The following is a 230,686-nucleotide window of genomic DNA, read 5'->3' as shown; positions in this document are numbered from 1 at the left end:
TGCGCTGCGTCTGGGCGCGGGCGTCGCGCAGTTCGCGTTCGGCGTCGGTGCGCAGCTGGTCGGCCTGGATCTGCGCGTTGCGGAGCATCTGCTCGGCCTGATAGCCGATGTCGGCGTTGTCGTAGGAGGGCCGGGACGCCAGGTTGCGGCGCGCCTCGTGCAGTTTCGCGCGCAGTACTTCGACCTGGTAACCGAGGTCCTCGGCGTGCTGGACGGCCTTCTCCCGCGCGGTCTTCAGCCGATCCATCTCGGCTTCGAACCGCGAAAGGTGGTCGTCGTCAGCTCGGTGGCTCTCCTGGCGTTCGTAGCCCCGCACTGCGCGGTCCCATCCGTCCCCTGGTCGCAACTCTGCAATCGGTACCGCCCGACGGGCGAACGGCCCCCCGGGGAATGGTGACAGATCATCGGCCGAGGCGCCGCCCCGACCCGGCCCCGGCCCGGAGCGGCCCACTCTACCGGGCCGGGAATCGTTCGGGTCAGTGCTCTTGGGGCTTCGCGGCCGAGGTGACCAGTTCGGTCAGGACGCCGTGACAGTCCTTGGGGTGCAGAAACGTGATGCGGGAGCCCATCGATCCGTTGCGCGGCTCCTCGTACAGAACCCGCACACCCTTCTCCCGGATGGCTTCCGAGTCACCGTCGACATCCGCGGTGCCGAAGGCGATGTGGTGGACGCCCTCGCCGTTCTTGGCCAGCCATTTGCCCACGGCCGAGTCCTCGCGGACCGGTTCGAGCAGCTGGAGGTACGAGGCGCCGCCGTCGGACGTCTCGTTGATCTTGAGCATGGCCTCCCGTACGCCCTGCTCCTCGTTGATCTCGGTGTGGAACACCTCGAAGCCGTAGGTGGCCCGGTAGAACTCGACGGTCGCGTCGAGGTCGTGGCAGGCGATTCCGATGTGGTCGATACGCGTCAGCATGCGCACAGTGCAGCGCCAACCGAGCGGTTACGCAACGTGCGCGCTGTCACACTCTCGGCCGGGTGACCCGGGACCTGTGCGCTCAGTACATTTGGTGAACCCTCGTTAACCCTCAATCGTCAGGCAAAGGGGTCGCATCTCATGCCGGATCCGAACACCACCACTTCCGTCGTCGTCGCCGGCGCGCGTACGCCCATGGGCAGGCTGCTGGGGTCGCTGAAGTCCTTCTCCGGCGCCGATCTCGGCGCCTTCGCCATCAAGGCCGCGCTGGAGCGGGCCGGCGTCACCGGCGAGCAGGTGCAGTACGTGATCATGGGACAGGTGCTCCAGGCCGGGGCGGGGCAGATCCCGGCGCGGCAGGCGGCGGTCAAGGCGGGCATCCCCATGAGCGTCCCCGCGCTCACGATCAACAAGGTCTGCCTCTCCGGCCTCGACGCGATCGCCCTGGCGGACCAGTTGATCCGCGCGGGCGAGTTCGACATCGTGGTCGCGGGCGGGCAGGAGTCCATGACCAACGCCCCGCATCTGCTGCCGAAGTCCCGCGAGGGCTACAAGTACGGCGCGATCGAGATGCTGGACGCGATGGCCCACGACGGGCTGACCGACCCGTTCGAGTCCATCGCGATGGGCGCCTCCACGGAGAAGCACAACACCCGGCTCGCCATCGCCAGGGCCGAGCAGGACGAGGTCGCCGCGGCCTCCCACCAGCGGGCCGCCGCCGCGCAGAAGAACGGTGTCTTCGAGGCCGAGATCACCCCCGTCGAGATCCCGCAGCGCAAGGGCGACCCGGTCGTCTTCGACCGGGACGAGGGCATCCGCCCGGACACGACCGCCGAGTCCCTGGCCAAGCTGCGGCCCGCGTTCTCCAAGGACGGCACGATCACGGCCGGTTCCTCCTCGCAGATCTCCGACGGCGCGGCCGCCGTCGTGGTCATGAGCAAGGCCAAGGCGGTCGAGCTGGGCCTGGAGTGGATCGCGGAGATCGGCGCGCACGGGAACGTGGCGGGACCGGACAACTCGCTCCAGTCGCAGCCCGCGAACGCGATCAGGCACGCCCTGAAGAAGGAGGGCATCGCCGTCGAGGACCTGGACCTCATCGAGATGAACGAGGCCTTCGCCGCGGTCGCCGTCCAGTCGACCAAGGAGCTGGGTGTGTCCCCCGAAAGGGTGAACGTGAACGGCGGAGCCATCGCGCTCGGCCACCCGATCGGTATGTCCGGCGCCCGGCTGGTGCTGCACCTGGCGCTCGAACTGAAGCGGCGCGGCGGCGGCGTGGGCGCGGCGGCGCTGTGCGGCGGCGGAGGCCAGGGTGACGCGCTGATCGTGCGCGTGCCGAAGGCGTAGGCGTAGGCGCGGGCGTACGCGCGGGCGCTCCGGCGCCGGCAGGCACGGAACCCCTCAGCGAGCAGGAACGGAGCGCGGTACGGATGACGGTGGACGTCCCCCAGCTGGTGGCCCAGGCGCGGGAGGGCCGGCCCAGGGCGGTGGCCCGGCTGATCTCACTGGTCGAAGGGGCGTCGCCGCAACTGCGCGAGGTGATGGCGGCGCTGGCCCCGCTCGCCGGGGGTGCCTACGTCGTGGGCCTCACCGGGTCGCCCGGTGTCGGCAAGTCGACATCGACCTCCGCGCTGGTGGCCGCGTACCGGAAGGCGGGCAAGCGCGTCGCCGTCCTGGCCGTCGACCCGTCGTCCCCCTTCTCCGGGGGAGCGCTGCTGGGGGACCGGGTCCGGATGTCCGACCACGCGTCGGACCCCGGCGTCTACATCCGCTCGATGGCGACCCGCGGCCATCTCGGCGGGCTCGCCTGGTCGGCGCCGCAGGCGATCCGGGTGCTCGACGCGGCCGGCTGCGACGTGATCCTGGTGGAGACCGTGGGGGTCGGGCAGTCCGAGGTGGAGATCGCCTCGCAGGCCGACACCTCGGTGGTGCTGCTCGCGCCCGGTATGGGCGACGGCATCCAGGCGGCCAAGGCCGGAATCCTGGAGATCGGTGACATCTACGTCGTCAACAAGGCGGACCGGGACGGCGCCGACGCGACTGTCCGCGAGCTGAACCACATGCTCGGCCTCGGTGAGGCCCGCGCGCCGGGCGACTGGCGTCCGCCCATCGTGAAGACCGTCGCCGCGCGGGGCGAGGGCATCGACGAGGTCGTCGAGGCGCTGGACAAGCACCGCACCTGGCTGGAGAAGAACGACGTCCTGACCGAACGGCGGGCGCGGCGCGCGGCCCGCGAGGTGGAGACCATCGCCGTCACGGCGCTCCGCGAACGCATCGGCGACCTGCGCGGCGACCGGCGCCTGGGGGCGCTGGCACGGCGGATCGTCGCGGGCGAAGTGGACCCGTACGCGGCGGCGGACGAACTGGTGGCGGGGCTGACGGGCGGCTGACGGGACAGCCCCCAGCGAACCGCGCGCCGAACGCGGAAGGGCCGGTGACGGAGGAGGGGGTTGTCCTCTGCCACCGGCCTGCTTCGGCCGCCCCGCCGTGCGAAGGCGTCAGACGTGCGAGACGTCAGGTGCGCCGCGTGAGACGTCAGTCGTCGTCGCCGTCATCGCCGTCGTCGTCACCACCGCGGTCGTCGTCGTGGCCGTCGTCGTCCCGGCCGTCGTCGTCACCCCGGTCGTCGTCCTTGTCGTCCGCGCGGTCGTCCCGGCGGTCGTCGTCCCTGTCGTCCCGGTCGTCGCCCCGGCCAGCCGCCACGGCGCCTGAGGACATGTCGACCGTCACCGCGTGCGTACGGCCGTCGTCACCGCGCACCGTCACCTCCCAGTGGCCGGCCCCGCGGTCGTCGTCGTCCGCGTCGACCGCTGTGACGGCGCCGGGGTGCTTGTTGAGGGCGGCCGCAGCCGCTCCCGAGGCGTCCACCTTCGCGCCGTTCACCGCGGCGCGCTCGTGGCGGTCGTCGTCGCTGTCGTCATCGTCGTCGTTGTCCGCGCGGACCGAGCCGGTCGCGGCGTCGACCCGCAGGTCGTACCACTTGCCGTCCTGGCCGATGATGTCGACCTCCCAGTGCCGGCCACGGGACGAGCCGTCGTCGTCATCGTCGTCGTCCAGGTCGACGGACTCCACCTTGCCCGGGTGCTGCTTCAGCGCCGCCGCGGCGGCCTGCTGCGCGGTGAGCCTCGACTTCGTGGCCGAGGTGTCGTCCTTGCCGCTGCCGCCGTCGTTCCCGCGGTCGTCGTTCCCGCGGACGTCGTTCCCGCCGTCGTCCCGGTTGTCGTCACCGCTGCCCGCGCCGTTCACCAGTGACGCCGAGGAGACCGACTCCGGCACGGGGCCGCCGCCGGAGCCGGTGACGCCCCCGGCGACCGCGGTGTACGTACCGCCGCCGATCAGGGCCGCGCCGGCGATGCCGGCGATGACAAGATTGCGCTTCATGAGGGTTCCTCCCCGTCGGGCTGTTTCGCTTGACCTCAATCTGGCTGAGGGAAGCTGAAGGCAGCCTGAAGCCACCTGAAGGCTTCTTCAGGTTCGGTTTGGGAGGCTGTGCGCATGCGCCTGTTGATTGTCGAGGACGAGAAGCGGCTCGCGGTGTCGCTGGCCAAGGGCCTGCGGGCCGAGGGCTTCGCCGTGGACGTCGTGCACGACGGTTTGGAAGGGCTGCATCTGGCCGGTGAGGGCACGTACGACCTGATAGTGCTCGACATCATGCTGCCCGGTATGAACGGCTACCGCGTCTGCGCGGGCCTGCGCGCCGCCGGCAACGACGTACCGATCCTGATGCTGACGGCCAAGGACGGCGAGTACGACGAGGCCGAGGGCCTGGACACCGGAGCCGACGACTATCTGACGAAGCCGTTCTCGTACGTCGTGCTCGTCGCCCGGGTCAAGGCCCTGCTGCGCCGCAGGGGTTCGGCCGGTGCCTCGCCGGTGCTGCGTATCGGCACCCTCACCGTGGACACCGCGACCCGCCGCGTCCACCGGGCGGACACCGAAGTCGCCCTGACCGCAAAGGAGTTCGCGGTCCTCGAACAGCTCGCGGTGCGGGCGGGGCAGATCGTGGGCAAGCCCGAGATCCTGGAGCACGTCTGGGACTTCGCGTACGACGGCGATCCCAACATCATCGAGGTCTACATCAGCGCGCTGCGCCGCAAGCTGGGCGCCACGACGATCCAGACGGTGCGCGGCGCCGGCTACCGGCTGGTGGCCGTATGAGGCGCCCGTTCTCCTCCGTACGGTCCCGGGCCGCGCTCGCCGCGACCGCCGTGGTGGCGGTGGCGCTGGTGGCCGCCGCGTTCGCCCTGCTGTTCGCGCTGCGCTCCAACCTGACCGGCCAGGCGGCGGGGGAGGCCGACCAGTCCTCGAACGAGGTCGCCCAGCAGATCGCGAACCGGGAGCCCCTCGGCGCCCTGGACATACCCGAGAGCAAGGACCACCCGACCCAGGTGCTCGACGCGAAGGGCCGGCTGGTCGTCGCGAGCGAGGACATGGAGAAGATCACCGGTACGGGGGTGTCCGCCGTGAGCCCCGCGTCGGCCCCGCCCACGACGGATCCCGCCCCCGCGTCCAGTCCCGCGCCGACGCCGACCGGCGACGACGACGATGACGACGACAGCGGCGGTGACGACGACAGCGGGGACGACCACGACGACGACAACGCGGTCCCCGAGACCCCGGCCGACGGAACGGTCTCCCTGCCTCTGGAGCCCCGCACCGGGACCGTGACCGTCGACGGCGAGTCCGTGGACTACCTGTTCTCCGAGCGCCGGGTCACCGACCTCGCGGGCGGCCCCTACACCGTCCTCTCGGGCGCCTCGCTCGGCCCGCAGCAGAGCGCCGTCCGCGCGGTCACGATCGCGATGACCGTCGGCGTGCCCGCCCTGCTGGTCGTCGTCGGCGGAGTGACCTGGCTGGTCACACGGCGCGCGCTGAGGCCCGTGGAGGGCATCCGGCGCGAGATGGCCGCGATCACCGCCTCCGAGGACCTGACGAGGCGGGTGCCGGAGCCGGGGACCCACGACGAGGTCGCCAAGCTGGCCCGTACGACCAACGAGACGCTCACCGCGCTCGAAGCCTCCGTCGACCGTCAGCGGCGCTTCGTCGCGGACGCCTCGCACGAGTTGCGCAGCCCGATCGCCTCGCTCCGTACCCAGCTCGAAGTGGGTCAGGCGCACCCGGAGTTGCTGGATGTGCCGGGCGCGGTGGCCGACACCGTACGGCTCCAGCAACTCGCCGCCGACCTGCTGCTGCTCGCCCGTCTGGACGCGGGGGAGCACGCCGGGAGTACGCGGCTGGATCTGGCCGCGCTGGTGCGTGAGGAGGTCTCGCAGCGCTCGACCGACCGGATCCCGGTGACGCCGGACGTCCGGGGCAGCGCCGAAGTGGCGGGCTCGCGCGGGCAGTTGGCGCGAGTGCTGGGCAATCTGCTGGACAACGCGCAGCGCCACGCGGTGGGTGAGGTGTCGGCGGCGGTGCGCCGGGACGGCGGCCAGGTGGTGCTCGCGGTCTCCGACGACGGGTCCGGGGTGCCGGAGGCGGAGCGGGAGCGGATCTTCGAGCGGTTCGTACGGCTCGACGACGCCCGCAGCAGGGACGACGGCGGCGCGGGGCTCGGCCTCGCGATCGCCCGCGACGTGGCGCACCGGCACGGCGGCACGCTGGACGTCGGACGCGCCGAGGCCGGCGGCGCCCGGTTCGAGCTGCGCCTGCCCGCCGCGGGGCGGGAACCGGCCCGGCCGGTGCCCGCCCCCGCGTCAGCTCTTGCCGCGCCGCCCGCGCAGATGCTCGGCGACCGGCGCGAGTGACGTGCTCAGCGCTTCGAGCGCCTCGGGCGGCAGCAGGTCGATGAAGTGCGCCCGTACGGAGGCGACATGGTGCGGGGCGACCTCCTGCATCGTCTCCATGCCCTTGTCGGTGAGCACGGCGAAGAGGCCGCGGCGGTCGGACTCGCAGTTCTCACGGCGCACCAGGCCCGCGGTCTCCAGCCGGGTGATCTGGTGCGAGAGACGGCTCTTGGACTGGAGGGTGGCGGCGGCGAGGTCGCTCATCCGCAGCCGCCTGTCCTCGGCCTCGGAGAGGTTGACCAGGATCTCGTAGTCGTTGTTCGTCAGTCCGAATGGTTGGAGGTCCTTCTCCAGCTGGTGCATCAGCAGTCTGCTGACATCCAGATGGGTGCGCCAGGTGCACTGCTCCGCGTCACTCAGCCAGCGGGTGGCCGTCTCGGTCTCCATATATGAATTCTACCTAAGATGTTGAAAATTGGACGAAGTCGACGACTGTGACCCCGGGCACAGGAAAGGCGCACACGTTCGAGGTCACACTCCGCAGACTACCGCTCACAGCCCGAAGCGTCGCTGGAGGTCGCCCAGCTGTCCCGGCATGCGCGGTACGCCCCCGGGCTGTCCGGCGGGCTGTCCACCGCCGCCGCCCGGTACCCCCGGCTCGTTCGGCACCACACCGCGCGCCGTCTCGGCCATCAGGGCTTCGCTCGACTGGAGGAGCACCGTACCCGCCCCGACGAACTCGAACTGGTGCTCCTCGCCCGACGACCCGCCGAGCCCGCTCATCGCGCGCAGTCCGCCCATCACCCCGGTCATATAGGCGTGGTCGTAGTGGTGGCACGGCGAGGGGCAGTCGGCCCAGCCCACCAGTGCCTGTGGATCCACCCGGATCGGCGGCTCCATGAAGACCACCGGACCGTTCGAGGCGGCCACGAACTTCCCCGTACCGATGAGGGTCAGGAAGCCCGGCACGATCGACTGCTTGAGCGCCAGCGACGGCTCGTACGCCAGGAGATTCCCGGACCGCACGGTCAGATTGCCGTTCTCCAGGTCGAAGGAGTTGACGTCGAAGGCCCGGTCGGCCAGCAGCATCTTGCCGCTGCCCTCCGCCACCACCCAGTCGCTCGCGTGCAGCGGCGAGTGGAAGCTGCTGCGCACCAGCCGGTCGAGCCGGCCGTGCCCGATCCCGTTGAAGTCGATCCGCCCGTAGTAGGCGATCATCTTGCCCTTCTGGAGGAACCACTGGCTCCCTTTGAGTTCCACACAGAAGGTGTACGGGTTGACGTTGTCGTCGCTCGGCAGCGTCGTCGGGTCATGGATCACGACCGTACTCACAGCTTCTCCTCCGACGCCTGGACGTACACCGCACCGTTGCCGCTCAGCTCCAGCTGGAAGGCCTCGCCCGAGCCCCGGCCCACCATGTCGCGCCAGCCGACGGCGGTCGAGAGTTTGTTGCGGACGTCGCCGTGGTGGGCGACGTAGGCCTGCGGGTCGACATGGACCGTACGGCCCTGGCCGATCGGGAGCTCGATGATCCCGCCGTGCGCCATCACGGCGACCGAGCCATGGCCCTTGAGTGTCGTGGTGAACAGGCCCTGGCCCGTCACCTGGCCGCGCACCATGCCCATGACGCCTCCCTGCGAGCCCATGAACATCGTGCCCTGCTCCAGCGTCCCGTCGAAGGCGAGCAGCCGGTCGGCCTCCACGTACAGGGTGTCGCCGGTCAGTCCGATCACCTGGATGTGATGGCCGCCGTGGCCGAACATCACCGTGCCGCTGCCTTCGACCGTCATCAGCGGGGTGGCCTCGCCCGCCACGCGCCGGCCGATCATCGACATCAGACCGCCCTGGCCGCCCGCCATGTTGGGCGTGAAGGTGACATCGCCCCGGTAGGCGAGCATCGCGCCCCGCTGGCTGAACATCTTCTGGCCGGGCGCCACCGTCGCCTCGACCATCTTCGAGTTGATCTCCCGGAACGGCATCAGACATCGCCCCCGACGGTGTTGCGCTCGCTCGGCTGTACGTAGACGAGGCCGTCGCCCTCGAAGCGCATCTGGAAGGCCTCGCCGCCGCCCTCGCCCATGATGGTCCGGAAGTTCACACCGGACTGGAGATTCTGCTGGAGGTTGCCCTGGTGCGCCACGTAAGCGCCCGGGTCGACCGAGAGCGGGTACTGGGGTGTCACGCGCAGCACCACGGCCGCGCCGTCCGACATGATCGCCGCCATGCCCGTGCCCTCGACGGTCGTCGTGAAGAGACCGTTGCCGCTCGCGCCGCCGCGCAGGCCCGTGAAGCTGGTGCCGGTGCGCAGTCCGCCGTCCGTGCACAGGAGGTTGCTCGCCTCCACGTACAGCTTGTCGCCGTGCAGCGAGACGAGACTGATCTCGCTCGCGCGGTCCGCGAAGAAGCAGGTGCCCTCGCCCTTCACCTCCATCATGACCATCTGTTCGCCGGTGAGGCGCCGGGTCACCATGCCCCGTATGCCCTCACCGCCACCGGACAACTTCTTGAACGCCATCCGGCCGTCGTAGGCGACCATCGAGCCGTTCTTCGCCCGCACGGAGTCGCCTGCCATGTCGACGGCGAGCACCTTGCTGCCTTGGAGTCGGAACTGAGCCACGGGTCGACGGTATCCGGGCCCGGATAAAAAGCGGGCAAAGCCCGGTGTCACAATGGGACGTCGCTTGTGCGCGCGTTCACAAGATGATCACGCGCGCGGGCGACCCGCGGTGATCCCGCGCGCGGCGATCACGGTGATCACCCGGCGACGACCGCGCCGCCCCCCGACGACAAAGGTGCCTGCCCCGTGGACATCAAGACCGCCTCATCCCTCCACCGTCTCCGCCTGGTATCGGCGCCGGAGGCCGTGTCCTTCCTGCTGCTGCTCGTCTGCTCCGTGCTCAAGCGCACGACGGACTTCGACGCCGTCTTCCCGATGGGCCTGATCCACGGACTGCTCTTCGTCCTCTACGTGATCTTCTGGCTGGACGCCTGGAAGCGCGTCCGCTGGCCGCTCGGGACCGCCGCCCTCTACTTCGTCCTGTCGGTCCTGCCGACCGGCGGCTTCTTCGCGGAGCGCAAGCTCAAGCGTGAGGCCGAGGACGAGGTCATCGCCTCCCGCGCCCGCCGCGAGGGTACGGTCAGCGCATGATCGCCGCCTTTTCCATCACGCCGCTCGGTGTGGGCGAGGATGTCGCCGAGTACGTCGCGGACGCCGTCCGCGTCGTACGCGAGTCCGGACTGCCGAACCACACCGACGCCATGTTCACCTCCGTCGAGGGCGAGTGGGACGAGGTGATGGACGTGGTCAAGCGGGCGGTCGCCGCCGTCGAGGCGCGGGCCCCGCGTGTGTCCCTCGTCCTGAAGGCCGACGTACGGCCCGGGGTCACCGACGCCCTCAACTCGAAGGTCGAGTCCCTGGAGCGGCACCTCGCCGGCTGACGGCGCCCGCCGGCCGCGCTTCTCACCTCACGTCACCCCATCGGGTCAAGCACCACCGGATCCGGCGGTCAGGGGCACGCCCCCGGCCGCCGGATCCGTCGTCAGATCCGTGATCTCCAATGCCGCTTCGGCTCCCCCTACCGCCACTCGCACGGACGACCCCAGTCGACACGCCGAGGTATATCCACTTTTCTGAGGATATCGACCTCGCTCACGCGCTGGAGTTGACTGGAGGCACCGTGCGGCCGGAGGGCTACGACTACGACACCTACAGCTGTCTCGCCGGCCCGCTGACGGAGCCGGACCGGACGGCCGCGTACCAGGTGGAGTACCGGAGTCTTCTCGCGCGGGAGCCCCACCGCGTGCGCGCCGTCCTGCTGATGGTCATGGCCCCCCTCCTCTCCGGAGTGCTGCTGGTCTATCTCGTCTGGCCCACCCACTGGACCGAACGCGAGGGCGCCGCCCGCTGGCTCGTCGCCTTCGACACCGTGATGCTCGTGTCGATCGGGCTCATCGCCCTCTTCATGCTGGTCAACGTCGCCTCCATCGCACACGCGACGCTCGTCGCCAGGGACCCCGTCCCCGTCGTCCCCGAGGTGGGCACCCGCGTCGCCTTCGTCACCACGTACGTCCCCGGCAAGGAACCGCTCTCCATGCTGCGGGCCACCCTCGAAGGAGCCGTACGGCTGCGCCACCGCGGCCCCCTCGACGTCTGGCTCCTCGACGAGGGCGACGATCCGTCCGCCCGGCTGCTCTGCCGGGAGCTGGGGGTCTGTCACTTCAGCCGCCTCGGCGTACCGGAGTGGAACAGGAAGGAAGGCGTCCACAAGGCCCGCACCAAACACGGCAACTACAACGCCTGGCTCGCGATGTACGGCGACGACTACGACTTCTTCGCCTCCGTCGACACCGACCACGTCCCGCTGCCCAACTTCCTGGAGAGGATGCTGGGCTTCTTCCGTGACCCGGACGTCGCCTTCGTCGTCGGACCGCAGGTCTACGGCAACTACGACGCGGCCGTCACCAAGGCGGCCGAGTCCCAGCAGTTCCTCTTCCACGCGCTGATCCAGCGGGCCGGCAACCGCTACCACGCGCCCATGTTCGTCGGCACCAACAACGCCGTACGGGTCACCGCGCTCAAGCAGGTCGGCGGCCTCTACGACTCCATCACCGAGGACATGGCCACCGGCTTCGAACTGCACCGCAGGAGGAACCCGCAGACCGGGCGGTTCTGGCGGTCCGTCTACACGCCCGACGTCCTCGCCGTCGGGGAGGGCCCCGCCTCCTGGACCGACTTCTTCACCCAGCAGCTGCGCTGGTCGCGGGGGACCTACGAGACCATCCTCCGGCAGTACGGCAAGGCGGTGTTCCGGGTGCCGCCCGGCCGGCTCATCAGCTACACGCTGATGCTCGTCTACTACCCGATGACCGCCGTCAACTGGCTGCTCGGCATCCTCAGCTGCGTCCTGTTCCTCTGGCTCGGCGCCTCCGGCACACAGGTGTCGTCCTCGCTCTGGCTGATGCTCTACAGCGACGCGGCCGCCTGCCAGATCGGGCTCTACCTCTGGAACCGGCGCCACAACGTCTCGCCGCACGAGCCCAGCGGCTCCGGCGGGATCGCCGGAATGGCCATGTCGGCGCTGTGCGCGCCCATCTATCTCAAGTCGCTGGGCTCGGCGGTGCTGCGTACCCAGGGCCGGTTCGTGGTCACCCCGAAGGGCGGCGAGACCAGTGCCGACCGGCCCATGACCTTCCGGCTGCATCTGTTCTGGGCCGCCGTGCTCTCCAGCTCACTCGCGGCGTCCGTCCACTTCGGCAACACCCACGCCGCCATGCGCACCTGGGCCGTACTGGCCCTGGTCGTCTCGCTCGCCCCGGTCGCCGTCTGGGGCTGGACCACCCTGCGCGCTCGCCGCGTCGCGGCGCGCGTCCCGGTGCCGGCCGTCGAGGACGGGCCGGAGCAGCCGGAGCCGGCTCTCGCCACGACGACAGGAGGGAACTGACCCATGGCCTACCGGCCCTCGCACAAGTTCAAGAAGACGCTGCTCGGCGGTGGGGCGGTGGTGCTGCTGATGTCGCTCAACGCGCCGGCGGCCATCTCCTTCGCGGAGGACAAGTACCACGCGTACAAGATCGCGCAGCCCGGGTACAAGGCGCGGTACGGCTCCTGGGAGGTGCTCAACGTACCCGAGGAGTACCGCACCAACGCCATCCACGCCGCGCTGCTGCGCACCGGCAAGGTGCTGCTCATCGCCGGCTCCGGCAACAGCCAGCAGAAGTTCGACGCGGGCACCTTCGACACCGTCTTGTGGGACCCGGCGGACAACTCGTACCGCAAGATCCCCACCCCCGAGGACTTCTTCTGCTCGGGCCACTCCCAACTCGCCGACGGGCGGCTGCTGGTGGCGGGCGGCACCGCCCGCTACGAGGTCCTGGACGGGGAGGTCGACCGGGCGGGCGGCGGGATGCGGGTCAAGAACGAGAGCCCGGACAGGGCGCGGACCTTCAAGAAGGGCACCCGCTTCCGGTCCCCGTCGGGGGTCGAGTACGTGAGCAAGTTCGACGTCACGGTGCCCAGGGCGAAGCGGGACTTCAAGATCACATACGCCAAGGGCGGCCGGATGCTGCCCTGGAAGACCAAGGTCACCGCGGGCGAGGCGCGGGTCTTCGTGGAGGCCGTCGACAAGGGGCCGCGGGCGCTGACGACGGAGGCCGCGCAGTACCGGATCGTCGGACTCAAGGGCAGGGACGCGGGCAACTTCTACGGCCTGGCGCAGAAGCTGACCACCGAGAAGCAGGATTTCCAGGGCATCAAGGCGGCGTACGAGTTCGACCCGGTGGCGGAGAGGTACATCCGGGTGGACCCGATGAAGGAGGCCCGCTGGTACCCGACGCTGGTCACCCTCCAGGACGGCCGGGTGCTCGCCGTCTCGGGCCTGGACGACGTCGGCGCCGTACTGACGGGAGACAACGAGATCTACGACCCCAAGTCCAAGAAGTGGTCCAAGGGACCGACGCGCTACTTCCCGACGTATCCCGCGCTCTTCCTCACCAAGGGCGGCAAGATCTTCTACTCCGGGTCGAACGCGGGGTACGGCCCCGCCACGGCGGGCCGTCAGCCCGGTCTGTGGGACCTGCGGAGGAACATCTTCACGAAGGTCGACGGGCTCAGCCGGCTCGACCAGACGGAGACCTCCGCCTCACTGGTGCTGCCGCCCGCGCAGGACCAGAAGGTGATGGTCCTCGGCGGGGGCGGGGTCGGCGAGTCGTCGAAGGCCACGTCCCGTACGGCGATCGTGGACCTGAAGGAGGACAGTCCGGCCTTCCGGGCCGGGCCGGATCTGCCGCAGGGGACGCGCTACCTGAGCAGCGTGATCATGCCGGACGACACGGTCTTCACCAGCGGCGGCTCGTCCGACTACCGGGGGCGGGGCGCCAGCGACATCCTCAAGGCGCAGTTCTACGACCCGGAGACCAACACCTTCACCAGGGCGGCCGACCCGACGGTGGGCCGCAACTACCACTCCGAGGCGCTGCTGCTGCCCGACGGGCGGGTGGCGACCTTCGGCTCCGACCCGCTCTTCGACGACGCGGACAACACGAAACTCGGCACGTTCGAGCAGCGGGTGGAGATCTACACGCCGCCCTCCTTGGAAGGCGAGCGCGCGAAGCGGCGGCCGGTGCTGGCGGCGGGACCGGCGGAACTCGACCAGAACGGGCGGGCCACCTTCCGTACGGAGCATCCGGAGCGGATCGCGAAGGCGCGGCTGATGAGGCCGAGCGCCGTCACGCACAGCACCGACGTGGAGCAGCGCTCGATCGAGCTCGGGATGACCAAGCGGGGCGGCTCGCTGACGGTGGACGTGCCGTCGGACCCGACGCTGGTGCCGCCGGGCTGGTACATGCTGTTCGTGACGGACACGGCGGGGGTGTCGTCGGAGGCGAGGTGGATCCAGGTGCGGGGCGAGTAGCCCCGGGGCGCCGGTTCAGCCGCGCGCGCGGCGGGCGAGCCCGAGGGCGTAGTCCGGCCACCATGTACCGGCCGCCGGGCCGCCCCGGCAGGGGCCGTCCGAGTCGCCGGGCCGTTTGATCCAGAGGAACGCGTCGACCAGGGCGTCACCGGTCTCGGTGGTCGGGGGCGTACCGAGCGATCTGCCCGGTGGATTGCACCAGGCCTCGTCGGCGGCGTCCCGCTCACCCGTGAGGGGGCCGGCCCCGTTGCGGCTCGTGTCAATGGTGAAGTGCGCGCCGTCGAGGAGTCCGGAGAGCTTGGTGCCGAAGGCTTTGACCGCCTCGTCCGTCTGGAAGTTGGAGACGTTGAGCGAGAAACCGTCCGCCCTGGTGATTCCGGCCGTGCGCAGCGGCTCGGCGATCTTCGACGGCTCCTTGATCCAGGCCGGGTTGCCCGCGTCCAGATAGACCTTGGTGGCCGGTTGCCGCTTCAGCCGGTCGATCGCCCCCGAGAGCAGCTGGTTGCGCTCCCCGTGGTGCTCGGCCGGGGTGCAGCCGTCCACCAGGTGGGAGACGGCGTCCGGCTCCAGGATCACCAGGGCGCGCGCGTCGCCGATGGCGCCGGCGAAGGAGTCGATCCAGTCGAGGTAGGCCCGGCCGTCGCGGGCGCCCCCGGCGGAGTACAGGCCGCAGTCGCGGTGCGGGATGTTGTACGCGACGAGGACCACCGTGCGCTTTCCCGCGGCGCCCTTCACGGCCTTCCGGATCTCGGGCGCGGGGTCGTCACCCGCGGGCCAGTCGGCCACGGGGCGTTCGGAGATCCGCCTGAGGGCCTTGGCGTCCTCGGTACGGCCCTGCGCCTGCCACTGCTCGACCTGGCGCGCGGCGTCGCTCCGCGGGTCGACCCAGAAGGGGGAACCGGCGGTCGGGGCCGCCTCGCCCCGCACCGCCGCGGCCCCGGTCCTGTCCGGCGCGGGGGCGTCGGAGCCGGAGGAACAGCCGGCGAGGGCGAAAACGGCGAGGGCGGCGGTGGCGACGGAGACGAGGCGCGTGGTGCGGCTGGACATCCAGCCCCCTTGAACGACCGAAGCGGCACAGGACCGGGCAATCGTTACATAACGGTCACACTCTGTGGTGGTACGACACCGCCGGCGCGCTCGTACGCGAGGCCCGCCGCCCCTACTCCCGGACAATCCGGGAGTAGGGGCAGACCGCCTTATGACCACTGGGTAAGGTCGTCCGCGTGTCCAAGCCGCTCAGCCTCGCCTTCGATCCCATCGCCCGAGCCGACGAGCTCTGGCAGCAGCGCTGGGGGCCAGTGCCGTCGATGGGCGCGATCACCTCGATCATGCGGGCCCATCAGATCCTGCTCGCCGAGGTCGACGCGGTGGTCAAGCCGTACGGGCTGACCTTCGCCCGGTACGAGGCGCTCGTGCTGCTCACCTTCTCCAAGGCCGGTGAGCTGACCATGTCCAAGATCGGCGAGAGGCTGATGGTCCACCCGACCTCCGTCACGAACACGATCGACCGTCTGGTCAGGTCCGGCCTCGTCGACAAGCGCCCCAACCCCAACGACGGCCGCGGCACCCTCGCCTCCATCACTGACAAGGGCCGTGAGGTCGTCGAGGCCGCGACCCGCGATCTGATGGCGATGGAGTTCGGCCTCGGGGCGTACGACGCGGAGGAGTGCGCCGAGATCTTCGCGATGCTGCGCCCGCTGCGCGTCTCCGCCCAGGACTTCGACGACAGCTGAGAGCCGTCCGCCCCCGCCCCGCCCCCGGGCCCCGATGTCCGAGGGGATTTTTCGGGTCGTTACGCTCATGGGCATGAAACAGAGCATCCTGACCCGCTACCGGGTCATGGCGTACATCACCGCCGTCTGGCTGCTGGTCTTCACCGTCGCCATCGTCATGAAATACGGCTTCGACACCGGCGACACCATGGTGATCTCCCAGATCCACGGCGTGCTCTTCATCGTCTACGTCGTCTTCGCCTTCGACCTGGGCTCCAAGGCGAAGTGGCCCTTCGGGAAGCTCCTGTGGGTGCTGGCCGCCGGCTGCATCCCGGTCGCCTCGTTCTTCGTCGAACCGAAGATCACCAAAGAGGTCCAGCCGCTGATCACGCGGGACGAGACCGCTCCCGTCGAGGCCTGACCCCCGGCCCCTCCACCGCCACGAGGAAAACTCGTGGCGGTGTGCGTTCGACATTTACTAGGACGTCCAAGTAAATTCGAGGTATGGACCCTCACGCGCACGCCGACACCGCAGCCATCGAGGAAGGCCGCCAGCGCTGGCAGGCCCGATACGACAAGGCCCGCAAGCGGGACGCGGACTTCAGCACGCTTTCGGGTGACCCCGTCGAGCCGGTCTACGGGCCCCGTCCGGGTGACACGTACGAGGGCTTCGAGCGGATCGGCTGGCCGGGTGAGTACCCCTTCACGCGCGGCCTCCACGCGACCGGCTACCGGGGCCGTACGTGGACGATCCGCCAGTTCGCGGGCTTCGGCAACGCGCGCCAGACGAACGAGCGCTACAAGACCATCCTCGCCAACGGCGGCGGCGGTCTCTCCGTGGCCTTCGACATGCCGACCCTCATGGGCCGCGACTCCGACGACCCGCGCTCCCTCGGCGAGGTCGGCCACTGCGGCGTCGCGATCGACTCCGCCGCCGACATGGAGATCCTCTTCGGCGACCTGCCGCTCGGTGACGTCACGACGTCCATGACGATCAGCGGCCCCGCCGTCCCGGTCTTCTGCATGTATCTCGTCGCCGCCGAGCGTCAGGGCATCGATCCCGCCGTACTGAACGGCACGCTCCAGACCGACATCTTCAAGGAGTACATCGCGCAGAAGGAGTGGCTCTTCCAGCCCGAGCCCCATCTGCGGCTGATCGGCGACCTGATGGAGCACTGCGCGGCGTCCATCCCCGCGTACAAGCCGCTCTCCGTCTCCGGCTACCACATCCGCGAGGCCGGTGCCACGGCCGCGCAGGAGCTCGCGTACACCCTCGCCGACGGCTTCGGGTACGTGGAGCTGGGCCTCTCGCGCGGCATGGACGTCGACGTCTTCGCCCCCGGCCTCTCCTTCTTCTTCGACGCGCATCTCGACTTCTTCGAGGAGATCGCCAAGTTCCGCGCCGCGCGCCGGATCTGGGCGCGCTGGATGAAGGAGATGTACGGCGCGCGGACGGACAAGGCCCAGTGGCTGCGCTTCCACACCCAGACGGCGGGTGTCTCGCTCACCGCGCAGCAGCCGTACAACAACGTCGTACGGACCGCCGTCGAGGCGCTGTCCGCGGTCCTCGGCGGCACCAACTCGCTGCACACCAACGCCCTGGACGAGACCCTGGCGCTGCCCAGCGAGCAGGCCGCCGAGATCGCCCTCCGTACCCAGCAGGTGCTGATGGAGGAGACGGGCGTCGCCAACGTCGCCGACCCGCTGGGCGGTTCCTGGTACGTCGAGCAGCTCACGGACCGCATCGAGGCCGACGCCGAGAAGATCTTCGAGCAGATCAAGGAGCGCGGCCTGCGGGCGCACCCCGACGGGCGGCACCCCATCGGCCCGATGACGTCCGGCATTCTGCGGGGCATCGAGGACGGCTGGTTCACCGGCGAGATCGCGGAGTCCGCCTTCCAGTACCAGCGCGCCCTGGAGAAGGGCGAGAAGAGGGTCGTCGGCGTCAACGTCCACCACGGCTCGGTCACCGGCGACCTGGAGATCCTGCGCGTCAGCCACGAGGTCGAGCGCGACCAGGTGGTGGAGCTGGCGGACCGCAAGGCCGCCCGCGACGACGCCCGGGTCCGGGCGGCGCTGGACGCGATGCTGGTCTCCGCGCGCGACGGGTCGAACATGATCGGCCCGATGCTGGAGGCCGTCCGCGCCGAGGCGACGCTGGGCGAGATCTGCGGCGTACTGCGGGACGAGTGGGGCACGTACACGGAGCCGCCCGGCTTCTGACGCCGCGCGGCGCCCGGGGATGCCGTACGGCTCGGGGACGCCGTACGCGTCAGCCGCCGGCGCGTGCGCTCGTGCGCGGCAGGCCGCTGTCGCCGCCCAGGTTGTCGATCATCCGACGCAGGACGTTCAGGGCCGCCGCGTACTCCTCCGGCGCGATGCCCCGGTGCACCCGCTCGTTGACCTTCGTCAGCCGCTCCTTGGCACGCAGCCGGCCGGCCTCCCCCGCCTCGGTGAGGACGAACGTGCCCGACTCCTCGGCCAGCCAGCCGCGGGCGATCAGATCGCCGTACACGGCGTCGAAGTCGCTGTCCTGGTCGTCGAAGGGCGTGAGCTGCTCGGTGAGCCGGGCCGGCCCCCAGGCGCCGGGCGCGCCCGCGACATGGTTGAGCGTCCACCAGTGCGGCTGGGTGAGGTCCTCGGTGGCCAGCTCCGCACGGATGCTGCCGACGACCAGGCGCATCGTCGCGCCGCTCCAGTAGCCGATGGGCTGGGTGGCCAGTTCCTCGGGGGTGTACTCCTGAACAGCCATGGCGGCGTCCTCCGTGGTGCGGGAGCTTCGGGATCGGTACGGCCCCGACGCTAGAATCCCAAGTCCACTTGAGGTCAAGGGGCTCAGGCTATGAGCCCTGGATCGCGGCGAGCCCGCCCACCAGCAGCATCGTGAAGCCCCGCGCCCAGTCCTCGTCCACCGCCTCCGCGCTCACCAGCGTCCGGTGCACCACCGCGCCCGCGATCACGTCGAAGATCAGGTCGGCGTTGCGGGCCGCCGTCCCGGGATCGCTCTCGTACGCCAACTCCCCCCGCGCCTGCGCCCGTTCACGGCCCTTGAGCACAAGTCCCTTCTGCCGGTCGACGATCGCCGTACGGATCCGGTCGCGCAGCGCGTCGTCCCGCGTCGACTCGGCGACCACCGCCATCAGCGCCGTCTTGGTCTCCGGCCGGTCCAGCAGGGCGGCGAACTGGAGCACGACGCCCTCGATGTCGGCCGTGAGGCTGCCCCGGTCGTGGATCTCGATCTCGTCGAAGATGACGGCGACCGCGTCGACCACCAGCTCGTTCTTGCTCGCCCAGCGCCGGTACAGCGTGGTCTTGGCGACGCCCGCGCGTGCGGCGACGTCCCCCATCGACAGCTTGGACCAGCCCAGCTCCACCAGCGCCGCCCGCGTCGCCAGCAGGATCGCGGTGTCGGCCGCGGCGCTGCGGGGACGGCCGGAGCGGGTGGGGTTCACATGGCGGCGGCTCAGCATGCCCGCGACCATACCCGTCGGTAGGGAATCCGCTGTGAGTCAGTTCACCGGATGAATCTCACACGGACGGGGGAGCTTGCGGTTACGCTACGATCCGTAGCGAAAGACCGTTTTCCCAGGGGCGGTTCTTGAGCGACGACCACTGGTACGGGGTGGGGACCCCGTACGAACCCATGTCCCCCACGGGGGACTTGCCCCGTACGTGTTCAGGTCATGCGCGGGGCCCGCCGAGGCCTGACCACCGTGTCCGTCCGCGCACTCCGCAGCCCGCGGGGGGGGCCGGGGACGGGCGCGGTTCTGTGTGGGCGGTACAAACTGTCCGATTGCTTTTCACTTGCGCGCGCGGAGAGGGGAGGATGTACTCATGCAGCCTAGGAACATGTCCATGAGCGGCGTCGTCGATCTCGCCGCGGTGAAGGCGGCCGGTGAGGCCAAGGCCAAGGCCGAGCAGGCCCGCGCCGAGGCGGCCCGTCGGGGCGACACCGGTGCCGTATCCCCCTCCAGTCTGGTGATCGACGTCGACGAGGCGGGCTTCGAGCGCGACGTCCTCCAGCGCTCCGCCGAGGTCCCGGTCGTCATCGACTTCTGGGCCGAGTGGTGCGAGCCGTGCAAGCAGCTCAGCCCCGTGCTGGAGCGGCTGGCCCGGGAGTACAACGGCCGGTTCGTTCTGGCCAAGGTCGACGTCGACGCGAACCAGATGTTGATGCAGCAGTTCCAGATCCAGGGCATCCCGGCGGTCTTCGCCGTGGTGGCCGGCCAGGCGCTGCCCCTCTTCCAGGGCGCGGCCCCGGAGATCCAGATCCGCGAGACGCTGGACCAGCTGATCCAGGTCGGCGAGCAGCGCTTCGGTCTCACCGGTCTCACCGTCGACGCCGAGGCCGGCCCGGCGGAGGAGGAGGCCGGGCCGGTGGAGCAGGTGGGTCCGTACGACGCGCTGCTCGAAGCCGCCGTACGCGCGCTGGACGCCAACGACTTCGGCGGCGCCGCCCAGGCGTACCGCAACGTGCTCGCCGACGACCCCGGCAACACGGAGGCGAAGCTCGGTCTCGCCCAGGCCGAACTGCTCGCGCGGGTCCAGGGGCTGGACCCGCAGCAGGTGCGCAAGGACGCGGCGGAGCGGCCCGACGACGTCACCGCCCAGATCGCCGCCGCCGACCTCGACCTGGTCGGCGGTCATGTGGAGGACTCCTTCGGCCGGTTGGTCGAGGCCGTGCGGCGCACGGCGGGCGAGGACCGGGACATGGCGCGGCTGCGGCTGCTCGAACTCTTCGAAGTGATCGGCTCGGACGATCCCCGGGTGACCGCGGCGCGGTCGGCACTCGCCAGGGTTCTTTTCTGACGCCGTACCGGCTCCGTACCGTCTTCCGGGGCCGCGCATAACGATTTGCCGACCCGACGACACCGATGACCCCGCTTTGCCAAAACTTGGCAAAGCGGGGTCGCTGTTACTGCGAGTAAATCAACCCGCTTGGTCTGTCCGGTTATTGGTGGTATTCGCGAGTTCTGTCGGGCCGGTTCGAGGCACCCTGTGTGCCCGCTCGACGGCACCCCGTCGCCCCTCGGACAGCCACCCATTACTAGCCAGTAACGACCCCCCTTGTGTCCCGAGCGCGAATACACCACGATCGTCCACGCTCGGTCCAATAGCGCACCGGCGCGGCGATCCGGCCGTGGCCACCGCACGTTGGATCCCCACCGGGCGGGCCGGCGGAGCAGTGGCGCCGACCCACGGACAGGGGGGTTCCCGCCGACCGGCGGGGCCTGTCCGGCGGCCACGCGCCAGGCGTGGTCCAGTGGTTGTCGCTCGGGGGTGATCGTCGGTGATTCTGACGCGGCCCGGTCCGCGTGAACGCACGGACGCTCTCCTTCCCGAGGACGTAGCACTTCTCCCATCCCAGGACGGGCCGAGGCCCGATCCGGAGATGTACGTCCGAGAAGGAGGAAAGTGATGGAGTCCCAAGCACGTGGCGGGACCAGATGGAAGCGGTTCGCCGTCGTCATGGTGCCGAGCGTGGCCGCGACGGCCGCGATAGGTGTCGCTCTCGCACAGGGCGCGCTCGCCGCGTCGTTCAGTGTGTCGGGGCAGAGTTTCAAGGTCTCGGCCGACCAGTTGGTGGGCCAGGACTTCGTCCAGTACGGCAGCATCGCCGACGGTACCGATCTCAAGGGCAACAAGACCGCCCATCCGGTGGCCGTTTCCGGCTTCAGCTCGGCCACGATCAGCAACATGTGCCAGTCGGTGGTCACTCCGGACGTCCCGATCTTCGGCAGTGTCAGCCTTGAGCTGCGTGCCGGCCGGGAGTCCGCGAAGCCGGTCAAGGCGACCAACCTGTATCTGGACGTCGCCCAGCTCGACGCCGACGCCAAGTTCAAGAACATCGACATCGGTGTGGCGGCCGGCGACACGAGGATCCAGCCGGGGACCGAGAAGAAGGTCAACCCGTTCGGCTTCGCACAGCGCGCGGAAGAGGCGACGCTGACCGATGTGAGGCAGACGGCTTGGGCGACCACGGCCGGCACCTTCGAGCTCAGTGGTCTGAGCCTGAAGCTGCACAAGGGCGTCAAGGAGTGCTACTAGACCCTGACCGGGTCCTGAGCAGTCCGCCCCTCGGGCGGGCGCGCCCCGTCTGACGCGGTCGCGTCCGCCCACTCCCCAAAACTCTCACAGCAACACCGGTACCAGGGAGCTGTTTTCCATGAGCGCCGAGTCTTCGGAACCCCGCGGCCGATTCACGTACTGGCGGCTGCGCTTCCGCGCCTGGCGGGGTACTCGGCCTTTCTGGGCGGGGCTTCTGACACTCCTCAGCGGAGTGCCGATCGCCTACTTCCCTTACGCCGAACTGAAGTTGGGCCATCTCACGCTGACGATGGCCACCACGGCGGGCGCGGGCTCGCTGATCATCGGCGTCCTGCTCGCCACGCTGGGTCTGACGATGTGGTTCCAGAGCATCGTCAGGGTCTTCGCCGGCGTCGCCACGATCCTGCTGGGACTCGTCTCGATCCCCGTCTCCAACATCGGCGGATTCATGATGGGCGCGACGCTGGCGCTCATCGGCGGAGGTCTCTCCATATCGTGGGCGCCGGGACGGCCGGTGGACGACGAGGAGCACGCCGACGATTCCGCCGACGGCAGGCCGGCCAAGCACGCGGCCGTACGGCGGCAGACGTTCAAGCCCGACGGCGGTGCCGTCGATCAGGGAGTCCCGGACGGGGGTGGGGACGACCCTTTTCTCCCCGGCCCGCATGACGGGGGCCTGAAGCTGACGGACACGACTGCCCATGCCAACGGCGGGAGGAACAGTGCGGGGTGAGGACACTCGGTCGGAGACGGCCGGAGGCGGGCAGGCCCGCGAGAGAAGCGGCCCGCGCCACGCCGCCCCCAGGAAGTCGCTGCTGACGAAGCTCCAGATCCCGGCCGGCAAGGCGTTCGCACTGGCCGCGATGCCGACGGCGGTGTTCGTCGGGATGGGGCTCACGCCCCGGCTCGCGCTCGCCGACGGCGACAAGGACATCCCTTTCGCACCGGGGCCGTGCGTCACGCGCTCCGACGAGCCGCAGGAGGAGTCGGCCTCTCCGTCCGAGAAGCCGTCCGGGAAGCCCTCGGACGACGCGTCAGGCGATTCGTCCGGGGATCCGTCAGGGGATTCAACGGACGGGCCGAAGCCGCCCGGCGGCGGTGACGGTGACGGGGACGGTCCCGAGCCCTCGCCCGGCGAGACGCCGCCCGCGTCCGACGCGGACAAGCCCGCCACGCCCAGGGAGCCCGCGCCGGAGCCGAGCGCGTCCAAGTCCAAGGACCCGCTGGACCCACTGGGTCTGGGGGACGCGCTGGGTGACCTTCTCGGCGTACCGGACAAGGAGACGGACAAGCCGGCCGACCCGGCGCCCGAGAAACCCGCGGACTCCGGGCCGGACGCCGGTGCCGGGACGGACGAGCCCGACAGCGACAAGCCCGATCCGGAGAAGTCCGACGACGACAGCGCCGCCGACCGGACCGAGGACGCCATCAGGGACGCCGCGGACAAGGCCGGGGCGGAGGTCGAGGAGTTGGACGACGCCGCGAAGGGTCTGGAAGCCCACAAGGACGACGACATCCCCGAGGGCGCCGACGGCAAGCCGCGCTTCCCCTGCCCGGAGGCCGACCCGGAGGCGCTGGCCGCCGCCGAACTGGAGCCCGGCATACCGCTGTTGCCGGACGACCCGTGGAAACTGGAGAGCTCCAAGCTCACGCTGCGGGGCCTGGACTACCACGGCATCGTCGAGGTGAAGACGGGCAGCGGGAAGATCAAGAAGGCGCTGAAGTTCACCGCGTCGGAGGTGGACATCAAGGACCTGCACCAGAAGGTCGTCTACCCGGAGGGGCGGACGGCGCACGTGGCGAGCAGGGAAGACTCCACGTCGACCATCCGCGACGGTCAGGTCACCATGTACACAGAGATGCTGACGGGCAATCTGTTCGGCCTGATCCCGATCGAGTTCACCCCCGACACCCCGCCTCCGCTCAACGTCCCGTTCGCCTTCTTCACGGAGGTCGAGGTCCTTCAGGCGGGCCAGTTCGGCGGCACACTCACCGTTCCCGGACTGCGGAACTACATCACCGGCTAGGGCCTGTCCGGCGGATCTCCGGGGGCCCCGGGCGCGCCGCTCCCCCTACGCATGACGGGCCGCACAGCTGACTGTGCGGCCCGCTCCGCGGTCGGTGTTCAGCCCTGGACGACGCGGGTGTCTCCCAGCCGGTGGACACGGACCATGTTCGTCGTGCCGGGGACGCCGGGCGGGGAGCCGGCCGTGATGATCATCGTGTCCGCCTCGCTGTAGCGCTGGAGCTTCAGCAGCTCCGCGTCCACGAGGTCGACCATCGCGTCCGTGGTGTTCACGTGCGGTACGACGAAGGACTCCACGCCCCAGCTCAGCGAGAGCTGGTTGCGCGTCGCCTCGTCCGAGGTGAAGGCGAGGATCGGCTGGATGGTGCGGTAGCGCGAGAGCCGGCGGGCGGTGTCGCCGGACTGGGTGAAGGCGACCAGCGCCTTGCCGCCCAGGAAGTCCGCGATCTCGCAGGCCGCACGGGCCACCGAACCACCCTGCGTACGGGGCTTCTTGCCCGGTACGAGCGGCTGGAGGCCCTTGGACAGCAGCTCGGTCTCGGCCGCGACGACGATCTTCGACATCGTCTTGACCGTCTCGATCGGATACGCGCCGACGGACGACTCCGCCGACAGCATGACCGCGTCGGCCCCGTCCAGGATCGCGTTCGCCACGTCCGACGCCTCGGCGCGCGTCGGGCGGGAGTTGGTGATCATCGACTCCATCATCTGGGTCGCCACGATCACCGGCTTGGCGTTGCGGCGGCAGAGCTCGATGAGGCGCTTCTGCACCATCGGGACCTTTTCGAGCGGGTACTCGACCGCCAGGTCGCCACGGGCCACCATGATGCTGTCGAACGCGGCGACGACAGCCTCCATGTTGGCGACGGCCTGCGGCTTCTCGACCTTCGCGATGACGGGGACCCGGCGGCCCTCCTCATCCATGATCTTGTGCACGTCGTTGATGTCGTCCGCGTCGCGCACGAAGGACAGCGCGATCATGTCGCAGCCCATCCGCAGGGCGAAGCGCAGATCGTCGACGTCCTTCTCGGAGAGCGCCGGGACATTGACCGCCGTACCCGGCAGGTTGATGCCCTTGTGGTCGGAGATGACCCCGCCCTCGATGACGAGCGACTTGACCCGAGGGCCCTCGACATCGGTGACGCGGAGTTCGACGTTGCCGTCGTTGATCAGGATCTGGTCGCCCTTGGTGACATCACCCGGCAGGCCCTTGTAGGTGGTGCCGCAGATGCCCTTGTCACCCGGGACGTCCTCGGTCGTGATGATGAACTCGTCACCGCGCATCAGCTCGACGGGGCCCTCGGCGAAGGTCTCCAGACGGATCTTCGGGCCCTGGAGGTCGACGAGCACGCCCACGGCCCGGCCGGTGGCCTCGGCCGCCTTCCGGACGCGGTGGTACCGCTCCTCGTGCTCGGGATGGGACCCGTGGCTCATATTCAGTCGGGCCACGTTCATACCGGCCTCGATGAGCGCTTTCAACTGCTCGTACGAGTCGACGGCGGGGCCAAGTGTGCAGACAATTTTGGAACGGCGCATAAGGCGGATCCTATCGGTTTGTTTCGGCACGGAATATTCCGTCTGGCGGAAAGTACAAATGGGCGGGGTGGCGCTCAGGCGTCGACCAATGCGAAGGTCCCGCGGGCGATCTCCATTTCCTCATCCGTCGGCACCACGGCGACGGCGACGCGCGCGTGTCCCGGCGATACGAGGCGCGGCTCGCCGGACCGTACGGCGTTCAGCTCCGCGTCCACGACCAGCCCCAACCCGCCCAGTCCGGCGATCGCGGCCGCCCGCACCGGCGCCGCGTTCTCACCGACCCCCGCGGTGAACACGACCGCGTCCACCCGGCCGAGTACCGCGTAATAGGCGCCGATGTACTTCTTCAGCCGGTGGATGTAAATGCCGAACGCGAGCGTCGCCGCGGCGTCACCCCCGTCGACCCGGCGGAGGATCTCCCGCATGTCGTTGTCGCCGCACAGCCCCATCAGACCGCTCTTCTTGTTGAGCAGTTCGTCGATCTCGTCGGTGCCCATTCCCGCGACCCGCTCCAGATGGAAGACCACCGCCGGATCGATGTCTCCCGAGCGCGTACCCATCACCAGCCCCTCCAAGGGGGTCAGCCCCATGGAGGTGTCCACACAGCGCCCGCCCGCGACGGCCGACGCCGACGCCCCGTTGCCCAGATGCAGCACGATCAGGTTCAGCTCCTCCGGCGGGCGGCCCAGCAGCTCCGCCGCCCGGCGGGAGACGTACGCGTGCGACGTGCCGTGGAAGCCGTAGCGCCGGATCCGGTGCGCGTCGGCCGTCCCGGTGTCGATCGCGTACCGCGCCGCGTCCTCCGGCATCGTCGAGTGGAACGCGGTGTCGAAGACCGCGACCTGCGGCAGATCGGGACGCAGCGCCCGGGCCGTCCTGATGCCGGTGATGTTCGCCGGGTTGTGCAGCGGGGCCAGCGGCACCAGCCGCTCGATCTCCGCGAGTACGGCGTCGTCGATCAGTGTCGGGGCGCTGAACTCCGGCCCGCCGTGCACCACCCGGTGACCGATCGCGGCCAGCTCGGGGGAGTCGAGACCGATGCCGTCCCGGGCCAGCTCACCGGCGACGGCCTTCAGCGCCTGCTCGTGGTCGGCGATCCGCTCCGTACGCTCGCGCTTCTCCGCGCCCCCGCCCGACGGGGTGTGCACCAGCCGCGACGCCCTCTCGCCGATGCGCTCGACGAGACCGACGGCGAGACGGGTGCCGTCACGCATGTCCAGCAGCTGGTACTTCACCGACGAGGAGCCGGAGTTGAGCACGAGGACTCGGGTGGCCTGCGAGGTCACGGGCGGGATGCCTTTCGGAGAGGGGGCGAGGTGCGGGAACGGCGCGGGCGCGCGCTCACGCGTCGTCGCCCTGCGCCTGGACGGCCGTGATGGCCACCGTGTTCACAATGTCCTGGACGAGAGCGCCGCGGGACAGGTCGTTCACCGGCTTGCGCAGCCCCTGCATCACCGGGCCCACCGCCACCGCGCCCGCCGAACGCTGCACGGCCTTGTACGTGTTGTTGCCGGTGTTCAGGTCCGGGAAGATCAGCACCGTCGCGCGTCCCGCCACCTCCGACTCCGGCAGCTTCGTCGCGGCGACGCTGGGCTCCACGGCGGCGTCGTACTGGATCGGCCCCTCGATCTTCAGCTCGGGCCGCGCCGCGCGCACCAGCTTCGTCGCCTCGCGCACCTTGTCGACGTCGGCGCCGGAGCCGGAGGTCCCCGTCGAGTACGACAGCATCGCGATCCGCGGCTCGACCCCGAAGCGGGACGCGGTCGCGGCGGCCTGCACCGCGATGTCCGCGAGCTGCCGGGCGTCCGGGTCCGGGATGACCGCGCAGTCGCCGTACACCAGCACCTTGTCGGCCAGGCACATGAAGAAGACGGAGGAGACGCTGGACGACTCGGACTTCGTTTTGATGATCTCGAACGCCGGGCGGATCGTGGCCGCCGTCGAGTGGACCGAGCCCGAGACCATGCCGTCGGCCAGGCCCGCGTCGACCATCAGGGTGCCGAAGTAGTTGACGTCGGCCACCACGTCGTACGCCAGCTCCACCGACACGCCCCGGTGGGCGCGCAGCTCGGAGTACCGCGTGGCGAACCGCTGTCGCAGCTCGTCCTTCGCCGGGTCGATGAGCTGGGTGCCCGCCAGGTCGATACCGAGATCGGCGGCCTTCTTGTTGATGGTGTCGACGTCCCCGAGGAGCGTCAGGTCGCACACGTCGCGGCGCATCAGCACATCGGCCGCGCGCAGCACCCGCTCCTCCGTGCCCTCGGGCAGGACGACCCGGCGGCGTACGGCACGGGCCTGCTCCAGCAGGTCGTGCTCGAACATCATCGGCGTCACCCGGCCGCTGCGGACCACCGACATCCGCGCGAGCAGATCGCCGGTGTCCACGTACCGCTCGAAGAGCCCCAGCGCGGTCTCCGCCTTACGAGGCGTGTCGGCGTTCAACTTCCCTTCCAGCGCGAAGAGTTCACCCGCCGTCGGGAAGGATCCCGCGACCACCGAGACGACCGGTGTACCCGGCGCCAGCCGGGAGGCGAGCGTGAGGACCGAGTCGGCCGGCCGCTCGTCCAGGGTCAGCAGAACGCCCGCGATGGGCGGGGTCCCCGCGGAGTGCGCGGCGAGCGCGCCCACCACCAGGTCCGCGCGGTCGCCCGGCGTCACCAGCAGACAGCCGGGCGTCAGCGCGTTCAGCATGTTCGGCAGCATCGCGCCGCCGAAGACGAAGTCGAGCGCGTCGCGCGCCAGCCCCGCCTCGTCCCCGAGCAGCACGGTGCCGCCCAGGGCGCGGGTGATCTGCGCGACGGTCGGGGCGGCCAGCGCCGCCTCGTCGGGGAGCGTGTAGCAGGGCACCGGCAGCTGCTGCCCGAGCTGCGCGTCGATCGCGTCGCGGTCCTCGGGGGCGACCCGGTTCACGACCATCGCGAGGATGTCGCAGCCGAGCACCGCGTACGCCCGGTGGGCGTTGCGCGCCTCGGCCTGTACGGACTCGGCCTCCTGGCCCTTGCCGCCGACCACCGGGATGACCGAGGCGCCGAACTCGTTGGCGAGGCGCGCGTTGAGCGCCAGCTCGTCGGGCAGCTGGGTGTCGGCGAAGTCGGTGCCGAGGACGAGCACCACCTCGTAGTCCCTGGCGACCTCGTGGAAGCGCCGCACGAGCCGCTGGACCAGCTCGTCCGTACCGCCGTCGGCCTGGATCACGGAGGCCTCGGCGTAACCGAGGCCGTAGCCGGACGCCGGGTCCTGCGAGAGGCGGTAGCGGGTACGCAGCAGATCGAAGAGGCGGTCGGGGCCGCCTCCGTGGAGCAGCGGGCGGAAGACACCCACCCGGTCCACCTGGCGGGTCAGGACCTCCATCACCCCCAGCTCGACGACCTGCCGGCCGTCCCCGCGGGCGATCCCGGTCACGTACACGCTGCGTGTCACGCGCGCTCTCCTGTTCGACGAAGATGGTGGAGGTGGTGCGGACCGGCAGCGGTGGGGCGCGAAGAAATTCCTGTTTCTGCCGTTAGGCCCGTTAGGGTGGCACAGCCCTCTTGACAATACCTGTGGGGGTGGGTACGGCGCCCTCCGAGACAGGACCTGGGTACGGCCCTGGCACGGCCCGCACCAGACCACATCCTTAGCGAGCAGGAGACACAGCGCGATGCGTATCGGAGTTCTCACCGCAGGCGGCGACTGTCCCGGCCTGAACGCCGTGATCCGTTCGGTCGTCCACCGCGCCGTGACCGGGCACGGGGACGAGGTCATCGGCTTCGAGGACGGGTTCAAGGGCCTGCTCGACGGCCACTACCGTCCTCTCGACCTCGACTCCGTCAGCGGCATCCTGGCGCGCGGCGGCACGATCCTCGGCTCGGCCCGGCTGGAGCGGGGGCGGCTGCGGGAAGCCGCCGAGAGCGCGGACGAGTTGGGCCGTAAGTACGGCATCGACGCGCTCATCCCGATCGGCGGCGAGGGGACCCTCACGGCGGCCCGGATGCTCGCCGACGCGGGGATGCCCGTGGTGGGCGTACCGAAGACGATCGACAACGACATCTCCTCCACCGACCGCACCTTCGGCTTCGACACGGCCGTGATGGTCGCCACCGAGGCCATCGACCGGCTGAAGACCACGGCCGAGTCGCACCAGCGCGTGATGGTCGTCGAGGTCATGGGCCGGCACGCCGGCTGGATCGCCCTGGAGTCGGGCATGGCGGGCGGGGCGCACGGCATCTGTCTGCCGGAGCGGCCCTTCGAGGTCGACAGCATCGTGAAGATGGTCGAGGAGCGCTTCGCGCGCGGCAAGAAGTTCGCGGTCATCTGCGTCGCAGAGGGCGCGCACCCGGCGGAGGGCTCGATGCACTACGTGAAGGGCGAGATCGACCAGTTCGGCCACGAACGCTTCCAGGGCATCGGCAACCGCCTCGCGGGCGAACTGGAGCGGCGCATGGGCAAGGAGGCCAGGCCGGTCATCCTCGGGCATGTGCAGCGCGGGGGCACGCCGACGGCGTACGACCGGGTGCTGGCGACGCGCTTCGGCTGGCACGCGGTGGAGGCGGTGCACAACGGCGACTTCGGCAAGATGACGGCCCTGCGCGGAACGTCGGTGGCGATGGTCCCCCTGGCGGAGGCGGTCACCCGCCTGAAGACGGTCCCGGAGAACCGCATGTTCGAGGCGGAGTCGGTCTTCTAGGAGGGGGCGCCGCGAAGCGTCCCGGTTCGCGGCGGGTCTTGTGCCGTGCGACTACGCAGTCGGTGCGGTCCCGCGCCGGGCGGCGTTCGCCGCGATACGTGCGTCGGCCCCCGGCCCGTGCGGGCAGAACGGCGCTCCCGCCCCCGGTCGGGGGGCGCGCGGTGGTCCTGCCCGCAGTGCGACCTCTCGGCGTTGGTCCTGCCCTGCGGGCGGACGGAGGACGCCGCGACACGTGCCTGCGGTGCGCCGGCCTCCGGCGGGCGCTGCGGCTTCGGGCCGTCGGTCCGGCCCGGCGGGCAGTGGCCCTCCGGGCCAGGGCGTCGGGTGTCAGGCCGCCGGGGGGAGGGTGTCCAGCGAGGCGGTGAGGCGGGTGTGGAGATCCGCCGGGTCCGAGCCCGTGGCGCGGAGCAGTTGGGCCGCGGGGGACTCGGGGGCGGCGAGCAGGGACGACAGGACGTGCGCCGTCCCGACCGTCTCGTCCTTCCGTTCCGCCGCCAGCAGGCGCGCGGCGGCCATCACCTTGTCCGTCTCCACGGACCGCCGCACCGAGTACGGCGCGATGATCTCCGGCGCCGGATCCGCCGCGGCCGTCGCCGCGCGGACCAGGTCCACCTCCCGCACCCCGGCCGAACGCAGCGTCTCCGCGGCGGAGTTGACGACCAGCAGTTCCCCGGGCAGCGACAGTCCGGCGACCGTGAGTCCCCGGTCCAGCGCCATGACGGCGAGCAGCAGATCCACCGGCTCCGTCTCGCTCCGGCCGTACCGTACGGCCTGGCGCTGGGCCTCGCTGGAGAGCAGCATCACGATCGCGGATCCGTCACCCGAGCTGCGGCCCATCCACGACATCATGCCCCGCATCCACCACACGCCGCGCTCACCCAGCAGCCCGGCGTTCCGCAGCGCCTTGACGCTGCCGCGGACCCCCGCCGCCTCGGCGGGCCAGGGGGCCCCGCCCGCGCGTACCGCGTCGGCCTGCGCGTCCAGCGCGCCGGCCGCGGCCGTCGTATCCACCCGGCGCAGCGCCAGGGCCTCCAGCGCCCGGCTCTCGGGCGTCTCCAGCAGCGCCCGCGCCAGATGCCGCTCGTGCGCGTCGGGCGCGCCCTCCTCGCGGGCCAGCCGCAGGGCACCGAGGAGCGCGTGCCGCAGGGCCGGGGTGGGCCGGGGCGGCTTCGCGCCCTCCTCGCGCAGGGGCTTCGACGCACGGGCCGCCTCGCACAGCGCCTCCCGCCATGCCGCCGCCACCTCGATGGCGTCGTCGGACGCGTGGACGTCGTCGGAAGCGTCGCTCTCCCCGCTCACGCCGCTGTCGTCGCGCGCCCAGTTCTGTTCCTCGCGCCCCCGGATCTGCCCGCGTACGGTGCCGGAGTCCCGGCCGCGCGGGACGAGCGCCGCCCCGGGCTCCTCCGTGTCGTCGAGCAGGGCGTAGAGAAGGTGCTCGGTGCCCACGGCGGGGGCGCGGCCGACCGCGTGCCGCACCGTCTTCGACAGCAACTCGACGGCGTCCGAGGCGAACTCGGTCGTCGTGACGGCGGTCAGGTCGGCGGTCTGGCGCTGCTCCATGGTGCGTCTCCCGGTCTCGACTACGGCGGACTACGCTGGTGGAGACGGATTTCCGGCACCCGCTGGTTCAGTCCCGCACGAAATCGTTGACGGACACGCCCTAGCCAGCCGCCGCGGGCCCCGCCCTGCGGGCGGACGGCGCTACTTCGAAGACACGCCCTAGCCCTTCACCGCGCCGCCGAGTGCGAAGCCCCCTCCCAGCCGGCGCGAGATGAGGATGTAGAGCAGCAGAACCGGCGTGGAGTAGAGAATCGAGAACGCCGCGAGCTGCCCGTAGATCACCGAGCCGTAGTTGCCGAAGAACGTGAAGATCGAGACGGACGCGGGCAGTTGGTCGGGGGAGAGAAGCAGCATGAAGGGGACGAAGAAGTTCCCCCAGAGCTGGATGAACGTGTAGATCATCACGACCGTCATGCCCGGCCCCATGAGCGGCAGCACGATCCGGGTCAGCGTCTGGAGCATCGACGCCCCGTCCGTCCACGCCGCCTCCTCCAGGACGGTCGGCACCCCGTCCATGAAGTTCTTCATCAGCCAGATGGAGAAGGGCAGTTGGGAGGTGGCGAGGAACAGCGACGTGCCGTACATCGTGTCGACCAGATTGACCTGCACGAACAGCCCGTACACCGGGACCATGATCGCGGTGATCGGCAGACACGTCGTGAACAGGATGGTCAGCAGATACGGGCGGCTGAACCGCGAGCGGTAGCGGGACAGCGGATACGCCGCCAGCGCCGCGCACGCCACCGTCAGCAGCGTCGCACTCCCGCACAGCAGCAGGCTGTTGAGCATCGGCGTGAACGTGATCTCGTCGGTGAGGACCGCTTGGAAGTTCTCCGTGGTCGGCGACGACGGCAGCCGTACCCGCAGGTCCGCCTCGGCGTCGAGCGAGGACAGCACCAGCCACAGCAGCGGAAGCAGGAAGGCCGCGGCCACCACGGCCAGGGCGGCGTCCGAGGCGAGCCGGACGCGCGTGGCGCGCTTCATCACACCTCCACCTTGAGCAGGCGCACATAGACGATCGAGAACAGCGCGCCCACGAGAAGCAGCAGCAGCGCCACGGCCGTGCCGTAACCGATCAGGCTCTTCAGGAAGGCCTGGTCGTACATGAACACCGGCAGGGTCTGGCTCCGGTTGCCCGGCCCGCCCCGTGTCATCGCCCAGATCAGTCCGAAGACGGACAGCGTGGAGAGCGTGTTGAGCATCAGATTGGTGCCGATGGAACGCCGGATCATCGGGAGGGTGATGAACCACAGCCGCCGTACCCCGTTCGCGCCGTCGACCTCCGCCGCCTCCGTGATCTCCTTCGGGATCTCGGACAGCGCGGCGGAGTAGATGAGCATGGAGAACGCCGTGCCGCGCCACACGTTGGCGAACGACACCGCCAGGATCGGCAGCGTGAACAGCCAGTTCTGGGACGGCAGATGGAGCCAGTCCAGAATGGCGTTCAGTGTTCCCTCGCGGCGGAAGAACGCGTACAGCAGGAACGCCGCGACGATCTCCGGCAGCACCCACGCCGCGATCACGACGGCGCCCGTGGCGGTGCGCACCGGCCGGGACGCGGTGCGCATCAGACCGGCCAGCGCCAGCCCGATCGTGTTCTGGCCGACGATCGACGACACGAACGTGAAGACGAGCGTCAGCCAGACCGCGTTACGGAAGTTGTCGTCCGCGAAGGCCCGCCGGAAGTTGTCCAGGCCGACGAAGTCCGACGTGGACGAGCCGGTCAACTGCGTGTTGGTGAAGGCGATCCAGACGCAGTAGCCGATCGGCCCGGCGAGGAACAGGAGCAGCAGCACCGTCGCCGGGGCGAGCGGCAGCCAGCGCAACGGCCGCGCCTTGCGGACGCCGCGCCCGTCGTCGCCCTTGCCGCCACCGGCCGGCACCGCGGGCCCGCCCTTGCTCACCGGACCGCTCGCGGTGCTCACCGTGCTCACGGCGCCGCCTCCGTCACCGCCGCCTCGACCGCCGTGCGTGCCGTGCTCACTTCTCGACCACCGCGCCGTCGGCGATGGTCTTCAACTGCTCGTCGTACGCCTTCGCCGCCTCGGCCGCGGACGCGTCCCCCGTCGTCACCGACTCCATCGCCTCGCCGATGGCGGACGACACCTGCGGGTAAACGGGCAGAGCGGGGCGGTAGTTGGTCACCTCGACGAGCTTGGTGAAGAAGTCGATACCGGGCATCGACTTCAGATACCTCGGATCGGCCGCCACATCCTTACGGACGGCGATCTGCGCGCCGACGACGTCCCACTCGACCGCGTTCTCCTTGGTCTGCTGCGTCTTGATGAACTCGAAGGCGAGGTCCGGGTTCTGGGCCTTCTGCGGGATCGACCACGCCCAGCCGCCGGACATCGACACGCTGCCGGGCGCCTGCCCGTTCTGCGTGGGCATCGGTGCCTGGGCCAACTCCGTCGACCACTCGGGCCACTCCTTGGGGCCCTTGTTGATCCAGTTCTGCCCCATCCAGGACCCGTCGAGGGAGATCGCCAGCTTGCCCTCGGGGAAGAACTCGGTCGCCACGCGCGTACCGATGTTGGGATCGAGCGCGTCCGAGACATCGGGCCCGAGCTTCTCCGAGTACACGGTCCGTACGAAGTCGAGCGCGTCCACGAAGCCCTTGTTGCCGGCGACCCACTTCTTCGCCGCCGGGTCGTAGAGCGGGTCCGCGCCCGTGCCGTACAGCAGCATCTCGAAGCCCTGCATCACCGCGGCCTCGCCGGGGCCCTTGCCGGTGTAGACGTTGAGCGGGATCGCGTCCGGGACCTCGCGCTTGACGGTGCGCGCCGCGTCCAGGACCTCCGCCCAGTTCTTGGGCTGCCAGTCGGCGGGCAGCCCCGCCTCGGCGAAGATCTTCTTGTTGAACCAGAGGCCGCGGGTGTCGGTGCCGTCCGGTACGCCGTACGTCTTGCCGTCCTCCGCCTTGGCGGCCGACTTCGCCGTGTCGACGAACTGGTCCCAGGCGTCCCACTTGTCCAGATACTCGTCCAGCGGGCGCAGATAGCCGGCCTTGATGTCCGAGTTGATACGGAAGGTGTCCTCGTAGACCAGGTCCGGCGCGGTCTTCGGGGAGCGCATCATCTGCTGCGCCTTGGTGGCGTAGTCGTTGTCCGGGGCCTGGATCGGTATCAGTTCGACCTTCTTGCCGGGATTGGCCTTCTCGAACTGTTTCTTCACGGACTCCAGATAGTTGTCCTTGAAGCGGATCTTGTTGTCGGTGGATCTGTTGTAGGCCACCTTGACGGTGTCCGGATCGCTGCCGGACCCGCCGCCGCACGCCGTGAGCGCACCGGCGGCCAGGACCGTGACGAGGATCAGTGGGGCGGTGGGGCGCACGGGCACGACCTCCTCTTTTAGCCACGAAGGGCTGCCCGGCGACCGTAGGACCGTGTCAATCTCAAGGTCAATCCCCGTGCACCGCTCACTCCGTACGCGGCACCAGCGGGCGGACCTCGGCGGCGGTGAAACGGACGAAGCCCTCCGGGTCGGGTTCGTCGGGCGTCGGCTGGAGCACGACCGTGTCCGCGCCGGCCTCCGCCAGCTCCCGAACCGCGTCGGCGACGGCGCCGGCGGGGCCCGCGACTCCGTACGGTCCGTCCGGCCCCCAGGCGTCGCCCACGGTGTCCAGCTCGGCCCGCAGCCGCGCGTCGGCGTCCGGGCCGGTCGCCGTGTGGAGGTAGACGACCACCGGGTGACGGCCGGGGCGCCCGGCCGACTCCCGCCCCTCCGTGATGAGTTGGCGGGCGAGGCGTACCGCGTCGGGGGAGGTGCCGCCGGTCAGGATCGTGCCGTCGGCGGCCTCGCCCGTCAGCCGCATCGTGCGCGGTCCGGTGGCGCCGGCGTACACGGCGGGCGGTGCGGGGGTGGTGGACGGCGGCCAGTCGAGTGCGACGGCGTCCAGCTTCACGTAACGCCCGTCCGTGGTCACCCGCTCGCCGGCCAGCAGCGCGCGCAGCGCCACCAGATGCTCGCGCAGCAGGGTCACGGGCGACTCGACGCGCGTACCGGTCTGCCCCATCCAGTCCTGCACACCGTGGCCGACCCCGAGCAGGGCCCGTCCCGGGAAGAGGCGGTGCAGGGTGGCGGCCTCCATGGCCGTCAGCGCGACGTTGCGCAGGGGTACGGGGAGCAGGCCGACGCCGACACGCAGCCGCTCCGTCCAGGCGAGGGCGGCGGAGATGCTGGCGATCCCGCTCTCCAGGAAGCAGTCCTCCCAGAGCCACAGCTCCTCCAGGCCGGCGTCGTCCGCGGCGCGGGCGATGTCGCGGAGTCGTTCGGGGGGCAGTTGGGGGCGGAACACGGCGCCGAGAACAGTCATGACCGCATTCTTCACCGGAGCGTACGGCCACGACCAGCGGGTTGACGGGTCCCCGCAGGTGACGGTCCGACCTCGCGCGGGACGCCTCGACCGCGCGCGCTACCGGGCGGAGACGATCCAGCGGTACTGGAGCTCCGGACGCCCGATCTGGCCGTACTGGGGGCTGCGGTCCGCCTGCCCGGCCACGACCAGATGCTCCAGATAGCGGCGCGCGGTGATACGTGAGATGCCGAGGGTGGCCGCGGCCTCCGTGGCGGTCAGGCCCTCCCGCGCGTCGCGCAGCGCACGCGTCACCGCCTCCAGCGTCGGCCCGCTGAGCCCCTTGGGCAGCGACGCGGGCTGCGGCGCCCGCAGCGCGCCGAGTGCCCGGTCCACCTCGTCCTGACCGCTGGCCTCACCGGCGGCGGCCCGGAACTCGGCGTAACGGCTCAGCCGGTCGCGGAGGGTGGCGAAGGCGAAGGGCTTCAGTACGTACTGCACGACGCCCAGCGAAACCCCTTCGCGTACGACCGCGAGATCGCGCGCCGACGTGACGGCGATGACGTCCGCGTGGTGCCCGACCGCCCGCAGACTGCGCAGCAGTTGGAGTCCGTGCCCGTCCGGAAGGTACAGGTCGAGCAGGATCAGATCCACGTCCGTACGCTCCAGGGCGCGCCCCGCCTCGACCCGGGAGTGGGCCACCCCCGCCACCTCGAAGCCGGGCACCCGGCCCACGTACAGCTGATGGGCGTCGGCGGCGACGGGGTCGTCCTCCACGACGAGCACGCGAATGGGGCGGGAGGCGCCGTCCGTGGTCCCGGTCATGATCCGCCCTTCTTCCCGCCGTCGGCCATGGCACCGGCCGGCGGCTCCGTCGCACCCGCGTCCCTCGCGGTGTGCGCGTCCGGGCCCCTACGCGGCTGCGGAACCGCCCCGTCGCGCGCGCCCAGCGGCAGCCGTACCGTGAACTCGGCCCCGCCGTCCCGCCCCGGCGAAAGCTCCACCGTGCCGTGCGCCCGGTGCACCGCCTGCCGTACGAGTGCCAGCCCGAGCCCGCGTCCGGCGCCCCTGGTCGACCAGCCGCGCCGGAACACCTCCTCGATGTCACCGGGCGCGACGCCCGGCCCCGTGTCCCGTACCCGCAGCAACAGCTCACCGCTGTCCACCAGCGCGGTGACGGTGACCCGCGCGCCGTCCGTGCCCTGGGCGGCGTCCACCCCGTTGTCGATCAGATTGCCGAGCATGGTGACCAGGTCCCGGGCGGCCAGCGACGGCGGCAGCACCCCGTCGTCTATGCGGCTGTCCTCGGCGAGCACCAGCTCCACGCCCCGTTCGTTCGCCTGCGCCGCCTTTCCCAGCAGCAGCGCCGCCAGCACCGGTTCGGCCACCGCGCCCACCACCCGGTCGGTGAGCACCTGCGCCAGCTCCAGCTCCGCCGTGGCGAACTCCACCGCCTCGTCCACCCGCCCCATCTCGATCAGCGACACGACCGTGTGCAGCCGGTTCGCCGCCTCGTGCGCCTGTGAGCGAAGGGCGTGGGTGAAACCGCGCTCGGAGTCCAACTCGCCCGACAGTGCCTGGATTTCGGTGTGGTCGCGGAGCGTGGCGACCGTACCGCGCCGCTCGCCGCCGATCACCGGACGGGTACTGACGACCACGATCCGGTCGGCCGTCATATGGACCTCGTCCACGCGCGGCTCCGACGCGAGGAGCGCCCCGACGAGCGGGGCGGGCAGCCCGAGTTCGTCGACGTTGCGGCCCACGGCGCTGTCGTCCAGACCGAGGAGCTCCTGCCCGCCGTCGTTGATCAGCGCGATCCTGCGCCGTCCGTCCAGCATGAGCAGCCCCTCGCGCACGGCGTGCAGCGCGGCCTCGTGGTAGTCGTGCATCCGGCTCAGCTCGGCCGCGTTCATCCCGTGGGTGTGCCGGCGCAGCCGCGCGTTGATGACGTAGGTGCCCACACCGCCCAGCGCGAGGGCGCCCCCGGCCGCCAGCGCCAGGACCTGCACCTGCTCCTCCAGCTGGCTGGAGATCCGGTCGACGGTGATGCCGACGCTGATCAGTCCGGTGATCCGCCCGTCGTCCTTGACCGGGGTCACGGCCCGGGTCGAGGGGCCGAGGGTCCCCGTATAGGTCTCGGTGAAGGTCTTGCCGAGCAGCGCGGGCCCGGTGGTGCCGATGAAGGGCAGCCCGATCAGCTGGGGATCCGGATGTGTCCAGCGCGTCCCGTCCGGCTTCATGATCGTGACGAAGTCCACGCCCGTGTCGACCCGCACGCGCTCCGCGTAGGGCTGGAGCGTGGCCGAGGGGTCGTCGGACCTGATGGCCTCCCGTACGGACGGGGAGTCCGCCATCGCCCGCGCCGTGGCGGTCACCTGGCGCTTCGCTGTCTCCTCGGCCTGCGCCCGGTCGGTGAAGTACGCGAACAGCGCGCATCCGGCCACGACAGCCGCGACCAGCACGACCTGCATCGCGAAGAGCTGGCCCGCGAGGCTGCGGGGACGGGGTAGCTGCATGACGCAAGTCTGCCTGGCCGAAATCGTATGAACGAAATGCACGTAAGGGTGACCGGGGTCACAGCCTGGTGGATAGTCGCCGGGACCCCCTCGGGACGGGTGGGTCGCGCAGGGACAACGAGTCAAGGAGGACCCGTGGCCGCTACTCGGGACCGTACCCATTATCTGTATCTGGCAGTGATCGTCGCAGTGGTTCTCGGAATCACGGTCGGTTTCGCCGCCCCGGGGGTGGCCGTCGAGCTGAAGCCCATCGGGACCGGCTTCGTCAACCTCATCAAGATGATGATTTCCCCGATCATCTTCTGCACCATCGTTCTCGGTGTCGGATCCGTCCGCAAGGCCGCCAAGGTCGGCGCCGTCGGCGGTCTCGCCCTCGGCTACTTCATGGTCATGTCGACCGTGGCGCTGGCCATCGGCCTCGTCGTCGGCAACATCCTGGAGCCGGGCGCCGGACTGCACATCACGGACGCGACGGCCGACGCCGGCGCGGCACAGGTGGACGGCGACGCCGAGACCACCGCCGAATTCCTGGTCGGCATCATCCCCACCACGCTGGTCTCCGCCTTCACCGAGGGCGAAGTGCTCCAGACGCTGCTCGTGGCGCTCCTGGCGGGCTTCGCGCTCCAGGCGATGGGCTCCACCGGTGAGCCGATCCTGCGCGGCATCGGGCACATCCAGCGCCTGGTCTTCCGGATCCTCGCCATGATCATGTGGGCGGCTCCCGTCGGCGCCTTCGGCGCGATCGCGGCGGTGGTCGGCGAGACCGGCATGGACGCGCTGAAATCGCTCGCGGTGATCATGATCGGCTTCTACATCACCTGCGCGCTCTTCGTCTTCGTCATCCTCGGCGTGCTGCTCAAGGTCATCACGGGCATCAACCTCCTCTCGCTGCTGAAGTACCTGGCGCGTGAGTTCCTGCTGATCCTCTCCACCTCGTCGTCGGAGTCGGCGCTGCCGCGGCTCATCGCGAAGATGGAGCACCTGGGTGTCAGCAAGCCCGTCGTCGGTATCACCGTGCCGACCGGCTACTCCTTCAACCTCGACGGCACGGCCATCTACCTCACGATGGCGTCGCTCTTCATCGCCGAGGCGATGGGCGACCCGCTCTCCATCGGTGAGCAGATCGGCCTCCTGGTCTTCATGATCATCGCCTCGAAGGGCGCGGCGGGCGTCACCGGCGCCGGCCTCGCGACCCTGGCGGGCGGCCTTCAGTCGCACCGTCCCGAACTGGTCGACGGCGTCGGCCTGATCGTCGGCATCGACCGCTTCATGAGCGAGGCGCGCGCCCTGACGAACTTCGCGGGCAACGCCGTCGCCACGGTCCTCGTCGGTACGTGGACGAAGGAGATCGACCGGGCCCGGGTGGACGAGGTCCTGTCCGGCCGGCTCCCGTTCGACGAGAAGATGCTGGTCGACGACCACGCGCCGCACGGCGGCGACGGCGAGGGGCCGAGCCTCACGAAGGAGTCCGACGGACCGGCCGACGGTTCCACCGGCGGCTCCTCCGGCGTACCGGAGGCGCGCGACGCCGACGGGACGCCGGCGAAGGTCTGACCCGAGATCCCGGCCGGAGGAGATCCCCCTCCTTCCGGCCCTGCGAAAGACCGGCCCGTACGGAGACGTCCGTACGGGCCGGTCATTTTTCTGTTTGCGGACCGGCTTTCGTGGGGTTCCGCGCGTGTTGCGGTGTCAAAAGGGGTGGCGGGGAATTCCGTGGTGGAGAATCCCGCACCGAAGAGTCTCTTTGTCAGCCGTATTCGGGGGTGGGCGGTCGGCTGCGGGTCTTTCTTCCAGGTCAACTGCCACACACAGGGAAGGCTGACAGCTGTGATCGGACCGGCGCGTGCCCCGGTGTCCATGAGAGTCAACGGTGAGATTCACGAGATCGAACTGGAACCCCGTGTCAGTCTTCTGGACGCCCTGCGGGACCATCTGAGCCTCACCGGTTCCAAGAAGGGGTGCGACCAGGGAACCTGTGGCGCCTGCACGGTCTGGGTCGACGACCGGCGGGTGCTCGCCTGTCTGACGCTGGCGGTGGCCTGCGAGGGACACGAGATCAGCACGATCGAAGGGCTCGCCACGGGCGGCGATCTGCACCCCGTACAGAGCGCGTTCATCGAGCGGGACGCTTTCCAGTGCGGCTACTGCACATCCGGACAGATCATGTCGGCGGTGGCTCTGCTCAAAGAGGGAAACGCGGCGACGGACGAGGAAATCGCCGAACACATGAGTGGCAACCTCTGCCGCTGCGCCGCTTATCCGCATATCCGGGCGGCGATTCGCGATGTCCGTGACGCGGACACCACGACGAGTGGGCGGGCCTGACATGCGACCTCTCAGCTATACGCGTGCGAGCACCGTCGACGAGGCCATCGCCACCGTCGGCGGGGATTCCCGCAGCGCGTTCCTCGCCGGCGGAACCACGGAGATCGACCTCATCCGGCTCGGGGTGACCCGCCCCGATGTGCTCGTGGACATCAACTCCCTTCCGCTGAAGGAGATCGAATCCACGCCCGACGCCGGTCTGCGGATCGGGGCCCTCGCGAGGATGACGGACGTCGCGCGCTCCGCCGACGTCGTCCGGCGGTTCCCGGTGATCTCGCAGGCGCTTCTCCTGGGCGCGTCGGAGCAGTTGCGCAACATGGCCTCCATGGGGGGAAACCTCTGCCAGCGCACCCGCTGTCCGTACTTCCGCGACGGTGTCTCCCCCTGCAACAAACGCGAACCCGGTACGGGCTGCTCGGCCGTCGACGGCCTCAACCGCGGGCACGCCGTGCTGGGCACCAGCGACGACTGCATCGCCGCCCACCCCTCCGACGTCGGCGTCGCGCTCGTCGCACTCGACGCGGTCGTCCACACCCTCGGACCGTCCGGCGCGCGGAGCATCCCCATCGACGACTTCTACCTGCTCCCGGGCAGTTCGCCCGAGGTGGAACACCCGCTGGAACGCGGCGAACTCATCGTGGCGATCGAGGTACCGCCGACACCGCTGGCCGAGCGTTCGCTGTATCTGAAGTTCCGTGACCGGCAGTCCTACGAGTTCGCCCTGGTCTCCGTCGCGGCGGCCGTCGACGTACGCGACGGGCGGGTCGCCGACGTACGCCTCGCCCTCGGCGGCGTGGGAACGAAACCGTGGCGGGCCCGTCGCGCCGAAGCCGCCCTGACCGGGGGCCCGGCGACCCGTGAGGCGTTCGCGGAGGCGGCCGCCGCCGAGCTGGAACCCGCGATCGCGCACAAGGACAACGCGTTCAAAATCCCCATGGCGCGGCGGGCGATGGTACGCGCGCTGGACCAGGTCGTGAACGGAGACGCACGATGAGCAACGCGATCGGCAAGCCCATCAGCCGGGTCGACGGCCGGCGCAAGGTCACCGGAGCGGCCCGGTACACCGCCGAGATCGAACTGCCGAACCTGGCGCACTGCGCCGTCGTCGGCGCGGCCGTGCCCAGCGGGCGGATCCTGGCGATCGACGAGAAGCGGGTGCACGACGCGGAAGGCGTCCTGGCCGTTCTCACCCACGACAACCTGACGAAGATCGCCTCGCAGCCACCCCTCCTTCCCTCGCTCGCGGGCGGCCCGGCACCCGGTGAGACGTTCTTCCCCATGCAGGACGACACCGTCCACTACGCCGGGCAGCCGGTGGCCATGGTCGTCGCCGACAGCCATGAACGCGCCCAGTACGCCGCGTCGCTGCTGGACATCACCTACGAGCGCGCCGACTCCATCACCACGATCGAGGAGGGACGCGCCACGGCGTACGAGGCGGAGACCCTCTTCGGCGGGCTGATGCCCGCCCGCAACGAACGGGGCGATGTCGAGACCGCGCTGGCCCAGGCGCCGGTACGGGTCGACGTGGACCACCACTACGCGGCGAACCACCACAACACACTGGAACCCTCCGCCACCACGGCCGTCTGGGACGGCGAGCGCCTGACGCTCTACGACTCGACCATGGGGGTCCGGGCCACCCAGCTCACCGTCGCCCAGCTCCTCGGCATCCCGATCGCCCACATCCGCGTCATCACCGAATTCGTCGGCGGCGGCTTCGGCGGCAAGGCGATGACCTGGCCGCACGTCACACTCGCCGCGATGGCGGCCCGCCATGTCCGGCGCCCCGTGCGGCTCTCCCTGACCCGGCCCCAGACCTACACCTCCCACGGACACCGGGAGGAGCAGGAGCAGCGGCTGTCGATCGGGGCGACGAAGGACGGACTGCTCACCGCCGTACGCCACGAGAAACTGTCGGTCACCTCGCCGTTCGACGACTGGGCCGAGCCCGCGACCGGCGTCACCTCGCAGCTCTACCGCTGCGAGAACTACCTCGGGCTGCACCGGATGATCCGCGGCAACGTCATGACGCCCACCTTCATGCGCGCGCCGGGCGAGTCGCTGGGGGTGTCCACCCTGGAAGTGGCGATGGACAGACTCGCCTACGCGACCGGGGTCGACCCCGTCGAACTGCGCCTGCGCAACCGCGCGTCCGTGGACGAGCACGGCAACCCCTGGTCCAGCGACGGCCTGGAGGAATGTCTGCGTACCGGCGCGCGCCTCTTCGGCTGGGACCGGCGCGACCCCGAACCGCGCTCGCGGCGCGAAGGCGACTGGCTCATCGGTTCCGGCATGGCCGTGGCCGCCTACCCCATGGCGTTCATGATGCCTCCCCAGCAGGCGCGGGTGAGGGTCTACGCCGACGGCAGCGCCGTCATGCAGTGCGGCACCCAGGAGTTCGGCACCGGCGCCACCACGGCGATGGCGCAGGTCGCCGCCGACGGGCTGGGCATGGACATGAACGACGTCACGTTCGAGGCGGGCGACAGCGACCTGCCCAACGCCAGCGCGTCGGTGGGCTCCATGGGCGCCTCCATGGTCAGCGCCGCGGTGCACAACGCGGCGATCGAGCTGCGCCGCCAACTGGTCGCCATGGCGGTCGCGGACACCGGCTCGCCGCTGCACGGCGCGGACGCCTCGGCCGTGGTGGTCGAGGACGGCCGCATGAGCCTCGGCGACGGATCGGCGGGCGCCGGCGAGACGTACGCCGAGATGATGCGGCGCAACCGGCTGAGCATGAAAGACGCGCTCGGCGACTGGACGCCCCCGCCGATGGACGCACCGCACGGGATGATGACCTTCGGGGCCCAGTTCGCCGAGGTGGCCGTCGACCCGGACATCGGTCTCGTACGCGTACGCCGGATGGTCGGCGTGTTCGCCCCGGGGCGGGTGCTCAACCCCAAGCTCGCGCGCAGCCAGCTCATGGGCGGCATGCTCTGGGGGATGAGCCAGGCGCTGCTCGAAGGCAACCAGATGGATCCGCGGTCCGGACGGTGGGGTGCGAGCAACCTGGGTGAGTACCTCGTTCCCGTCAACGCCGACGCCCCCGACGTCACCGTCGAATTCGTCGATGTCACCGACGAGGTCGCGGGCCCGCTCGGCGTCAAGGGCGTCGGTGAGATCGGCCAGGTCGCCATGGCGGGCGCGCTCATGAACGCCGTCTTCCACGCGACCGGACGCCGGTTGGAGGCCCTGCCGATGGCCGCGGAGCTGGTGATGGACCCCCCTGGCACATCCGCATGACGAAACCTCCGCCCCCGGGGGCCGGGGGAGCGGGCGGCGACGTGCTGCCCGACAGACCGGTCATCAGCACCCCGGCCCGGCTGCACGGCGCCGGATTCCGCGAGGCCGAGCGGCAACGCCTCGCGCGGCAGCCGGGTCTGGGGCTGGCCGGTCTGCTCTGCGTCGTCCCCGTCGCGGCGCTTTTCGCGTTCGGCGGGGGCGGGGCGGCGGACTCGGTGTCCCTCTTCGGGCCGCTGATCACCTTCGCCCTTCCCGCGGTGGCCATGGTGGCGTTCTGGTGGGAGGACTGGCCCGGCTCACGCCTGCGTCCCGGCTGGTCGGGACTGACCGACACCGTCTTCATCGCAGCGGCCGCCATCCTCCTGGCCATGGCGGGGCAGGCGTTCATCGGCCATCTCGACTTCGACGGGATCTTCGACCCGACTCCCGGGCCGGGCCACGCGGCGCTGTTCCCGGCGGCCCTGCCGCTCGCCGGCGGCGCGTTCGTGGCGATGCTCCAGCTCACCCTTGTCTGCGAAGGCCGGCCGCTGCGCCGGCTGCCCCGTATCTGGGCGGGGCTCGCCGCCCTGGTGGTGTCCTGGGGGGCGGCGATCACCCTGTACGCCGTGGCCGTGGACTTCCGGGCACCCCCGGGATCGGGCCTCAGCAGCGAGAGCGGTCCGGTGCCCGGCCAGGAACTCGGCGCGGTACTGGTGCTGATCGGCGCCTGGCAGGTCTGGCTCTTCGTCGTCTGGAAAGGGTGGCCCTTCGCGGAGTCCCGGAAGAGCTGGCTGCGGATCGTCCCGGCGAACCTCGTCGTGATCGGCGGGGGCCTGCTGACGTACGTACTGGTCCATGGTCCGGGCGACGTCAGCCCGGACGCCGTCAACGCGGCCGCCGGGTGCTTCGTCGCCGCGGGGCTGACCGTAGGCATGCTCTTCGAAGGGGTGTTCAGCCCGCATCTGGGCCCCGCGCGGGAGCGCGTCGCGACGCTGGCCGCGTCGCTGATCCTGGGGGCCGCCCTGTACGCGGCGCTGACGGCCTACGCCGACACCCTCGACTGGACGAAGCCCACCAGCCAGGACTGGGTGGGGCACACGGCACTCAACGCGATCGGCCTGTCGATCATCCTGCATGTCGCCGTGGGCCGCCGCTGGCCGTTCGGGGAGAACTGACTGCGGGCCCCACACGGCTGCTGTGGGGCCCGAGTCGGGCACGAGCGGCTGGTGCCGCCCTCGGTCAGCCGTACGGGATGCGGACCACCGACTGGTTGCCGATGCCCAGCGTGCTGGCCCCGTTGCCGATGGCGTTCCAGACCTCGATCCGCACCTTGCCGTTGACCAGGTCACCGTGCGAACCGGTCGACGCCTTCAGGCCCCTGGCCTGTGTGTAGTGCTCGAAGCCGGACACCGGGTCCGTCGCGAAGTAGAGATAGGTCTCCGTACGGTCCCAGGCGCCGTCGCCGGTACGGTCGTAACTCACCCTCACCTGCTGGCCGTTGCCCACCGCCGTACCGGCGTCGACGAGGAGATCGAACTGGGTCGCCCCGCCGTTGTAGGCGCGGGTGATCCCGCCGGAGGTGAAGACCTGCGGGTTGGTCGGTGTGCCGTCCCGGTTGGCGCCGCCCGCCGAGGTCAGGGTGGCGTTCGCGCCGGACCCCGCCGCGTCACCGAGGCCGCCGCCGGTGCGGGCGTAGAGCTGCGAGGAGCCGGAGGGCGGATCGGTCGGCGGATCCGTCGGGCCGGAGCCGCCACGGGTCCAGACGCCGACGTAGTCGACCAGCATCGGCCGCCCCGGCACGGTGGCCGGTGTCGGCGTGGGTCCGCCGAGCGCGTCGGGGAACGCGCCGCCGATCGCGACGTTGAGCAGGATGAAGTACCCCGCGTGCTCGGTCATGTTGGCCCACGTCGTCGCGTCCAGCTGGTTCTGGGTGACCGTGTGGTAGAGCTGGTCGTCCACGTACCAGCGCAGCGCGTTGGGCGAGCTGGAGCGGTCCCACTCGAAGCGGTAGGTGTGGAAGGCGGACTGGCAACTCGCGCCGGGGCAGGGGCGGTTGGCGCCGAGTCCGGTGGTCTCGTTGCAGGGGCCGCCCGGGTTGACGCCGCAGTGCAGCACCGCCCACACGGAGTTGATCCCGTTGACGTTCTCCATGATGTCGAACTCGCCGATGGCGGGCCAGTTCCAGTAGTTGCCCCGGTAGGGCGCGCCGAGCGCCCAGAAGGCGGGCCAGTAACCGGCCGCGGCGGCGCCGGTCACGTTCGGCATCTGAATCCGGCCCTCGATACGCAGGGTGCCGCCGGCCGGCGCCTTGAAGTCGGCGCGCTTCGTCTCGACGCGTGCGGACGTCCAGTTGCCCGCGCCGTCCCTGAGCGGGGTGATCTTCAGGTTCCCGTTGCCGTCGAGGCTCAGATTCTGGGCGTTGGCGGTGTAGTTCTGGATCTCGCCGGTGCCCCAGTTGCCCGGACCACCGGGATAACCGTGTCCGGTGTCGATCTGCCAGTTGGCGGCGGACGGCGGCGCGCCGTTCCCGCCGTTGAAGTCGTCGCTCCACTGGAGATTCCAGCCGGGAGCGGGCGGTACGTCGCCCCGCGCGGTGCCGGCACTCGTCAGGCCGACGAATCCGGCGACGGCGACGGTCATCGCCAGGAAGGCGGCGAGGAGCGGGGTGCGGGGTGCGCGGCGTCTGCGGGGCGAGCGGGGTGTGTCTCCGGTGCGGCTCGTTCTCAAGGAACACCTCCGGTGCGGATGGTGCCGAGATATGTCCGGCTGATTCTGCGAGGCGTTGAGAGCGTGGACTGAGAGCGCTCTCACCACTGTTGTCTAGATGAACCCCGAGGGCCCGTCAATGACCCCGGCGCGTTGAATTCCTGAAGCGTCGGGTCAGCGCTCGTCGCGTCGCCGACGGGCGTAGAGCGCGGCGACGGAGTGGGTGACGGTGGCGAGCGTGCGCATGTACTCGTAGGCGTGCAGCGGTGGTGTGCCGGCGTCCGGCCGCCCGTGCCGGTCGAGCAGCCGGTACGCGATCCGGTGCAGGTCCCGGACGGGCGCGGGGTCCGTGTCGCCGAGATCCTCCAGCAGCAACAGGCCCAACTGCCCGAGGAGTTGACCCGTCGTCGCGTCCACCCAGGACCTCTCCGGGAGATCCGGTCCGGGAGCGAGCGCCTGCTCGACGGTGCGGGAGATGGTCACGAGGTCGACGGGCAGCGCCACGTCTCCGGTCTCGTTCATCGGGGCCTCCCGTCTGTGGGGAGTGGTACGGCTCCGAGGCCATCCTCACTCAACTCGCCGCGCCGCGAGTGGCGGCCGGAGAAGTCAACGGCGGACTACGCTGCCGCCATGAGCGTGCTGAGCTACGACCGTCACCGCGCCGAACTCGCCACGCAGACAGCCCTGTTGCGGTCCCGCGTCGCGGGCGCGGACCTGACGGTCCCCGTACCCACCTGCCCCGGCTGGACACTCGGCCAACTGCTGCGCCACGTCGGCGGTACCCACCACTGGGCCCAGACGGTCGTACGCACCCGGGCCACCGCCCCCGTACCCGAAGACCTGGTCAACGACGTCTCCGGGTACGCCGACCCCGACCCCCGCGCGATGGACGCGTGGGTCGCCGAGGGTGCGGCGGGCCTCACCGACGCGCTGCGCGCGGCCGGCCCGGCGGAGCGGGTGTGGACGCCGGGGCCGGGCGGGACGACGGCGTTCTGGGCGCGCCGCATGCTCTTCGAGGCGGTGGTCCACCGCGCGGACGCGACGTGGGCGGTCGGGGCGGAGTTCACGGTCGGGGACGACGTGGCGATCGACGGCATCGACGAGTGGATGGGCTTCGGCACCGTCCCGGAGGTCGTCGAGCCCCACCCCGGAGTCCCCCCACTGCTGGGCCCCGGCCGCACCCTGCACCTCCGCGGGCCCGGCACGGCGCCGGGCTGGCTGGTCGACCTCACGGGGGACAAGGTCCTCTGCCGGCGCACGGCCGGCCCGCCCCCCGAGAACACGACGGTCACGGTCCGCGCCCCCCTCCCGGACCTCCTCCTTCTCCTCTACGCCCGGCGCCCCGAGAAGCCGGCGCCTGCCGAGATCACCGGCGACGCCCGCCTGCTGGACCTGTGGGTGGAACGGTCAGGATTCTGGCTCCGCGAATGACCTCACCCCCGCCCAGGCGCGGCCCCGACCCGCTCGCGCAGCGCGACGGCTGGGGGAGCACGACGGAGGCCGGGCGGTCCCACCGGTTCGTGGCCTCCGGTACGGGCCGTCGGTGGCCGTTGCCTTGACGTCCGCGTCAAGGATTACCGTCGGGACATGCGCATCGGCGAGCTGGCGGAGCGGGCGGGGACCAGTACCCGCGCTCTGCGTTACTACGAGTCCCGCGGGCTGCTGCCCGCACGGCGTGCGGGGAACGGCTACCGCACGTACGACGAGGACGATCTGCGGCTGATCCAGCAGATCCGGACCCTGCAGGACTTCGGGTTCGATCTGGAGGAGACGCGGCCGTTCGTCGAGTGTCTGCGGGCCGGGCATCCGGCCGGGGACTCCTGTCCCGCCTCGCTCGATGTGTACCGCGGCAAGCTCGCCGAGCTGGACGAGCTGATCGGGCGGCTCGGTTCGATACGCGCCCAGGTCGGCGAACAACTCGCGCAGGCCGAGGCGGCCGTCCGGGCCGCCGGGCCGCCGGAGCCGCTGTGTGAACTCACCAGCCACCAGCCTCACGAGGGAGAAGACACATGATCCAGGCCGAGGGCGTCGACGTGGTGACGGACGAGAGCTTCGAACGCGAGGTGCTGAACGCCGGTCTTCCCGTGCTGGTGGAGTTCACCGCGGACTGGTGCCCGCCGTGCCGCCAGCTCGCGCCGGTGCTCAGCGCCGTGGCCCGGGAGGAGGCCGCGCGGCTCAAGGTGGTCCAGCTGGACGTGGACACGAACCCGGAGACGATGAATCGGTACGGCGTCCTCGCGATGCCGACCCTGCTGGTGTTCCGCGCCGGCGAGCCGGTGAAGTCGATGGTCGGCGCCCGCCCCAAGCGCCGGCTGCTCCAGGAGCTGGAGGACATCCTCTAGGGCGCCGCCGGCCCCCGACGCCGCGCACAAAAATACCCCGGCACCGAATTGACGGCCGGGGTATTGCTCTGCGTATATTGGGTGTTTCGACTTTCCTGCTTCTTCGTCTTCAAGGAAAGCCGAAATCAACTTACCGGGCAAAGCGTATCGGACAGGGGCTGAATTGTCAACCGAGGAATTGCAGAGCGAACAGCAATTCGTCTCGCTCCTCCATGAGCGTCTCGATGCGCTCAGGGCGCACGCCGAAGCCGCCGTGCACACGTCGATCAGGCAGGTCAGCACCGGTCGGCAGGCCATGGTGGAGCGGGACATCCGGGTCTTTGAGCACTCCACCACCGTCACCACACTGAATGCCGTGGAGACCGGACTCTGTTTCGGCCGTATCGATCTCATGGACGGCGTCACCCATCACATCGGGCGCATCGGAATGCGGCTGGACGACGTCGAACGCACCCCGCTGCTCATCGACTGGCGCGCTCCCGTGGCCCGTCCTTTCTATCTCGCCACCGGTTATTCGACGATGGGTCTGCGCCGCCGCCGGCACATCACCACCGTGGGCCGGCGGGTCACCGCGCTCCACGACGAGATCATGGACCTGAGCGACACCACCCGCACCGGGTACGAGGACCCGGACGGCGACGCCGTGCTGCTCGCCGCGCTCGACTCGGCCCGTACCGGGCGCATGACCGACATCGTGCGGACCATCCAGGCCGAGCAGGACCGCATCATCCGCGCCCCGCACCGGGGCGTCCTCGTCGTCGAAGGCGGGCCCGGGACCGGGAAGACCGCCGTCGCGCTGCACCGCGCCGCGTATCTGCTGTACGCGCACCGCGAGCAACTGGCCCGGCGTGCCGTGCTGATCGTCGGGCCCAACCCCGCCTTCCTCGGGTACATCGGCGAGGTGCTGCCCTCCCTCGGCGAGACCGGGGTGCTGCTGGCCACGACCGGTGAACTCTTCCCCGGCGTACGCGCGACCGCGACCGACACCCCGGCGGCCGCCGCGGTGAAGGGCCGCGCCGGGATGGCGGACGCGCTGGCCGGCGCGCTGCGCGACCGGCAGCGGGTGCCCGATCCGCACATCGAGATCGAGCACGACGACGGAACGCTGTACCTGGACCGGGCGATGGCGGAGGACGCGCGCGCCGGCGCCCGCAACGCCGGCCTCCCGCACAATCTCGCCCGGCCCCACTTCGCCTTCTCCGTCATCGACTCGCTCACCGAGCAGCTCACCGAGCGCCTCGGGGCCGACCCGTACGGCGGCCCGAACCTCCTCGACGCCACCGACATCGCGCAGTTGGGCAAGGCGATCGCCATCAGTCCGGCGGTGCAGGCGGCCATCGACGAGCTGTGGCCCACCCTCACCCCGCAGGGCCTCGTCGCCGACTACCTCGCCGAACCCACCCATCTGCCCGACGGCGACGGGGAGTTGATCAGACGTCGGGTCAGCGGTCCGGACGACTGGACGCCCGCCGACGTCCCCCTCCTGGACGAGGCCGCGGAGCTGCTCGGCGAGGACGACACCGCCGCGCGCGCCGCCGCCGAGGCCGAGCGGCGCGAGCGGATCGCGTACGCGCAGGGGGTGCTGGAGCTGAGTTACGGCTCCCGTACCTACGAGTTCGAGGACAAGGACGAGGAGGAGTCGGAGGTACTGCTCGCGCACGACCTCATCGACGCCGAGCGTCTCGCCGAGCGCCAGGAGGAGACCGACACGCGCAGCGCCGCCGAGCGCGCGGCCGCCGACCGCACCTGGGCCTTCGGCCACATCGTGGTGGACGAGGCGCAGGAACTGTCCGCGATGGCCTGGCGGCTGCTGATGCGGCGCTGCCCGGCCCGCTCCATGACACTGGTCGGCGACCCGGCGCAGACCGGCGACGTGGCCGGCTGCGACTCCTGGCAGCAGATCCTGCGGCCGTACGTCGGTGAGAGCTGGGAGCATGTACGGCTCGGCGTCAACTACCGTACGCCCGCGGAGATCATGGCCGTCGCCGCCGGGGTCAGACGGCTGGAGGACCCGTCCTTCGAGCCGCCGAGCTCGGTCCGCTCGACGGGGGTGGGGCCCTGGGTGCGCGAGGTGAAGCCGGACGATCTCGTGCGTACGGCCGCCGCGAGCGCTGTCGAACACGCCGCCTCGCACGCGGCGGAACACGGTGGCGAAGGGCGGCTCGCGGTGATCGCCCCCGGCGCGCTGCTGCCCGCTCTCGCGGCGGAACTCCCCGACTCCTCCTGGGGAGTCGAGCCCGACCTCACCCGGCCGGTGGTACTGCTCGATCCCCGGCAGGCGAAGGGGCTGGAGTTCGACACGGTGATCGTCGTCGATCCGGAGGCCGTCCTTGACGGTTCGCCGCGCGGCACCAACGACCTGTACGTGGCGCTGACCCGTGCGACGCAGCGGCTCGGCATCGTAAGGAATGTCACCGTCCCGCCCCGGCTCGCCTACGAGAGCGCCACCGGAGGGCCGACCCGGTCGTGAACCTCGCCCCCGGACAGGCACGGTCGTCATGTCCACAACGGGGGAGACATGCGTCGTACGGGAGGCCGCAGGAGACGCGGGCGGGGCGGGCGGGGCGTACGCGGACGCGTCCCCGCCGCGGTGGCGGGGACGCTCGCCGTGGCGGCGACGCTCGTGGCACTCGTGCTGTCCGCGCGGTCCGTGCCGGGGTGCGACAACGTCCCGGCCGTCCGGCTGAGTTCACACTGCTGAGGGATGTCCCGGCCGCGACGTCACGCCCTTGACCTTCATACCGGTGTGAAGCCTTAGCTTCTCGTCCGTCCGGCGGCGCGGGCCGTCGGCGGGAGCGAAAAGAGGCAGCGGTGTCCGGAGCGGTGATCATCGGGGCGGGGCCGGGCATCGGTCGGGCGGTGGCCCGGCGGTTCGCCCGCGAAGGGCTGTCCCTCGGGCTTCTCGCGCGGCGCGAGGAGACGCTGCGCGCGGCGGCCGACGCGGTCACGGACAGCGGCGTACGGGTTCTCACCCAGGCCGCCGACAGCACGGACGAGACCGCCCTGCGTGCGGCCCTCGACAGGACGGCCGAAGAACTCGGCCCGCCGGACGTCGTCGTCTACAACGCGGCGCTCATCCGCGCCGACGCGCCCGGAGAGCTCTCCCTCCGCGACCAGTTCGACGCCTGGGCGGTCAACGTCGGGGGCGCGCTCACGGCCGCCGCCCACGTCGCGCCCCGGATGGCGCGACGCGGCGGCGGCACGTTCCTGATCACCGGGGGCATGCCCGAGCCGAAGCCGGAGTACGTGAGCCTCTCGCTCGGCAAGGCGGGCGTACGGACGCTGGTCACCCTGCTCGACCGGACGTACGGCACAGCCGGCGTACATGTCGCGAGCGTCACCGTCCACGGTCCCGTCGCCCCCGGCACGGACTTCGACCCGGACGACATCGCGGCGCACTACTGGCGGCTGCACACCCAGCCGCGCGCCGACTGGGAGCACGAGACCCACCACACCGGCCGCACCGGACGGGTCCCTAGACCGGCTTCAGCCACAGCGTCGCCAGCGGCGGCAGCGTCAGCCGGACGCTCGCCGGGCGGCCGTGCGCCGGGACCGCCTCCGGTTTGAGGGCGTCCAGGTTGAACACGTCCCCGCCGCCGTAGCGCCCCGCGTCGGTGTTGATGACCTCCGTCCAGCCCGAGATCCCCTCCGGGACGCCGATGCGGTACTCATGCCGCACCACCGGCGAGAAGTTGGAGACCGCGAGCAGTGGCGCGCCCTCCGCGTCGAAGCGCAGGAACGCGAACACGTTGTCCTCCCCGGCGTCCCCCTCCACCCAGGAGAAGCCCTCCGGGACGGTGTCCCGCTGCCAGAGCGCCGGGGTCCGGCCGTAGACCGCGTTCAGGTCGCGCACCAGGTCCCGTACGCCCCGGTGGTCGGCCTCCGCCGTGTACGACGGGTCCAGCAGCCACCAGTCCGGGCCGTGGCCCTCCGACCACTCGGCGCCCTGGGCGAACTCCTGTCCCATGAAGAGGAGTTGCTTGCCCGGGTGCGCCCACATGTAGCCGAGGTAGGCCCGGTGGTTGGCCCGCTGCTGCCACCAGTCGCCGGGCATCTTGGAGACCAGCGACCGCTTGCCGTGGACCACTTCGTCGTGCGAGATCGGCAGGACGTAGTTCTCGCTGTACGCGTAGACCATCGAGAAGGTCATCTCGCCGTGGTGGTACTTGCGGTGCACCGGCTCCTTGGAGACGTAGTCCAGGGAGTCGTGCATCCAGCCCATGTTCCACTTCAGTCCGAAGCCGAGACCGCCGAAGCCGCCGGGCCCGGCATGGTGCGTGGCGCGGGTGACGCCGTCCCACGCCGTGGACTCCTCGGCGATCGTGACGACACCGGGGCAGCGGCGGTAGACGGTCGCGTTCATCTCCTGGAGGAAGGCGACCGCGTCCAGATTCTCCCGGCCGCCGTACTCGTTCGGTGTCCACTCCCCGGCCTCGCGCGAGTAGTCCAGGTAGAGCATGGAGGCCACCGCGTCGACCCGCAGGCCGTCGATGTGGAACTCCTCGCACCAGTACACGGCGTTGGCGACAAGGAAGTTGCGCACCTCGGTACGGCCGAAGTCGAACTCCAGCGTGCCCCAGTCGGGATGCTCCGCGCGCGAGGGGTCCGAGTGCTCGTACAGCGGCCTGCCGTCGAACTGGGCCAGCGCCCACTCGTCCTTCGGGAAGTGTGCCGGCACCCAGTCCACGATCACACCGATGCCCGCGCGGTGCAGCGCGTCGACCAGGAAGCGGAAGTCGTCCGGCGTGCCCATCCGGGAGGTCGGGGCGTAGAAGCCGGTGACCTGATAACCCCAGGAACCGCCGAAGGGATGCTCGGCGACCGGCATCAGCTCGACATGCGTGAAGCCGAGATCCTTGACGTACGCGGGGAGCTGGAGGGCGAGTTGACGGTACGTCAATCCTGGCCGCCAGGAGGCGAGATGGACCTCGTACACGGAGAACGGCGCCTCGTGCATGGGCACTTCGCCCCGGTGCGCCATCCATTCCTCGTCGTGCCACACATGGTGTGCCTCGGTGACGATCGACGCGGTCGACGGCGGCACCTCGGTGCGGCGGGCCATCGGGTCGGCGCGCAGCGTGTGCGAGCCGTCGGGCCGGGTGATGTCGAACTTGTAGAGCGCGCCCTCGCCGACGCCGGGCACGAACAGCTCCCAGACGCCGGTCGAGCCGAGCGAGCGCATCGGGAAGACCGTGCCGTCCCAGTAGTTGAAGTCACCGGAGATCCGCACGCCCCGCGCGTTCGGCGCCCAGACGGTGAAGCGGGTGCCCGTGACGCCCTCGTGCACCATCGGCTGGGCGCCGAGCGCCCGCCACAGCTCCTCGTGCCTGCCCTCGCCGATGAGATGCAGATCGAGATCGCCGAGGGTGGGCAGGAAGCGGTACGGATCCCGCACCTCCACCTCGTCGGTCTCGTCGGCCGTCGCCCCGTACCTCACCAGCAGCGAGTACTCGGGGACCTTGCGCCACGGCAGCACGCCGGAGAAGAAACCGTCACCGTCGTCGTGCAGTTGGGCCCGCAGGTCCTTGGCGACGACGGTCACGGCCCTCGCGTACGGCCGCAGGGCGCGGACGACGACGCCGGCCTTGCCGGGGCGGGCGCCGAGCACGGCGTGCGGGTCGTGGTGCGAGCCGTCGAGCAGCCGGTGCCGGTCGGAGTCCGCGAGCGGCGGCGCGGGCCGTACGACATGACCGCCGGCCTCCCTGGCCGGCTCCGGGTGTGTACCGGCGTCCTCGGCCGGATTGGCCGGATTGGCCGACTTGGCGGACCTGGCCGGCTTCGGCGCCTTCCCGGACTTGCCCGCCTTCTCGGCCTTGCCGGACTTTCCTGCCTTCCCTTCCTTCGCGGCCTTTGCCTCCTTCCCTTCCTTCGCGGCGGACGCGGCGGACGCGGCGGACGCGGCGGACGCGGTGGGCGCCGCGCGTTCGGCCTCGTCGGCGGGGGCCGGGACGCCGTTGGCGGGGAGCGGGGGCTGCGGCTCTGACGGGTTCTCGGACGGCGGGCGGGCGGTCACGGGGGCTGCCTCCTCGGCGGGGACGACGGGGTCTCGGGGGCCGGTGGGCCGACGGATCGGCCCACCGGCTTCGGTGTCGGACGTGTCGGCGGTGGGTCTCAGGGCTGGTGGCCGGCCAGGCGGTGGATCGCCGCCATCGGGACGGGCAGCCAGTCGGGACGGTTCCTGGCCTCGTACAGCACCTCGTACACCGCCTTGTCCGTCTCGTACGCCCGCAGCAGCGCGGCGTCCTCGCGCGGGTCACTGCCCGTCGCCTCGCCGTAGCCGTCGCAGTACGCCGACCGGCAGCGCTCCGCCCAGTCGGGGTGCCACGGCTCGTGGGAGCGGGCGGCGTAGTCGAACGAGCGGAGCATGCCCGCCACGTCGCGCACCGCGGGCTGCGGGCGGCGGCGTTCGGTGAGGGGCCGGGCGGGCTCCCCCTCGAAGTCGATCAGGGACCACTCGCCGTCCGGTGTCCGCAGTGTCTGGCCGAGATGCAGATCGCCGTGCACGCGCTGCGCCCGCGTGACCGGGCCGCCCCCGGCGGCCTCACCGCTCCCGTGTGCGCCCTGCCCATGCCCGTTCCCGGACCGGGTGAGCGCGTCGAAGGCGGTACGGAGCCCGGTGACGTACGGCATCAGCGCGGGCACCGCCTGTGCGGTGGCGTCGAGCCGGGCGGACATGGCGTCGGCCAGATTCGCCGTCTGCCGCGGTCCCAGCGACACCGTGGGCAGCGCGGCGGCGAGCGCGAGATGCACCTCGGCGGTGGCACGTCCCAGCGCGCGCGCCTCGCCGGTGAAGGCGTCGCCGTCCGCCAGCGCGCGCAGCGCCAGCTGCCAGCCGTCCTCGGAGTCCTTGAGGAACGGCTGGAGCACGCCCAGTGTCAGCGGCTCCTGCCCGGCCCCGCCGTCCACGGCCTGGAACCAGGCGACGGGTGAGGGCACCCGCCGGGACCCCTGGCGGGCGAGGGCGAGCGGCAGTTCCAGATCGGGGTTGGCGCCGGGGAAGACCCGGCGGAGGATCTTGAGGATGTACTCCTCGCCGTACACGAGCGAGGAGTTCGACTGCTCGGCGCCGAGCAGTCGCGGCACGAGCCCGGCCGGGATCTCGACCGACCGGTCGAAGCGCAGTGGCCCCAGGGCGCCGGGGGAGCGCAGCCGCTCCAGCAGCAGATCGGCGAGGCGCGGGTCGTGCAGCGCCTCGTAGACGACCCGGCCGGCCAGCGGCCCGGTGTCGACGACGCCGATGCGGGCGGCGGCGAGTTCGGGCGGCAGGGCGGACCGTACGCCCAGCAGCAGTTGGTAGCAGTCGTCGGTGGGAGGGACGGGGACGGGCGGCGCGTCCAGGTCGGGGGTGGCGCGCTGTTCGACGCGCACCAGCAGATGGAGCAGGCCGGGTGTGGGGCCCGAGCCGGCCGGGGGCATCAGCTCGGTGGCGGCGACCGCCGAGAAGCCGGTGATGGGCCGGCCCTTGCCGGCGAACCAGCGCTGTCGTGGCAGCCACTCGTGGAGCAGCGGGGTGAGCGAGTCGACCAGTCTCCCGGCTCCGGCGGGCGGGAGCGCCGCGCCGGGGCCTGGTGAGCTCCGGGCGGATGCAGCCTTCGACATGGCATCGCGTCCTTTCCCCGGGCACACCACAGGATGCGCAGAGTGTCCCGGATTGCGGCAACGGAGTCCGGCTGTGCGGGACGTGTCGGGTGAGGATGGCCCGTACGGACCGATAGTCCGCCCGGCGTGGAAGGACTCTCGTACGGACCACTCGATGTCGTGGATGGTGCCCCGTGCGGGGCGGCGGTAACCGACCGCCCCGCACTTGTTCTTCCCGGCGCCCGTCAGGCCGCCGTGGGGTCCTGCCTGAGCCGGAACCAGTAGAAGCCGTGACCTGCCAGCGTCAGCAGATAGGGCCAGTCGCCGATCGCCGGGAAGCGCACCCCGCCGATCAGCTCCACCGGGTTGCGCCCGCTGAACGCCTGCAGATCAAGCTCCGTGGGCTGTGCGAAGCGTGAGAAGTTGTGCACGCAGAGCACCAGGTCGTCGCCGTTGCCGTCCTGCGACGGTGCCTCGCGCAGGAACGCGAGCACCGCCGGATTCGTCGACGGCAGTTCCGTGTACGAGCCGAGCCCGAAGGCCGGGTTCTGCTTACGGATCTCGATCATGCGGCGCGTCCAGTGCAGCAGCGACGACGGCGACGCCATCGCGGCCTCGACGTTGGTGACCTGGTAGCCGTAGACCGGGTCCATGATCGTCGGCAGATAGAGCCGGCCGGGATCGCAGGACGAGAAGCCCGCGTTCCGGTCGGGGGTCCACTGCATCGGGGTGCGTACGGCGTCGCGGTCGCCGAGCCAGATGTTGTCGCCCATCCCGATCTCGTCCCCGTAGTAGAGGATCGGGGAGCCGGGCAGCGACAGCAGCAGAGCGGTGAACAGCTCGATCTGGTTGCGGTCGTTGTCCAGCAGCGAGGCAAGCCGGCGCCGGATGCCGATGTTGGCGCGCATCCGTGGATCCTTGGCGTACTCCGCGTACATGTAGTCGCGTTCTTCGTCCGTGACCATTTCGAGCGTCAACTCGTCGTGGTTGCGCAGGAAGATGCCCCACTGGCAGCCGGTCGGGATCGCCGGGGTCTTGGAGAGGATCTCCGAGACCGGGTAGCGGGACTCGCGCCGTACCGCCATGAAGATCCGCGGCATCACCGGGAAATGGAACGCCATGTGGCACTCGTCGCCGCCCTTGGCGTAGTCGCCGAAGTAGTCGACGACGTCCTCCGGCCACTGGTTGGCCTCGGCGAGCAGCACGGTGTCCGGGTAGTGCGTGTCGATGATCTCGCGGACCTCGCGCAGCAGGGCGTGGGTGGCCGGCAGGTTCTCGCAGTCGGTGCCCTCCTCCTGGTAGAGGTACGGCACGGCGTCGAGCCGGAAGCCGTCGATGCCCAGGTCCAGCCAGAAGCGCAGCGCCGAGACGATCTCCTCGCGGACCGCCGGGTTCTCGTAGTTGAGGTCCGGCTGGTGCGAGAAGAAGCGGTGCCAGTAGTACTGCTTGCGGACCGGGTCGAAGGTCCAGTTGGACGTCTCGGTGTCGACGAAGATGATCCGCGCTTCCGGGAACTGCTTGTCGTCGTCGGCCCAGACGTAGTAGTCGCCGTACGGTCCGTCGGGGTCCTTGCGGGACTCCTGGAACCAGTCGTGCTGGTCGCTGGTGTGATTCATGACGAAGTCGATGATCACGCGCATGCCACGCTGGTGGGCGGCGTCCACGAACTCCACGAAGTCGGCGAGGTCGCCGAACTCGGGCAGTACAGCTGTGTAGTCGGAGACGTCGTAACCGCCGTCGCGCAGCGGTGACTTGAAGAACGGCGGCAGCCAGAGACAGTCGACACCGAGCCACTGGAGATAGTCCAGTTTGGCGGTGATGCCCTTGAGGTCTCCGACGCCGTCGCCGTTGCTGTCCTGGAACGAGCGCACCAGGACTTCGTAGAAGACGGCTCTCTTGAACCAGTCGGGGTCACGGTCCTTCGCGGGAGTGTCCTCGAACTTGTCGTGGACAGGCTCATTGATGATCATTATGTGGGTGACCCTCCGATCGGCGGGGACGGTCGCAGAACGACGATGTGCGCGGGTGTCACACCCGGCTCCAGGCGCACGTAGTTGGCCCTGCCCCAGTGGTAGATCTCTCCGGTGAGCTCGTCGCGCACCGGGGCGGTCTCGTGCCAGTCGAGGCCGAGCCGCGGCATGTCCAACGAGACCGTTGCCTCCTGGGTGTGGTGAGGGTCGAGGTTCACGACGATCAGCACGACGTCCGGGCCCGAGCGCTTGCTGTACGCGATGACCGCGTCGTTGTCGGCATGGTGGAAGTGGATGTCACGCAGCTGCTGCAGCGCCGGGTGCCGGCGCCTGATCCGGTTGAGCGCGGTGATGAGCGGGGCGATGGTGCGCCCCTCCCGCTCCGCCGATTCCCAGTTCCGGGGGCGCAGCTCGTACTTCTCCGAATGCAGATACTCCTCGCTCCCGGGCTTGGCCGGGGCGTTCTCCATGAGTTCATACCCTGCGTAGACGCCCCAGGACGGCACCATCGTCGCGGCGAGTACCGCGCGTACCTCGAATGCCGGACGGCCGCCCTCCTGAAGATAGGCGTGCAGGATGTCCGGCGTGTTGACGAAGAAGTTCGGGCGCATGTACGAGGCCGAGTCGCCCGAAAGGTCTGTCAGATAGTCCGTCAGCTCCTGCTTGGTGTTACGCCAGGTGAAGTACGTGTACGACTGCTGGAACCCGATCATGCCGAGCGTGTGCATCATGGCCGGCCGGGTGAACGCCTCGGCCAGGAAGATCACATCGGGGTCCGTGGAGTTGATGTCGGCGATCACCCGCTCCCAGAAGACCACCGGCTTCGTGTGCGGATTGTCGACGCGGAAGATCCGGACGCCGTGGTCCATCCAGTGCCGCAGCACCCGCAGCGTCTCCGCGACCAGTCCGTCCATGTCGCGGTCGAAGGCGATCGGGTAGATGTCCTGGTACTTCTTGGGCGGATTCTCGGCGTACGCGATCGTGCCGTCCGCGCGGTGGTGGAACCACTCGGGGTGTTCCTTCACCCAGGGATGGTCGGGCGAGCACTGGAGGGCGAAGTCCAGCGCGATCTCCATGCGCAGCGACGCGGCCTTCTCCACGAAGGCGTCGAAGTCCTCGATCGTGCCGAGGTCGGGGTGGATCGCGTCGTGGCCGCCGTCGGCCGAGCCGATCGCCCAGGGGACGCCCACATCGTCCGGTCCGGGGGTGAGCGTGTTGTTCGGGCCCTTGCGGTGGGTGGTGCCGATGGGGTGGACCGGCGGCAGATAGACGACGTCGAAGCCCATCGCGGCGACGGCCGGCAGCCGTTCGGCGGCCGTCCTGAAGGTGCCGCTGACCGAGGGCTCGCCCGGGGTGAGGACCGCCCCTTCGGAGCGGGGGAACAGCTCGTACCAGGAGCCGTACAGCGCTCTCTCCCGCTCCACCAGCAGTTTGACCGGCTTCGACGCGGTGACCAGCTCGCGCAGCGGGTGGCGCGACAGGGCCTCCTCGGCCTCCGGGGTGAAGGCGGCGGCGAGCCGGGCGGCGGCGGGGCGGCGCTCGTCGCGCAGTCCGTCCACGGCGGCCAGGACCGCCTCGCGGCCGTCCCGCTTGGGGACACCGGCGGCGGCCCGCTCGAAGAGCGCGGCGCCCTCGGTCAGGACGAGGTCGGTGTCGATCCCGGCGGGGATCTTGATCTCGGCGGCGTGGCGCCAGGTGGCGAGCGGATCGCTCCACGCCTCCACCTTGAAGGTCCACCGGCCTTCGGACGTCGGCGTGACGTCGGCGCCCCAGCGGTCGGTGCCGGGGGCCAGCTCGCGCATGGGGGTCCAGGGGCCGGGCCGGCCGTCCGGGCCCCGCAGAGCGACATTGGCGCCGACGGCGTCGTGGCCCTCGCGGAAGACGGTCGCGGTGACCTGGAACGTCTCTCCGCTCACCGCCTTGGCGGGGCGTTTGCCGCAGTTGACGAGAGGGCGGACGTCCAGGACAGGAATGCGACCGATCATGAAATCACCTGAGGGCTGAGCGGGCGTGGCAGGCATGGCAGGTCGAACGGATGAGACTTTTTTGCCTGAGTTTGGTGTTATTTGTAGCTGCTCGGGTGGTGACTGGCGGGTTGCGGGCATGGCCGCTCCTGTCCGCGTTCACTCCAACAGCGGTGGAATCGGGTGAAACCGGCGTGCTGCGATGCGTACTGGATGAGCCTTCCCACGAATTTCGGGTACACAATCCGCCGCCCCGTTAAGAGCTGGGCAACTCTGATGGCGTGGCCGAAACATGTCGGATAACACAGGAAGAAGGGCGCCCCGTTCTCGCGGCCGCACGGGCGGCTTCCGCGAGAACGGGGCGGGAACGGGGGCGGGCCGACCGGAGTCGGGGGCGTGCGCCGGAGCCCGGACCCGGAGGGCGTCAGCTCGCTTCCGTCGACCAGACCTGCCACGGCTGGCGCGTCACCCACTCGTCCACCGGCGCCGGCTTCACGGCGAGCGCGTCCGCCGACCGCCCGCCGTCGCCGGCCATCAGCAGCGGGTCGGTGCCCGTCGCCATGTAGTGGTAGATACCGGCGACCCCGGCAGCCGCCTCCGGGCCCGCGACCTGCGACAGGGCCTGCTCGAACACCGTCGGGGGCAGCGACAGGTAGCGCACGTCGCGGCCCAGGCCCGTGGCGAACGCGGAGGCCAGCTCGTCACCGGTCAGCGACTCGCCGCCGCCGATGTCGAACGTCTCGCCCTCCACGCCGTCCACGGTGAGCGCCGCGAAGACCGCCTCCGCGAGGTCCCGGTGGGAGATCCAGGCGGCGGAGGTGTCACCGGGCAGCGGATAGGCGAGCACTCCCTCACTGACCAGCGCCGGCCCGTTCCACGGACTGAACAGGTTGTCCAGGTAGACCGGCGGCCTCAGGACCACCAACGGCACACCGCTCGCCCGCAGTTCCTCCTCGGCGATCCGGCGTGTCTCGAAAGCGGCGACATTCGTGGACCGTTCGGGAATCCGGGTGTTGGAGTTGTAGACCAGGCGCTGGATTCCGGCCTCGCGTGCCGCGTCGGCGACATTACGGGCGTACCGCCGGACCTGCTCCGTCCCGTACACCAGCGGCATCACCACGCAGGCGTGCGTCGCGCCCCGCATCAACTGCCGTACGGCGGGGAGATCTGCCAGGTCACCGCCTACGAACGAGGTTCCGGGGAGCGGCGGCCGGTCCGCCTCGGCGGTGCGCGTGAGTGTACGCACCCGCTGTCCGCGCTCGGCCAGCAGACGGGCCACGGCACCGCCCTGGAACCCCGTCGCCCCCACTACCGCGACGCGCATCGGAATCTGATCGGACATGTGTCTGAAGGCCCTTCGATAGGGTGTGTCTGCTGTCGATGACGGCTCTTTCACAAGGCTGGCGGCGGCGGGTTCGGCCGATCAATTAACAAACCGGGGCGGGGGTTGAAGGATCGTCCATGGAACCGATGGAGCCCATCAAGACCGAAGGTGACGATCTCCTGAGCGAGCTGCTGAAGCCGCTCCGGCTCACGGGGGTCTTCGACAGTCGTTGGCACGTCAGCGCGCCGTGGGCCATCGAGGGCGACGCCGAGCAGAGCTGCGCGATCCTCCACTACATCGTCCAGGGCGGCTGCTGGGTCACCGGCGAGGGCCAGACGCCGCTGGAGCTTCGCGAGGGCGACCTCGCGGTCTTCCCCACCGGCACCGCGCACCGCATCTCCGACCGGCCCGACCGGACCGGCGGGCTGCGGCTCGGGGCCGTACTCCCCGAACGGCTGCCCGGCACCTCGGGCGAGCTGAGGATCGAGGGCGGCGGGCCGGAGAGCCGGCTGCTCTGCGCCGGACTGCACTACGACGCGAGCGCGGCCACCGGCCTGTACACGGCGCTGCCGTGGGCGCTGGTCCTCGACCGCACCCAGGTGGACAACGAACCACTGCTCCGCGACACGTTGCGGCTGCTCGCGTCGCCGCACCGGCCCGTCGAACCGGGCGACCGTCTCATCACGCTGCGCGCGTTCGAGATGGCGCTCGTCCTGGCGCTGCGGCCGCTGCTGCGGGAGATCGCCGACAATCCGTCCTCGCTGCCGGTCCTGAGCCATCCGGGGATCAGCAGGGCGATGGTGATCATCGCGACGCGGTTCGCCGAGCCGTGGACGATCGAGTCCCTGGCGCGGGAGGTCGGCATGTCCAGGTCGGCGTTCACCGCGGCCTTCCGGGAACTGGTGGGGGAGGCACCGGCACGGCATCTGACGGGCCGTCGGATGCAGGAGGCGGCGCGGCTGCTGGGGGAGACGTCGCTGCCGCAGTCGGCGGTGCCGCAGCGGGTGGGGTACCGCAGCGCGGTCGGTTTCCATCTTGCGTTTCGCAAGTGGTTCGAGAAGACGCCGGGCGAGTACCGCAGCGGTACGGTGCCCGCCGCGTAGGGGTCGCCGATGTCGCGGTCTGGCCGGTTATTAAGGACCGCTGGACGGTCGTTCATTGCTGTCGGCACTTGCGGCAGGGAAGGCTCTCGGGGAGCGGGAGCAGCGTTCCGCGCGTGCCCGGTGTGCCGGGTGCGCGAGATGTGCCGGATGTGTCGCGCGTGCCGCAAGATTCGTTTTGATCCGTATGAGGAGAAGGTGTGACCAGATCGGGTCAGGAGTATCTGGAGTCGCTGCGCGACGGCCGTTCGGTCTGGCTGGACGGCGAGCGGGTCCGGGACGTCACACGGCATCCCGCGTTCCGTAACACCGCGGGGTCGATCGCCCGCCTCTACGACCTGGCACACGACTCCGCGCATACGCCGGTGCTCACCCGGGACGGGGTGCACCGGGCGTTCGCGGTGCCGCGCGACTACGGGGACCTGGTGGCACGCCGGCAGGCGTACAAGGTCTGGGCCGAGTCGAGCTTCGGCTTCCTGGGGCGTACGCCGGACTACATGGCGGGTGGCGCCGCCGGGTTCGCGGCGGCGCCCGGGGTGTTCACCACCGAGGGCTTCGACGGCGCGGCGAACGCGCTCGCGTATCACCGGAGGCTGGCGGAGGGCGATCTGTATCCGACCTTCACCATCACCAACCCGCAGGCGGCGCCGACCCCGTTCGACGCCGCGGGCGGGACGGCGGCGGACGACCCCGTGGTGCGGGTCGTCGCCGAGAAGGACGGCGGGATCGTCGTGAGCGGCGCGAAGATGATCGGCACGGCGGCCGTCTTCGGCAACGAGGTCGTCGTCGGGACGATCGAGCCGCTCGCGCCGCGGGACGTGGACCGCGCGGTGTGCTTCTCGATACCCGTGGACACACCCGGCCTCACCTTCGTCTCCCGCGTCTCCTACGAGGGGCGGGCGCGGAGCGTCTTCGACAACCCGCTGTCGTCGCGGTTCGACGAGAACGACGCGCTGCTCGTCTGCGACGAGGTGTTCGTGCCGTGGGAGTCCGTGCTCACGTACCGGAACGTCGACGCGAGCTTCGGGATGTGGTGGCGGACACCGGCGTACGTGAACTTCGTTCACCAGGCGGCGACGCGCTTCTGGACCAAGCTCGAATTCCTCGCCGGGCTGGCGATCCTGCTGACGAGATCCAACGGCACGTACGAACTGCCGCCCGTCACCCAGGCGATCGGCCGGCTGCTGGGGAAGGTGGCCCAGGCGAAGGCGTTCGTGCTGGCCGCGGAGGCGTCATACGAGGAGGTCGACGGCGGGCGCGGCGGGGTGATGCCCGGCAAGGACATCTCGTACGCACAGCGCATCATGGCGGGCGAGCTGTACCCGGCGGCCGTCCAGGAGATCAAACTCCTCGCGGGCGGCGGGGTGATCCAACTGCCCGCGTCCGGCGAGGACTTGCTCCATCCGGAACTGGGCCCGGTGGTGGCCCGCTATCTGCGGGCGCCGGGCCAGTCGTCCGAGGAACGGATCAAACTGCTCAAACTGGCCTGGGACGCGCTGGGTTCGGAGTTCGCCTCCCGCCACGAGCAGTACGAACGCTTCTACCACGGGGCGCCGCACGTCTATCTGATGCAGCAGGCATGGGAGGGCGACACGGCGTCGTGCGAACGGCTGGCCCGGGCCTGCCTCGACGGCTACGCGCTCGGCGGTGAGCCCGAGGGACCGGACTCCCGGTGAACGGCACACGGGGAATCGAACCCCCGGAGCCGCCGCCGGGCGGCGCCCCCGGGACGGCTCCTGCCGCCCCGGGCCCCGGCTCCACCGGCCGCGCGGGCCCCGCCGAACCGGCGGACGGCCCCGGCAAGGCCGGATCGTCGGGCCGTGGCGGCTCCGCCGAAGCGGCGGGTGGCCCCGGCGAGGTCGGGGTGTCGGGTCGGGGCGGTTCGTTGTCGGCCGGTGGTCGGGCGCAGTCGCCTGGCTCTGTCGGATCCGAAGGTCCTGGCGTATCCGGCCCGGTCGGGCGTGGCGGCTCCGCCCAAGTGCCGGGTGGTCCCGGCGAGGTCGGTCCGTCGGGTCGGGGTGGTTCGTCGTCGGCCGGGGGGCAGGGGAAGTCCCTCGGGTCGCCCGGTACATCCGGTTCGGTCGGGGGCCGCGGGCCCCGGGCCGGCGGGTCATCATCTTCCGGCGTCCCGGGGTTTCGCGCCCCCGGCCCCGTGGCGCCGGGATCGCCGCGGCGCGGGGGGCGGAGCCCCAAGGCCGCCCTCGCTCTGCTCGCGTCCACGCAGTTGCTGCTCATCATGGACACCGCGATCATCAACGTCGCCCTGCCGTCCGTGGGCGACGACCTCGGATCCGGGTCCGCCGGGCTGTCCTGGGTCGCCAACGCCTTTCTGATCACCTTCGGCGGGCTGCTGCTCCTCGGCGGGCGCGCCGCCGATCTGCTCGGACACCGGCGGGTGTTCCTCGGCGGGCTCGGGGTGCTCGGCGTCGCCTCCGCCGTCGGCGGGGCGGCGGGGACCGTGGGGGTGCTCGTCGGGGCCCGCGCCGTCCAGGGCGTCGGGGCCGCGCTCGCCGCCGCCGCGGCGTTCGCCCTGCTGCTCAACCTCTTCCCCGACGGCCCCGACCGGCACAAGGCGCTCGGCGCCTTCGCCGCGATGGGCGGCCTCGGCGGCGTCCTGGGCACCGTCCTCGGAGGCGTACTCACCGACCTGCTCGGCTGGCGCTCCACCCTCTGGCTCAACGTCATCGGCGTACTCGTCCTCGCCGTCCTCGCGCCGCGCCTCCTCGACGGCGGCACCCGCAGCGCCGAACGCGGCTTCGACATCGGGGGCGCGCTCACCGCGACCGCCGGTCTCGGGCTCCTCGCGTACGGCCTCGTCGGCGCCGGTGAGGCCGGCTGGACCAGCGCGCGGACACTGGGCGCGTTCGCCGGCGGGCTCGTACTCCTCGCGGCCTTCGCCGTCCTGGAGAAACGAATCGCCCGCCCGCTCGTGCCGCCCGCCGTCCTCCGGCGGCCCACCCTGCGGCTCGCCAACTGCCTCAGCGCACTGGCCCAGATGGCGCTCTTCCCGATGTTCTTCCTGGTCAGCCTCTACCTCCAGAGCGTCCTCGACCAGACCCCCCTCTACGGCGGACTCGGCCTGCTGCCGCTCTCCCTCGTCGTCGTCGCCACCGCCCCCCGGACGGGGCAGCTCATCGACCGCCTCGGCCTGCGCGCCACGATGACCCTCGGATTCACCCTGCTCTTCCTCGGCATGCTCTGGCTGGCGCTCGCGCTCGCCGCCGAAGGCACTTTCGTCTCCACCGTCCTCGCTCCCAGTCTCGTGCTGGGCGTCGCCCTGCCGCTCGTCATGGTCACCACCAACGTCGCCGCGACCGCCGACGCGGCGCCCGGTGAGACCGGGCTGGCCTCCGGACTCGTCAACACGAGCCAGCAGTTCGGCTCCGTACTCGGCCTCGCCGTACTCGTCGCCGTCGCCACCGCCCGTACCGACGCGCTCGGCGCGACCGGCGCCGCCGACGAGACCGCGGGCTTCAAGGCCGCGCTCCTTGTGGGCGCGGTCTTCGCCGCCTCGGCCGCGCTGCTCTCCTTCCGGCTGCGGCTCCCCGCGTCCGTGTCCGCGCACCCGCACCAGGACCGGGTCGGCGGCGCCCCGGAGTAGACCCAGGAGGAGGAGCGAGTGCGCAGGCGGGGCGGGGCCCGGTCGACGGTCCAAGGGGGGATCGCCGCGGCGGGGCGAAGACGCAGCCGGCCGGTCGGGCCGCGCGAGGGAGCGCGACCAGGGCCGCGACGGCATGACGCCGCCCGTCCCGTGTCCCACCACCCACCCGACCCACGCCCGAGGGGGGCACTTCCATGACGTTGTACGACCTTGTCGCGCCCGCGATCGAGGCGCGCAGCGAGCCGCGCTACCGGATAGCCGGCATACGCGCGGCCGATCCGCTGGGCGCCGACGCGATACTCGCCGCCGTCCCCGCGATGAACCGGGACGCCGACGTCCCCGCGCTGACCGTCGCCCTGCGCACGCTCGTCCCCGATCCCGACCGCACCGCCTCGTTGGGCGTGGTCGACGCGCTCGCCGCCGTACGCGACCTCGGTCTGCTCCTCGGCTCGCTCAAGCGGCACGGAGTCGAACCGCTCGCCGCCGTCCCCGACGCCCTGCCCGTACTGGAGGAGCTGGGCCGCCGCACCGACATGGTGCCCCGCGACACCGTGCACCACTACACGACGTGGAACCCGCTGGGGGACCGTCAGCGCATGTACACCGGCGACAAGATGGAGGGGCATCTCCAGAACGCCGTACGGATGGTCTTCCCCGCGCTCGTCGCGGCGCTCGACACCTGCTCGGAGCTGGCGGGACTCGCACCGTACGATCCGCGCTTCGCCGCCGCGCTCGACCGTACGGCGCAGCACGTCCAGGCCATGGTCGACTCCATCGACTTCACCGTCGCGCAGGTCACGCCCGACTTCTTCGCACGCGGGCTGCGCCCGTACTTCGAGGAGGTCGACGTCGCCGGCCACGACTATCTGGGCCCGGCGGCGGCGCAGGTGCCGCTGTGGCTGGTCGATCTGACGCTGTGGCAGAGCGACCGGAGCAGCCCGGAGTACGACGCGTTCCTCGACGAGTCGGTGCGCTACAGCCTGCCGTCGTGGCGGGCCTTCCAGGCGGCGCACCGGGGCTCGACCTCCGCCGTCAGCAAGCTGTCCGCCGCGATCAGCTGGGAGTCGACGCCGCGGCTGCCGCCGGGGCTGGCCGCGTCGGCGGTGTCGCTGGCGCGGGTGCTGCGCATCCTCAAGACGTTCCGGGCCAGACATATCGGCATGGCGCGCAAGGCGTACAGCGACGACCTGCGGCTGTACGACGAGGGGAGCGGGGGCGCGCCGATCGCGCTGCTGCGGACGGTGCTGGATCTGACGCGGGACAACGAGACGCTGGTGCGGCAGGCGAACGTGGGCGCGCACGCGCCGAGAACGACCCCGGGGGCCGCCGCGGCCGGGCCCGTGCCCGTACCCGTACCCGTACCCGTACCCACGGTCTCCGCGTCCGCCGCCGGGCCGGCCCTTCGTGAGAAGAGATTCACGGCATGACCCACATCATGATCGCGGGCGGCGGAATCGCCGGCCTCACCGCGGCACTCTCCCTGCATGCCGCCGGTTTCGAACGGATCACCGTCGTCGAGGCCGCCCGGGAGATCCAGCCGCTCGGGGCGGGGCTGAACATCATGCCCAACGCGGTACGCGAACTCGACGCGCTCGGGCTGCTCGGCCGACTGGACGAGTGCGCCGTACGCACCGGTGAACTGCGCTACTACCACCGTGGCGGCGGGCTGATCTCCCGCGAGCCGCGCGGTCTGGCGGCCGGCTATCTGTGGCCGCAGCTGTCCATCCACCGGGGCGATCTGCAACGGGTGCTGGCTGACGCGGTACGGGACCGGCTCGGCAGCGACGCGGTGGTCGCCGGGGTCCGGGTCGCGGGCCTGGAGACCTCGCCGGACGGCCGCCCGCGGGTGCTGCTCGCGCACCGCGAGGGACGCGGCGCGGCGGGTGCCTTTCTGGGGCCGGACGTGCTGATCGGCGCGGACGGCATCCGTTCGGCGGTGCGGGCCGCGCTGAACCCCGGGGAGGGCGAGCCGCCGTGGAACGGCATGCTCGTCTGGCGGGGTGTCTCGCGGGTCCCGGCGCACCGTGCGGGCACGTTCATGTTCATCGCGGGCGACGACCGGCAGAAGGCGGTGGTCTACCCGATGACGCACGCGAGCGGCCCCGACCGGCACGTGCTGGTCAACTGGGCGCTGGCGATGCCCGCGACGGATGTCGCCGGAGCGGCGCGCGGCGACTGGAACAGGCCGGTGCCGGTCGCGAAGTTCGCGCACCACTACGCGGGCTGGGAGTTCGACGGCGTCGGCGTCCCCGAGGTGCTGGCCGCGGCGGAGCGCGCCTTCGAGTACCCGATGGTGGACCGTGAGCCCCTCGCGCGCTGGACCCATGGCCGTACGACCCTGATCGGCGACGCGGCCCACGCGATGTACCCGATCGGTTCGAACGGAGCGACGCAGTCGATCGTCGACGCGCGTGCGCTGGCGCACGCCTTGGCGACGCACCCCGACCGCGCGGAGGCCCTGGCGGCGTACGAGAGGGACCGCCGCCCCGCGATGACGGAGCTGCAACTCGCCAACCGCCGGCAGGGCCCGGAGGTGGTCATCGCCCTGGCCCACACCCGCGCCCCGGACGGCTTCACGGACGTCGCGGACGTGATCCCGCCGTCGGAACTGGCGGAGATCGCCTCGCGGTACGCGACGACGGGGGCGTTCGACCCGGCCACGGTGAACGCGGGCTCCCCGTACGAACTCCCCCAACCGGCCCGGAGCTGAGGGGCCGGGCGCCGACGTCCCCCCCCGGGGGCCCGCGACGCGTCCCACCCTGCCGGAAGCCGACCTCCGCGCCCGCCACGGACCGGGCCCCCTCCGTCCGGTGCGGTACGGGGCGCGTTCGGCGCCGGCCCGCGCCGTCCCTGACGGCGCGGCAGGGCCGGGCCGCTGCCCGGACTCGCCCACCCCCGCGTCCGCCCGCACCTGGACTTCGTCCGGTGCGGTACGGGGCGCCGGGCGCCGGCCCCGCGGCGTCAGGGCCGGCGTGAGCAGCGGGGGGCCGGGTGCCGGCCGGACCCTGCGGGGCGTGTTCGGTGTCGGTCCGCGCCGTGCGGGGCGGCGTGGCAGGGGGCCCGCCCCAACCCCCTCGGCCGGAGGCCGGCCCGCGCAGTCGGGCGGGGGCGTGTGCGCTTGTGCGCCGTCGATGGGGTGGGGGGTCGGGGGATACCGTCGGAGTGATGGCGGGGTGCACAGCGTGGTGTGGTCCGTCGGTCCGGATGTCCCCTGCGAAGGTGGAACACGTGAAGGCAATCCGTCGATTCACCGTGCGCCCCGTCCTGCCCGAACCTCTGCGACCACTCAGCGACCTCGCGCGCAATCTGCGCTGGTCCTGGCACTCCGAGACCCGTGAACTCTTCGAGGCCGTCGATCCCGACGGCTGGGCCGCCGCCGGGCGTGATCCCGTGCGGCTGCTCGGCGCGGTGTCCGCCACACGGCTGGTGGAACTGGCCGGCGACCAGCCGTTCCTCGACCGGCTGACCACCGTCGCCGGCGGGCTCGACGAGTATCTGCGCGGCAGCCGCTGGTACCAGGAACAGCGAGGCCAAGGCGCCGAGCTGCCCGAGGCCGTCGCCTACTTCTCGCCCGAATTCGGCGTCACCGCCGCCCTGCCCCAGTACTCCGGCGGTCTCGGCATCCTCGCCGGAGACCATCTCAAGGCCGCCAGCGACCTCGGCGTCCCGCTCATCGGTGTCGGGCTGCTCTACCGGCACGGCTACTTCCGCCAGTCGCTCTCGCGTGACGGCTGGCAGCAGGAGCACTACCCCGTCCTCGATCCGAACGAGCTGCCGCTCAGCCTCCTGCGGGAGGAGGACGGCACGCCCAGCCGGGTCGCGCTCTCGCTGCCCGGCGGCCGGTCGCTGCGCGCGTGCGTCTGGCAGGCGCGCGTCGGCCGCGTACCGCTCCTGCTGCTCGACTCGGACATAGAGGACAACGGCCCGACCGAGCGGGAGGTGACCGACCGTCTCTACGGAGGCGGCAGCGAGCACCGGCTCCTCCAGGAGATGCTGCTCGGCATCGGCGGAGTCCGCGCCGTCCGCGCGTACTGCCGTATCTCCGGCCATCCCGAGCCCGAGGTCTTCCACACCAACGAGGGGCACGCGGGCTTCCAGGGCCTCGAACGCATCCGTGAACTGGCCGACACGGGGCTCGGGTTCGACACCGCGCTGGAGGCCGTCCGGGGCGGCACCGTGTTCACCACCCACACCCCCGTGCCCGCCGGCATCGACCGGTTCGACCGCGAACTCGTCGCCCGCCACTTCGGCGACGACGGCGAACTGGCCGGCGTCTCCACCGATCAGGTGCTGCGCCTCGGCAGGGAGAGCTTCCCCGGCGGCGAGCCGAACCTCTTCAACATGGCCGCCATGGGCCTGCGGCTGGCCCAGCGCGCCAACGGTGTCTCCACCCTGCACGGCGCCGTCAGCCGGCGGATGTTCGCCGGGCTCTGGCCGGGCTTCGACCCGCAGGACGTACCGATCACCTCGGTGACCAACGGCGTCCACGCACCCACCTGGGTCGCACCCGAGATCGCCGCGCTCGGTGACGAGATCACCGGCGTCCCCGACCCCGACCTGTGGGCCGTACGGCGCACCCTGCGCGAGCAGTTGGTGCACGAGGTACGCGACCGGCTGCGCGCCTCCTGGCACCAGCGCGGCGCGGCCGACGCCGAACTGGGCTGGATCGACGGGGTCCTCGACCCCGACGTCCTGACCATCGGCTTCGCCCGCCGCGTCCCCTCGTACAAACGCCTCACCCTGATGCTCCGCGACCGCGAACGGCTGACGGACCTGCTGCTCAACCCCGAGCGGCCGATCCAGATCGTCGTCGCGGGCAAGGCGCACCCGGCGGACGACGGCGGCAAGCGGCTCGTGCAGGAGCTGGTGAAGTTCGCCGACGACCCGCGCGTACGCCACCGCATCGTCTTCCTGCCCGACTACGGGATGGCGATGGCGCAGCGGCTCTACCCGGGCTGCGACGTCTGGCTGAACAATCCGCTGCGCCCGCTGGAGGCGTGCGGCACCAGCGGGATGAAGGCGGCGCTCAACGGGTGCCTCAACCTATCCGTGCTGGACGGCTGGTGGGACGAGTGGTTCGAGCCGGACTTCGGCTGGGCCATCCCGACGGCCGACGGTTCGGCGGCCGACGAGGACCGGCGCGACACGCTGGAGGCGAACGCCCTCTACGCGCTGATCGAGGACCGGGTCGCGCCGCGCTTCTACGACCGTACGGATCCGGGCGCCGCGAGCGGCCCCGCGGCCGCGCCCGCGCTGCCCGGCCGCTGGATCGAGATGGTCCGCCGCACCATGACCACCCTCGGCCCGAAGCTGCTTGCGGACCGCATGGTGCGTGAGTACGTGGAGCGGCTGTACGCCCCGGCCGCCCACGCCCACCGGGAGCTGGACGCCACGACGGCGGGGGAGCTGGCCGACTGGAAGAACCAGGTCAGGGCGGCCTGGCCGGGTGTGGCCGTCGACCATGTGGAGGCCGTGTCGGCGACCACGGCGGGCGGCAGCGCGGAGCTGGGCTCGACCCTCGCGCTGAAGGTGCGCGTCACCCTCGGCCGACTCGTCCCCGACGACGTGGAGGTCCAGGCCGTCGCGGGCCGGGTGGGCGCCGACGACACCATCGCCGACGCCCAGGTCTTCCCGCTGAAACCGGCGGGCGGACCCGACCAGGCGGGCCGCTGGGTGTACGAGGGGCCGCTGGCCCTGGACCGTACGGGGCCGTTCGGCTACACCGTCCGGGTCCTGCCCACGCATCCCATGCTCGGAGCCGCCGATCTCGGCCTGGTCGCGCTGCCGACCGAGGCGACGGGGGAGGGCGCGGGCGTACTGATGCGCTGAGCACGCACACTTCCCGGGGCCCGGCGGACACCTGTCCGCCGGGCCCTTCGAATCATTGGTCCATACCTTGACGTGTCCATGGGATGGCCTTAAGTTCCTCACTCAATACGGATTCACAACTCCGCTCGTTGTTCATGTCAGTGAACAGCCGCTGTGGAGAGTGGAGTTGAGGAGCACCCCCCGACCGGAAGGCACCCCATGCGCCCCGGAGTCATTCCCAGAGTCCTCGGCCTGTCCGCCGCGCTCGGCGGCCTGATCGCCGCGGCCTTCATGGCCCCGGCCTCGGCCGGCGAGCAAGCGGCGGACAAACCGCCCGCCGCCAAGACCCTCTCGGCGAAGGCCGTCGCCGCCCCGGCGACCTTCACCCACCCCGGTGTCGGCGTCAGCCGCCCCCAGCTCGACTTCGTCCGCGGCAAGGTGCAGGCGGGCGCGCAGCCGTGGAAGGCCGCGTACGACCAGATGATGGGGAGCAAGTACGCCTCCCTGTCCCGGGTCCCCAAGCCCCGCGCGGTCGTGGAGTGCGGCTCGTACTCCAACCCCAACAACGGCTGTACGGACGAGCGTGAGGACGCGATAGCCGCGTACACCACCGCGCTGGCCTGGTACATCAACCGGGACGACCGCTACGCCAAGAAGTCCATCGAGCTGATGGACGCGTGGTCGAACACCATCCGCGACCACACCAACAGCAACGCGCCGCTCCAGACCGCGTGGGCCGGTTCGTCGTGGCCCAAGGCCGCCGAGATCATCAAGTACACGTACTCCAGCTGGCCGAACTCCGGCCGCTTCTCGACGATGCTGCGCAACGTGTACCTGCCGGAGATCATCAACGGCTCGGGCTCCAACGGCAACTGGGAGCTCAGCATGAACGAGGCCGCGATCGGTATCGCGGTCCATCTGGAGGACCGGGGAGCCTACGACAAGACGGTCGGCATCTTCCGCAACCGTGTCCCCGCGTTCATCTATCTGCCTTCCGACGGCGCGCTGCCGAGGACGGTGCCCGGCAGTGGGCTCGACACCCGTGACGAGATCGTCCGCTACTGGCACAACCAGTCCACCTTCATGCAGGGTCTCGCGCAGGAGACCTGCCGCGACCTGACCCACACCGGTTACGGCCTCTCCGCCATCTCGCACGTCGCGGAGACCAGCCGCATCCAGGGCCAGGACCTGTACCCGGAGGTCGGTGACCGGCTGCGGCACGCGTTCGGGCTGCACACGAAGTACCAGAACGGCGAGCCCGTCCCCGGCAACCTCTGCGGCGGCAGCCTGAAGGACAACCTCGGACCGATCAGCGAGGTCGCCTTCAACGCGCTGGGCAACCGGCTGGGCAACGCCATGAGCAACACCCAGCAGTACACGGAGCGGATGCGCCCGCAGGGCACGAACAACCTGTTCGTCGCCTGGGAGACGCTGACGCACGCCAACAACCCGGCGTGACCGCCTGACGCCTCGTGCCCGGTGAGTGCCGGTGGGACCCTGACGATCCGTCAGGGTCCCATCCATTTCCCGGACTCGTAGTCGTGCCCGTACACCGCGCCGGCCGCCGCGCTCGTACGGAACGGCCGGCCGCCGTCGTCGATGCGCGCCACGCCCGTACGGTCCCCGGCCGTCCAGCGCACCTCCAGATACCAGTCGCAGTCGCAGCGGTCGGTGCTCGCCTCGACCTTCAGGATGAGCGGTTCCTTCGCCGTCACCTGATAGGGAAGACGGGGCGCGGGCAGCGGCCCCTCCTCGTTCGCGCCGTCGACCGGGCGCACGATCGGCCGCGACGCGTCCAGGTCGACGGCGAACACGGCGGGGGTGACAGCGCCGCCGCAGCCGTTGCTCATCTCGTACGCGTTCCACTTGAGCGGCGCCCGCCGGCCCACCACCCGGACGAACACCTCCTGGACGACGACCGGCCCCGCGCCCGCCGCCGCGTTGAGCGTGGCCTGCGTGATCGACGAGTCGCCGTGCACCGCGCCGAGCGCGGTCGCCCACTGCCGCGCGTCCTGCGAGTTGGGCGGCGGCGGTACGGCGGAGGGGGCGCGGTTGATCAGATACGTATGGGAGCACTCCGACTGCCACTTGTGGCTGTCCGCGGTCCACACCAGCGGCTTGGCCGTGCCCGTCCCGGCTCCGGGCTTCTTCCCGCCCGGCCCCCCGCCGTCCCCTCCGGCGCCGCCCGCCTCAGTCTTTCCGGCGCCGACGGAACTGGACGGTGATGCCTTCCGGTCGGCGCCGGACTTCGGCGAACTCGCCTTCGCGGACGGGGCGCTCGACCGGGCGGACGGTGACGGCGGGTCGACGGGTCCGTCCGGGCCGGGATCGGAGAGACGCGGCCCGCTCCTGTCGCTCCGCGAGTCGGGCTTCCCGAGGTCGGCCGCGACGATGACGGTGCCGCCGAGGACGGTGACGACGGCGAGCGCGGCACCGACTATCTGACGGCGGCGCAGCCGTGAGGCGCGTGGGCGTGACATGGGCGGGGTCGTGGCGGCGGGTGGTGGCGGATCGGGATCGCCGGCGGCGGAGTCGAAGTCGTCGGCGGCTCCTACCGGTTCGGCCGCGGCGACGGGTTCGGCAGTGCCGGCGCCGGCGGCGGGGGCCGGGTCCCGGTCCGGTTCCGGCTCACCGTCGGGTTCCGGTTCCGGCTCACGTACGGCCTCCGGCTCGGCGGCCGGGACCACGACCGTTTCGGCGAGGGCGACTCCGTCCCCCTCTTCCTCCGTACGCGCCGAGTGCGCCCGCAGCCACAGGCGGTGCAGCTCCACGCGCTCGGCCGCCGTCGCGCCGACCACCTTGGCCAGCCGCTCCACCGGGGCGTAGTCGACGGGCAGCGCGTGCCCGTGGCAGTAGCGGTGCAACGTCGAGGCGCCCAGGTGGAGTTGGGTGGCGAGCGAACCGTAACTGCGGTCCGTTCTCTCCTTCAGGGCACGCAGCCGCTTCGCGAACTCCGCCGTCTGCGCCGGGATCTTCTCCGAACGGCCCATTTCACGTCCCCCTACCGCCCGCGACCCCGTTCCGCGGTCATTCCAGGCACTTGTCATTTCCCCAGGCCAGGGTACGCGCACGCGTTCCATGCGTTCCGCACTTCACGAGGGTTGTTGCCGACCCGTCGATCACCGCTTCAATCTGGGATCACCGGCCGATCAAGCCGGTGCGAACAGCGGGACCGGAGCACGACCAGGGGGATCCATCCAGTGACCACAGGTTGGAAGACGACAAGACGCACGACCCGCCGGGCACTGACCACGGCGGCGACCGCGACACTCGCCGGCGCCCTCGCGCTGTCGGTGTCCGGGAGTGTCCAGGCCGCGCCGAAGGCGACCACACCAGGCTTCCTCACGGCGAAGGACATGCCGCAGGCCCAGGGCAACTTCTGGACCGCGGGCGCGGTGACGGGCGGCGCTCCGGAGACGGACCCGTTCTGCCTCGAAAACGTACTGCCGGCGAAGGGCACCACCTGGCACCGGCAGTTCGTCACCGACCTCGACACGACGGGCGCGCAGGTGAGCGTCCGGGCGCCGAGCACCGCCGCGGCCAAGAAGCTGGCGACGTCGGCCGAGGCGGCGGTGGCGGCCTGCGCCGCCGACTGGCTGCGTGACACCCCCGGTGGCACGGCCTCGTGGGACGACTACGGCAGGATCGCCGTAGAGGAGGGCGCCCGGGTCATCGGAGTCGGCGTAGCGATCCCGGAGGCAGGGCCCGGTGTCCATCTGCTGGGCATCGGCCGGGACGGCGACACCGTCACGTTCGTCACCTGGGGCCAGTTGGGGGATCTGAGCCAGGCGCCGGTCGCGGCGTTCAAGAAGACCACCACCACGGCGGTGAACAAGCTCCGCTAGGAGCTCACTTCCGGGGTGGAGAGCGCGGGCGACGGGGGAAGCGGCGCTCGGGCCGGAGGATTGGTGGCGGTAGAGGGGCGGGGGAGTCGTCGCGGCGTGGTCAGCGACGGCGGTCACCTCACCGCCACATGGACCACGATCCTCCGGTCCGGGAGCCGGTCGTCTGTGACTCACAGCCGGTGGACGGACGGCGCGGCGTACTCCTTGACCGGGAGTACGTGCGTGAGATCCACACCGGTCGGTTCCCGGCCCGCCCCTTCGGGCGCGCCTTCGAGTGGGTGGGCCGGGACATCGCACGCGCGCGTCGCGGGTGCGGAACGACGGAGCCGCCCGGGTCTCAGGACCCGGGCGGCCTTCGTCATGTCACCGTGCCGACGCGGGGAGGCGCGGTCGGAGTGATGCTCAGGGGAACGTGAGCTTTACGCTGTTGATACGCCCCGTGTCCTGCGAAGCGACGTCCTGCACCCGCAGCTTCCAGGCGCCGTTGGCCGCCTCCGACGAGGCGTTCACGTTGTACGTCTCCGTGATGTCGTCGGCCGAGTCACCGCTGCTGGCGCTCTTCAGCGGGTAGACCGTCCCGTCCGGGGCGACCAGGTCGACGACCAGGTCACCGCGCCAGGTGTGGGTGATGTCCACGCCGACCGGGAGGGCGGCGGGCGCGTTGCCCGTACGGCCGGTGACGTTGACGGTCGAGGTGACCGCCGCGCCGTTGTCCGGGATCGCGACGGCCCCGGTGCTCTCGAAGACCGTGCCGCCACCGCCGCCGGGGCGGCTGCCGACGCTGATACCGGCCCACGCGTCGGCGACCGACTTGTACTCGGCGCTCGTCGTGCCGTACAGCTCACCGGCGACCGCGAGCGTGCCGGTACGGGCCGCCGCGTAGTTCGTCGTGGAGGTGAACTTCGTGGTGAGGGCCTTGAACCAGATCTGCTCGGCCTTGTCCCGGCCGATGCCGGTCACCGGCAGTCCGTCGGACGTCGCCGAGTCGTAGTTGACACCGTTGATGGTCTTGGTGCCGCTTCCCTCCGAGAGGAGGTAGAAGAAGTGGTTCGCCGGGCCCGACGAGTAGTGGACGTCGACACCGCCGATGCCCGAGTACCAGTAGTCCTTGGACGCCCCGTCCTTGCTCGGCTTGTCCATGTAGCGCAGCGGGGTGCCGTTGCCGTTGATGTCGATCTTCTCGCCGACCAGGTAGTCACCCACGTCCTGGGCGTTGGCGGCCTTGAACTCGACGGCGGCGGCGAAGATGTCGGAGGTCGCCTCGTTGAGGCCACCGGACTCACCGCTGTAGATGAGGCCCGCGGTGTTCGAGGTGACGCCGTGCGACATCTCGTGCGCGGCCACGTCGATGGAGGTCAGCGGCTTCGCGTTGCCCGCGCCGTCGCCGTACGTCATGCAGAAGCAGCTGTCCTGCCAGAAGGCGTTGACGTAGTTGTTGCCGTAGTGCACGCGCGAGTACGCGCCGACGCCGTCGCCCCTGATGCCGGTGCGGCCGTGCACGTTCTTGAAGTAGTCCCAGGTGAGCGCCGCACCGTAGTGCGCGTCGGCGCCGGCGGTCTCCGCGTTGGAGGAGGAGCCGTTGCCCCAGACGTCGTCCGGGCCGGAGAAGAGGGTGCCGGTGCCCGAGGAGCCGCGGTTCAGGTTGTACGTCTTGTGGTTGCCCCGGCCCGTGTCGGTCAGCGTGAACGAGGGGGCGGTGCCCAGGGTGACCTGGCCGCTGTACTGGGTGTTGCCCGTGCCCTCGTGGACCGCCTGCCACTCGAAGAGCTTCTCGCCGGTGGCGGCGTCGGTCACGACGTGCAGCTCGTTCGGGGTACCGCCCTTCTGGACGCCGCCGACGACCGTCTCGTACGCGAGGGTCGGCTTGCTGTCGGCGAGCCAGACGACCTTGCGCGGCGCGCGGTCGGCCGCGGCCTTGGTCGAGCCCTCGGCCTTCGCGGCGGACAGCGCCTGCTTCTCGGCGGCGGCGGCCGGTACGTCGGCGTTGGTGTCGACGGACTTGAGAGCCGCCTTGGACGCCTTGGTGACCGCCTGGGTGGCGCCCGCCCTCGTGGTGGCGACGACGAGGTCACCGCCGAGGACGGGGAGGCCGGCGTAGGTGCGCTCGTAGCGGGTGTGCGTGGTGCCGTCCTGGTCCTGGACGACGTCGCGTACGACGAGCTTCTCCTCGGCGCCGAGGCCGAGTTCGCCGGCCGTCGCCGCCTTGGTGGCGTTGGCCTCGCGTATCAGCTCGGCGCGCTGGGCGGGGGAGAGTGCCTTGGGGAGCGCGCCGGGGTCGGCCTTGCCGGCGACCGGTGCCGAGGGGGCGCTGTCGGGGGCCGCGGCGGCGGTGCCGGCCTGGACTCCGACGGCGAGAAGGGCTGTGACAGCGATCAGAGCGCCGGTCGCGGTGATACGACGGCTGGGCGTGGGTCTCACGCGAACTCCTTCTGCGAGGGGGGTACCGGACCGCGCTCGGGTGGGCGGCCCGGACAGTGCAGGAGAGCAAGGTGGAGCACGAGCTGTGGAGCACTGGCTGCGGAGCATGAGCTGCGGAGCGGGTGGTGCTCAGAACGGACGAAGAGTCCCAGGAATCCGGTCTACCTGTCAGGAGCGCGTCAACAAGTTGGCCGGAAATCGTCCGCTGCGCGAAGTGCCGTGTTCGTTAAGCGAAATCCGCGATGGTGTTGCGGCGGTGTTACGCGGGCGTACGCCGGGCGATCGTGATGATCTCCGGAGTCGGGTCGGACGGCGGGGCGCGGTCCGGGTCGCCCTGTCGCTCCTCGAGTTGCTCCGGACAGCGACGGCTCTCCCCGTCCACGGCACGGACGTGGCCCGTCCGGAGCGTCGATCAGAGATCACCGGGAATTCACTCGATGTCCGATTCCGGCCGTCGGCGGGCCGACCGGGCGGCCTGTCACCGGATGTGGGCTCCCGTACAGTCCGTCGCGGCGCTGCTCCGTCAGCGCCGAGCACAGCGGTTGACCAGGAGAGGAACCATGGAGCCCGACACCACTGCCGCCCCCCTCACGCACGCTCCCGGGCCGGCACGACCCGTGCCCGAGGCCGAGCCTGAACTCGTGCGCCGGTGGCGGTCAGGGGGAGGCGAGCTGGTCGAGCTGCTCTCCCAGGTGCGCGAACGGTTCGGCGGCGTCGCCGCGTTCCGCCTCGGACCGGACCCGACCGTTCTCGTCACCGACCCGGGGGCCGTACAGCATGTGCTCGCCCGCCACCCGGACCGGTACGTCAAGCGCTCGCACCGTGCCCGTCTGCTGATCGGCGACGGAGTCCTCGCCGCCACCGGTGCCGCGTGGAAGTCCCAACGCCGCCTGCTGCAGTCCCAGTTCACCGGCCCCGGCATGCGCCGCTACGAACACCGGATCACCGGGGCCGCCCGGACCACCGCCGGCCGCTGGGACGGATACGCCCGTACCGGGGAGACCTTCGACGTCGGGCGGGAGATGCGCCGCTTCGCCCTGGACGCGATCTGGCGCTCACTCACCGGGCACCCCCTCGACGACGGGACCGAGCGCGAACTGGACGCCGTGGCCGCCGTGGCGACCGCCCTCCCCACGCTGCCCGCCGACGCCGGCGACGCCCATGACGCGGTCGCCGCCGATCTCGCCCGCATCGACACGGTCGCCCGGCACGCCATCGAGGCCGCCCGTGCCGGAGCGGCCGGCCCCGACGGCCCCGGCCTGCTCCATGTGCTGACCGACGCCGCCGCCGAGCGTCCCGAGTACACCGACCGGCTGATCCGCGACGAGATGGTCACGCTGCTCGTGGCCGGGCACGAGACCACGGCCACCACCCTGACCTGGCTCTATCTGCTCCTCGACCGGCACCCCGCCGCGCGCGCAGAAGCCCTCGCCGCCGGTGGCGAGGGCTCGGAGCAGCGCCGTGAGGCCCTTCAGGCGCTGGTCCACGAGACGCTGCGGCTCTACCCGTCCGCCTGGATCCTGCCCCGCCACGCCACCGAGGACGACACCCTCGCCGGTCACACGGTCAAGGCGGGCACCGACCTCCTGGTCTGCCCGTACCTCACGCACCGCGACCCCGAACTGTGGCCGGACCCCGAGCACTTCGACCCCCGGCGGTTCACCGCGCCCGACGGCCGGCCCACCCACCCGGGCGCCTACTTCCCCTTCGGGATCGGTGCCCGCGCCTGCCTCGGTCTGCAGTTCGCGCTCCGCGAATCGTCGGTCCTTCTCGAACACCTGCTGCCGGCGCACACAGTGGCCTTCTCCGCCACTCCGGCGAAGGCGGCGTACGGCATCACGGTCCGCCCCGACGGCCCCACTCCCGCGACCTTGGTGCGCCAACCCGGCTGAAGGCGGCCTGTTCCTGTGCGGACGCCGATTGACCCGCCGCCGACGCCCGGTACTGCCCCGGGGTGGTACCGAATTCCCGGCTGAAGGCATGGGAGAGGGCGTACGGGGTGCTGTAGCCGACGCGGCGGGCGATGGCGGCCAGAGGATCCGGAGTGTCGCGGAGCAGGGTGGCGGCGAACGTCAGGCGCCACCAGGTGAGGTAGGCCATCGGGGGGCGGCCGACCAGGGCGGTGAAGCGGCGGGCCAGGGTGGCGCGGGACACGCCCGCCTCGACGGCCAGACGGTCGTTGGTCCACGGGGCCGCCAGGTCCGAATGCAGTGCTCGTAGGGCGGCGGCCGTCACCGGGTCGCCCAGTACAGCCGGCCAGCCGCCGCTCCCGCCGACCGTCCAGGAGCGGATCATGTAGACGAGGAGGAGGTCCAGCAGGCTGGGCACCGCGATGCAGGCGCCGGGTCCCTTTGTGCCGAGCTCGTGGCCCAGCAGGTCGACGGCTGCGCGCAGTTCGGCATGGGCGCCCACCCGGTTCGGCAGGTGGACCACCTTCGGCAGTTCCGCCATGAGCGGGTGCATGCGGCTGCGGTCGAGCCGGTACTTGCCGCACAGCATCTCCACCGCGCCGGAGGTGGCTGGGGGCCGACGGGGCCCATTCCCGGCGAGCCACCGCTCGAACGACACCGCCCGCTCCACGGTTGCCGCGTCGGCGGGGGAGTCGGCGATCACATGTCCCGTGCCGTGCGGCAGCAGAACCACGTCACCCGTGCCGAGCGAGACCGGAGGGCCGTCGTCGGGCAGCAGCCAGCAACTGCCCTCCAGCACCACATGGAAGCCCGCACCGTCGTACGGGGCGAGCCGCGCGCACCAGCTCCCGCTCACCCGCACCCGGTTCGAGGAAGGACGCCCGACGCGTATCGCCGAGACCGCGTCACTCACCACATCCATCGGGCCAGGGTATCCGTCGCGTCAGCGGTGAGACGAGCGCGTATCGGAGTGAGCCGGACAGGCATTGAGCGACTCATCCGCCCTTCCTAGGGTCGAGGCATGAAGAGCGAGAGCGGGCAGAGCATCGTGCTCGGCGATGTCGAGGTGATCCGAGTCGTCGAGTGGCAGGGGGCGTTCGCGCCCGCACGCGGCCTGGTTCCGGAGTCCGGCGCCGAGGTGTGGAAGGTCAACGAGGACTGGCTGGCGCCGGATCACTGGGAACCGGACGGCGACAGGGCGGTGATGGCGCTGCAGACCTGGGTGCTGCGCAGCGGCGGGCGGACCGTTCTGGTCGACACAGGGGTGGGGAACGGTCGCGAGCGGCCCGGCTCGGCGCGGTTCCACCACTGGCAGGGCGATTTCCTGGGTGGGCTCGCGCGGGCCGGAGTCCGGCCGGAGGATGTCGACATCGTCGTCAACACCCACGTCCACGGTGATCACGTCGGTTGGAACACCGTCGGTGCGGACGGAGGGTGGGAGCCCACGTTCCCCAACGCGCGATATCTCGTCCCGGCCGTGGACGACTTCTACTTCGGCCCGGACAACGCGTACGGGAACGGCCGTAACGAGGACGACCGGCTGATCTACGAGGACAGCATCGCGCCGGTCCACCGGGCCGGGCAGACCGTCCTGTGGCACGGCACCCACCGCGTCGACGAACACCTCACCCTGGAGTCGGCCCCCGGCCACACGCCCGGCTCGTCCGTACTGCGGCTCGCATCCGGAAGCGACCGCGCGGTCTTCGTCGGCGACCTTCTGCACAGCCCGGTGCAGATCCTCACACCCTCCTGCAACAGCTGCTTCTGTCTGGACGTGGAACAGGCCGTGGCGAGCCGCCGTCGGATTCTCGAACGAGCCGCCGTCGAGAGGGAGTTGCTCGTCCCGGCGCATTTCGGCGGAGCGGGTGCCGTGGAAGTGAGGCAACAGGGCGGCGGGTTCACCCTCGGACGGTGGGCGGCCTACGGCGCGGAGTAGGCCGCGGCGGTCACAGCCGCGGTGCGCACCGAAACGCGGAACCCGGGCGGCCCGGCGTCAGGCCAGGCTGTCCCGCCACGCGCGGTGCAGGCCTGCGAACCGGCCCACGCCGCCGATCAGTTCGGCCGGGGAGCCGTCCTCGACGATGCGGCCCTGTTCCATCACGAGCACCCGGTCGGCGATCTCCACCGTCGACAGGCGGTGCGCGATGACCACCGCCGTACGGCCGTGCAGCACCGTGTCCATCGCGCGCTGCACAGCACGCTCGCCGGGGATGTCGAGGGAGCTCGTCGCCTCGTCCAGGATCAGTACGGAGGGGTCGGCGAGCAGTGCGCGCGCGAAGGCCACCAACTGGCGCTGGCCGGCCGAGATCCGGCCGCCCCGCTTCCGTACGTCCGTGTCGTACCCCTCGGGCAGACCGCTGATGAAGTCGTGCGCGCCGATGGCCTTCGCTGCGTGCACGATCTCGTCGCGCGAGGCGTCGGGGCGGCCGATCGCGATGTTCTCGGCGACCGTGCCGGAGAAGAGGAACGCCTCCTGGGTCACCATCACGACACCGCGCCGCAGTTCGGGTGTGTCCAGATCCCGCAGGTCGGTGCCGTCGAGCAGGACGCGGCCCGCGGTGGGGTCGTAGAACCGGGCCAGCAGCTTGGCCAGCGTCGACTTGCCCGCGCCGGTCGAGCCGACGACGGCGACGGTCTGGCCGGCCGGGATCGTGAGGTCGAAGCGGGGCAGGACCTCACCGCCCGTGCGGTACGAGAAGCTCACCGAGTCGAACACGACCCGCCGGCCCGGATGCCCGCCCGTCGGCTCCGGCAGCGGGCGCGGGTCCGCCGCCTCCGGCACGGACGGTGTCTGGGCCAGCAGACCGGCGATCTTCTCCAGGGAGGCGGCGGCCGACTGGTAGGAGTTGAGGAACATCCCGAGCCGGTCGATCGGGTCGTACAGCCTGCGCAGGAACAGCACGGACGCGGCGAGGACGCCGAGGGCAAGCGTGCCGTCGGCCACCCGGTAGGCGCCCCACAGCACGATCCCGGCGACGGCCATGTTCGCGACGAGCCGTGAACCCACCACGTAGCGCGCCATTTCGAGGAGCGCGTCGCCGTTGGTGCGCTCGTGGTGGTGGTTGAGCAGGTGGAAGTCTGCGTCGTTGGCTCCCTCGCGGCGGAACGCCTGCACGGGACGGATGCCGTTCATCGTCTCCGCGAACTTCACGATGACCGCCGCGATGGCGGTGGAGCGCTTGCCGAAGATGGCACCGGCCCGGCGCTGGTACAGCCGCACCAGCGCGTACAGCGGTACGAAGGAGAGAACGGCCAGTCCACCGATGCCGAGGTCGAGGTAGAGCAGCATCGCCGAGATGTAGACGAAGGCCAGGATGACGCCGATGAGCTCCTGGAGCCCCTCGGCGAGCAGTTCGCGCAGCGACTCGACGTCCGTGGTGGAACGGGAGATGAGCCGCCCCGAGGTGTAGCGCTCGTGGAAGTCCACGCTCAGCGCCTGGGCATGACGGAAGATCCGGCCGCGCAGATCGAGCAGCACGTCCTGGTTCACCCGGGCGGAGGCCCGGATGAAGGCGTACTGGAAGATCCCGGCTCCGGCGGCACAGAGCAGATAGCCGACGCCGACGGCGATCAGCGGGCCGTTGTCGTCGGCACGGAAGGCGGGCACGCCGCGGTCGATGGCGTACGCGACGAGCAGCGGCCCCGCCTGCACGGCGGCCTGCTGAAGCAGCAGAAACAGCGCGGCGACGACGACCCTGCCCCGCCGGGCACGCAACAACGACCGCAGCAGCGCACCCGTGGCCCCGGGGGGGGCCGGCAACGCGTCCTGCGCGAAGGGGTCCCCGTCCGGGGCGGCGGGCGGGTGCTCGACGGGGGCGACGGGCCCACCGACGCCGGGGCCGGGAGCGAGGACCGGAACGGTGACGGTACGAGTGTCCGCGTCCGCGCCCTCCCGCTCCCCGCCCGGCCGCCCGTCGCTCGCGGTTGTCGGCGACGACGTCATCGCATGCTCCCCTCGACGGCTTCCGCCCCCGTGTCGCTCCCGGCTCCCGGGGCGGCTTCGCCCTCCGCGTCCGCTCCCGACATCAGCCACGCGTACTCCGCGTTGCTCCGCAGCAGTTCCTGGTGCGTCCCCACAGCCGTGATCCGTCCGTTTGAGATCAGTGCCACCCGGTCCGCCAGCATCACCGTCGACGGGCGGTGCGCCACGACCAGCGCCGTCGTCTCCTCCAGCACCCGCCGCAGCGCGGCCTCAACCAGCGCCTCCGTGTGGACGTCGAGCGCCGACAGCGGGTCGTCCAGCACCAGGAAGCGCGGTCTGCCCACCACCGCCCGTGCCAGAGCCAGCCGTTGCCGCTGGCCGCCGGAGAGACTGAGACCCTGCTCGCCGACCTCCGTGTGCACACCCCGGGGCAGGTCCTGGACGAAGTCGGCCTGTGCCACGTCCAGCGCCCGCAGCAGAGCCGCGTCGTCGGCGCTCTCCGCGCCCATCCGGACGTTCTCGCCGACCGTCGCCGAGAAGAGCGTCGGCTCCTCGAAGGCCACCGACACCAGCTCCCGCAGCCGCTGCCGCGGCATCAGCGTGATGTCTTCGCCGTCGAGCGTGATCCGCCCGTCCGTCACCTCGTGCAGCCGCGGCACCAGCGCGGTCAGTGTCGTCTTCCCGGAGCCCGTCGCGCCGACGAGGGCCATCGTCTCGCCGGACCTGATGTGCAGGTCCACCTCGGCCAGTACGGGCACGGACCCGGCCTTCGCGTCGGGATACCGGAACGAGACCCCCTCGAAGCGCAGCCCGTCGGACCCCCCGCCCGTCGCCGCGCCTTTGCCCGCCGGCGCCTCGGTGTCCGCCGTCTCCTCCTTGGTGTCCATCACCTCGAAGTACCGCTCCGTCGCGGTCGCCGACTCCTGGCTCATCGCCAGCAGGAAGCCGATCGACTCCACCGGCCAGCGCAGCGCCAGCGCCGTCGACAGGAAGGCGACCAGCGTGCCCGTCGAGAGATGCCCGTCGGCGACCTGGACCGTGCCCAGCACCAGCGCCGCGCCGATCGCCACCTCGGGGATGACCATGATCAGCGCCCAGATGCCCGCCAGCAGCCGGGCCTTGCCCAGCTCCGTACCGCGCAGCCGCTGCGCGAGCGCCCGGAAGGCGAGGGCCTGGCTGCGGTGCCTGCCGAAGCCCTTCACGATCCGAATGCCGAGAACGCTCTCCTCGACCACCGTCGTCAGATCGCCCACCTGGTCCTGCGCTGTGCGCGCGACCAGTGAGTACTTCGCCTCGAAGACCGAACAGAGGATGACCAGCGGCACCACGGGCGCCAGCAGCACCAGCCCCAGCGTCCACTCCTGCATCAGCAGAATCAGGAATCCGACGAGGATCGTCGTCCCGTTCACCAGCAGGAAGGTCAGCGGAAAGGCCAGAAACATCCGCAGCAGCATCAGGTCCGTCGTACCGCGCGACAGCAGCTGGCCCGAGGGCCACCGGTCGTGGAAGGCGATCGGCAGTCTCTGGAGATGCCGGTAGAGATCGGCCCGCATGGCCGCCTCGACCCCCGCCAGCGGTCTCGCCACCAGCCACCGCCGGAAGCCGAAGAGACCGGCCTCGAAGATCCCGAGCAGCAGCAGATACAGCGCGCCGAGCCAGATGCCGCCCTTGTCGCCGTCCGCGATCGGGCCGTCGACCATCCACTTCAGTACGAGGGGGATCACCAGCCCCAGGCACGAGGCCACCACCGCGACCAACGCCGCGCTGAACAGGCGCACGCGTACCGGCCGCACGTACGGCCACAGCCTGAGCAGCGAGCGCACGGCGGAGCGGTTCCGGACGGCGGAGTGGTCCTTGGTAGATACATCTTCGGAGGTCGGCATCAGGTGCGAGCCTACGTATCACCACTGACACTGCCCACCGATTTCCGGCTGACGTCGGCATCATCCGATCGGTTGATACGAGGTCGAGCGCGATGGCCGATGCCGCTCCCGTTCGTCCGGAGGCATCCTTCCGGCATGGCGATCATAGAAGTCAGGGGCCTGCGCAAGGCCTACGGGGGAAAGCCCGCGGTCGACGGTGTCGACTTCAGCGTCGAGGAGGGCGAGATCTTCGGGATTCTCGGCCCCAACGGCGCGGGCAAGACGACGACCGTCGAATGCGTCGAGGGCCTCAGAATCCCCGACGCCGGCACGGTCCGGGTGGCGGGACTCGATCCGGTCGGCGACCACCTGGAAGTCACCCAGCTGCTCGGCGCACAGCTCCAGGAGAGCGAACTCCAGGCGAAGCTGACGGTGCGCGAGGCACTTGAGCTGTACTCCGCGTTCTATCCGAAGCCCGTCGACTGGCGCCCGCTGGCCGGCCGCCTCGGGCTTGAGGAGAAACTCTCGACGCGCTTCGCGAAGCTCTCCGGCGGCCAGAAACAACGCCTGTTCATCGCGCTGTCCCTGATCGGCGGCCCGCGCGTCGTCGTACTCGACGAACTGACCACCGGCCTCGACCCGCGCGCCCGCCGCGACACCTGGCGCCTGATCGAGGAGATCAGGGACTCGGGGGTGACCGTGCTGCTGGTCACCCACTTCATGGAGGAGGCCCAGCGGCTCTGCGACCGGATCGCCGTGATCGACCGGGGGAAGGTCGCCGCGCTCGACACCCCGTCCGGGCTGATCGCGCGCTCGACGGCGTCCACCGTCATCTCCTTCACACCGTCGGAGCCCCTGGGGGACGAGGAACTGGCCGCGCTGCCCAAGGCGGCGTCGGTGGGGACGCAGGGCGGCCGGATCGTCATCAACGGGACGGACGAGACCGTCAACGCGGTCATCACCCTGCTCGCCCGCCACCGCGTCACCGCCCACCAGCTCCGGGTCACCGAGGCGACGCTGGACGACGCGTTCCTGGACCTGACCGAGAACGACATCGACACGACCGCCACCGCCGGGCAGCCCGACGAGGCCGCCGCGCAGCCCGAAGAGAGGGTCTGACATGGCCTCCGCCTCCGCCGCCGTCCTCAAGACCGAAGCACGCCTGATGACCCGCGAGCCGGGGGTGCTCTTCTGGATCATCGCCTTCCCGACCCTGCTGATGGTGATTCTCGGGCTCATCCCCGGCTTCGACGACGCCGACCCCGACCTCGGCGGCCGACGGGTCATCGACCTGTACGTCCCCGTCGCCGCCCTGCTCGCCGTGATCATGGCCGGACTCCAGGCCATGCCGCCGATCCTGATCGGCTACCGCGAGCGCGGCATCCTGCGCCGTATGTCCACGACGCCCGTGCGGCCCGCCACCCTGCTCACCTCGCAGATCATCCTGCTCGGCGGCGGCGCGTTCGCCTCGGCCGCGCTGGTGATCGCCGTCGGCAGGATCGCCTTCGGGGTGGAGCTGCCGGGGAACGTCGTCGGTTATCTGCTGGCGCTGGTCCTCGCGACGGCGGGCGCCCTGGCCATGGGCGGGCTGGTCTGCGCGATCGCCCCGACACAGAGGGCCGGCCAGGCCATCGGCTCGGCGCTGTTCTTCCCGTCGATGTTCACGGCCGGTGTCTGGCTGCCCGTCCAGACGATGCCCGACCTGCTGCGGGACATCGTCGGCTACTCGCCGATGGGCGCCTCGTCCGAGGCGCTGGACGCCGCGATGCGCGGCGGCTGGCCGCACTGGGTCGACCTGGCGGTCATGGCCCTGTGGGCGGCTCTGTTGACCGCGGGCGCCGCCCGCTGGTTCCGGTGGGAATGACCACCACGAGCGGGCGGGCGGCGGGTGCGGGCCACGGGGGTGTCCGCAGCCGCCGCACGCCGCTCCGGGCCCGGCCCCCCGGACCACGGGGCACACTGTGACGATGGGGATGAAGAAAGCCGAAGCGGCGGGCACGCCCGTCTCCGTGGAGGAGCGGTGGGAGCAGTTCTACCGGCGGGGCCCGTACGCCCTGCTGGCGCTCTCCACCCTGATCTCGGCCCTCAGCGTGAACGCCTTCGGCATGACCGGCACCGAGACGTACGCCGCCGGGGCCCTGGTCGTGGCCGCCCTCGTCCTCCAGCTCTGGTGGGACCGGATCGGCGGCGGCCAGCCGCTGCGCGAGCGTGAGCAGTCGGCCGCGAGCTGCGCCTACTACGTGGTGCGCACCGTCGTCGCCTTCGTGCTGACCTGGATCAACCCGCTGTTCGCGGTCTACGCGGTCATCGGCTACTTCGACGGCAGTTATCTCCTTCCGAAACGGGCCGTCCGTCCCGGGCTGCTCGTCAGCTCCGTCACCATGGCCGGCTCACAGTCGGGCGGGCTGCCGCCCGGCAGCACCCTCCAGTGGGTCCTGTTCGGCGGTCTCCTGCTGCTCAACGGCTCGCTCACCATGGTCTTCGCCAACCTCGGAATCCGCGAGGCCGAGATCGCGGCCGAACGCACCGCGACCATCACCGAGCTCGAAGAGGCCAACGCCCGTCTCGAACAGGCCCTCGCGGAGAACGCCGGGCTGCACGCCCAGCTTCTCGTCCAGGCCCGGGAGGCGGGCGTGGCCGACGAGCGGCGCAGGCTCGCCGCCGAGATCCACGACACCATCGCCCAGGGGCTCACCGGGATCATCGCCCAGCTCCAGGTGGTCTCCGGCACCACCGACCCGGAACGGGCCCGTGAGCATCTGACCCGGGCCGCCGCCCTCGCCCGCCACAGCCTCGGCGAGGCGCGCCGCTCGGTGCACAACCTCGGCCCGGCCGAACTGGACCACGACTCCCTCGCCGACGCCCTTGAGAAGGCCGTCGCCGACTGGGGCGAGCGGACCGGGGTGGAGGCCCGGTTCACCGTCACCGGCACCGAGGAGGTTCTGCACGACGAGGTCGCCGCCACCCTGCTGCGCATCGCCCAGGAAGCCCTCACGAACACCGCCAAGCACGCGGGCGCCCACCGGGCCGGCGTGACCCTCTCGTACATGGGCGACGAGGTCACCCTCGACGTACGGGACGACGGCCGCGGCTTCGACCCGCTCCTGCCGCGCCCGCGCTCCGGCTCGAACGGCTTCGGACTCGGCGGCATGCGGGCCCGCGCGGAGCGCATCGCGGGCACCGTCACCGTCGAGTCGGAGAAGGGCGGGGGCACGGCGGTCTCGGCTCGCGTACCTTTGGTCCGTCATGCAGGAGCGGAGCATCACCCTGATCGTCGTCGATGACCATCCCGTCGTACGGGACGGTCTGCGCGGCATGTTCGAATCGGCCGCCGGCTTCGAGGTGCTGGGCGAGGCGTCGGGCGGCGTCGAGGGCGTCGAGCTGGCCCTCCGGCTTGACCCGGACGTGGTCCTGATGGACCTTCGGATGCCGGACGGCGGCGGCGTCGACGCCATCGCCGCGCTCACCGCGCGCGGCGCCCGCTCCAGGGTCCTCGTCCTCACCACGTACGACACGGACTCCGACACCATCCCCGCGATCGAGGCGGGCGCCACCGGCTATCTCCTCAAGGACGCCCCGCGCGAGGAACTGTTCACGGCGGTACGGGCGGCGGCCGAGGGACGTACGGTCCTCTCGCCCGCCGTCGCGTCCCGGCTCGTCTCCCGGGTCCGTACGCCGGTCACGGGGAAAGAACCGCTCTCGGCGCGCGAGCGCGAGGTCCTCGAACTCGTCGCGCGGGGCACGTCGAACCGGGAGATCGCCGCCGAGCTGTTCATCAGCGAGGCGACGGTGAAGACCCATCTCACCCACATCTACGCCAAGTTGGGGGTCAAGGACCGGGCGGCGGCGGTCGCGGTGGGATACGACCGCAAGATCCTCGGCTGACGTGCTCCCCGGACTCCACCCCAGACTTGACCCCGGCGCATCCTCCTGAGGAGGGGCCCGCTCACCCCCGCACCCGAAGCAGCAGCACCGACCGCGCGGGCACCGTCGTGACCGTCCCCCCGTCGAGCACCGTCCCCGGCTCCTCCTCCTGGTCCTCCGACGAGGTGTCGACCACCAGCTCGTACGACCGGGCCCAGGGCTCGCCAGGCAGCGCGAAGTCCAGCGGCTCGGCGCCCGAGTGCAGGACCGCCAGGAAGCTGTCGTCGGTGATCTTCTGCCCGCGCGCGTCCCGCCCCGGGATGTCGCGCCCGGACAGGAACAGCGCGAGCGTCGACGCGGGCGCGTACCAGTCCCGCTCGGTCATCTCCTTGCCGTCGGGCCGGAACCACGCCAGGTCGCGCAGCCCGTCCGGCGCCTGCGCGCGGCCGGAGAAGAACGCGCGGCGGCGCAGCACCGGATGGGCGTTGCGCAGCGCCAGCAGCCGTCTGGTGAGCCGGTAGAGGCCGTAGGAACCGGGCTGGTCGAGCAGTGACCAGTCGAGCCAGCTGGTCTCGTTGTCCTGGCAGTACGCGTTGTTGCTGCCGCCCTGCGTACGGCCCATCTCGTCGCCCGCGACGATCATCGGCACACCCGTCGACAGCAGCAGTGTGGTGAGCAGATTGCGCAGCTGGCGCCGCCGCAGCGTGTTGATCCCGGGGTCGTCGGTCTCGCCCTCCACGCCACAGTTCCACGCGCGGTTGTCGTCCGTGCCGTCCCTGTTGCCCTCGCCGTTGGCCTCGTTGTGCTTGCGCTCATAACTGACGAGGTCGCGCAGGGTGAAGCCGTCGTGCGCGGTGACGAAGTTGACGGAGGCGTACGGCCGCCGGCCGCCCCATGCGTACAGGTCGCTCGACCCGGACAGCCGGTATCCCAGATCCCGTACGTCGGGCGTGGCGCCGCGCCAGAAGTCGCGTACGGCGTCGCGGTAGCGGTCGTTCCACTCCGTCCAGAGCGGCGGGAACGCCCCGACCTGGTAGCCGCCGGCGCCGACGTCCCACGGCTCGGCGATGAGCTTCACCCGCCGCAGCACCGGATCCTGCGCGATCACCGCCAGGAAGGGCGACAGCATGTCGACGTCGTGCATGGAGCGGGCGAGCGCCGCCGCCAGGTCGAAGCGGAAACCGTCGACGCCCATCTCGGTCACCCAGTACCGCAGCGAGTCCGTGATCAGCCGCAGGACCTGCGGCTGGACGACGTCGAGGGTGTTGCCGCAGCCCGTGTAGTCGGCGTACCGGCGGGCGTCGGGCTGGAGGCGGTAGTAGCCGCGGTTGTCTATGCCGCGCAGCGACAGCGTCGGGCCGAGCTCGCCCGCCTCCGCCGTGTGGTTGTAGACGACGTCGAGGATGACCTCGATCCCGGCGTCGTGCAGGGCGCGCACCATCTGCTTGAACTCGTCGACCTGCCGGCCGCGGGTGCCGCCCGCGGCGTAGCCGGCGTGCGGGGCGAAGTAGCCGATGGAGTTGTATCCCCAGTAGTTGCGCAGTCCGCGCCGCAGCAGATGGTCCTCGTGCGCGAACTGGTGCACCGGCAGCAGCTCGACGGCGGTCACCCCGAGGCTCACGAGATGCTCGACCGCCGCCGGGTGGGCGAGGCCCGCGTACGTCCCGCGCAGCTCCTCGGGTATGCCCGGATGGCGCATGGTGAAGCCGCGTACGTGCAGCTCGTAGATGACCGTGTCCGCCCAGGGCGTCTTGGGACGCCGGTCGTCGGTCCACTCGTCGTCCGGGGAGTCGTCGTGGACGACGACGCCCTTGGGGACGAACGGCGCCGAGTCGTGCTCGTCGCGCACCGTGTCGGCGACCTGCTGCTGCGGCCAGTCGCGCACATGGCCGTACACCTCGGGCGGCAGCGCGAAGTCACCGTCGACGGCGCGCGCGTACGGGTCGAGCAGCAGCTTCGCCGGATTCCAGCGGGCGCCCGTCCAGGGATCCCAGCGGCCGTGCACCCGGAAGCCGTACCGCTGTCCGGGGCGTACACCGGGCACGAAGCCGTGCCAGATCTCGTGCGTCAGCTCACTCAGAGCCAGGCGGGTCTCCACGACGGCGTCTCCTACGGAGGCCGCGTCGGCGCCGTCGTCGAAGAGGCAGAGCTCCACAGCCTCGGCGCCCGCCGCCCAGAGGGCGAAGTTCGTCCCCGCGACCCCGTCGGGACCGACCCTGAAGCGCGCCCCCAGCGGCGTCGGCGCGCCCGGCCACACCTCGGGCGGGGGAGCGGCGGAGGCCGCCTCCCCGACGGCCTCCGCCCCGCTCCCCGCTCGCCTCTCGCCCTCTTCGACCGGATCTCTCACGTGATCCATCATCGGATCCGGGACCGGTTCCCGCACTGTCTCCTGCTCGGCTGCGCTCGCCACCTGTCAGGCCTCCCGGCTCTCCGGCCCCGCGCGTCCGGCGGCCACGGCGTCCCGGCCGTGACCACCCACCGCGCGGTCCTCCCAGGTGTTCTGCCCGCCGGAAGGCCCGCACTCACGTTTCCCCCCGAGGGGGGTCGTCGTTGGGCGGGTCGTGACACACGTACTGAAGCGGACAGGGACCGGCGTGGCCGCCGTCCTGACATGGGCAGGACTGATCGCGGTGCTGGCCGGGCTGACGGGCTGCACCGTCGGCGAGACCTTCACCGAAAGCAAGTCCCGGGCGCCTGGGGACACGATCCGGATCAGCCCCGATGACGGGGCCAAGGACATCAAGCGCGGCGACCGGATCGAGGTGAAAGTCCCGGACGGACGGCTGGAACGGGTCGAGGTCGCGCGGGTCGGGAACGCGCAGCGCACCGAGCTGCCGGGCAGGATCTCCGAGGACGGGCTCGTGTGGACGCCCAAGGCGGACGCGAACCTCGTGCTCGCCGCGAAGTACAGCGTCGACGTGGTCGCCGTGGACGGCGAGGGCCGCCGCTCGGCCCGGCACTCGACCTTCACGACCGCCGTGCCGAAGCACCGTTTCATCGGCTACTTCAAACCCGAGAACCGCTCGACCGTCGGCACCGGCATGATCGTCTCCTTCGACTTCAACCGGAAGATCGAGAACCGCGCCGCCGTCCAGCGCGCCATCCGCGTCACCTCCGACCCCCCGGTCGAGATCGTCGGCCACTGGTTCGGCGGACAGCGCCTGGACTTCCGGCCGCGCGAGTACTGGAAGCCGGGCACCGAGGTCACCGTGGACCTGCGGCTGCGCGACGTGCAGGCGGCCCCGGGGGTCTTCGGCATCCAGGAGAAGACCGTCGGCTTCACCGTCGGCCGCTCCCAGGTGTCCCTGGTCGACGCGGCGAAGCACACCATGGAGGTACGGCGCGACGGCGCGCTCGTCTCGACCGTGCCGATCACGGCCGGGGCGCCCAAGACCACCACGTACAACGGGAAGATGGTCGTCACCGAGCTGTACGACGTGACGCGGATGAACGGCGCCACGGTGGGCTTCGGCGGTGAGTACGACATCAAGGACGTGCCGCACGCGCTGCGGCTGACGACCTCGGGGACGTTCCTGCACGGCAACTACTGGGCCAGTCCCGACACGTTCGGCGCACGGAACGTCAGTCACGGCTGTGTCGGGCTGCGCGACGTCAAGGGCGGCAGCGCGGACACCCCGGCGGGCTGGTTCTTCGACAGGACGCTCGTCGGCGATGTCGTGGAAGTGGTCAACTCACCCGACAGGACCGTCGATCCGGACAACGGACTCAGCGGCTGGAACCTCGACTGGCGGAAGTGGAAGGCCGGTTCGGCGCTCGCCCGCTGACCGGAACGGACCGTACGTCTCCTCCGTACCCGTCCTCACCTGCGTGACCGTCCTTGACTCCAGGGAACGTTGGAACGGAACAGTGACATTCCCGGGGAGTCCGGGACGGCTCGCGGTGTGATTATCTAGCGCCGTGCGCGCGAGCAAACCGCGCGGGGGTGTGGAGCCCGGTCGTGCGTCGTTCGCACCCGGCTCCGAGGCCGTGGCGGGGCCCGGCCGTGTGAGGGGAGACAACCATTGAACGGGCAGCCGATTTCGGGGGCATCGGCGACAGCCGGCCGGCGACGGGCCAGAGGGCTGACGGCGTTCGCGCTGGGAAGCCTGCTGCTGTTCGTGACGGCGTGCGGTGGCGGCGGCGGTTCCGACGAGGGCGATGACGGCAAGAACGACAAGGACGGCGGGAAGGTCAAGAACGCCGCCTCGCAGGCGGTCGTGACGGTCGCTCCCAAGGACGGGGCGAAGTCGGTCGCGACGAGCGGCGCGCTCAGGATAACGGCGAGCAAGGGCAAGCTGACGACCGTCACCGTCGAGGACAGCAAGGGCAACGCGGTCGAGGGCAAGATAGCCGCCGGCGGGACGGCCTGGGAGCCGGCCCGTCATCTGGCCGCCTCCACCAAGTACTCGGTGCACGCGATCGCCAAGGACGCCGAGGGCCGGGTCTCGGCGAAGGACACCACGTTCACCACCCTCGTACCGAAGAACACCTTCATCGGTCACTACACCCCCGAGGACGGCTCGACGGTCGGTGTCGGTATGCCGGTCTCGCTCAACTTCACGCGCGGGATCACCGATCCCGAGGCCGTGGAGAAGGCCATCAAGGTGACCGCCGAGCCGTCTGTCCCCATCGAGGGCCACTGGTTCGGCAACGACCGTCTCGACTTCCGCCCCGAGAAGTACTGGGCCGCGGGCACGAAGGTGACCGTGGAGCTGGGCCTCGACGGTGTCGAGGGACGGCCCGGGGTGTACGGCGAGCAGTCCAAGACGGTGAGGTTCACCATCGGCCGTTCCATGGTCTCCACGGTCGACGCCAAGGCCAAGACGATGAAGGTCGTCAAGGACGGCAAGCAGATCAAGAAGGTCGCGATCACCGCCGGCGCGCCGTCGACCACGACGTACAACGGCCAGATGGTCATCAGCGAGAAGCACAAGGTGACGCGGATGAACGGCGCCACGGTGGGCTTCGGCGGCGAGTACGACATCAAGGACGTGCCGCACGCGATGCGGCTGTCCACGTCGGGCACCTTCATCCACGGCAACTACTGGGCGTCCGCGGGGACGTTCGGGTCGGCCAACGTCAGTCACGGCTGTGTCGGTCTGCGCGACGTGCGGGGCGGTTACGACAAGAACATGCCGTCCGCGTGGTTCTACGACCGGTCGATCATCGGTGACGTGGTGATCGTGAAGAACTCCAACGACAAGGACATCGCCCCGGACAACGGCCTCAACGGCTGGAACATGTCCTGGGCCGAGTGGACGAAGTAGTCCCGCCGCAGGACCCGAGGGCCCGCCGCACCCCGACCAGGTGCGGCGGGCCCTTCCGCGGTGTCAGGGGGCTGGGGCCTGATTTCGGGCAGGCCCTAATGTGCCTCGTATGTCATCTGTGAATCTCGAAGTCTCCGGCGGCGTCGGCACCATCCGGCTGGACCGCCCGCCCATGAACGCGCTGAACATCGCGATCCAGGACCGGCTGCGTGAACTGGCGGCGGAGGCCGGCGCGCGCGACGACGTGCGGGCCGTGATCCTCTACGGCGGCGAGAAGGTGTTCGCCGCCGGCGCGGACATCAAGGAGATGCGCGACATGGACCACGCGGCGATGGTCGTACGCTCCCGGGCCCTCCAGGAGTCGTTCACGGCCGTGGCGCGCATCCCCAAGCCCGTGGTCGCCGCCGTCACCGGCTACGCGCTGGGCGGCGGCTGCGAGTTGGCGCTCTGCGCCGACTTCCGGATCGCCGCGGACAACGCGAAGCTCGGCCAGCCCGAGATCCTGCTCGGCCTGATCCCGGGCGCGGGCGGCACCCAGCGCCTCGCCCGGCTGATCGGCCCGTCCAAGGCCAAGGACCTCATCTTCACGGGCCGTCAGGTGAAGGCGTCCGAGGCGCTCACGCTGGGGCTCGTCGACCGCGTCGTACCGGCGGACGAGGTGTACGAGCAGGCGCACGCGTGGGCCGCCAAGCTCGCCCAGGGGCCGGCGCTCGCACTGCGGGCGGCCAAGGAGACCGTGGACGCGGGTCTGGAGACGGATCTGGAGACGGGTCTCGCGCTCGAACGCAACTGGTTCGCGGGCCTGTTCGCCACCGAGGACCGGGAGCGCGGCATGCGCAGCTTCGTGGAGGACGGGCCGGGCAAGGCCAACTTCCTCTGACTCCGACCCCGTTGGACAGCGGAAGGGCGTGCGTCAACCTGGTGCCAGGCTCAGCTCCGCCTTAAGGCAACCTTAGGGCGGAGCTGTCGATCACTTCCGGTGATCACCCGTGCGTGACGTGTTATCGCAGATCAGGGTAGGTAATGGGGGTGGCTTCCTGCCATGGTCATATGCCAAACCCAATAGTCCGGGTGGGCCGTTCGGGGGCGCGGATTCCCCCGGAACGGCCCCGGGAGCCCGTCTGGGCAGCCATGATGGACACATGGCGGGCCTTGAAGGTGTGGAACAACCGCGGCACGGCGGCGACCGGACCGCCACGCGCCTGACGCCGGCCGTCGAGGACGAACAGGCGCGCGGAGTGCTCGAACTGTTCGGCAACCCGACGGAGGGGGAGGTCCGCCTGCCCTCCCGCCCCGAGTCCGCCCTCGCGGCCCGCAGACTCACTCACATCGTGGTACTGCGCCAGTGGGCGTTGACCCCGCTGATGGCCGAACAGTCGGTGCTGCTCGTCTCCGAACTCGTCGGCAACGCCGTACGGCACACCGGCGCGCGCGTCTTCGGCCTGCGGATGCTGCGCCGCCGCGGCTGGATCCGTATCGAGGTGCGGGACCCCTCGCGCGGACTGCCGTGTCTGCTGCCGGTGCGTGACCTGGACACCAGCGGGCGGGGGCTGTTCCTGGTGGACAAACTCTCCGACCGGTGGGGCGTGGATCTGCTGCCGCGCGGCAAGACGACCTGGTTCGAGATGCGGGTCTCCGACCGCCACCCCTGAGGGCGCCCGGAGAACGAGGACCGTCCCCGCGCGGACTTCGCCGGGCCCCCGCCGAAGTGGCGGAGGTGTGCCGATAATCTGACCTCTGTCAGTAGGGCACGAGAAGGGGCGGAAGCAGTGGCGGACATCGAAGAGGCGCGCAACGCGTTCGACCGTTTCGACGCGGACAACGACGGGCTGATCACGGCAGCCGAGTACAAGAGCGCGATGGCCCAGCTCGGCGACTTCCATGTCACGGAGACCGTCGCGCAGGCCGTGATCAACGCCCACGACTCCAACAACGACGGACTCCTCACCTTCGAGGAATTCCTGGCGTCCCGCGCCAAGGGCTAGACCGATTGCCCGTCCAGAGCCGGGCGGGGTGAGGTCGGCGAGACGGGGCGGCGCGGCCGTCGTCGTCGGCGCCGTGGTGGCGCTGTTCGTCGTGCTGTACGGCGCGGGCCTCGCCTCGCGCGGCACCGGTGAGCTGCGGATCCCCGCCGCCGGCACCACCTCCTTCCTGCGCGCCGCCGTCTTCGCGGCGCTCGCCCTGCATCTGGGCGAACTGGCGGGCGCCGCGCTCGCCCGCGGCGGTCCACTGCCGCGCACCCTGGCACTTCCCGCCGCGCTCGCCGGAGCCGCGGCCTCGGCCGGGCAGATCGTGGTCCTCGCGGTGGTGAGCGACCTCGACATCCCCGCGACGTACGGCACCCGCGAGGGCGGTCTGCTGCTCGTCATGGCCAACGGCCTCCTGCTCGCCGCCGGTTGCGCCGGCACCGGGCGCCCGCGCTGGGCGCTCCTCCCGCTCGCCGGGGTGATCCTCGCGGAGGCGCTGCGCGCCCACCCGGAGCCGTACTCGCCGGAGTGGGGCACCGCCCTCACGGTCGTCCACCTGACCGCCGCCTCCCTGTGGGCCGGCGGCCTCTGCCATGTCCTGCGCACCATGTGGCTGCGGCGCGCCACCCCGGCGGACGCCCGCGCCCTCCTGGGCCGTTACGCGCGCGGCGCCCTCTGGCCGCTGGTCGTGCTGGCCGCCACCGGCACGCTGTCCACGCTGCGCCGGCTGCCCGCCGACGTGGTGCTGACGTCGGCGTACGGGCGCGTCCTCATCGCGAAACTCGTACTCGTCGCGGTGGCGACTGCGCTCGCCCTGGCGGCGCGCGGACGCCTCCGCCGCGGCCGGGACGCGCATGCCGCGGCCCGCGTCGAACTGGCCGTCCTCGCGACCGTGGTGCTGGTCTCCGCGGTCCTCACGGTGGTCCCCGACCCGCACTGGCTCAGTACGCGCTGAGCCGGGGCGTATGCCTGTCGACGATCCGGCGATTCGTTCGCTTTCTCCGCCCTTTCGCCCCGCACCGGTCGCGGTGGCGGTCCGGCCGACACTTCGGTGGGGCATCCTCTGTTGGAGGACATGAACCGGTGCGGATACGAGCACGGATACGAGTACATGTGATGAGCGGAACAGCACGGCGAGGGATCCGGAAGTGAAAGCAGACAACACGAACATGCTGGCCTTTGTGCGGGCACGCCTGGACGAGGAGGAGCAGGTGGCGAGGGCGGCCGGCGGCGAATCCTGGCGGTGCCCGCCCGAGGCACCGGGCGAGGTCCACGACCGCTCGGGCGGGATCTCGTTCAGCGTGCGGACGCAGGGGTACGACCGCCACATCGCCCTCCAGGACCCCGCCCGCACACTGCGCCGTATCGAGACGAGCAGAGTGCTTCTGGGCGAGTACGCGGAGATCGCGCATCTGGACGTGGACCGGCCGCAGCACGACTTCCCCTCCGGCCGCGCGGTGGGGATGGGCTTCGTCGTGCGGCAGATGGCGGCCGAGTACGCGGGGCACCCCGAGTACCAGGCGAAGTGGCTGCCGCGTTTCATGCAGTAGCGGGGAGGAACCGGGGGCGCCCCGGGGGTTGGAGCGGCTGCCCGTTCGGGCGCGTGGCGGCACGTTCACGGTGCGGAGCGGGCAGGTCACCGCCCGTGTGCGAGAAGTGACCGTTCCATATGCCGATCGGATATACGATCACTCAACCATGTCTGGTTCGGGGGTGGTTGGCGAGTCACCCGCACGCGCACCCACGCACGAACCGCCGCGGACGACTCACCGACCGGACATCGACCGCAGTCAACTCGAAGGTTCTCCCATGGTCCGATCCCCCAGAACTCCCCCCGCGTTACCTCCGGCCGCCGGTGGGACACGGCTCCTGTGGCCGGTCACGCGGCTTCTGGCGCCGCTCGCCTTCGCCGCGGGCGTGGTGCCTCTGGCGGACGTGCACATCGGGGCGGCGGTGGCCTACGGCGCGGTCGCCCTGCTGGTCGTCGCCGCCATGGAATCCCTGCGCGGACAGCACCGTGCGGCGGTGTCCGACGCCGCGCGGTGGCGGGCGGAGGCCGAACGCGTACGGGCGGAGTCGGAAGACGTTCGGGCGGAGGCGGAAGTCGTTCGGGCAGAGGCCGAACGCGTACGGGCGGAGGCCAAGGACGTACGGGCCGAGCTGGACAGCCGCGAGGCCCACTGGCAGGGCCATGTCCGGGACCGGGCCGAACTGGTCCGCGCGGAAGTCGAGTTCACCGTCATGAAGCGTCTGCCCGCCGCGCTCTCCAGGACCGAGGAGATCCCGAAGCCGCTGCACGGCGAGGACGAGTTGGGCCCGGGCGTCGCCGAGTGGCTCGACCGGATGCTGACCGCCGTCACCGATGCCGCCGACGACCGCGAGGAGTCGCAGCGGCTCTCACTGGTCGAGCTGGCCAGCCGGGTGCAGACCTCCGCGCACCGCATCCAGGCGACCGTGACAGGTCTGGCCGACCGCTACCCGGGCGACGCGGACCTGCTGGAGACCACGATGCTGGTGGACCACGCGGCGACCCAGCAGGCCCGGCACGCGCAGAGCCTCAAGGTGCTGTGCGGCGAGTGGCCCGGCCAGCAGTGGCAGCGGCCGCTCGCACTCGTGGACGTCGTACGCGCCGCGTCCGGACGCATCGTCGCCTTCAAGCGCGTCGAGGTCAGCGGCGACCCGGACGTGGGCGTCACCCCCTCCGTCGTGGAACCGCTGATCCATCTCATCGCCGAACTCCTCGCCAACGCCACCGAGTACTCGCCGCCGAAGACCGGCGTGCCCGTGACGGTGCGTACGGTGCAGCGCGGTGCGGTCATCGAGGTGGACGACGGCGGGCTCGGCCTGGACGAGTACCGGCTGGACGGGGCGCGCGAGATCGTCTCGGGCCGCCGGCTCCTCGGTGTCGGCGACGTCGGCGAGATACCGCGCACCGGATTCGCGGTCGTCGGCCGCTTCGCCGAACGGCACGGCTTCCAGGTCGAGCTCGGGCCCTCGCCGTACGGCGGTGTCCGGGCCGTGGTCCTGGTACCGGTGGACGTACTCCAGACGCTCGCACCCGCCGGTACGCCGGCCGGGCGGGTCCTGCCATCCACGCAGCCGGTCCCGGAGGTCCCGACGCGCGCGCCGGCCGCGGAAACGCCGCCGGAGGCCACGGCCGCGCCCGCCGGGACGGCCCCCGCCGCCGGCCCGGCGATCCCTCCGGCCGCCGTTCCCGCCCCGCCGCGCACCGGCCGCCGGCTCCCGCAGCGCCGTTCACGGCGCGACGAGTTCGAGCCCGGCGCCCCCACGGCGCCCCCCGCACCCACCGCCGTCACCCCGCCCGGCTCGCCGGAAGAGGCAGGCGACTGGATGGAGCAGTTCTTCGAGGGCGGCCGCACCTTGCCGCCCTCCGGCGAGTCCGCCGCCACGGACTCCGCCACCGACGAGGGTCCGCACGACCCGCCCTCGTCAGCCACCCCCCTCCCCCCAGAAGGACAGACGTGACTATGAGCTACGTGGAGAACCCGGAGCAGCGCAGCTGGATGATCGCCGAGGTCGCCGTCGTACCCGGGGTCGAGCGCGTGATCGTCTTCAGCGCCGACGGGCTCCTGCTGGCCAGCTCCGAGGGCATGGACCGGGACTCCGCCGAGCGCCTGTCGGCCAGTTGCTCCGGACTCCAGTCCCTCGGCCGCAGTCTCGGCCGCGAGTTCGGCGAGGACGGCGGAGCCGTGCACCAGCAGATGGTGGAGTTCAACGGCGGTTTCCTCTTCATGCGCAGCGCCAACGGGGCCCATCTCGCCGTCGTGACGGGCCCCGTGGTGGACCCGAAGCTCGTCGCCAAGCAGATGCAGGCGCAGGTGATCAAGATCGGCGCGGGCAACCTGAGCAGCCCGCCGCGCCAGGACCCCGTATGAGTGGTCCGGGAGAGGAGGCGTACGCGGACAGCGCGTTACGTCCCTACGTGATCACCAAAGGGCGCTCCCGGCCGACCCGCAACACCATCAGTATCGAGACCCTCCTCGTGGCGATCAGTCCTCCACGCGCCCTGCCGGTCTCGGCGACCAGGGAAGAACGCGCCCTGGTGCGGATGTGCGAGCGGCTGCTCTCCGTCGTGGAGGCGGCCGCCCATCTCGAACTGCCGGTCAGCCTGGTGAAGGTGCTGGCGTCCGATCTCGTCGACAGCGGCCATCTGGCCGCCCGTTCGGGTGTGCCCCAGGCCGCCGTGCCCGACCCGCAACTCCTCCAGGAGGTACTGGATGGTCTCCGTCGGCTCCGCTGACCGCTACTTGCCCGACACTGTCCAGCAGGCCGTCAAGATCCTCGTCGTGGGCGCCTTCGGCGTCGGCAAGACCACGCTGGTCGGCTCGGTCAGCGAGATCGAACCGCTGCGCACGGAGGAGGTCATGACGCAGGCGAGTATCGGCGTGGACGACCTGGCCGGCATGAGTACGAAGACCACGACCACCGTCGCCATGGACTTCGGCCGCATCACCCTCAACTCCCGCCTCGTCCTCTACCTGTTCGGGACCCCCGGCCAGCGCCGCTTCTGGGACCTCTGGGAGGGGCTGGCGGAGGGCGCGCTCGGCGTCCTGGTCATCGTCGACACCCGAAGACTGGAGGACAGCTTCGACGTCGTCGAACAACTGGAGCTGCGGGGGCTGCCGTTCGCGGTCGCCGTCAACCAGTTCCCGGACAGCGAGTGGTACGGCGCGGACGAACTGCGCGGCGCGCTCGACCTGTTGCCAGCGACGCCTGTGGTGGTGTGCGACGCGCGCGAGCACGCGTCGTCCGTCGACGCCCTGATCAGCCTTGTCGAGTATGTGTCGGCGAGCTCGTTACGCACCCCGGAGACCACCTCATGAGTTCCGCCCCGAAGCAGCCCCCCGCGTCGCCGTCCGCCGACGCCTCCGCCGACGGATCCGGGCCGGCGACGCCGTCTCCGCCGGGGTGCCCGGCGCACCGCTCCAACTCCGGCGGCGGTACGGGGCTGCTCCCGCTGTCCGCCGCCGTCGGCGCGCCCGATCCGCGCGCCGTCTACCGGCGACTGCGCGCCGAGTGGGGCAACGTGGCCAAGGTGGAGCTCGAACCGGGCGTCCCCGCCTGGCTCGTGATGGGCTACCGGGAACTGCTGACCATCACCCGGCAGGAGCAGATCTACTCCCGCGACGGCCGCAAGTGGCGCCATATGTACGACGGCGTCGTCGCGCCCGACTCCGGCCTGCTGCCGATGATGGGCTGGCGCGCCAGCGTCATCGGCTCGGACGGCGCCGAGCACCGGCGGCTGCGCAAGCCGCTCGACGACGGCATCGCGCGGATCGACCAGCGCAAGGTGCGCCGCCATGTCGAGCGGATCTGCACCGACCTGATCGCGGAGTTCTCCGAGCGCGGCAGCGCGGATCTGGTGAACGAGTACGCCACGATCGTGCCGATGCTCTCCCTCGCCTCGCTCTTCGGTCTGGACGCCATCGAGGGGCGGGAGTTGCTGGACGCGCTCATCGCCCTGTTCGGCAGCGCGGACGACTCCCAGGCCGGTAACCGGCACTTCGAGGAGATCCTGCTCGACACGGTGCGCGAGCGGCGGCGCAATCCGACCGACGACATGACGACGGTCTTCATCAACCACCCGAATCTCCGCAACGAGGCCGAGCGCCTCCAGTCGATCGTGGTGATGATCTCCGCCGGAAACGAGACGGTCACCGCCTGGATCGCGCACACGCTGCGCCTGATGCTCACCGACCCCCGCTTCGCCGCGCGGCTGCACGGTGGCCGGCTCGGGGTCGACGACGCACTCGACCAGGCGCTGTGGCGCGACCCGCCCATGAACAACATGCCGGCCCGCTACGCCCTGCACGACACCGAGCTGGGCGGCCGGTTCATCCAGCGCGGCGACTGCCTCATCCTCGGGCACGCCGCCGCCAACGACGACCCGGCGATCCGCCCCGACGAGGGTGACGAGGAGCCGGGCAACCGCGCCCACCTCGCCTTCTCGGCCGGACCGCACGTCTGCCCGGCGCAGGTACCGGCGCGGCTCATCACCCGTACGGCCGTGAACACCGCGCTCAACCTGCTGCCCGACATGGAACTCACCGTTCCCGCCGAGGAGCTGACCTGGCGCCCCTCACCGTGGACACGGGTCCCCGTCGCCCTCCCGGCACGGTTCTCGGCGGCGCGAATTCCGCTCCGTACCGGCCGGGGATAGTTCCGCACACACCAGCCCGAGTTCTGGAGAAGCACCATGACCTTGCGAGCCACAGCCTCCTCCGAGTCGGAGATACCGGTCGTCACCCTCGACCCGCACGGCAGGGATCACCACGGCGAAGCGGCCAGACTCCGTGAACTGGGCCCGGTGGTCCGTATCAAGCTGCCCGGAGACGTCATGGCGTGGTCGGTGACCGACCACGCCCTGCTGAACGACATGATCGCCGACCCGCGCTTCAGCAAGGACTGGCGCAACTGGAACGCGGTCCTGCGCGGCGAGATATCCGACGGCTGGCCGCTCATAGGCATGGTGAAGGTCACCAACATGGTCACCTCGGACGGCCAGGAGCACCGCAGGCTGCGGAAACTGGTCACCCAGACCTTCACGCCCCGCCGGGTCCAGGAGCTGCGGCCGCGTATCGAGCAGATCGTCGACGAACTCCTGGAGGCGCTGCCGTCGCACACCGACGCCGACGGCAGCGTCGACCTCCGCCGCCACTTCGCCCACCCGGTGCCGATGCGGGTGATCTGCGAGCTCTTCGGCGTGCCCGAGCACGAGAGGCCCCGGCTGAAGGAGCTGATGGACAACATCTTCCGCTCCGACCTGGGTCCCGAAGAGGTGACGGCGAGTCAGATCGAGCAGTACGAGCTCCTCGCCCGGGTCGTCGACAACTGCCGCCGAAACCCGGGCGCCGACCTGACCAGCGCGCTCATCGCCGCCCGCGACGAGGACCCCGACTCGCTCAGCGAGGAGGAACTGGTCGGCACGCTGCTGCTGATGCTCTCCGCCGGCCAGGAGACGACGCTGAGCCTCATCACCAACGCCGTACGCGCCCTGCTCACCCACCCGGACCAGCGCACCGTGGCCGAACAGGGCGACGAGGCGGTCTGGGCGGACGTGGTCGAGGAGACCCTGCGCTGGGACGCCCCCATCGGCAACTTCCCCTTCCGCTACCCCCTGGAGGACGTCGAGATCGCGGGCGTCCGCATCCCCAAGGGCGAGGCGATCATGGCCCCGTACAGCGCGGTCGGCCGCGACAAGGCCCAACACGGCGACGCGGCGGACGAGTTCGACATCACCAGGGACCAGCGCAAACACCTGGCCTTCAGCCATGGCCCCCACTTCTGCCTGGGCGCCCCGCTGGCGAGGCTGGAAGCGGCGCTCGCGATCCCGGCTGTCTTCAAGAGGTACCCCCGGCTGAGCCTGGCGATCGACCCGTCGGACCTGATCCCGGTCCCGTCCCTCTTCTCCAACAGCTCGACCACCCTCCCGGTCCGCCTGGACGCCTGACCAGCGGGCTGTTGAAGGCGCCGGGACCGGGCCAGGTCGCTGAAGAAAGAACAATATGCGCACCTGGTCGACGTGAGCACCGGCATGCCCCACGAACGTGTGAAACCCAGCCTGATCGCCCCTTCCGGGCAAGTCCGGACAACCGGCATGGAATACATTGCGGGCGTAATCATCCTTTTTTCGCTGGGTTTGCCCTGCCGGCATGTGCGAGTTCACGTCGGTGGTCGGTGAGTGAACTGGAGTTGGTGTGGCAGCACAGCCCGGATTTGGAGTCGACGCCCCGCTGGAGAGTGAGGACGACTCGTACCAGGACGAGCTGCCGGTGCGGCGCAAGCGGCCCGGCAGTGTCGTCATCAGCTGGCTGACCACCACCGATCACAAGACGATCGGCACGCTCTACCTGACCACGTCCTTCGGCTTTTTCGTGTTGGGCGGGATCATGGCGCTGGTCATGCGCGCCGAGCTGGCCCGGCCCGGTATCCAGATCGTGTCGCACGAGCAGTACAACCAGGCGTTCACGATGCACGGCACGATCATGCTGCTGTTGTTCGCGACGCCGCTGTTCGCCGGATTCACCAACTGGATCATGCCGCTCCAGATCGGCGCTCCCGATGTGGCGTTCCCGCGGCTGAACATGTTCGCCTACTGGCTCTACCTGTTCGGTTCGGCCATCGCGGTGTCGGGCTTCATCACCCCGCAGGGCACCCCCGACTTCGGCTGGACCGCCTATACGCCACTGTCGGATTCGGTGCGCTCGCCCGGCATCGGCGGGGACCTGTGGGTCATGGGTCTGGCCTTCAACGGTTTCGGCACGATTCTCGGCGCGGTCAACTTCATCACCACGATCGTCTGTATGCGGGCACCCGGCATGACGATGTTCCGGATGCCGATCTTCTGCTGGAACGTGCTGCTGACGTCGGTGCTGGTGCTGCTCGCCTTCCCCGTCCTCGCCGGTGCGCTCCTCGCCCTGGAGGCCGACCGGAAATTCGGTGCGCACATCTTCGACGCCGCGAACGGCGGCCCATTGCTGTGGCAGCACCTCTTCTGGTTCTTCGGGCATCCAGAGGTGTACATCATCGCCTTGCCCTTCTTCGGGATCGTCACCGAGATCATTCCGGTCTTCAGCCGCAAGCCGGTCTTCGGCTACATCGGTCTGGTCGGCGCGACGATCGCCATCGCCGGCCTCTCCGCGACCGTCTGGGCCCATCACATGTTCGTCACCGGCGCTGTGCTGCTGCCGTTCTTCTCCTTCATGACGTTCTTGATCGCGGTACCGACCGGGGTGAAGTTCTTCAACTGGATCGGCACGATGTGGAAAGGATCGTTGTCCTTCGAGACACCGATGCTCTGGTCGATCGGCTTTCTCGTCACGTTCCTTTTCGGTGGTCTGACGGGGGTCATCCTGGCCTCGCCGCCGATGGACTTCCATGTCTCCGACTCGTACTTCGTCGTCGCGCACTTCCATTACGTCGTCTTCGGCACGGTGGTCTTCGCGATGTTCGCCGGCTTCCATTTCTGGTGGCCCAAGATGACGGGCAAGATGCTGGACGAACGGCTCGGGAAGATGACCTTCTGGACGCTGTTCATCGGATTCCACGGCACGTTCCTGGTCCAGCACTGGCTGGGCGCGGAAGGCATGCCACGGCGGTACGCGGACTATCTCGCCGCCGACGGTTTCACCGCCCTGAACACCACATCCTCCATCAGCGCGTTCTTGCTCGGCCTCTCGTTGCTGCCCTTCTTCTACAACGTCTGGAAGACCTCCAAGTACGGGAAGAAGATCGAGGAGGACGACCCGTGGGGCTACGGCCGTTCACTCGAATGGGCGACTTCCTGCCCGCCGCCGCGGCACAACTTCCTCACGCTGCCCCGTATCCGCTCCGAATCCCCGGCGTTCGACCTGCACCACCCTGAGGTCACCGCACTGGAGGACGCGCACAACGAGGGCCGCAGGGACATCGTGGAACCCGAGGCGGACGTCAGCGGTCCATCGGGAGACGACAAGGGCCGGCCGTGATCCGCAAGTCCTCACCGTCGTCGAACGAGGCCGCCGCGGGCATCCAGCAACTGGAGGGCTACCTCCTGGCCCAGAGCCGGGTACGGGAGGCCCGCGCGCACGCCGTGCTCTTCGCCGACCGCATGCCGTGGCTGACCACCGCACAGCACGAAGAGGTCGTCAGCCTCTACACCCAGGACCACATCGCCATGTCCCGGCGGGCGCTGGAACTGGTGGTGGCGCGCGCCGCCGAACTGCGGAAGGAGTACAGCGCGCGCTACGAGCTGCTGAGGCGGCGCCTGGTGTGCGCGAGCCTCACGTCGGTGATCGGCGCCGGCTGCGTCATCCTGTGGCAGCACGTCCCACGCTGACGGCCATCAGGCCTACAGCGAGCCTTCGGGCGCCGACCTGAGCGGGTCGTGACCGAGCCTCATCAGCTGGTCACGGCTCGGCCGGCCGTCCGCACCGGGCGCGAAGTCCTCGACGCGCTCCACCACGTCGTACATGACCCGGGTGTCCTCCTCGGTCAGCTCGCTCCGCCGCTTCTGCAGGATCTCCAGCACCCGCAGCCCGGTACTGGTCCACTCGGACTCGCCGTCCCCGTCGGCCTGGAGGACCACGCCGATCTCCTGCGAGGTCATGTTGACCACGCCATGGAATTCGGTCCAGAGCGTTTCGAGTTCGAGTGCGGACATACCGGCCATGTCATTCGCTCCTGAAATCCTCGCGCACTTCCCTGGAGTGAGTCTGCTGCCCGCTCAGCACTCGATGATGTTCACCGCGAGCCCGCCCCGGGCGGTCTCCTTGTACTTGACCGACATGTCCGCGCCGGTCTCTTTCATCGTCTTTATGACCTTGTCCAGCGACACCTTGTGGCTGCCGTCGCCGCGCAGCGCCATCTTCGCCGCCGTCACCGCCTTGACCGCCGCCATGCCGTTGCGCTCGATGCACGGGATCTGTACGAGGCCGCCGACCGGGTCACAGGTCAGGCCGAGGTTGTGCTCCATGCCGATCTCGGCGGCGTTCTCGACCTGTTCGGGGCTGCCGCCCAGGACCTCCGCCAAAGCGCCCGCCGCCATCGAGCAGGCGGAGCCGACCTCGCCCTGGCAGCCGACCTCGGCGCCCGAGATGGACGCGTTCTCCTTGAAGAGCATGCCGATCGCGCCGGCGGCGAGCAGGAAGCGGACGATGTCGTCATCCTTCTCGGCGTCCGTGTGGCCGGCCGCGGCGAAGTTCAGGTAGTAGTGCAGCACCGCCGGGATGATGCCCGCCGCGCCGTTCGTGGGAGCGGTCACCACGCGGCCGCCCGCCGCGTTCTCCTCGTTGACCGCCATCGCGTAGAGGGTGATCCACTCCATCGCGCGGGCCGCCGGATCGCCCTCGGCGCGCAGCTGCCGGGCGGAGTTCGCCGCGCGGCGGCGGACCTTGAGGCCGCCGGGCAGGAGGCCCTCGCGGGTCATGCCGCGCGACACGCACTCCCGCATGGCCCCCCAGATCTCCAGCAGCCCCTCGCGGATCTCGCTCTCCGTGCGCCACGCCTTCTCGTTCTCCAGCATCAGCGCGGAGATCGAGAGCCCGGTCTCGCCGGCCAGCCGCAGCAGCTCGTCACCGCTGCGGAAGCGGTACGTCAGCACCGTGTCGTCCAGTTTGATGCGGTCCTCGCCCACGGCGTCCTCGTCCACGACGAAGCCGCCGCCGACCGAGTAGTACGTCTTCTCCAGGAGGGTGCCGCCGGCGGAGTCGTACGCGAAGACCGTCATGCCGTTCGCGTGGTACGGCAGCGCCTTGCGCCGGTGCAGGATCAGGTCCGCGTCGAAGTCGAAGGGGATCTCGTGCATCCCGAGCAGACTGATCCGGCCACTGGCACGGATGGCCTCCACCCGCGCGTCGGCGGACTCGACGTCGACCGTACGGGGGGACTCGCCCGCCAGGCCCAGCAGGACGGCCTTGGGTGTCCCGTGGCCGTGGCCGGTGGCGCCGAGCGAGCCGAAGAGCTCCGCCCGTACCGAGGCCGTGTGGGCCATCAGGCCCTCGTTCTTCAGCCGCCGCGCGAAGAGGCCGGCCGCGCGCATGGGGCCGACCGTGTGGGAGCTGGACGGGCCGATGCCGATCGAGAACAGGTCGAAGACCGAGATGGCCACGGTGGGACTCCTTGCGGACTGGTAGACGCCGTTGTCTGCCGGGGGTGGTGCAGAAAACGTACCTACAGGTGCGACGGTACGGCGCGCCGCGCGCGCCGGTCGGGTGCGCGCGGCGGCCGTGGGCCCCGGTCGCGGGTGCGACCAGGGACCGGGGTGGAGCGGGTGCGACTAGAGACCGGGGTAGAGCGGGTGCTTCGTCGCCAGCGCCGTCACGCGCGCGGCCAGGGCCTCGCGGTCGAACTCCGGCTTCAGGGCCGCGGCGATGACGTCCGCGACCTCGGTGAAGTCCTCGGTCGTGAAACCGCGGGTGGCCAGCGCCGGGGTGCCGATCCGCAGGCCCGAGGTGACCATCGGGGGGCGCGGGTCGTTCGGGACGGCGTTGCGGTTGACCGTGATGCCGATCTCGTGGAGCCGGTCCTCCGCCTGCTGGCCGTCCAGCTCCGAGTTCCGCAGGTCGACCAGGACCAGATGCACGTCCGTGCCGCCCGACAGGACCGAGACACCGGCCTCGGTGACGTCGTCCTGGACCAGCCGCTCGGCGAGGATGCGCGCCCCGTCCAGCGTGAGCTGCTGGCGCTCCTTGAACTCCTCGGACGCCGCGATCTTGAAGGAGACCGCCTTGGCCGCGATGACGTGCTCCAGCGGACCGCCCTGCTGACCCGGGAAGACCGCGGAGTTGATCTTCTTCGCCAGCTCCTGCGTGGAGAGGATCACGCCGCCGCGCGGGCCGCCCAGGGTCTTGTGCGTGGTCGTGGTGACGACGTGCGCGTGCGGCACCGGGTTGGGGTGCAGCCCGGCGGCGACCAGCCCGGCGAAGTGCGCCATGTCGACCATCAGGTACGCGTCGACCTCGTCGGCGATCCGGCGGAACGCGGCGAAGTCGAGCTGACGCGGGTACGCGGACCAGCCGGCCACGATGAGCTTGGGACGCGACTCCTTCGCCAGGCGCTCGACCTCGGCCATGTCGACCTGGCCGCTCTCCTCGTCGACGTGGTACGCGACCACGTTGTAGAGCTTGCCGGAGAAGTTGATCTTCATGCCGTGCGTCAGGTGACCGCCGTGGGCCAGGTTCAGGCCCATGATCGTGTCGCCGGGCTTCAGCAGCGCGAACATCGCGGCGGCGTTGGCCTGCGCGCCGGAGTGCGGCTGCACATTGGCGTGCTCGGCGCCGAAGAGCGCCTTCACCCGGTCGATCGCGATGTTCTCGATCACGTCGACGTACTCACAGCCGCCGTAGTAGCGGCGGCCCGGGTAGCCCTCGGCGTACTTGTTGGTCAGGACGGAGCCCTGGGCCTCCATGACCGCGACCGGAGCGAAGTTCTCCGACGCGATCATTTCGAGCGTCGACTGCTGTCGGTGGAGTTCGGAGTCGACAGCGGCGGCGACGTCCGGGTCGAGCTCATGGAGTGAGGAGTTGAGGAGCGACTTCGAAGACATCACAGTCCCTGGGGTCTCAGTTGCCGGAGAATTCGGTGTACTCGTCGGCGGAGAGCAGGTCCTTCGGCTCCTCCGCGACGCGTACCTTGAACAGCCAGCCGCCCTCGAAGGGTGCGGAGTTCACCAGCGAGGGGTCGTCCACGACGTCCTGGTTCGCCTCGGTGACCTCACCCGTCACGGGGGAGTACAGGTCGCTGACCGACTTGGTCGACTCCAGCTCGCCGCAGGTCTCGCCCGCGGTCACCGTGTCACCGACCTCGGGGAGCTGGGCGTACACGACGTCGCCGAGGGCGTTCGCCGCGTACTCCGTGATGCCGACCGTCGACACGCCGTCCTCGGCGGTCGACAGCCACTCGTGCTCCTTGCTGTAGCGCAGCTGCTGGGGGTTGCTCATGGCGTGAATTCTCCTGTACGCGGGGGAGTGGTGGTGAACACGTGTCTTGCGGAGTGAGATACCGGCGCGGCGCCTCGCGGGTGGCCGGGCGCCGCTTCTGTCGTTTCGGGCGTTACTTCTGTCGCTTGTAGAAGGGCAGCGCGACGACCTCGTACGGCTCGATCGAGCCACGGATGTCGACCCCGACGCCCGCCGTGCCCGCCGCCGCGTGCGACGCGTCCACGTAGGCCATCGCGATCGGCCGGCCCAGCGTCGGCGACGGCGCGCCAGAGGTGACATGGCCCACCACCTGTCCGTCGGCCACGACCGGGTATCCGGCGCGCGGCACCCGGCGGCCCGCGGCGACGAGCCCGACCAGTTTGCGCGGCGGCGCGCTCTCGGCCCGCTCGGCAGCGGCCTCCAGCGCCGTACGGCCCACGAAGTAACCCTCCTTCTCGAACTTGACGACCCTGCCCAGGCCCGCGTCGAAGGGCGTGAGACCGGTGGTCAGCTCCTGCCCGTACAGCGGCATCCCGGCCTCCATGCGCAGGGTGTCGCGGCAGGAGAGTCCGGCCGGTACGAGTCCGGCGGACGCGCCCGCGGCGGTCAGCGCCTGCCACAGCCCTTCCGCGTGCCGGGGCTCCACGAACAGCTCGAAGCCGTCCTCACCCGTGTAGCCGGTACGGGCGATCAGCGCGGGCACGCCCGCGACGACGCCCGGCAGCCCGGCGTAGTACTTGAGCCCGCTCAGATCGGCGTCGGTGAGGGAGGCGAGGATGCCGGGCGACCGCGGGCCCTGGACGGCGAGGAGCGCGTACGCGTCGCGGTCGTCCCGCACCTCGACGTCGAAGTCCGCGGAGCGGCCCGTCAGCTCGTCGAGCACGACCTGCGCGTTGGAGGCGTTGGCGACGACCAGGAATTCGGGTGACCCGTGGGTGTCGAGGCGGTACACGATCAGGTCGTCCAGGATGCCGCCGTCCTCCTGGCAGATCATGGTGTAGCGGGCGCGGCCCACGGCGACCGAGCCGATGTTGCCGACCAGCGCGTAGTCCAGCGCCTCGACCGCCTGCGGGCCGGTGACGGTGATCTCGCCCATGTGGGAGAGGTCGAAGAGCCCGGCCCTCGTACGGACGGCGAGGTGCTCCTCCCGCTCGCTGGCGTACCGCAGCGGCATGTCCCAGCCCGCGAAGTCGGTCATGGTGGCGCCCAGGGCGCGGTGCACGGCGTCCAGCGCGGTGTGGCGCGGGCCGTCGGGACCGGCCGCTTCGGGGGCGGGGGTGTGAGACGTATTGCTCATAGGTGTGGCTCCCAGGGGCATGACAGAGAGGACAATCCTCCCCATCTGTCATCGGAACCTGAGAGGTTCACCACGACGTGTACGTACACGTACGCATACGGAGGTCGTGACTTGCACCTTGGGTGGAAGCGCCTGACGGCGATTCGCTTTTCAGATCTGCCTCGTCCGCGCGGTACTGGGCCTGAGAGATTCAAGGGAGGAACTTGCTCCTTCGGCGCCCGGCACCCACGGTGACCAGGACTCTCCCGCGCGGATTCGAACGGCCGGTATGGAGTTGGCGCGCACATCATCGCACGCGCGGGTGTCTCCGGGGAGGGTGGGCGGCGTGGGCGTCCGTCCGGCTGAAAGGACAGGGCCGACAGGGCCGTGATCAGCAAAACGCTTGTGCCGTATTACCCATTCTTTACACTTCAAGGGCAGGGAACATCGACCACGGCGATGGACCCGACAGGGGGAGGGCGATGACGTTGCAGCGGTCCCGTGCAGGCGCGTACGCGACGACCGCGGGGGTGCCCGCCCAGCCGGCAGCGGTCCCCCGCCGGACCTTGGCGGCGGTCCCGCCGGTCGTCCGGGACCTGCGCGAACGGAGCGGCCGGGGGCCCCGGCGCCTGACGTTCGGCGACGGCGACGTGGTGGTCGTCTCGGGGCTGCCGGGCAGCGGGAAGTCCACGCTGATCGGCCGTGCCGCGGCGGGCCGGGGGATCGACTCGCAGGACACCCGCGACCGCTGGGCACGCATGCTGCCCGGACGGCTGCCGTACGCGGTCTACCGGCCGCTGGTGCGCCTCGCGCACTACGCGGGGCTGCGGCGGGCGCTGCGCTCCGGCGCGAGCGTCGTGGTGCACGACTGCGGCACCCAGGCGTGGGTACGACGCTGGCTGGCCCGCGAGGCGCGGCGGCGCGACAGACGGCTCCATCTCGTCCTGCTGGACGTCACACCCAAGACGGCCCGCGCGGGCCAGCGCGAGCGCGGCCGCGGCGTCTCGGGCTACGCCTTCGCCCGCCACCGCCGCGCGGTGTCCCGTCTGGTCACGGACGCGGAGTCGGGCCGCCTCCCGGCGGGCTGCGTGTCGGCGGTCCTGCTGGACCGCGACGCGGCGGGCGCGCTGGCCGGGATCGATTTCCGGGGGGTGTGAGCGGGGCGCGTCGCGGACGGCACCGGCCACCGGGCGCGGCCAGGGGTTCTCGGGCGCGGCCACTACGGCGGCGACCCGGCGGGGTTAGGGTTTTCCGGGGCACGCGGGGGCGCGGAAGTCGTACGGGGCGATACGGGAGAGTCAGTGAACACAGCATGGCCGGGCAACGAGTTGGAAGAGGTGCTCGCCGCGTCGCTCGGGAACGCGGCGGCGGGCGGGCGGCTGGTCGAGGTCCTCGGGCGCAGCCGGCTCTGGGTGCCGCTGCCCAACGGCGGCGGACCCGACAGCCCCGGACTCGATCTGCCCACCCTGGAGATCGAGGGCGCGCCGTACGTCCCGGTCTTCAGCTCCGAGCAGCAGTACCTCCAGTGCGTCGGGGCCCATATGCCCTTCACGGTCGCCCCGGCCCGTGAGTTCGCCCGCGGCCTGCCCCCGCAGCTCGGTATAGCCGTGAACCCCGGCGGCATGGTCGGCGCGCCGCTGCCGCCGCTCGCCGTCGCGGAGCTGTGCCGGGTGGGCCGTACGCCCCTGGACGGGCCCGCGAGCGGTGGCCGGGTGCGGCTCTTCGAGCCCGACTGGCAGGAGGACCCCGTCGACTTCCTGACGGCGGCCGCCGAGGAGTTCGAGGCGTCCGGCGTCGTCCTCACGGCGCGCCGGGGCCTCGCGAGCATCGAGGGCGAGCCCCCGGTGCTCTTCGTCGGCGTCCAGCTCTCCTCCTGGGAGGCCGCCGAGCGCAACGCGCCCATGGACGCGCTCGGCAGGGCGCTCGGCCGGGCCCAGGTCGGCTGGCCGGTCAATCTCGTTCTGCTGGACGCCACCCAGGATCCGGTCGGAACGTGGATGGTGGAGCGGGTGCGGCCCTTCTACCAGCGGACGACCGTCCCACCCGGGTAACACGCCGTGCGGCCCGTGCCCCGGATCCGGCCATGACCCGCCGGACTAAGCTGGTTTGATGGCCTGGCCGGCACGGGCCCGAAGCGGGGGAGGCCGGTCCAAATGGTGGATCGACGAGGGGCGGGACCAAGAGTGAGCGCGTCAGGCACCGCGGCGGCCGGGCAGGTCGAGCACATGCTGCGCCAGGTGACGCCAGGACGCTACGACGCCTACGAGGCGCTGCTCCAGGCACTCGCGGACGGCTCGGCGGGTCAGGTGTGGATGCTGCTCTGGCACGGCCGTGCGGGCTCGCCCGACGCGCAGTACGGGAACATGGAGGTCGACGGCCTCGGCTACGCGCCCTGCGTCACCTCCGCCCAGGAGCTCTCCGTCAGTGGCTGGAACCGCGAGCACGAGGTCGTCACCGGCCGCGACATCGCCCGCGCCCTTTACCCCGAACGCTGGGGGATCTGGCTGAACCCGCACGCGCCGGGCGGCGGTGTCGGCATCCCCTGGCTCGACCTGCGCCGGATCGCCACCGGCCTCGACCGGATGCCCGCGGGCCCGCTGCGGCTCTCCGAACCGGCCGTCGAGATCCCGCAGTTCTACGCGCTGCTCACGCAGAACGCCCACCGCACGCCCGCCGTACGGTCGTTGCGCCGCGCGTGGGTCCATCCGGCACTGGGTGCCCCCTATCTCACGATCGGGCTGGATCTGTACGACACGAGCCCGGCGTCCGTCGACGCCGTGCGCGCGATGATGCAGCAGTCCGTCGGTGCGGTCCCCGAGGGGCTGCCGGTCTCCACCGTCGCGATGTCCGACGAGTACGACCCGGTCACGATGTGGCTGCGGGCCAACTCCCGGCCGTTCTACGACCGGGAGGCACACGGGGCGCCCCAGGCCGCTTCGGGCTACGGCTACCCGCCGGCCGCGCCACGCGCCTACTGACCACGGACCGGCGCCGGATCCCCCATCGGCCCGCCCCGGCCGGCCGTCGGGCCGGTAAGCCTGCGCCCCGCGACGTACCGGCCGGTACGACAGGCGTACCGTACGTACTACGGACGGCGCGAGCCGTACCGAAACACACCGAAAACGGACCGCCGTTCCGCTGAGGCGATCACAACGTCCGGATAACGGTAGCTGTCTGACTCCATCACGTTTGAGCAAACATTCCCCTTACCCCCTGGCGGGTGATCACTAACGCGATGAAGACTCCCCGCAGCGGGGACCGTCGGTCCCTTGTGCGAGCAGCCCAGCATCGCTCCACGGGAAGCCCTTGACGGGACGCTTCCGCGACACCAGCACCGATGTGTGCGCCAACTGATGCGAGACAGGCCGTTACAACGGCGGGTACGGGCCGGCGACCGCCGGCCAGGAGGGGTCGAAGACGTTGTGACCGCACCGATCGAGACCACCAAGTCGGCTGCCGAAGTGCAGCCGGAGGCAGTGCTCACGGGCGCCAAGCAGAGCCAGATAGAGGGGCGTTCGCTCGGTCGAATAGCCTGGACGCGCTTCAAGCGCGACAAGGCCGCCGTGGCCGGCGGCATCGTTGTCATCCTCCTGGTCCTGCTCGCTGTCCTTGCCAAGCCCATCCAGGCAATCTTCGATCTCGACCCGAACGCCCTGAACCAGGACCTGGTCGACCCGGAGCTGCTGGCCCCCAAGGGCGCCTGGGGCGGCATGAGCTGGGACCACCCGCTCGGTGTGGAGCCCGGCCTCGGCCGTGACCTCCTCGCCCGCATCATCGAGGGCTCCTGGGTCTCGCTCCTCGTCGCCGCCGGAGCGACGCTGCTCTCCGTGGCCATCGGCACCCTGCTCGGCGTCATCGCCGGCTACTACGGGGGCTGGGTCGACGCGGTCGTCAGCCGGCTGATGGACACCTTCCTCGCCTTCCCGCTGCTGCTCTTCGCGATCTCGATCTCGGCCGCCCTCCAGGACGGCGCCTTCGGACTCAGCGGACTGCCCCTGCGGATCGGTGTGCTGATCTTCGTGATCGGCTTCTTCAACTGGCCCTACATGGGCCGGATCGTGCGCGCGCAGACCATGAGCCTGCGACGGCGTGAGTTCGTCGACGCGTCCCGAAGTCTGGGGGCCCGAGGGCCCTTCATCCTCTTCCGGGAACTGCTGCCGAACCTCGTGGCGCCGATCCTCGTCTACTCGACGCTCCTGATCCCCACAAACATCCTCTTCGAGGCCGGTCTGAGCTTCCTCGGAGTGGGCATCGCCCCGCCGCAGGCATCGTGGGGCGGCATGCTCACCACCGCGGTGGACCTGTACGAGGTCGATCTGCACTACATGTTCGTGCCCGGCATGGCGATCTTCATCACCGTGCTGGCATTCAACCTGCTGGGCGACGGGCTGCGTGACGCACTCGACCCCCGCAGCAAGTAACCCCCCAGCACCACCCAGCACCACCCAGCACCATCCACAGCGGCCGACCTTGAGCTCCGTGCCGTATCCATCGATAGAGGGGCTTTCCTCAGGATGAAGACCAAGAAAGCGACAGCTGTCCTGGCGACAGCCATCGTGCTGGCGCTCGGCGCGTCGGCGTGCGGCGGCTCGGACAGCAAGGACAACGACAGCAAGGGCGGCGGCGCCGGCATCGACGCCGGACTGACGTCCGTCGTCAACAAGTCCGACAAGAAGGGGGGCACCGTCACCTTCGAGCACTCGGACGTGCCGGACTCCCTCGACCCGGGCAACACCTACTACGGCTGGGTGCAGAACTTCTCGCGCCTGTACGGCCGTACGCTCACCACCTTCAAGCCGGCCGCCGGCAAGGAGGGCCTGGAGGTCGTTCCCGACCTCGCGGAGTCCCTGGGCGAGCCGAGCGCGGACGCCAAGACGTGGACGTACAAGCTCCGTAAGGGCGTCAAGTTCGACGACGGCAGCCCGGTCACGTCCAAGGACGTCAAGTACGCCATCGAGCGCAGCAACTTCGCGCCCGAGGCCCTCTCGCACGGTCCCACCTACTTCAAGGCCTACCTCCTGGGCGGCGAGAAGTACAAGGGCCCGTACAAGGACAAGTCCGCCGAGGGCCTGAAGTCCATCGAGACCCCGGACGACCAGACGATCGTCTTCAAGCTCAACAAGCCGTTCGCCGACTTCGACTACCTGGCGACCTTCTCGCAGACGGCCCCCGTGCCGCAGGCGAAGGACAAGGGCGCCGAGTACGTCAAGCAGATCTCGTCGTCGGGCCCGTACAAGTTCGAGTCGTACAACGAGGGCCGCAGCGCGACCCTCGTGCGCAACCCGCACTGGGACAAGGCCACCGACCCGATCCGCCCGGCGCTCGCCGACAAGATCACCATCAAGTTCAAGGTCAACCCGACCACGGTCGACCAGCACCTGATGAGCGACAACATCACGGTGGACGCCGCCGGCACCGGTCTTCAGACGAAGACCCAGCCCAAGGTCCTCACCAAGTCGAGCGAGAAGGCGAAGACGGACAACTCGTACGCCGGCGCCACCTCGTACCTCGCGCTGTCGACGAAGGTCAAGCCCTTCGACAACGCGGACTGCCGCAAGGCCGTCCACTACGCGATCGACAAGGCGTCCGTCCAGGCCGCGCTCGGTGGCGACACCAAGGGCGACGTGGCGAGCACGCTGCTCCCGCCGACGGTCAACGGGTACCAGAAGTTCGACCTGTACCAGACCGACGGCAACAAGGGCGACGTCGCGAAGGCCAAGGCCGCGCTCGCGGACTGCGGTCAGCCGAACGGCTTCAAGACCAACCTGACGGCCCGCTCCGACCGCCCCGACGAGGTCCAGATGGCGACCGCCATCCAGGCTTCGCTGAAGAAGGTCGGCATCGAGGCCGAGATCAAGCAGTACCCGTCGGGCAAGTACTTCGGTAACTTCGCCGGTGTCCCCAGCTACGTCCACGAGCACAAGCTCGGCATGATGATGATGGCGTGGGGCGCCGACTGGCCGACCGGCTTCGGCTTCCTCGACCAGATCGTCAACGGCTCCGCCATCAAGCCCTCGGGCGGCAACAACCTGATGGAGCTGGACGACCCGGCGATCAACAAGGCGCTGTCGGACGGTATCGCGCAGACCGACGCCGCCGCCCGCACCAAGGCGTGGGGCGAGGTCGACAAGCTCGTCATGGAGAACGCCTCGGCCGTGCCGCTGATCTACCGCAAGAACCTGCTGTACCGCCCGGACTCGGCGACCAACGTCACCGTGACCCAGGCGTACCTCGGCATGTACGACTACCTGCTGATCGGCTCCACCACCTAATCCAGCGGTAGAGCTTCCCAACCCCCCGAAATGCCTGAAAGGCAGGTGAAGGCTTCGGGTCCGCCGGCCGGGTCACCCCCGGCCGGCGGACCCGGCGCCGATCGGCTGTGACTGCGTACATCATCCGACGCGTGATCGCCGCGGTAATGCTGTTGCTGGTGGTCAGCGCAGTCACCTTCGCGATCTTCTTCCTTGTTCCACGGCTCGGTGGGCAGACGATCGACCAGCTGGCAGTCCAGTACGTCGGTAAGGACGCCAACCCCGACTCGATCGCCGCCGTCAAGGCGAACCTGGGGCTCGACCAGCCCCTCTACACCCAGTACTTCGACTTCATCAAGGGCATCTTCGTCGGCGCCGAGTACAACTTCGGCCCGGACCCGTCCATGTGCAACGCGCCCTGCTTCGGCTACTCCTTCAAGACGCACGTCGAGGTGTGGCCCGAGCTGATGGACCGGGTGCCGATCACGTTCTCCCTGGCCATCGGTGCCGCGGTGATCTGGCTGCTCTCCGGTGTCGCCATCGGTGTCCTGTCGGCGCTCAAGCGGGGCTCGATCTTCGACCGCTTCGCGATGACGCTGGCCCTGGCCGGTGTCTCGCTGCCGATCTTCTTCACCGGCATGCTCGGTCTGGCCCTCTTCACCGTCCAGTGGCCACTGTGGTCGGACGGCGTCAACTACGTCCCGTTCGCGGACAATCCGGCGGACTGGGCCTGGAACCTGATCATCCCCTGGTGCAGCCTCGCCTTCCTCTACTCCGCCCTGTACGCCAGGCTCACCCGGGCCGGCATGCTGGAAGTGATGGGGGAGGACTACATCCGTACGGCGCGGGCCAAGGGTCTGCGGGAGAGCACGGTCGTCGCCAAGCACGGACTGCGGTCCGCGCTGACGCCGATCGTCACGATCTTCGGTATGGACTTCGGCCTGCTGCTCGGCGGCGCCGTCATCACCGAACAGGTCTTCTCCCTCCAGGGCATGGGCTCGTACGCGATCCAGTCAGTGAAGGACGCCGACCTGCCGATCGTGATGGGCGTGACCCTGTTCGCCGCATTCTTCATCGTCTTCTGCAATCTGCTGGTGGACCTGGTGTACGCCGCCATCGACCCCAGGGTGAGGTACTCGTGAGCGAGGTTTCGAAGGAGCAGTCCGCGGTACGGGTGCCCGGTCCCGCGTCCGCGCCGGGCGAGCCGGTGGTCTCCAAGGCCACCGGGCCCGCCGGAGCGGACGGGTCCGGCGAATCAGGGGCGCCCTTCCTCTCCGTACGCGACCTCCGTATCCACTTCAGCACCGACGACGGTCTGGTGAAGTCGGTCGACGGCGTCAGCTTCGACGTCCACGCCGGCAAGACCCTCGGCATCGTCGGTGAGTCCGGCTCCGGCAAGTCGGTCACCTCGCTCGGCGTCATGGGCCTGCACCGCTCCGCCAACGCCGCGATATCGGGCGAGGTCTGGCTGGACGGCGAGGAACTGGTCGGGGCCGACCCCGACCATGTACGGCGGCTGCGCGGCCGGAAGATGGCCATGATCTTCCAGGACCCGCTGTCCGCGATGCACCCGTACTACCGCGTCGGCTCGCAGATCGTGGAGGCGTACCGCGTCCACCACAAGGTCAGCAAGAAGGTCGCCCGCGCACGGGCGGTCGAGATGCTCGACCGGGTCGGCATCCCCGAGCCGCACAAACGCGTCGACAGCTATCCGCACGAGTTCTCCGGCGGTATGCGCCAGCGCGCGATGATCGCGATGGCCCTGGTGAACAACCCCGAACTGCTCATCGCCGACGAGCCGACGACCGCCCTGGACGTCACCGTCCAGGCGCAGATCCTCGACCTCATCAGGGATCTGCAGAAGGAGTTCGGTTCCGCGGTCATCATGATCACCCATGACCTCGGGGTGGTCGCCGAGATGGCCGACGACCTGCTGGTCATGTACGGCGGCCGGTGCATCGAGCGCGGACCGGCCGAGAAGGTGTTCTACGAGCCGCAGCACCCCTACACCTGGGGCCTGCTCGGCTCGATGCCCCGGATCGACCGTGAGCAGACGGAACGGCTCATCCCCGTCAAGGGACAGCCGCCGTCGCTCATCAACGTGCCGCAGGGCTGTGCCTTCAACCCGCGCTGCCCGTACGCCGACGTCCCCAAGGACGGCATCACGCGTACGGAGCGCCCCGAGCTGAAGCAGGTCGGCACCGGGCACCACTCCGCCTGTCATATGACGCAGGAGCAGCGGACCAAGATCTGGACCGAAGAGATTGCGCCGAAGCTGTGAGCGCCGACGCCGTGAGTAACGCAAAGGATGCCGCTGTGGCGGACAGGCCGGAAGAAGACAAGACGGGGGAGCCCCTGCTGCGGGTGGAGGGGCTGGTCAAGCACTTCCCCGTCAAGAAGGGGCTGCTCCAGCGCCAGGTCGGCGCCGTCAAGGCCGTCGACGGGCTGTCCTTCGACGTCCATCCCGGTGAGACGCTCGGCATCGTCGGTGAGTCCGGCTGCGGCAAGTCGACCATGGGCCGGCTGATCACGCGGCTGGACGAGCCGACCGACGGGCGCATCGAGTTCCAGGGTCACGACATCACGCACATGTCGGCGGGCAAGATCCGTCCGCTCCGCCGCGACGTGCAGATGATCTTCCAGGACCCGTACTCGTCGCTGAACCCGCGTCACACCATCGGCACGATCGTCGGCGCGCCCTTCAAGCTCCAGAAGGTGGAGCCCGAGGGCGGGGTCAAGAAGGAGGTCCAGCGCCTGCTGGGCCTGGTGGGTCTGAGCCCCGAGCACTACAACCGCTATCCGCACGAGTTCTCCGGCGGCCAGCGCCAGCGCATCGGTATCGCGCGGGCCCTGGCGCTGAGCCCGAAGCTGGTCGTGGCGGACGAGCCGGTCTCCGCGCTGGACGTGTCGATCCAGGCGCAGGTGGTGAACCTGCTGGACGACCTCCAGGACGAGCTGGGTCTCACGTACGTGATCATCGCGCACGACCTCTCGGTCATCCGCCATGTCTCGGACCGGATCGCCGTCATGTACCTCGGCAAGATCGTCGAGCTGTCGGACCGCAAGTCGCTGTACGAGCGGCCGATGCACCCGTACACGAAGGCCCTGCTGTCCGCGGTGCCGGTGCCCGACCCGAAGCGGCGCGGGGTCAAGAGCGAGCGCATCCTGCTCAAGGGCGACGTGCCGTCGCCGATCTCGCCGCCGAGCGGCTGCCGGTTCCACACCCGTTGCTGGAAGGCGACGGAGGTGTGCCGGACGGTGGAGCCCCCGCTGATCCAGCTGGAGCCGGGGCACGAGGCGGCCTGCCACCACCCGGAGAACGCGCCGGACCAGATCCCGGACGACACGAAGGTGCTCGCCTCGGCGCGCGAGGCGATCGCGCTCGTGGGCGACGCGGTGGCGGCCGGCGCGGATGCCGGGAAGGCGTCCGCCGGTGAGCCCGCGGTGGGTGAGCCGGCCGTGAGCGAGCCGGCGGTCGTCAAGCCGGCCGTCGGTGAGCCGGCCGAGGCTCCCGAGGAGACCTCCGAGGCGCCGAAGGGGCTCACCAAGGAGTAGCCCGCTGCCCGTACGTCACGCACGCCCCCCGTCGGCATGGTCCCACCATGCGGACGGGGGGCTTCTGCGTCGTACGGGAGATTCACCCGGTTCGCCCGCCCCAACTACGGCTCGCCTGGCCGGACTTGACTGGTTGGGGCGCGATGCCCCGGAGTCTGTCCATTTGTCGACTGTCCGGATCTCAGGTCTGCAACTCCGCATTGCGGCCTGTTCATTTGGCACTTTCTTGACTGTAATGTTCGGCCGTCAAGACCGAGTTCACGACTCGTCCGGACCCCTGGGGTGGACCATGCGAATATTCAAGTCCCGAGCCGCTGGGGCGATCGTCACGGCCTTGGCCGTCGCGCTGATCGCCACAGGCTGCTCCAGCGAGCGCGACCAGGAAGGTGACTCGGGCGGCGCGAAGGACACCTTCGTCTTCGGCGGCCCCGGTGACCCCGGTTCGCTGGACCCGGCGCTCGCGAGCGACGGCGAGACCTTCCGGGTCACCCGCCAGGCCTTCGAGGCCCTGCTGAAGCACGAGTCGGGCGGCAGCGAACTGGCCCCCGCCCTGGCCGAGAAGTGGTCGAGCAACGAGGCCGGCACGGTCTGGACGTTCAACCTCCGTAAGGACGTGACCTTCCACGACGGCGAGAAGTTCAACGCCGCCGCCGTGTGCGCCAATTACGACCACTGGTTCAACTGGAAGGGCACGTACCAGTCCAGCGCGGTCTCCTACTACTGGCAGACCGTCATGGGCGGCTTCGCGGCCAACGAGGACCCCGAGACGCCGAAGGCGAACTACAAGTCCTGCACCGCGAAGGACGACAGCACCGCCGTCATCGAGGTCAACGAGCCCTCCGCGAACCTCCCCGGCGGCTTCTCCCTCCAGGCGCTGGCGATCCACTCGCCGAAGGCCCTGGCGGAGTACGCGAAGCAGGACGCGACCGCCAAGGGTGACGCGATCACGTACCCCGAGTACAGCCAGGTGGCGGGCACCGTCGCCGGCACAGGACCGTACAAGATCACCGAGTGGAACAAGAGCAACAAGGAAGTCTCGCTGGACCGTTACGACGGCTACTGGGGCTCCAAGGCGAAGATCAAGAAGCTGGTCTTCCGCACCATCGACACCGAGGACGGCCGTCGCCAGGCCCTCCAGGCCGGTGACATCGACGGCTACGACCTGGTCGCGCCCGCGGACGTGAAGACCCTGGAGAGCGACGGCTTCCAGGTCCCCACGCGTGACGTCTTCAACATCTTCTACGTCGGCATGAGCCAGGAGAAGAACAAGGCCCTCCAGAAGCCCGAGGTCCGCCAGGCCATCGCGCACGCCATCGACCGCGAGAACCTGGTCAAGACGCAGCTGCCCGAAGGCGGCGTCGCGGCGACGCAGTTCATGCCCGACACGGTCGCCGGCTACTCGGACGCGGTGAAGAAGTACCCCTTCGACACCGCCAAGGCCAAGCAGCTCCTCGCGGGGGCCGACGAGAGCGCGCTGAAGGTCGAGTTCTGCTACCCGACCGAGGTCACCCGCCCGTACATGCCCGCTCCGCAGGACATGTTCGAGCTGATGAAGGCCGACCTGGAGAAGGCCGGGATCACCGTCACGCCCAAGCCCATGAAGTGGGCGCCGGACTACATCGACGCCACCGAGGCCGGCGGCTGCGAACTGCACATGCTGGGCTGGACCGGTGACTTCAACGACGGTTACAACTTCATCGGCACCTGGTTCGCCGAGTACGACAAGCAGTGGGGCTTCAAGGACAAGGGCGTCTTCGACGCGCTGAAGGTCGCGTCGATCGAGACCGACCCGGCCAAGCGGACGGACCTCTACAAGAAGGCCAACGAGACGATCATGGCGTACCTGCCGGGCGTGCCGATCTCCTCGTCGCCGCCCGCCATCGCGTTCGCCGACGACGTCAACCCGCCGAAGGTCTCCCCGCTGACGCAGGAGAACTTCGCCGAGACGTCCTTCAAGTAGCACGACCTGCCAGGGTCCGCCCGGCCGGCGGCACGAACCGCGGCCGGGCGGACCCGTCTGCGGGCTGTTCGTCCTTACGCACCTAGGAAAGGGGCACGCGGGGTGCTGAGACTCGTCGCACGACGACTGCTGCAGCTGATACCCACCCTGCTCGGTCTGTCGGTTCTGCTCTTCCTCTGGCTGAACCGGCTGCCCGGCGGGCCCGCGTCGGCGATCCTGGGCGAGCGGGCGACCGAGGCCGAAGTGGCGCGCATCAACCGGCTGCTGGGGCTCGACGAGCCGGTGTGGGTCCAGTACGGACGGTTCATCAAGCGGATCTTCCAGCTCGACCTCGGCACCTCCACACAGACGGGCCGGCCGGTGTGGGAGGAGTTCACCCTGCGCTTCCCCGCGACCGTCGAACTGAGCGTCGCCGCCATGGCCATCGCGATCGTGGTCGGAATCCCGCTCGGCTACTTCGCCGCCCGGCGCCGGGGCAGCTGGCTCGACGTGACCGCCGTGTCCGGTTCACTGCTCGGCATCTGCATCCCCGTCTTCTTCCTGGCCCTGCTCCTCAAGGGGCTCTTCGCGGTCAACCTCGGTATCTTCCCGAGCTACGGCCGGCTGTCCACGGGCATCGACGCCACGAAAGTCACCGGATTCGCCGTCCTGGACGGCCTGTTGACCGGTGAGTTCGACGCCTCGTGGGACGCGGTCATGCATCTGGTGCTGCCGGCCGTCGCGCTCGCCTCCATCCCGCTCGCCGTCATCGTGCGGATGACCAGGGCCAGCGTCCTCGAAGTGCTGGGCGAGGACTACGTGCGTACGGCGGAGTCCAAGGGCCTGGACAAGCGCGTCGTACGCGCCCGGCACGTCCTGCGCAACGCGCTGCTGCCGGTGATCACCGCGGTCGGTCTGCTGACCGGCAGCCTGCTGTCCGGCGCCGTCCTCACCGAGTCCGTCTTCACCTTCGGCGGGATCGGATCGTTCATCCGCACGTCGATCGACGCCCGTGACTATCCGGTGCTCGTCGGCTTCATCCTCTTCATCGCGCTGGTGTACGTCCTGATCAATCTGCTGGTCGACGTGGCGTACAGCCTCATCGACCCGAGAGTGCGGGTGCACTGACGTGAACGCCACCCCGGACAGCTCCCCGAAGCTGACGAAGAGGGCCGACAAGATCGACCGGCTCGCACAGCTCACCGAGCGGACCGAGAGCACCTCCGGCGCCGGACTGTGGCGCGAGGCGTTCCGGCGGCTGCGTACCAACAAAGCGGCGATCATCGGCGGCGCCGTGATCGGCCTGTTCGTGCTGATCGCCGTCGTCGGCCCGTGGCTCGCCCCGTACAGCCCCACGGCGCAGGACTGGCGCGGCGAGGTCTTCCCCAACCAGGGGCGCTTCGTCGGACCCCGCGGCGAGAACTGGTTCGGTCTCGACCACCTCGGCCGCGACGAGTTCTCCCGGATGCTCGTCGGGGCCCGGCAGACCCTGCTGGTGGGCGTCGTGTCGATGCTCATCGGGCTGGTGGCCGGCGCCGTCATCGGCGCCGTGTCGGGCGCGGCGGCGACGCTCGGCGGAGAGCCGGGCAGGCGTGTGGACACCGTCATCATGCGGGTCACCGACATCATGCTGGCGCTGCCCTCGCTGCTGCTGGCGGTGTCCGTCGCCGCCGTGCTCGGCCAGTCGCTGACCACCGTGATGATCGCGGTGGGTGTGGTCCAAGTGCCCGTGTTCGCGAGGCTGTTGCGCGGCTCGATGCTCGCGCAGGGCAGTTCGGACTATGTCCTGGCGGCAAAGGCGGTGGGCATCCGCAAGCGCCGAATCGTCCTCACCCAGATCATGCCGAACTCGCTCAGCCCGGTCATCGTCCAGGCGACGCTCAGCCTCGCCACCGCGATCATCGAGGCCGCCGCCCTGTCCTATCTGGGCCTCGGCAATCCGGACCCGGCGATCCCGGAGTGGGGCGTGATGCTGTCGCAGGCACAGCGCTTCTTCGACAACGCGCCGATGATGTCTGTCTATCCGGCGGTCGGGATCATCGTCACCGCTCTCGGCTTCACGCTGCTCGGTGAGGCGATGCGGGAAGCCCTCGACCCGAAGCTGCGAGGCTGAAGTCCTATGGCACTACTGTCGGTTGACGAACTGTCGGTGACCTTCGCCGGACAGGGCGGAGGACGGGGCGCGGGCTCCGGCGCGCGGCGCGACACCAAGGCCGTCGACGGAGTCTCCTTCGAGGTCGAGGAAGGCCAGGTCGTGGGCCTGGTGGGCGAGTCGGGCTGCGGCAAGTCCGTGACGGCGCTCGCCCTGATGGGGCTGCTCCCGCGCAAGGGGGTGAGCGTCGGCGGGCGAGCGGAGTTCGACGGCGCGGACCTGCTCTCCATGGGCGAGAAGAAGATCCGCGACCTGCGCGGCAGCCAGCTCGCGATGATCTTCCAGGACCCGCTCTCCTCGCTGAACCCCGTCGTCCCCATCGGGATCCAGGTCACCGAGATCCTGACCCGCCACCGCGGACTGAAGGGCGAGCCGGCCCGTAAAGAGGCCGCCTCACTGCTCGACCGGGTGGGGATCCCCGACCCGGACCGGCGGCTGAAGGAGTACCCGCACCAGCTCTCCGGCGGTATGCGCCAGCGCGCGCTCATCGCCATGGCGGTGGCGTGCGCGCCGCGCCTGCTGATCGCGGACGAGCCGACGACGGCGCTGGACGTCACCATCCAGGCCCAGATCCTCGAACTCCTCAAGGAACTGGTCGACCAGCAGGGCACGGCGCTGCTGATGATCACTCATGACCTGGGCGTCGTCGCCGGGTTGTGCGACCAGGTCAATGTGCTCTACGCGGGGCGGGCGGTGGAGACGGCGGGCCGCCGCGAACTGTTCGCGCATCCGACACATCCGTACGCGCACGGTCTGCTCGGCTCCATCCCGCGCCTCGACGCGCCGCGCGGCGATCCGCTCAGACCCATCCGCGGATCGATCAACGACAAGATCGCGTGGGCCGACGGCTGCGCGTTCGCGCCCCGGTGCGACTTCTACACGATGGAGTGCCTGACGGGCACGCCGGAACTCACCGAACCGCGCGCACGCGGCCACCAAGTGCGCTGCGTCAACCCGGTCCTCCCGGCGGAGACTTCCGCCGGCACGGCGGAGGTCTCCTCATGAGTCTGCTCGAACTGGACGGCGTGAAGGTCCACTTCCCCGTCAAGAAGGGCATCTTCTTCGACCGTACCGTCGGCCACGTCTACGCCGTCGACGGTGTCTCGCTGAAGGTGGAGGCGGGGCAGACGTACGGCCTGGTCGGGGAGTCGGGCTGCGGCAAGACCACCCTCGGCCGGGCCGTTCTGCGCCTCGTCGACATCACCGAGGGCGGGGTCCTCTTCGACGGTACGGATCTGGCGAAGCTCCCGGAGGAGGAGATGCGGCAGATCCGCCACCGCCTCCAGATGGTCTTCCAGGACCCGCTCGGCAGCCTCAACCCCCGGCAGAACATCGAGTCGATCCTCTCGGAGGGCATGGCGGCGCACGGCATCGGCGCGGACCAGGAGGAACGCCGCGAACGGATCAAGAAGATCCTCGCGGAGGTCGGCCTGCCGACGAACGCGCTCTCGCGCTATCCGCACGAGTTCTCCGGCGGCCAGCGCCAGCGCATCGGCATCGCGCGGGCGCTCGTCCTGGAACCGGACGTGATCATCTGCGACGAGCCGGTCTCCGCGCTCGACGTCTCCATCCAGGCGCAGGTGATCAACCTCCTTGAGGAGCTCCAGGAGTCCAAGGGCCTGACCTATCTCGTCATCGCCCACGACCTGGCCGTGGTCCGCCACATCTCGGATGTGATCGGAGTCATGTATCTGGGCTCGCTGGTGGAGGAGGCGCCGAGCGACGCGCTGTACGCGGAGCCGAGGCACCCGTACACGAAGGCGCTGATGTCGGCGGTGCCGGTGCCGGACCCGGACGTGGAGGACCGCCGTGAACGCATCCTGCTCCACGGTGATCTGCCCTCCCCGGCGGCCCCTCCGGCGGGGTGCCGCTTCCACACGCGCTGCCCGTGGAAGCAGGAGACGCGCTGCGCGACGGAGCGGCCGGAGCTGACGGTGGTGGGGGACGGTCACCGGGTGGCCTGCCACTTCGCGGCGGAGATCGAGGCGGGGACGGTGGAACGGACGAGGTCGACGGGGATCGCGGCGGTGACGGAGACGGAGCCGGAGACCGTGTGAGGGGGAGGCGTTCGCCGGGCCGGGGGCGTTCGCGGGGGCGGCGGGAGCGCGCCCGACCCGGCGCTTTGCCGCCGGTGTAGAACTGTCGGGTGTTCGAGGAACTGTTCACCCCCTCCGTCCAGCACTCGCTCGATCTCGCCGGCATCTTCGTCTTCGCGATATCCGGCGCACTGCTGGCAGTCCGCAAGAACTTCGACGTCTTCGGCATGGCGGTGCTCGCCGAGGTCACCGGGCTGGGCGGCGGTCTGCTCCGGGACCTGATCATCGGAGCCGTACCGCCCGCCGCCTTCACCGACCTCGGCTACTTCACCACGCCCCTGGTCGCGACGGTCCTGGTCTTCTTCCTGCACCCGCAGGTCGAACGCATCCAGGGCGCGGTCAACGTCTTCGACGCGGCGGGGCTGGGGCTGTTCTGTGTCACGGGCACGGTGAAGGCGCACGAGTACGGGCTCGGCCTCACCGCGTCCGCGGCGCTCGGCCTCGCGACGGCCGCCGGCGGTGGTGTCCTGCGCGACGTGCTCGCCAACGAGGTTCCGTCGCTGCTGCGTTGGGACCGTGACCTGTACGCGGTGCCCGCGATCGTCGGCGCGACGACCGTGGTGATCTGTATCCGGCTCGACGCGCTGAACGGGCTGACGAGCGGGCTCGCGGCCGTCACCGCGTTCGTGCTGCGACTGCTGGCGATGCGCTTCCACTGGCGGGCGCCGCGCGCGTACAACCGCCGCTCGACGGCCGCCGAGGAGCCGTCGGAGACGAAAATCTAAGCTACCGCTCAGTATTGCGTTGTTGTACCGTTCTGGACATGTCACAGGCAGCGCAGGCAATCAGCGCGGACAGCGAGTTCGACCGCGACACCTCCGTCTCCCTCCGCGCACCGGGCGTCTACGACGCCGACCTCTCCGAGGGCTGGGCGATCCTCTCCGCCGTCAACGGCGGCTATCTGCTGGCGATCGTGGCCCGCGCCCTGCGCGACGCGCTGCCGCACCCCGATCCGTTCACGGTCACCGCCCACTATCTGACCCCGTCGAAGCCCGGCCCGGCTGTCGTCCGTACCGAGACGGTGCGGACCGGCCGGAGCCTCGCCACCGGCCAGGCGTCGCTCTTCCAGTACGAGCCGGACGGCACCGAGGTCGAACGCGTCCGGGTCATGGCCGCGTACGGCTCGCTGGACTCGCTCGGCGACGACGTCCGCACCCTGGTGAAGCCGCCCGTGCTGCCGCCGCCCGAGCGGTGCCTCGGTACGGAGGACGGGCCCGCCGCCTTTCCGGACGACTCGGGCTTCTCTCGGCGGGTGACGGTCAGGCTCGACCCGGCGACCGCCGGCTGGGCGATCGGCGCCCCGTCCGGCAAGGGCGAGATGCGCGGCTGGTTCTCCCTGGCCGACGGCCGCGAGCCCGACCCGCTCTCGCTGCTGCTGACCGTGGACGCCTTCCCGCCGACCGCCTTCGACCTCGGTCTCAAGGGCTGGACCCCGACCGTCGAACTGACCACGCACATCCGCGGCCTGCCCGCGCCGGGGCCGCTGCGCGTCTTCGTCACGACGCGGAATCTGGCGGGCGGCTATCTGGAGGAGGACGCGGACGTCTGGGACAGCGCGGACCGCCTGGTCGCCCAGGCCCGCCAACTGGCCAGGGCGCCCCGGGAGACCAGGGTGCCGGGGGCCCGGTAGCGGGGGAGCCGCGGCCGCACCCGCCATGCGGCCCGCCCGCGCGGCCCGGTCAGCGAGCCGTACCGAGGGACGCGGCCGGGCGGAGGAAGTCGGCCAGCGCCACGGTGAGTTCGGCGGGAGCGTCCTCCTGTACGAGATGGCCCGCCCCCGCGACGAGACGCAGCTCGGCCCCCGGGACCAGCCCGGCGAGCTGCCGCCCCTTCTCGCGCGGGATCCACGTGTCCTCCTCGCCCCAGCAGATCAGCACCGGCAGCTCCAACTCGCCGTACCGGCCCTCGATCTCGTCGGTGAAACGCTGGTCGTTCTGGGCGATCTGCCGGTAGAACGCGGCCTGCCCGGCCTCCGTGCACCAGGGCTCCACCAGCGCCTCCAGGACGTCGGGGCTCAGCCCGGGGTGGCTGGCCGAACCGACGTACTCCCGCACGAGCGCCCGGTGCAGCCCGGGTGGCAACCGGCCGAAGACATCGCCGTGTTCGCCGAGGAGCCGGTACGTGGGCGAGCCCCACGGCGCGAGGGCCACGGGATCCACGAGCGCCAGCCGTTCGTACCGCGCGCCGTGCAGCAGTGTCGCGCGCAGGGCGACGCATCCCCCGAAGTCGTGCGCGACGACGGCGGGCCGCTCCAGCCCCCAGTGCCCGAGCAGTTCGCCGAAGACCCGCGCCTGCGCGCCGAGCGTCACATCCTGCCCCTGCCGCATCTCCGACATCCCGAACCCGGGCATGTCCCACACGTACACCCGATGACGCCCCGCGAGGGCCCGCGCGGGGCCCCGCCACACGTACGACGAGAACGGCGTCCCGTGCAGCAGCACGACGGGCGCCCCCTCGGCAGGCCCGAGGACCCCCCACCGGACGTCACCGGCCGAGCTGTCGAACGTGCGGTCGAGAGTCCATCCATCCATGCCTGTCAGGCTAATTGCCGGGTCCGACAGCGGCCCGGACCCGGAAGTCGTTCACACCCCGCGCGCGCCGTCGATCCCCTCGCGGAGCAGATCGGCGTGGCCGTTGTGGCGGGCGTACTCCTCGACCAGGTGGACCAGCACCCAGCGCAGCGAGACCGTCCCGCGCCACGCGTCCTCGCCCACGACGTCGAGGTCGGGCGCCTCCGCGACGAACCGGTCCGCGAAGGCCACCTCCTCGCGCCAGGCCGCCCAGGCGGCGGCGACCACCTCCGGATCGGGGACGGCGCCGTCGAAGTCGCCGTCCGGGTCGGCCACCGAGGAGAACCGGAGCGGTGCGTCCTGCCCGGCCAGGACGGACCGGAACCAGCGGCGCTCGACGTCGGCCAGATGCCGTACGAGGCCGAGCAGCGAGAGCGTGGAGGGCGGTACGGCGCGCCGCGACAGCCTCAGGTCCGCCAGGCCCGCGCACTTGATCTCCAGCGTGGCCCGCTGGGCCGTCAGGAAGCCGACGAGCAATGCGCGCTCGTCGCCGGTGGTACGGGTGTCGAACCGGCGATCCGGTTCGGTGGTGACGAACATCTCGGCTCTTCTGCTGCGACCGGTCATACCACCCATCATTCCGGTGGCGGGTTCCGCCTCTCGGGCCGCCCCACCGGCCCCGGAAGGGAGCGGTCGCGGGCGGGGCCGGCGCATTCCGGAACGGCCCGCGCCCCGGCCGACCCCGCCCACGGCGACCCGCGCCCGCCGCGGCTCGTAGAATCGACGACACCATGGCATATCTCGACCACGCCGCGACCACCCCGATGCTTCCCGAGGCGATCGAGGTGATGACCGCCCGGTTCGCCGACGTCGGCAACGCCTCCTCGTTGCATGCCGCCGGACGGCGGGCCCGGCGTACCGTCGAGGAGGCGCGCGAAGACCTCGCCGACTCCCTCGGCGCCCGGCCCAGCGAGGTCGTCTTCACCTCCGGCGGCACGGAGGCCGACAACCTCGCGGTCAAGGGCCTCTACTGGTCCCGCCGCGACGCCGACCCGGCCAGGACGCGCGTGCTCGCCAGCCCCGTGGAACACCACGCCGTCCTCGACGCCGTCGACTGGCTCGGCGAGCACGAGGGCGCGAACGTCGAGTATCTGGCCGTCGACGGGTACGGCAGGGTCTCGCCCGAGACCCTGCGCGCGGCCATCGAACGCAACCCCGACGACGTGGCCCTCGCCACCGTGATGTGGGCGAACAACGAGATCGGCACCATCCTCCCCGTACGCGAACTCGCCGAGGTCGCCGCCGAGTTCGGCGTGCCGCTGCACTCGGACGCCGTCCAGGCTTTCGGCCAGACCGAGGTCGACTTCGCCTCCTCCGGGCTCGCCGCGATGGCCGTCACCGGCCACAAGATCGGCGGCCCCTACGGCGTCGGCGCGCTGCTGCTCGGCCGTGAGTACACCCCCGTCCCCGTCCTGCACGGCGGCGGCCAGGAGCGCCATGTGCGCTCGGGCACCCTCGACGTCCCCGCCATCGCCGCGTTCGCCGTCGCGGGGCGGCTCGCCGCCGAACGGCGCGGCGAGTTCGCGCGCGACATCGGCGCCCTGCGCGACGAGTTGATCGCCTCCGTACAGAAGGCCGTGCCGGACGCGATCCTCGGCGGCGACCCGGTCGACCGCCTCCCCGCCAACGCGCATTTCAGCTTTCCCGGTTGCGAGGGCGACTCGCTGCTCCTGCTGCTGGACGCGCAGGGGATCGAGTGCTCGACCGGATCGGCCTGTACGGCGGGGGTCGCCCAGCCGAGCCACGTACTGCTGGCGACCGGTACCGATCCCGAACTGGCGCGCGGCACGCTGCGGTTCTCCCTCGGCCACACGTCCACGGAGGCCGACGTCAAGGCGGTCGCGTCGGCGATCGGGCCGGCGGTCCAGCGGGCGCGGAACGCGGGTCTGAGCTAGGACGGGGTCGCCGTCCGGCGCGGTTGCGGGTCTTGGTTGCTGTGTCGTTGCCGGGGGGCGGGGTTCGGGGCCTCCGGAGGGGTATGTCCGGACGGCGTGATTTACGGCGCGTGCACCGTTCGTTGGACCCGAGGAGACGTTCTTGTTCCCGCGCCACAAATCAGCCTGAGTGTCCGGACACACCCCTCCTGCGACCCCGCCCCCCTCGCGCCGGTGGGGGATCCGCACAAGCCCCGGCCCGCGGGTTGGAAGGGGGACGCGCAGGGGTCGTGTCCGGACACTTGGGCTGATTTGTGCCGCGTGGACGACCTGGTTCCCCCGGGTCCAACGAGCCCTGCACGCGGCGTAAATCACGTCGTCCGGGCATGACCCCGGAGCGGCACCCGGACGCGGCAGGGACCACCTCCAGCCCGGCCGGCGCTTGAGGCCGACCCGGCCCCCGTCAGGGCCCGCAGGCGCGAGCACGCCCTAGCTCGAACCCTCCGCCCGCGCCCCCGTTCCCGCCGCCCGTACCAGCTTCATGTACCGGTCCCAGTCCCAGTGCGGCCCCGGGTCCGTGTGGTCCGTCCCAGGCACCTCCACATGCCCGATGATGTGCTCGCGGTCGACGGGTATCCCGTACCGCTCGCAGATCCCCGCCGTCAGCCGCGCCGACGACGCGTACATCGCGTCCGTGAAGTCCTCCGGCCGGTCCACGAACCCCTCGTGCTCGATGCCGACGCCGCGTTCGTTGTACGAGCGGTTCCCCGCCTGGTACGCCACGTCCAGCTCACGGATCATCTGCGCCACATGCCCGTCCTTGCGCACCACGTAGTGCGTGGCCGCCTGGTGCGCCGGGTCCTTGAAGACCTTGAGCGCCGTCTGGTAGCTGCCCTGCACGACGTGGATGATCACCCGGTCCACGGCGTAGTCGTCGGGCCGGTCCGCCCGGCGCCAGTTCGCCGACGACGCCGCCACCCACTCGGCGCCCACGTGATCCAGCTCACCCGGCTTGCGCGGCTTCTCCACGCCCGGTACCCGATACCAGAGCCGCGTCGCCTGGTCCTGGCCCGCCACCACCGCGATCGCCCCGCCGCCCACCAGCACGGCGGCGCCGCCGATCAGAAGCGTGCGCCGGCCGATTCCCGGCCCGCCGCTCCCTTGTCCACCGCCTCCGTGCCCGTTGCCCGCCGATCCCTCGCCGGCCGGGGTCCCGCCCTCGTCCGAGCCGCCCGCGCCCGGGGTGTCACCGCTCACGGCGCCCCGCCTTCTCTTGCCCATGGACCGACAACGGATACTCGCGCGATTCTGGTTCCCCGGCACCCTTACGCTGGTGTGGCTATGACTCAGACACCCCAGCGCCCTCTCCGTGTGCTCGCCGCCATGTCCGGCGGCGTGGACTCCGCCGTCGCCGCCGCCCGCGCAGCCGAAGCCGGTCATGACGTCACCGGTGTCCACCTCGCGCTCTCCGCGAACCCGCGGTCCTTCCGTACGGGCGCGCGCGGCTGTTGCACGATCGAGGACTCCCGCGACGCACGCCGGGCCGCCGACGTCATCGGGATCCCCTTCTACGTATGGGACCTCGCCGAGCGCTTCCGTGAGGATGTCGTCGAGGACTTCATCGCCGAGTACGAGGCCGGGCGCACCCCGAACCCGTGTCTGCGCTGCAACGAGAAGATCAAGTTCGCGGCGCTGCTCGACAAGGCGATCGCGCTGGGCTTCGACGCCGTCTGCACCGGCCACTACGCGACGGTCGTCACCGGTCCCGACGGGACCCGTGAGCTGCACCGGGCGAGCGACATGGCCAAGGACCAGTCGTACGTCCTCGGAGTGCTCGACGAGCGCCAGCTCGCGCACGCCATGTTCCCGCTCGGGGACACCCTCACCACGAAGGACGAGATCCGCGCGGAGGCCGAGCGCCGCGACCTGGCCGTCGCGAAGAAGCCCGACAGCCACGACATCTGCTTCATCGCGGACGGCGACACCCAGGGCTTCCTCGCCGCCCGTCTCGGCAAGGCGGAGGGGGACATCGTCGACGAGTTGGGGTCCAAGGTCGGTACGCACGACGGCGCGCACGGGTTCACCATCGGCCAGCGCAAGGGCCTGCGGATCGGCCACCCGGCGCCGGACGGCAAGCCGCGCTACGTGCTGGACATCTCGCCCGTCGACAACACCGTGACGGTCGGCCCCGCCGCCGCCCTCGACGTCACCGCCCTGACGGCCATCAAGCCCCGCTGGTGCGGCGGCACGGCCCCGTCCGGCCCCGGCGACTACACGGCCCAGCTGCGAGCCCACGGCGACGAGACACCGGTCACGGCGGAGCTGATCGACGGCACCCTGCGCGTCGACTTCGCCGAGCCCGTACGGGGCGTGGCCCCCGGCCAGGCGATCGTGCTGTACGACGGCACGCGCGTGGTCGGCTCGGCCACGATCGCGACGACGGTCCGGCGCACGGGAGCCCTGACCGGCTGACCGATCCGTTCACCGGCCGATCGGGATCACCGGCGGCCGACCCCGTTACCCAAGCGTGATCAGACGGGCTCTTGTGGCGCGTGAGGGGCTGCTCCAGGGTGCATGTATGCGCATACAGGCAGCGCATACATGCTGCCCGCGCTGCCGAGCCGCCCCCCGTTCTGCTCTCCCCCCAGGAAGAACGACGCCATGACGCCTGCCGCCCACGCCCCACGCCGCCGCACCGTCCTGGGCGGCGCCGCCCTCGGTACGCTCGCCACCGCGGGCCTGTCCGCCCCCGATGCCCAGGCCGTCACAGAGGCAACGGCCGCGCCCGGCGACACCGCCCGGGCCGGCGCGGTCACGTACCGGAACAAGCAGATCCTCATCGGCGGCAAGCCCGTGCTCGTACTCGCCGGAGAGATCCACTACTTCCGTCTGAAGAAGGCGGACTGGCAGTCCAGGCTCGACCGCGCCAAGGCCGCCGGCCTCAACACCATCGCCTCCTACATCCCCTGGATGTGGCACGAGTTGCCCGACGGCACGGTCGACGTCACCGGCCGTACCCGCGCCGAGCGCGACCTCGGCGCGTTCATCGACCTCTGCCACCGCAACGGCTTCCTCTTCATCGCCCGCCCCGGCCCCTTCACCATGGCCGAGCTGAAGGGCGAGGGCGTGCCCGAGCGGGTGCGCAAGGACCACCCCGAGATCGTCTCCACCGGCTGGAACGGCGCTCCCGCCACCACACCCACCGTCGACTACCTCGCGCCCGCCTTCCTCAAGGAGATGCGCCACTGGTACGCGGCGGTCATGCCCGTCCTCGCCAAGCGGCTGCACGGCAGCGGCGGCCCCGTCATCTCCGTACAGCTCGACAACGAGATCGGAATGCTGGCCTGGGTCAGCAACTCGCCCGACCTCACCGACCACGTGACGGCCGACTTCGACGGCTGGCTGCGCGAGGAGTACGGGGACGGGCTCGGGGCCCGCTACCCGTTCGCGGGCGAGGACCTCGCCGGGCGGCGCAAGGCGATCCGCAACCCGAAAGACGCGTACGGCGCGGCGTTGATGCACGATCTGGGCCGCTTCATGCGGGGCCGCTTCGCGCGGTACGTCGCCGAACTGCGCTCCGCCGCCGAGGAGTACGGGGTCACCGGAGTCCCGTTCGTGATCAACATCCACGGCACCTCCGACAGCCGCGCCGAACCCTTCCCCATCGGGATCAGCCAACTGATGGAGACCTACGGGGGGATCGAGGGGACGATCTCCGGAGCGGACTTCTACCTCGGCGACCTGACCCTGCGCAATGTCACCGACCTGTATCTCATCAACGCGTTCATGGACGCGGTCAACGACGAGGACCAGCCGGTCACAGCGCTGGAGTTCGACGCGGGACACGCCGACTACGGGCAGAACATGGACAGCCAGACCAGCCCGTCGGGCGTTGATCTCAAGACCCGTCTGTGTGTCGCGCAGGGCGCGAAAATGCTCAACTACTACCTGTTCGCGGGCGGGTTCAACCCGAAGCTCGACAAGCCTACGGGCGACGGGAACGACCGGATCGGCATCACCGGCGAACGGCACGGTTTCGCGGCACCCGTCGATCCGGAGGGCCGGCCGGGCATCAGCTACGCGTCGACCCGGGAGACCGTACGCGCGATGGGCGGGCTGGCCGATGTCCTCGCACCGATGCGTACGACCTACGACGACGTGGCGCTCGGTTTCGTACCCGATCACTATCTGACCGAGTACCACCCGCCGGAGCTGGCATCCGTCCAGCGCGTGCTGGACGAAGCGGTGAACACGCGCGGCGCGGGCCCTCGCGGCTCCCTGGCCCGCGCGATGCTGCTCGGCGGCTTCCGCTACCGGAGCGTGAACCTGCAAGCGGGCGATCCGGACCCGAAGGCCGTACCGGTGATCGCGCTGGCCACCGGCGAGCATCTGGGGGCGGAACTCCAGCGGCGCCTGGTCCGCTATACGGAGGCGGGCGGAAAGCTGCTCCTGGCGGGGCGGCTGCCGGTCAAGGACATGGCCGACCAGCCCTGCACCGTGCTCGCGGACGCGCTGGGCCTCAAGGCCGGCTCCACGCTCACCGACGCGAACCGTTTCTGGCTGTCCGTCACCGCCCACGACTGGGCGGCGCCGCTCCCCGAAGTACGGCTGTCACGTGCCCAGTTGTGCGAGCCCGCGCGGGGCCGCACGGTGCTGCGCGAGCTGTCCACCGGCAAGGGCTGCGGCTTCGACATCCCGCTCGGGCGGGGGCGAGCCGTCGTGATCACCACGGACTACCAGTGCGACCTGGTCTTCTGGGGACGTGCCTTCCGCGCCCTGGACGCGGCCCCGGCCCTCCGGCACAGCGCGACCGACCCGGGGGTCTTCCTCCTGACGACGGCGGACGGTGGGCGCGGACGGCTGCTGCACGCCTTCAACGTCTCCTCGGGCTACGACCAGGACTTCACGGTCACGGAGAACGGCAAGCCTCTCTTCGGCGGCGAGAAGCTGCACCTGCCCGGCCGTACGGCGGCGATCCTGCCGCTCGGACTGGACGTGGCCGGCCTGCGCGTCGCGTACGCCACGGCGGAACTCACCGGCGCCGCCGACGGCCGGGCGACCTTCCGCGCGCTCGGCGCCACCGGCGGGGAGTCGGTGGTCGCGGTGGACGGCCCGGCACGGTGCGAGGGCGCGCGTGTCTCGACCGAGGGCGGCCGGACCGTACTGCGCGTACGCCGGGGCGAGTTCACCGTGCGCCGCGGCTGAGCCCCGCGCCGCCCGGGAGAAGGCTCCCGGGTGGCGCGGTCGCGTCCCGTGGGGCCCGCTACCGGCCCGTCCCCGGGGCGGACTACGGTGAGGGGAGCCTGGTCACCGCCGGGGCGATGCCTTACGGCGCCTCGTCCGGCGCCGCCGGCTGACCCGAGCGCCGCGCCGACCGAAGGGAAGCCCCCGTGGCCGAGCACCTCCTGGACTCCGTGCCCGGCACGGTGAGCAACGTCTTCTCGCGCGAACTGCCCCCGGTGCTGACCGTCGACCCCGGGGACACCCTCACCGTCCACACCCTCGACTGCTCGGGGCACTTGGAGCGGCGCCGTACGGCGGACGAGACCGTGCCGCGCATGTTCGGCGAGCAGCGCGGCCACTGCCTGGTGGGTCCGATCGCCGTACGGGGCGCCGAGCCGGGCATGGCCCTGTCCGTACGACTGGAGTCCCTGCGCCCCGACGAGTGGGGCTTCACCGCCGCGGCGTCGTCCGACACCCCGCTCACCCGCCGGCTGGGCATGCCCGCCGAGGACGGCGAGTGGCTGGTGTGGGACCTCGACGCGGACAAGGGCACCGGCACCGACCAGTACGGTCACACGATCTCCCTGGCGCCCTTCCTCGGCGTCATCGGCACACCACCGGTCGAACCGGGCGAGCACTCCACGACACCGCCCCGCACCCTCGGCGGCGGCAACATCGACTGTCGCGAACTGGTCGCCGGATCCACCCTGTTCCTCCCGGTCACCGTGCCGGACGCACTGCTCAGCATCGGGGACGGCCACGCCGCGCAGGGCGACGGGGAGGTCTCCGGCACGGCGGTCGAGTGCGGCATGACGACCCGGCTCACCGTGGACCTCCAGCCGTCCCCGCCCCTCCCCACGCCCCACGCGGTGACCCCGGCCGGCCGGATCACCTTCGGCTTCGACCCGGACCTCAACGAGGCGTCGGCGCAGGCTCTCGACGCGATGCTGACGTGGATGACGTCCCTGTACGGGGTGAAGCGGGCCACGGCGCTGGCTCTGGCGAGTACGACGGTCGATCTGCGGGTGACGCAGGTCGCCAACCAGGTGTGGGGCGTCCACGCGCTGCTGCCGGACGACGCGATCCGCTGAACCCCACGCGCCCGTGCCTGCACCGGGCCTGGGCGGCGAGCATGGCCTCCGTCACCGCCCCCATCGGCACAGCCGCCGCCGCATCGACCGCCACGGCTGCCCCCACCGCTTCCGCCGCTCTCATGTCGCCCACCGACCTCACGCCGCCGCGGCGAAATACTCTTCGAGGACCGGCGCCAGCACATGCGGCGCCACCTCGTGGATCTGCCCCGTCAGAGTGCGGTGCCGCCCGCGCGGCAGCGCCTCAGCCACCGCCCGCGCGGCCACCCGCGTCGGCGGCGGACTCGCGCCCCCGTCCACGACCATCACCCGCGCCGTGATCCGTGCGAGCCGTTCCGTGGGGACCGGTCCGGGACCCACCACCGCGTTGTCGTAGGCGAGGGTGTGCGCCACCGCCGTCATGCCCCGCCACATCGCGGCCCGGCGCATCCCCGCCACCACGTCGGGCGGCACCCCGACCACCGACAGGAACAACTCCACGGCCTCGTCCCGCCGCCCCCGCGACAGCAGGTCGTCGAGCCGTGCGGTGAAGGCCGACCTGTCCGCGCCGCCGGCCGCGCCCGTGTCGTACGGAGGCTCGTACACGGCGAGTTGAGTGATCGGCAGCCCTGTCGCGGCGGCCTCCAGCGCCAGCGCCGCGCCTGAGGACACCCCGTACACGGAAGCGCTGCCGCCCGCCTCCGTAAGAAGGGCGGCGATGTCCTCGACCTCGCGCTCCACCGAGTACGGCGCCGTGTCCCCGCTGCCGCCGCGCCCCCGCCGGTCGTAGGTGATCACGCTGAAGCGCGGTGCGAGGAGCGCCGCCAGCGGTGCCTGCGCCGCCGCCGTGCTGAACGCTCCCCCCACCATGATCACCGGAGGCCCGTCGAGGCCCGTCCGCCGGTACGCGATGAGGGTGCCGTCCCCCGACTTCGCCCTGCCCACTTGGTCCATACGGGTTGAGACCGGCGGACTCACCGGAACTCATCGCCGGTGAGCGGAAATTGGAGAAATTCTTTTCCGGGCCCTCCAGCGGGGACCTTGGGGCCGGGCGGTCAGCCCGCGACGACCTCGGTCTCGTAGAAGCAGAGGTGGTTCTTGATCTCGGCGACCTCGTCCTTGGGCTCGGGATACGCCCAGACCAGATCGGGCGCGTCCGGCAGCGACCAGTAGGAGGCGTCGCCCTTGAACGGGCAGTGGGTCGTGGTGTCCGACGGAGTCAGCAGCTCCGTGCGCACGTCCTCCGGCGGCAGGTAGTAACGGACGGGCAGTCCCGTCTCGTGCAGCAGCAACGGCCGGCGGCTCTCCGCGACGACCTGTCCGTCGCGCACGACCCGTACGTGCTCCGTGCCCTGCTCGACGGTGATGGTGTGGCCCTTGGCCATGGCGATTCCGCTCCTTCGGTGAACTCGGTCCCGCTTCTCGTGCTGGTCCCTTCTACCGTCAGCAACGGCCGGTCACGCCCTCTTCCCCAGGAGGTCACCCGGTTACCGTGGGGCCATGAGAATCTGTGTCTTCCTCTCCGCCGCCGACCTGGACGAGCGGTACACCCGCCCCGCCCGGGAATTCGCCGAACTCCTCGGCAAGGGCGGTCACACGCTCGTCTGGGGCGGTTCCGACGCGGGGCTGATGAAGGTCGTCGCCGACGGGGTGGAGGAGGCGGGCGGTCGGCTCGTCGGGGTCTCCGTCGGCTTCCTGAGTTCCTCCATGCGGGCACGGGCCGACGAGATGGTGATCGCCAAGGACCTCGCCGAGCGCAAGGCGTTGCTTCTCGCCAAGTCCGACGCCGTCGTGATCATGGTCGGCGGTACGGGCACGCTGGACGAGGCGACCGAGATCCTCGAACTGAAGAAGCACGGCCTGCACGACAAGCCCGTGGTGCTGCTCAACACGGCGGGCTTCTACGACGGGCTCAAGGAGCAGTTCACGCGTATGGACAGCGAGGGCTTCCTCCCGGTGCCACTGACCGAGCTGGTCTTCTTCGCGGAGGAGGCGGTGGGCGCCCTCGCCTATCTGGAGGAGTCCGCCGGCATGCCCTGAGCGGGCGCGGGCGCGAGGCGGGACCGTAGGGACTCGCCATGGGGTGATGCGAACATGACCCCATGGCTACCCATCTGATCACCGGCGCGGGCTCCGGCATCGGCGCCGCTGTCGCGCGCCGACTGCACGAGCGCGGCGACGACCTGCTGCTCTTCTCCCGCGACGCCGGCCGCGGCAAGGAAATCGCCGCGGACTTCCCCGGCGCCCGTACGCTCGTCGGCGACCTCGCGACCCCCGACCGGCTCTCCTGGGCGCTGTCGCACCAGACGCTCCCCGACCGGCTGGACTCGCTCCTGCACTTCGCGGGCGTCGTCGAGCTCGGCCAGATCGGCGAGCTGACCACCAGGACCTGGACCGGTCAGCTCAATGTGAATCTTGTCGCGCCGGCGGAGCTGACCCGTCTCTTCCTGCCCCAACTGCGCGCCGCCAAGGGCCAGGTGATCTTCGTCAACTCCGGCGCCGGCCTGAACGCCCATGCGATGTGGGGCGCGTACGCCGCGTCCAAGCACGGCCTCAAGGCGCTCGCCGACGCCCTCCGTCAGGAGGAACGGCCGAACGGTGTGCGCGTCACCTCGGTCTATCCCGGCCGTACGGCCACTCCCATGCAGGCCAAGGTGCACCGCCAGGAGGGCAAGGAGTACGACGCGCCCCGCTGGATCGACCCGGAGTCGGTCGCGACGACGATCCTCACCGCACTGGACCTGCCGCGCGACGCGGAGATTAACGACCTGACGGTGCGGCCGGGACGATGAACCAGACCGACGACAGGACCGACGGCGGGTTCGACGGCAGGTTCGACAGCGGCGGCGAGCCGGACCGGCGGACCGACGGGGCCCCGGCCGACGTCCCGGCGAAGCCCGTATGGGGCGCCGCCACCGGCGTCGGGTCCATGCCGGGCGACGACGCACGCGAGACCGCCAAGGCCGTCACGGGCACCTTCGAGGACTTCCCGCACCTCGCCGAACTGCCCGCCCGCGGCCCCGGCGCCGACATGATCGGCCGGACCGCCGGGCTGCTCGTCGAGGTCTTCGCCCGGGTGGAGCCCAGCGGCTGGCGCATCGGCGACCGCCCCGGCCGTGACACTCGGCGGTCCCGGTCCTGGCTGGGCGAGGATCTCGACGCGCTCGAAGAGTTCACGCAAGGGTACGAGGGCCCGCTCAAGATCCAGGTCGTCGGCCCGTGGACGCTCGCCGCGTCCCTGGAACTGCGCAACGGCGAGTCGGCGCTCAGCGACCCCGGAGCCTGCCGCGACCTGGCCGGATCCCTGCTGGAGGGGCTGACGGCCCATCTCGCCGACGTACGGCACAGGGTGCCCGGCGCCAGGCCGGTGCTCCAGCTCGACGAGCCGTCCCTCACCGCCGTACTGCGCGGGCAGATCAGGACGGCCAGCGGTTACCGCACCCACCGGGCGGTGGACCGGCAGGTCGTCGAGGACACCCTGCGCCAGGTGATGCGGGCGAACGACGGCCCCGCCCTCGTCCACTCCTGCGCTCCCGACGTGCCGTTCGCGCTGCTGCGACGTGCGGAGGCCGAGGCCGTGTCGTTCGACTTCTCGCTGCTCACCGAGCGTGACGACGACACGATCGGCGAGGCCGTGGAGGGCGGCGTGAAACTCCTCGCCGGGGTGGTGCCAGGCACGGACGCCCCGTTGTCGGACCCGGGGGGTAGCGTCATGGGTATCAGAACGCTGTGGCGCAGGCTGGGGCTGGATCCGGGGACTCTGGCGGAGTCCGTGGTGATCACTCCGGCATGCGGTCTCGCGGGTGCTTCGCCCGCGTACGCCCGTGCCGCCATGGAGCACTGTGTCAGGGCGGCGCGATCTCTCGCGGACAACCCTGAGTGACATCGGCGAGACATGGCTCGCGCTGATCGCGGTCATCGCGGTGAGCGGTGGAACGGGAGGATGAAACGGTGGCCGGCGAACAGCAGACGGCAGTACCCGCGGAAGCGCGTGAGCGGCACGCGCACGTCGCCGAGCAGGTCGAGGAGCACCGCTTCCGCTACTACGTGAAGGACCAGCCGGTCGTCAGCGACGGCGAGTTCGACACACTGCTGCGCGACCTGGAGGCGCTGGAGGAGCGGTATCCGCAGCTGCGTACGCCAGACTCGCCGACCCAGAAGGTCGCGGGGGCGTACGAGACGGAGTTCACCGCGGTCGAGCACCGCGAGCGCATGCTCTCGCTGGACAACGCGTTCGACGACGAGGAGCTGGCGTCCTGGGCGGAGCGCGTCGCCAGGGAGGTGGGCGCCCCGGGCTACCACCTCCTGTGCGAGCTGAAGGTGGACGGCCTCGCCGTCAATCTCACCTACGAGCAGGGCAGACTCACCCGCGCCGCGACCCGCGGCGACGGCCGCACGGGCGAGGACATCACGCCCAACGTCCGTACGATCGCGGAGATCCCGCACCGGCTGAAGGGCGACCGGGTCCCGGAGCTGGTGGAGATCCGCGGCGAGGTCTACTTCCCGATGGAGGCCTTCCAGGATCTCAACGCCCGGCTGGTCGAGGCGGGCGACAAGCCGTTCGCCAATCCCCGTAACGCGGCGGCGGGTTCGCTGCGCCAGAAGGATCCCAAGGTCACCGCGTCCCGTCCGCTGCACATGGTGGTGCACGGCATCGGCGCGCGCCAGGGCTTCGACATCGACCGTCTCTCGCACGCGTACGAACTGCTGGAGGAGTGGGGCCTGCCGACGGCCCAGCACAACAAGGTCGTCGACGACCTCGCCGGTGTACGGGAGTTCATCGCGTACTTCGGCGACAACCGCCACTCGGTGGAGCACGAGATCGACGGTGTCGTCGTCAAGCTGGACGAGATCCCCCTCCAGGGCAGGCTCGGTTCGACCTCCCGTGCCCCGCGCTGGGCCATCGCCTGGAAGTACGCGCCGGAGGAGGTCAACACCAAGCTGATCGACATCTGGGTGGGCGTCGGTCGAACCGGGCGGGTCACTCCGTACGCGGTGGTCGAGCCGGTCAAGGTCGCCGGCTCCGAGGTCGAGTTCGCCACGCTCCACAACCAGGACGTGGTGAAGGCCAAGGGCGTCCTCATCGGCGACACGGTGGTCCTGCGCAAGGCGGGCGACGTCATCCCGGAGATCCTCGGACCGGTCGCCGATCTGCGGGACGGCAGCGAGCGCGAGTTCGAGATGCCCACCGTCTGCCCCGAGTGCGGGACCGAACTGCGGGCCATGAAGGAGGGGGACATCGACCTGCGCTGCCCCAACGCCCGTTCCTGTCCCGCCCAGTTGCGCGAGCGGCTGTTCTATCTCGGCGGCCGCAAGTGCCTGGACATCGAGAACTTCGGCTATGTGGCCGCCGCCGCGCTGACGAAGCCGCTGGAGCCGCCGACGCCCCCGCTGCTCAACGAGGGCGACCTCTTCACCCTCACCGTTGACCAGCTGCTGCCCATCAAGGCGTACGTGCGCGACGCGGACACCGGTCTGCCCAAGCGGGACCCGGAGACCGGCGAGGAGAAGATCGTTACCGTCTTCGCCAACCAGAAGGGCGAGCCGAAGAAGAACGCGCTGTCGATGCTGGAGCACATCGAGGCCGCCAAGCAGCGCCCCCTGGACCGGGTCATCGCGGGGCTCTCCATCCGGCACGTGGGGCCGGTCGCCTCGGTGGCGCTCGCCCGGGAGTTCCGCTCCATCGACCGTATCGAACAGGCCACCGAGGAAGAGCTGGCCGCCGTCGAGGGAGTCGGCCCGACGATCGCCGCCTCGCTCAAGCAGTGGTTCGAGGTCGACTGGCACCGCGAGATCCTGCGCAAGTGGCGCGAGGCCGGGGTCCGGATGGAGAACGAGGGCGCCGACGAGGACCAGGGACCGCGCCCGCTGGCGGGCCTCACCGTCGTCGTCACGGGCACGCTCGAAAATCACACCAGGGATGGCGCGAAAGAGGCGCTCCAGACGCTCGGAGCGAAGGTGACCGGCGCTGTGTCGAAGAAGACGGCCTTCGTGGTGGTCGGTGAGAACCCCGGCTCCAAGTTCGACAAGGCGATGCAGCTGAAGGTGCCGGTGCTCGACGAGGCGGGGTTCGCCGTCCTGCTCGCCGAAGGCCCCGACGCGGCGCGGGAAGCCGCTGTACAGGCGCCGGAGGCCCCCGATGAGGGGGCGACGGAATCGGCCAAGAATGCCCCGAAGGCGGCTGACGAGGCGTCTGCGGAGAGTGGAAAGGAGTGACCGAACGGGCACAACGAGCCCTCGTGGGTCACCCGTTCGGCGCATACCAGATGGATACGGAAGGGCGGGTTGCATTCGGGCAACAGCGGTAGAGCGCTGCCCGCCGACGCCGTTCGCGGCCTACTGTTGAGGGGTACGCCTGTCGTGCACGGCTGCGTGTGGGAAATCAGTCGTGGTGGCATGACAACGTGCCATCGCGTGGTAACGGCACTGCCGGCTGTGAGAGGGACGGGAATGAAACCGACCGAGAGCGCCGCCCCGGTCTCACGCCCGCGCGCCTTCGCGGGAGTTGGAGGCACGTCCGCCGGAGTCGGCCTCGTCGTGGTGGGCCTCGCCGCCCTCATGCTGGCACTCGGCATATTCCTGCAGATCCGGGACGGCCGGGCGCTCTTCCCTGACGGCACCACGGGCTGGTCGCTCGCGGTCCTCACCGGCATCGTCGTCGGCCATCTCGTCGCACTCGGCCGCGACCGCTGGTGGGGCGGCACCGGCTCCGGCGCCGCCCTCACCCTCGCGGTGCTGCTCCTGTACGGCTGGGTGGCCGCCGGCCTCGTCAGCCTCGCCGTCGTGGTCCTGGTCGGCATCGCCCGCCGGCACCGCTGGCGCCAGGGCGCCCTGCACGGCGCCGTGGACATCCTCGGCATCGGGGCGGCGGCGCTGGTCCTGCTCGCCTTCGGCGACGTACCGACCGTCGAGAAGCCCTGGCAGCCCCTCCACTGGGGGATCGGCACCGTCCCGGAGATCGTGCTGGCTGCCGGGGCCTATCTGGTGGTGACCCGGCTGCTCCTGTGGTATTCGCTGACCCCGCAGGGCGGCGGCCTGCCGACCGTCGCCCGTACGGCCCTGCTTCGCCAGAGCCTGCTCGCCGTCGCACTGCTCGGAATCACTCCACTGATCTGTGTCGTCGCCGTCTCCAGACCCGTGGTGCTGCCCCTGTTCGCCGTCCCGCTGATCGCCCTCGACTCGACGCTCTGGATCGCCAGGGCACGGGCCGAGGAGCAACTGCGCGACCCCCTCACCGGGCTGCCCAACCGGCAGTGGCTCCTGGAGCGGACCTGGACGGCGCTGGAGGAGGCCAAGACCCTCGGCGCACGCTCGGCGCTGGTGCTGATCGACCTCGACCGGTTCCGCTCCGTCAACGACACACTCGGTCATCTCGCGGGCGACAGACTCCTGTTGCAGATAGCGGAGCGGCTCAAGCTGGCCCTGCCGCGTGGGGCGGAGGCCGCGCGGCTCGGCGGTGACGAGTTCGCCGTACTGCTGCCGCTGGTCGACTCCACGACCAGCGCTCAGCGCGTTGCCCGCCATCTCGCGGCCGAACTGTCCTCGCCGCTCGACCTGGACGGACTGACGCTCGTCCTGGAGGCCAGCGCCGGCGTCGCCGTCTACCCCGAGCACGCGGTGGACGCGGAAGGGCTGCTCCAGCGGGCCGACGTCGCGATGTACCAGGCCAAGCGGGACCGTACGGGCGTGGAGGTGTACGAGTCCAAGCGGGACTCCAACACCCCCGACCGGCTGGGCCTGTTGGGCGATCTTCGGCGCGCGCTCGACGCGGGCGACGTGGAGCTGCACTACCAGCCCAAGGTCCGCTTCGACGGCCAGGTCGTCGGCCTGGAGGCGCTCGTACGGTGGGTGCATCCCGACCGGGGAAGAGTGCCCCCGGACGAGTTCATCGCGATCGCCGAGTCCTCGGGCCTGATGCCCTACCTCACCGAGTACGTACTGGAATCGGCCCTCGGCCAGGTCGCCCGCTGGCGGGCCCAGGGCCTGTTCGTACCGGTGGCCGTCAACGTCTCGCCGCGCGACGTCCACACCCCCGGCTTCGCCGGCGCGGTCGCCGCCCGGCTCGCCCGGCACGGCGTCCCGGCCGGGGCGCTCCAACTGGAGATAACCGAGCACGTCCTGCTGGAGGACCCGCAGCGGGCCGCCGACACCCTGGCGGGCCTGACGGGCCACGGCGTGAAGATGTCCCTCGACGACTTCGGCACGGGCTACTCGTCGCTGGTCCATCTGCGCCGTCTCCCCGTGAGTGAACTGAAGATCGACCGTTCGTTCGTGGCCCGCCTCGCCATCGACAACGAGGACGCGGAGATCGTCCGTTGCACGATCGACCTGGCGCACTCGCTGGGCCTGGTGGTCGTCGCCGAGGGCGTCGAGGACGACGAGACCTGGGAGCGCCTGCGCGACCTGGGCTGCGACGCCGTCCAGGGCTGGCTCGTGGCCGCCGCGATGCCCCCGCACGAGGCGACGTCCTGGCTGCTGGCCCGCGGTGAGACCGGCTGGCACCGCCCGCCGCCCGCACCCGCCCTGGAGCCGCCGCGCACCGACGCGTCCGGTCCCTCCAGCCGAGTGGTCCAGTAACAGAGGCCTGTACGACGCCTCTACGCGGCCGGCGGACGCCCGTACACGGCCCGGACAGCGCGGCGGAACGGGAAACCGTTTCGTGGGCACGGTGTCGCGCCCCATAGGATTGGGTCAAAATCCCGACACTCACCCAGAGGATCGCCGCATGCCTGGCATCACGCGCGAGGAGGTCGCCCACCTCGCACGGCTGGCACGTCTGGAGCTGAAGGACGAAGAGCTCGATCACTTCGCCGGTCAGCTCGACGACATCATCGGCGCGGTCGCCCGCGTATCCGAGGTCGCCGACCAAGACGTTCCGCCGACCTCCCACCCGCTGCCGCTGACGAACGTCATGCGCGCGGACGAGGTACGCCCGTCGCTCACCCCCGAGCAGGCGCTCTCCGGCGCCCCGGCCCAGGAGCAGCAGCGTTTCAAGGTGCCGCAGATCCTGGGGGAGGACTAACAGCCATGACGGACATCAAGACCGACATCATCCGGCTCACCGCGGCCCAGATCGCCGAGAAGATCGCCTCCGGCGAGCTGACGGCCGTCGAGGTCACCGAGGCCCACCTCACCCGTATCGAGGCCGTCGACGAGAAGGTCCACGCCTTCCTGCACGTCGACCGTGAGGGCGCCCTCGCGCAGGCCCGCGCCGTCGACGAGCAGAGGGCCAGGGGCGAGAAGCTCGGTCCGCTCGCCGGTGTCCCCCTCGCGCTGAAGGACATCTTCACCACCGAGGGCATCCCCACCACCGTCGGCTCCAAGATCCTCGAAGGCTGGATCCCGCCGTACGACGCGACCGTCACCCGGCGCCTCAAGGAGGCCGGTGTCGTCATCCTCGGCAAGACCAACATGGACGAGTTCGCCATGGGGTCGTCGACCGAGAACAGCGCGTACGGGCACACGGGCAACCCCTGGGACCTCACCCGTATCCCCGGCGGCTCCGGGGGCGGCTCGTCGGCCTCCCTGGCCGCGTACGAGGCGCCGCTCGCCATCGGCACGGACACCGGCGGCTCGATCCGCCAGCCCGCGTCCGTCACCGGCACGGTCGGCGTCAAGCCCACCTACGGTGGCGTCTCCCGGTACGGCATGGTCGCCTTCTCGTCCTCGCTCGACCAGGGCGGCCCGTGCGCCCGTACGGTCCTGGACGCGGCACTCCTCCACGAGGTCATCGGCGGACACGACCCGCTCGACTCGACCTCCATCGACGCGCCCGTGCCGCCGGTGGTCGAGGCCGCCCGCAACGGCACGGTCGCCGGTATGCGCGTCGGTGTCGTCCGGCAGTTCTCCGGCGAGCACTACCAGGCCGGCGTCATGCAGCGGTTCGCCGAGTCCGTCGACCTCCTCAAGGAGCTCGGCGCGGAAGTGGTCGAGCTGGACTGCCCGTCCTTCGACCTCGGCCTCTCGGCGTACTACCTGATCGCGCCCTCCGAGTGCTCCTCCAACCTCGCGCGTTTCGACGCCATGCGCTACGGCATGCGGGTCGGCGACGACGGCACCCGTTCGGCCGAGGACGTCACCGCCCTCACCCGGGAGGCGGGCTTCGGCGACGAGGTCAAGCGGCGCATCATGCTCGGTACGTACGCGCTCAGCTCCGGCTACTACGACGCGTACTACGGCTCGGCGCAGAAGGTCCGCACCCTGATCGTGCGGGACTTCGAGAAGGCCTTCGAGCAGGTCGACGTGATCGTTTCACCCACCACGCCCACCACCGCCTTCCCCATCGGTGAACGCGCCGACGACCCGATGGCGATGTACCTTTCCGATCTGTGCACCATCCCGACCAACCTGGCCGGAAACGCCGCCATGTCGCTGCCCTGCGGACTGGCGCCGGAGGACGGTCTCCCGGTCGGGCTGCAGATCATCGCCCCCGCGATGAAGGACGACCGTCTCTACCGGGTAGGCGCGGCGGTCGAGGCGGCGTTCGTGGAACGCTGGGGACATCCGCTGTTGGAGGAGGCACCGTCGCTATGAGCGCAATGACCAAGAAGGCCAAGAGCTTCAAGAAGTCGAAGTCCGGCGTGTACCTGTCGATCGGTACGACCGCCATGGGAGCCATCAGCGTCTTCAAGCAGGCCAAGCTGGCCCGCCAGGACAACGACACGCTGCGGCTGATCGACGCCGCCGTCTCCGCCGCCGCCATCGTCACCGGCGTCGCTCTGCTCTACCGCGAGCTGAAGCGGCTGGGCGACGACGACGTCCTGCTGGGCTGAGCCCGCAGAGAGGGAAAGTTTCACCGTGACCGTCACTGAACACGTGTCGCTCGTCCCGTACGAGGACGCTCTCGCGACGTACGACCCCGTCATGGGCCTGGAGGTCCATGTCGAGCTCGGCACCAGGACGAAGATGTTCTGCGGCTGCTCCACCGAGCTGGGCGCCGACCCCAACTCACAGACCTGCCCGACCTGTCTCGGCATGCCGGGAGCGCTTCCGGTCGTCAACGCGATCGGCGTCGAGTCCGCCGTCAAGATCGGTCTCGCGCTGAACTGCGAGATCGCGGAGTGGTGCCGGTTCGCCCGGAAGAACTACTTCTACCCGGACATGCCGAAGAACTTCCAGACCTCCCAGTACGACGAGCCGATCGCCTTCAACGGCTATCTGGACGTCCAGCTGGAGGACGGCGAGGTCTTCCGGGTGGAGATCGAGCGCGCCCACATGGAGGAGGACACCGGGAAGTCGCTGCACGTCGGCGGCGCCACCGGCCGTATCCACGGCGCGTCCCACTCCCTGCTCGACTACAACCGCGCGGGCATCCCGCTCATCGAGATCGTCACCAAGCCGATCGAGGGCGCCGGGGCGCGCGCGCCGGAGGTCGCGAAGGCGTACGTCGCGGAGCTGCGCGAGCTGATCAAGGCGCTGGACGTCTCCGAGGCCCGCATGGAGCAGGGCCAGATGCGCTGCGACGTCAACCTGTCGCTGCGCCCGCACGGGCGCGAGAAGTTCGGCACCCGCTCGGAGACGAAGAACGTCAACTCGCTGCGCAGCGTGGAGCGGGCGGCGCGCTACGAGATCCAGCGGCACGCCGCTGTTCTCGACGGCGGCGGCACGATCATCCAGGAGACCCGGCACTTCCACGAGGAGGACGGTTCCACGACGTCCGGCCGTGTGAAGGAGGAGGCGGAGGACTACCGGTACTTCCCCGAGCCGGACCTCGTCCCGATCGCGCCCCCGCGCGAGTGGGTGGAGGAGCTGCGGGGCGGACTGCCGGAGCTGCCGCGGCTGCGCCGCAAGCGCCTGCGCGAGGAGTGGGGCGTCTCGGAGCACGACATGCAGTCGATGCTCAACGCGGGCGCGGTCGACCTGATCACCGCCACGATCGAGGCGGGCGCCCCGGCCGACCAGGCACGCAAGTGGTGGATGGGCGAGCTCGCGCGCAGCGCGAACGAGACGTCCACGGACCTCGCGGCGCTCCCGATCACCCCGGCGCAGGTCGCCCGAGTGGCGGAACTGGTGACCGCGGGCGAACTGAACGACAAGCTGGCCCGGCAGGTTCTGGAGGGCGTCCTCGCTGGCGAGGGCGACCCGGACACCGTCGTCGAGAAGCGCGGTCTGAAGGTCGTCTCCGACGAGGGCGCGCTGGGTACGGCGGTGGACGAGGCGATCGCCGCGAACCCGGCGATCGCGGACAAGATCCGCGCGGGCAAGATCGCGGCGGCGGGCGCACTGGTGGGAGCGGTGATGAAGGCCACCCGGGGCCAGGCGGACGCGGCACGGGTCCGCGAACTGATCCTGGAGCGCCTGGGCGCGGAGGGCTGAGGCCCGGCGGCATCGGCTGTGTCCTCAATCGCCGGACGGGCGGCGACTTCCGCCCGTCCGGCGATTGAGGACAAGCGCGGCCGCGAGCCGCGCGACCCTGCCAACGGCACCGGGCCACAGCACCGGGCCACAGCACCGGGCCCCCTGACCGGCACGGCGGGGGTGTCGCGGTCCGGACCCGGACGCGGGCCGTAGGTTTGGCGGGCGTCGCGCGTGGTGCGCGGCCCCCGTGAACCTACCGTCCGCCCACCAGCACCCAGGCGCCGCCCGTGAACAGCCTCGCCGCCGAGATCGTGTCCGTCGGGTTGCTCCTCGGCGTGCTCGCCTTCGCCGTCGCGCGGCCGAGAGGTCTGCCCGAAGCCATCGTCGCCATCCCGGCCGCCGGACTCGTCGTCGCACTCGGCGCCGTGTCGCCCGCCGACGCGTGGGACCAGACGCACAGCCTCCTGCCCGTGGTCGGGTTCCTCGCCGCCATTCTCGTACTGGCCCAACTCTGCGACGACGACGGTCTGTTCCAGGCCGCCGGCGACCTCGTCGCCCGTCTCTGCGGCGGGCATCCGCGGCGACTGCTCGGTGGCGTGTTCGGCGTCGCCGCCGTCACCACCGCCGTACTCAGCCTCGACGCCACGGTCGTCCTCCTCACGCCCGTCGTGTTCGTGACCGCGAGCCGCGTCGGGGCCCACCCCCGCCCGCACGTCTACGCCTGCACCCACCTCGCGAACTCCGCGTCGCTCCTGCTCCCCGTCTCCAACCTCACCAACCTCCTCGCCTTCACCGCCAGCGGTCTCTCCTTCACCCGGTTCGCCGTGCTCATGGCGCTCCCGTGGCTGGCCGCGATCGCCGTCGAGTACCTCGTCCTGCGCCGGTTCTTCGCGACCGACCTGGCCGCCGGGGCGCACCCTCCCAAGGAGGCCGAGTCGCGCACCGTACCGACCTTCACACTCGTCGTCCTCGGCCTGACACTCCTCGCGTTCGCCGGCACCTCACTCGTCGGCATCGAACCGCTCTGGGCGGCCTTCGCCGGTACGGCGGTGCTCGCCGCCCGCGCGCTACGGCGCGGGCGCACCACACTGCCCGCGCTCTTCCGCTCCGCGTCGCCGCTCTTCTGCCTCTTCGTGCTCGCGCTCGGCGTCGTCGTCAAGGCCGTCGTCGACAACGGCCTCGACACCGGCATCAGCCGGATCCTCCCGGCCGGCGAATCCCTCAGCACGCTCCTCGCCATCGCGGGCGTCGCCGCCCTCCTGGCCAATCTGATCAACAACCTGCCCGCGATCCTCGCCCTTCTGCCCCTCGTCGCGCCCGCGGGCCCCGGCCCCGTGCTCGCCGCGCTCATCGGGGTGAATCTGGGGCCCAACCTCACGTACGTCGGCTCCCTCGCCACCCTCCTCTGGCGCCGTGTCCTGCACGAACACGACTCGGCGCCCTCGCTCGGGCAGTTCACCCGGCTCGGTCTGCTCACCGTGCCCGCGACGCTGATCGCTTCGACCGTTGCCCTGTGGGGCACCCTGCAGTTGTGACCGACGTGAAGACAACCGCCCTCGTCTGGATCAGTCCGTCGACCTGGCCCGCCTGCGTCGACGCCGCCCGCGAACGGGCCCCCGACGACCATGTCGTCCTGCTGCACGTGGGCGACGACCGGATCGTCGAAGAGGCGCACCGCGCCTACGCGGGGCTGCTCGGCCGTGGCCACGAGCCCGAGCGCGATCCCGGCGCCCGGCTGGAGGCGCTGGCCGGAGTGGTGGGCGCCGACCTCCTTGAGAAGGCGGCGCACCGGCTCGGTCGGCCCTGCGAACTGCTCGACCGGCACGGCCGTCCTCAGGAGGAGGTCGTCCGCGCGGCGGCCGACGTGGACCTGCTGATCTGCGCGCGCGACGGAGACCCCGACAGGCCTGGCCCGCACAGCCTCGGCCCGGAGTCCCGTTTCGTGGTCGACCACGCGCCGTGCCCCGTCCTGCTGGTGTGGCCGTACCAGCGCTGAACGCCGCCGCGCGGGGACGGCAGGGCCGGGGAACCGCCCGGTCCGTGGCCGGTGCGACAATCCCCGCATGACGACTGACAGCAGGGACGACCTTCTGGCGGAAGCCGTCGACCTGCGCACACGGGGACAGGCGGAGCAGGCCAGGGAGCGCCTGGTGGCTCTCGCCGCCCGGCACCCGGACGACGCCGAGGTGGCGTATCAGACCGCCTGGACACACGACGCCCTCGGTCTGGAGGCGGAGGCCGTCGCCTACTACGAACGCGCGTTGGCCGGAACTGACCTGTCGGACGAGGACCGTCTCGGCGCGCTGGTGGGTCTCGGCAGCACGTTCCGGATCCTCGGCCGCTACGAGGAGGCCGTCGGGACGCTGCGGGGCGGGCTGGCGGAGTTCCCCGGCGACGGCGCCCTGCGGACCTTCCTCGCGATGGCGCTGTTCAACACCGGGGAGCACGACGAAGCGATGCGGATCCTGCTGGAGTTGCTCTCCACGACCAGCGAGGACTCCCGGGTGCGGACGTACCGGCGGGCGATCAGCCACTACGCCAAGGACCTGCGCGAGATCGTGGGGCAGGGGAGCTGATCGAGGGGAGCTGATCGCCCGCCGCGGGGCTACGGGTAGATGTCCCGGCCGTACGTCGCGGGGTCGTCCAGCGTGTCCAGGAGGAGGTCCGCGAGGTCCGCGTAGGTCGTACGGGGCGCGAGGCCCCGGTACGGCGTGAAGGAGCGCGGGCGGTTGCCGCGCGCGGGCCCGTGGTGCAGCACCCCGGACCGTACGACGGTCCAGTCGAGGCCGCTGGTGAGGATCACCGCGTCCTGGGCCTCCCGCTCCCGCAGGAGGGGCCGCGCCGTCGCGCGGTAGAGCGCGGCGATGGTACGGCCCGAGAGGCCCCGGACATGGGGCCCGTATCCGGCCTCCGAGACGACGATCAGCCGCCGTACGGCCAGTTTCCGCATCGCCTCCACTATCAGTTCGGTGCCACGCGAGTACAGCGGCGTCGTCCGGTTGCCCTTGAGACCGAAGGCGATCACCGCGGCGTCGGCGCCGGTGAGGGCCTCGGTCACGGCGCTCTCGTCGAAGGGGCTTCCGGTCACCACCCGGTCCACGGGGGCTGATCCGAGCCGCGCCGGCTCGCGCACCTGCGCGGTGATGCTGTGTCCGGCGCGTGCGGCGGAGGTGAGGAAGGCTTGTCCGGTACGCCCGGTGGCGCCGAACACGGAGACGTTCATGGGCAGGTTGTCCCTGTCGTTTTCATGGGTTCATCATCGTGGGTCGCACGTGTCCGGAGCCCGCGAGGTCCCGAGGGGGAGGGGGCGGGCGCCGAACCCGTTCAGCTTGGGGCACGCGGCGTCCGACCGCCACGGATCCGGCCGTACCCGTCGGACCGGCACGCATGTCGGCCCGGCACGCCCGCGGGCGCCGTCCGGACGCGGCCACTCTCGGACGTTCATCGCCGGGCCGCCCCGGGGTCTTCCCGACGCCACCTGCGGTGGCTAGCTTCCGGCCGTAGCACCTGACTCGGGAGGATCTCTTGGCCACGGACATTTCACGGCGACGGCTCTTCGCACTCGGAGGTGGCGCCGTCGGTGCCGCCGCGGCGGGATCCGTACTGCCGCCGTCCCTGCGCGCCGCCATCGCCGCCGAGGCGCCGGCCGGGGGACTGGACTCCGTGCGTCATGTCGTGGTGCTCATGCAGGAGAACCGGTCGTTCGACCACTACTTCGGCACGCTGCGCGGCGTACGGGGCTTCGGGGACCGCAACGCGGTGGAACTGCCCACCGGCCGCCCCGTGTTCGAGCAGCCGGGCACGGCCGGCACCGGCACCGTGCTGCCCTTCCCCGTGCGCGACGCCGCAGAGACGCAAGAGAAGGACCTTCAGTACATAGGCGACCTCGACCACTCCTGGAGCGGTGGCGCCAAGGCGTGGAACAACGGCTGGATGGACCGCTGGATCTCCGCCAAGACCGCGGCGACCATGGCGTACTACGACCGCGCCGACATCCCGCTGCACTACGAGCTGGCCGACACCTTCACCGTCTGCGACGCCTACCACTCGTCGGTCCACACCTCGACCAGCCCCAACCGCAACCACCTCTGGAGCGGCTGGACCGGCTTCGAGGCGGACGGGCGGCGGGCGGTCGGCAACGACGCGTACGACGAGGGCACCCATCCCGGTTACGACTGGCCGACCTACGCCGAGCGGCTGGAGAAGGCCGGGCGGAGCTGGAAGACGTACACCGAGTGGGAGAACTTCACCGACAACAACATCGAGTTCTTCACCTCCTTCAAGAAGATCGCGCGCAAGGCGCTCGCCAAGGCGCGGGAGCTGGAGGGCGGCGCGGACTTCACGTACATGGAGGCCTTCTACGCCGCGGTGCGCGACACCGACGACCCCGCCGTACGGGCCCGGCTGCTCGACGCCCTCGAAGAGGGTGTGGAGACTCTCACCGCCCACGAGCGGTCGCTCTTCGAACGCGGCCTGCGGCGCGTCGAGTCCGGCACCCTCGCCGCCGCGTTCCGCGCCGACGTGGCCGCGGGGCGGCTGCCCGAGGTGTCCTACCTGGTGCCCTCCGCCGTCGACTCCGAGCACCCCGGCGCCTCGTCGCCGGTCGCCAGCGCCGGCCTCGTCTACCAGGTGCTCGACGCCCTCGGCGCGCACCCGGACGTCTGGCGGCACACGGTCGTACTGATCAACTATGACGAGAACGACGGCTTCTTCGACCACGTACCGCCGCCCGTGCCGCCCGTGGACGATCCGGACGAGCGGTGGGAGGGGCTCCCCACGGGGCTCGGTATCCGTGTGCCGCTGCTCGTCGTCTCGCCCTGGACCGTCGGCGGCTACGTCTGCTCGCAGGTCTTCGACCACTCCTCGGTCGTCCGCTTCCTGGAGAAGTGGACGGGCGTGCGGGAGCCCAACATCACACCCTGGCGGCGCGCGGTCACCGGCGATCTGACCTCTGCCTTCGACTTCGGCCGTGGCCGGCCGCAGCCGGACGTCGAGCAGCCCGGGCCGGTCCCGCCGTTCACCGGGCGCTGGCGGCCGGTGCCGCCGGCGGTGCAGCGCATGCCGGTGCAGGAGCCCGGTACGCGCCCCGCCCGGCCGCTGCCGTACCAGCCGGACGCCCACGGCAGGCTGGCCGGCCGCGCCGGGGCACGGGTCCTCCAGCTCGAACTGCGCAACACGGGGCGGGCGAGCGCCCACTTCGCGCTTTATCCGTACGCGGGTGAGTTCGACGCCCCGCAGCACCGGGACGTCAGGGGCACGGCACAGTGGACGGTGCCCCTCACCGGTGACGACTACCGGTTCACGATCACCGGCCCCAACGGATTCCGCCGCGAGTTCGCCGGCCCCGTCTCGGGCCGCGGCGCGGAGCTCTCCTCTTCCCTCGACCACCATGACCGCGATCTGCATCTCACCCTCCGTAATGAGGGCGATCTGCCCGTCACCTTCACGGTGCGTTCGCTCGGGTACGCCGACGAGGCCGATCTCGGCGACTGGAAGCGCGAGTTCACGGTCAAGCCGGGCCGCAGCCGGCATGTCGTGCACTCGGCCGCCGACGCGCACGGGTGGTACGACATCGAGGTGATGGCGGGCCGGGGCTTCCGCCGACGGCTCATGGGTCACATCGAGAACGGGAAGCCAAGCGTCTCCGGCTGAACCGGAATTCTTGCCTCCTACTGAGAGAACGCCAGGTCACCACCGTGTGAGGAACCCCACCAAACGGTCAAACGATCACGATTTGATGTCAGAGTTGGCTCTCCGGACCACCGCAGGGGAGCAGACCGTTGGCAGCAGTCGCGCGGTGGTGCGTCAAGCACCGGCTCCTGGTCGTCCTTCTCTGGCTCCTGGCCCTGGGCTCCACCGCCACCGGCGCCGTCGTCGCCGGGACGTCGTACTCCAACGACTTCGACGCTCCCGGCACCGAGGCCGGCCACGCCGTGGACCTCCTGGAGAGCGGCTTCCCCGGGCGCGGCGGCGACAGCGACACCGTGGTCTGGCACACCGAACGGGGCTCCGTCCGCGCGGGCGACATCGAACGGCGCATGGACGTCACGCTCGGTGAGATCGCCAGGCTGCCCGGAGTGGCCTCCGTGATGAGCCCGTACGCCGTCACCGGCGGCGCCGGGACACCCGAGCGGGCACCCGGCCCGGAGGAGGGCGAGAGCGCCCGCCAGATCAGCGAGGACGGCCGCACCGCGTTCGCCGTCGTGAACTACGAGCGGCAGGTCGACGACATGCCGGCCGCCCAGGCCCAGGCCGTCGTCGACACGGCGAAGAAGGCGGCCACCGACGATCTCCAGGTGGATCTCGGCGGCAGCGGCGTCGCCCTCACCGAAGGCACCACCGCGCATGTGGCGGAGATCGTGGGCGTCGCGATAGCCGCCGTGGTCCTCTTCCTCGCCTTCGGGTCGCTCGCGGCCAGTCTGCTGCCCATCGCCACCGCGCTGGTGTCGGTCGGGACGGCGTACGCGGGCATCGCGCTCCTCGGCCACGTCATGACCGTGGCCGACTTCGCGCCCATGCTCGGCATGCTCGTCGGACTCGGCGTCGGCATCGACTACGCGCTCTTCCTCGTGACCAGACACCGCAAGGGCCTCAAACAGGGCCTGACCGTCACCGAGGCCGCGACCGAGTCCGTCGCCACGACGGGGCGCGCCGTCGTCTTCGCCGGGGCCACCGTCTGTATCGCGCTGCTCGGCATGCTGGTGCTGCGCCTCAACTTCCTCAACGGCGTCGCGGTCGCCGCCTCGCTCACCGTCGCGCTGACGGTCGCCGCCTCCGTGACGCTGCTGCCCGCGCTCCTCTCGTACACCGGCACGCGCGCGCTGAGCCGGCGCGAGCGCGCCCGGCTCGCCGAACACGGTCCCCTGCCCGACCCGCCGGCCGGCTTCGCCGCCCGCTGGTCCGTCTTCGTCGAACGCCACCCCCGGCTGCTCGGCGGCGCGGCGGTGCTCGTGATGCTGGTGCTCGCGCTGCCCACGTTCTCGCTCCATCTGGGCACCTCGGACCAGGGCAACAACCCGGTGTCCAGCACCACCCGGCAGGCGTACGACCGGCTGGCCGAGGGCTTCGGCCCCGGCGTCAACGGCCCGCTGACCCTCGTCGCCGAACTCGACGGCGCCGACGACCGCCTCGCGATGGACCAACTGCCGGACACGCTGCGCGAGTCGGCGGACGTCGCCTCCGTAGGACCGATCGTCTTCAGCGGCAGCGGCGACAGGGCCCTGCTGGCCGTGGTCCCCAAGTCGGCGCCCCAGTCGAAGCAGACCAGCGACCTTGTCGACCACCTCCGTGACGAGGTGCTGCCCCGCGCGCAGGAGGGCACCTCCCTGGACGTGTCGGTCGGCGGGGTCACCGCCGCCCACGACGACTTCGCCGCGGTCGTCGTCGGCAAACTGCCCCTGTTCGTCGGAGTCGTCGTCTCCCTCGGCTCTGTGCTGCTTCTGCTCGCCTTCCGCTCCGTCGGCATACCGCTGAAGGCGGCGGTGATGAACGTCGCCGCCGTCGCCTCGTCCTTCGGGATCGTCGTCGCGATCTTCCAGTGGGGATGGGGGAGCGAGCTCCTGGGCCTCGGCAGCTCCGGCCCGATCGAGCCGTTCCTGCCCGTGATCATGGTCTCGGTCCTCTTCGGCCTCTCCATGGACTACCAGGTCTTCCTGGTGAGCCGGATGTACGAGGAGTGGCTGGCGACCGGCGACAACAGACGGGCCGTACGGGTCGGCCTCGCCGAGACCGGCCGGGTGATCAACTCGGCCGCCGTGATCATGATTTCGGTCTTCCTCGCCTTCGTCCTCAGCGGGGACCGCGTCATCGCGATGTTCGGCGTCGGGCTGGCGGCCGCCGTCGCCCTGGACGCCTTCGTCCTCCGGACGCTCCTCGTGCCCGCCCTGATGCATCTGCTGGGCGGCGCCAACTGGTGGCTGCCCCGGCGGCTGGACCGCTGGCTGCCGCGGATCAGCATCGAGGTGCCCGCGGACCGCCGTCGTACGTCTGGGAAGATCCCCGCACGGCGCGAGGAGCCCGCGGAGCGCATGCCGCGGTGAACCGGCCGCGCGGGGAGCTGAGCCGACCGGACCGGAGGAGTGCGATGTTCGCGACATCACTGGGTGACGACGGGGCCGAACTGAGACCGCTGGAGCCGTGGCAGGCCGAGGAGTTCCTCGCGCACATGGACCGCGCCAGAGAGTTCGTGGACCGGCACGTGCGGCTCGGGGAGGTCGTGGTCGACCTCGAATCGGCGCGGGCCATGCTCGTCAGATACGCCCAGAGCCAGGCCGCCGACGGCGGACGGATCTACGGGATCTGGCTGCACGACACCCTCGTCGGCGGAGTGATGTTCCGGCTCTTCGACGCGGTGGAGGGCACCTGCGAGGTCGGCTGCTGGCTCGAACCGGCGGTGACGGGGCGCGGACTGGTGACCCGCGCGGTGCGGGTGCTCATCGACTGGGCGGTGGAACGGCGCGGCATCCACCGCGTCGAGTGGGTCGCCTCGTCGGCCAACGTGGCGAGCATCAGGACCGCCGAGCGGCTCGGCATGCGGCGCGAGGGTGTGCTGCGGGAGAGCAGCCTCCACCACGGGGTTCGGCAGGACAACGAGATCTGGTCCCTACTCGCTCCGGAGTGGTCCGGGCGCCAACGGAACACCCCTTGAGAAAACTCTCATGGATCTCTCATACGGGCCGCCTACCGTGCGGCGCATGAACCCCACGACCAAGTCAGAACATCCCGCTGAGCACAGCGGCGACAACGAGGCGGAGCGCGCCGTTCCGGCTGCTGCCGATGCTGCCGAGAAGAACGACGCGCCGGGCCCGAGCCTGGCCAAAGAGCCTGGTGAGAGCCCTCAGGGGGGCGCCGCCGATGGTGTGAAGGACAGCACGTCCGGTGACGAGGGCGGCGCCTACCGCGCCGACGGCACCACCGCGGACGACGGAGGGGACGGGGACCTCCTGGACGACGAGCTGGACGGCGAGTACACCCCGCCGCCCGCGGGCGGGCTCGCCGCGGCGTCGGCGGCGCTCATCTCCGTACTGCTGTCGCTCGTCGGCCTCATCGGCAGCTGGTCCGGCAAGGTGATCTCCGAGCGCGAGACGCTCGTCGGCCAGATCGACCTCGGCCAGACGGGCACGGCGAAGCAGCAGATCTCCGAGATCTACGGCGACGCCTGGCACGCCATCGCGCTCACCAACGGAATCTTCGCGGTACTGGCGCTCATCGTCGGTCTGGTGGCCCTCGGTCTGCCGCAGCGCAAGAGCTGGGTGCGCCCGTTCGCCGTGGCCGGTATCTCGCTCGCCGCGCTCGGCCTGCTGATCGCCATCGGCATGTACTTCGACGTCTTCGTGTCCCTGCCCGAGCCGCCCCCGGCCGCTCCGCCGGCCGTCGGCTGAGGCGACTTAGGCGGTACCGCGCCTGCCGGGCGGGGCCTTAGGCCCCGCCCGGACTCCCGGCCGGTCCGCCTAAGTCCTTCGCGCCCCGAAGATGCGGCACTCGCCCGATGCGGGCGCACCCCCTGGGAGACGAATGTTGAGGCATCGCAGGACGCCACAACACTTCGTAACAGGGGAGTCGAGATGTTCGAGTACGAGATGCACCAGATGCGGGCGGCCGAGCTGATCAGCGAGGCGGACAACCGGCGGCTGATCCGCCAGGTCCGCAAGGCCCGCAAGGAGGCGGCGCGAAACGCCCGCGACAGGGGCGAGGGGCGGGTGGACTCGCACCGCGGCCGCTTCGCACGCGCGGCGTGACGGGCGCAGGAAGATGGGCGCCCGCCCCGGCCTCCTGAAGACATCGGACCGGCGGTCGCCGCACGTGCCATCGGCACGTGCGGCGACCGCCGCGATAACGAGTGCCGCACTGTCAGACCCTTGTGCGATGCTCGGGATCGTGGAGACCAAGTCCGTCAGTCCCGTGTTCGTCGGTCGCGACGGCGAGCTGACCCTGCTGACCGAAGCGCTCGCCCGCGCCGCCGCCGGCGAGCCGCAGGCCATGCTCGTCGGCGGTGAGGCGGGGGTCGGCAAGACCAGGCTCATCGAGGAGCTGACCTCCGTGGCCTGCGACGACGGCGCCGTCGTCGCGATCGGCGGCTGCGTGGAGATCGGCGGCGACGGGCTGCCCTTCGCGCCCTTCTCCGCCGCCCTGCGCGGCCTGCGGCGCCGCCTGCCCGAGGAGATCGCCGCGGCGGCCGAGGGCCAGGAAGGCGAACTGGCAAGGATCCTGCCCGAGTTGGGCCCCTCGGAGAGCGGCGCCCTGGGCGAGCACGGCAGGGCCAGCCTCTTCGAACTCACCGTCCGGCTGCTGGAGCGCGTCGCCGCGGGCCGTACGGTCGTCCTCGTCCTGGAGGACCTGCACTGGGCGGACGCCTCCACCCGCCATCTGCTCGCCTACCTCTTCCGCACGCTGCGGCGCGGCCGGCTCCTGGTCATCGCCACCTACCGCGCCGACGACATCCACCGCCGCCACCCCCTGCGTCCGCTCCTCGCGGAGCTGGACCGGCTGCGCACGGTCAGCCGGATCGAGCTCTCCCGCTTCAGCCACGCCGAGGTCAGAGGGCAGCTGCGCGGCATCTTCGGGGACGAGCCGGCCCCCCAACTGGTCGACGAGATCTTCGGGCGCTCCGACGGCAACGCCTTCTTCGTGGAGGAACTCGCCGTCGCGATCGAGTCCGGCTGCCGTTCCGGACTCACCGACTCCCTGCGCGATCTGCTGCTCGTCCGTGTCGAGACGCTGCCGGAGAACGCCCAGCGGGTCGCCCGGATCGTCGCCGAGGGCGGCGCCACCGTCGAGTTCCCCCTGCTGCTGGCCGTCGCGCAGCTCTCCGAGGACGACCTGATCGAGGCGTTGCGCGCCGCCGTCGGCGCGAACATCCTCCTCATCACGGCGGACGGCGACGGCTACCGCTTCCGGCACTCCCTCGTCCGCGAGGCCATCAGCGACGACCTGCTCCCCGGCGAACGCTCCCGGCTCAACCGCCGCCTCGCCGAAGCCCTGGAGGCCGACCCCTCCCTCGTACGCGACGACGAACGCACCACCCGCCTCGCCAGCTACTGGTACTACGCGCACGACGCGGCGAAGGCCCTGCCCGTCGTCCTGCTCGCCTCCGTCGAGGCCCGCCGGCGCTACGCCCACGCCGAGCAACTGCGGCTGCTGGAGCGCGCCATGGAGCTGTGGGACGCGGCGCCCGAGTCCGTACGCGCGTGCCTCAGACCCCCGGACGACACCGAGGTCCACCCGCCCGCAGGGGAAGACGCGAGCGCCCCGCTGCGCTACCTCGACCTGCTGTCCGAGGCGACCGTCGCGGCACGCTCGGGCGGCGACCGGGAGCGGGCCCTGGCGCTGTCGAAGAAGGCCATGCGGGTGCTGGAGACCGTGGACGACCCGCTGCGCGCCGCGTGGTTCTGGACCCAGCGCTCCCGGCTGGTCCAGGACCTCTCACGCGGCGACGGCTGGGCCGAACTGGCCACCGCCCAGGACCTGGTGCTCGGCCTCCCGCCGTCCGCCGTGCACGCCTCGGTCCTCTCCGACGTCGCGAGCTGGGGAGCCCTGCACCGTCCCGGCGCCAACAGCCTGGCCGCCGCCGACCGCGCCGTGGAGTACGCGCGCCTGGTCGGTGCGGAGAACATCGAGCTGAACGCCAGGATCACGCGCGGCTGGCTCACCACGGAGGCGGGATCGATCGAGGAGGGACTTGCCGAGATGTACGCGGTGAGGGACCGCGTCATCGAACTGGGCAATGTCGCCGCCCTCCCGCTCCTGGGCCGCATCACGATCAACCTGCCGTCCACACTGGAGAGCGTGGGCCGCTCCGAGGAGGCGGTCGCCGCCGCCGAACTGGGCATCACCCTCTGCCATCAGCGGGGTCTGACCGACAAGGAGGCCTGGGTCCGGGCCAACCTGAGCGAATCCCTCTTCTCGCTCGGCCGCTGGACCGAGGTTCAGACCGCGATCGACGAAGCGGCCCGGATCGCACACGCCCCCAAGGCACGCGCCCTGGTGGCCGTACGGCGCGCGACGCTCGCCCTCGGGCGCGGCGACTTCGCCGAGGCGGAGAGCCAAGTGGCCTTGGCCCGCGCGGTCTTCGGGCCGCACGACCCACAGCCGCAGCATGTGATCGGCCCGACCAGACTGGCGATGGTCAGCGCCGCACGGCAGGGCCGGCTCGCCGAGGCCCGCGCCGAGTTCGAACAGGTCGTCGCGCACGGCTTCCCGCCGGGCATGCAGCGGTACGCGCTGCCGCTGCTCTGCTCCGTGGCCGGGATGGAAGCCGACGCGCGCGGACTGCCGGAAGCCGACGCGGGACGGGAGGCGATCCTGGCGACCGTCCGCGACCAGGCGAAGCGGCTGCCCGCCGTCGTCCCGGTCTGGCAGGCGTACGACCTGCTGCTCGAAGCCGAACTCGCCCGCGCCGACGGCATCGTCGCCCCGAAACTGTGGGCCCGCGCGGCTGCCGCCTTCGAGGCGCTGGCCCGGCCGCACGAGCTGGCCAACGCCCGCTATCGCTGGGCGGCGGACCTCCTCGACGCGTCCGCCGGCCGGGAGCACGCCGCCGCCCTCCTGGTCCAGGCCCACACCACGGCGAAGGCGCTCGGCGCGCGCTTCCTGGTGGAGCAGACCGAACTCCTCGCCGGCCGGGCCCGGATCAGCCTCGCCACCACCCCCCGGCTCGCCCCGGCACCCGACCCGCAGGCCGATGCCGTCAGCTCACTGGGCCTGACCCCGCGCGAAAAGGACGTCCTGCGCCGGGTCGCGGAGGGCCGCAGCAACCGCCAGATAGCCGAGGAGCTGTACATCTCGCCCAAGACGGCGAGCGTGCACGTCTCCAACATCCTGGCCAAGCTCGGCGTCTCGGGCCGTACGGAGGCGGCGGCGATGGCGCACCGGCTCCAGCTCTTCAGCGATCTGGAACCGACCCACCCCTAGGTCGTGTCTTCGAAGTCCCGCCTGGCCTGCGGGCGGACGGCGCTACTTCGAAGACACGTCCCAGGGAGTGCTGTGCTTGCCGGCGACCGCCGGCGCGGTGGCCGGCGACAGCCGCTCGGCGTCGCGCCGGGCGGCGAGGTGGCCCAGCAGCCGAAGCCGCTCGTACGAGTGCGAGCCCGGCTCTGCGTGGTACGTCACCAGCATCTGTCCCGGCGCGCCCGCTACGTGACGTCCACCCGAACGATCCTGTCGTCCCCCGACTCCGGGGTGCCCCGGCCGTCCGTGTTGCTCGTCAGCAGCCAGAGCGCCCCGTCCCCGGTCGCCACGACGGTACGCAGACGGCCGTACTCGCCCTCCAGGAAGGCCTGGGCGTCGGCCGACGGTTTCACCCCGGCCAGAGGGATCCTCCAGAGCCGCTCGCCGCGCAGGGCCGCCATCCAGATGGACCCCTTGGCGAAGGCGATACCGCTCGGTGACGCCTCGCTCGTCCTCCACTCCTCCACCGGGTCGACGAAGCCCGGCTTCCCGGCCTTGCCCTCCGCCTCCGGCCAGCCGTAGTTCTTCCCCGGCTCGATCAGATTGAGCTCGTCCCAGGTGTTCTGGCCGAACTCCGACGCCCACAGCCGCTTCTCCGAGTCCCAGGCGAGACCCTGCACATTGCGGTGCCCGTACGTGTACACGACCGAATCCGCCTCCGGATTGCCGTGCGCCGGCTCGCCCTCCGGGGTCATCCGCAGAATCTTCCCGCCCAGGGACTTCTTGTCCTGCGAGAGACCTGTCTCGCCCGACTCGCCCGTGCCCGCGTAGAGCATCTTGTCCGGGCCGAAGGCGATCCGGCCGCCGTTGTGGATGTTCCCCTTCGGGATACCCCGCAGGACCGTGTCCGGCGCGCCCAACTGCTGGCCCACCGGCCTCTTCGGGTCGTACAGCATCCGGGCGATGCGGTTGTCCGAGTCCGTCGTGAAGTACGCGTACACATAGGTGTCCGAGGCGAACGACGGGGAGATCGCGAGGCCCAGCAGACCGCCCTCACCGCCCGGGGAGACCCCGGGCACCTCGCCCACCTCCGTCTTCTTCCCATCCTCCGCGTCGACCCGGGTGATCGTCCCCTCGTCACGCGAGGAGACCAGCAGATCGCCCTCGGGCAGCGCCGCCATTCCCCACGGCGACTTCAGGCCCTCGGTCAGCGTGGACACCACCTTCGCCGAGCCCTTCGCGGGCGGGGCCGACGGCTGCGCCTCGCCGTCCGGCGGCGTCGCCCCGTCGGACACCGACGCGGACGGGGAACCCGCCGGGCCTCCCGGCTCCGACCCACCGTCGGAGGACGAGCACGCGGTCACCACGAATAGCGCCGCTGCGGCCAACATGGCGGTCACTGGAGCACGTTGCACGGTCTTGATCCCTTCGACGGCTGCGTCTCTACGTTTCATACACCGCGGGCCGCGTCCAGGTTCCCATCGACCCGGCATCGGTGCCACGAGTCCCACGCCGCCCGGCCGGGCCTGCCCACCGGCCGGCCCCCTCCGGACGCCACAAGCCCGGGCCCGCTCTTCAACGCCCCCATGGACGTCGCATAGCCTCCCGACCATGACTTCAGACGTATGGCTGCCGATCCCGGCCGACGAGATAGAAGGGCTCCCCGAGGGCCTGGACTACCGCCACTGGGACGGGGCCGAGGACTTCCCCGCGGACCCGGCCGACTGCGCGTTCTACGTGGTCCCGTACATGAAGGGCATGGACATCGCGCTCCGGCCGCTCGCCGCGATGACCTCCGTACGCGTCGTACAGACCCTCTCGGCCGGAATCGACCACGTGGCCCCCGGCCTCGGCTCGCTTCCCTCCGGCGTACGCCTCTGCAACGCCAAGGGCGTCCACGAGGCCAGCACCGCCGAACTGACCATCGGGCTCGTCCTCGCCTCCCTGCGCGGCATCCCCGGCTTCGTCCGGGGCCAGGACGCCGAGGAGTGGCGGTCCGGCTTCTACCCCGCGCTCGCCGACAAGTCCGTCCTGATCGTCGGCTACGGCTCGATAGGCGCCGCCATCGAGGACCGGCTCGCGCCCTTCGAGTGCGCGCGGGTGGCGCGGGTGGCGCGCTCCGCCCGCGCCACCGAGCGCGGTCCGGTGCACGCACTCACCGATCTGCCGGACCTTCTTCCCGAGGCCGACGTCGTGATCGTGTCGACGCCGCTCACCGAGGAGACGAAGGGCCTGGCGGGCGCCGAGTTCCTGGCCCGCATGAAGGACGGCGCGCTGTTCGTGAACGTCGCGCGCGGCCAGGTCGCCGACACCAAGGCGCTCCTCGCCGAGCTGGAAAGCGGAAGGATAAAAGCCGCTCTGGACGTCACTGATCCGGAACCCCTCCCGGCGGGCCACCCTCTCTGGCATGCTCCGGGTGTCCTCATCAGCCCTCACGTGGGCGGATCCACCTCGGCCTTCCTGCCGCGCGCCAAGCGCCTGCTCGCCGACCAACTCACCCGCTACGCCACGGGAGACGCTCTGCGCAACGAGGTGCTCACCACCGGCTGAGTCACCGCCGATCCGTACTCGGGATCGACAAGTCCCCTGCTCGTCACGGAGAGTAGAAGAACTATGTCCCTGAGTGACGAGTCTGGTGTATCGTCCCGATCTGGGGGCCGCGTCGTGCGGGCGGCGTGGCGGAGCGATCAGAATCCGAGGGGGGCGACGGGCGATGAACTGCCGATGGACGAACGATCCGACGCGGAAGGGCCGCCCACGACGGCCTTCGGACCCGCCGGGGCCACACCCGGTGACGCGCACCTCGCCAACGTGCCTGCCGCCGAGGCGCGTTCCAGGGACGCGAACGTCACCGGCGGGCATCTCGACGCCGCGGACCTCGACGCCGCGGACCTCGCCGACGCCCGTCCGGGTGACCCACACGCCAACACCGCGCGTCCCGGCGGTTCGTGTCTCGCCGGTTCGTCTCTCCCGGCCCCGTATCTCCTCGATCCGTATCTCACCGGCGCCCGCACCGAGCGCGTCGGCGGTGACGGCGACACCCTCAGAGGTGACCCCATGAGCGCCCCCGGGGCGCTCCTCGGCCGCCGCACCGCCCTGGGCGGTGGCGCCGACGGCGGCAACGACGGCGGAGGAGGAGGTGGCGGCACGGGCCTCCTCGCGCAGCTCCTGCTCGCCCTGATCTGCGGCGGTTACGCCACCGGCGCGGCCCTCGGCTGGGGCTCTCGTGAAGTGGCCCTGTTCATGGGTGACTTCGGCCTGAGCTTCGCCGCCCTCATCGCCTCGGTCTCCTGCTTCCTCTACGCCCGCGGCAACGACAGCCAGTTCCGGCCCGCCTGGCTGCTCTTCTCGCTCTCCTCAGCCATGGCCGCGGGCGGGAACGCGGTCTGGGGCTGGTACGAGGTCGTGCTCGACAAACCCGTGCCGAGCCCCTCCCTCGCCGACCTGTTCTTCCTCTGCTTCGCGCCGCCCGCCATCGTCGGGCTGCTCGTCCTGGCCAAACGCCCGGTCAGCAAGGCCGGTTGGGTCTGCCTCTGCCTCGACGCCTGGCTGATCGGCGGCTCGCTCCTCACGCTCTCCTGGAGCCTGGCCCTCGCGCACACCACGCACGTCGGCGGCGAGACGGTCGCCCACGCCGCGCTCTCCCTCGCCTATCCGCTGCTGGACATCGTCCTCGTCAGCATGGTGCTCGCGCTGCACTTCCGGCGCTCGGCCGGCAGCCGTACGGCCATCAACTCCGCCATCGCCGCCCTCGCCCTCACGGTCCTGTGCGACGCCCTGTTCACCTCCCCGCTGCTCCGGGAGACCTATCGCTCGGGCCAGCTGCTCGACGCGGGCTGGTTCGCCGGCTCCCTGCTGCTCGCCTACGCGCCCTGGGGCGTCCGCAGCACCGCCGAGACCGAGCCGGCACCGGTGCGGCCCCCTCGCCCCGCCCGGCATTCCAGCAGGCCGATCGCGGGGTCCCTGGCCGCCCTCACGCCCTATCTCGCCGCCGCCGTGTGCACCCTGGGGATCCTGTACAACGTCATCGAGGGCCGCCGGGTCGACCGCGTGGTGGTCCTCACCGGCTGCACGGTCGTCCTCGCCCTGGTCGTACGGCAGGGCATCATGCTCGTCGACAACATCGCGCTCGCCCATGAACTGGCCCAGAAGGAGAACCACTTCCGCTCCCTGGTCCAGGGGTCGAGCGACGTCATCATGATCGCCGGTCCCGAGGGCACCCTCGACTACGTCAGCCCGGCGGCGGCCGGGGTCTACGGACGCGAGGCTGACGGCCTCGTCGGCGCCGAACTGGAATCGATCATCCACCCGGACGACCGCGGCCGGGTCAAACGAGAAGTACGACGCTTCCTCGCCGCCCCTCCCACGGAAGAGCCCACCACCCGCATCGAATGCCGCTTCAAATCGGGCTCGGGCGACTGGCTGAACGTGGAATCGACCGTCAACCGGCACCAGGGCGGTCTGATCCTCAACAGCCGCGACGTCACCGAACGCGTCCGGCTCCAAGCCCAGTTGCAGCACAACGCCGAGCACGACCCGCTCACCGACCTGCCCAACCGCGCGCTGTTCACCGAGAGGGTCCGGCAGTCCCTCTCCGGGCGCCGCGCGGGCGACCCCGGTACGGCGGTGCTCTTCATCGACCTCGACGGTTTCAAGGGTGTCAACGACCGCCTCGGCCATCAGGTCGGCGACGAACTCCTGATCCACGCGGCCCGCCGTCTCCAGGACTCCGTACGGGCCGGGGACACAGCGGCCCGCCTCGGCGGGGACGAGTTCGCCGCCCTCATCCTCGGGGACGGCACCGACGACCAGACCGCCCGGGAGTACCAGGTCCACGAGATCGCCGACCGGCTGCGCCTCAGGCTCTCGCAGCCGTACCGCATCGAAGGCAACGATGTCCGCGTCGCCGCCTCCATCGGGGTCGCCTTCGCTGAACCGGGCATCAACCCCACCGACCTGATGCGCAACGCCGACCTCGCGATGTACCGCGCCAAGGCCGGCGGCAAGAACAGGGTCGAGCTGTACGCGCCCCAGATGCAGGCCGACGTCGTCCGCAGGACCGAGCTGGCCGTCAGGCTCCGCACCGCCCTGCGCGACGGCGAGTTCGCCCTCCTGCACCAGCCCGTGGTCGACCTGTCCACCGGGCAGATCTCCGCCGTCGCCGCACAGGCCCGCTGGCGCTCCGCCCAGGGCATCCTCTTCACCCCCGCCGAGTTCTTACGCGTCGCCGACGACAACGACCGTACCGCCGAATTAGGACGCTGGCTGCTCGAAGAAGCCGTCGAGCAGGCCGCCGAGCGCGGCCGGACGGGCCACCTGGTCCCGGTCACCGTCCGCCTCTCGGCCCGCAGACTGCTCGACCGTTCCATGCCGCTCGGCTCCATCGAGGCCCTCCTGACCCGCCACGGGCTCCCCTCGGGCGCCCTGCTGATCGAGCTGGCCGACAGCGACCCCCGTACGTCCATCGACGAGCTGGAGCACCGCCTTGTCGCGCTGCGCCGGCTGGGTGTACGGATCGCGCTGGACGGCTTCGGCAGTGGCTACGCCGCGATAAACGCGCTGCGCCGGCTCCCCGTCGACGTACTGAAACTGGACCGGGGGCTGGTCGAGGGCGTCGTCGAGTCCGCCAGGCTGCACAAGATCACCGCCGGGCTGCTCCGGATCGCCTGTGACCTGGGCATGGCCTCGGTGGCCGAGGGTGTCGACGTACCGGAGCAGGTGCTCGCGCTTCGTGCCATGGGCTGCACCCACGGCCAGGGCATGGCCTTCTCCGGCCCCCTCGACGAGTACCGGCTGCGCCGCGCGCTGGTCCGCGGCGAGTATCCGCTCCCCGGCACGGCCCCGCTGCCGGTGCTCACCGGCGGCTCACTGCCCGTGCGCCGTACGCGCGCGGCGACCCCCGACATGATCCCCAGGCCGATCACCCGGCCCTCCGTCTGCTCAAATGTTGAGACGCCGGTCCCACCCACTTGACAGTGGTAGCGCGTCAGAGGGAGGGTCATCACCATGCGCACTCGAATTCTCGTACTTGGACAGCGCGTCGGCTGAAGCAGTGCCCACCACCGGCCCTGCAGACCGCACCGACGCGCTCCCCTCGCCTGCCTCCCGGCACGAGGGGTTTTTTGTTGTACTGGCACAGCCCAAACCCCCGCAAAAACCCTCAGCTTCGAGAAGAGACCGACGATGACCGAGCAGGCCACCGGGGCCCACCCGACGCCGCGCGCCCGTAACGGCGGACCCACGTCCGCCACCGTTGAGCACGTCACGGGCGCGCAGTCCCTCATCCGCTCTCTTGAGGAAGTGGGGGCCGACACCGTATTCGGCATCCCCGGCGGCGCCATCCTCCCCGCCTACGACCCGATGATGGACTCCACCCGGGTCCGCCACATCCTCGTCCGCCACGAGCAGGGCGCCGGGCACGCGGCCACCGGCTACGCGCAGGCCACCGGCAAGGTCGGCGTCTGTATGGCCACCTCGGGCCCCGGCGCCACCAACCTGGTCACCCCGATCGCCGACGCGCACATGGACTCCGTGGCGCTCGTGGCGATCACCGGCCAGGTCGCGAGCAAGGCGATCGGCACGGACGCCTTCCAGGAGGCGGACATCTGCGGCATCACGATGCCGATCACCAAGCACAACTTCCTGGTCACCAAGGCCGAGGACATCCCCCGCACCATCGCCGAGGCGTTCCACATCGCCTCCACCGGCCGCCCCGGGCCCGTCCTGGTCGACATCGCCAAGGACGCGCTCCAGGCGAAGACCACCTTCAGCTGGCCGCCCACCCAGGAACTGCCGGGCTACCGCCCCGTCACCAAGCCGCACGCCAAGCAGATCCGTGAGGCCGCCAAGCTGATCACCCAGGCCAAGCGGCCGGTGCTGTACGTCGGCGGCGGCGTCATCAAGGCCGGTGCCACCGCCGAGTTGCGCGTCCTCGCCGAACTGACCAACGCCCCCGTCACCACCACCCTGATGGCGCTGGGCGCGTTCCCCGACAGCCACCCGCTGCACGTGGGAATGCCGGGCATGCACGGTGCGGTCACCGCCGTCACCGCGCTGCAGAAGGCCGACCTGATCGTCGCCCTCGGAGCCCGCTTCGACGACCGTGTCACCGGCAAGCTGGACAGCTTCGCCCCGTACGCGAAGATCGTCCACGCCGACGTGGACCCGGCCGAGATCGGCAAGAACCGTGCCGCGGACGTGCCGATCGTCGGTGACGCCCGCGAGGTCCTCGCCGACCTCGTCCAGGCGGTCCAGGCCGAGCACACCGAGGGCAACGTCGGTGACTACAGCGCCTGGTGGCGCGATCTAAGCCGATGGCGCGAGACGTACCCGCTCGGCTACGACCAGCCGGCGGACGGCAGCCTCTCGCCGCAGCAGGTCATCCAGCGCATCGGCCAACTGGCCCCCGACGACACGATCTACGCGGCGGGCGTCGGCCAGCACCAGATGTGGGCCGCCCACTTCATCGACTACGAGCAGCCCGCCACCTGGCTCAACTCCGGCGGCGCGGGCACGATGGGCTACGCGGTCCCGGCCGCGATGGGCGCCAAGGCCGGCCGGCCCGACCGCACCGTCTGGGCGATCGACGGCGACGGCTGCTTCCAGATGACCAATCAGGAACTGGTCACCTGCGCCCTCAACGGCATCCCCATCAAGGTCGCGATCATCAACAACGGGGCGCTGGGCATGGTCCGCCAGTGGCAGACCCTCTTCTACAACCAGCGTTACTCCAACACCGTCCTGCACAGCGGCCCCGACGTGGCCGCCGGCGGCTCATTCGAGGGATCGGGCCGCGCGGACGACGCGAGGCCCAACGGCGGCACCCGGATCCCGGACTTCGTGAAGCTGTCCGAGGCCATGGGCTGTGTCGCGATGCGCTGCGAGTCCCCGGGCGACCTGGACGCCGTGATCGCCAAGGCCAACTCCATCAACGACCGCCCCGTGGTGGTCGACTTCATCGTCCACGAGGACGCCCAGGTCTGGCCGATGGTCGCCGCGGGCACCTCCAACGACGAGGTCCTGGCCGCCCGGGGTGTGCGCCCCGACTTCGGCGACGGCCTGGACGACTGAGCCGGATGCCGAGAGCGAGAGAAAGAACGACGAAAATGTCTTCCAAGCACACCCTCTCCGTCCTGGTGGAGAACACCCCCGGCATCCTCGCCAGGATCGCCGCCCTGTTCTCCCGGCGCGGCTTCAACATCGACTCACTCGCGGTGGGTGTCACCGAGCACCCCGACATCTCCCGCATCACCATCGTGGTCAATGTCGAGGACCTGCCGCTCGAACAGGTCACCAAGCAGCTCAACAAGCTGATCAACGTCCTGAAGATCGTCGAACTGGAGCCCGGCGCCGCGATCCAGCGCGAGCTCGTCCTGGTGAAGGTCCGCGCCGACAACGAGACCCGCTCCCAGATCGTCGAGATCGTGCAGCTCTTCCGCGCCAAGACGGTGGACGTCTCACCCGAGGCCGTCACCATCGAGGCCACCGGATCGAGTGACAAGCTCGACGCGATGCTGAAGATGCTGGAGCAGTTCGGCATCAAGGAGCTCGTCCAGTCCGGCACGATCGCCATAGGGCGTGGCGCACGGTCCATCACGGACCGCAGCCTGCGGGCGCTCGACCGCAGCGCGTAGCCCGTTCCATCGGAGCCGTACGGCATCCCGGTTCGTATGCCGAGACCGTGAGACTCCCTTTACCCGCCCCGCCGTACGGTGGGGCCCACACAGCGACACCCAGTTTGCACACCAAGGAGAAGACCCAGTGGCCGAGCTGTTCTACGACGACGATGCCGACCTGTCCATCATCCAGAGCCGCAAGGTCGCGGTCATCGGCTACGGCAGCCAGGGCCACGCCCACGCGCTGTCGCTCCGTGACTCGGGTGTCGACGTCCGGGTCGGCCTGCACGAGGGTTCCAAGTCCAAGGTGAAGGCCGAGGAGCAGGGCCTGCGCGTGGTCACGCCCGCCGAGGCGGCCACCGAGGCCGACGTCATCATGATCCTGGTGCCGGACCCGATCCAGGCGCAGGTCTACGAGGAGTCCATCAAGGACAACCTGAAGGACGGCGACGCGCTCTTCTTCGGCCACGGCCTCAACATCCGCTTCGGCTTCATCAAGCCGCCCGCGGGTGTCGACGTCGCGATGGTCGCCCCGAAGGGCCCCGGCCACCTGGTCCGCCGTCAGTACGAGGAGGGCCGCGGCGTGCCGTGTATCGCGGCCGTCGAGCAGGACGCCACCGGCAAGGGCTTCGAGCTGGCGCTGAGCTACGCGAAGGGCATCGGCGGGACCCGCGCCGGCGTCATCAAGACGACCTTCAGCGAGGAGACCGAGACCGACCTCTTCGGTGAGCAGGTCGTCCTCTGCGGCGGTACGTCCGCGCTGGTCAAGGCGGGCTTCGAGACGCTGGTCGAGGCCGGCTACCAGCCGGAGATCGCGTACTTCGAGTGCCTCCACGAGCTCAAGCTGATCGTCGACCTGATGTACGAGGGCGGCCTGGACAAGATGCGCTGGTCGGTCTCCGAGACCGCCGAGTGGGGCGACTACGTCAGTGGCCCGCGCATCATCACGGACCAGACCAAGGCCGAGATGAAGAAGATCCTGGGCGAGATCCAGGACGGTACGTTCGCCCGGAACTGGATGGACGAGTACCACGGCGGTCTGAAGAAGTACAACGAGTACAAGAAGGCCGACAGCGACTCGCTGCTGGAGAGCACGGGCCGTGAGCTGCGCAAGCTCATGAGCTGGGTCGACAACGACGAGGCCTGAGCCGTCTCCGGTGCCCGGGCCCGTACTCCGGGTCCGGGCACCGGGCGGATCGGGGGACCGCCCGTCGCACCGGTCGTATGTACGGCCGCGGGCCGGTTGAACGAACCGCACGCCGGTCGTACGTGCCGCCCACGCCGGTCGTACGTGCCGCCCGCGCCGGTCGTACGTGCCGCCCGCGCGGGTCGTGCGGCCGGTCGCCGGACGGCCTGTGGGTAAGCGCTTGCGGCGGGTCCATCCACGTACGGGTGATCCGCCCGTCCGAGCGGGAAACCCCCGCCCAGGACACCACTACACTGCAGAACACATACGCGTCAGGCCCACAACGTCGTGCGTCTTCCACGCGATCAGGCCCGGACCAGGGCCTGGCACCCTCCGCCGCCTGCGGCCGTCGGGACGGCCGTCCGCAATGGACCTGTGAGGACCCACGTGAGCTCGCGTTCCAATCAAAAGCCGGTTGTACTCATCGCCGAAGAGCTGTCGCCCGCCACCGTCGACGCGCTCGGTCCGGACTTCGAGATCCGCCACTGCAACGGCGCCGACCGCGCCGAACTGCTGCCCGCCATCGCCGACGTGGACGCGATCCTCGTCCGCTCCGCGACCAAGGTCGACGCCGAGGCAGTGGCCGCGGCGAAGAAGCTGAAGGTCGTCGCGCGCGCCGGTGTCGGCCTCGACAACGTCGACGTCTCCGCCGCCACCAAGGCCGGCGTGATGGTCGTCAACGCGCCCACCTCGAACATCGTCACCGCCGCCGAGCTGGCCTGCGGTCTCCTGGTCGCCACGGCGCGCAACATCCCGCAGGCCAACTCCGCCCTGAAGAACGGCGAGTGGAAGCGGAGCAAGTACACGGGCGTCGAGCTGAGCGAGAAGACGCTCGGCGTCGTCGGCCTCGGCCGTATCGGTGTGCTGGTCGCGCAGCGCATGTCGGCGTTCGGGATGAAGATCGTCGCGTACGACCCGTACGTGCAGCCCGCGCGAGCCGCGCAGATGGGCGTCAAGCTCCTCTCGCTCGACGAGCTGCTCGAAGTGGCCGACTTCATCACCGTGCACCTGCCCAAGACCCCCGAGACGCTCGGGCTGATCGGCGACGAGGCGCTGCACAAGGTCAAGCCGACGGTGCGGATCGTCAACGCCGCGCGCGGCGGGATCGTGGACGAGGAGGCGCTGGCCTCCGCGCTCAAGGAGGGCCGCGTCGCGGGCGCCGGTCTGGACGTGTACGCGAAGGAGCCCTGCACGGACTCCCCGCTGTTCCAGTTCGACCAGGTCGTCTGCACCCCGCACCTTGGCGCGTCGACGGACGAGGCGCAGGAGAAGGCGGGCGTGTCGGTCGCCAGGTCGGTGCGGCTCGCACTCGCCGGTGAGCTGGTGCCCGACGCCGTCAACGTCCAGGGAGGGGTCATCGCCGAGGACGTACGGCCGGGTCTGCCGCTGGCCGAGAAGCTGGGCCGGATCTTCACGGCGCTGGCGGGCGAGGTCGCCGTACGGCTCGATGTCGAGGTCTACGGCGAGATCACGCAGCACGACGTGAAGGTGCTCGAACTGTCCGCGCTGAAGGGCGTGTTCGAGGACGTCGTCGACGAGACGGTGTCGTATGTGAACGCGCCGCTGTTCGCGCAGGAGCGCGGCGTCGAGGTGCGTCTCACGACGTCGAGCGAGTCGCCCGACCACCGCAACGTGGTCACCGTGCGGGGCACGCTCTCGGGTGGCGAGGAGGTGTCGGTCTCCGGCACGCTCGCCGGTCCGAAGCACCTGCAGAAGATCGTCGCGATCGGTGAGTACGACGTCGACGTGTCCCTGGCCGACCACATGGTCGTCATGCGGTACGAGGACCGTCCCGGCGTCGTGGGCACCGTCGGCCGGATTCTCGGCGAGGCGGGGCTGAACATCGCGGGCATGCAGGTCTCGCGCGCGGAGGAGGGCGGCGAGGCGCTGGTCGTCCTGTCCGTCGACGACAACGTACCGCCGGCGGTGCTGGCGGAGATCTCCGACGAGATCGGCGCGAACTCGGCTCGTTCGGTGGATCTGACCGACTGATCCGGCTGGACGGACCGCTGGATCGTCCGGCGCGGCGAGGGGCCCGGGATTCTCTCCCGGGCCCTTTCGCTGTCTCCGCTCACGCGTGAAGCGTTGCCGCGCGGCGCGGCGATCAGGTGATGGTGGTGACCCGTCCCGAGTCGGCGCGTCCCCCTTGGGAGAGCCGCGCTCGTGTCGGCGCATTGGCCCGGGAGCCGAGCCGGAGCTCCCGTCCCTGCCAGCGTCGGCGGAGCCAGCGGTCGTGGCTGGCCAGGACGATGGCTCCAGGGCCGGTGCCGAGGGCGTCCTCCAACTCGTCGCACAGGCTCGGGGAGAGGTGGTTGGTCGGCTCGTCGAGGAGAAGCAGCTGTGGGGGCCGGGCCACCAGCAGCGCGAGGGCGAGCCTGCGGCGTTGGCCGACGGAGAGATGGCCAATGGGTCTACCGAGGTCCGCCTCATGAAGCAGACCGAGTGAGAGCAGCGGCACCACTTCCGCTCGCTCGGCGCCCAGGGATTGGCTGTAGGTGTCGCGGACGGTGAGCTCGGGGCGGTCGAAGACGGTGTCCTGGGCGAGGAGCCCGATGGCCAGGCCGGGGCGTCTGTGGACGGCACCCTCTGCGGGAAGCCGTCCGGCGAGAACGGCCAGCAGCGTTGATTTCCCGGTGCCGTTTCCGCCGGTGAGCAGCAACCGGTCGACGGCGTCGACCCGCAGGTCCACCTTTGCCAGCCGCCCGGGAACGCCCACCTTCTTCAGGGCGAGAAGCGGTTCGTCCGTCTGCGCCGCAGCGGACGCGGCGAGGTACGGGCCGGCGAACCGCAGTGGCTGCGGCGGTTCGGCGAGCTGGGCTGCTTCCAGCTCGTGCAGCTGGCGGGCGGCGTGGCGAACCCGACGGGAGATCTGGCTCTGCACCCGGCCCGCGCGGTGGCCGTAGCCCATTTTCTCGTTGTCGTGCGGTCCCCGGTCGGGGGCCAGGCGGTGGGCGGTGACCTGGGCCTTTTCCCGCAGCAGTGTCAACTCCTGCTGTTCTTCCGTCCAGCGTCGCTCCCAACTCTCGCGCTCACGGCGCTTCTCGGCCAGGTAGGAGGTGTAGTTCCCGCCGTGGCGGACCGGGCCGTCGACGGCGGGGTCGAGGTCGATCAGGTCGGTGCAGACAGCGTCCAAGAAGGCGCGGTCGTGGCTGGCCAGGACGGTGACGCCGGGCAGGTCGCGCACCTGTTGTTCGACGAAGGCGGAGGCATCGTCGTCGAGGTGGTTGGTGGGCTCGTCCAGGAGAAGGGCGGTAGGCCGCCGGATCAGCAGGGCGGCCAGGGCCAGGCGGCCGCGCTGTCCTCCGGACAGCGAGTCAAGGCGGCGGTCGCGGCCGAAGCCGCCGAGGCCCAGGCCGTCCAGGACGAGGGCGGCACGACGGTCGGCGTCCCATGCCTCGCGGTCCTGGGCCTGCTGAAGGCGGGTGCCGTAGGCGTCGAGCAGGGCGGGATGGCCAGGGTCGTCCTCGGCCGTACGGCTGAGCAGGACGGTGAGGCGTTCCAGGTCGGCGAGGATGTCGCGTGTTTCGCGCAGGGCTTCGTCGAGGACATCGGCGACGGTCGCCTCAGTCGCGAAGGGCATCTCCTGCTGGAGAAAGCCCACGTCGGGCGGGCGGTTGACGGTGCCGGAGTCGGGCTGGTCCGTGCCGGCCAGCAGTCGCAGCAGGGTTGTCTTGCCGGTGCCGTTCTCCCCGATCAAGCCGATACGGCGGCCGGGGGAGGCGGTCAGGGAGACGCCGTCGAGGACCCGTCGGCCGTCGCGGATGCGGACGAGGTCGTGGGCGATCAGGGGCGGTGGGGTGGAGTGGCTCATGTGTGCCGTCCGGGGGATCGGGGTGCCGCGGAATTGCGGCCCCGTGCCGGGTTTTTGGCGCGGGACCGCAAGGAAGGGCGGAGGACGGGGTGCTCAGGCTGCGGGGGCGGCGACTTCCGTGAGTTGTCCGCCGTCCAGCCGCAGCCAGCGGTTCACACCGATCTCGCGAAGAAAGCGTGCGTCGTGGCTGACCACGATGAAAGCCCCTTGGTAGGAGTTGAGCGCGCCTTCGAGCTGGCCGACGCTGACCAGGTCGAGATTGTTGGTCGGCTCGTCCAGGAGTAGCAAGTGCGGGGCCGGTTCCGCGCACAGGATGCAGGCCAGGATGGCGCGCAGCCGCTCGCCACCGGAAAGCACGCCGACGGGCAGGTGGGCGCGCTGACCACGGAAGAGGAAGCGGGCGAGCAGGTTCATCCGTTCGGCCTCGGACCGCTGCGGGGCAAAGTCGGCGAAGTGCTCGGCGACGGTGCGGTCAGGGTCGAGCAGGTCGAGGCGCTGCGAGAGGTAGGCGATGCGGCCGTCGGCCCGGGTGATCTCGCCCGCGTGTGGCGCTAGTTCGCCGATGAGCAGCCGCAACAGGGTGCTCTTGCCAGCACCGTTGGGGCCGGTCAGCGCGATGCGTTCGGGGCCGCGGACAGAGAGGTTCACGCCGGGCTCGGTGAAGATCTCCTTGCCGCCGAGGCTGACGCGGAGCTGTTCACCGAGGAAGAGGTTGCGGCCCGTGGGTACGTGGGTGTCCGGCAGGTCCAGGGAGATCCGCTGCTCGGAGCGCACAGCCCGCCCGGCCTCGTCCAGCTTGGCCTTGGCCTCGCTCACCCGGGAGGCGTGCATCTGCCCGGCCTTGCCGGCCGATTCCTGGGCGCCGCGCTTCATGTTTCCGGCGAAGATGCGCGGCAGGCCGGCGTCCTTCAGGTTGCGGGCGGCGTTGCTCTGCCTGCGGTCGGCACGTTCCCTGGCCTGCTGCAGCTCCCGCTTCTCGCGCTTGAGTTCCTGTTCGGCGCTGCGGACGTTCTTCTCCGCGACCTCCTGCTCGGCCTCCACCGCCTGCTCGTAGGCGGTGAAGTTACCGCCGTAGAGGCGCAGTTCGCCGCGGTCGAGTTCGGCGATACGGTTCATCCGGTCCAGTAGGGCACGGTCGTGGCTGACCAGGAGCAGGCAGCCGGTGAAGTCCTCCAGCGTGTCGTAGAGCTTGGTGCGGGCGTCCAGGTCGAGGTTGTTGGTGGGCTCGTCGAGGAGGAGGACGTCGGGCCGCTTCAGTAGCTGGGCGGCGAGACCGAGGGAGATGATCTGCCCGCCACTGAGGGTGTTCAGGACGCGGTCCAGAGTGAGATTGTCCAGACCGAGGCGGTCAAGCTGGGCGCGGGTGCGCTCCTCGATGTCCCAGTCGTCGCCGATCGTGGTGAAGTGCTTTTCGTCGACATCGCCGGACTCGACGGCGTCGATGGCCCGGATGGTCCCGGCGATGCCGAGGACCTCGGCAACGGTGAGGTCGCCGGTCAGCGGCAGGCTCTGTGGCAGATAACCCAGGGTGCCCGCGACGGACACCGACCCGGCGGCCGGGCGCAGCTCGCCGGCGATCAGTTTGAGCAGAGTGCTCTTGCCGGTGCCGTTGGGAGCGACGAGGCCGGTCCGGCCGGTGGGGACGGTGAAGGAGAGGTCCTCGAAGACCGGGGTGTCGTCGGGCCAGGTGAAGGACAGGTTCGAGCAGACGACAGAGATGTCGGACATGCGTATGACCTTGCGCGAAGGCGGAAGCGGGCGCGACGGCACCGCTCCGAAAGGCAGACAGGGGAATGGGAGGGGGACGACAAGCGGAGCCACGGCGGCCGCGTGATCACGCGCCGTGCCATGACTCGACCGGTCCGGGCATCTCACCCGGAGATGTCGTCGTCCACCACCATGTCTGGTCTCCTCGTCCAACGATCAGAATCTCAGTCACCGTAACAGCCGGATACAGCCGACCGGAAACGCATTCCGGCCCGGAATCCCCCGACCCATTCGGGGGGACGATGCGGCCCCCTGACCCCGGGCACGCAGGTCCCTGCCCGGGACACACCGGTGCTACGGCACCGGAGCGGCAGCACCACGGCAGCGGGTCACGCGGAATCGCTCACGAAACCGCGGAACCTGGACAGGACCTGAGCCGCGCGGATTTCAGCGCCATGTGCAGCAGCAGCCGGTCCTCGCCGTCGGCCAGGTCGAGGCCCGTGAGCTTCTCGACGCGCGACAGCCGGTAGTAGAGGGTCTGACGGTGAATGCCGAGCTTCGAGGCCGTACGGCCGGCCTGGCCCGCGCAGTCGAGGTAGACCTCGGCCGTGTGCGTGAGCTCCGTGTTCGCGGGTGTCAGCAGCGGGCGAACCGCCGGGTCGATGCCCGGGGGGAGCGACGTCAGCATCCGGAACGGGCCGATCTCCGACCACTGCGCCACGGGGCCGAAGCGCGGCTGCGCGGCCGAGGCGTGGGCCGCCGAGACCGCCTCGTGCCAGGCGGCGGGCAGTTCGGCCAGGCCGCGGCGCGGCGTCGCGGCCCCGGCGGTGGCGCCGGGAGCCGCGGCGTCGCGCAGCTGGGCCGTGGCCGCGAGCGCGGGGGCCAGGGCGTCCGGCGACCGGAGCCGTACCAGCACGGCCAGCGCCCGGGGCACCGCCTCGGCGCCGCGACGCGGGGAGGCGTTGTCCGGCGGGACGGACAGCTCCGGCACCGTGCACAGGGCCGCGGTACCGGGCACGGCGCGCACCGCCGGGTCGGCGCCCGCCCACGGCGCGACGCACACCACCATGTGCGGACCGTCGGCTCCCGGCCCCAGCGCCGTACGCAGCGCCTCCACCGCCATGTCGCGCTGCCAGCCGCCCTCCGCCGTCACTACGGCGCGGAACTCACGCGCCAGGTCGGCGCCCGCCCTCACCTCCTCGGCGAGCAGCGCCCCGATCCGCGCCGTCACCTCCATGGCCGCGGCCAATCGGTCGTCCGTGGGGCCCTGGCCGGTGTCGTCGAGCAGCCATACGTAACCGAGCACCGTGCCCCGGTGCCGTACGGGCAGACAGATCCGCCCCCGGAAGACCCCGGCGTCCGGTGCGGCGGGGATCCGGACGGGGCCGGTCGCGCGGGTGATGCCGAAACCCTCGAACCAGGCGCGCACCGCGGGGGTGGACTTCCGGGTCAGGATCGAACGCGTCCTGACGGGGTCCATCACGCCCTCGTCCTCGCTGTCGTGCACGCCGAAGGCGATCAGCCCGAAGTCCCTGTTCTCCAGCGTCAGCGGCATGCCGAGCAGCGCCGAGATCTCGTCGACCAGCTCCTGGTAATCGTCCTTCACCCGGACATTCTCGCACCGCTTTCAGACATATGTCTGAGATCCCGGCCACGGATGCGTGACAGGTGTCGATGGCAGAGGATCGGACCGGTCCCTAGATTTCACAGTGGTTCTCCGTGCCGTCGCCGGGCGTTCGCGCCCCGTACGGCCTGCTCTTTCTCCCCGTGGAGGTGCCCTGTGCTGGGTCCCGTGATTCTCGCCGCGTCGCGCAGCGACCTCATGCGGCGCGTCGTCTCGGCCGCGCCCGTCACCAGGCCCGTGGTGGACCGCTTCATCGCCGGCGAGACCGTCGACGGTACGACGCCGGTCATCCAGGACATGGCCGACAGCGGCCTCGAAGTCACGATGGACGTCCTCGGAGAGGACATCACGGACCGGTCCGCGGCGCTGCACGCCCGTGACGCCTATCTGAAGCTGATCGAGGCGCTCGCCCCGCTGGGGCTCGGCGCCCGCGCGGAGATGTCGGTGAAGCTCTCCTCCTTCGGACAGGCCCTGCGCGGCGGCCACGACCTGGCGCTCAGCAACATCACCACCGTCGTCGAGGCCGCCACCGAGATCGGCACCACCGTTACGCTGGACATGGAGGATCACACCACCGTCGACTCGACGCTCGCCATCCACCGGACGCTGCGGGAGCGCTTCCCGGAGACCGGCGCCGTCGTCCAGTCGTATCTCTTCCGTACGGAGGACGACTGCCGCACTCTCGCCGCCTCGGGGGCGCGCGTACGGCTCGTCAAAGGCGCCTACAAGGAGCCCGCGCGGGTCGCGCACCAGGACAAGGGCGAGGTCGACAAGGCGTACGTGCGGTGCCTCAAGACCCTGATGGCGGGGGACGGCTACCCGATGGTCGGTTCTCACGACCCGCGCCTCATCGCGATCGCCCAGGAACTCGCCGTCCGGGCCGGACGCAAGCTCGACGCGTACGAGTTCCAGATGCTCTACGGCATCCGTGAGGAAGAGCAGCGGCGCCTGGCGGCCGAAGGCCACCGGATGCGCGTCTACATCGCGTACGGCACCGACTGGTACGGCTACTTCATGCGCCGGCTGGCCGAGCGCCCCGCCAACCTCGCGTTCTTCCTGCGTTCGCTCGCCACCCGCGGCTGACGCCGCCCCGACCGTCGACCGTAAACCGTCTACTGATCAAGGAGATGCGGCCCTCATGGACGCTGTGACCCAGGTCCCCACGCCGGTCAACGAGCCGGTGCACGGCTACGCCCCCGGCTCCCCGGAGCGCGCCCGCCTCGAAGCCAGGCTCAAGGAGCTGGCCGACCACCCTGTCGACCTGCCGATGACGATCGGCGGCGAGAAGCGGATGGGCGGCGGCGAGCGCTTCGACGTCGTGCAGCCGCACAACCACCAGGCCGTCCTCGGTACGTACGGCAACGCCACCGAGCAGGACGCGCAGGACGCCGTGGACGCCGCGCTGGCCGCCGCCCCCGGCTGGCGCGCGATGGCCTTCGACGACCGCGCCGCGATCATCCTGCGCGCCGCCGAACTGCTGTCGGGCCCCTGGCGCGAGACGCTGGCCGCCTCGACCATGCTGGGCCAGTCGAAGACCATCCAGCAGGCGGAGATCGACACCCCGTGCGAGCTGATCGACTTCTGGCGCTTCAACGTCTCGTACGCGCGCGACATCCTCGCCGAGCAGCCGCGGGCCAACTCCACCGGCGTGTGGAACCGGCTCGACCACCGGCCGCTCGAAGGCTTCGTCTACGCGATCACGCCGTTCAACTTCACCGCGATCGCCGGAAACCTGCCGACCGCGCCCGCGCTGATGGGCAACGTCGTCGTATGGAAGCCGTCGCCGACACAGACGCACGCCGCCGTGCTGCTGATGAGCCTTCTCGAAGAGGCGGGGCTGCCCAAGGGCGTCATCAACCTCGTGACCGGTGACGGCCTTGCCGTGTCCGACGTGGCGCTCAACCACCCCGAGCTGGCTGGCATCCACTTCACGGGCTCCACCAAGACCTTCCAGCATCTGTGGAAGACCGTCGGCGGCAACATCGAGAAGTACCGCTCCTACCCGCGCATCGTCGGCGAGACCGGCGGCAAGGACTTCGTCGTCGCCCACCCGAGCGCCGACCGCGGCGTCCTCAAGACGGCGCTGACCCGGGGCTCGTTCGAGTACCAGGGCCAGAAGTGCTCGGCTTCCTCGCGCGCCTACGTCCCGGCCTCGATCTGGAACGACGGCTTCAAGGAGGAGTTCGCGGCGGAGGTCGACGCCATCGCCATGGGCGACGTCACCGACCTGTCCAACTTCATCGGCGCCGTCATCGACGAGCGGGCCTTCGCGAAGAACAAGGCCGCGATCGACCGCGCCGCCGCCGACCCGACGTGCACGATCGTCGCCGGTGGCACGTACGACGACTCCGTCGGCTACTTCGTCCGCCCCACGGTCATCGCCTGCACCGACCCGGCCAACGAGGTCTTCACGACGGAGTACTTCGGCCCCATTCTCGCCGTCCACGTCTACGAGGACGCGGAGTACGAGGCCATGCTGGCGCAGATGGAGTCGGTCTCGGCGTACGCGCTGACCGGCGCCGTCATCGCCGGTGACCGCGCGGCGGCGGCCGACGCGATGGCCAAGCTCCGTTACGCGGCGGGCAACTTCTACATCAACGACAAGTCGACCGGCGCCGTGGTCGGCCAGCAGCCCTTCGGCGGCGGCCGTGCCTCCGGCACCAACGACAAGGCGGGCGCCCCGCAGAACCTCATGCGGTGGACCCTGACGCGTTCGATCAAGGAATCGCTCGTGTCGCCGACGGACTACCGCTACCCGCACATGGGCTGAGTCCTAAGCCCTGTCCCCACAACCCCCGCCCTCGTGCCGGCCCCAACCCGGTACGGGGGCGGTGTCTTTTCCCCAGCGTGATCATGCCGCCGCCCCGCCTCTTCACGGAGGCGGGGCGGCGGCATGCGGCAGTGGGCCTTGTGGCCCGGACGTCGCGGGCTCAGACCTCGCGGGCTCAGACCTTGCGGTAGCGCGCCATACCGAACGAGAACAGGCCGAAGAGCACGAGGCCCAGCGCGACCAGTGCCAGCAGCCAGGGGCCGGCGGGAGTGTCGGTGAAGGAGCGCAGCGTGTCGTCGAAGCCCTTCGCCTTGTCGGGCTCGTAGTCGACGGCCGCCTTGACCACGAACCAGCCGATCGCCGCGAACAGCAGTCCGCGCGCCAGTCCGCCGCCGACCCCGGTCACGTCCATGAACTGCCTCGCCCTGTGGGACATCTGCCCGAGCTTCAGATGCTTGTGATACGACCGCTTCGCGGCGCGCACCCCGATCCACAGACCGGCGCCCAGGATGCCGATGCCCGCGGCGCCGACCAGCCACTGGCCGGCGGGCAGCTCCAGCGCCTTGGCCGTGACGTCCTGAGACTGCTGGTCGCCCGACGAGCCGCCCTTGTCGCCGGCGGCGAAGCTCAGCACGGAGTAGGCCACGAAGCCGTAGAACACGAAACGCGCCGCGGACAACAGCCGCTTGCTCGCCTTGTGGCCGTCGGGCCCAGAGGCGCCGAACAGCGCCTCGGACAGCCGCCACAGGGACATACCGACGAGACCGATGCCCAGTGCCCACAGGACGAAGGAGCCCATCGGCTTCTCGCCGATCTCGGCCAGCGCGCCACCGCGGTCCGCCTGCTTGCCGCCACCGCCGAAGGCGATCTGGAGCGCCAGCAGCCCGATCAGCAGATAGATCACGCCGCGCGCCACGAAGCCCCAGCGCGCCGCGGCGTCCATGGCCGAACTGTTCGCGGCCTGGCGGCCCTTGCTACGACCTCTGAGTGACATCGCCTGTACGTTCATGTGGCACCCTCCCCATCGTCAGTCGGGTGCCCCCGGGCCGGACGCGGAAACGGGGCGGGCCCGCGCTCAGCTCCAGCCCGCCACGATCAGTGACAGTCCGGCGGTGAAGCCGACACCGAGCAGGACCACGTACGCGCCGTAGTGACGGCGGAAGCGGCGCAGCAGGAGACCGAGAGCGGCGAAGGCGGCGCCCACCGTCAGCGTCCGCGAGCCGCGCGCCTGCGCGGACTGCGCGAGCCAGTCGGCCGCCGGTACGCCGGCGCGGCCCGCCTCGGCGGCGTACACCTTGAACGGGATGCCGTTCCACGGCTGATGGCGCACGGCGTCGGCCGACTCGACCGCCAGCTCGTCGCGTACCTCCGCCCGCATCCGGTCCGTCGTCAGCGGTGCGGGCAACTGGAGCCCCGTGTTCGCGAGTTGGAGCGCGAGCAGCCCGCCGGCCAGACTTCCCGCGAGCGCGGCGAAGGAGAGCCGCGGCGCGGCGCGTGGGACGGCGACGCACACGACACCCAGCAGCAGTTCGGGCATCAGCGGCCAGCTCAGCGCCTCCGCGCAGGCCCAGGCGAAGGCGACCAGGAGCCCCAGGCGGGACGCGGCCACGGCCGCGACCCGGCGCCGTACGGGGGAGTCGGGCAACGGCTCCGAACCCGTACGGGCGTGCAGCGCCGCGACCGCCGCCCGCGCGTCCTCCGGCGTCGCCGACGGCGGCAGCGGCTCACCGATCCGTACCCGCACCAGCGACGAACGCAGCCGCCCGTGCTTGGGCAGCAGCCGGTCCGTGCCGCCGATCCCCACTGGTACGACGGGGACGCCCGCGCGCTCGGCGAGTACCAGGGCACCACGGTGGAAGGCGCCGACGGCGCCGTCCGCCCCGCGCGTGCCCTCGGGGAAGAGGACGACCGCGCGTCCGGCCCGCAGCCCGTCCGTCATGGACAGCAAGTCGTCCATGCCGCCGCCGGTGCGCCGTACGGGGAACCCGGCGGCGAGCACGCGGCAGACGCGGCGTCGCCACGGGGAGGCGAACCAGTAGTCGGCCGCCGCACCGATCGCGGGACGGTGCCGGGCGTCGAGCGCCGCCAGCAGCGCGGCGGTGTCCGCGTGCGAGGAGTGGTTGGCCACAACCACGCACCCACGGGGCGGCAGTTGGCCCTGCCGCCGCACACCGCCGGTGACGGTGAGCACGACCCACCAGAGGGCGCGCCGCAGCACCGCCCCGAGCCGGGAGGGCGAGACGGCGGGCGTCGTCGGCGCGGGACCGGGGCCGCCGCGCCCGCCGGAGACGGTGCGCCGCCCCCGCCCGCCCGGCACCCCGGCAGCGCGAAGCCGCCCGCCCGTCCCGCGCTCGCGGAGCTCCCCGGGCCGGCCGGCCGCGAACGCGACAGCTACCGGGCCCGCGCCCACCCCCGTACGCCCCCGCCGGTGTCCGGCGACGCGCTTCGTGCGCCCCCGCAGCCGTCGCGGCGCCGACCGCGCCGCTCCACGGGCAGAGATCCGTGCGGTCATGCCGTCACCACCATCGCGAGCAGGAGAGCCAGCAGCAGGGAGTCGATCCGGTCGAGCAGCCCGCCGAAGCCCGGCAGCCAACTGCCCGCGTCCTTCACGCCCACCTCCCGCTTGACCATGGATTCGAGCAGGTCGCCGAGCACGCAGCCGATCAGCACCGCCGCCCACAGAAGCGGGGTGAAGGCGCCTACGGCGGCCAGGGCGAGGCCGGTCGCCCCCGCGGCGCCCAGCACCCCCGCCCACGTCTTGCTGGGGGAGAGGGGTGACAACGGCCGGGCGAGCGGGCCGCGTCGCCCCAGCGCCGTACCGCCGCACCACGCCCCGACGTCGCCCAGCGCGACCGCCAGCCCGACCGCGACCGCCGTGTCCTGAAGGACCACAAGTCCGGTGAGCGGAAGGGGAATCCACAGCAGGGCGAAGACGGTGCGCGCGGAGCGGGTGAAGCCCCGTTCATGGTCCCCGGCCAGCAGCGCCGGCAGTGCCGCCGCCACCAACAGGAGGGCCACCACCCGGAGATCGACCGCCCCGGGCACCAGCCACGCGAGCGCCGGGAGTACGACGGCGGCCAGGGCCAGCACGGCGTGCTCCGCGCGCGGGAGCCCCGCCATCCGTACGTACTCGCTCACCGCCGTCACCCCGAGCGCCGCCGCCAGCGCGAACGCGCCCCCGGCTCCCAGGAACAGCGACCCGAGGAAGACAGGCGCGGCGATCGCCCACGTCCGCCACCGTTTACGCAGCTCCGCCCGCATCGCCAGACGCGCGGGCAGCGCCGCCAGCGCGATCCCGCTCGCCCCGAGGGCGCCGGCGACGAGGGGGACCGCGCGCCCCACGGCCTCGCCCGCGATCAGGACGCCGCTCATGCGAGCTTCCTCCAGACCCAGCCGAAGCGGACGACGGCGGTGAGCGCCGAGCCCGCCGCGATCACGACGAGCACCGGCACCGCCCAGCCGGTCGCGGCGGCGATGACGACGAGCAGGCAGCGTTCGGTCTTGCCGACGGGGCCGCCGTTACGGCGCGGCGCGCCCGCCGCCGTACCCGCGAGGGACACCCAGGACGGGAGCGTCGCCGCCAGCGCCGCCACCGCGACCAGCCACAGCGGCGCGAGCACGGTGAAGCCGGCAAGGACGACCAAGTCGGCGGCGCGGTCGCCGAGTTCGTTGAGCACGGCGCCGCGCCGGGTCGTCCGGCCGGTGTCCCGTGCCAGCGCCCCGTCGAGATTGGCGAAGGCCAGGCGGGCGGCGAGGAGGACGGCGACGGGGAGCGCGGCGAGCGGTCCGGCGGGCAGCCAGGCCACGGCGGCGCCCGCACCGGCCGCGCTGACGACACCCGCCGCCGTGAGCGTGTCGGGCGACACCTCACGACGGACGAGGGCGGCCCGGACTCCGGAGAGCCGGGACGCGTACCAGGGCTTGAGTGCGTAAAGGCCGTTCATGTGGCCAACTGTCGCGGCAGAAAGGGCTTTTTCGACATGGAGCAACTACTCAACCGAGCACTGAGTACATGCGCGGGCCCCTGGCCTGAAAGAGTGAGACGCATGTCAGACCCGCTGCGCACCGCGCACACCTTCGAGCTCGATCCGGCGACCCTCGGCGAGATCCGCGCCCTCCTGGACGACGCCTTCGACGGGAGTTTCAGTGAGGAGGACTGGACGCACGGGCTCGGCGGCGTCCATGTCCTCGTACGGGACGGGGCGGGCGCGCTCGTCGCGCACGGCAGCGTGATCCAGCGCCGGCTGACGCACGCGGGCCGGTCCTACCGGGTGGGTTACGTGGAGGCGGTCGCCGTCCGTCCCGACCGGCGCAGGGACGGGCTCGGCGGGCGGGTCCTGGAGGTGCTGGAGCGGGTCGTCGACCGGGCGTACGACGTCGGCGCGCTCTCCGCGTCCGAGACAGGCTCCAGGCTCTACCGGTCACGTGGCTGGCATCAGTGGGAGGGCCGCGTCGAGGTGCTGAGCCCGGACGGGGTCGTGCGGCTGCCGGAGGAGGAGGGGGCGACCTTTCTCTGGCCGGTGCCCGATCGTGAACTCCCTTCCTCCGACGACGCGTTGATCTTCGACTGGCGCGACGGGGACGTGCTGTAGACGGCGGACCCGCGCACCGCCTCACCCACCGCCGCGCCGTGCCTCCGCCCCGCCGTTCGTCCCGCCCTTCGCCTCGTCCTCCGTACCGTCGAGCAGGTCCTTCCGGACACCGGCCCAGCCCGCGATCCCCCCGGCGACGAGCACGGGGATGAGCGGGGCGGCATTGGACCCGACGGCCCCGGAGCCGTACAGGTGGTACGTCCACTGCCCGCACGGCTCCCAGCCGTCCGGCGCGAGCTCCGTCTCCACCGCGTCGCGTTCGCGGCCCACGGGCACCTCGCGCCGGTACTCCCAGCGCAATGCCGCGCCCACGGGGCGGCGGCACACGAAGCGGCCGAGGCCGTCCAGCCGTTCGACCTCCCAGCCCTGGTCGCCGTCAGCCGCGCCCGGCGGTGGACGGTTCCGGGTCGGTCATGACGCCTCCTCGGTGCGCAGTATGTTCCGCACGGTGGTGTGGAACTCCAGCCAGTTCCCGCTCTCGGTGGCGAGCCGGCGCCGGCCCTCGTCCGTCAGCCGGTAGTACCGCCTCCCGGGGCCGCGTTCGGCGGCGCGGAACTCCCCGACGACCAGTCCGGCCTCTTCGAGCCGGTTGAGCACCGGATAGAGCGTGCCGCCCTTGATGTCGCCGACGCCGGCGCCGGCGAGGGCCTTGGAGATCTCGTATCCGTAGCTCTCCCCGCCCGTGAGACAGGACAGGACGAGGAGGTCGAGGACCCCCTTGAGCCAGCTTGATCTGCGGTCCGCTGCCATGGCCTTATTCCACCACCTAGGTAGGAATCCAACCTAGATCGCTATGCCGGATCAAGGCTGCCGTCTCAGATAGTAGGAAGTCCGACTAACTGTGGAGACAGAACGGCTCAGCTCCCTTAGCTTTGTAGGAGCCGAACCACTCGCTTGATCCAGCGAACGGCGGACGTGAGCGATCGCCCTCACGCAGGCAACCCCTGCGGCGCGAGCTCCCCGCCCATCCGGCGCCTGGCAGATGCCCCGTACGGCCCCCCCAATCCGTATGCCTCAGCTGTTTCAAGGAGTCGATCACCATGGCCGAGACGACAGCCCGCCGCGTCCGTCACCACGCCCGCGGCACCGAGTCGGACCGCAAGAACGCCGCAGCGGCCCTCCAGCGCGCCCTCGACCGCCGGGACAACGGCGGCTCCACCGGGCACTGAGCCGGAGCGGACCCCGTCACCGGCGCCGTGCCCGCCAGGACCGGCCGGCGCCGGACCCGCGAGACCAGTCGGCGCCTTACCCGCGCGAACGCCCCGCGTGAAACACGCCCTGTCCGAATAATGGACCACGCGTGTCAGGCACTGGGACGCGCAGTAAGGTGCCCGTCATGTCTCGCAGCATCAATCTCGCAGTGATCCCCGGTGACGGCATCGGCCAGGAGGTCGTGGCCCAGGGACTGAAGGTCCTCGGCTCCGTACTCCCTCAGGATGTGAAGCTGGAGACCAAGGAGTACGACCTCGGTGCCCGGCGCTGGCACCGTACCGGGGAGACCCTCCCGGACACGGAGCTCGCCGCGCTCAGGACGCACGACGCGATCCTCCTCGGTGCCATCGGCGACCCCTCCGTGCCGTCCGGGGTCCTGGAGCGGGGGCTGCTGCTGAAGCTGCGGTTCGCCTTCGACCACTACGTGAACCTGCGGCCGTCGAAGCTCTTCCCGAACCAGGCCACACCGCTGTCCGGCCGCCCGGACATCGACTTCGTCGTCGTACGTGAAGGCACCGAGGGCCCGTACACGGGCAACGGTGGCTCCCTGCGCACCGGTACGCCCGCCGAGGTGGCCACCGAGGTCAGCCTCAATACGGCGTACGGCGTGGAGCGGGTCGTGCGCGACGCGTACGAGCGCGCCAACTCCCGCCCCCGCAAGAAGCTGACGCTTGTCCACAAGAACAACGTCCTCGTCTACGCGGGCCACCTCTGGAAGAGGATCTTCGACCGGGTCGGCCAGGAGTACCCCGACGTCTCCACCGACTATCTGCACGTCGACGCCGCGACGATCTTCTTCGTCACCCAGCCCGAGCGCTTCGACGTGATCGTCACCGACAACCTCTTCGGTGACATCCTCACCGACCTCGCCGCTGCCGTGACCGGCGGCATCGGCCTGGCGGCCTCCGCGAACATCAACCCCGACCGGGCGTTCCCGTCCATGTTCGAGCCCGTCCACGGCTCGGCGCCGGACATCGCGGGCCAGGGGAAGGCCGACCCCACGGCCACCATCCTCTCGGTCGCACTGCTGCTGCGGCACCTCCGCTTCGACGCCGAGGCCGCCCGTATCGAGGAGGCCGTCGCGGCCGACCTCGCGGAGCGCGGCAGTGCGCCCCGTACGACCGACGAGATCGGTGACGCGCTCGTCGTACGAGTAGCGGGCTGACCCGACGACGACTTCACAGCCGCCGGGTCACAGCACTCGGCGGCTGTGCTTTGCGGCCACCGGGTGTCACCATCATCCGTAGGGCCGCATTCACCCCGTTCCATGCCCCGGCTCAGCCACGCGCCACAATGGCGGTGGGCCGTAGCATGAGGGAAAGCTCGGACGTCCTAGTACCTGTAGCGGCGTGAGCGCGGTCCGTCATACACAACCGGTGAAGGACAAGAACTCATGACCACGCCCACGACGTCGTTGCCCACCCTGGCGCTCAAGCCCTCGTCGAATCCGTTGTCCGACGCGCAGCGCGAGGCGATCCTGGCCGCTCCCGGCTTCGGCCGCTACTTCACCGACAACATGGTGACCATCAGGTGGACGGAGGGCCGGGGCTGGCACGACGCGGAGCTGGTGCCGTACGGGCCGCTCTCGCTCGACCCGGCCAACATGACGCTGCACTACGCGCAGGAGATCTTCGAGGGGCTGAAGGCGTACCGCCGTCCCGACGGCCGCGTCGCCACCTTCCGGCCCGAGACCAACGCCCTGCGCTTCCAGGTCTCGGCACGCCGGCTGGCGATGCCCGAGCTGCCGGCCAAGACGTTCATCGAGGCGTGCGACGCGCTGGTGCGGCAGGACCAGGCGTGGGTGCCGCCGCACGGCGGGGAGGCGTCGCTCTATCTGCGGCCGTTCATGATCGCGACCGAGGTGGGCCTCGGTGTGAAGCCGTCCAACGAGTATCTGTTCCTGGTCATCGCCTCCCCCGCCGGCGCCTACTTCCCGAGCGGTGTGAAGCCCGTCTCGGTCTGGCTCTCCGAGAACTATGTGCGTGCCGTCCCCGGCGGCATGGGCTTCGCCAAGACCGGCGGCAACTACGCGGCCTCGCTGCTCGCGCAGGCCGAGGCGGCGGCGGAGGGCTGCGACCAGGTCGTCTGGCTGGACGCGCTGGAGCACCGCTGGGTCGAGGAGATGGGCGGGATGAATCTGTACTTCGTATACGGGGACAAGATCGTCACTCCCGAGCTCTCGGGCTCGCTGCTGGCCGGCATCACCCGTGACTCGCTGCTGAAGATGGCGAAGGATCTCGGCTACTCGTCCGAGGAGCGCCGTATCTCCACCGAGGAGTGGCGCCGCGACACCGAGAACGGCACCCTCACCGAGGTCTTCGCGTGCGGCACGGCGGCAGTCATCACGCCGGTCGGCGTCGTCAGGTCGGCGAGCGGTGAGTGGACGCACTCGGACGGCCGGACAGGCGAGGTCACCGGGAAACTGCGCGAGGCGCTGCTGGACATCCAGACGGGCCGCGCGGAGGACATCCACGGGTGGATGCACCACGTGTCCTGACGCACCGTCGCGGACGCGGGCGGGCGACACGGTCGCGGGACATCTCCTCGTGAAGAGATGTCCCGCGACTGGAGGAGACGGGGCGGGAGTTGGCCGGGGTGATCCGCGCGCCTGATCTCCGTGCCTGATCTCCGTGTCTGATCGGGCGGTCGAGGCCGGTGGCCACAAGCGACGGCGGCATTCGGTGTGTGACCCGACGGCAACACCGTGTGCGCGCATCAGGTACAACGTACGGGTGACACCCACCGCACGCCGCCGCAACGCGGCCCCGCCCCGTGAGGCCGTGCTCGCCGCCGCCATGGACACCATCGCCCGGCGCGGGCTCGACGGGCTGACCATGGCGGGGCTCGGACGCGATGTAGGGATGAGCAGCGGGCATCTCCTCTACTACTTCCGTACGAAGGACGAGCTGCTGCTCCAGACCCTGGAGTGGAGCGAGTCGCGGCGCGGCGCGGAGCGGCGGGGGCTGCTGTCCCGGCAGGTGGCGGTACGGGAGCGGCTGGACGCCTATGTCGACCTGTACGTCCCCGACGGCCACCGCGATCCGCACTGGACGCTGTGGCTGGAGGTCTGGAACCGCTCGCAGGGCGCCGCCGACGAGGTGCGTGACCGGCAGGCGGCGATCGAACGGGCCTGGCACCGGGACCTGGTGGCGCTGCTCGCCGAGGGGATCTCGCGCGGTGAGCTGCGGGCCGTCGACCCGGACCGGTTCGCCACCCGTCTGCGCGCGCTGCTCGACGGTTTCTGCGTCCATGTGGTGGTCGGCATACCGGGCACCGGCAGGGCCCAAGTCCTGCGACATGTTCACGAGTTCATCGAGGACGCGCTGCTCTGAGCAGGGATCCCGGAGATGCCCCCCCGGGGGGCGCGGCAACCGAAGTGCCCGGATCGCCCGCACCCGGTGTCCCCTGAGCACCGCCCGCATCGTGAGACGGGGCTTCCACCGGGGCGCGGACGTGCCAGACTGCTGTGGTGTTCTCGTTCGCCATGATTATCGGCAGCAGGCGCGCCGGTCCGCAGTGACCGCTACGTACCACCACGTACGGAGCGGGCATCGTGCCCCAGACCCGCGCGCAGACCTCTCGCACCCGCGAGGGGTTTTTTCGTTTTCCGGCCCCACCCCGGCCGAAACGGGACGCACGCGAAGACGGTGGCAGTGGAGCCAGACCCCTCCCACACTCCACGTTCCACACTCGACAGGAGCCACAGAGTCATGACCACAGAATCAACGGTCACCGACGACAGTTTCCATGTGTTCGACACCACGCTGCGCGACGGAGCCCAGCGCGAAGGCATCAATCTGACCGTCGCCGACAAGCTGACCATCGCGCGGCACCTGGACGACTTCGGGGTGGGGTTCGTCGAGGGCGGCTGGCCGGGCGCCAACCCGCGCGACACCGAGTTCTTCGCCCGCGCCCAGAGCGAGATCGACTTCAAGCACGCCAAGCTCGTCGCGTTCGGCTCCACGCGCCGCCCCGGCGCCGCCGCCGCCGACGACCCGCAGGTCAGGGCGCTGCTCGACTCCGGCGCCCCGGTGATCACGCTCGTCGCCAAGTCGCACGACCGGCATGTCGAGCTCGCGCTCCGTACGACGCTCGAAGAGAATCTGGCGATGGTCGCCGACACCGTCTCCCACCTGCGCGAACAGGGCAGGCGCGTCTTCGTCGACTGTGAGCACTTCTTCGACGGCTACCGCGCCAACCCCGAGTACGCCAAGGCCGTCGTCCGCGCCGCCGCCGAGGCCGGCGCCGACGTCGTCATCCTCTGTGACACCAACGGCGGCATGCTGCCCGCCCAGATCCAGGCAGTGGTCGCCACGGTGCTCGCCGACACCGGCGCCCGGCTCGGCATCCACGCCCAGGACGACACGGGCTGCGCCGTCGCCAACACCCTCGCCGCCGTCGACGCGGGCGCCACGCACGTGCAGTGCACCGCCAACGGTTACGGCGAGCGCGTCGGCAACGCGAACCTCTTCCCCGTCGTCGCCGCGCTGGAGCTCAAGTACGGCAAGAGCGTCCTGCCTCCGGGCGCGCTGTCGGAGATGACCAGGATCTCGCACGCCATCGCCGAGGTCGTCAATCTGACGCCCTCCACCCACCAGCCGTACGTCGGCGTCTCCGCCTTCGCGCACAAGGCCGGGCTGCACGCCTCCGCGATCAAGGTCGACCCCGACCTCTACCAGCACATCGACCCCACGCGGGTCGGCAACACCATGCGGATGCTCGTCTCCGACATGGCCGGGCGTGCCTCGATCGAGCTCAAGGGCAAGGAACTGGGCATCGACCTCGGCGACGACCGCGATCTGGTCGGCCGCGTCGTCGGCCGGGTCAAGGAGCGCGAGCTCAAGGGCTACACGTACGAGGCGGCCGACGCCTCCTTCGAGCTGCTGCTGCGCGAGGAGGCCGAGGGCAGGGCACGCACCTACTTCCGTACGGAGTCGTGGCGCGCGATCGTCGAGGACCGCCCCGATGGCTCGCACGCCAACGAGGCGACGGTGAAGCTGTGGGCCAAGGGCGAGCGCATCGTCGCCACCGCCGAGGGCAACGGGCCGGTCAACGCGCTGGACCGGGCCATGCGGGTCGGCCTGGAGCGCATCTACCCGCAGCTCGCCAAGCTGGAGCTGGTGGACTACAAGGTGCGCATCCTGGAGGGCAAGCACGGCACGGAGTCCACGACGCGCGTGCTGATCACCACGGGGGACGGGACGGCGGAGTGGTCGACGGTGGGCGTCGGCGAGAACGTGATCGCCGCGTCGTGGCAGGCCCTGGAGGACGCGTACACCTACGGGCTGCTGCGGGCCGGGGTCGAGCCCGCCGAGTAGCGCCGGGGGAGCGGCACAGACAAACGTACGTACGGGGTGCCCGTGACCGCCCGGTCACCGACACCCCGTACGCGTGGTCGGTGATCCCCCGCCCGCGGACCACCGACCACGAACCCGCGTACTACGTCTGGGCCTGGAGCCGCCACTTCTGGTTGGCCGCCCCGGTGCAGCTCCACAGCTGCGCCGCCGCCCCGTTCGCCGACGAATTGCCGGTGATGTCGAGGCACTTGTCGGCCGGAGCGTTCACCAGGTCACCGCTGCCGGACTCGTATCTCCACTGCTGTGCCCCGGAGCCGTTGCAGTCGTACAACTGCACCTTTGCTCCGTTGGCGGTCGACGCCGCCGCGACGTCCAGGCACTTGCCGAGCGTACGCACCGACCCGTCGCCGCCGATCGTCCAGCGCTGCGCCGCGGAGCCGTTGCAGTCCCAGAGCTGGACGGCCGTTCCGTTGGCGCCGCTCCCGCCGGCCACGTCGAGGCACTTGCCGCCGAGACCGGTCAGGGTGCCGGCGGTGCCGCCACCGCCGCCCGACTGGCCGCCGGCCCAGGTGAAGGTCGCCGACGTCTTGCCGGGCAGTGAGTAACCGAAGTTCTGGCCGCCCCAGTTGACCCGTATCTCCCGCGCCTGCGACCCCTCGTTGTACGCGATCAGCGCCTTGGAGCCGTTCGGGTTCTGCCAGGCCACGTTGGGCACGGACGTGCTGGCGCTGGACTCGATACGGTGCGCGCCCGGCGTCACGAACTTGGTGAGGTGCCCCATCGTGTAGTACTCGATGTTGTACTTCACCTGACCGTGCTGCGCGCCGCCGTTGTTGACGGTGATCAGCCCGTCGCAGGTGCCGCAACCGCCGTTGTGCGGACCGCGGTTCTGGTCCACCGCCAGGGACCACTTGGTCACCGACTTCGCCCAGTTGCGGGTGTAGTTGATGATGTTGGACATGTCCTCGGTCTGCTGATTGCCGATCCAGGTGCCGCCGGAGTGCTCGGTCTGGAAGGCGTCCAGCTGGGGGTACTGGTTGTGCACCTGCGTCTGCTTGTTGACGTCGCCGCCGTAGCCGTGCCAGGCGATGCCGCCGAAGTTGGGGTGGTCGCGGATCGCCGCGTCGTTCACGGTGGCCGCCGCGTACGCGTCGTACGTGTCCCAGTTCCAGTCGTGCGCCATCACCTTGGTGGGCAGGCCGGCCGCCTGCAGACTCGGCAGCAGCTCGGACTTGGTGAAGTACGCGAGCCCCGAGGCGTTCCAGCTCATCGACGGGTACGAGGAGCAGCAGGTCGGCTCGTTCTGCGCCGAGATGTAGTCGATCGGCAGGCCCTGGTCGCGGTACGCCTGAAGGTACTTGACGAAGTAGTCGGCGTAGACGCCGTAGTTCTCCGCCTTCAGCCACCCGCCGTTGAGCTGGCCGTTGTCCTTCATCCAGGCCGGGGCGGTCCAGGGCGACGCCATCGTCGTCAGCGCCGGGTTGAGCTGCTTCGCCTGCTTCGTCAGCGGCAGCACGTCCTGGAGATCATGTGCGATCGAGAATTCCGACAGGTCGGGGTCGGTCTGGCCGGCCGGCATGTCGTCGAAGGTGTAGCCGAACCGCGCGAGGTCGGAGCCGCCCAGCGGGTTGCGGATGAATGAGAGCCCGATGCCGTCGGCCGGCGAGAAGAGCTTGCGCATCGTGTCGTCGCGGGTGGCCTGGGAGAGCGCTCCGCTGCCCTTCATCAGCCAGGCGGCCGTGTCGGTGAACGAGGCGCCGCCGCCGGTGAAGGTCTGGTACTTGGTGTTCTCGTTCACGGTGACGTTCGTGCCGCTGCCGCCGTTGCCCGGCTGGAAGTTGACGGGCGTCTGCTGCTGGAGGCCTCGGGTCACATTGCGGCCGCCACCGTCGCTGGTGGTCGTGAGCCAGATGTTCACCTGCTCGCCGGCGGCCTGCGCCGTACCGGCGGAGACGACGGTGAGGCCCGCGGTCGTCAGCACGCCGACGAGAAGCATCCTCGTCAGCCGCCGTCCGGTGCCACTCGGTCTGATCATGGGGAGCTGCCCTTCTTGGCAGAGGGGTGGGGGGTCTTCCATGGATCGTGAGGCGAGCGTGAACTCCGATGTGAACTCCAGTCAAGGGATTGAACATTCAGAACCTGAACGCATAACCCCCTCCAGGTCCCCAGGAGTTACCTCCCGAGTAATTTCGGTGTGAAGTCTTGACGACGTTGGTCTGGACCGGTTAACTCACCGCTCGAATTGGAACCGGTTCCGGAACCGGTACCGGAACCGGTTTCATCCAACGATTCGGGGCTCTTCGATGCGTGTCACCATTGCGGACGTCGCCCGCGCGGCCGGTGTCAGCAAGACGACCGTGTCCCGGGTCATCAACACCAAGGGTGAGGTCGACGGCGGAACGGCCGCCCGAGTCCGTGAAGTAATCGCATCTCTTGGATACGTGCCCAGCTCGGGCGCCGTCGGACTGGCCCGTGGCAGCAGCCGTACGGTCGGGATGCTGGTGCCCTCGCTGACGTGGCCGTGGATGGGCGAAGTCCTGCAGGGCGTCGTCGACACGGTGGAGGCCGCCGGCTACGGCCTGCTGCTCTTTACCTTCAACCGCGGCGCGGACTCGGTCGAGCGCTTCACCACCCAGGTCTCCGCGCGGGCCTTCGACGGACTGCTCGTCGTCGAGCCCGAGAACACGCTCGACAAGATCATCGCCCTCAGCCACAAGGGTCTGCCGGTCGTGCTCATCGACGATCGCGGCAGTCACCCCGACGACTTCCCCTCCGTCGTGACCACCAATCACGAAGGAGGTGCGTCCGCCGCCCGCCATCTGCTCGCCGACGGACGCAGCAGACCCCTGGTCATCACGGGGCCGGAGCAGTTCGGCTGCGTACGCGACCGGCTCGGCGGCTTCCGCGAGATCCTTCCGACCGACCTGGTCGCGGTGGGGGACTTCACGGAGCTGTCGGGACGTCTGGCCGTCGAACAACTCCTCACCGCCGGGACGCCGTTCGACTCAGTCTTCGCGCACAACGACATCAGCGCCGCGGGAGCGCTGAGGGCGCTGCGCGCGGCGGGGCGGTCGGTGCCGGACGACATCGCCGTGGTCGGGTTCGACGACATCCCGATGGCCCAGCACACCGAACCGCCCCTGACGACGGTCCGCCAGCCCACCCGGCGGATGGGGGAGACGGCGGCGCTGATGCTGCTCGGGCATCTGGGAGGGACGACCGCGCCGGACGAACCGGTCATTCTCCCAACCGAGTTGGTCGTACGGCAGTCGGCGCCGCTGGCCGTGTCGAATTCCGCGCGGAAGCCGGCCGCCACGGCACGGAGTTCCGCCGCGAACCCGTCGGCGGTCGCGCCGGTCGACTCCGTACCCGCGTAACCCGCGTTTCCGCTCGCACAACCCGTACAGGTCGGAACAGCACAGCCGCAAGGTCGTACAGCCGTAAGACCGCACCGCGGTCGGTCCCGCACACCCGGAATCCGGTACACGCGCACCATCCGCGAAGCCGCACCACCGGCAGAACCGCACCACCGGTACCACCGGCACCACGGCAAGAGCCGCACCACCGGCACCACGGCACCACCCGCACCACGAGCACCACGAGCACCACCAGCAAGAGCCGCACCACCGGTACACCCGCACACAGCACCAGGTAACGCACCACACCCGGTCCCCAGGCCCCCAGTTCCACGGGCCCGCCGTCCCACAGAGCCGCATTCCCTTTCTGGAGTCGCCATGTCCGCACACCGCAAGCTCCGGGCGCTTGCCGCCGCCACCGTCGTGGCCGCGCTCGCCGTCGGATGTTCCTCGGCCAACTCGGATGCCAACCGGTCATCAGGCGGCGCCTCCGGCGTCCTCACCGTCGGTATGCCGAACGGCCCGCAGACCAACAACAGCAACCCGTTCCTCGGCACCTCCGCCGGCGCGTCGCTGGGCTACCGCTACATGATCTACGAGCCCCTGGTGATGAACAACCAGGTTCGCCCCAGCGAGAAGGGCAAGCCCTGGCTGGCGAGCGACTGGAAGTGGGAGTCGAACTTCACCAAGGTCACCTTCACGATCGACGAGCGGGCGAAGTGGTCGGACGGCAAGAAGCTGACCGCCGAGGACGTGGCGTACACGTTCGAGCTGATCAAGAAGTACCCGGCGCTCAACGGAAACGGCGTGCCCTACGACGGCATAGCCGTCGAGGGCGGCAAGGTCGTCCTCACCTTCAAGGACTCGCAGTACGTCAACCAGAACAAGATCACCACGACCTTCGTCGTGCCGAAGCACATCTGGGAGAAGGTCAAGGACCCGGCGACGTGGCCCAACCGCGAGCCGGTCGGCTCGGGGCCGTACAAGCTCAAGACGTTCACGCCGCAGACCACCACGCTCGACACCACGTCCTCCTACTGGAAGGGCAAGACGCAGGTGAAGGAGCTCCGCTTCACCTCGTACAACGACAACAGCGCGCAGACCACCGCACTCGCCAACGGCAAGGCGGAGTGGTCGTTCGTGTTCATGCCGAACTACAAGCAGCTGTACGTCGCCAAGGACCCCAAGAACAACAAGCTCTGGTTCCCCTCCGGCCTCGGCATCCACGGCCTGTGGTTCAACACCACCCGGGGCCCGCTGGGTGACCCGGCGCTCCGCAAGGCGATGGCCATGGTGATCGACCGCAAGGCGATCCACATCCAGGCGCAGGCGACGCTCTACCCGGAGATCACCAACCCGACCGGTATCCCGCTGCCCGCCGGTGAGTCCTTCCTCGCCCCCGAGTACAAGGGGGTCACGATCAAGCCCGATCTCGCCGGCGCGAAGAAGGTCCTGGACGAGGCCGGTTACACGCTCGACGGCAGCACCCTGAAGGACCCGGACGGCAAGGCCGTGAAGCTGACCTTCACCGACCCCGCCGGCTGGAACGACTACATCACGGGCCTGTCCATCATCAAGGACAACATCAAGCCCCTGGGTATCGAGGCGAAGGTCAAGACGCAGACCGCCGAGGCGTGGACCGCCGACATCGGCAACGGCAACTTCGACGCCACGCTGCACTGGACCAACTCCGGTGCCACGCCGTACGACATGTACCAGAACATCATGGACGGCGCGCTGCTCCAGCCCATCGGCAAGAACGCGCCGCTCGGCAACTTCGGCCGGTTCGACAGCCCTGAGGCGACCAAGGCGCTGAAGGAGTACGCGAACGCCACGGAGGACTCCGCGCGCACCACGGCCCTCAACACGATCCAGAAGATCATGGTCGACGAGGTCCCGATGATCCCGACGGCGGCGGCGCCCATCGGAGCCGAGTACTCCACGAAGAACTGGGTGGGGTGGCCCACCGAGGCCGACCCGTACGCCCCGCCGCAGCCGACCCAGCCCAACGCGCTGGACGTCGTACTGCACCTCAAGCCCGCGAAGTAACGAGGCCGGCCGATGACCAACCACGACCGAGACCCCGCCGAGAACGGCTCCACCGCCGGTACGAACCAGGCCGGCCCCGGCGTCCCCGACGCCGCGGCCGTCCCCGGCGGTGACGCCGCTCCCGACAGCGGCACCGCCCCCGGCGGCGGCTCCGCTCACGACAGCGACAGCGACATCGTGCTCGAAGCGCGCGGCGTCACCAAGCACTTCCCCGTCAGACGGACCGTCGGCGATCTCGTCAGCCGCCGGCGCCGCACCGTCCACGCCGTCGACGACGTCTCGCTGCGCCTGCGGCGCGGCAGCGTCACGGCGCTGGTCGGCGAGTCGGGGTCGGGCAAGTCGACGGTGGCCCGGCTGCTGTCGCAGCTGTATCCGCTCACCGAGGGCGAGATACGGCTCGGCGGGACCCCGGTCAAGGCTGGTCGCGGCCGGTCCTTCCGGGCGTACGTGAAACAGGTCCAGCTGATCTTCCAGGACCCGTTCGCCTCGCTCAATCCCGTACACACGGTGCGCTACCACCTCACCCGCTCGCTGAAGATCCACGGCAAGCAGGCCACCGAGGCGGAGGCGTGCGAACTGCTGGAACGCGTCCAACTCCTGCCACCTCTTCAGTACTTGGACAAGTTCCCGCACGAGCTGTCCGGCGGCCAGCGCCAGCGCGTCGCCATCGCGCGGGCGCTGGGCGCCGACCCCAAGGTGCTCCTCGCGGACGAGCCCGTCTCGATGCTCGACGTCTCCATCCGGCTCGGCGTACTCAACCTGCTGCGTGACCTCAAGGAGCGCCTGCACCTGGCGATCCTCTACATCACGCACGACATCGCGTCCGCGCGGTACTTCGCGGACACGACCCTGGTGATGTACGCGGGGCGGATCGTGGAGGGCGGCGACAGCGAGACCGTCACCCAGCAACCCGCGCACCCCTACACCCAGTTGCTGATCGCCTCGGCCCCCGACCCCGACCGCCTCGCGGACGAGGAGGCCCAGGAAGAGACCGGAAGCGGCGAGCCCCCTTCACTCATCTCCCCGCCAGGGGGCTGCCGCTTCCACCCCCGCTGTCCCAAGGCGATGGAGCGCTGCCGCACCGAACTGCCGCCGCGCTTCGAACTCGACGACGGCCAGTGGGCGGCGTGCTGGCTGTACGAGGACCGCCCCGTCACCACGGCCGTCCCCGGCGCCCCCGTGAGCGGCGACGTCACGGGCACCGGCACGGGGCCCACCGGCTCAGGTCCCACCGCGAGCACGACGGAGGTGGCGGCGAAGTGAAGTTCGTCCTCCAGCGGATCCTCTTCTACGTCGTCACGGCGTGGGCGGCGATCACCATCAACTTCCTGATCCCGCGGCTGATGCCCGGCGACCCGGTCCAGGCCCTGATCGCCCGGTTCCAGGGCCAGCTCGACACCAGTGCGATCGCCTCTCTCAAGGCCCTCTTCGGCCTCGACAAGGAACGCTCGCTCTGGCAGCAGTACACCGACTACTGGGGCCAGCTCTTCCAGGGCGACCTCGGGCTCTCCTTCACCTTCTTCCCGACACCCGTCAGCGAGGTCATCTCGCAGTCGCTGCCCTGGACGCTGGTGCTGGTCGGCCTCACCACCCTGATCAGCTTCCTGCTCGGCACCGGTATCGGGGTCTACAGCGGCTGGCGGCGCGGCTCGTGGATGGACAGCCTGCTGCCCGTCACGACGTTCATCTCCTCGATCCCGTACTTCTGGCTCGGGCTCATCGCCATCGCCCTGTTCGCCGTGAAGTGGCCGATCTTCCCGGCGGCCGGCGGCTACGACAGCTCGCTGGTGCCCGCGTTCGACGTGCCGTTCATCTCCAGCGCGCTCTACCACGGATTCCTGCCCGGCATCACGATCATCCTCAGCGCCATCGCCGGCTGGATCCTCGGCATGCGCAACATGATGGTGACCGTCTCCTCCGAGGACTACGTCATGGTCGCGCAGGCCAAGGGGCTCTCCGAGCGCCGCGTGATGTTCTCGTACGCCGCGCGCAACGCGATCCTCCCCAACATCTCCGGCTTCGCGCTCTCGCTGGGTTTCATCGTCGGCGGCACGCTGCTGGTGGAGATGGTCTTCTCCTATCCGGGCATCGGCTATCAGCTCTTCCAGGCGGTCGGCGCCAAGGACTATCCGCTGATGCAGGGCGTCTTCCTGATCATCACGCTCTCCGTGCTCGCGGCGAATCTCCTCGCGGACATGGTCTATCTCTTCCTCGACCCGCGCACCCGGAAGGAGGCCTGAGCCATGTCCATCCCCGCAACAGAGGTCGCCGTACTCGACGCGGCTCCGGCGCCCACCCCCTCCAAGCGAGCCAGGCTGCGCTTCCTGCGCGGTGGCAAGACCCTCACCGGGCTCTCCATCCTGGGGTTCTTCACGCTGCTCGCCGTCATCGGGCCGTGGATCGCGCCGTACGACCCCGACATGATGAGCGACAAGCTGCTCCAGCCGCCGTCGGGCGACCACTGGTTCGGCACCACGCAGACCGGTCAGGACGTGCTGTCGCAGATCCTCGTCGGCACCCGGGGTGTCCTCCTGGTGGGCTTCGTCGCCGGATTCTTCGCGACGGTGCTCTCCGTGCTGGTCGGCGTCACCTCCGGATTCCTCGGCGGCGTCCTGGACGAGATCCTCTCGGCGCTGTCCAACATCTTCCTCGTCATCCCGGCGCTGCCGCTGATCATCATCATCGCCAGCTTCGTCTCGGACGCGGGCGACCTGCTGATCGCCGTCGTGATCGCCTTCACGTCATGGGCGTGGGGCGCGCGTGTGCTGCGCGCCCAGACCCTGTCGCTACGACGGCGCGACTACGTCGAGGCGGCGAGAGCCACCGGTGAGCCGACGTGGCGGATCATCGGCTTCGAGATCATGCCGAACCTCACCGCCGTGATCGCCTCCGGCTTCGTCGGCACCGTCATCTTCGCCGTCCTGCTGGAGATCACCCTCGCCTTCATCGGCGTCGCCGACATCTCCAACTGGAACTGGGGCACCGTCCTGTTCTGGGCGCAGTCCAACCAGGCGCTCGCGCAGGGCGCGTGGTGGTGGTTCGTACCCGCCGGGCTCTGCATCGCCCTGCTCGGCACCTCGCTCGCGCTGATCAACTTCGGCATCGACGAGTTCGTGAACCCGCGGCTGCGCACCGAGACCGGCTCGTCGCGGAAGATCCGGATGCGCGTCGGCTTCACGCCGGTGGCGCGTACGGACCGTACGAACGGGTCCGGCGGCACGACGGCGCCGGTCGCCCTGACGAAGGGGCCCGGCGCCGGCGTGAAGAGCGGTGCGAACGGCAGCGGCCCCGCCAAGGCGGCCCCACCGGAACGGAGCCCGGGGCGGAGCCCGGAACAGGCACCCGACGGCACGCCCGACCGTACGCCCGACAAGGAGCCCCGCTCATGACGACCGGTCGCCCCGTCCTCACCATCCGCGGCCTCAATGTCGATTACGGCACCGGCCCCGGCGCGGTCCACGCGCTGCGCGACATCGACCTGACCCTGCACCGCGGCGAGGTCCTCGGCCTCGCCGGCGAGTCGGGCTCCGGGAAGTCCACGCTCGCCTACGCCGTGACCCGGCTGCTCTCGCCGCCCGGCGTGATCACCGGCGGCGACGTCCACTACCACCCGCCGCAGGGCGACGCGGCCCCCGTGGACCTGCTGACGCTCACGCCGCAGGAGCTGCGCGCCTTCCGCTGGCAGGAGCTGTCGATCGTCTTCCAGGGCGCGATGAACTCCCTCAACCCCGTGCACACGGTGCACAGTCAGCTCACCGACGTGCTCAAGGCGCACCGTCCGGAGATGAGACAGGCCGAGCGCACCGGCCGCGCCGAGGAGCTGCTGAACCTGGTCGGGATCTCCCGCGACCGTCTCGGCGCGTTCCCGCACCAGCTCTCCGGCGGCATGCGCCAGCGCGTGATGATCGCGATGGCGCTCGCGCTGGAGCCCGAGATCGTCATCATGGACGAACCGACCACCGCGCTCGACGTGGTGATGCAGCGTCAGATCCTGCGCAAGCTCGTCGCGCTCCGCGAGGAGCTGGGCTTCTCGGTCGTCTTCATCACCCATGACATCTCGCTGCTGATCGAGTTCTCGGACCGGATCGCGATCATGTACGGCGGCCGGATCGTCGAGGAGGCGGGCGCAGCCGAGATCTACCGCGACCCGCGCCACCCCTACAGCGACGGGCTGCTGCACTCCTTCCCCGCCCTGCACGGGCCCCGCAGGGAGCTGACCGGCATCCCCGGTTCGCCGCCGCACCTGACGGCGATGCCGACGGGCTGCGCCTTCCATCCGCGCTGCGGCAAGGCGTTCGACCCGTGCGCCGGGCATGTACCGGTGCTGACCGCGCCGGACGACGCGCCCGAACGCACCGTCGCCTGCTGGCTGCACCACTCCGCCCCCGGTGACGCCGCCGATCCCGCCCCGGTCTCCGTGTCGGGTGCGGGGCCGGAGGCCGATCCCGGGGCCGGAGCCAGGGAATCGGCGGGGGACACCTCGGCGGCCCGCTCGGGCTGAGACCACGGACGTCCCCCCCCCGTACCACACGCCACACCACGCCTCGTGCTCCACGCGCCCGCGCCCTCGCCCGCGCCGTGCGCTCACCCATGAACCAGGAGACCCATGAACGCCACCCCCATCCAGGACCTCACCCGCCCCGCCACGGCGCTCAAGGGACTGCCCGCCGACTTCCGTTGGGGCGTCGCCACCTCCGCCTACCAGATCGAGGGAGCGGCTGCCGAGGACGGCAGGACCCCCTCGATCTGGGACACCTTCTGCCGGGTCCCGGGTGCGGTGGAGGGCGGGGAGCACGGCGACGTGGCCTGCGACCACTACCACCGTATGCCGCAGGACGTGGAGCTGATCGCGGGCCTCGGGGTCGACACGTACCGCTTCTCGCTCGCCTGGCCGCGCATCCAGCCCGGCGGGCGCGGCCCGGCCAACGCGAAGGGCCTGGACTTCTACAAGCGCCTCGTCGACGAGCTGCACGGGAAGAACATCACCCCGTGGATCACGCTCTACCACTGGGACCTGCCACAGGAGTTGGAGGACGCGGGCGGCTGGCCGGCCCGCGACACGGCGTACCGCTTCGCCGACTACGCGGCGCTCGCGTACGAGGCGCTCGGCGACAGCGTCGAGCACTGGACCACGCTGAACGAGCCCTGGTGCTCGGCGGTCCTCGGTTACGACGTGGGCGTCCACGCCCCCGGCCGCAAGGACTTCGGCGACTCGATCCGCGCCGTGCACCACCTCCTGCTCGGCCACGGACTCGCCTCCCGGCGCATCCGCGACGCCGCGGGCGACAACCCGCTCGAACTCGGCATCACCCTCAACCTCGGTACGGCCACGCCCGAGACCGACAGCGAGGCGGACCGCGAGGCCTGCCGCCGCGCCGACGGCCAGGGCCGGCGGCTCTACCTCGACCCGCTCGTGCACGGCCGCTACCCCGAGGACGTCGTCGCCGACCTGGCGCTGCACGGTGCCGAACTGCCCGTCCAGGACGGCGACCTGGAGATCATCGCCAATCCGCTGGACGTCCTCGGCGTCAACTTCTACCGGGGAGCCCTCTTCTCCGGTGTCACCGAGAGCGGCTCCCCGCTGGACGACGACGGGCTGCCCGTCACCCGCGCCGTGCCCCGTGACCTGCCCCGTACCGCCATGGACTGGGAGATCACGCCGACCGAACTCACCGACCTCCTCCTGCGCCTCCAGGAGGACTACGCGATTCCCACCGTGATCACCGAGAACGGAGCGGCCTTCGACGACACCGTCGCCGAGGACGGCTCCGTCCCGGACACCGACCGGACCGCGTACCTCGCGGACCACCTCGCGGCCGTCGCCGAGGCGCGCGCACAGGGCGCCGACGTACGCGGCTATTTCGCCTGGTCGCTGATGGACAACTTCGAGTGGGCGTACGGCTACGACAAGCGCTTCGGCATTGTCCGCGTCGACTACGACACCCAGGTCAGGACCCTCAAGGACAGCGCCAAGTGGTACCGCGACACGATCGGCCTCACCCGCGAGGCGCGATAGGTCCCACCGGACCCCGGCTCCCGCTCCCGCCCCGGCCACCAGATCGCCGAGGGCGGCGGCGGGGCCGTCCGCCCGCAGGCCCGCACGCAGCACCATTCGCGGTAACACCCCCGTACGGACATCGCTCCACTCACCCGTATCGCCAACGGAGTCAACGATGCCCCCACGTACGTCCTTACTCGCGACGACCACCCTCGCCCTGCTCGCGCTGGCGGCGCCGCTCGCCGTCGCCGCACCGCCGCAGCCGCCCGCCGTCAAGGCCGCCGCGGCGTGGAACACCGACCGCGCGGCGGAAGCCGCCGCGGCCAGACCGGCGGCCGTCACCACCTCCGGCGCCGAGAACGCCGGCACCCCCGCCGCCGCCGCCTTCGACAACAACCCCACCACCCGGTGGGCCAGCGACTTCGCCGACAACGCCTGGATCCAGATCGATCTCGGCAGCGTCATCCGCGTCAGCCAGGTCAAGCTCGAATGGGAGGCCGCCTACGGGAAGCAGTACGTGCTGGAGATCTCCCGGAACGGCACCGACTGGACCGACTTCTACACCGAGAACGAGGGCACCGGCGGCACCGTCACCGCGCACACGTACCCGCAGGAGGCCACCGGACGCTACGTCCGGATGCGCGGCATCGAGCGCGGCACCGCCTGGGGCTACTCCCTCTTCTCCTTCCAGGTCTTCGGCGGCGAACCGGCCCCCGCCTCCACGACGCGCAGCAACCTGGCGCTGAACCACCCCGCGTACGGCGACCTCTACCAGCACGCGGGCAACTCACCGGCCTTCGTCACCGACGGCGGCTGGCCCGCCGACCTCAAGGCCGACCAGTCCCGCTGGTCCAGCGACTGGAACCAGAACCGCTGGGTCGGCGTGGACCTCGGCGCCCGCTCCACGATCAACTCCGTGGACCTGTACTGGGAGGCGGCCTACGCGGTCAACTTCGACCTCCAGGTCTCCGACGACAACCGCAACTGGCGCACCGTGTACCAGCCTTCGGCGGCGCAGATCGCCGAACGCCGGGCCGACATCAAGTCGCCCGGTGACGCGGTCGGCCGGCACGACACGATCAATCTGCCGACCCCGGCGACCGGCCGCTACGTGCGGATGCTGGGCAAGGAGCGCCGCTCCTTCTACAACCCGGCCCCGTCGACGGCGCAGTTCGGTTACTCGCTCTACGAATTCCAGGTCTGGGGCACCGGCGGCAGCGCCGCGGCGGCGTACCCCGCACTGCCGCAGAACCCGGGCGGCGCCTACCGCCAGACCTTCTTCGACGACTTCACCGGCTCCGGCCTCGACCGCAACAAGTGGCGCGTGGTGCGCACCGGCCAGGAGATGGGCTCCGTCAACGGCGAGTCGCAGGCGTACGTGGATTCGCCGGACAACATCAAGACCCAGAACGGGGCGCTCGTCCTGGAGTCCAAGTACTGCAAGGGCTGCACCACGGTGCCGGGCGGCGGCACGTACGACTTCACCTCCGGCCGCGTCGACACCAACACCAAGTTCGACTTCACGTACGGCAAGGTCAGCGCGCGTATGAGGCTCCCCGTCGGCGACGGCTTCTGGCCGGCGTTCTGGCTGCTGGGCAGCGACGTCGACGACCCGTCCGTGTCCTGGCCGGGCTCGGGCGAGACGGACATCATGGAGAACATCGGCTACGCGGACTGGACGAGCACCGCGCTGCACGGACCCGGCTACTCGGCCGCCGGCAACATCGGCAAGTCGCAGACGTTCCCGAACGGCGGCAGGGTCGACCAGTGGCACACCTACGCCGTCGAGTGGACGCCGGAGGGGATGATCTTCAGCGTCGACGACCGGGTGGTGCAGACGACGTCGCGGCAGAAGCTGGAGTCGACCCGCGGGGAGTGGGTCTTCGACCACAACCAGTACGTGATCCTCAACCTGGCGCTGGGCGGCGCCTACCCCGCCGGGCACAACCAGGTCACCACGCCCTACTGGGGCCTGCCCCAGTCCAGCGTCGACAAGGTCGCGCAGGGCGGTGTGAAGGCGGAGATCGACTGGGTGCGGGTCGAGCAGAAGTAGGCGAGTGCCCGCACGGAAGCCCGGGAGGGTGCGGGGACGCCGCGCCCTCCCAGGACCCCCGTACCCCCATGAGTGACGCACCCGGGCCTCCCCGCCCGGGTGCGTCACTCGTCGTGCCCCGCGGGTCTCGCCGTGCCCCGCCGTCCTTGTCGTGCTACGACGTTCTTGTTCCGTCATATTTCACCCGCACCGGATCTTCCGCCCTCCGGTACCGTCGAATGCATGAGGACGAGGCTCTTCACCACTCTGTCCGGGTTGCTGCTCGCCTTCACGGGCGTCGCCGTCGTCGCGGCGCCGGGCGCGCAGGCAGCCACCGGCCCCGATGTCGTGGCCGAGGCCTTCAAGCAGGGTCCGGTCTATGTCGACCCGCGCGCTTCCGACCAGCTCTCCGGGGCGGACGCCGACGCGCTGACGAAGAAGATCAAGGACGCCGACAAGCCTGTCTTCGTGGCCGTCCTGCCGCAATCCGCGGATTTCGACCCTGACAACACACTCCTGAACAGGCTCCGCGCGGACACCGGTCTGTCCGGTGTGTACGCCGTACGCCTCGGCGACAGGTTCGACGCCGCCGCGGACGCGCGTGTCCTGCCGCCGAACGCCGTCCGTTCGATCACCGACGGCGCACGGGGCTCGCGCTCCGTGTCGGCCTCGACGGAGCTCAACAACTTCGTGGACCAGGCCCTCGCCCAGTCGCGCGGCCAGGCCCCGGCCGGCTGGAACACGTCATCGGACGACGGCTCCTTCGCCACCGCGGGGGTGATCACGCTCGGCGGCATCGTCGTACTGGGCGGCGCCGGTGTGTACGCGGTGCTGCGCCGCAACCGCCTCCGTGAGGAGGCGCGGGTCAAGGAAGCCCTCGAGAAGCTCCGCGTCGTCGTGGACGAGGACATCACCGCCTTCGGCGAGGAACTCGACCGTCTCGACTTCCATCCCGGCGAGAAGGGCGCCGACGACGCGATGCGCACGGACTACGAGCAGGGGCTGGACGCGTACGAGAAGGCGAAGTCCCTCATGGACTCCGCCAAGCGCCCGGAGGATGTGCGCCCGGTGACCGAGGCCCTGGCGGACGGCCGTTTCTCGCTCGCCTCGCTCGCCGCGCGGCGGGAGGGCAAACCTCTTCCGGAACGCCGTTCCCCTTGCTTCTTCGACCCCCGGCACGGCCCCTCGGTGAAGGACATGGACTGGTCACCGCCGCCCGGCGGGGCCGTCCGTCCGATTCCTGTCTGCGCGGCCGACGCGGAGCGCCTGGAGCACGGCGACGACCCGATGACCCGGATGGTGCACACCGAGCAGGGCCCGCGCCCGTACTACGACGCGGGGCCCGCGTACGGCCCCTGGGCCGGCGGCTACTTCGGCGGCGGCCTGCTCCCCGGCCTGCTGGTGGGCACCATGCTCGGCTCGATCCTGGCCACCCCCGCCTACGCAGCGGACTACGGAGGCGGCGACTACACCGGCTATGACGGCAGCTCGGGCGGTGACTTCGGCTCGGGCGGCGGGTTCGACGGAGGCGGTTTCGGCGGGGGAGGGGACTTCGGAGGCGGCGGCGGATTCGACGGGGGCGGAGGATTCTGACGGTGCCCCCGGGCGGCTCCGCCGCCCGCGCTCCGGTGCGGGTCAGGCGGCCTGCGGCTGGTTCTTGATCGCGGAGATGTCGAAGACCAGCTTGACCTTGTCGCTGACGACCACGCCGCCGGACTCCAGCGCCGCGTTCCAGGTCAGGCCCCAGTCCGAGCGGGAGATCGTGGCGCTGCCCTCGAAGCCGACGCGCTCGTTGCCGTACGGGTCGGTGGCCTTGCCGTGGAACTCGAGGTCGATGGCGAGGGGCTTGGTGACGTCCTTGATGGTGAGCTCACCGATGATGCGGTAGTCGTCGCCGCCCAGCTGCTCGGCACCCGTCGAGCGGAAGGTCATCTTGGGGAAGGTCTCGGCGTCGAAGAAGTCCGCGCTGCGCAGGTGGCCGTCACGGTCGGGCGCACCGGTGTCGATGCTCTCGATCTCGACGTCGATCGACGCGGAGGAGTTCTCCGGCTTCGAGCCGTCCAGGCTCAGCGTGCCCTCGTGCTTGCTGAAGGTGCCGCGGACGTTGGTGACCATCGCGTGACGCACGGTGAAGCCGATGCTGCTGTGCGAGGGGTCGATCGTGTAGTCACCCGTGAGGTGGGCCAGGTCGGGGTTGACCGGGGCGGTGGCTACGTCGGTCTCGGACTTGCGGTTGAACAGAGACATGGGGTTTCTCCCGGGGGGTGTTTGTTTAGCGTTCAAGTACTGACCGGAATCATAGACCCATCTCGTTCAAATTTCAACATCTTCTGTGGCGTCCCTCGATCGGCCGACACGGACCGACCGCACATGACGGTGCCCCGCCGCCCCTCCTCTTACGGAGGGGCGGCGGGGCACCGTCACGCGCCGTCGGTGACCTCAGGAACCGACCGACACCGTGAAGCGCACCGGGTTTCCGTCGTGCGCCGCGCCGGAGACGTCGGGCTCACCGTCCGGCCGGACGTCGTCGTACGGGAACGCGTACCCGATCGGAGTGTTGGCGTGCAGCACCCGCGCCCAGTGGTTGGTGGACGGGTCCTTGTAGTAGTCCGCCACCGTGGCCCCGTTCGGCTGGTCCGGATGGGTGAGCAGGGTCGAGCGGTTGAATCCGGCCGCCAGCCGCGCGAGGAGGCCCTTCTTGTCGTCCGAGTCGCCCGGGTTGTTGGTGAAGGGGCCGTGGTTGCAGGTGAAGATGTCCTTCGACGACGGCTTGGCGAAGGTGTGGCCGCTGGCGAAGGTGAGCGTGTCGCCGCTGACCCGGCCGGCCAGCACGCCGCGGCCGCCCTGGAGGTCGATCTTGAGGTCCTCCGCGGCGTACTTCTGCCACACCTGGTCGATGTAGCCGTCGAAGACGTCCCTGAAGGGCATCTCCTCCGGCCTGTCGAAGTACGGCGCCATCGCGTTCTGCGGCGCGATCACCCGCAGGACCTGGCCGTCGGCGCCGCGCGTGATCAGCTTGTCCCACGGCTGCCCGTCGGCGGCCGCCTGCGCGGTCAGGCCGTCGGCGATCTTCTGGAGGGCGCCCTCGGGCAGCGGGGCGACCTCGTGCGTGGCGTCGCCCTCCAGGGTGATCCCGATGGGCAGCGCGGTGACCAGGTCGACGTAGCTGATGTTGGAGTACAACTGCTGAGGGTTGAAGGTGAATTCGGCGAACGACCATGTGCGGCCGTAGTTGGGGTCGTTCTCGCTCGCGAACGCCGGCTCGACCAGGGAGGGGCCCGGGTTCAGAAAGAAGTCCAGCGTGTCGTCGCGTACGAAGTAGACCCGGGCGCCGAACATCTGGGGCAGCGTCAGCGTGACGGCGGCGCCGCCCGCGGGGCCCAGCGGGATGGCGCAGTCGACCGGCAGCGGGGTGTTGGCCTCGGCGGGCGACTCCGGCTTGTACACGCTGCCGTCCGCGCGGAGCAGCACCCAGCGGTCGGTGCCCTGCTCGTGACCGGTGACGTACGCGTTGACCGAACCGGGCAACGACTTGTTCACCAGGGCGAGTTCACAGGTGTCGGCGGCGGCCGACGCGCGGGGGCTGAGAGCGCTTCCCCAGACGGGGTAGGTGAGCGCCGTGGCCGCTGCGGCCGTGCCGGTCAGAAACAGTCTGCGGGATATCACGGATGTTCTCCTGAGACGTGGGGGGAACGCGGTCCGGCGCGGTACGTGGGGGGCGCGCCGTGCGTCTGCGCCCCACTCTTGCCACGTGTCCGGGACGCGTCAAGAGATACGACTGAGAGCGCTCTCAATCGTCTGGGAGTCTTCACAACCTGACGCCCGGCGTACGGTGACCGACATGTGACCCCCGGTCGGCCGTCGGCCGACTTCCGGCTGACATCTGGAGGAAACTCACAAGTGCTAGGTGCCCCGGGCTGTCGACTCGGCCCCCTCCCACCCCGGTTCTGTCCAGCCCCACCAGGAATCCGGGCAGGAGACTGTGTGGAGTCGACGGCGGCTTTTCTGCTCCGTTGTTCGTAGGGTCAGCACATGACCGTTGTGGACCAGACGCCGAGTGAGCCAGTCGACGCCCGTGGGCGCGTGGCCGAATTGCACTCGCTGCGGGGGCAGGCGCTGAACGGGCCGAGCGACCGCGCGACCGAGGCACAGCACGCCAAGGGCAAGCTGACCGCTCGTGAGCGGATCGCACTGCTGCTCGACGAGGGCTCGTTCCGGGAGGTCGAGCAGCTGCGCCGGCACCGGGCCACCGGCTTCGGCCTGGAGGCCAAGAAGCCGTACACGGACGGGGTGATCACCGGCTGGGGGACCGTCGAGGGCCGCACGGTCTTCGTGTACGCGCACGACTTCCGTATCTTCGGCGGCGCCCTGGGCGAGGCCCACGCCACCAAGATTCACAAGATCATGGACATGGCCATCTCGGCCGGTGCCCCGCTGGTCTCACTGAACGACGGCGCCGGCGCCCGTATCCAGGAGGGCGTCTCCGCGCTCGCCGGCTACGGCGGCATCTTCCAGCGCAACACCAAGGCGTCGGGTGTCATCCCGCAGATCAGCGTGATGCTCGGCCCGTGCGCCGGCGGCGCCGCCTACAGCCCCGCGCTCACGGACTTCGTCTTCATGGTCCGCGAGACGTCGCAGATGTTCATCACCGGACCCGACGTCGTCAAGGCGGTCACGGGCGAGGAGATCACCCAGAACGGGCTCGGCGGCGCGGACGTGCACGCCGAGACCTCGGGCGTCGCGCACTTCGCGTACGACGACGAGGAGACGTGCATCGCCGAGGTCCGCTACCTGCTGGCGATGCTCCCGTCCAACAACCGCGAGAACCCGCCGGTCACCGAGTCCGAGGACCCGGCCGACCGCCGCTCCGAGGTGCTGCTCGACCTGGTCCCGGCCGACGGCAACCGCCCGTACGACATGCGCAAGGTCATCGAGGAGCTCGTCGACGACGGCGACTTCCTGGAGATCCACGAGCGCTGGGCCACCAACATCATCTGCGCGCTGGCCCGGATGAACGGCCAGGTCGTCGGCATCGTCGCCAACCAGCCGCAGTCCCTCGCGGGCGTCCTGGACATCGAGGCGTCCGAGAAGGCCGCGCGCTTCGTGCAGATGTGCGACGCCTTCAACATCCCGATCGTTACCCTGCTGGACGTACCCGGCTTCCTGCCCGGCGTCGACCAGGAGCACGGCGGCATCATCCGCCACGGGGCGAAGCTGCTCTACGCGTACTGCAACGCCACCGTCCCGCGGATCTCGCTCATCCTGCGCAAGGCGTACGGCGGTGCTTACATCGTCATGGATTCGCAGTCCATCGGCGCCGACCTCACCTTCGCCTGGCCGACCAACGAGATCGCGGTGATGGGCGCGGAAGGCGCGGCCAACGTCATCTTCCGCAAGCAGATCGCCGAGGCCGAGGACCCCGAGGCCATGCGCGTACGCATGGTGAAGGAGTACAAGGCCGAGCTGATGCACCCCTACTACGCCGCGGAGCGCGGTCTGGTCGACGACGTCATCGACCCGGCCGAGACGCGCGAGGTCCTCGTCTCGGCCCTCGCGATGCTCCGTACGAAGCACGCCGACCTGCCGTCCCGCAAGCACGGCAACCCCCCGCAGTGAGCCCTCGCCCGACGGAGGCGCCCACGTCGCCGCCCGCCCGCCAAGGCCCAGCTGCCGAAGAACCTGGAGACACGAGCCCGATGAACGATTCCGCCGACAACTCCCTGCTCCGCGTCGAGAGGGGCCAGGCCGGCCCCGAGGAGCTCGCCGCGATCACCGCCGTCCTGATGGCGCGCGCCGCGAGCCGCGCCGACGCGGGCGCCGCCCCGGGCCGCCGCGGCCGCTCCACGGCCGGCTGGCGCCGTCTGGAGCGCACGCCGGGCTTCCGGGCGCCGCACAGCTGGCAGGGCTGATCCCAAGCCCTCCAGCGCCCGTACAACGCCGCGAGAGCCCCGCACGGACCACCGTGCGGGGCTCTCGCGCTGACGGGGCGCCACATGGCCCCGGGCGCCCCGCGAACGGGCCCGCCGGCCCGAACGGCGGAGGCCCCGCACTCCGAGGAGTGCGGGGCCTTTGCCGTTGTCGTCCGGCCACGTCGGTTCGGCCGGACGGGTTCAGCGAAGTCGTGCCATGAGCGCGTGCTCGACCAGAGTGATCAGCCCGCTCTTGGCGTCGGCGCGGTGCCGGGCGTCGGTCGTGATGATCGGCGTGTCCGGGCCGATCTGGAGTGCCTCACGGACTTCGTCGGGGGTGTAGGGCTGGTGTCCGTCGAAGCCGTTGAGGGCGATGACGAACGGGAGTCCCGAGTTCTCGAAGTAGTCGACGGCGGGGAAGCAGTCGGCGAGGCGGCGGGTGTCGACGAGGACGACGGCGCCGATCGCGCCGCGTACGAGGTCGTCCCACATGAACCAGAAGCGGTCCTGTCCGGGGGTGCCGAACAGGTAGAGGATCAGGTCCTGGTCGAGGGTGATGCGGCCGAAGTCCATGGCCACCGTGGTGGTGGTCTTGTCTCCGGTGTGGGTGAGGTCGTCGATGCCGGCGGAGGCGCTGGTCATGACGGCTTCGGTACGCAGCGGGTTGATCTCCGAGACGGCGCCGACGAACGTGGTCTTGCCCACGCCGAATCCGCCCGCCACCACGATCTTCGCGCTGGTGGTTGAGCGGGCTGCACCGCCGCTAGAGCTTGCGAAGTCCACTGAGCACCCTTTCGAGCAGTGTCACATCTGGTTGGCCCCCGGCGGTCTCGTCGCCGCCGGGTTGGTGAATGGCGACAAGTCCGGCCTCCGCCAGGTCGGCTACGAGGATCCGGGCGACGCCCAGGGGGATGGAGAGCAGTGCCGAAATCTCGGCGACCGATTTGATCTCGAAACAGAGCCGGCAGATCCGCTGGTGCTCGGGCAACTGCCCTTGCAGCCGTGACGGATCGGCCGTCGTGCTGACCAGTGCCTCGATGGCGAGCTGGTACCGCGGCCGCGTCCGGCCGCCGGTCATGGCGTACGGACGCACCAACGGGTTGTGCGCGGGTTGCTCCGGCTCCTGCCGGCGCCTCGGCTGTACCGGCTGGATCCGGGGTGTCCGCTGACCGTACGAGGGTTGCTGTCCGTACGGCTGTTGTTGCCCCTGTCCGTACGGTTGCTGTTGCCCGTACGGCTGTTGCTGCCCCTGACCGTACGACTGCCGTTCTCCGTACGGCTGTTGGGACGGCTGGTACGACTGCTGCTGTGGATGATACGGCTGCCCGCCGCCGTCCCACTGCCCGCCCTGACCGCCGTTCCCGCCCGGCGTGGAGGGGGAGTTGAAGTGGTTCCGGGCACGCTCACCCGGGACCTGTCGGCCACCCTCGTAAGGATGTCCGCCTGGGGGTGTTGCCACCGTTTCCTCCTCCGACTCCGGTCGCCGGTTTCTGTTCTGTGGAGCCGCGCCACCGAACCCTATGGTGCGATGGCGCGAAACGCACTGTCTGTCTGTTAGTTGAGAAGACTTCCCTGGAGTTCGGCGCGCAGGTCCGGTGTCAGCACCGTTCCCGCCCGGTCGACGAGCAGAGCCATTTCGTATCCCACCAGGCCGATGTCGGCCTCGGGGTGCGCGAGGACGGCCAGCGAGGAGCCGTCGGAGATCGACATGAGGAAGAGGAATCCGCGGTCCATCTCCACGACGGTCTGGGTGACGGCACCGCCCTCGAAGATCCTGGAGGCCCCGGCGGTCAGTGAGGTCAGGCCCGAGGCGACGGCCGCGAGTTGGTCGGCGCGGTCCCGCGGGAAGCCCTCGGACATGGCAAGCAGGAGTCCGTCGGCGGAGACCACCACGGTGTGGGACACCCCGGGGGTGTGCTCCACGAAGTTGGTGATCAACCAGTTGAGATTCTGCGCCGCCTGGCTCATCGGGCTCACACTAACGCTCCTGGTTGTAGGTACTGCCCGGGCCTCGACCCGGTCCGTTCGTGTCCGTCCCCGTTGTTCCCGCGCTGCCCGCCCCCGCGTTGCGGCCCCGTTGGACGCCGCGCCGCAGGTTGCTCAGCCTGCCACGTACATCCTCAGGCGCGCGTGAGACCTGGGGGCCGTTCTGCGGCGTCTGTTCCGCGGTTCCCTCGATCAGGTTGGCCTTGGGAACGCGCCGGGGGAGTCCCGACGGGGTGATCCCGCCGGCCTTCGGCTCGCGGAGCTTCTCGGCCCGCTGCCAACGGTCGTCGTTCGTCGAACGCCAGTCGTCCGTGGCGTCCGCGTCACTCTGTCCGTTCTGCGGCGGGGCTGTCGGTGCGTACGTCTCGTCGGTCTCGTTCGTCTGCTGTGTCCCGGCGGGCCCTGCCTGCTGGTCCGGAGCCTGGAAAGCCTGAGCCGGCTTCTTCGGCGCGGCCCCCGAGGGGGAGGTCCCGCCGAAGAGATCGGTCCGACCTCCGGCGTGACCGTTCGACTGGCCGTCGTCCCCGCCTGTGGGCTGCCACGACTGCGGCTTCGAAGGTCCCGAGGGACCACCACGGCGCGGCAGTCCCGCCCCCGTCAGCGTGTGGCTGGTGCTCGGCGAGGGCCCCGGGCGTTCGAATTCTACGCGTTCCTGGGTGCCCGCCGCAGCGCCGTCGGAGGATTCCGATTCGCTTTGCTGGTCCGGCTGGTAACCGCCCTGGTAGCCGTTCTGGTCGCTCCAGCCACCCTGGTCGGCCTGGGGGGCGAAGAGGTTGTCGTAGCCCGCCCCGTCCTGCCGCGGGGCCTCGTAGGCCCCTTCCGTATAGGAGCCGCCCAGCGGGTCCTGCTGCGCCGGGTATCCGTCGGGCGTCCCGTAGCCGTCCGCGCCGCCCGTCGGATAGCCGTCCGGGGTGGCGTACGCGTCGTACGCCGCGCCCTCGTAGCCCTGTCCGCCGCCGTCGGCGCCGCCCGCGGAGGCGTAGCCGTTCTGGTCGTACGCGGGCTCCTGCGGCGCGTAGCGGCCGTCGGTCTCCTCGCGGTACTGCCCGTCGACCTGATCGCCGTAGAGCGGCTGCTCGCCGCCGGGCAGGGCCGGCGCGCCGCCGTTGCCGCCGCCCAGGGCCGCACGGCGCTCGTCACGCATGAGGGAACGGTTGACCGGGTCGAGACTGCGCGGATTCGCCGCCCCGGCCCCGGCGCCCTCGTCGTACCGCGAGTCGTCGAAGCCGAGTTCGGCCGCCGTCAGCATGGGCGCCGGCGACGCCCCCGACTCCGGCTCGAACGCCGCGGCCTGCTGCTCCGGAATGATCTGGGAGACCGTGAAGTCGTCGGGCGCCGGCTGCTCGCCGCCGCCCCCGTGGGTGATCGCGTCCGGGAGCATGACCAGCGACGTGGTGCCCGCCTGCTCGCCCGAGGGCCTCAACTGCACGCGTACGCCGTGCCGGTCGGCGAGCCGGCCGACCACGAACAGACCCATGCGCTGGGAGACCGCGGCGTCCACGGTGGGTGGGTTGGCCAGCTTGTGGTTGATGTCGGCGAAGTCCTCGGCGGTGAGGCCGATGCCCTTGTCGTGGATCTCGATCATCACGCGGCCGTCGGGCAGCCGGGTCGCGGTCACCCGCACCTTGGTCTGCGGCGAGGAGAACGTGGTCGCGTTCTCCAACAGCTCGGCCAGCAGGTGCACGAGGTCGGTCACGGCCTGGCCGTGGATGTCGGTCTCCGGCACGCCGGACAACTCGATGCGCTCGTAACTCTCCACCTCGGACGACGCGGCACGCAGTACGTCGACCAGTGGCACCGGCTGGTTCCAGCGGCGGCCCGGCTCCTCGCCGGCGAGGACCAGCAGGTTCTCGCCGTTGCGGCGCATACGGGTCGCGAGGTGGTCCAGCTTGAAGAGGTTCTCCAGCTGCTCGGGCTCGGCCTCGTTGTTCTCCAGCTCGGTGATCAGGGTCAACTGCCCCTCGATCAACGACTGGTTGCGCCGCGAGAGGTTGGTGAAGATCGCGTTGACGTTGCCCCGCAGCATGGCCTGCTCGGCGGCGAGCCTGACGGCCTCGCGGTGCACCTGGTCGAAGGCCCGCGCGACCTCGCCGATCTCGTCCCTGGAGTCGATCGGGATGGGCTGGACGCGGGTGTCGACGCGGCCGGGCTCGGTACGGGAGAGCTGGTCGACCAGCATCGGCAGCCGCTGCTCGGCGATGCCGAAGGCCGCCGTACGGAGCCGGCGCATGGCCCGGCTCATCTGGCGCGCCATCATGCCGGCCAGCACGAAGGCGGCCAGCAGGGCGATCACCACGATCGCGCCGTTGATGATCGCGTCGTTCCTGGCGTCGTCCGAGATCTGCGCGGCGTCCCCGACCGCGTTGTCGACCAGGTCCTTCTCGATGATCGTGTAGCCGTCGAACTTGGCGGTGGTCGCGGCCATCCACGCGGTGGGTGTGACGCCGCGCTCCTCCAGCTGCGAGGGGCTGTCGCCGGTGGCGATCGCCGAGACCATTCCGTCGACCACCGAGCCCTCCTGGGCCGGCGGGGCGATGAACTTCTGACCCGCGGCGGCGGCCTGCTGCCGCGCGGCCGCGAGCTTCTTCGCACCCTCGGCGGTCTTGTCCGCCATGACCTTCTGGAGCTTGGCCGTGTCCGCGTCGGTGCCGCCGGAGACGTACTCGCCGATGGCGATCTCCTCCAGGTAGGCGTACGAGGAGAACGCGATCGACTGGCCGGACCTGACCGCCGGCTTCTCGCTCGGCCGCACCAGCAGGTGCAGACCGATGGAGCGCTGAAGCGAGGTGGCGGCCTTGGCGAGCTGGACGGCGTAGACCGTACGGCCGTAGCTGGTGATGTTGCCGGTGCCGAGGCCCAGTTCGTTGGAGAACTCCATGAGGGAGTGCTGGACCAGCACATAACCCTCTTCGGTCGCCACCGGACCGCCGTTGCGGCCGGTTTTGTCGGGCGTCTCGACGCCCGCCGTGTACGCCGTCTTGCGGATCGTCTCCAGCTTGGGCTCTTCCGCGCGGAAGAGCCGCAGACGCCGCTCCAGGCCCTCGTCCTTGGGCATGGACGCGACCGCGCCGTCGAAGGTGGCCTTCGCGGCGTCGGTGGCGGCCCTGGCGTCCACGACGACCTTGTCGTCGCGCTTGTTCGTCAGCAGGGGCTGGGCGGTGAGGTCGCGCTCGTTGAGCAGGGCCTGGCCGTACTCGGACGCGGCCCGCACGACGAGCGCGGTGCGCTCCGCGTCCTGCGCCTCCTGCCAGGTGTCGATCGAGCCCTTGACCTGGAAGCCGCCCATGACGAGGCCGACGAGCACGGGTATGAGGAGGATCGCGTTCAGCCGGGTCGGAACCCGCCAGTTTCGTGGGGACAGCCGACTGGTGCTGCCGGGTACCGGGGGTTTCCCGGGCGCATCCGCAGGCGGCGCCGCTGTACGCCGCGGCGGGGTGAAGTTACCCCGCGCCGCCTGCTCCGCGGAGCTCGTCTTCCTACGCCTCACTCGACCAACAACCTCTCGGCGTCGGCACCTACGTTGTGCCGTTTTTCGTATCGGTCCGCACTACTCGGGAGTTCATCGAATTCCAGCACGTGAGGCGGTCCCGTTCCAAACAGTGGGAATCAGCCATTCCGAGTGGTCGACACCTCAGATAAAACGGGCATAAAGAACGAGGCCCGCCAAAAGGCGAGGGTGATGTGAGCACAGGGATACCACCCGACCGCGTCGGGTGTTCGGGACGGCGTGAATTCTCTTTCGAAACGTTATGAACACCAGCGTGGGCTATGTCAAAAGACACAGCCCACACCGGTCGGCGCTACGGCAACTGCCGTACGGAATCGTCTACTTGAGGCGAGCCATGAGTGCGTGCTCGACCAGAGTGATCAGCCCGCTCTTGGCGTCGGCGCGGTGCCGGGCGTCGGTCGTGATGATCGGCGCGTCCGGGCCGATCTGGAGCGCTTCGCGTACTTCCTCGGGGGTGTACGGCTGGTGTCCGTCGAAGCCGTTGAGGGCGATGACGAACGGGAGTCCCGAATTCTCGAAGTAGTCGACGGCGGGGAAGCAGTCGGCGAGACGGCGGGTGTCGACCAGCACCACGGCGCCGATCGCGCCGCGTACGAGGTCGTCCCACATGAACCAGAAACGGTCCTGTCCGGGCGTACCGAACAGATACAGGATCAGGTCCTGGTCGAGCGTGATACGGCCGAAGTCCATCGCCACCGTGGTGGTGGTCTTGTCTCCGGTGTGGGTGAGGTCGTCGATGCCGGCGGAGGCGCTGGTCATGACGGCTTCGGTACGCAGCGGGTTGATCTCCGAGACGGCGCCGACGAACGTGGTCTTGCCCACGCCGAATCCGCCCGCCACCACGATCTTCGCGGAGGTTGTCGAGCGCGCCGCTCCGCCGCTAGAGCTTGCGAAGTCCACTGAGCACCCTTTCGAGCAGTGTCACATCCGGCGTGCCGCCGGCCTCTCCGTTACCCGGCTGGTGGATGGCCACCATGCCGGCCTCGGCCAGGTCGGCCACGAGGATGCGCGCCACACCGAGCGGCATGGACAGCAGTGCCGACACCTCGGCGACGGACTTCACCTCGCGGCAGAGATGGCAGATCCTCTGATGCTCGGGGAGCAGCCCGGCGAGATGCGCCGGGTCGGCCGTCGTGCTCACCAGCGCCTCGATGGCGAGCTGGTACCGCGGCCGCGTCCGTCCGCCGGTCATGGCGTACGGACGAACCAACGGCTGGTCGCCCTCATGTCCGTAGGACGCGTCGACTGAGGCGCCGTACGGATCGTGAGAGGCGGGTGGCGGGGTCATGAATCCTCCGGGCGTGACAGCAAGATGTCTGCGTGCCGTCTGACTGGGCCGGGGTGGGGCCGGTTGGCGGCCTGACGGTGGTTGGCGCTGTGGGCGGTACCTGGAAGCCTCAGTGCAGCAGGCTCCCCTGGAGCTCGGCGCGCAGGTCCGGTGTCAGTACCGTGCCTGCCCGGTCGACCAGGAGGGCCATCTCGTAGCCCACGAGGCCGATGTCGCAGTCGGGGTGTGCGAGCACCGCGAGTGACGAGCCGTCGGAGACGGACATGAGGAAGAGGAATCCGCGGTCCATCTCCACGACGGTCTGGGTGACTGGCCCGCCCTCGAAGATCCGGGATGCTCCCGCGGTCAGCGAGGTCAGACCCGACGCTACGGCCGCGAGTTGATCGGCACGGTCACGCGGGAAACCCTCGGACATGGCCAGCAGCAGGCCGTCGGCGGATACGACCACTGTGTGGGACACCCCGGGGGTGTTGTCCACAAAGTTGGTGATCAACCAGTTCAGATTCTGCGCCGCCTGGCTCATCGGACTCAACTAACGCTCCTGCTGGTGAGAGGGGCCGAGGTTGAAACTGCCGGTCGTCGAGCTGTCGGCGGTTCGGCCGCCTGCCTGACGACCCTGCTGAATACCCCGGCGAAGGTTGGTCAGCCGGCCGCGTACGTCATCTGGCGAACGCGAGACCTGCGGACCGGTCTGGTTGCTCTGCTCCTGAGCGGTTCCCGGTACCAGGTTGGCACGCGGGACCCGCCGAGGCAGACCTGAGGTGGTGATTCCGCCCGCGGCGGGCTTCTTGACCCGCTCGGCCTGGCGTACCAGCTCGTCATTGGGTGACGTGCGCCAGGAGGACGTTACGGCGCCGTTGCCGTTGGCGTTGGCGTTGCCGTTCGCCGGCTGCCGTTGCGGCATCGGGGGAGGGGAGGCCGGTCGGTCCGGCATCCCCTGCGGGGGCTGCTGCTGGAAGGGCTCCGGCTGGAACGGCTGCTGCTCGGGCGCCGCCGGTACGCCGGGAACCCCGGGCTGCGGGGGGCGGCCGGAGCCGCCGCTCTGCTGCCCGTGGAACCAGTTCGTCTCCAGCGTGTCGAACAGCGGCGTACGGCCGTCGCCCGGTCCGGCCGGGGGCAGTGCCTCCGGCTGGGGCTGCTGGGGAAGGGCGCCGACAGGCGGGCGCGGTGCGCCGAAGTCGGCGCCGTTCGGGCCGTTCTGGCCGAAGCCGGGACGGCCCTGGCCCTGGTCCGCGCCCGGACGGCCTTGTCCGGGCGGCGGGTTCTGGCCGAAGAGATCGGGGTTCGGGGAGCCGGGCGCGGCGCTCGGCTCGGGGGGACGGGGCGCGTTGAAGTCCGGTCGGGGGAACTGCTCCGTGGACCCCTGGTTCTGGCCCTGGCCCTGCCAACCGGCGTTCACGTCGCCCGGGTTGGCGATCGGGTGGGAGCCCGTGTCGCCGTATCCGTTGCCGCCGCCGATACCGCCGGGCCCGCTGTTCAGGTCGGGCCTGGGACCGTTGAAGTCGGGGCGCGCGAACTCGGCCGTGGCGCCGGGGCCTTGGCCCTGACCCGCGGACGGCATCGCGAACTGACCGGTGTTCTCGGGCTCCTCGTGGCCGCGCGGGGCGTCCGGCGAGAACCGCTGCGGCGCGGGCTGCTGCCCGGTGCCCCAGGTGGTCGTCGCACTCGTCCCGGGACGCTGCTGCGGGCGCTGCGGCGGCTGCGGGTTGCCCCCCGGCAGCTCGGCGCGTGGTCCGCCGGGCGGCGGCAGCTGACGGCCGCGGTCCACCGGCGGCGGTCCGCCGGCCGGTCCCGTCGCACCTTGCGGGAAGGCGTTGCGGTCGCGGTTGCCGGGGCCGCCACGTCCGTTCGGGCTGGAGAGGCTCTGACCGGGACGGGCGAGCCGGCCACCGGCCTGCGGCACCGGACCGGACGGCTGGCCGGGGCCCGCCTGGGCGCCCTGACGGCCGCCCGCCTGCTCACGGGGGCTCGTTCCGAACAGGCTCGGCTGACCGGACCCCTGCCCCGGACCCTGACGCTGCGGATCCTGCGGCGGACCGGACTGCGGCCGGGTGGGCAGACCGCTCTGCATCCCGTTCCTGGCGGGCAGCGCGGCACGCGGACCCGTACCGGGGCCGACCTGGCCGCGCGAAGGCGGACCGGCGAGACGTCCGCCGCCGGCCGCGCCCGCCTCACGGGCGGCGGCGCCGCCCGCGAGCCCGGCGGCGATGCCGGACTGCTGGCCGCCGCCGAGGGCGCCCTGCCCGGCGGGCGACTGTCCGCCCGCACCGTTCTGCGCGCCGGCGCCGGGGCGCGGCGGCATCTTCTTGCCGCCGTTGGCGACATCGACGGGCAGCATGACCAGCGCGGTCGTGCCACCGGAGTCGGAGGGGCGCAGCTGGATCCTGATGCCGTGACGCAGGGAGAGCCGGCCGACCACGAACAGACCCATGCGGCGCGAGACCGAGACGTCCACGGTGGGCGGCGAAGCCAGCCGTTCGTTGATCGCCGCCAGGTCCTCCGGCGACAGACCGATACCGGTGTCGTGGATCTCGACGAGCACACGCCCGTCGGGCAGCGCGTGACCGGTGACGCGGACCTTGGTCTGCGGGGAGGAGAACGACGTCGCGTTCTCCAGCAGCTCGGCGAGCAGGTGCACGAGGTCGTTGACGACGCGGCCGGCGACCTCGGTCGTGGGCACCGAGGCCAGTTCGATCCGCTCGTACTGCTCCACCTCGGAGGCCGCGGCACGGAGCACGTCGACCAGCGGGACGGGGCGCGTCCAGCGGCGGCCCGGCTCCTCACCGGCGAGGACCAGCAGGTTCTCACCGTTACGGCGCATACGGGTCGCGAGGTGGTCCAGCTTGAAGAGCGAGGACAGCTGGTCCGGGTCGGCCTCACGGGATTCGAGCTCGGAGATCAGCGACAGCTGACGCTGGATCAGGCCCTGGCTGCGGCGCGAGAGGTTGGTGAACATCGCGTTGACGTTGCCTCGCAGCAGCGCCTGCTCGGCGGCCAGTCGGACGGCCTCGCGGTGCACGTCGTCGAAGGCCGCGGCGACCTTTCCGATCTCGTCCCTGGAGTGCACACCGACCGACTCGACGGAGGTGTCCACGTCCTGCGGGTCGGCCTCGGAGAGCTGCTTGACCAGCTCGGGCAGCCGGTCCTGGGCGACCTTGGTGGCCGTCTCCTGGAGGCGCCGCAGCGAGCGGATCATGGAGCGGGCGACGACGAAGGCGCCGACCAGCGAGACGCCGAGGACGACGAGGATCAGCGCACCGTTGATGAGGGCGTCCTGCTGGGACTTCTCCTTCAGCTGGCGCGCCTTGTTCTCCATCTCACCGAGCAGCGTCTGCTCGATGATGTTCATCGCGTTGATCTTGGCGGACGCCTGGTCGGTCCAGTCCAGGTACGAGCGGTTCGGCCGCCCCTCCAGACCGCCGTCGATGCCGAGAACCCGCCGCGCGTACTCGTCGGCCGCGTTGATCTCGGGGTTGCCCTTGCCGCTGAGCGGCGCCGTCAGCTCCTCGGCGTTGCCGCCCATCGACTCGTACAGAGCGTCGAAGGAGGCGATGGCGTTGTCGCCCTTGGTGGCCGCCGCCAGACCGTAGAGCCGGTCGTTCTCGTTGAGATCGCCCTTCTGCTTCGGGTCGGCGGGGAGCGCGGAGGCGATGATCGCGCGCTGGATCGACGCGTACTCCTTGGCGGAGGAGAAGGCCGCCAGGGCGCGGGTCCGCTTGATCATGTCCGGGTTGCTGGTCGCCTGCGCCATGTCCTGGGAGAGGCTCAGCAGCGAGTCGATGAGACCGCTGTAGGCGTCGACCGTCAGGGAGTGCGTGGCATCCGTGTCGTACGCGTCCTTGCGGATTTCCTGGATCTTGTTGACCTGGGTGGCGATCTGGCTGACGTTGGCGCGGATCGACTCCAGCGCCTGGTCGCCGTCGGTGTTCCCGATGTCGACGGTGGCGCCGAGGAATGCCTTCTTGGCCCGGTCCGTCTTCGTGCGACGGTCCTGGACCTTGAAGTCGTTGGGGTTCGCGCCGTTGGTGAGCGGACCTGCCGACTCGTCACGTTCCGCCTGGAGCGCGGCGGCGAGGCTGGTCGCCTCCTTGGTCATCTTGGTCAGCAGCTGCATGTGCTCCAGCTGCTGCATGTCGTTCATGGACTCGTTGATACGGAGTCCACCCAGCGTGGTGGCCGCGACCACCGGCAGGGTGAGCAGTGCCACCAGACGGGTGCTGATCCGCCAGTTGCGCAGCGCTATTCGCGAACCCGCGTCTGTCGAGGCCGGCTTGGGCGTGGTGTCAGTGGCATCGCCACCGGGCGCCGCACCGGGCTGGGCACCCCGATCAGCACCCTCGCCGGCCGAACCCGGGCCCGGGTTCTGGGTGTGCTGGGGCGAGGAGCCGCGGTCGGTTCCGCCGCGGGGCTCCTGCTCCGCCGCAGCGCTGCTATCCCTCTTGAAACGTCCCTGCACTAGCGTCGCAACCTCTGGACCAGGCGTCCCCCCGCAGAACGGCGGGACGGTGTCGGCGTCGTGGAGCACAGAGTGCGCTCCAAGGTGGTCGTTGAGTGACCGGCGATGCTCCCCTTCCCCGCATGCCACTCGGCGCCGCGTCGCGCCCTTACGCGCCGTCCTGAAGAACCCGCGGCGGTGCGTGGAATTTCAGCACAGAGCAGGATCTCCAACAAGGGCCGCGTACCTGGCTGTGACCTGCGTGACACGTTGTGAGGGACGCGTGACGATCGGTAGAAGGTGTTCGGGGAGGAAACGGACTTCCCGGAACGAGTCCCGTGCCGGAGGGGGGTGCCCCAGTCCTGATGATCAGGGGCGGAATGGCGGGTTCGATAGGGCAATGTCCGTTTCCACCGGTCTCGACCACTGTCCCTGATGGGTGAATTGCCCGGCACGTCGTGAGCAAACTCACATGGAGATCGCTGCTGCCTCCGGGCTTTCTCGGGGAATCACGTGTTTAGCCTGACGCTTTACAGAGACGGCCCATTCGACAACCGGCGCTCCTGAGCACCCGTACCCCGACAAGGTCTGAAACAACCGATGAAGATGACGAAGATCTTCCGCAACACCGCCAACCCCCGCCGCACGACGCTGGCGAACCTCGACGACGCCGGGGAGATCCTCCCGCCCGTCCAGCAGGAACACTCCGTCGACCTGCCGGTCCGCACGGCCAACCCGCGGCGTACGACGCTGATCGACGCCCCCGTCGCACAGTAGGGCACGCCCCACGGCGGCCACGCACCGCGTCGGCCGCCGCCCCTCACCGCGCCAGGGCCTAACCTGGGACGTCAGTCTCCAGTCAGTCAGCCAGCAGCAAAGTGAAGGGGCGACAGCAACCCGTGCGCATCGCCAGATTCTCCATCGACGGCAATGTCGCCTTCGGCGCGGTCGAGGAGGACGGCACCGGCGGTACGGCCGCCGGCCTCGTCCTCGACATCATCAAGGGCATTCCGTACGCCGACTTCGAGCTCTCCGGCACCAAGGTCCCGCTGAGCAAGGTCAGGCTGCTCCCGCCCGTCCTGCCCAACAAGGTCGTGGCCGTGGGCCGCAACTACGCGGCGCACGCGGCGGAGCTGGGCAACGAGGTGCCCGAGGCACCGATCACCTTCTTCAAGCCCACCACCTCGGTGATCGGCTCCGGTGACGCGGTCGAGTACCCCTCGTTCTCCTCGGACGTCCAGTACGAGGCCGAACTGGCCGTCGTCATCGGCCGCATGTGCCGCGAGGTCCCGCGCGAGCGCGTCAAGGACGTGATCCTCGGGTTCACCTGCGCGAACGACATCACCGCGCGCGACACCCAGCAGCGCGAGAAGCAGTGGGCCCGGGCCAAGGGCTTCGACACCTCCTGCCCGCTCGGCCCCTGGGTGGAGACCTCCGTCGACCTGGCGGCGGTCGCCGGCGGCCTCGCCGTCCAGTGCACCGTCAACGGCGAGCAGCGCCAACTGGGCAGCACCAGCGACATGATCCGCTCCGTCGAGGACCTCGTCGTACACATCACGGAGGCCATGACGCTGCTCCCGGGCGACGTCATCCTCACGGGCACCCCCGCCGGGGTGGGCCCCCTCAACGTCGGCGACGAGGTCGCCGTCACCATCGAAGGCATCGGCACTCTCACCAACAAGGTGATCAAGCGTGGCTAACGCGACCGTCCGCGTACGTTTCTGTCCCTCGCCGACCGGCAACCCCCACGTGGGCCTGGTCCGCACCGCCCTCTTCAACTGGGCGTTCGCCCGCCACCACGGCGGCACCCTGGTCCTGCGCATCGAGGACACCGACGCCGCGCGCGACTCCGAGGAGTCGTACGAGGCGCTGCTCGACTCGCTGCGCTGGCTCGGGCTCGACTGGGACGAGGGCCCCGAGGTGGGCGGCACCCACGCGCCGTACCGCCAGTCGCAGCGGATGGACATCTACCGCGACATCGCCGACAAGCTGCTCGCGGCCGGCCACGCGTACCACTGCTACTGCACCCCCGAGGAGCTGGAGGCCCGCCGGGACGCCGCGCGCGCCGCGGGCCGCCCCTCCGGCTACGACGGCCACTGCCGCGACCTGAGCGCGGAGCAGAAGGCGGCGTACGAGGCGGAGGGCCGCACCTCCATCGTCCGCTTCCGGATGCCCGACGAGCCGATCACCTTCACCGACCTGGTCCGCGGCGAGCTGACCTTCACGCCGGAGAACGTGCCCGACTACGGCATCGTCCGCGCCAACGGGGCGCCCCTCTACACCCTCGTCAACCCGGTCGACGACGCGCTGATGGAGATCACCCACGTCCTGCGGGGCGAGGACCTGCTCTCCTCCACGCCCCGTCAGATCGCGCTCTACCAGGCGCTGATGGGGCTGGGTGTCACCCACTTCGTGCCGCAGTTCGGGCACCTGCCCTATGTGATGGGCGAGGGCAACAAGAAGCTCTCCAAGCGCGACCCGCAGGCCTCGCTCAACCTCTACCGCGAGCGCGGCTTCCTGCCCGACGGGCTGCTCAACTACCTCTCCCTGCTGGGCTGGTCGTTCTCCGCCGACCAGGACGTCTTCTCCCGCGCCGAGATGGTCGGTGCCTTCGAGATCACCGACGTCAACGCCAACCCGGCGCGCTTCGACCTGAAGAAGGCCGAGGCGATCAACGCCGACCACATCCGGCAGCTCGACGTGAAGACCTTCATGGAGGCCTGCGCGCCCTGGCTGCGGGCCCCCTACGCGAACTGGGCGCCGGAGGACTTCGACCAGGCGGCCTTCGAGGCGATCGCCCCGTACGCGCAGACCCGCGTGACGGTGCTCTCCGACATCACGGCCAACGTGGACTTCCTGTTCCTCGACGAGCCGGTCGAGGACGAGGCGTCCTGGGCGAAGGCGATGAAGGGCGAGCCGGCCGCGCTGCTCACCACGGCCCGCGCGAAGCTGGCGGACGCGGACTGGTCGAGCGCCGAGTCGCTGAAGAACGCGGTCCTCGCGGCCGGCGAGGAGCACGGCCTCAAGCTCGGGAAGGCCCAGGCCCCGGTCCGCGTGGCGGTCACGGGCCGCACGGTGGGCCTGCCGCTGTTCGAGTCCCTGGAGATCCTGGGCAAGGACCGCACACTGCGCCGTATCGACGCGACGCTGACGAAGCTCGCGGCGTAGCCCCTGCGGGGTACGCACAAGGGGTGGCGACCGACGGGGTCGCCACCCCTTCGCCGTGTCCGGAGGCCAACGCGCCGCTCAGAGGGCCACGAGATCGACGACGTTGATCACGACGTGCCGGTTCGACACGACGTAGATCACGAAGCCACCTGCGAACGCCGCCGACCAGCTGTTGTCACGATTGCTCGTCGCGGGCGGACCGAAGGGGTTGGCGGCGAGCTGTTTCTCCAGCGAGGAGAGGGCGTCGCGCTGGGGCGCGCTCAGAGCGGCCTTACGGCGGGCCGCCCGGTCCGCGTACCGGATCGCGTACGTGCTCACCCGCGCCCCCTCGCGTCCACCGGGTTGTTCTCGGCGTCGTAGGCGTTGCCGTCCTCGTCCTGGAAGACCATGCCCTCGGTGTCGCCCTCCGACATGCGCTTGATGGTGTGCTCCACGTCGTCCAGGTATCCCGGGGTCGCGCACGCGCAGGCGAAGGGGAACCACTTGTCCACGACGCCCGCCAGGGCCTCCTGATCGAAATCGGCCGCCGCGCTCAGCCAGTCCTGCTCGAACGCTTGCAACCAGTCGGGACGTCGCTGCAGCGCCGTGCGAACGGCCTCCGGAGTTCTCTCGCAGGCCTCGGGGTCCACTTCAGCAACCATGATCAACTCCCTCGGCGGGTGGGGCGGCAGGACGGCCATGGTAGGCCCTGTCCCCAAGGCGCACGCTGCCGGCGCCGTGCGCCGAACCCGTACGAGGGACGGGTACCGGGTACGGGGTTACGGGGTACGGCCGAGGGGCGCCGCGACTCCGGCGGGCGCCGGCGCCGGTACCTTCGGAGTATGCCGATCCGCGCGGTCGTCTGGGACATCGACGACACCCTCTTCGACTACACCACCGCCGACCGCACCGGTATGCGGCTGCATCTCACGGCCGAAGGGCTCGCCGACCGCTACGGCACCGCCGACCGCGCTCTTGAGCGGTGGCGCGAGATCACCGACCTCCAGTGGCTGCGGTTCGCCGACGGCGAGACCACCTTCCAAGGGCAGCGCCGCGACCGCGTCCGGCAGTTCCTCGGTACGGAGGAACTGGGCGACGCCGAGGCCGACGCCTGGTTCGACCGCTACGTCGCGCACTACGAGTCCGCGTGGGAACTCTTCCCCGACGCCCTTGCCGCGCTGGACTCACTGGCCTCCGACTACCGTCAGGCCGTCCTGTCGAATTCCAGCATCCACAACCAGGACCGCAAGCTCCGCGTCCTCGGCGTACGGGACTACTTCGAGACCGTCCTGTGCGCCGCCGAGCTCGGCGCCTCCAAGCCCGACCCCGCCGCTTTCCACGCGGCCTGCGACGCCCTGGACCTTGCCCCCTCGGAGGTCGCCTACGTGGGGAACGAACCGGACATCGACGCCGGCGGTGCCAGCGCCGCCGGACTGGCCGGAGTCTGGCTCGACCGGGGGCGGCTCGGCGGCCGCCCCGAGCTCGTGACGATCACCGATCTGGACCGCCTTCCCGCCCTGCTGCGCGGTGATACTCGTTTTGGAGCGCCGTCCCGCATCGGGTAATGTTCTTCCTGCGCCACCCCAGAGACCGCAAGGTCTGGCCGGAAGGCGCAAAACCCAAACAAAACCCCCATACCGGGGGTTGAGTTTTGGTGGGCTATGGTGTAATTGGCAGCACGACGGTTTCTGGTTCCGTTAGTCTAGGTTCGAGTCCTGGTAGCCCAGCGCAGAGTTCTTCTGCAACGCCCCCGTTGTGTAGCGGCCTAGCACGCCGCCCTCTCAAGGCGGTAGCGCCGGTTCGAATCCGGTCGGGGGTACAGATCCTTCTCTCCGATTTCTCCGGGTCGCACCCGGACATGTCGATGCAGGATCGCTAGGGCCCCCGTTGTGTAGCGGCCTAGCACGCCGCCCTCTCAAGGCGGTAGCGCCGGTTCGAATCCGGTCGGGGGTACGCGGAACGCAAGACTGAACCACCCTTGGGCTATGGTGTAATTGGCAACACGACGGTTTCTGGTTCCGTTGTTCTAGGTTCGAGTCCTGGTAGCCCAGCTCAACGCTCCACCCGCTGGCCCCCGTTGTGTAGCGGCCTAGCACGCCGCCCTCTCAAGGCGGTAGCGCCGGTTCGAATCCGGTCGGGGGTACGTGACGAGAAGG

The 230,686-nt window shown here is 70.6% G+C and carries 188 protein-coding genes, 5 tRNA genes, 2 pseudogenes and 1 riboswitch (1 of these 196 running past the window's edge); of the genes and pseudogenes, 127 read left to right on the top strand and 68 right to left on the bottom strand.

The features are described from left to right. Positions 1 to 316, bottom strand: partial view of a polarized growth protein Scy gene (gene scy / locus IEY79_RS01715; protein ID WP_189105417.1) — the start only. Its footprint begins 3,425 nt before the window's first position; the window shows 316 of its 3,741 coding nt (coding positions 1-316); its start codon is at positions 314 to 316; the stop codon falls past the left edge of the window. A gap of 160 nt (positions 317 to 476) precedes the next feature. Next, a complete protein-coding gene (gene mce, locus IEY79_RS01710; protein ID WP_189105416.1) occupies positions 477 to 914 on the bottom strand; it encodes a methylmalonyl-CoA epimerase in 438 nt (145 codons plus the stop codon). A 141-nt stretch (positions 915 to 1,055) separates the two neighbouring features. On the opposite strand from mce, the gene IEY79_RS01705 reads away from it, so the two are divergent. Both IEY79_RS01705 and meaB read left to right on the top strand, forming a co-directional pair. Beyond that, positions 1,056 to 2,258, top strand: a complete 1,203-nt coding sequence (locus IEY79_RS01705) for an acetyl-CoA C-acetyltransferase (protein ID WP_189105415.1) — start codon at positions 1,056 to 1,058, stop codon at positions 2,256 to 2,258. Between the two features lie 83 nt (positions 2,259 to 2,341). Then, on the top strand, positions 2,342 to 3,301 hold the full coding sequence (meaB, locus tag IEY79_RS01700; RefSeq protein ID WP_189105414.1) for a methylmalonyl Co-A mutase-associated GTPase MeaB: 960 nt from the start codon (positions 2,342 to 2,344) through the stop codon (positions 3,299 to 3,301). Positions 3,302 to 3,446: 145 nt separating this feature from the next. Here the strand turns inward: meaB and IEY79_RS01695 are convergent, their stop codons facing one another. Beyond that, positions 3,447 to 4,292 (bottom strand): PepSY domain-containing protein, encoded by an 846-nt coding sequence (locus tag IEY79_RS01695; RefSeq protein WP_189105413.1) that lies wholly within the window; start codon positions 4,290 to 4,292, stop codon positions 3,447 to 3,449. A gap of 114 nt (positions 4,293 to 4,406) precedes the next feature. Here IEY79_RS01695 and IEY79_RS01690 point away from each other — a divergent pair, with 114 nt between their 5' ends. Together IEY79_RS01690 and IEY79_RS01685 are read left to right on the top strand one after the other, a co-directional pair. Beyond that, a complete protein-coding gene (locus tag IEY79_RS01690) occupies positions 4,407 to 5,069 on the top strand; it encodes a response regulator transcription factor (protein WP_189105412.1) in 663 nt (220 codons plus the stop codon). Continuing rightward, a complete protein-coding gene (locus IEY79_RS01685; protein ID WP_189105411.1) occupies positions 5,066 to 6,658 on the top strand; it encodes a sensor histidine kinase in 1,593 nt (530 codons plus the stop codon). Before IEY79_RS01690 ends, IEY79_RS01685 begins: the two co-directional genes overlap by 4 nt. Here IEY79_RS01685 and IEY79_RS01680 read toward each other — a convergent pair. The 4 genes from IEY79_RS01680 to IEY79_RS01665 form a co-directional block, all read right to left on the bottom strand. After that, complete coding sequence (locus IEY79_RS01680) at positions 6,608 to 7,084, bottom strand: MarR family winged helix-turn-helix transcriptional regulator (protein WP_189105410.1); 477 nt, start codon at positions 7,082 to 7,084, stop codon at positions 6,608 to 6,610. The two genes, IEY79_RS01685 and IEY79_RS01680, sit on opposite strands and share 51 nt — an antisense overlap. Positions 7,085 to 7,189: 105 nt before the next feature. Then, positions 7,190 to 7,969, bottom strand: a complete 780-nt coding sequence (locus IEY79_RS01675) for an AIM24 family protein (protein WP_189105409.1) — start codon at positions 7,967 to 7,969, stop codon at positions 7,190 to 7,192. Then, entirely contained in the window at positions 7,966 to 8,616 is a 651-nt protein-coding gene (locus IEY79_RS01670) for an AIM24 family protein (RefSeq protein WP_189105408.1), read from the bottom strand. Before IEY79_RS01670 ends, IEY79_RS01675 begins: the two co-directional genes overlap by 4 nt. Continuing rightward, on the bottom strand, positions 8,616 to 9,254 hold the full coding sequence (locus IEY79_RS01665; RefSeq protein ID WP_189105407.1) for an AIM24 family protein: 639 nt from the start codon (positions 9,252 to 9,254) through the stop codon (positions 8,616 to 8,618). Before IEY79_RS01665 ends, IEY79_RS01670 begins: the two co-directional genes overlap by 1 nt. Positions 9,255 to 9,440: 186 nt before the next feature. Between IEY79_RS01665 and IEY79_RS01660 the strand changes: the two genes are divergently transcribed. From IEY79_RS01660 to glxA, 4 genes are all read left to right on the top strand, one after another. Next, complete coding sequence (locus IEY79_RS01660) at positions 9,441 to 9,785, top strand: DUF3817 domain-containing protein (protein WP_189105406.1); 345 nt, start codon at positions 9,441 to 9,443, stop codon at positions 9,783 to 9,785. Continuing rightward, on the top strand, positions 9,782 to 10,075 hold the full coding sequence (locus IEY79_RS01655; RefSeq protein ID WP_189105405.1) for an MTH1187 family thiamine-binding protein: 294 nt from the start codon (positions 9,782 to 9,784) through the stop codon (positions 10,073 to 10,075). Before IEY79_RS01660 ends, IEY79_RS01655 begins: the two co-directional genes overlap by 4 nt. Before the next feature lie 239 nt (positions 10,076 to 10,314). Next, positions 10,315 to 12,078 (top strand): glycosyltransferase family 2 protein, encoded by a 1,764-nt coding sequence (locus tag IEY79_RS01650; RefSeq protein ID WP_189105404.1) that lies wholly within the window; start codon positions 10,315 to 10,317, stop codon positions 12,076 to 12,078. A gap of 3 nt (positions 12,079 to 12,081) precedes the next feature. Further along, positions 12,082 to 14,046, top strand: coding sequence for a radical copper oxidase GlxA (gene glxA, locus IEY79_RS01645; RefSeq protein ID WP_189105403.1), 1,965 nt, complete (start codon positions 12,082 to 12,084; stop codon positions 14,044 to 14,046). 15 nt (positions 14,047 to 14,061) lie between these two features. Here glxA and IEY79_RS01640 read toward each other — a convergent pair whose 3' ends face one another. Next, positions 14,062 to 15,093, bottom strand: a complete 1,032-nt coding sequence (locus tag IEY79_RS01640; RefSeq protein WP_189105402.1) for a glycoside hydrolase family 6 protein — start codon at positions 15,091 to 15,093, stop codon at positions 14,062 to 14,064. Between the two features lie 176 nt (positions 15,094 to 15,269). Between IEY79_RS01640 and IEY79_RS01635 the strand changes: the two genes are divergently transcribed. The 3 genes from IEY79_RS01635 to icmA all read left to right on the top strand — a co-directional run bounded on the left by IEY79_RS01635 (position 15,270) and on the right by icmA (position 17,981). Further along, positions 15,270 to 15,779 (top strand): MarR family winged helix-turn-helix transcriptional regulator, encoded by a 510-nt coding sequence (locus IEY79_RS01635; protein ID WP_189105401.1) that lies wholly within the window; start codon positions 15,270 to 15,272, stop codon positions 15,777 to 15,779. A gap of 73 nt (positions 15,780 to 15,852) precedes the next feature. Continuing rightward, positions 15,853 to 16,179: a DUF3817 domain-containing protein gene (locus tag IEY79_RS01630; protein WP_189105400.1), complete on the top strand. Its 327-nt coding sequence runs from the start codon at positions 15,853 to 15,855 to the stop codon at positions 16,177 to 16,179. 83 nt (positions 16,180 to 16,262) lie between these two features. Then, positions 16,263 to 17,981, top strand: coding sequence for a coenzyme B12-dependent isobutyryl-CoA mutase large subunit (icmA, locus tag IEY79_RS01625; protein ID WP_189105399.1), 1,719 nt, complete (start codon positions 16,263 to 16,265; stop codon positions 17,979 to 17,981). A gap of 49 nt (positions 17,982 to 18,030) precedes the next feature. Here icmA and IEY79_RS01620 read toward each other — a convergent pair whose 3' ends face one another. Further along, a complete protein-coding gene (locus tag IEY79_RS01620) occupies positions 18,031 to 18,510 on the bottom strand; it encodes a winged helix DNA-binding protein (protein WP_189105398.1) in 480 nt (159 codons plus the stop codon). 88 nt (positions 18,511 to 18,598) lie between these two features. After that, on the bottom strand, positions 18,599 to 19,228 hold the full coding sequence (locus IEY79_RS01615; protein WP_189105397.1) for a TetR/AcrR family transcriptional regulator: 630 nt from the start codon (positions 19,226 to 19,228) through the stop codon (positions 18,599 to 18,601). A 364-nt stretch (positions 19,229 to 19,592) separates the two neighbouring features. Between IEY79_RS01615 and IEY79_RS01610 the strand changes: the two genes are divergently transcribed. From IEY79_RS01610 to IEY79_RS01595, 4 genes are all read left to right on the top strand, one after another. Next, positions 19,593 to 20,567, top strand: coding sequence for a tetratricopeptide repeat protein (locus tag IEY79_RS01610; RefSeq protein WP_189105396.1), 975 nt, complete (start codon positions 19,593 to 19,595; stop codon positions 20,565 to 20,567). A 609-nt stretch (positions 20,568 to 21,176) separates the two neighbouring features. Further along, on the top strand, positions 21,177 to 21,806 hold the full coding sequence (locus IEY79_RS01605; RefSeq protein WP_189105395.1) for a DUF6230 family protein: 630 nt from the start codon (positions 21,177 to 21,179) through the stop codon (positions 21,804 to 21,806). A 118-nt stretch (positions 21,807 to 21,924) separates the two neighbouring features. After that, complete coding sequence (locus tag IEY79_RS01600) at positions 21,925 to 22,539, top strand: DUF6114 domain-containing protein (protein WP_189105394.1); 615 nt, start codon at positions 21,925 to 21,927, stop codon at positions 22,537 to 22,539. Then, positions 22,529 to 23,833: a hypothetical protein gene (locus IEY79_RS01595; RefSeq protein ID WP_189105393.1), complete on the top strand. Its 1,305-nt coding sequence runs from the start codon at positions 22,529 to 22,531 to the stop codon at positions 23,831 to 23,833. The genes IEY79_RS01600 and IEY79_RS01595 overlap by 11 nt, the downstream gene beginning before the upstream one ends. A 98-nt stretch (positions 23,834 to 23,931) precedes the next feature. Here IEY79_RS01595 and pyk read toward each other — a convergent pair whose 3' ends face one another. The 3 genes from pyk to pta all read right to left on the bottom strand — a co-directional run bounded on the left by pyk (position 23,932) and on the right by pta (position 28,788). Continuing rightward, positions 23,932 to 25,368, bottom strand: coding sequence for a pyruvate kinase (pyk, locus tag IEY79_RS01590; protein ID WP_189105392.1), 1,437 nt, complete (start codon positions 25,366 to 25,368; stop codon positions 23,932 to 23,934). A gap of 74 nt (positions 25,369 to 25,442) precedes the next feature. Continuing rightward, the gene (locus tag IEY79_RS01585; RefSeq protein ID WP_189105391.1) at positions 25,443 to 26,654 is read right to left on the bottom strand and encodes an acetate kinase; all 1,212 of its coding nucleotides are present in this window, start codon (positions 26,652 to 26,654) and stop codon (positions 25,443 to 25,445) included. 55 nt (positions 26,655 to 26,709) lie between these two features. Beyond that, positions 26,710 to 28,788 carry a phosphate acetyltransferase gene (gene pta / locus IEY79_RS01580; RefSeq protein ID WP_189105390.1) on the bottom strand — a complete coding sequence of 693 codons (2,079 nt, stop codon included), beginning with the start codon at positions 28,786 to 28,788 and terminating at the stop codon, positions 26,710 to 26,712. A 220-nt stretch (positions 28,789 to 29,008) separates the two neighbouring features. Between pta and IEY79_RS01575 the strand changes: the two genes are divergently transcribed. Then, complete coding sequence (locus IEY79_RS01575) at positions 29,009 to 30,034, top strand: ATP-dependent 6-phosphofructokinase (RefSeq protein WP_189105389.1); 1,026 nt, start codon at positions 29,009 to 29,011, stop codon at positions 30,032 to 30,034. A 327-nt stretch (positions 30,035 to 30,361) separates the two neighbouring features. Here the strand turns inward: IEY79_RS01575 and IEY79_RS01570 are convergent, their stop codons facing one another. The 7 genes from IEY79_RS01570 to IEY79_RS01540 form a co-directional block, all read right to left on the bottom strand. Next, positions 30,362 to 31,594, bottom strand: coding sequence for a Clp protease N-terminal domain-containing protein (locus IEY79_RS01570; RefSeq protein WP_189105388.1), 1,233 nt, complete (start codon positions 31,592 to 31,594; stop codon positions 30,362 to 30,364). A gap of 159 nt (positions 31,595 to 31,753) precedes the next feature. Then, the gene (locus tag IEY79_RS01565) at positions 31,754 to 32,578 is read right to left on the bottom strand and encodes a carbohydrate ABC transporter permease (protein WP_189105387.1); all 825 of its coding nucleotides are present in this window, start codon (positions 32,576 to 32,578) and stop codon (positions 31,754 to 31,756) included. Beyond that, a complete protein-coding gene (locus tag IEY79_RS01560; RefSeq protein ID WP_229700580.1) occupies positions 32,578 to 33,477 on the bottom strand; it encodes a carbohydrate ABC transporter permease in 900 nt (299 codons plus the stop codon). Before IEY79_RS01560 ends, IEY79_RS01565 begins: the two co-directional genes overlap by 1 nt. Before the next feature lie 97 nt (positions 33,478 to 33,574). After that, positions 33,575 to 34,927, bottom strand: a complete 1,353-nt coding sequence (locus IEY79_RS01555) for an extracellular solute-binding protein (protein WP_189105386.1) — start codon at positions 34,925 to 34,927, stop codon at positions 33,575 to 33,577. Positions 34,928 to 35,012: 85 nt separating this feature from the next. Next, positions 35,013 to 35,909 (bottom strand): LLM class flavin-dependent oxidoreductase, encoded by an 897-nt coding sequence (locus tag IEY79_RS01550; protein ID WP_189105385.1) that lies wholly within the window; start codon positions 35,907 to 35,909, stop codon positions 35,013 to 35,015. A 99-nt stretch (positions 35,910 to 36,008) separates the two neighbouring features. Continuing rightward, positions 36,009 to 36,713: a response regulator gene (locus IEY79_RS01545; RefSeq protein ID WP_189105384.1), complete on the bottom strand. Its 705-nt coding sequence runs from the start codon at positions 36,711 to 36,713 to the stop codon at positions 36,009 to 36,011. Then, positions 36,710 to 38,404, bottom strand: coding sequence for a sensor histidine kinase (locus tag IEY79_RS01540; RefSeq protein WP_189105383.1), 1,695 nt, complete (start codon positions 38,402 to 38,404; stop codon positions 36,710 to 36,712). The genes IEY79_RS01545 and IEY79_RS01540 overlap by 4 nt, the downstream gene beginning before the upstream one ends. A 135-nt stretch (positions 38,405 to 38,539) precedes the next feature. On the opposite strand from IEY79_RS01540, the gene IEY79_RS01535 reads away from it, so the two are divergent. From IEY79_RS01535 to IEY79_RS01515, 5 genes are all read left to right on the top strand, one after another. After that, positions 38,540 to 39,958, top strand: a complete 1,419-nt coding sequence (locus tag IEY79_RS01535) for a cation:dicarboxylate symporter family transporter (protein WP_229700557.1) — start codon at positions 38,540 to 38,542, stop codon at positions 39,956 to 39,958. Between the two features lie 303 nt (positions 39,959 to 40,261). Continuing rightward, a complete protein-coding gene (locus tag IEY79_RS01530; protein WP_189105382.1) occupies positions 40,262 to 40,729 on the top strand; it encodes a (2Fe-2S)-binding protein in 468 nt (155 codons plus the stop codon). 1 nt (position 40,730) lies between these two features. Then, entirely contained in the window at positions 40,731 to 41,723 is a 993-nt protein-coding gene (locus IEY79_RS01525) for an FAD binding domain-containing protein (RefSeq protein ID WP_189105381.1), read from the top strand. Beyond that, positions 41,720 to 43,975, top strand: coding sequence for a xanthine dehydrogenase family protein molybdopterin-binding subunit (locus tag IEY79_RS01520; protein WP_189105380.1), 2,256 nt, complete (start codon positions 41,720 to 41,722; stop codon positions 43,973 to 43,975). The genes IEY79_RS01525 and IEY79_RS01520 overlap by 4 nt, the downstream gene beginning before the upstream one ends. Before the next feature lie 41 nt (positions 43,976 to 44,016). Then, on the top strand, positions 44,017 to 45,129 hold the full coding sequence (locus IEY79_RS01515) for a hypothetical protein (protein WP_189105379.1): 1,113 nt from the start codon (positions 44,017 to 44,019) through the stop codon (positions 45,127 to 45,129). A gap of 64 nt (positions 45,130 to 45,193) precedes the next feature. On the opposite strand, the gene IEY79_RS01510 is transcribed toward IEY79_RS01515, so the two are convergent. Beyond that, complete coding sequence (locus IEY79_RS01510) at positions 45,194 to 46,594, bottom strand: glycoside hydrolase family 16 protein (protein WP_189105618.1); 1,401 nt, start codon at positions 46,592 to 46,594, stop codon at positions 45,194 to 45,196. Positions 46,595 to 46,834: 240 nt separating this feature from the next. Further along, the gene (locus tag IEY79_RS01505; protein WP_189105378.1) at positions 46,835 to 47,182 is read right to left on the bottom strand and encodes a DUF6415 family natural product biosynthesis protein; all 348 of its coding nucleotides are present in this window, start codon (positions 47,180 to 47,182) and stop codon (positions 46,835 to 46,837) included. A gap of 108 nt (positions 47,183 to 47,290) precedes the next feature. On the opposite strand from IEY79_RS01505, the gene IEY79_RS01500 reads away from it, so the two are divergent. From IEY79_RS01500 to IEY79_RS01475, 6 genes are all read left to right on the top strand, one after another. Further along, positions 47,291 to 48,091, top strand: a complete 801-nt coding sequence (locus IEY79_RS01500; RefSeq protein ID WP_189105377.1) for a maleylpyruvate isomerase N-terminal domain-containing protein — start codon at positions 47,291 to 47,293, stop codon at positions 48,089 to 48,091. Positions 48,092 to 48,247: 156 nt separating this feature from the next. Further along, positions 48,248 to 48,673, top strand: coding sequence for a MerR family transcriptional regulator (locus IEY79_RS01495; RefSeq protein WP_189105376.1), 426 nt, complete (start codon positions 48,248 to 48,250; stop codon positions 48,671 to 48,673). After that, complete coding sequence (gene trxA / locus IEY79_RS01490) at positions 48,670 to 49,002, top strand: thioredoxin (protein WP_189105375.1); 333 nt, start codon at positions 48,670 to 48,672, stop codon at positions 49,000 to 49,002. The genes IEY79_RS01495 and trxA overlap by 4 nt, the downstream gene beginning before the upstream one ends. Positions 49,003 to 49,165: 163 nt before the next feature. Further along, a complete protein-coding gene (locus IEY79_RS01485) occupies positions 49,166 to 51,472 on the top strand; it encodes a HelD family protein (protein ID WP_373292435.1) in 2,307 nt (768 codons plus the stop codon). A gap of 48 nt (positions 51,473 to 51,520) precedes the next feature. Further along, complete coding sequence (locus tag IEY79_RS01480) at positions 51,521 to 51,703, top strand: hypothetical protein (RefSeq protein WP_189105374.1); 183 nt, start codon at positions 51,521 to 51,523, stop codon at positions 51,701 to 51,703. 110 nt (positions 51,704 to 51,813) lie between these two features. Beyond that, complete coding sequence (locus IEY79_RS01475) at positions 51,814 to 52,569, top strand: SDR family NAD(P)-dependent oxidoreductase (protein ID WP_189105373.1); 756 nt, start codon at positions 51,814 to 51,816, stop codon at positions 52,567 to 52,569. Here the strand turns inward: IEY79_RS01475 and glgB are convergent. From glgB to IEY79_RS01450, 5 genes are all read right to left on the bottom strand, one after another. Next, entirely contained in the window at positions 52,478 to 55,015 is a 2,538-nt protein-coding gene (glgB, locus tag IEY79_RS01470) for a 1,4-alpha-glucan branching enzyme (protein WP_373292434.1), read from the bottom strand. The two genes, IEY79_RS01475 and glgB, sit on opposite strands and share 92 nt — an antisense overlap. A gap of 98 nt (positions 55,016 to 55,113) precedes the next feature. Further along, positions 55,114 to 56,601: a maltokinase N-terminal cap-like domain-containing protein gene (locus IEY79_RS01465; RefSeq protein WP_189105372.1), complete on the bottom strand. Its 1,488-nt coding sequence runs from the start codon at positions 56,599 to 56,601 to the stop codon at positions 55,114 to 55,116. A 224-nt stretch (positions 56,602 to 56,825) separates the two neighbouring features. Continuing rightward, positions 56,826 to 58,550 carry a maltose alpha-D-glucosyltransferase gene (treS, locus tag IEY79_RS01460; protein WP_189105371.1) on the bottom strand — a complete coding sequence of 575 codons (1,725 nt, stop codon included), beginning with the start codon at positions 58,548 to 58,550 and terminating at the stop codon, positions 56,826 to 56,828. Further along, the gene (locus tag IEY79_RS01455) at positions 58,550 to 60,535 is read right to left on the bottom strand and encodes an alpha-1,4-glucan--maltose-1-phosphate maltosyltransferase (RefSeq protein ID WP_189105370.1); all 1,986 of its coding nucleotides are present in this window, start codon (positions 60,533 to 60,535) and stop codon (positions 58,550 to 58,552) included. The genes treS and IEY79_RS01455 overlap by 1 nt, the downstream gene beginning before the upstream one ends. A 403-nt stretch (positions 60,536 to 60,938) precedes the next feature. Next, the gene (locus tag IEY79_RS01450) at positions 60,939 to 61,856 is read right to left on the bottom strand and encodes an SDR family oxidoreductase (RefSeq protein ID WP_189105369.1); all 918 of its coding nucleotides are present in this window, start codon (positions 61,854 to 61,856) and stop codon (positions 60,939 to 60,941) included. Positions 61,857 to 61,975: 119 nt separating this feature from the next. Here IEY79_RS01450 and IEY79_RS01445 point away from each other — a divergent pair, with 119 nt between their 5' ends. From IEY79_RS01445 to IEY79_RS01415, 7 genes are all read left to right on the top strand, one after another. After that, positions 61,976 to 62,941: an AraC family transcriptional regulator gene (locus IEY79_RS01445; protein WP_229700556.1), complete on the top strand. Its 966-nt coding sequence runs from the start codon at positions 61,976 to 61,978 to the stop codon at positions 62,939 to 62,941. Between the two features lie 197 nt (positions 62,942 to 63,138). After that, entirely contained in the window at positions 63,139 to 64,614 is a 1,476-nt protein-coding gene (locus IEY79_RS01440; protein WP_189105368.1) for a 4-hydroxyphenylacetate 3-hydroxylase family protein, read from the top strand. A 476-nt stretch (positions 64,615 to 65,090) separates the two neighbouring features. After that, on the top strand, positions 65,091 to 66,539 hold the full coding sequence (locus IEY79_RS01435) for an MFS transporter (RefSeq protein ID WP_268240571.1): 1,449 nt from the start codon (positions 65,091 to 65,093) through the stop codon (positions 66,537 to 66,539). A 194-nt stretch (positions 66,540 to 66,733) separates the two neighbouring features. Beyond that, on the top strand, positions 66,734 to 67,966 hold the full coding sequence (locus IEY79_RS01430; RefSeq protein WP_189105366.1) for a monodechloroaminopyrrolnitrin synthase PrnB family protein: 1,233 nt from the start codon (positions 66,734 to 66,736) through the stop codon (positions 67,964 to 67,966). After that, entirely contained in the window at positions 67,963 to 69,249 is a 1,287-nt protein-coding gene (locus tag IEY79_RS01425; protein ID WP_189105365.1) for a flavin-dependent oxidoreductase, read from the top strand. The genes IEY79_RS01430 and IEY79_RS01425 overlap by 4 nt, the downstream gene beginning before the upstream one ends. A gap of 518 nt (positions 69,250 to 69,767) precedes the next feature. Then, complete coding sequence (gene glgP / locus IEY79_RS01420; protein WP_189105364.1) at positions 69,768 to 72,368, top strand: alpha-glucan family phosphorylase; 2,601 nt, start codon at positions 69,768 to 69,770, stop codon at positions 72,366 to 72,368. A 198-nt stretch (positions 72,369 to 72,566) separates the two neighbouring features. Next, positions 72,567 to 73,805, top strand: coding sequence for an alginate lyase family protein (locus tag IEY79_RS01415; RefSeq protein WP_189105363.1), 1,239 nt, complete (start codon positions 72,567 to 72,569; stop codon positions 73,803 to 73,805). Between the two features lie 50 nt (positions 73,806 to 73,855). Here the strand turns inward: IEY79_RS01415 and IEY79_RS01410 are convergent, their stop codons facing one another. Further along, complete coding sequence (locus IEY79_RS01410; protein WP_189105362.1) at positions 73,856 to 75,337, bottom strand: helix-turn-helix domain-containing protein; 1,482 nt, start codon at positions 75,335 to 75,337, stop codon at positions 73,856 to 73,858. Between the two features lie 210 nt (positions 75,338 to 75,547). Here IEY79_RS01410 and IEY79_RS01405 point away from each other — a divergent pair, with 210 nt between their 5' ends. Continuing rightward, positions 75,548 to 76,192: a hypothetical protein gene (locus IEY79_RS01405; protein ID WP_189105361.1), complete on the top strand. Its 645-nt coding sequence runs from the start codon at positions 75,548 to 75,550 to the stop codon at positions 76,190 to 76,192. 402 nt (positions 76,193 to 76,594) lie between these two features. On the opposite strand, the gene IEY79_RS01400 is transcribed toward IEY79_RS01405, so the two are convergent. Further along, a complete protein-coding gene (locus IEY79_RS01400; protein WP_189105360.1) occupies positions 76,595 to 78,610 on the bottom strand; it encodes a M4 family metallopeptidase in 2,016 nt (671 codons plus the stop codon). Between the two features lie 560 nt (positions 78,611 to 79,170). Here IEY79_RS01400 and IEY79_RS01395 point away from each other — a divergent pair. Then, positions 79,171 to 80,502, top strand: coding sequence for a cytochrome P450 (locus tag IEY79_RS01395; protein ID WP_189105359.1), 1,332 nt, complete (start codon positions 79,171 to 79,173; stop codon positions 80,500 to 80,502). On the opposite strand, the gene IEY79_RS01390 is transcribed toward IEY79_RS01395, so the two are convergent. Further along, the gene (locus tag IEY79_RS01390) at positions 80,447 to 81,442 is read right to left on the bottom strand and encodes an AraC family transcriptional regulator (RefSeq protein ID WP_189105358.1); all 996 of its coding nucleotides are present in this window, start codon (positions 81,440 to 81,442) and stop codon (positions 80,447 to 80,449) included. The two genes, IEY79_RS01395 and IEY79_RS01390, sit on opposite strands and share 56 nt — an antisense overlap. 99 nt (positions 81,443 to 81,541) lie before the next feature. Between IEY79_RS01390 and IEY79_RS01385 the strand changes: the two genes are divergently transcribed. Further along, positions 81,542 to 82,456, top strand: coding sequence for an MBL fold metallo-hydrolase (locus IEY79_RS01385; protein ID WP_189105357.1), 915 nt, complete (start codon positions 81,542 to 81,544; stop codon positions 82,454 to 82,456). Between the two features lie 57 nt (positions 82,457 to 82,513). Here the strand turns inward: IEY79_RS01385 and IEY79_RS01380 are convergent, their stop codons facing one another. Together IEY79_RS01380 and IEY79_RS01375 are read right to left on the bottom strand one after the other, a co-directional pair. After that, positions 82,514 to 84,463: an ABC transporter ATP-binding protein gene (locus IEY79_RS01380; protein WP_189105356.1), complete on the bottom strand. Its 1,950-nt coding sequence runs from the start codon at positions 84,461 to 84,463 to the stop codon at positions 82,514 to 82,516. Next, positions 84,460 to 86,325 (bottom strand): ABC transporter ATP-binding protein, encoded by a 1,866-nt coding sequence (locus tag IEY79_RS01375; RefSeq protein WP_189105355.1) that lies wholly within the window; start codon positions 86,323 to 86,325, stop codon positions 84,460 to 84,462. Before IEY79_RS01375 ends, IEY79_RS01380 begins: the two co-directional genes overlap by 4 nt. A gap of 135 nt (positions 86,326 to 86,460) precedes the next feature. On the opposite strand from IEY79_RS01375, the gene IEY79_RS01370 reads away from it, so the two are divergent. From IEY79_RS01370 to IEY79_RS01355, 4 genes are all read left to right on the top strand, one after another. Beyond that, positions 86,461 to 87,423 carry an ABC transporter ATP-binding protein gene (locus tag IEY79_RS01370; RefSeq protein ID WP_189105354.1) on the top strand — a complete coding sequence of 321 codons (963 nt, stop codon included), beginning with the start codon at positions 86,461 to 86,463 and terminating at the stop codon, positions 87,421 to 87,423. A gap of 1 nt (position 87,424) precedes the next feature. Then, positions 87,425 to 88,168 carry an ABC transporter permease gene (locus tag IEY79_RS01365; protein WP_189105353.1) on the top strand — a complete coding sequence of 248 codons (744 nt, stop codon included), beginning with the start codon at positions 87,425 to 87,427 and terminating at the stop codon, positions 88,166 to 88,168. A 103-nt stretch (positions 88,169 to 88,271) separates the two neighbouring features. Next, entirely contained in the window at positions 88,272 to 89,588 is a 1,317-nt protein-coding gene (locus IEY79_RS01360; protein ID WP_189105352.1) for a sensor histidine kinase, read from the top strand. After that, on the top strand, positions 89,551 to 90,189 hold the full coding sequence (locus IEY79_RS01355) for a response regulator (RefSeq protein ID WP_189105351.1): 639 nt from the start codon (positions 89,551 to 89,553) through the stop codon (positions 90,187 to 90,189). The genes IEY79_RS01360 and IEY79_RS01355 overlap by 38 nt, the downstream gene beginning before the upstream one ends. Positions 90,190 to 90,250: 61 nt before the next feature. Here IEY79_RS01355 and glgX read toward each other — a convergent pair whose 3' ends face one another. Beyond that, positions 90,251 to 92,524 (bottom strand): glycogen debranching protein GlgX, encoded by a 2,274-nt coding sequence (glgX, locus tag IEY79_RS01350; protein WP_189105614.1) that lies wholly within the window; start codon positions 92,522 to 92,524, stop codon positions 90,251 to 90,253. Between the two features lie 205 nt (positions 92,525 to 92,729). Here glgX and IEY79_RS01345 point away from each other — a divergent pair, with 205 nt between their 5' ends. From IEY79_RS01345 to IEY79_RS01275, 15 genes are all read left to right on the top strand, one after another. After that, complete coding sequence (locus IEY79_RS01345) at positions 92,730 to 93,953, top strand: L,D-transpeptidase (protein ID WP_189105350.1); 1,224 nt, start codon at positions 92,730 to 92,732, stop codon at positions 93,951 to 93,953. Between the two features lie 237 nt (positions 93,954 to 94,190). After that, entirely contained in the window at positions 94,191 to 95,435 is a 1,245-nt protein-coding gene (locus IEY79_RS01340) for a L,D-transpeptidase (RefSeq protein ID WP_189105349.1), read from the top strand. A 109-nt stretch (positions 95,436 to 95,544) separates the two neighbouring features. Continuing rightward, complete coding sequence (locus tag IEY79_RS01335; RefSeq protein WP_189105348.1) at positions 95,545 to 96,315, top strand: enoyl-CoA hydratase/isomerase family protein; 771 nt, start codon at positions 95,545 to 95,547, stop codon at positions 96,313 to 96,315. Between the two features lie 262 nt (positions 96,316 to 96,577). Next, a complete protein-coding gene (locus IEY79_RS01330; protein WP_189105347.1) occupies positions 96,578 to 97,087 on the top strand; it encodes an ATP-binding protein in 510 nt (169 codons plus the stop codon). Between the two features lie 117 nt (positions 97,088 to 97,204). Next, positions 97,205 to 97,420 (top strand): EF-hand domain-containing protein, encoded by a 216-nt coding sequence (locus IEY79_RS01325; protein ID WP_189105346.1) that lies wholly within the window; start codon positions 97,205 to 97,207, stop codon positions 97,418 to 97,420. A gap of 4 nt (positions 97,421 to 97,424) precedes the next feature. Next, positions 97,425 to 98,357, top strand: coding sequence for a CopD family protein (locus IEY79_RS01320; RefSeq protein ID WP_189105613.1), 933 nt, complete (start codon positions 97,425 to 97,427; stop codon positions 98,355 to 98,357). A 214-nt stretch (positions 98,358 to 98,571) separates the two neighbouring features. Continuing rightward, the gene (locus tag IEY79_RS01315) at positions 98,572 to 98,952 is read left to right on the top strand and encodes a DUF6221 family protein (protein ID WP_189105612.1); all 381 of its coding nucleotides are present in this window, start codon (positions 98,572 to 98,574) and stop codon (positions 98,950 to 98,952) included. A 259-nt stretch (positions 98,953 to 99,211) separates the two neighbouring features. Continuing rightward, positions 99,212 to 100,888, top strand: coding sequence for a sensor histidine kinase (locus IEY79_RS01310; RefSeq protein WP_189105345.1), 1,677 nt, complete (start codon positions 99,212 to 99,214; stop codon positions 100,886 to 100,888). A gap of 2 nt (positions 100,889 to 100,890) precedes the next feature. Next, positions 100,891 to 101,298: a roadblock/LC7 domain-containing protein gene (locus tag IEY79_RS01305; protein WP_189105344.1), complete on the top strand. Its 408-nt coding sequence runs from the start codon at positions 100,891 to 100,893 to the stop codon at positions 101,296 to 101,298. Continuing rightward, entirely contained in the window at positions 101,295 to 101,663 is a 369-nt protein-coding gene (locus IEY79_RS01300; RefSeq protein ID WP_189105343.1) for a DUF742 domain-containing protein, read from the top strand. The genes IEY79_RS01305 and IEY79_RS01300 overlap by 4 nt, the downstream gene beginning before the upstream one ends. Beyond that, on the top strand, positions 101,641 to 102,246 hold the full coding sequence (locus IEY79_RS01295; RefSeq protein WP_189105342.1) for a GTP-binding protein: 606 nt from the start codon (positions 101,641 to 101,643) through the stop codon (positions 102,244 to 102,246). Before IEY79_RS01300 ends, IEY79_RS01295 begins: the two co-directional genes overlap by 23 nt. Then, positions 102,147 to 103,583, top strand: coding sequence for a cytochrome P450 (locus IEY79_RS01290; protein ID WP_373292432.1), 1,437 nt, complete (start codon positions 102,147 to 102,149; stop codon positions 103,581 to 103,583). Before IEY79_RS01295 ends, IEY79_RS01290 begins: the two co-directional genes overlap by 100 nt. Before the next feature lie 36 nt (positions 103,584 to 103,619). Beyond that, the gene (locus IEY79_RS01285) at positions 103,620 to 104,873 is read left to right on the top strand and encodes a cytochrome P450 family protein (RefSeq protein ID WP_189105341.1); all 1,254 of its coding nucleotides are present in this window, start codon (positions 103,620 to 103,622) and stop codon (positions 104,871 to 104,873) included. Positions 104,874 to 105,156: 283 nt separating this feature from the next. Beyond that, positions 105,157 to 106,890, top strand: coding sequence for an aa3-type cytochrome oxidase subunit I (gene ctaD, locus IEY79_RS01280; protein WP_189105609.1), 1,734 nt, complete (start codon positions 105,157 to 105,159; stop codon positions 106,888 to 106,890). After that, complete coding sequence (locus tag IEY79_RS01275) at positions 106,887 to 107,240, top strand: hypothetical protein (protein ID WP_229700552.1); 354 nt, start codon at positions 106,887 to 106,889, stop codon at positions 107,238 to 107,240. Before ctaD ends, IEY79_RS01275 begins: the two co-directional genes overlap by 4 nt. Positions 107,241 to 107,252: 12 nt before the next feature. Here the strand turns inward: IEY79_RS01275 and IEY79_RS01270 are convergent, their stop codons facing one another. The 5 genes from IEY79_RS01270 to gcvT all read right to left on the bottom strand — a co-directional run bounded on the left by IEY79_RS01270 (position 107,253) and on the right by gcvT (position 112,117). Further along, complete coding sequence (locus tag IEY79_RS01270) at positions 107,253 to 107,573, bottom strand: DUF3140 domain-containing protein (protein ID WP_308426641.1); 321 nt, start codon at positions 107,571 to 107,573, stop codon at positions 107,253 to 107,255. A 54-nt stretch (positions 107,574 to 107,627) separates the two neighbouring features. Further along, the gene (locus IEY79_RS01265; RefSeq protein WP_189105340.1) at positions 107,628 to 109,010 is read right to left on the bottom strand and encodes an L-serine ammonia-lyase; all 1,383 of its coding nucleotides are present in this window, start codon (positions 109,008 to 109,010) and stop codon (positions 107,628 to 107,630) included. A gap of 168 nt (positions 109,011 to 109,178) precedes the next feature. Beyond that, entirely contained in the window at positions 109,179 to 110,447 is a 1,269-nt protein-coding gene (glyA, locus tag IEY79_RS01260; RefSeq protein WP_189105339.1) for a serine hydroxymethyltransferase, read from the bottom strand. Between the two features lie 16 nt (positions 110,448 to 110,463). Next, positions 110,464 to 110,841: a glycine cleavage system protein GcvH gene (gene gcvH / locus IEY79_RS01255; RefSeq protein WP_189105338.1), complete on the bottom strand. Its 378-nt coding sequence runs from the start codon at positions 110,839 to 110,841 to the stop codon at positions 110,464 to 110,466. A 112-nt stretch (positions 110,842 to 110,953) separates the two neighbouring features. Then, on the bottom strand, positions 110,954 to 112,117 hold the full coding sequence (gene gcvT, locus IEY79_RS01250) for a glycine cleavage system aminomethyltransferase GcvT (protein ID WP_229700551.1): 1,164 nt from the start codon (positions 112,115 to 112,117) through the stop codon (positions 110,954 to 110,956). A 160-nt stretch (positions 112,118 to 112,277) separates the two neighbouring features. Further along, a riboswitch (glycine riboswitch) is annotated at positions 112,278 to 112,375 on the bottom strand. A 203-nt stretch (positions 112,376 to 112,578) separates the two neighbouring features. On the opposite strand from gcvT, the gene IEY79_RS01245 reads away from it, so the two are divergent. The 15 genes and pseudogenes from IEY79_RS01245 (at position 112,579) to IEY79_RS01175 (ending at position 129,719) form a co-directional block, all read left to right on the top strand. Beyond that, positions 112,579 to 113,253: an AAA family ATPase gene (locus IEY79_RS01245; RefSeq protein ID WP_189105336.1), complete on the top strand. Its 675-nt coding sequence runs from the start codon at positions 112,579 to 112,581 to the stop codon at positions 113,251 to 113,253. 144 nt (positions 113,254 to 113,397) lie between these two features. Beyond that, on the top strand, positions 113,398 to 114,147 hold the full coding sequence (locus IEY79_RS01240; RefSeq protein ID WP_189105335.1) for an enhanced serine sensitivity protein SseB: 750 nt from the start codon (positions 113,398 to 113,400) through the stop codon (positions 114,145 to 114,147). Positions 114,148 to 114,279: 132 nt separating this feature from the next. Continuing rightward, complete coding sequence (locus IEY79_RS01235; RefSeq protein ID WP_189105334.1) at positions 114,280 to 115,074, top strand: enhanced serine sensitivity protein SseB C-terminal domain-containing protein; 795 nt, start codon at positions 114,280 to 114,282, stop codon at positions 115,072 to 115,074. Between the two features lie 444 nt (positions 115,075 to 115,518). Further along, a complete protein-coding gene (locus tag IEY79_RS01230) occupies positions 115,519 to 116,517 on the top strand; it encodes an ABC transporter permease (RefSeq protein ID WP_189105333.1) in 999 nt (332 codons plus the stop codon). 93 nt (positions 116,518 to 116,610) lie between these two features. Then, positions 116,611 to 118,368: an ABC transporter substrate-binding protein gene (locus tag IEY79_RS01225; protein ID WP_189105332.1), complete on the top strand. Its 1,758-nt coding sequence runs from the start codon at positions 116,611 to 116,613 to the stop codon at positions 118,366 to 118,368. 107 nt (positions 118,369 to 118,475) lie between these two features. Further along, complete coding sequence (locus IEY79_RS01220; protein ID WP_268240570.1) at positions 118,476 to 119,489, top strand: ABC transporter permease; 1,014 nt, start codon at positions 118,476 to 118,478, stop codon at positions 119,487 to 119,489. Between the two features lie 65 nt (positions 119,490 to 119,554). Beyond that, on the top strand, positions 119,555 to 120,628 hold the full coding sequence (locus IEY79_RS01215) for an ABC transporter ATP-binding protein (protein WP_373292449.1): 1,074 nt from the start codon (positions 119,555 to 119,557) through the stop codon (positions 120,626 to 120,628). Positions 120,629 to 120,639: 11 nt separating this feature from the next. Next, positions 120,640 to 121,902, top strand: a complete 1,263-nt coding sequence (locus IEY79_RS01210) for an ABC transporter ATP-binding protein (RefSeq protein WP_373292431.1) — start codon at positions 120,640 to 120,642, stop codon at positions 121,900 to 121,902. Between the two features lie 289 nt (positions 121,903 to 122,191). Further along, entirely contained in the window at positions 122,192 to 123,862 is a 1,671-nt protein-coding gene (locus tag IEY79_RS01205) for an ABC transporter substrate-binding protein (protein ID WP_189105329.1), read from the top strand. A gap of 102 nt (positions 123,863 to 123,964) precedes the next feature. Further along, positions 123,965 to 124,969 (top strand): ABC transporter permease, encoded by a 1,005-nt coding sequence (locus IEY79_RS01200; RefSeq protein WP_189105328.1) that lies wholly within the window; start codon positions 123,965 to 123,967, stop codon positions 124,967 to 124,969. Between the two features lie 31 nt (positions 124,970 to 125,000). Continuing rightward, complete coding sequence (locus IEY79_RS01195) at positions 125,001 to 125,954, top strand: ABC transporter permease (protein WP_189105606.1); 954 nt, start codon at positions 125,001 to 125,003, stop codon at positions 125,952 to 125,954. A 6-nt stretch (positions 125,955 to 125,960) separates the two neighbouring features. After that, the gene (locus IEY79_RS01190) at positions 125,961 to 126,998 is read left to right on the top strand and encodes an ABC transporter ATP-binding protein (protein WP_189105327.1); all 1,038 of its coding nucleotides are present in this window, start codon (positions 125,961 to 125,963) and stop codon (positions 126,996 to 126,998) included. Further along, positions 126,995 to 128,035, top strand: a pseudogene (locus IEY79_RS01185) (ABC transporter ATP-binding protein); the annotation flags it as partial. The gene IEY79_RS01190 and the pseudogene IEY79_RS01185, both read left to right, overlap by 4 nt. A 104-nt stretch (positions 128,036 to 128,139) precedes the next feature. Then, positions 128,140 to 128,814, top strand: coding sequence for a trimeric intracellular cation channel family protein (locus IEY79_RS01180; protein ID WP_189105325.1), 675 nt, complete (start codon positions 128,140 to 128,142; stop codon positions 128,812 to 128,814). Positions 128,815 to 128,852: 38 nt separating this feature from the next. Beyond that, entirely contained in the window at positions 128,853 to 129,719 is an 867-nt protein-coding gene (locus IEY79_RS01175; protein ID WP_189105324.1) for a thioesterase family protein, read from the top strand. A 49-nt stretch (positions 129,720 to 129,768) separates the two neighbouring features. Here the strand turns inward: IEY79_RS01175 and IEY79_RS01170 are convergent, their stop codons facing one another. Both IEY79_RS01170 and IEY79_RS01165 read right to left on the bottom strand, forming a co-directional pair. Next, on the bottom strand, positions 129,769 to 130,620 hold the full coding sequence (locus IEY79_RS01170) for an alpha/beta fold hydrolase (RefSeq protein WP_189105323.1): 852 nt from the start codon (positions 130,618 to 130,620) through the stop codon (positions 129,769 to 129,771). Between the two features lie 51 nt (positions 130,621 to 130,671). Continuing rightward, positions 130,672 to 131,226 (bottom strand): DinB family protein, encoded by a 555-nt coding sequence (locus tag IEY79_RS01165; RefSeq protein WP_189105322.1) that lies wholly within the window; start codon positions 131,224 to 131,226, stop codon positions 130,672 to 130,674. A 164-nt stretch (positions 131,227 to 131,390) separates the two neighbouring features. Here IEY79_RS01165 and IEY79_RS01160 point away from each other — a divergent pair, with 164 nt between their 5' ends. Next, positions 131,391 to 132,554, top strand: a complete 1,164-nt coding sequence (locus IEY79_RS01160) for a cysteine desulfurase family protein (RefSeq protein ID WP_189105321.1) — start codon at positions 131,391 to 131,393, stop codon at positions 132,552 to 132,554. Positions 132,555 to 133,022: 468 nt separating this feature from the next. Here the strand turns inward: IEY79_RS01160 and IEY79_RS01155 are convergent, their stop codons facing one another. Continuing rightward, positions 133,023 to 133,790 carry an N-acetylmuramoyl-L-alanine amidase gene (locus tag IEY79_RS01155; RefSeq protein ID WP_373292429.1) on the bottom strand — a complete coding sequence of 256 codons (768 nt, stop codon included), beginning with the start codon at positions 133,788 to 133,790 and terminating at the stop codon, positions 133,023 to 133,025. Positions 133,791 to 133,874: 84 nt separating this feature from the next. Here IEY79_RS01155 and mnmA point away from each other — a divergent pair, with 84 nt between their 5' ends. From mnmA to IEY79_RS01140, 3 genes are all read left to right on the top strand, one after another. Then, positions 133,875 to 135,005 (top strand): tRNA 2-thiouridine(34) synthase MnmA, encoded by a 1,131-nt coding sequence (gene mnmA / locus IEY79_RS01150; protein ID WP_189105319.1) that lies wholly within the window; start codon positions 133,875 to 133,877, stop codon positions 135,003 to 135,005. A 189-nt stretch (positions 135,006 to 135,194) separates the two neighbouring features. Next, on the top strand, positions 135,195 to 137,738 hold the full coding sequence (locus IEY79_RS01145; protein ID WP_189105318.1) for a beta-galactosidase: 2,544 nt from the start codon (positions 135,195 to 135,197) through the stop codon (positions 137,736 to 137,738). A 185-nt stretch (positions 137,739 to 137,923) separates the two neighbouring features. After that, positions 137,924 to 138,847 carry an acetamidase/formamidase family protein gene (locus IEY79_RS01140; protein WP_189105317.1) on the top strand — a complete coding sequence of 308 codons (924 nt, stop codon included), beginning with the start codon at positions 137,924 to 137,926 and terminating at the stop codon, positions 138,845 to 138,847. Positions 138,848 to 138,985: 138 nt separating this feature from the next. Here the strand turns inward: IEY79_RS01140 and IEY79_RS01135 are convergent, their stop codons facing one another. Then, positions 138,986 to 139,771, bottom strand: coding sequence for an alpha/beta fold hydrolase (locus IEY79_RS01135; RefSeq protein WP_189105605.1), 786 nt, complete (start codon positions 139,769 to 139,771; stop codon positions 138,986 to 138,988). A gap of 110 nt (positions 139,772 to 139,881) precedes the next feature. After that, complete coding sequence (locus IEY79_RS01130; protein WP_189105316.1) at positions 139,882 to 140,211, bottom strand: DUF427 domain-containing protein; 330 nt, start codon at positions 140,209 to 140,211, stop codon at positions 139,882 to 139,884. A gap of 115 nt (positions 140,212 to 140,326) precedes the next feature. Between IEY79_RS01130 and IEY79_RS01125 the strand changes: the two genes are divergently transcribed. The 12 genes from IEY79_RS01125 to IEY79_RS01070 all read left to right on the top strand — a co-directional run bounded on the left by IEY79_RS01125 (position 140,327) and on the right by IEY79_RS01070 (position 153,699). Further along, the gene (locus IEY79_RS01125; RefSeq protein WP_189105315.1) at positions 140,327 to 140,866 is read left to right on the top strand and encodes an LOG family protein; all 540 of its coding nucleotides are present in this window, start codon (positions 140,327 to 140,329) and stop codon (positions 140,864 to 140,866) included. A 62-nt stretch (positions 140,867 to 140,928) separates the two neighbouring features. Continuing rightward, entirely contained in the window at positions 140,929 to 141,618 is a 690-nt protein-coding gene (locus tag IEY79_RS01120; protein WP_189105314.1) for an SDR family oxidoreductase, read from the top strand. Then, a complete protein-coding gene (locus IEY79_RS01115; RefSeq protein ID WP_189105313.1) occupies positions 141,615 to 142,709 on the top strand; it encodes a methionine synthase in 1,095 nt (364 codons plus the stop codon). The genes IEY79_RS01120 and IEY79_RS01115 overlap by 4 nt, the downstream gene beginning before the upstream one ends. 68 nt (positions 142,710 to 142,777) lie before the next feature. After that, a complete protein-coding gene (ligA, locus tag IEY79_RS01110; RefSeq protein ID WP_189105312.1) occupies positions 142,778 to 145,042 on the top strand; it encodes an NAD-dependent DNA ligase LigA in 2,265 nt (754 codons plus the stop codon). A gap of 234 nt (positions 145,043 to 145,276) precedes the next feature. Then, a complete protein-coding gene (locus IEY79_RS01105) occupies positions 145,277 to 147,403 on the top strand; it encodes a putative bifunctional diguanylate cyclase/phosphodiesterase (protein ID WP_189105311.1) in 2,127 nt (708 codons plus the stop codon). Positions 147,404 to 147,551: 148 nt separating this feature from the next. Beyond that, complete coding sequence (gatC, locus tag IEY79_RS01100) at positions 147,552 to 147,848, top strand: Asp-tRNA(Asn)/Glu-tRNA(Gln) amidotransferase subunit GatC (RefSeq protein ID WP_016642027.1); 297 nt, start codon at positions 147,552 to 147,554, stop codon at positions 147,846 to 147,848. 5 nt (positions 147,849 to 147,853) lie between these two features. Next, positions 147,854 to 149,359, top strand: coding sequence for an Asp-tRNA(Asn)/Glu-tRNA(Gln) amidotransferase subunit GatA (gene gatA, locus IEY79_RS01095; protein WP_189105310.1), 1,506 nt, complete (start codon positions 147,854 to 147,856; stop codon positions 149,357 to 149,359). Then, positions 149,356 to 149,598, top strand: a complete 243-nt coding sequence (locus IEY79_RS01090) for a hypothetical protein (RefSeq protein ID WP_189105309.1) — start codon at positions 149,356 to 149,358, stop codon at positions 149,596 to 149,598. The genes gatA and IEY79_RS01090 overlap by 4 nt, the downstream gene beginning before the upstream one ends. Positions 149,599 to 149,623: 25 nt before the next feature. Then, the gene (gene gatB / locus IEY79_RS01085; RefSeq protein WP_189105308.1) at positions 149,624 to 151,141 is read left to right on the top strand and encodes an Asp-tRNA(Asn)/Glu-tRNA(Gln) amidotransferase subunit GatB; all 1,518 of its coding nucleotides are present in this window, start codon (positions 149,624 to 149,626) and stop codon (positions 151,139 to 151,141) included. A gap of 269 nt (positions 151,142 to 151,410) precedes the next feature. Further along, positions 151,411 to 152,658: an arsenic transporter gene (locus tag IEY79_RS01080; RefSeq protein ID WP_189105307.1), complete on the top strand. Its 1,248-nt coding sequence runs from the start codon at positions 151,411 to 151,413 to the stop codon at positions 152,656 to 152,658. 5 nt (positions 152,659 to 152,663) lie between these two features. Beyond that, positions 152,664 to 153,119, top strand: coding sequence for a universal stress protein (locus IEY79_RS01075; RefSeq protein WP_189105604.1), 456 nt, complete (start codon positions 152,664 to 152,666; stop codon positions 153,117 to 153,119). Between the two features lie 67 nt (positions 153,120 to 153,186). Then, on the top strand, positions 153,187 to 153,699 hold the full coding sequence (locus IEY79_RS01070) for a tetratricopeptide repeat protein (RefSeq protein WP_189105306.1): 513 nt from the start codon (positions 153,187 to 153,189) through the stop codon (positions 153,697 to 153,699). Positions 153,700 to 153,728: 29 nt separating this feature from the next. Here IEY79_RS01070 and IEY79_RS01065 read toward each other — a convergent pair whose 3' ends face one another. Then, the gene (locus tag IEY79_RS01065) at positions 153,729 to 154,346 is read right to left on the bottom strand and encodes an NAD(P)-dependent oxidoreductase (RefSeq protein WP_189105305.1); all 618 of its coding nucleotides are present in this window, start codon (positions 154,344 to 154,346) and stop codon (positions 153,729 to 153,731) included. Between the two features lie 302 nt (positions 154,347 to 154,648). On the opposite strand from IEY79_RS01065, the gene IEY79_RS01060 reads away from it, so the two are divergent. From IEY79_RS01060 to IEY79_RS01035, 6 genes are all read left to right on the top strand, one after another. After that, positions 154,649 to 156,775 (top strand): phosphocholine-specific phospholipase C, encoded by a 2,127-nt coding sequence (locus IEY79_RS01060; RefSeq protein ID WP_189105304.1) that lies wholly within the window; start codon positions 154,649 to 154,651, stop codon positions 156,773 to 156,775. Between the two features lie 128 nt (positions 156,776 to 156,903). After that, positions 156,904 to 159,162 carry an MMPL family transporter gene (locus IEY79_RS01055; RefSeq protein WP_189105303.1) on the top strand — a complete coding sequence of 753 codons (2,259 nt, stop codon included), beginning with the start codon at positions 156,904 to 156,906 and terminating at the stop codon, positions 159,160 to 159,162. 44 nt (positions 159,163 to 159,206) lie between these two features. Next, the gene (locus IEY79_RS01050; RefSeq protein WP_189105302.1) at positions 159,207 to 159,770 is read left to right on the top strand and encodes a GNAT family N-acetyltransferase; all 564 of its coding nucleotides are present in this window, start codon (positions 159,207 to 159,209) and stop codon (positions 159,768 to 159,770) included. A 46-nt stretch (positions 159,771 to 159,816) separates the two neighbouring features. After that, entirely contained in the window at positions 159,817 to 160,503 is a 687-nt protein-coding gene (locus IEY79_RS01045) for a hypothetical protein (protein ID WP_189105301.1), read from the top strand. A 183-nt stretch (positions 160,504 to 160,686) separates the two neighbouring features. Next, positions 160,687 to 160,860, top strand: coding sequence for a hypothetical protein (locus IEY79_RS01040; RefSeq protein ID WP_189105300.1), 174 nt, complete (start codon positions 160,687 to 160,689; stop codon positions 160,858 to 160,860). Between the two features lie 127 nt (positions 160,861 to 160,987). Continuing rightward, positions 160,988 to 164,032 (top strand): helix-turn-helix transcriptional regulator, encoded by a 3,045-nt coding sequence (locus IEY79_RS01035; RefSeq protein ID WP_189105299.1) that lies wholly within the window; start codon positions 160,988 to 160,990, stop codon positions 164,030 to 164,032. 42 nt (positions 164,033 to 164,074) lie between these two features. Here the strand turns inward: IEY79_RS01035 and IEY79_RS01030 are convergent, their stop codons facing one another. After that, positions 164,075 to 164,230, bottom strand: coding sequence for a hypothetical protein (locus tag IEY79_RS01030; RefSeq protein WP_189105298.1), 156 nt, complete (start codon positions 164,228 to 164,230; stop codon positions 164,075 to 164,077). Between the two features lie 23 nt (positions 164,231 to 164,253). Then, a complete protein-coding gene (locus tag IEY79_RS01025; RefSeq protein ID WP_189105297.1) occupies positions 164,254 to 165,399 on the bottom strand; it encodes a PQQ-dependent sugar dehydrogenase in 1,146 nt (381 codons plus the stop codon). A gap of 220 nt (positions 165,400 to 165,619) precedes the next feature. Between IEY79_RS01025 and IEY79_RS01020 the strand changes: the two genes are divergently transcribed. The 6 genes from IEY79_RS01020 (at position 165,620) to serA (ending at position 175,801) form a co-directional block, all read left to right on the top strand. After that, positions 165,620 to 166,558, top strand: coding sequence for a 2-hydroxyacid dehydrogenase (locus IEY79_RS01020; RefSeq protein WP_189105296.1), 939 nt, complete (start codon positions 165,620 to 165,622; stop codon positions 166,556 to 166,558). A 507-nt stretch (positions 166,559 to 167,065) separates the two neighbouring features. Then, positions 167,066 to 169,981, top strand: coding sequence for a putative bifunctional diguanylate cyclase/phosphodiesterase (locus IEY79_RS01015; RefSeq protein WP_189105603.1), 2,916 nt, complete (start codon positions 167,066 to 167,068; stop codon positions 169,979 to 169,981). 210 nt (positions 169,982 to 170,191) lie between these two features. Beyond that, entirely contained in the window at positions 170,192 to 172,078 is a 1,887-nt protein-coding gene (locus IEY79_RS01010) for an acetolactate synthase large subunit (RefSeq protein ID WP_189105295.1), read from the top strand. A 35-nt stretch (positions 172,079 to 172,113) separates the two neighbouring features. Next, on the top strand, positions 172,114 to 172,641 hold the full coding sequence (ilvN, locus tag IEY79_RS01005) for an acetolactate synthase small subunit (RefSeq protein ID WP_078074922.1): 528 nt from the start codon (positions 172,114 to 172,116) through the stop codon (positions 172,639 to 172,641). 127 nt (positions 172,642 to 172,768) lie between these two features. After that, positions 172,769 to 173,770, top strand: a complete 1,002-nt coding sequence (gene ilvC, locus IEY79_RS01000; protein ID WP_189105294.1) for a ketol-acid reductoisomerase — start codon at positions 172,769 to 172,771, stop codon at positions 173,768 to 173,770. Between the two features lie 426 nt (positions 173,771 to 174,196). Beyond that, positions 174,197 to 175,801: a phosphoglycerate dehydrogenase gene (gene serA / locus IEY79_RS00995; RefSeq protein WP_189105293.1), complete on the top strand. Its 1,605-nt coding sequence runs from the start codon at positions 174,197 to 174,199 to the stop codon at positions 175,799 to 175,801. Positions 175,802 to 175,913: 112 nt separating this feature from the next. Here the strand turns inward: serA and IEY79_RS00990 are convergent, their stop codons facing one another. From IEY79_RS00990 to IEY79_RS00980, 3 genes are all read right to left on the bottom strand, one after another. After that, positions 175,914 to 177,620 (bottom strand): ABC-F family ATP-binding cassette domain-containing protein, encoded by a 1,707-nt coding sequence (locus IEY79_RS00990; RefSeq protein ID WP_189105292.1) that lies wholly within the window; start codon positions 177,618 to 177,620, stop codon positions 175,914 to 175,916. Between the two features lie 93 nt (positions 177,621 to 177,713). Next, the gene (gene abc-f, locus IEY79_RS00985; RefSeq protein ID WP_189105291.1) at positions 177,714 to 179,348 is read right to left on the bottom strand and encodes a ribosomal protection-like ABC-F family protein; all 1,635 of its coding nucleotides are present in this window, start codon (positions 179,346 to 179,348) and stop codon (positions 177,714 to 177,716) included. 382 nt (positions 179,349 to 179,730) lie between these two features. Beyond that, on the bottom strand, positions 179,731 to 180,933 hold the full coding sequence (locus IEY79_RS00980) for a PucR family transcriptional regulator (RefSeq protein WP_189105290.1): 1,203 nt from the start codon (positions 180,931 to 180,933) through the stop codon (positions 179,731 to 179,733). A gap of 174 nt (positions 180,934 to 181,107) precedes the next feature. Between IEY79_RS00980 and IEY79_RS00975 the strand changes: the two genes are divergently transcribed. Together IEY79_RS00975 and pruA are read left to right on the top strand one after the other, a co-directional pair. Then, positions 181,108 to 182,034: a proline dehydrogenase family protein gene (locus tag IEY79_RS00975; RefSeq protein ID WP_189105289.1), complete on the top strand. Its 927-nt coding sequence runs from the start codon at positions 181,108 to 181,110 to the stop codon at positions 182,032 to 182,034. A gap of 55 nt (positions 182,035 to 182,089) precedes the next feature. Further along, positions 182,090 to 183,721, top strand: coding sequence for an L-glutamate gamma-semialdehyde dehydrogenase (pruA, locus tag IEY79_RS00970; protein ID WP_189105288.1), 1,632 nt, complete (start codon positions 182,090 to 182,092; stop codon positions 183,719 to 183,721). Between the two features lie 175 nt (positions 183,722 to 183,896). On the opposite strand, the gene IEY79_RS00965 is transcribed toward pruA, so the two are convergent. The 4 genes from IEY79_RS00965 to IEY79_RS00950 all read right to left on the bottom strand — a co-directional run bounded on the left by IEY79_RS00965 (position 183,897) and on the right by IEY79_RS00950 (position 187,665). Next, positions 183,897 to 184,730, bottom strand: a complete 834-nt coding sequence (locus IEY79_RS00965) for a DUF1206 domain-containing protein (RefSeq protein WP_189105287.1) — start codon at positions 184,728 to 184,730, stop codon at positions 183,897 to 183,899. Between the two features lie 66 nt (positions 184,731 to 184,796). Next, complete coding sequence (locus tag IEY79_RS00960) at positions 184,797 to 186,233, bottom strand: lysophospholipid acyltransferase family protein (RefSeq protein ID WP_189105286.1); 1,437 nt, start codon at positions 186,231 to 186,233, stop codon at positions 184,797 to 184,799. After that, entirely contained in the window at positions 186,230 to 187,093 is an 864-nt protein-coding gene (locus IEY79_RS00955) for a phosphatidate cytidylyltransferase (protein WP_189105285.1), read from the bottom strand. The genes IEY79_RS00960 and IEY79_RS00955 overlap by 4 nt, the downstream gene beginning before the upstream one ends. Next, positions 187,090 to 187,665 carry a CDP-alcohol phosphatidyltransferase family protein gene (locus IEY79_RS00950; RefSeq protein WP_189105284.1) on the bottom strand — a complete coding sequence of 192 codons (576 nt, stop codon included), beginning with the start codon at positions 187,663 to 187,665 and terminating at the stop codon, positions 187,090 to 187,092. Before IEY79_RS00950 ends, IEY79_RS00955 begins: the two co-directional genes overlap by 4 nt. A 102-nt stretch (positions 187,666 to 187,767) precedes the next feature. Here IEY79_RS00950 and IEY79_RS00945 point away from each other — a divergent pair, with 102 nt between their 5' ends. Beyond that, the gene (locus IEY79_RS00945) at positions 187,768 to 188,313 is read left to right on the top strand and encodes a GNAT family N-acetyltransferase (protein WP_189105283.1); all 546 of its coding nucleotides are present in this window, start codon (positions 187,768 to 187,770) and stop codon (positions 188,311 to 188,313) included. A gap of 21 nt (positions 188,314 to 188,334) precedes the next feature. On the opposite strand, the gene IEY79_RS00940 is transcribed toward IEY79_RS00945, so the two are convergent. Beyond that, complete coding sequence (locus IEY79_RS00940; RefSeq protein ID WP_189105282.1) at positions 188,335 to 188,625, bottom strand: hypothetical protein; 291 nt, start codon at positions 188,623 to 188,625, stop codon at positions 188,335 to 188,337. A 99-nt stretch (positions 188,626 to 188,724) separates the two neighbouring features. Next, positions 188,725 to 189,063 carry a PadR family transcriptional regulator gene (locus tag IEY79_RS00935; RefSeq protein WP_189105281.1) on the bottom strand — a complete coding sequence of 113 codons (339 nt, stop codon included), beginning with the start codon at positions 189,061 to 189,063 and terminating at the stop codon, positions 188,725 to 188,727. A gap of 290 nt (positions 189,064 to 189,353) precedes the next feature. Between IEY79_RS00935 and IEY79_RS37940 the strand changes: the two genes are divergently transcribed. The 5 genes from IEY79_RS37940 to cimA all read left to right on the top strand — a co-directional run bounded on the left by IEY79_RS37940 (position 189,354) and on the right by cimA (position 194,843). After that, the gene (locus IEY79_RS37940) at positions 189,354 to 189,482 is read left to right on the top strand and encodes a hypothetical protein (protein WP_268240569.1); all 129 of its coding nucleotides are present in this window, start codon (positions 189,354 to 189,356) and stop codon (positions 189,480 to 189,482) included. A gap of 167 nt (positions 189,483 to 189,649) precedes the next feature. Further along, a complete protein-coding gene (locus IEY79_RS00930; protein WP_189105280.1) occupies positions 189,650 to 190,690 on the top strand; it encodes a 3-isopropylmalate dehydrogenase in 1,041 nt (346 codons plus the stop codon). Positions 190,691 to 190,918: 228 nt separating this feature from the next. Next, entirely contained in the window at positions 190,919 to 192,022 is a 1,104-nt protein-coding gene (locus tag IEY79_RS00925) for a branched-chain amino acid aminotransferase (RefSeq protein WP_189105279.1), read from the top strand. A gap of 235 nt (positions 192,023 to 192,257) precedes the next feature. Next, a complete protein-coding gene (locus IEY79_RS00920; protein ID WP_189105278.1) occupies positions 192,258 to 192,857 on the top strand; it encodes a TetR/AcrR family transcriptional regulator in 600 nt (199 codons plus the stop codon). Between the two features lie 378 nt (positions 192,858 to 193,235). Continuing rightward, a complete protein-coding gene (cimA, locus tag IEY79_RS00915; RefSeq protein ID WP_189105277.1) occupies positions 193,236 to 194,843 on the top strand; it encodes a citramalate synthase in 1,608 nt (535 codons plus the stop codon). A 121-nt stretch (positions 194,844 to 194,964) separates the two neighbouring features. Here the strand turns inward: cimA and IEY79_RS00910 are convergent, their stop codons facing one another. Further along, on the bottom strand, positions 194,965 to 196,857 hold the full coding sequence (locus IEY79_RS00910; protein ID WP_189105276.1) for an RICIN domain-containing protein: 1,893 nt from the start codon (positions 196,855 to 196,857) through the stop codon (positions 194,965 to 194,967). A gap of 268 nt (positions 196,858 to 197,125) precedes the next feature. Here IEY79_RS00910 and IEY79_RS00905 point away from each other — a divergent pair. From IEY79_RS00905 to IEY79_RS00865, 9 genes and pseudogenes are all read left to right on the top strand, one after another. Then, positions 197,126 to 198,100: pseudogene (locus tag IEY79_RS00905) on the top strand (LacI family DNA-binding transcriptional regulator); the annotation flags it as partial. Positions 198,101 to 198,556: 456 nt separating this feature from the next. After that, positions 198,557 to 200,227, top strand: coding sequence for an ABC transporter substrate-binding protein (locus IEY79_RS00900; RefSeq protein ID WP_189105274.1), 1,671 nt, complete (start codon positions 198,557 to 198,559; stop codon positions 200,225 to 200,227). A gap of 174 nt (positions 200,228 to 200,401) precedes the next feature. Further along, complete coding sequence (locus tag IEY79_RS00895) at positions 200,402 to 201,490, top strand: ABC transporter ATP-binding protein (RefSeq protein WP_229700574.1); 1,089 nt, start codon at positions 200,402 to 200,404, stop codon at positions 201,488 to 201,490. Then, positions 201,487 to 202,467, top strand: coding sequence for an ABC transporter permease (locus IEY79_RS00890; protein WP_189105272.1), 981 nt, complete (start codon positions 201,487 to 201,489; stop codon positions 202,465 to 202,467). Before IEY79_RS00895 ends, IEY79_RS00890 begins: the two co-directional genes overlap by 4 nt. Positions 202,468 to 202,470: 3 nt before the next feature. Further along, positions 202,471 to 203,616, top strand: coding sequence for an ABC transporter permease (locus IEY79_RS00885; protein WP_229700549.1), 1,146 nt, complete (start codon positions 202,471 to 202,473; stop codon positions 203,614 to 203,616). Continuing rightward, entirely contained in the window at positions 203,613 to 204,728 is a 1,116-nt protein-coding gene (locus IEY79_RS00880; protein WP_189105271.1) for an ABC transporter ATP-binding protein, read from the top strand. The genes IEY79_RS00885 and IEY79_RS00880 overlap by 4 nt, the downstream gene beginning before the upstream one ends. 105 nt (positions 204,729 to 204,833) lie before the next feature. After that, a complete protein-coding gene (locus tag IEY79_RS00875) occupies positions 204,834 to 206,243 on the top strand; it encodes a GH1 family beta-glucosidase (RefSeq protein ID WP_189105270.1) in 1,410 nt (469 codons plus the stop codon). Between the two features lie 157 nt (positions 206,244 to 206,400). After that, positions 206,401 to 208,278 (top strand): discoidin domain-containing protein, encoded by a 1,878-nt coding sequence (locus IEY79_RS00870; RefSeq protein ID WP_189105269.1) that lies wholly within the window; start codon positions 206,401 to 206,403, stop codon positions 208,276 to 208,278. A gap of 222 nt (positions 208,279 to 208,500) precedes the next feature. Continuing rightward, positions 208,501 to 209,850, top strand: a complete 1,350-nt coding sequence (locus tag IEY79_RS00865; protein WP_189105268.1) for a hypothetical protein — start codon at positions 208,501 to 208,503, stop codon at positions 209,848 to 209,850. A 42-nt stretch (positions 209,851 to 209,892) separates the two neighbouring features. On the opposite strand, the gene IEY79_RS00860 is transcribed toward IEY79_RS00865, so the two are convergent. Next, positions 209,893 to 210,504: a YceI family protein gene (locus IEY79_RS00860; protein ID WP_189105267.1), complete on the bottom strand. Its 612-nt coding sequence runs from the start codon at positions 210,502 to 210,504 to the stop codon at positions 209,893 to 209,895. Between the two features lie 192 nt (positions 210,505 to 210,696). Next, positions 210,697 to 211,923 (bottom strand): glycoside hydrolase family 64 protein, encoded by a 1,227-nt coding sequence (locus IEY79_RS00855; RefSeq protein WP_229700548.1) that lies wholly within the window; start codon positions 211,921 to 211,923, stop codon positions 210,697 to 210,699. A gap of 366 nt (positions 211,924 to 212,289) precedes the next feature. Here IEY79_RS00855 and IEY79_RS00850 point away from each other — a divergent pair, with 366 nt between their 5' ends. After that, the gene (locus tag IEY79_RS00850) at positions 212,290 to 213,873 is read left to right on the top strand and encodes an acyl-CoA carboxylase subunit beta (RefSeq protein WP_189105266.1); all 1,584 of its coding nucleotides are present in this window, start codon (positions 212,290 to 212,292) and stop codon (positions 213,871 to 213,873) included. 80 nt (positions 213,874 to 213,953) lie between these two features. Beyond that, positions 213,954 to 214,166, top strand: coding sequence for an acyl-CoA carboxylase subunit epsilon (locus IEY79_RS00845; protein WP_189105265.1), 213 nt, complete (start codon positions 213,954 to 213,956; stop codon positions 214,164 to 214,166). Between the two features lie 201 nt (positions 214,167 to 214,367). On the opposite strand, the gene IEY79_RS00840 is transcribed toward IEY79_RS00845, so the two are convergent. The 8 genes from IEY79_RS00840 to IEY79_RS00805 all read right to left on the bottom strand — a co-directional run bounded on the left by IEY79_RS00840 (position 214,368) and on the right by IEY79_RS00805 (position 225,404). After that, on the bottom strand, positions 214,368 to 214,949 hold the full coding sequence (locus tag IEY79_RS00840) for a GTP-binding protein (protein ID WP_031229389.1): 582 nt from the start codon (positions 214,947 to 214,949) through the stop codon (positions 214,368 to 214,370). Next, on the bottom strand, positions 214,930 to 215,625 hold the full coding sequence (locus IEY79_RS00835; RefSeq protein ID WP_189105264.1) for a DUF742 domain-containing protein: 696 nt from the start codon (positions 215,623 to 215,625) through the stop codon (positions 214,930 to 214,932). The genes IEY79_RS00840 and IEY79_RS00835 overlap by 20 nt, the downstream gene beginning before the upstream one ends. A gap of 95 nt (positions 215,626 to 215,720) precedes the next feature. Next, the gene (locus IEY79_RS00830; RefSeq protein WP_189105601.1) at positions 215,721 to 216,134 is read right to left on the bottom strand and encodes a roadblock/LC7 domain-containing protein; all 414 of its coding nucleotides are present in this window, start codon (positions 216,132 to 216,134) and stop codon (positions 215,721 to 215,723) included. Positions 216,135 to 216,144: 10 nt separating this feature from the next. Next, positions 216,145 to 219,639, bottom strand: a complete 3,495-nt coding sequence (locus IEY79_RS00825; RefSeq protein WP_189105263.1) for a sensor histidine kinase — start codon at positions 219,637 to 219,639, stop codon at positions 216,145 to 216,147. A gap of 339 nt (positions 219,640 to 219,978) precedes the next feature. Continuing rightward, on the bottom strand, positions 219,979 to 220,560 hold the full coding sequence (locus IEY79_RS00820; protein WP_078074889.1) for a GTP-binding protein: 582 nt from the start codon (positions 220,558 to 220,560) through the stop codon (positions 219,979 to 219,981). Beyond that, complete coding sequence (locus IEY79_RS00815; protein ID WP_189105262.1) at positions 220,541 to 220,948, bottom strand: DUF742 domain-containing protein; 408 nt, start codon at positions 220,946 to 220,948, stop codon at positions 220,541 to 220,543. The genes IEY79_RS00820 and IEY79_RS00815 overlap by 20 nt, the downstream gene beginning before the upstream one ends. 109 nt (positions 220,949 to 221,057) lie before the next feature. Further along, positions 221,058 to 221,471 (bottom strand): roadblock/LC7 domain-containing protein, encoded by a 414-nt coding sequence (locus IEY79_RS00810; protein WP_023538416.1) that lies wholly within the window; start codon positions 221,469 to 221,471, stop codon positions 221,058 to 221,060. Between the two features lie 9 nt (positions 221,472 to 221,480). Next, complete coding sequence (locus tag IEY79_RS00805; RefSeq protein WP_189105261.1) at positions 221,481 to 225,404, bottom strand: sensor histidine kinase; 3,924 nt, start codon at positions 225,402 to 225,404, stop codon at positions 221,481 to 221,483. A 579-nt stretch (positions 225,405 to 225,983) separates the two neighbouring features. On the opposite strand from IEY79_RS00805, the gene IEY79_RS00800 reads away from it, so the two are divergent. The 3 genes from IEY79_RS00800 (at position 225,984) to gltX (ending at position 228,551) form a co-directional block, all read left to right on the top strand. After that, entirely contained in the window at positions 225,984 to 226,160 is a 177-nt protein-coding gene (locus IEY79_RS00800; protein WP_189105260.1) for a hypothetical protein, read from the top strand. A 122-nt stretch (positions 226,161 to 226,282) separates the two neighbouring features. After that, positions 226,283 to 227,083 carry a fumarylacetoacetate hydrolase family protein gene (locus IEY79_RS00795; protein WP_189105259.1) on the top strand — a complete coding sequence of 267 codons (801 nt, stop codon included), beginning with the start codon at positions 226,283 to 226,285 and terminating at the stop codon, positions 227,081 to 227,083. Continuing rightward, positions 227,076 to 228,551 carry a glutamate--tRNA ligase gene (gene gltX, locus IEY79_RS00790; protein ID WP_189105258.1) on the top strand — a complete coding sequence of 492 codons (1,476 nt, stop codon included), beginning with the start codon at positions 227,076 to 227,078 and terminating at the stop codon, positions 228,549 to 228,551. Before IEY79_RS00795 ends, gltX begins: the two co-directional genes overlap by 8 nt. Before the next feature lie 78 nt (positions 228,552 to 228,629). Here gltX and IEY79_RS00785 read toward each other — a convergent pair whose 3' ends face one another. Together IEY79_RS00785 and IEY79_RS00780 are read right to left on the bottom strand one after the other, a co-directional pair. After that, on the bottom strand, positions 228,630 to 228,869 hold the full coding sequence (locus IEY79_RS00785; protein ID WP_189105257.1) for a hypothetical protein: 240 nt from the start codon (positions 228,867 to 228,869) through the stop codon (positions 228,630 to 228,632). Next, on the bottom strand, positions 228,866 to 229,192 hold the full coding sequence (locus IEY79_RS00780) for a DUF6247 family protein (protein WP_189105256.1): 327 nt from the start codon (positions 229,190 to 229,192) through the stop codon (positions 228,866 to 228,868). Before IEY79_RS00780 ends, IEY79_RS00785 begins: the two co-directional genes overlap by 4 nt. Positions 229,193 to 229,372: 180 nt before the next feature. Between IEY79_RS00780 and IEY79_RS00775 the strand changes: the two genes are divergently transcribed. The 6 genes from IEY79_RS00775 to IEY79_RS00750 all read left to right on the top strand — a co-directional run bounded on the left by IEY79_RS00775 (position 229,373) and on the right by IEY79_RS00750 (position 230,673). Continuing rightward, positions 229,373 to 230,095: an HAD family hydrolase gene (locus IEY79_RS00775; RefSeq protein ID WP_189105255.1), complete on the top strand. Its 723-nt coding sequence runs from the start codon at positions 229,373 to 229,375 to the stop codon at positions 230,093 to 230,095. 90 nt (positions 230,096 to 230,185) lie between these two features. After that, a tRNA-Gln gene (locus IEY79_RS00770) sits at positions 230,186 to 230,257 on the top strand. Positions 230,258 to 230,276: 19 nt separating this feature from the next. Beyond that, positions 230,277 to 230,349, top strand: a tRNA-Glu gene (locus IEY79_RS00765). Between the two features lie 61 nt (positions 230,350 to 230,410). Further along, positions 230,411 to 230,483: transfer RNA gene (locus IEY79_RS00760), tRNA-Glu, on the top strand. Positions 230,484 to 230,509: 26 nt separating this feature from the next. Continuing rightward, positions 230,510 to 230,581: transfer RNA gene (locus IEY79_RS00755), tRNA-Gln, on the top strand. 19 nt (positions 230,582 to 230,600) lie between these two features. Next, positions 230,601 to 230,673: transfer RNA gene (locus tag IEY79_RS00750), tRNA-Glu, on the top strand. The last annotated feature ends 13 nt before the right edge of the window (positions 230,674 to 230,686 follow it).

The sequence above is a fragment of the Streptomyces camponoticapitis genome (genome assembly GCF_014646115.1).
GTDB classification, from domain to species: Bacteria; Actinomycetota; Actinomycetes; order Streptomycetales; family Streptomycetaceae; genus Streptomyces; species Streptomyces camponoticapitis.
Note: the sequence above shows the minus strand (reverse complement) of the source record. Positions and strands in the feature narration are given on the sequence as shown.

Excerpts from the sequence above, each read along its gene's own strand:
- IEY79_RS01565 (WP_189105387.1), bottom strand. The coding sequence starts at position 32,578 with ATGAAGCGCGCCACGCGCGTCCGGCTCGCCTCGGACGCCGCCCTGGCC.
- IEY79_RS01190 (WP_189105327.1), top strand. The coding sequence starts at position 125,961 with ATGGCACTACTGTCGGTTGACGAACTGTCGGTGACCTTCGCCGGACAG.
- IEY79_RS00945 (WP_189105283.1), top strand. The coding sequence starts at position 187,768 with ATGTCAGACCCGCTGCGCACCGCGCACACCTTCGAGCTCGATCCGGCG.
- IEY79_RS01630 (WP_189105400.1), top strand. The coding sequence starts at position 15,853 with ATGAAACAGAGCATCCTGACCCGCTACCGGGTCATGGCGTACATCACC.
- IEY79_RS00830 (WP_189105601.1), bottom strand. The coding sequence starts at position 216,134 with ATGAGCCAGGCGGCGCAGAATCTCAACTGGTTGATCACCAACTTCGTG.
- IEY79_RS01225 (WP_189105332.1), top strand. The coding sequence starts at position 116,611 with ATGAAGACCAAGAAAGCGACAGCTGTCCTGGCGACAGCCATCGTGCTG.
- gcvT (WP_229700551.1), bottom strand. The coding sequence starts at position 112,117 with ATGAGCAATACGTCTCACACCCCCGCCCCCGAAGCGGCCGGTCCCGAC.
- IEY79_RS01315 (WP_189105612.1), top strand. The coding sequence starts at position 98,572 with ATGCTGGCCTTTGTGCGGGCACGCCTGGACGAGGAGGAGCAGGTGGCG.
- cimA (WP_189105277.1), top strand. The coding sequence starts at position 193,236 with ATGACCACAGAATCAACGGTCACCGACGACAGTTTCCATGTGTTCGAC.
- IEY79_RS00865 (WP_189105268.1), top strand. The coding sequence starts at position 208,501 with ATGAGGACGAGGCTCTTCACCACTCTGTCCGGGTTGCTGCTCGCCTTC.
- IEY79_RS01520 (WP_189105380.1), top strand. The coding sequence starts at position 41,720 with ATGAGCAACGCGATCGGCAAGCCCATCAGCCGGGTCGACGGCCGGCGC.
- mce (WP_189105416.1), bottom strand. The coding sequence starts at position 914 with ATGCTGACGCGTATCGACCACATCGGAATCGCCTGCCACGACCTCGAC.
- IEY79_RS01680 (WP_189105410.1), bottom strand. The coding sequence starts at position 7,084 with ATGGAGACCGAGACGGCCACCCGCTGGCTGAGTGACGCGGAGCAGTGC.
- IEY79_RS00780 (WP_189105256.1), bottom strand. The coding sequence starts at position 229,192 with ATGGTTGCTGAAGTGGACCCCGAGGCCTGCGAGAGAACTCCGGAGGCC.
- IEY79_RS01035 (WP_189105299.1), top strand. The coding sequence starts at position 160,988 with ATGCTCGGGATCGTGGAGACCAAGTCCGTCAGTCCCGTGTTCGTCGGT.
- IEY79_RS01115 (WP_189105313.1), top strand. The coding sequence starts at position 141,615 with ATGAACCAGACCGACGACAGGACCGACGGCGGGTTCGACGGCAGGTTC.
- IEY79_RS01015 (WP_189105603.1), top strand. The coding sequence starts at position 167,066 with ATGAGCGCCCCCGGGGCGCTCCTCGGCCGCCGCACCGCCCTGGGCGGT.
- IEY79_RS01050 (WP_189105302.1), top strand. The coding sequence starts at position 159,207 with ATGTTCGCGACATCACTGGGTGACGACGGGGCCGAACTGAGACCGCTG.
- IEY79_RS00800 (WP_189105260.1), top strand. The coding sequence starts at position 225,984 with ATGAAGATGACGAAGATCTTCCGCAACACCGCCAACCCCCGCCGCACG.
- IEY79_RS01175 (WP_189105324.1), top strand. The coding sequence starts at position 128,853 with ATGTCACAGGCAGCGCAGGCAATCAGCGCGGACAGCGAGTTCGACCGC.
- IEY79_RS01695 (WP_189105413.1), bottom strand. The coding sequence starts at position 4,292 with ATGAAGCGCAATCTTGTCATCGCCGGCATCGCCGGCGCGGCCCTGATC.
- gatA (WP_189105310.1), top strand. The coding sequence starts at position 147,854 with ATGACGGACATCAAGACCGACATCATCCGGCTCACCGCGGCCCAGATC.
- IEY79_RS01455 (WP_189105370.1), bottom strand. The coding sequence starts at position 60,535 with ATGATCGGTCGCATTCCTGTCCTGGACGTCCGCCCTCTCGTCAACTGC.
- IEY79_RS00810 (WP_023538416.1), bottom strand. The coding sequence starts at position 221,471 with ATGAGCCAGGCGGCGCAGAATCTGAACTGGTTGATCACCAACTTTGTG.
- IEY79_RS01605 (WP_189105395.1), top strand. The coding sequence starts at position 21,177 with ATGGAGTCCCAAGCACGTGGCGGGACCAGATGGAAGCGGTTCGCCGTC.
- IEY79_RS00950 (WP_189105284.1), bottom strand. The coding sequence starts at position 187,665 with ATGAACGGCCTTTACGCACTCAAGCCCTGGTACGCGTCCCGGCTCTCC.
- IEY79_RS01465 (WP_189105372.1), bottom strand. The coding sequence starts at position 56,601 with ATGTCGAAGGCTGCATCCGCCCGGAGCTCACCAGGCCCCGGCGCGGCG.
- IEY79_RS01145 (WP_189105318.1), top strand. The coding sequence starts at position 135,195 with ATGACGCCTGCCGCCCACGCCCCACGCCGCCGCACCGTCCTGGGCGGC.
- IEY79_RS01165 (WP_189105322.1), bottom strand. The coding sequence starts at position 131,226 with ATGACCGGTCGCAGCAGAAGAGCCGAGATGTTCGTCACCACCGAACCG.
- IEY79_RS01505 (WP_189105378.1), bottom strand. The coding sequence starts at position 47,182 with ATGAACGAGACCGGAGACGTGGCGCTGCCCGTCGACCTCGTGACCATC.
- IEY79_RS01545 (WP_189105384.1), bottom strand. The coding sequence starts at position 36,713 with ATGACCGGGACCACGGACGGCGCCTCCCGCCCCATTCGCGTGCTCGTC.
- IEY79_RS01090 (WP_189105309.1), top strand. The coding sequence starts at position 149,356 with ATGAGCGCAATGACCAAGAAGGCCAAGAGCTTCAAGAAGTCGAAGTCC.
- IEY79_RS01530 (WP_189105382.1), top strand. The coding sequence starts at position 40,262 with ATGAGAGTCAACGGTGAGATTCACGAGATCGAACTGGAACCCCGTGTC.
- IEY79_RS01550 (WP_189105385.1), bottom strand. The coding sequence starts at position 35,909 with ATGACTGTTCTCGGCGCCGTGTTCCGCCCCCAACTGCCCCCCGAACGA.
- IEY79_RS00925 (WP_189105279.1), top strand. The coding sequence starts at position 190,919 with ATGACCACGCCCACGACGTCGTTGCCCACCCTGGCGCTCAAGCCCTCG.
- IEY79_RS01330 (WP_189105347.1), top strand. The coding sequence starts at position 96,578 with ATGGCGGGCCTTGAAGGTGTGGAACAACCGCGGCACGGCGGCGACCGG.
- IEY79_RS01375 (WP_189105355.1), bottom strand. The coding sequence starts at position 86,325 with ATGCCGACCTCCGAAGATGTATCTACCAAGGACCACTCCGCCGTCCGG.
- IEY79_RS01540 (WP_189105383.1), bottom strand. The coding sequence starts at position 38,404 with ATGCAGCTACCCCGTCCCCGCAGCCTCGCGGGCCAGCTCTTCGCGATG.
- IEY79_RS01310 (WP_189105345.1), top strand. The coding sequence starts at position 99,212 with ATGGTCCGATCCCCCAGAACTCCCCCCGCGTTACCTCCGGCCGCCGGT.
- IEY79_RS01430 (WP_189105366.1), top strand. The coding sequence starts at position 66,734 with ATGACGTTGTACGACCTTGTCGCGCCCGCGATCGAGGCGCGCAGCGAG.
- IEY79_RS01360 (WP_189105352.1), top strand. The coding sequence starts at position 88,272 with ATGGGGATGAAGAAAGCCGAAGCGGCGGGCACGCCCGTCTCCGTGGAG.
- IEY79_RS00955 (WP_189105285.1), bottom strand. The coding sequence starts at position 187,093 with ATGAGCGGCGTCCTGATCGCGGGCGAGGCCGTGGGGCGCGCGGTCCCC.
- IEY79_RS01450 (WP_189105369.1), bottom strand. The coding sequence starts at position 61,856 with ATGTCCGATCAGATTCCGATGCGCGTCGCGGTAGTGGGGGCGACGGGG.
- glyA (WP_189105339.1), bottom strand. The coding sequence starts at position 110,447 with ATGTCTTCGAAGTCGCTCCTCAACTCCTCACTCCATGAGCTCGACCCG.
- IEY79_RS01610 (WP_189105396.1), top strand. The coding sequence starts at position 19,593 with ATGCAGCCTAGGAACATGTCCATGAGCGGCGTCGTCGATCTCGCCGCG.
- IEY79_RS00960 (WP_189105286.1), bottom strand. The coding sequence starts at position 186,233 with ATGACCGCACGGATCTCTGCCCGTGGAGCGGCGCGGTCGGCGCCGCGA.
- IEY79_RS01655 (WP_189105405.1), top strand. The coding sequence starts at position 9,782 with ATGATCGCCGCCTTTTCCATCACGCCGCTCGGTGTGGGCGAGGATGTC.
- IEY79_RS00965 (WP_189105287.1), bottom strand. The coding sequence starts at position 184,730 with ATGAACGTACAGGCGATGTCACTCAGAGGTCGTAGCAAGGGCCGCCAG.
- IEY79_RS01685 (WP_189105411.1), top strand. The coding sequence starts at position 5,066 with ATGAGGCGCCCGTTCTCCTCCGTACGGTCCCGGGCCGCGCTCGCCGCG.
- pyk (WP_189105392.1), bottom strand. The coding sequence starts at position 25,368 with ATGCGCCGTTCCAAAATTGTCTGCACACTTGGCCCCGCCGTCGACTCG.
- IEY79_RS00885 (WP_229700549.1), top strand. The coding sequence starts at position 202,471 with ATGTCCATCCCCGCAACAGAGGTCGCCGTACTCGACGCGGCTCCGGCG.
- IEY79_RS01705 (WP_189105415.1), top strand. The coding sequence starts at position 1,056 with ATGCCGGATCCGAACACCACCACTTCCGTCGTCGTCGCCGGCGCGCGT.
- IEY79_RS00870 (WP_189105269.1), top strand. The coding sequence starts at position 206,401 with ATGCCCCCACGTACGTCCTTACTCGCGACGACCACCCTCGCCCTGCTC.
- IEY79_RS01510 (WP_189105618.1), bottom strand. The coding sequence starts at position 46,594 with ATGACCGTCGCCGTCGCCGGATTCGTCGGCCTGACGAGTGCCGGCACC.
- IEY79_RS01020 (WP_189105296.1), top strand. The coding sequence starts at position 165,620 with ATGACTTCAGACGTATGGCTGCCGATCCCGGCCGACGAGATAGAAGGG.
- glgX (WP_189105614.1), bottom strand. The coding sequence starts at position 92,524 with ATGGATCACGTGAGAGATCCGGTCGAAGAGGGCGAGAGGCGAGCGGGG.
- gatC (WP_016642027.1), top strand. The coding sequence starts at position 147,552 with ATGCCTGGCATCACGCGCGAGGAGGTCGCCCACCTCGCACGGCTGGCA.
- IEY79_RS01070 (WP_189105306.1), top strand. The coding sequence starts at position 153,187 with ATGACGACTGACAGCAGGGACGACCTTCTGGCGGAAGCCGTCGACCTG.
- IEY79_RS01370 (WP_189105354.1), top strand. The coding sequence starts at position 86,461 with ATGGCGATCATAGAAGTCAGGGGCCTGCGCAAGGCCTACGGGGGAAAG.
- IEY79_RS01395 (WP_189105359.1), top strand. The coding sequence starts at position 79,171 with ATGGAGCCCGACACCACTGCCGCCCCCCTCACGCACGCTCCCGGGCCG.
- IEY79_RS00875 (WP_189105270.1), top strand. The coding sequence starts at position 204,834 with ATGAACGCCACCCCCATCCAGGACCTCACCCGCCCCGCCACGGCGCTC.
- IEY79_RS01615 (WP_189105397.1), bottom strand. The coding sequence starts at position 19,228 with ATGCTGAGCCGCCGCCATGTGAACCCCACCCGCTCCGGCCGTCCCCGC.
- IEY79_RS01670 (WP_189105408.1), bottom strand. The coding sequence starts at position 8,616 with ATGCCGTTCCGGGAGATCAACTCGAAGATGGTCGAGGCGACGGTGGCG.
- IEY79_RS01125 (WP_189105315.1), top strand. The coding sequence starts at position 140,327 with ATGAGAATCTGTGTCTTCCTCTCCGCCGCCGACCTGGACGAGCGGTAC.
- IEY79_RS01410 (WP_189105362.1), bottom strand. The coding sequence starts at position 75,337 with ATGGGCCGTTCGGAGAAGATCCCGGCGCAGACGGCGGAGTTCGCGAAG.
- IEY79_RS01285 (WP_189105341.1), top strand. The coding sequence starts at position 103,620 with ATGACCTTGCGAGCCACAGCCTCCTCCGAGTCGGAGATACCGGTCGTC.
- IEY79_RS00930 (WP_189105280.1), top strand. The coding sequence starts at position 189,650 with ATGTCTCGCAGCATCAATCTCGCAGTGATCCCCGGTGACGGCATCGGC.
- IEY79_RS01495 (WP_189105376.1), top strand. The coding sequence starts at position 48,248 with ATGCGCATCGGCGAGCTGGCGGAGCGGGCGGGGACCAGTACCCGCGCT.
- IEY79_RS01170 (WP_189105323.1), bottom strand. The coding sequence starts at position 130,620 with ATGGATGGATGGACTCTCGACCGCACGTTCGACAGCTCGGCCGGTGAC.
- IEY79_RS00900 (WP_189105274.1), top strand. The coding sequence starts at position 198,557 with ATGTCCGCACACCGCAAGCTCCGGGCGCTTGCCGCCGCCACCGTCGTG.
- IEY79_RS01010 (WP_189105295.1), top strand. The coding sequence starts at position 170,192 with ATGACCGAGCAGGCCACCGGGGCCCACCCGACGCCGCGCGCCCGTAAC.
- treS (WP_189105371.1), bottom strand. The coding sequence starts at position 58,550 with ATGATCATCAATGAGCCTGTCCACGACAAGTTCGAGGACACTCCCGCG.
- IEY79_RS00990 (WP_189105292.1), bottom strand. The coding sequence starts at position 177,620 with ATGAGCCACTCCACCCCACCGCCCCTGATCGCCCACGACCTCGTCCGC.
- IEY79_RS00910 (WP_189105276.1), bottom strand. The coding sequence starts at position 196,857 with ATGATCAGACCGAGTGGCACCGGACGGCGGCTGACGAGGATGCTTCTC.
- IEY79_RS01025 (WP_189105297.1), bottom strand. The coding sequence starts at position 165,399 with ATGTTGGCCGCAGCGGCGCTATTCGTGGTGACCGCGTGCTCGTCCTCC.
- IEY79_RS01380 (WP_189105356.1), bottom strand. The coding sequence starts at position 84,463 with ATGACGTCGTCGCCGACAACCGCGAGCGACGGGCGGCCGGGCGGGGAG.
- mnmA (WP_189105319.1), top strand. The coding sequence starts at position 133,875 with ATGACTCAGACACCCCAGCGCCCTCTCCGTGTGCTCGCCGCCATGTCC.
- pruA (WP_189105288.1), top strand. The coding sequence starts at position 182,090 with ATGGACGCTGTGACCCAGGTCCCCACGCCGGTCAACGAGCCGGTGCAC.
- icmA (WP_189105399.1), top strand. The coding sequence starts at position 16,263 with ATGGACCCTCACGCGCACGCCGACACCGCAGCCATCGAGGAAGGCCGC.
- IEY79_RS01365 (WP_189105353.1), top strand. The coding sequence starts at position 87,425 with ATGGCCTCCGCCTCCGCCGCCGTCCTCAAGACCGAAGCACGCCTGATG.
- IEY79_RS01445 (WP_229700556.1), top strand. The coding sequence starts at position 61,976 with ATGGAACCGATGGAGCCCATCAAGACCGAAGGTGACGATCTCCTGAGC.
- IEY79_RS00815 (WP_189105262.1), bottom strand. The coding sequence starts at position 220,948 with ATGACCCCGCCACCCGCCTCTCACGATCCGTACGGCGCCTCAGTCGAC.
- meaB (WP_189105414.1), top strand. The coding sequence starts at position 2,342 with ATGACGGTGGACGTCCCCCAGCTGGTGGCCCAGGCGCGGGAGGGCCGG.
- IEY79_RS01355 (WP_189105351.1), top strand. The coding sequence starts at position 89,551 with ATGCAGGAGCGGAGCATCACCCTGATCGTCGTCGATGACCATCCCGTC.
- IEY79_RS01130 (WP_189105316.1), bottom strand. The coding sequence starts at position 140,211 with ATGGCCAAGGGCCACACCATCACCGTCGAGCAGGGCACGGAGCACGTA.
- IEY79_RS01335 (WP_189105348.1), top strand. The coding sequence starts at position 95,545 with ATGTCATCTGTGAATCTCGAAGTCTCCGGCGGCGTCGGCACCATCCGG.
- IEY79_RS00850 (WP_189105266.1), top strand. The coding sequence starts at position 212,290 with ATGACCGTTGTGGACCAGACGCCGAGTGAGCCAGTCGACGCCCGTGGG.
- IEY79_RS01620 (WP_189105398.1), bottom strand. The coding sequence starts at position 18,510 with ATGGCTGTTCAGGAGTACACCCCCGAGGAACTGGCCACCCAGCCCATC.
- IEY79_RS01040 (WP_189105300.1), top strand. The coding sequence starts at position 160,687 with ATGTTCGAGTACGAGATGCACCAGATGCGGGCGGCCGAGCTGATCAGC.
- IEY79_RS01640 (WP_189105402.1), bottom strand. The coding sequence starts at position 15,093 with ATGTCCAGCCGCACCACGCGCCTCGTCTCCGTCGCCACCGCCGCCCTC.
- IEY79_RS01600 (WP_189105394.1), top strand. The coding sequence starts at position 21,925 with ATGAGCGCCGAGTCTTCGGAACCCCGCGGCCGATTCACGTACTGGCGG.
- ilvN (WP_078074922.1), top strand. The coding sequence starts at position 172,114 with ATGTCTTCCAAGCACACCCTCTCCGTCCTGGTGGAGAACACCCCCGGC.
- IEY79_RS01295 (WP_189105342.1), top strand. The coding sequence starts at position 101,641 with ATGGTCTCCGTCGGCTCCGCTGACCGCTACTTGCCCGACACTGTCCAG.
- IEY79_RS01385 (WP_189105357.1), top strand. The coding sequence starts at position 81,542 with ATGAAGAGCGAGAGCGGGCAGAGCATCGTGCTCGGCGATGTCGAGGTG.
- IEY79_RS00880 (WP_189105271.1), top strand. The coding sequence starts at position 203,613 with ATGACGACCGGTCGCCCCGTCCTCACCATCCGCGGCCTCAATGTCGAT.
- gcvH (WP_189105338.1), bottom strand. The coding sequence starts at position 110,841 with ATGAGCAACCCCCAGCAGCTGCGCTACAGCAAGGAGCACGAGTGGCTG.
- IEY79_RS01525 (WP_189105381.1), top strand. The coding sequence starts at position 40,731 with ATGCGACCTCTCAGCTATACGCGTGCGAGCACCGTCGACGAGGCCATC.
- trxA (WP_189105375.1), top strand. The coding sequence starts at position 48,670 with ATGATCCAGGCCGAGGGCGTCGACGTGGTGACGGACGAGAGCTTCGAA.
- IEY79_RS01575 (WP_189105389.1), top strand. The coding sequence starts at position 29,009 with ATGCGTATCGGAGTTCTCACCGCAGGCGGCGACTGTCCCGGCCTGAAC.
- IEY79_RS00845 (WP_189105265.1), top strand. The coding sequence starts at position 213,954 with ATGAACGATTCCGCCGACAACTCCCTGCTCCGCGTCGAGAGGGGCCAG.
- IEY79_RS01570 (WP_189105388.1), bottom strand. The coding sequence starts at position 31,594 with ATGGAGCAGCGCCAGACCGCCGACCTGACCGCCGTCACGACGACCGAG.
- IEY79_RS01390 (WP_189105358.1), bottom strand. The coding sequence starts at position 81,442 with ATGGATGTGGTGAGTGACGCGGTCTCGGCGATACGCGTCGGGCGTCCT.
- IEY79_RS01105 (WP_189105311.1), top strand. The coding sequence starts at position 145,277 with ATGAAACCGACCGAGAGCGCCGCCCCGGTCTCACGCCCGCGCGCCTTC.
- IEY79_RS01205 (WP_189105329.1), top strand. The coding sequence starts at position 122,192 with ATGCGAATATTCAAGTCCCGAGCCGCTGGGGCGATCGTCACGGCCTTG.
- IEY79_RS01425 (WP_189105365.1), top strand. The coding sequence starts at position 67,963 with ATGACCCACATCATGATCGCGGGCGGCGGAATCGCCGGCCTCACCGCG.
- abc-f (WP_189105291.1), bottom strand. The coding sequence starts at position 179,348 with ATGTCCGACATCTCTGTCGTCTGCTCGAACCTGTCCTTCACCTGGCCC.
- IEY79_RS01480 (WP_189105374.1), top strand. The coding sequence starts at position 51,521 with ATGCGTCGTACGGGAGGCCGCAGGAGACGCGGGCGGGGCGGGCGGGGC.
- IEY79_RS01500 (WP_189105377.1), top strand. The coding sequence starts at position 47,291 with ATGAGCGTGCTGAGCTACGACCGTCACCGCGCCGAACTCGCCACGCAG.
- IEY79_RS01305 (WP_189105344.1), top strand. The coding sequence starts at position 100,891 with ATGAGCTACGTGGAGAACCCGGAGCAGCGCAGCTGGATGATCGCCGAG.
- IEY79_RS37940 (WP_268240569.1), top strand. The coding sequence starts at position 189,354 with ATGGCCGAGACGACAGCCCGCCGCGTCCGTCACCACGCCCGCGGCACC.
- IEY79_RS01065 (WP_189105305.1), bottom strand. The coding sequence starts at position 154,346 with ATGAACGTCTCCGTGTTCGGCGCCACCGGGCGTACCGGACAAGCCTTC.
- IEY79_RS01045 (WP_189105301.1), top strand. The coding sequence starts at position 159,817 with ATGAACCCCACGACCAAGTCAGAACATCCCGCTGAGCACAGCGGCGAC.
- IEY79_RS01160 (WP_189105321.1), top strand. The coding sequence starts at position 131,391 with ATGGCATATCTCGACCACGCCGCGACCACCCCGATGCTTCCCGAGGCG.
- IEY79_RS01415 (WP_189105363.1), top strand. The coding sequence starts at position 72,567 with ATGCGCCCCGGAGTCATTCCCAGAGTCCTCGGCCTGTCCGCCGCGCTC.
- IEY79_RS00775 (WP_189105255.1), top strand. The coding sequence starts at position 229,373 with ATGCCGATCCGCGCGGTCGTCTGGGACATCGACGACACCCTCTTCGAC.
- IEY79_RS00935 (WP_189105281.1), bottom strand. The coding sequence starts at position 189,063 with ATGGCAGCGGACCGCAGATCAAGCTGGCTCAAGGGGGTCCTCGACCTC.
- IEY79_RS01270 (WP_308426641.1), bottom strand. The coding sequence starts at position 107,573 with ATGGCCGGTATGTCCGCACTCGAACTCGAAACGCTCTGGACCGAATTC.
- glxA (WP_189105403.1), top strand. The coding sequence starts at position 12,082 with ATGGCCTACCGGCCCTCGCACAAGTTCAAGAAGACGCTGCTCGGCGGT.
- IEY79_RS01300 (WP_189105343.1), top strand. The coding sequence starts at position 101,295 with ATGAGTGGTCCGGGAGAGGAGGCGTACGCGGACAGCGCGTTACGTCCC.
- IEY79_RS01690 (WP_189105412.1), top strand. The coding sequence starts at position 4,407 with ATGCGCCTGTTGATTGTCGAGGACGAGAAGCGGCTCGCGGTGTCGCTG.
- IEY79_RS00860 (WP_189105267.1), bottom strand. The coding sequence starts at position 210,504 with ATGTCTCTGTTCAACCGCAAGTCCGAGACCGACGTAGCCACCGCCCCG.
- IEY79_RS01245 (WP_189105336.1), top strand. The coding sequence starts at position 112,579 with ATGACGTTGCAGCGGTCCCGTGCAGGCGCGTACGCGACGACCGCGGGG.
- IEY79_RS01120 (WP_189105314.1), top strand. The coding sequence starts at position 140,929 with ATGGCTACCCATCTGATCACCGGCGCGGGCTCCGGCATCGGCGCCGCT.